Here is a 230,686-nt window from a genome sequence, read left to right as displayed (position 1 = left end):
TTTATTAATTATTCTTTTGAGCTAAGTATTTTCATACCTGCTCTTGTCGGCTTAGTTTTGCTTGGACTCTTATATTACCCTAAAACACAGAGTACAGGCGCGGCGCTAAATGCGATTTTAAGCATTGGGCTTTTAACTTTTGTTAGTTTGACGGAGGGGTACAGACTGGCAATAGTACTTGCAACATTTCTATATCCAGTTATGACATTTCTTTTAATCTCCAGTTGTTACTATTTTTGGAAAAAAGTTTAATTTACCAGAAGCTTCACCCCGACCTTCGCTTCGTTCACTTCCATTCATATTTTCCGTCTTCTTCCGTATGGACACACATACAAACACATCCCGCATACTGCTATCTCATTTTTTTCTTCCATTGAATCGAAATACCGGTCACACTTTCGTGCATCAAATCTATCTTCCCGTGGTTCGTTCGCCCTGAATAGTCTCCCTGTGATCGCATGTGTCGGGCAAATGTCAATGCACTCCCTGCAATCCCCGCATTGTTCCTGCCGTATCTTCCCAGTGGATTCTATTGGTGCATCAGTCAGTATAGTTGCCCAACGGACTCTTGGTCCGCATTCTGGCGTGATAAACAAACAACTCTTTCCGATCCATCCCAGCCCGGCCAGATTAGCACCCAGCTTATGTGAGAAAGATGCACAAATACGTTCATCATCTACACGCTTTGAGGAAGGAATCGGTAAAGCCCTGAACCCGGATTTTTGGAGATGAACACTAATAATTGAGGCTGCAATATCCAGTCGTAAATTCACTATATCATAAGCGTTATGACGGTAAATTACTCTCACCGCTTTTTCATTTCGCTGTGGCAAAAGATCGACAATTGGATTAAGCAGGGATATCCCAATAGAGATGGAGAAAGGAAAGCCGGCTATGAAGCTACCACCCTGTTCAAGTATAGCCGTATGGGCTTGTGAAAGATCGGCAACACCAAAATGATCAATTCCATTAATAGATGCTAAATTGTGTAGTTGCTGATTCAAATTCTTATTACTTTTAATTAACATGGTCCTTCCTGCTCTATTTTAAATAGTAAATGTCCGTATGCACTTAAATGTTGCTGACAACTACAGATATTATTATGAAAAAAGGACATGCGAAGAGCTCGCCGCCCAAATCATAAGGATTTGAGAAAAGAGCCTATCTTTTCTCAATCGCGTTGTCCAAATTCGCCATCATCGAACTTCTTCTAACCGAAACCGTTAGCCTTTCACTTCTGGACAGGAAAAAGAAAAAATATAATAAAGAACCGCCCTTTTAAATCCATAATGATTTCAAGAATGTATAAATATTTAGCATCGACAGCAATTATTAATTGGCATGACACATTAATTAAAGACTTGGCGGCACTCCTTTCTGACAAATGTGATTCACAACAAGATATTGCTAAGAACTGTTTTGAATGGGTTAGAGACAATATCAAACATAGCTATGATCATAAATTGGATCCTGTCACTTGTAAGGCATCTGATGTCCTGGTGCACAAAACAGGTTATTGCTACGCAAAAAGCCATCTTCTTGCTGCTTTACTTCGTGCCAATGGTATTCCAGCAGGCTTATGCTACCAGAGGCTAAGTCTCGAAGGAAACGGATCTCCTTATTGTCTCCATGGTCTAAACGCAGTTTATCTGGAGGAGTTTGGATGGTACCGGATTGATGCTCGTGGTAATAAACCTGGCGTTGACGCCCGGTTTTGCCCTCCTGTTGAGAAGCTGGCATTCTTGGCAAATTCCAAGCTTGAGGCAGACTTGCCGGAAATATGGGCTGAACCACTTGTCGAGGTTGTTAATATATTAATCAAATCAAAAACTTATTTAGAGGTTTACAATAATTTACCTGATGTAGAGATCATAAATCCGAAATTGTCAGATTGGAGCATTTAAAAAATATTGGTATTGAAACCGTTTCATTGATCGCAACTGATTCGGGATATCCTGTTTATCAAAAAAATGGATTTTTGGAAATAAAGAGAGCGAAAAGAATGATTTTGGGAAAAGAATTTTCATGGCAACCTGACAAAGTATATAATAGGTGAAAATCCTGGATAGCTTATATTCGCAGTGCCTGAATGGTATATATACGGCTGCATATTATATGGTTATTACGGGCATTTTTATTCTCGCATGGGTGATGTAATGATGGCAGGCAAGATCGAAATCAATGGTAAGACCATTAACGTAAATGGATTGGATATTTTTTATCTTGAATCCGGAAAAGGAAGCCCGGTAGTGCTTCTACACGGCTGGCCCACCTCCTCCTATCTCTGGCGCAATATCATACCTTCTCTTGCAAAGACGCGGCGGGTGATTGCGCCTGATCTCATCGGTTATGGCCGGTCGGATAAGCCACTGGATATCATATATTCCCTCGATAACCAATCGAAGATCCTTGGCGAATTCCTGGATGGGCTTGGACTTAACAAAACTGCATTGGTAGTTCACGATTTTGGAGGGCCTATTGGCATGCTCTGGGCTGTAAGAAATCCCGAAAAGCTTGAACGCCTGGCGATCCTGAACACCTTTCTTCATCCCAGACTCCCGTTTTTTATGGCTCTATTGTTTCTTGCAACAAGGATACCGGGTGTCGATAAATTGTTCGCCACACCATGGGGAGTAGCCACAACAATAAAATTAGGCATATCAAATAAAGAAGCATTAACAAAGGAACTTATAGAAGCATACCAGGCGCCGTTTAAACACATAGATGCACAAAAAGCACTTCAAAAGGCATTTAATGATACAAAACTTAATGAACTGAATGAAGTGATACAGAGACTTCCGGCCCTGGAAGTTCCTATTTTTATTCTTTATGGTGAAAATGACATCTGGCTTGCGCCTGAAATGATTCGGATAAAAAATGAACTCCCGAATGCCCATATCAGGGCAATCCCGGAGTGCAGCCATTTTCTGCAGGAAGACCAACCTGAGATAGTAAGCGAACTTTTAGTGGAATTTTTTTCTAAGTAAGATTCCCTGCACCTTCATCAAAAGCCTGACCCGGAAAATATTGCGAAGGAGCAGATTTCAAAGCAGGCGTAGTAGCCGCCAGTGAAGTGGATTTATCGACTGTTATCACCTCTCCGACAATCCAGTAAGATCCAGAACAACGATCGTTCGGCAACTCTGAAGAATATTGTGCTATACGTTCACCGGGCATTTCACCTCCGCCAAGTTTGATTTTATCTCCAACACGCATTACAGGATGGCCGTTATCATCAGTGATCTGGATTCTTCCATCTCCGGTGTTTACTGAAAAACCAGATGGCCATACCAGTAAATAACCACCTGCACGGAGACAGCCATCTTTAATTATTAACTCTTCTGGTTTATCAGATAATAACGCCTGCATATAACTCGTAGCAGGCTCCTTTTGCATTGGAAAGAAAGGAGCAGGTAATACACTAACATTGTCTGATCTTTGCTGTTCTGTTGCAGGAATAACACCCGTGCCATTAGCTTTCACTTCTACAAGGAAGCCGTAGCTTGCTGAACCTATATCCTTCCACCATGCATCTATATTCAGAACGTAAAGCCCGGGCTCAAGCGATAGCTTAATATCCTGCTCATGCTCAAGGGGTAGAGTAAAATTCTTTTCTCCCCTGGCTTTCCACCAGCGCCAGCCGCGCCCGCTAAAGTTAAGTTCATCTTCGCCCTTAGCCCGGGTGATATAAAGCCGCAGGTCATAAAGATCATAAGGTGACTCCTGGACAGGCAAGCTTATATGTGCTGTAAAAGGTGAACCTGCAACAAGCGGTTCCTGCGCTGTCGGGATGCCTATCATGTCTACACAGAGGGCTCTTAAGGTCTCTTTCCAGCAATAGCTGCCTATCCCCGAAACCTGCTCTTTCCCACCTATACTAAGAATCGCAGGTGGCGGCTCTATTTCTCTTTGGGAAATAAAATATACGCTTATTGCAATTAAAATTACAACTGCTAAAATTGTATATTTGGCTTTCTTGTTCATGTTTTTCTTCCTCGTATCATTACAACCAGTAAACTGATTGCGGATAGTATAACACCGAATCCGGGCGCCTTCGGGCTTGTCTGCGCTGCTGGCGTGGGAACAGGTGTCGCAGTTCCGGTTTGTTCGGATTCCACAGGCACTTCAAGTATCTGAACCCCACTTCCGGGTATGGACCAGTTGATTTCAAGCCGGACAGCATCAGTATTTGCTCCGACAAATATGCTACCATCTTTGATAATTAAAAGTGGTACTTCGGAACCATCTGGATTCCTGCCATTGTATGTGTAGGATTTACCTGTTTCAATCCTGGCATCTTCAAGCTGTTTACCCTGATAGGAAACTGAGACCAAAATGAACCCCGGTGATCCATTTCTATCTACAGCCTTAACAGATAGATTCCAGCCGTCTTTCTCCCAGGTATCGCCGACTATCAGCACCTTTTTTTCAAATCCTGATGTACCTATAATAATCCTGTCCGAGTGATTCACCTGGAATGATATTTCTTTGGCTTCCGGGTCCCATAGAGTAGAAACTGCTGAATTTGATAATAATACAAAAACAAATATTCCAAGCAGAATATATACGGCGATTTTATTCATAATTCCCTCCTGATGTTTTTTCTAGGACAACAAACATTTTCTAACGATCATATACATCCCGAACTGATAAAAGATTTTCTTAAACTACGAATGGAATCGTAGTTATTCCACTCATCTTTATGGCAGTGTATCCCGGTTCAGTGGCGGTAGCTTTGCACTACGCTTAAGAGTTATTCCACTCATCTTTATGGCAGTGTATCCCGACATTATATAATATCATCCTCTATGTGGATACACTGGCCAGGTAGTCGGAGGCGGTGAAGGTATCTTCATCTCCGAACCTACCACCTGGTCAACCCATGTTGCGGTTACAACCACCTTATATTTGTCTCCTGACCTTCCTTTCACAACAACAGGAGACATTACATATTTCTCCACCGATGGATCATCCTTAGCAAGTTCAATGACGACGATTGGTGAATATGTCAGGGTTTCGGTATCTATTTTTGCTCCTGTCACCGGGTTATAAGTAATATTATGGCGCCGCCAAATCATAAGGGGTTGAGATGAATATGGTATGTCTTCAGAGCTGGATAAAGAGTATCTCCTTGTGACCGTTTTAACAGTAGTATTTGTCAATTCATTTATTACGGATATATTGACTGCAACACCATCTGCATAGCCATTTCCTCTGAGTTCCAAATAACCATAAACAGAGTGTATTTCATTAGTTCCATTGGTGCTTTTATAGTTCTGAAGGAGAAGCTCAATTGTTGGTTTCAGGACATTGAGTTCGATTGTCCTTGAATCTGCGAGTCTTCCCTGCTGATACACCTCTACCTCGACTTTTTGTGCGCCAGGCACTTGGTATCCAAGCTGGGTATCTATCCTATTACTTCCAGGTTTTAATCGGATTTCATTCTGTGGGGTCTCTGTTGCATTTGATTGTACGTTAGTAAAATTCTTCTCTATCCAGAATATAGACCCTTTTAAGCTCACTCCTTTTTCATCTACAAACGCATTTTTCACATTTATGGTTACATTTACATCCTCTGAAGCATTATTTTGCAGGTAAATTGTCAGGGTACTTAATTGTCCTATTACGATTTCTTCAGGCTTTTCCATGCTTGCAATGCTTACGTTTGACGGGCTAAAATACCAGGATAGCACCACAGCAGATAGCAATACAACTGCTATTATCGCTCCTGTTATCATCTTATTTCCCATTCTTTTCACCTCGCAGCTTATCAGCCAGGGCAACCTTATTAGTCAGACCATATTGCTTTTTAACCACCAGTCCTCTTTTTTCAAGATCGGTTAGCATCCTTGAGACCTTTGCTTTTGAAAAATCCAGGGAAAGTACAAGTTCATTCTGGAGCATTTCACCGCTGTGGTCTGCTATCTCTTTAACCAGCTTCTTCTCATCGCCTTCAAGTGCTGTTAAAACAGCATCGATCAACAGCGATTCATCGCTGACATGCTCTGCAATAGCAGCTATATCCGTATTGGGAACCGGAATTTCCACTGGTTTTTCTATAATTATCATGTCCTTAACCTCGCTTTTCCCTGATGCAAACAGGGATGTGAAGATATACGAGAGCATCATGCCGCCAATTGTTGAGCCAATTACCAGAACATAAGCATCGTTCTTGGTATAGGTATAAGGCAGTTCAAGGATTTTGAAAGAACCATCATTTATCTGGATAATCGATGGTTTTGTAGCAAGCAGCAAACTTGTGACGACAATACCTGCTATCATCAGCACAGCGCCTGCCAGTACTATTGTCCCGGTTTTCCTTGAAATCATCGAACTTGCTCCTTAACCTGGGCTATCAATTGTACCTCCTTTTAAATAAATAGATTGTATATAGAATTCCTGCTGCAAGCGTTGCGTCAAAACCCGGCGCTTTGGGAGTTACAATTATGAATTCAATTATCTGTGGTGCTGCTGTGAGTGTTGGTTCAGGTGATGTCTGTCCATTCGATGAGTTCTGGATCAACAGGGTCTTATTTTCACCTTTAAAGCCATGTTTGAAACCCTCACTCTTATATCCTGATAGCTTTACTATGAGTAGTATATCACTTCTTGATGTTTTACCATTTTGAGATCCTATCAGGAGCCTGCTTCCATCAGGACTCCAGCTTCCACCCGTTTCACTCAGGATGTAATACTTATTCTCACCAGTTGTAATCTGCACGAGTTCGGTACCGTCCGGATTGGCAATGAAAATATGCTTACCATTAGATATGCCTGAAGAAAAAGCAATTTTATCACCAGATGGACTCCAGGCATAGGGATTTGACCAGCCCCATGATAGATTTGATGTTAGTAATGTTTTATCTGTACCATCGGGATTGATTGTGTATAGCTTGCTATCATTTCCCGGAACTACAAAGGCAATTTTACTTCCATCAGGACTCCAGCTGACTGCTTCAAATGGATTGTTATCCCCATAAATTAAATTTATATTCCTGCCCTGCGAATCGGAAACAAAAATACCAGAATTACGCTTCTCCGTAAAAGAGACAAATAATATGTTCCTGCTGTCCGGGCTCCATGCAGGATTCTCCACCCCGATGCTATTAATAATCTCTGTTTTATTACCGCTGTCCGCATTAATCAGATAGAGATGATGGATAAACTGGTCATCAGTAACTTCTTCTGATGATGTGCAAAGTAGAGTGCTATCATCAGGACTCCATGAGCCGCCCCAACACGATCCAAGTTGTCTCAGATTAGTCCCATTGCTGTTCATAACCCAGATATTCCTGCCACTGAACGTTATTCTTTTTTTATCATGGCTCCATGACACAGAACCGAAAAAAGACTCATTTGCATCACTGGCAAGTTGTTTTATATTAGACCCTTCAGCATCTGCCATATACATTTTTTCTGATTTGTTTACATAGTCTGTTACTACAAAGATTGCTTTTGTTCCATCCGGGCTCCATGCAAAATTTCCCTGCAATGAGAATTCAGACAGGTTTGTGGTAATTGAGATTATATCTGAAAAATTTGTACCAAGAGCATTCAACCTGTCTTCATCGGGGTCTGCGAGCAAATAGAAACTTCCCTTTCGTGGCATGTATACATCGATAACAATTTTATCTCCCGATGGACTCCACGGATTAACCTGCACAGCATTTAAAGTTATTGGCGTGCTTCGGTTGTTGATTTCATTCGATACTATTTTTGTAAGATTTGTCCCATCAGAATCCATGATGTATATGACATCTATTCCATTTCGGTTACTGGGGCGAAAGTTAACTTCACCTTTATACCATCTTATCGAGCTTTTTATAAGCAGCTTGCTTCCATCAGGACTCCAGAAAGCCTGCGGTTGAATAAAATTCTTCCAGTCGGGTGCTGCTTTGACCGATTTTGCTATATTGGAAGTAACAGGGTTAACAATAGCAGAAACCGATGTGATATTCTCAACTTGCAGGGTATTTTCCACCGAAGCATAAGCTGGCGCCGATATCATAACCAGTATAGCAGATACAAAACAAAATTTTAAACTACTCATATATTTCCATCAAAAAGCCATATCACGCTCATATCTGGAAAAAATGACAGGATTATCAGATAGACCTTGCCATCCTTACCATTTCCTCCATGCTGATCGAGGTACCGGTAAAAGCGCTCTCATTAACTGAATAGTTCTCTTTGTAGGCATGGCTGCTAATCGTCAGGTTAAGGTTCCCTTTTTCCCAACTCAACTGCTTTACACCATCATCTGCCTCCAGAAAACGCCCCTGGACCCCGTTGACATCAACGAATTTCCATGAAATTTTGGATGCAGGGATATTTGTATCTGTATCTTCTTTTGTTATAAGGAGTTGCTTTAAGTTCAAGTATTCGTTTTTCATGAAAAATTCGTCTCCCTTTATATAGAAAAGGCTCGCCTGTTCAAGTTCTATGTCGGAGCCTCTGAACTTTGTTCCTGAAGTCTGGAAAGTATTCATCCTGTATCCTGCGGGGATATAGGAAGGCTGTAGAATCTTAAACGAAACCTTTGCCTGCGCCTCTGCGATAGCCTCTTGCGGTGTCTTTTCCCTGACAGACTTTGCAATATTTATCATCTCTTCTCTATCGAGGGAACTACTGGTCTGGTTCTGACCTTCATTCTTCCAGCTCATAACGCTCAGGCTCAGGTTCCCGATCTTCCAGCCAATTATTTTTATGCCGTTCTCCTGGGAATAACGCCCTTCAATTCCATTTATATCTACGATTTCCCTGGTGTCCTGTTGAGTGGATTGTTCTGTTCTCTGTTCGGTTTTTACTATTATTGTCTCTTTAATGGTTAACTGCTCATCTTCATTCTTGTAGGAAAACGACGCCATATCGATGTCGGTCGAAGCTCCTTTGAACTTTTTTCCCTCCACACTATCGAGCTTGTAGCCTGAAGGGATGTACGATGGCTCGATAATCCTGAATGAAACATTCGACTGAGCATACTGGATTGCCCCTTTTATATCAATCTCAGAAATCCCTGTATCTTTATCTGTACCTGTATCTGCCAGTGCCATCTGGACTTCTTCCTTCGTGGCAGGTTCATTAACTTCAGTATTAGCAAATGAATTTGACTTTGTTCCTGGATTGCCAAAACCCAGTGCAACTGCTGCAATAAGTATCCCCAGTACAGTTATAATAGATATTCCGATCAATAATGGTTTCTTCATAATATCACCTCTATATTTACAGCGCATATTTTGCGCCCATGTTTTCTTACGGGTGAAACGACAGATACATTTTATGCAAAACGACCCGTGAAACGGTTGCAAAAAAATGAAACCAGCGTCTCTGAATATCGATATAACTGACCACTTTAAATAATCTCTGTGACAGGCATCGACATATGGTTTAAACTGCTATTTCACCATATTACCACTTTTATTTCACTTATCTATCGTCGAATGCCTCAACTCCACTGCCATGCCCTTGCCGCATCCTTTCATTTCCCACCCGCTCATATTCGCCCTTCCTGTTCCTAAAAACTTCTCGCCGATAACTATCACTTCGTCATTGGGGCGTATCTGCGGATCAGCATCCAGTATCCCGGGCGCAAGGATGCTGCTGTGCGGAATGAAATCGCCTATCGTTACCCTGTAATACGGATGATCGCGAAGACGCATCCCGCCCTCAACTGTAAGTGCAAGAGTTCCGTATTGGGGGATCAATGTTGCAAGCTGCTTTCCTGCAAATAACTGGAATTTTGGGAATGGCGCCCTGATAATTGCATCGTTGGGAACAAGCAGGTCGCTTGCTCCTTTTCCGAACTGGTAATCCACAGTTGCGCGCATCATGTCAAGTTTTCCCTGCTCTGCCGTTCTTTTTTTGGTGTTTTCAAGTCCTGAAACAACAAGCTCCAAGTTCCTGAGGGATTCATGTGATGTTACGCCGGTATCGGCAGTATAAATGAACTCAAGCCCAAGCTCGTCTGCTACGGATTCACATACCTCCCTGTAAGCGCCATGCACATGAGCGATGATATTCCTGTACTTATTTTTTTGAAGATATTGCCTCAGGCATCCTCCCACCCATGCTCTCTCTTCAAGGTCCCAGTGACCCGTTACAGGAGTATCGTAATGCGCTGCGGGATACATCAATTCCAGTTCGCGCGGGACAACTCCCATGGGGGAAGTGATAATTACCTCATGGACGAATTTGCGGTATTTACCAAGAGCATTGATGAATTTCTGGTGCGATAAGGAGATCGAATATGGCTTTTTGGCCGAGCATGGAAGAAGGACGAGCGTATCAAGATCAGGCGCAGTATAGCGTTCCAGTACACGCTGTGCAAATCTTCTTATCTCGACCCTGTTCAATGATTCCGGGGTATTTGCATACAGGGTATTTGACCTCAGGATCGGAGTTCTTTTTTCAAGAAAATCATGTTGCACATCCATCAAACGCAGCGCTGCTGTCAGCCATGGGCGCGCCCTGCACTGCCGTTCCACATATTCGCGAAGACTTCCTGACCTGATGTGCTCACGCACAGCACGAAGCTCCTCTTCAAGTTTCAGGGAATTATGCTGCGCCATCAGCCGGGCGCGCTCTTTTTTTGGCAATTTGAGCATTTCCTGCGGTGTTTTTGAAGAACATACAGGACATGAGCATGGGAATTCATGCAGCCTGTCCAGGTGGAATTCCCCGGAATTAGTAAGATAAATATCCTGGTATCCCTTGATAACAGGAGAGGTCTCATCGACCAGGTCCACGCCAAGATAAAGGAGCATTGCCAGGTTTTCAGGCGTAGCAAGAGCCGGGACATAAAGAAGAGAGTCAGCGCGGGTGTTTTCTTTTAGCCGGATGATTGAATCCACGAGTTCCCGTGCCCTGTTCTCAAGCTGCTTTGCTGCTGCAAGGACATAAAGTCCAGATTCCGGATATTCATTGATGAATGGATGTATCACAAGGCCGGTATGAGCCCAATTTGAACTTTCAGGTGGCACCTTTAGCTCTTTAATGATCTCTTCCCTTGTTTGCAGGGGGAGTGATCTATGGGGAAGAATGATTATTTTATTATCATTCTGTTCGATATATACAGCCCTTTTCCACAAGGAGCCCGAATCAACTATCAGGCAATCCTTTTCATGAAGATTTATTATAGCAGGGGTTGACAGTCCCTTTTCAAGAACAAGTTTACCTATCCTTGCTGCTGCGTCGCGATGGGTGACTTCAAATATTTTGCTCATAAGTTTCCTTGTGCTGTTTAGGTGAGGGGTTTATTTAAATATGAGCTAAAAGATTGACCATAACATTTATTATGTATGATAATGAACATACAACATGATTCCGTGGTGGGAATCGGAATGGAATGTTATGCGTGCCATGTACTGCATATGCCAGCGCAGTTTGCTAAAGTAAGAATGAAATAAAGAAAAAAGATTTGATAAAATAGGAGAAAAACGAGCATGAATAACGAGGAACCAAACCCGGGAAAGATATTTGAGACAACATTTGCCTTTACAACAACAAGGGTGCTAATTACGGCGATAGACCTTGAATTGTTCACACATATTGCAAGAGGGAACCATACTGTTGTTGAAATTGCAAACGCTGCATCGGCAAGCGAACGCGGTGTTGAGATCATACTGAACGGGCTCACATCATTGGATTTTCTTGTAAAATCCAATGGTACATACGACCTCACTCCTCTCTCGGAGAAGTTCCTCGTTAAAGGCAAACCATCGTACTTTGGGGATTTTGTGCAGCATGTGGATGATTTGTGGGAGCCGTGGAGCCACCTGACTGATGCGGCTAAGAAAGGCAAACCATTCAATAAAATTGAAAAAGACAATGGTCCTGAGTTCTTTGAGAAGATGGTTGGCCAAATTTTCCCGATGAGCTATCCCTGCGCAAAGGCCGCAGCAGAAGCGCTCGGTGCGGGTTCTTCATGGAAAAACCTTGATATACTTGATGTTGCTACCGGTTCAGGTGCATGGAGCATTGCATTTGCACAGGTCGATAAAGGTGCAAATGTAACAGCTCTTGATTGGCCGAATGTGCTTGAAGTAACAAAAAAGATGGTGAATAAATTTGATCTTGCCAGGAGATTCACCTATATGCCTGGAGACTTAAGAGAGGTGGATTTTGGTGAGAAACAATATGACCTCGCCATACTGGGGCATATTTGCCATACAGAAGGAGCAGAGAAAACCCGCGAATTGTTTTATCGTGTTCACAGGGCGCTAAAGCATGATGGGAAGGTTCTGATTGCTGAAATGATACCTGATGATGAACGTAAATGTGCAGTCTTTCCCCTTATGTTTGCTGCCAATATGCTAGTGAACAGCACGGACGGTAATACTTTTACGATGGCAGAATACACAGAATGGCTTGACGATGCAGGTTTCAGGGATATGACAATTATTGACGCGCCCGGTCCATCCCCACTTATCGTGGCAAGTAAATAACTGGTGATAGCAAGATCAAAACTACATTCAGGGATGGCCCAATAAGTTTAAATTGAAAAATCTAAGGTATGTAAAATCGCACTTCATAATTTATCCAGGAGGTTTGAACCACAATCTATTTTTAGTATGAAAAAACATGTATTATCATGGATCTACGCCAATGCAATAAGGGTTGTGAGGTGTGTACACCATGCGAGGAGTGCAATGCGCCACAGTTCAATGTGAATGTGATGTGCGGAAGCTGCCTGCAATGTGAGACCCCACATGTCGAAATGTATGAATGGAAATAATTGAAACCTGCTAATCGTTTTTTTCTAACGAGGCTGAAGAGTATCAGCCATAACATTAATTAACCCGGTAAAATATATAACTGTTGCACTATACAGGTGCATAATGGTAGAAAAGAAGGAGATACTCAGGATTTTAGATGGCTACGATAAGGAGAATATAGCTATTGCTACTGTTTGTTCACATAGCAGCCTTCAGATATTTGACGGGGCCAGGAAAGAGGGCTTCAGGACCATCGGAATAAGTGTAGGATCGCCTCCAAAATTCTATGATGCCTTCCCGAAAGGAAAGCCGGATGAATTTTTCATTGTAAAAGATTATAAGGAAATCCTTTCAAAAACAAAAGAGCTTGCAGCAAAGAATGCGATCATAATCCCGCACGGGTCTTTCGTGGAATATCTTGGGCATGAGAATTTCCAGAAGCTTCGCCTTCCCACATACGGAAACCGGAGCGTTCTTGAATGGGAATCGGACCGGGATATGAGCCGCAAATGGCTGGAATCAGCGGGTATAAAAATGCCGCGCCAGATAAAGAATCCGGAAGATATCGATTCTCCCATGATGGTCAAGTATTATGGAGCAAAAGGCGGTATGGGATTTTTTGTTGTGAAGAATTATTCTGATTTCCAGAAACGGATCAATCCTGCTGAAAAATACACCATTCAGGAGTTCGTTCTCGGGACGCGTTATTACATGCATTATTTTTACTCACCAATCAAGAATGACGGCTATAAGCTGAGTACCGGATCACTTGAACTCCTTGGAATCGACAGGCGCGTTGAATCAAATGCGGATGAGATATTCAGGATCGGATCGCCCACCGAGCTTGCAGAAGCCGGCATTTATCCGACTTTTGTAGTGACGGGAAACCTACCTCTTATGATACGGGAATCGCTTCTTCCCAAGATTTTCGAGATGGGAGAGAAGGTAGTGGAGAGATCACTTGAGTTATTCGGGGGCATGATCGGGCCGTTCTGTCTTGAAACTGTTGTAACAGACACACTTGAATTGAAGGTTTTCGAGATATCAGCCCGCATAGTTGCAGGGACCAATCTTTTCATTTCCGGTTCGCCATATTCGGATCTCATAGAAGAGAAACTATCTATGGGGCGGCGTATGGCTCGCGAGATAAAAATTGCGCAGGATACTGATTCGCTCAAGGAAGTAATATCATGATGCAAAAAAAGGAATATGATGTAATTATTGTAGGCGCAGGACCTGCAGGGATATTTGCAGCGCATGAGCTTGCGCAAAAGATGGATGTCCTTGTCATAGACATGGGCCGTGAAATTAAAGAGCGGGAATGCAAAATGAAGCGCCGCGGCATCTGCACCCATTGCGACCCATGCGACATCATGTGCGGCGTGGGCGGCGCAGGGACATATTCTGATGGGACTCTCAACCTTCGTCCGGACATCGGAGGGGATCTTGCCGAGCAAACGGGTGATGTTCAATACGCATGGCAGCTTGTTGATTATGTGGATAAGGTATTCCTGAAATACGGAGCTCCTGACCATCTTTATATTCCTAAAGGCGATGAGGTGGAGCAGTTAAAGCGAAGGGCAGCGTCTGTCGGGGCGCGATTCATTGAAATTATCCAGAGGCATATCGGGTCTGATAATGCGCCCATAGTTATCGAAAATTTTGAAAAGGACATGAAAGAGAAAGGCGTTGAGTTCCTGCTTGATACGAAAGTAGAGGACCTGGTCATAGAAGAAAATACCTGCACAGGTGTTGTTTTATCGGACGGCACAAAGATCAGTTCCCGCTTTACTATCATTGCGCCTGGAAGGGTAGGCGCGAAATGGATCGATGAGATTTTGCATAAACACAAAATTGAGGCAAAATATGCTCCCATTGATGTGGGAGTAAGGGTTGAAGTCCCTTCGATAATAATGGATCCGATAACATACATAAATCATGACCCCAAATTCCACATACAGACAAAGACATATGATGATTTTGTAAGGACTTTCTGTACCAATGAAAGGGGTTTTGTGGTAAAGGAAGAATATGAGGATTTTATCGCCACTAATGGCCATTCCATGACGAACGAGCAATCAGAGAATACGAATTTTGCTTTTATCGTCAGGGTCGAACTCACTGAACCCATCGAGAATACAGTACGCTATGGAAGGTCTATTGCAAAGCTTGCAACAACTATAGGCGGCGGGAAACCTGTGATCCAGAGGATGGGCGACCTGCGCCGCGGAAGGCGAACCACCCAGCACAGGCTTAAAAAGAACCAGGTCATAAATACACTTAAAGATGTCACGCCTGGAGATATTTCCATGGCCCTGCCGCACCGCATCGTTACCGATATCAGGGAAGGGCTTGATGTACTAAATGAGATTATACCGGGTGTAGCGGCGGATTCCACACTATTATACGCTCCGGAGATTAAGTTTTATTCGATGCAGGTAATTGTTAACCGTGACATGGAATCAAGCGTCAGGAATCTTTTCGCGGCCGGGGATGGCGCAGGGCTTTCAAGAGATATTGTGAATGCTGCGGCAACCGGTGTGATTGCAGGAAGGGGAATATTGAAAAATCTATAAATTAATGAGTGGGTTGATGAGCTGACCCCCGGATAATTTCCGCAGGGCCTGCAGCACCCTTGCAACACAAACATTTGTGATTGCCTGCTGCAAATTGCGCTCCATGCGCTTTCTCATTGCACCCCCATCGGGTGAAATCCCAGTCGAGCCACTTCCTTTTAGACCATGTATGGCCACAGGACCTTTACGCCCGGGAAACTTGGAAATTCTTTTTCTATTTCCAATATGGCTTTTCTGCCGATTTCATACTAGCTCATCATAGCGTGCACCATATTCAACCACATTCATGATGATATATGGTAATTGGTTATTCTGTTTTATCATGATTAATAGTTTTTGGTAACAAATATGGTATAAAATATGATATAAAATGTAATATAATTCAAATTTCAACAAAACCAAGGTCTGTTAAGAGGTTACGCGCAATTTCAATTGATTCTTCCCTGGTTTTTGCTTTTATAAGCATCCTGCCGCTTGGATACATTGAGACGTCTACTCCCTTATATGTCAGCAATAATATGTGTTTTGTTGAAATTTTCGGATCAAGAACACAACTTGCCTTGATCAGATCGATCTTAATATTGGTGCTCACTTCAAAAGCTGTCCTTCCTGAGCATACCCTGACTGAAATAACCATATTCTGTTTTGTGTGAGATGTAAAGCAAATATATAAGCATGTGTATAATGTCAATGAAAACAAATGGGTAAAATTGTATCGTCTTTAGTGGTATCTTTAATTATTCTTACACTTTCAGGGTCAGCTGCAAATGATATTATCCTGAATGGGACTGATTTTTATCTTTCCACGGGAGATTCATATGGCCTTTCCCAGGGATATGTAATAAAATTAAAAAGTGTGAGCAATGAGGATTCCGTCTGGCTTGAATTAGAATCAAACGACACGATCGTGAAGAGTGAAATTATACATCTTAAAGAGTATTTCACTTATAATAAGACTAACAGGACAATATTATCCCTGAAAGTGGATAATATATATTCGGGTTCAAAGGATACAAATCTTGTTTCTTTTTTTCCTGTGTACCAATACATTGATTCTGACATGCCCGTGCCAAAAATTATCGAAATAACACCTGTTAAGACCCCGGAACAAACAAACTACAGCGCCCCACCTAAGGAACAACCCATTCCTGAATTTATAATCTGGATAACCGGAGTTATTTTAGTAATTGCATTATTTTATATTGTCCGGAAATTATGGTGATTGGATGAAACTTTTAAAAAAAGACCTGCGGGGAAATGATGGTGAGATCTCGCTCAGGGTGGAATCGTTAGATGACATGTGGCACTTAAAATACATACTTGAGCCGCATGATAGTGTTTTTGCATTCACGAAAAGGCGTATTGAGGGGGCTACGGATAAACTGAGACCTGAAAAAGCTGATAAGAAAACGGTGCGACTCGGGATATGCGTCGAGAAAGTAGAGTTCCATAAGTTCGCAAACCGCCTGCGCGTTCACGGCACTATAGTTGATGGAATTGATACCGGCGCATACCATACGATAAATATCGAAGAGGGAACTGATATTTCCATAATCAAAAAGTGGAAGAGCGACCAGCTGGAAAGAATAAAAGAAGCCCAGATCGCATCCATGCGTCCCAGAGTGGTTATCGCGACAATAGAAGAAGGAGAAGCTTCCATTGGAATGGTAAGACAGTTCGGTGTTGAAGAATCGTCATCTCTCCGGCAATCACTTGGAAAAGGCGAGGGCAATACACGTAATGAATTCTTCGGGGAACTGGCTTCGCAGTTAAAATGGGCAGCGGATAAAGTGGATGCTGTCATACTTGCAGGACCGGGATTTACAAAAGAGGATTTTCTTGAATTTATAAGAAAGAGGGAACCTGAACTCGCAAAAAAAGCGACTCTTGAAGATACCACTTCAATCGGTATATCCGGATTCCAGGAGGTTCTCCGAAGAGGCGCAGTTGACAGGATAATGGAAGAATCAAGGATCGGAAGGGAAGCAAAACTTATTGAAGAATTGATGAAAGAGATATCCATAAACGGGAAAGTATCCTATGGAATGGCAGATGTCAGGAACGCACAGGATCTTGGAGCGATCAATACTCTTTTGATTACTGATGAATTGCTTCGCACCGAACGTGAAGGCAAATCAATCGATGATTTCTTAAAAGAAGTTGAGCATTCACAGGGAAGAATTGTAGTATTTAGCACGGAGTTTGAGCCGGGAAAGAAGCTTGAAGCCCTGGGAGGTATAGCCGCACTTTTGCGGTTCCGGGTGAACCCATGAATATTGTGATTGATGAGGCTGCTATTGATATCAGATATCTTCTTAACAGGGGGTTCCCCCAGAAAGGCGCGGTGGGATTTGTATGCGATCACTACAGGATAGATTCTGACTCAAGGCATCTTCTTTCAAGGGCAGTTATCGCAGGGTCAGTTTCCGAGAAAAGGCGCCTGAAATTCTTGCCATGTGATAAAATACAGGGAAATAAGGTCATAATTGACGGATATAATATCATTATCGGAATGGAAAGTATACTTGAGAAAAAAGCAATTCTTTGCGATGACGGGGTTATCAGGGATATAAAGGGCGTATCCAGGAATTTCAGTATTTCCGGGGATACATACCATGCCATTGAATTGATATTATCATTCTTGAAAGAGAAAGATCCTTCAGAAGTACATTTTCTTTTTGATTCGCAGATCAGTAAAAGCGGTGTACTTGCAGGACTGCTCAGGGAAAAGATCGATCAGGCAGGTTTAATTGGCGATGCCCGTACTTCAAGACATGTAGATCATGATCTGAAGTGCTCTCATGATATCGTAGCATCAAGTGATGGCGTGATAATAGATAACGCTGGAAAAACAATTAATTTTCTTTTTTGTATAATATGCGAAATCCCGCGTCTTGAAGCCGGGATTTTAAAAATAAACGAATTACAGGATTGCACATGAAAAGGATAGGTATTTCAGTAACAGACCCGACAGATTGGACTGGAGTTGCATTCCAGAATTCCGTTACGCGATGTGGGATGGATGCCCTGGCTTTTAGCTTCAGTGAAGCGACTTCAAACATTTTATCAGGTAAGTTATACTCAAAGGAGATCGATCTTACAACTCTTGATGCTGTCATTGTAAGAGACCTCGGGCCTTCAACAAGAAATGATGTTTCTTTCAGGTTCGATATCCTCTGCCAGCTTGAAGAGCTTGGTATAACGGTCATCAATTCACCAGGATCAATAGCAAGGTCTGCCAATAAATATGTTTCAAGTTATATGTTCCGTAAAAATGGGATCAATACACCCGAAACCCTGGTGACGAACTGCCAGGAGGAAGCGTTTGATGCATTATCATCTTTCGGGCGCGCTGTGGTGAAGCCTGTATTCGGATATAAAGGGATTGGCGTAGAATGCGTTAAAAATAATGAGAGGGGAAGGCAGAAACTCAAGGCGCTGCTTGAAAAAAACGGTCTTGTGTATATCCAGGAATTTATTCCCAATCCCGGAAGGGACATCAGGGTATTTGTTGTGGATAATAAAGTGATGGGCTCGATCTACAGGATAGCTCCAGAAGGGAGCTGGATCAATAACCTGAGCCAGGGAGGCAGCGCCAGACCCTGCATATTGACAGGAGAACAGGAAAAATTGAGCCTGGAAGCTTCAAAGATTATAGGAACGACTTACGCTGGCGTGGATATTATCGAAGGTGATAAACCTTATGTTATTGAGATCAATGGAACGCCCTCCGGCAAAGGTATATTCGAGGCGTGTGGGGTGGATGTCACGATCGATATTATTGAATATATAAAGAATTTAATTAAGTGATACCACAAAGTATATAATAATCATCATCATAATATGGGTTGAATTAAAGGGTAGGATAATATGGATAATTCAAATGAAATTATAATTTATAAAATTATTGATTCTTTGATATATATCTTGTATCTATCTTTTGTTTTCCTTTCAATCCAGATATTATTCCTGTGGAGGGATATTGATAAAGAATTAGCAAGGTCAATAATAACCAGACCTTTCTTAAGAAAAAATTGTTTATATTTTTCGTTTGGCATATTTTTCATTTTTTCTGATCTTTCAGATGGGATCAAACAATTCGATGCATATTCTGGTATATTGGAAGCGCTGGTGCCTTTTACTCTTGTTTTAGTTTCTTATGAATGGTACAGGAAATTAAGACCAATGGTATACAAATTATTACCAGAAGAACTTACGAATTTCAAAGAATGTTCTCCATTTTCTTAGGATTCTCTTAATCGAAAACTATTTTTATGTTGAGTATAATTATAGACTGCTATTATTTTAGGGTAGCTTTTATAATAATTATGCAATCATTAAAATCATGGATGTGAAAAACATTGTTCGAAGATAAAGAAATAGGGAACGTTCCTTTGAGACTAAATGACTACATCAGAGTACTCAAGCTTACAAGGAAACCATCAAGAGAAGAATTTTCAGTGATTGCAAAAGTAGCGGGTGCAGGTATACTTTTAGTAGGATTCATAGGTTTTATCATTTATATATTAATAACGGTAATGCCGGGATGGTTTAAATGAACGATGAAGCTGCCGCCATATATGTCATCAAGACAACAGCGAACCAGGAAAGGACGGTAGCGAATTTGATAGAGAAAGTTACCAGGAAAGAGCATCTGGGCATTTATGCAGTGCTTGCCCCTGATGAACTGAAAGGCTATGTTCTTGTCGAAGCCGCAAGTCCTGAAGCAGTGGATGAGGTCATCCAGGATGTCCCCCATGCCAGGGCGATGATCAAAGGCCAGTCAAGTTTCGATGAAATATCCCATTTCCTTACGCCCAAGCTTTCCGTTACCGGAATTACAGAAGGAAGCATAGTGGAACTGATATCAGGTCCATTCAAGGGAGAAAAAGCACGGGTAAAAAGGATTGATTCAACTCATGAAGAGATTACAGTCGAATTGTTCGAGGCGATGGTTCCCATCCCTGTAACAGTTCGCGGTGATAATGTTCGAATATTGAAACGAGAAGATGAAGAAGAGAAATAATATTAACAGGAGATATTAAAATGGTTAGCGTTGTAGAAGCATTGGTTTCCGGCGGTTCAGCGTCCGCAGGTCCGCCACTGGGTCCATCACTTGGCCCGCTTGGCGTAAATGTAAAGGCAATAATAGATAAAATAAATGAACAGACAGCAGCTTTTAAGGGAATGCAGGTTCCGGTCAAAGTAATCGTTGATGATAAGAAACAATTCACAATAACGGTGGGAACGCCCCCGACATCAGCACTCATAATAAAAGAGGCTGGCATCGAAAAGGGCTCAGGAACACCGAATACTGTGACCGCTGGCAATATAACGGCCAAACAGGCTGTCAAGATCGCCAAAATGAAAAAGAACGACACTCTTGCAAAATCATTGAAAAATACAGTGAAAGAGGTTGTTGGTTCATGCGTTCCCCTTGGTGTAACTTTTGAAGGATTAAAACCCAAGGAAGCAATCGCGGCAATTAACAGCGGTAAATTCGACTCGGAATTCTCCGAGCCGAAGTGAACTACGCAACCTAAAGGGCTTGCGTGTCTTGCGTCATCATGGCTCTATTGAGTCCACTCGGACAAGCGTTAATTCCCGCAGTTCCTGCGGTACTTTTTGATCTTGCTAATATATTTCTTGCAGCATTAGTATCCCTATCCAGAACAAGACCACAGAAAGGACATGAATGTATCCGAACTTTCAGGTCTTTAGGTACTGGATTACCACATCCACTGCAATTCTGTGATGTTCCTTTCGGATTGATCTGCTCAACGATTTTTCCGGCACATTCTGCCTTGAAAGTCGTCAATTGGATCAGTTGATACCATCCTGCATCGGCTATGGATTTGGCAATATGGTGGTTCTGCATCATGTTTTGTATCTGCAAATCCTCAAAAACAATTTTATCATACTTATTGACAAGCATCCTGCTTATCTTGTGAGCAAAATCATTTCTCTGATTCCTGATCGCCCGATGAGTTTTAGCTACGATCTTGGTCTGTTTTTTCCTGTTATGGCTTCCTTTCTTTTTCCGCGAAAGCCTTATCTGTCGTCTTGATAATTTCTTTTCTGATTCTCTCAGGAACTCAGGCGGTTCTATTCTATCATCGTTGCTCAGTCTGAGCAAAGAGTAAAGACCTACATCTACCCCAATTTCGTTTTTGATTTCAACAGGTATAGGATCATCCATTTCTACTGAAAAAGTGACATACCATTGGTCAATATCCTTTTTAATCGTACAGGTCTTTATCTTTCCTTCTATCTCTCGATGCTGAATTAGCTTGATAGCTCCGATTTTTGAAAGGATGATTTTCCCATTTTCAATTCCAAATCCGGACTGTGGGTATGTGAATGAATTGTACCTATTCCTTCCCTGAAATCTCGGATAACCAAAGCCATTGAAAAAATTCTTGAAACTTCTATCCACTCTTTTGAGAACATTTTGTAGTACCTGAGAAAAAACTTCTTTTTGATAGGATGTTTTGTTGGCTGCCGTTGCTTTTTGTTGTTCATAACAGCTTATCCATTCAGGTTTTCCCCAGGGACAAACGTCAAATTCTCGTCTTAACCTGTTAAGCTCCGCCTGTAGTTTTCGTTCAGCCAGAGAATCGTTGTACAGGCGTCGGCATGTGGAAAGTGTACTATTCAGCTTAACTTCCTGATTCTTATTCGGGTATAATCTGAATTGGTAAGTTTTTCTCATGCTGTTTCCTGTTTCAGTATAGCAGGATATATGCTTTAGGAGAGGGAAGTGAAAGTATTCAAGGGGGTATGGATTCATCCAGTTCTTCTAAAGGGCTGGCGTTCTCTATCCCTTGACCCTAATGAAGTAATTTTTTTAGATATACTTTTTTAAATCAACTTATCACAACATCAGCCCTGTTCTCCGTGACGTGCAGGTAGGTGAGAGCGCCGGGGCCGGGGTCGTAGTTAAGTGTTAACTGCGATTTTGAATAATCTACTTTTCGGCTTTCATCAGTGATGAAAGTGACATCAGATCCCATAAAAGTGAGATAATGCTGGAAAATATCATAAACACTGCGACTATTTCCCGAACCCGGCCAGGTATTCAAAGTATCACTTGTTGTAAGATTCATACTTTTATTAAGGAAATCAACATTTATAGAGTTTGGCCAACTACTGACTCCTCCGCACAACAGGCATCCTTTCCATTCTTCCTCTCCACTGGATGAATTAAATTCTATTTTGATCATAAAATTATTTCCATCTTTTTCTACATCCAATTCCAGTTTATTGGTACCATTTATTGCATAAATCTCCCAATCCATGTTATTAAGTTTATTCATTTGGCTATCGAAAAGATTAACTGAAAAATTATTTACTGGAGTCGGATTGCTTGTATTGATATTCCTCATTGTGATCTCACCAGCAGGTAAGGAAAAAGTTCCCATCGGGGATAAAACTTCAAGAACAATAATAGCGGTCTTATTTCTATCATCAACTGAAACATTTGTATAACTCAGGGTTCTGGCATAATCAGCCCATGATTTATAATAATCACTTTTTATATTGACATTAACTTTTCCATTTTTACTTCCGTTTACTGGATTCACCATTCCTGAACTCGCATTGGGATACTTTATTATGGGCGTTATTTTCTTGATGGAAACCACTGTAGTTCCTTCTCCCGCAAAAGACGCATTGCCGCTTACATTAATTACAGGAAGCGTTAATGTCCAGCCATTATAATGGAATTCAGGGGGAGAAAGCATAACTGTGCCGCCGTCTGGATATTGAGCCCATACACCGCCGCCCTCATAAGATACTATCCTGTCTTCAAGAGTATATTTTATTCTCCCCATAGGAATAGTGAAATTAAAATCACTGCTGTTTATAACAATATAACTCGGATTCCTGGAGCTGTTCGGCTCGACAGTCACTGTGCCTCCGCCAGGTTCAATATTTGTTACCTGAAGCGGTGAATCGCCCAATGTTACCCTGCTCGCACGTGAGTCAAGTACAGTGAAGGCCTGTTCCACATTCTTGGAATTTGCCATATCTTCTAAGTTGTAAATCGCAGGCACGCCGAACAGGGTTATCATGCCTATTCCAAGAATAGTAATAGCCAGGATAATTATATGGCCGATAACTTCTGCCTCTGCTCTTTCAGAATAAAAAAGTTTCATTCTACCTCCGTATCCAGCTGGATATTTATTATAAAGACATCAATATTTTTCATTTCAAGTATTGCAGTGCATTCATCCGAAGAACAGGAACTCCAGGCTATAACATTAGTGAAATAATTCTTCCACCCATTTGAATAAGTGCTATTTATCGTTATACTGATATTGCTCACATTTTTATAGGTATTTACATTCGGTATACCCCTGGCTGTAACCCTGCTCATACCGCTGCCGCCTATAGACGAAGTTCCGCCTATTGCCACAACAGGAATAATAAGCGTTTTACTCTGATTAGTAATGAGAGGTTTTGAAACAAGGACCGTATTGCCATTTGGGTACATGGCCCATACACCTGTGCTTTCATAAGCGACGATGGTTTCACCTACCACACTTTCAATGCTTCGCACCTGCCTGTCTATCAGGGTAACATTTTCATTTGTCGAATTTATTGCTGTAATATTGATGAAACTATCTCCCGTAACGCTTAGCGACCCACCGTACATTTTCAGCTCTACGCTCTGAGAAGGCGCCTGCCCCATCACAACTTTATTGATATTATTCGCAAGTACAATAAAACTCTGCTTTGTATTTTCTATATGGTTTGCTTCCTGGGCATTTTTCACGATGGGATATCCTGCCAGTCCTATGAGTCCGATGGATAACACCAGTAAACCAAGGATAGTGACAAAGTCAACTACTTCAGAGACTGCATCTTCAGAGGAAAGAAATTTTTTGTTATTCATTGTTTTATTTTCATTGATTTATTGTTGTTATCGTACCAGAGTGTATAGTCCTGGATGTTGCTGTATATCTGCTCATTTATAATATAAGAAGAATTAAATGGTATCCAGGCCATAGCATCATTTTCCGCGTTCATGAATATCTTTTCGCGGATTATATTGATAGTATAGCTCTCACCCGCAATGGATGCAGGAATTGAAAAATCATATTCGAGCTCATTTACAGTACCTCCGTATGATCCTGTTATATTTAACAGGATATCCATAGAAGTTACCCTTGCTGCAAATCCACTTCCCAGGATATCAAAACTTGCTTTCATCGCTGTTTCTTTTGAGTTCTGCGAGAGAGTATAAAAAGAAAGAACAATCCCGGAGAAAACCAGCACTGTAATTGAGAACATGAGAATAAAACCAATTGTGATAGATACTGCATCCTCATTTTCGGGTAGTTTTTTTATTTTCATATTATCACCACGGCACTGAAACAGGAATAGTGATATTGGCGCGCATATCGCTGGTAGAAAGAATTATTGTGGCGTTCAAGACGTAATCACGGGCGCGGATGAAGGGTATATTATTACTTGTACCTGTGATGTTAAATCTGCCAGACACATTCCCACCATTTATAAATGATATTTTATATGGCTGGGTGGTTACATTTGCTATGATTTGACTGTTAGTAATTGTGCGATTTTCAGGGGTGATGAAGTTTATTTTCCATGATGAGGTTGAACTGGTAATACTTATGTTAAAAGGGGATGAAATTGTAGTTACATTAATCGTTATGTTCGAATTTTTAACATTTTCAATGACTGTCCAGTTCGCTGCGCCGTTTGCAGTTCCATTATCTGTGAAATTTGCATAGCGTGTGTTGTTCCAGTTGCTTATATCCGGGCTCAAGTTCACGACTTCACCATGCAGCGCATAAATTTTCGATAAGTTCCCACTAAAATTTTGCATTTGGTTTGTAAAATTTGTAACCTTCAGTGCAGGATTTTGTCCTGTTGCAGTTACATTCCTGTATGCGCTTTTTATTTCATCCCCGCTTATACGCATAAGGTTCACCACATCATATTTTATGGAGTCGCCTCCTGCTTCCCCGGCCATATTGCTTTCAAATATTATATTATTGAGCATAACCGTGGCAATAACAAGACCGATCGCAACGATAAAGCCTGCAAGAAGCATAAACTGGGCGCGCTCATTTTCTATTATTCCCATCACATCCTCCATAAAACAAGTTTGACATCAACAATATTATAAAGGTCGGTTGAGGGATCGATATCTGTTAACAGAATATTATTCTTATTTGGGTTATCACTGTTATGTAATACGATTTTCCTTGAAATTATCACGGCATTGTCTGAAGGATTCCCATTGTAAATCATTTTCTGGGTTAATAAAGAAGTTCCGTTGTTCCTAAGAAAAGTCAGTTCCACACTATGCGCAATTCCCTGCGTTGTCAGAGTATAGTTGAGGCTGTTGGTTAGATTATTTGTAAGATTGTTTTGAGGGTAAGAAGCATTCCCCTTTTCCATATATTTTGTTCCGTCCCAGGTATATTCTTTGCCATTCCAGTCCAGTACATCATTCTTTAACTTTGAATTATATCCGGGTTCAGCGTAATCAAGTGCCCCTAAAATATCCTGGCCGAGTACCTGAAGCTCAGTTTCCACGTGAACGTTCGCTGTTGAAGAAGTAAGCGGTGTCATTGAAGTTGCATCTATTGCATATACAATAACAAGAAGCATTATTGTGGCAGCGGCTACTCCTTCCAGTGTATGCATCTGGCCTTTTTCATCTAACACAATTACCACACCCTTACTGAGAGGATAGCTGTTTCATTATATCCGGTAGAGGAATTTATGATCAATACTATACGTTTAATTTGCCCGATATCAGTTGTTCCGGGAAGAGCTGGACCGCTCAGTAATGGAAAACCGGTGCCATATTGATTCATAATAGTTCCGTTCAGGTACGCAACTGTTACATTCATATTAAACGCGGATTCAACGCTGGATAAACCAATTTCCAGAAGTGCGGCATTATAGTTGGCCGGGTTTGAATAATTTAATTTCGTATTATTGAAATAATATAATTTATCCTGGTCAATAACATTTAATTCACTTGATTTTTCTGAATGAAGCATTCGTTCAACAAGTACGGTTCCTGCCCTGTCCGCAGCAAGTGTAACCTGGTCAGAGCTTGACTGAAAGGGAGTAAATATGCTATTAATGAACTGAAAAACAAAAAAAACTGAAAGGAGAAATATTCCGATCCCTGCCATATAATCTATATTTACCTGGGCATTATCGTTTTTTAAAAAGTTAATTATTTTCATTGCCCCTCCTTATGAAAGTTGCTCCTCTGAGGACAAAATGCGAGGAGGCCTCTATATATACTGAATATTTAGAGGTGCTAAACTCGATTGTCCAATATTGCTCTAACTGTCCGCAACTAAGCATGTCCATATTTCATCATCAGCATACTTATCATACAATGCTTATACAAAAGACTTATGGCGGTAAATACATTGTCATTAATTCAATGATGATTACTATAAAAGAATCCTGTTGAATCCGTAACGCAATTTGGTATTTAGATGGTTATATGATTTGTGATTAAATAAAAATCTGCAAAGAAAAAATAAATAATATATTTAAAAGAGGACAGTTAAAAAAATTAACTCGTAAGAACGATCTCAATGCTGATATCTTTGGGAACCTGTATGCGCATTAACTGCCGCAGTGCCCTTTCGTCAGCATCAAGGTCGATAAGTCTCTTATGGACTCTCATTTCCCAGTGGTCCCATGTCGCACTTCCTTCGCCATCAGGGCTTTTCCTGCACGGCACTACTAATTTCTTGGTTGGGAGGGGAACCGGGCCGCAAATGCTTACTCCTGTCTTAACTGCTATATCTTTCACCTGTGAACATATTCCGTCAAGAGTAACAGGACTTGTCCCGGATAAACGTATTCTTGCTTTCTGTACCATAAATAACACCGTTTTGAGAAAAAGTGAGAATATTATATTCTCGCTTTAATGTCCTGTACCATTCCTGCGGCAATTGTCATTCCCATATCCCGGATCGCAAAGCGGCCGAGCTGCGGGATATCTTTTACCTTTTCGATACACAACGGTTTTGCAGGTTTGATTGTCACGATAGCTGCATCCCCGGCTTTTATGAAATCGGGATTTTCAGCTGCTGTCTGGCCGGTCTTTGGATCAAGTTTCTTTAATATTGCTGTGATCGTTCCTGCAACCTGTGCTGTATGGCAGTGCAGAACCGGGGTATAACCAATCGAAATTGCTGACGGATGCTGCAATACAACAATCTGCGCTGTGAATTCTTCAGCAACAGTCGGCGGTTTGGCAACAGGTCCGCAGACGTCTCCGCGCCTTATATCTTTCTTCTCAACACCCCTTACGTTCCATCCGATGTTATCTCCAGGAACCGCTTCTTTTATTTCCTGGTGATGCATTTCAATGGATTTGACTTCACCGACTGCTTTGGCCGGCATGAATATTATTTTATCTCCAGGTCTCATCACTCCGGTTTCAACCCTGCCCACCGGAACTGTTCCGATACCGGAAATTGTGTAAGCATCCTGGACCGGGATACGAAGTGGTAATGATGTGGGCTTCTCTGGCAGTTTCAACATATCAAGAGCTGCAAGTAGAGTCGGTCCTGTGTACCATTTAGTATTCTCACTCGGTTTTGCAAGGTTATCGCCCTTAAACGCTGATGTGGGGATAAAATTCAATTCATCCGGCTTATAACCCACCATTTTAAGAAGTGTGCTAACATCGGATTTTACCGCATCATATCGGGCTTTATCATAGTTGACTTCGTCCATTTTGTTGATGGCTATGATCAACTGGTTAATACCCAGGGTTCTTGAAAGGAATACGTGTTCTTTTGTCTGTGACTGGACGCCTTCTTTGCCTGCGACTACAAGAATTGCAGCATCAGCCTGTGAAGCGCCTGTGATCATGTTCTTTACGAAGTCCCTGTGACCGGGACAGTCCACGACTGTAAAATAATATTTTGCAGTATCAAATCGCTGGTGGGCAACGTCTATTGTGATACCCCTGTCCCTCTCTTCCTTAAGTGAGTCCATGACCCATGCAAAAACGAAGGATTCCTTACCTTTCGCTTTTGCTTCTTCTCTATATTTCTCTATAATATGCGGCGGTACAGCACCAGTTTCAAACATTAATCTTCCTACGAGAGTTGATTTTCCATGGTCGATATGCCCGATAACTGCTAAATTTAAATGTGGTTTCTCTGCCATAATATTTCTCCTTTATATTTATTGAAGATGTTTTGTCTTCGTATTGTTGTTTTTGTTTTTAAACCTTCCGTTCATCACGGACTTATGAAATCACTCGGTTTAGGCATTTCGAGTTTAAGTCCTTTCCTTTGCCTTATGCCCATCACTATCTCATTAAGCATGTTCCCGGGAATCGGTTCAAATCCGACAAATTCCGTACTCCACATGGCCCTGCCTTCAGTAGCCGAGCGGATATCCCCGGAGAATCCGAATAATTGTGCAACAGGTGCTTTGGATTCGATAATGGTCATGTCGCCTTCTGATTGCATATCCAGTATAGAGCCGCGTCGGCCCTGCATCTCACGCATAGCTCCTCCCATCTGGTCATGCGGGACATGGATGAACACTTTCTGGAAAGGTTCAAGAAGTGTGGCACCGGCCATCAGCATTGCCGCCTGGATTGCCTGTCTTGATGCAGGGATGACCTGCGCAGGTCCCCTGTGAACTGCATCTTCATGGAGTTTTGCATCCATTAATTTTACTTTAACGCCCATTACAGGTTCACGTGATAAAGGTCCGGCTTTCATGACCTCTTCAAATCCTTCAAGAATCAATTCCATTGTTTCATGCAGGTACTGGATGCCTTTGGTCATATCTATATACATATTTGTTTCATAAATATGGGCAATACTCTTGGCTTCGTCCTTACTCATTCCTGCTTTCATCAGTATGTCCCTGCGCTCCACTTCTCCCTGCCTCATTGAGATTTCATTGTTCTTGATAAGTTCAATTATGGCCGGGGACAGAGGTTCAACTTCAACATAGAACCTGTTATGCCGGTTCGGGGATTTCCCTTCAACGGGACCGGCATGGCCGGATATCGTTTCCCTGTATACGACAAGCGGTTTGGACGTAGTGATATCGACATGTTTGTCGCGCTTGATCCTGCCTGCAACTACCTCAAGATGAAGTTCACCCATCCCTGCAAGCAAATGCTCACCAGTTTCCTGGTTTATCATTACTTTGAGCGTCGGGTCTTCTTTTGCGACCTGTCTTAATACTTCAACAAGTTTTGGCAGGTCTTTCATATGTTTAGCTTCAACAGCCACAGTCATCACAGGTTCGCTGACATGCCTTATGCTCTCAAATGGGGTCATGCTTTTATCGCTTGATGCCGTAGACCCCACGATCGCATCAGTCAAACCTGTTACTGCTACGATATTTCCGGCAGGGATCTTCTCGCACTCAATTCGCTCAGGACCCATGAAAAGACCCACTGACTGAATCCTGTTCGCATTTGGCATTCCTGAAATGAAAACTTCCTTGCCCCTTTCAAGAGTACCTGAGAAAAGCCTTCCGCTTGCTACTTCACCTGCATGCGGGTCGGTGGTAATGTCTGTTATCATTAAAGCTATCTTACCGTTCCTGTCAACATTTATCATTGATTTCCCGATCTCGCTTTCCTTATCGCCATGCCATATTACTTTTATTCGTTCCTGCTGTGCTTTGATTGGGCTTGGAAGGAATTTTATGATCATATCATTCATTACTACATGGAGCGGACATTTTATAGCAAGTTCATTCTGCTTATCAGCCTGGCAAAATTCGATAATTTCCTTAAATCCGACACCGGTCTTTTTCATATAAGGAATGCTTATAGCCCAGTTATTTAAGGCTGATCCGAATGCAACTTTGCCGATTGCAGGGTCAAGCTTCAGTTTATCATATTCGTTGGGTTTCAGGCCTTTAACGATCTTGTTGACCTTATCAATAACAAGCCCCAGACGCATTTGCATATCAGCGGGTGTAAGCTTTATCTCATTGATCAACCGGTCAACCTTATTTATGAAAAGGATAGGTGTTACGTTTTCACGGAGCGCCTGGCGCAGCACTGTTTCAGTCTGCGGCATCGGACCTTCGACAGCATCAACAAGAACGACCGCCCCGTCCACTGCCCTCATGGCGCGGGTTACGTCGCCGCCAAAGTCAACGTGACCCGGTGTATCGATAAGGTTGATGAGATATTCCTGACCTTCAAACTGATGCACCATAGAAACAGTTGCAGAATCAATAGTAATTCCACGTCTTTGTTCTTCTTCATCAAAGTCCATGAATAATTGTTCGCCAGCCAGTTCTGATGAGATCATGCCTGCACCGGCAAGTAGATTATCTGAGAATGTTGTTTTTCCATGGTCTATATGTGCAACTGTACCGATGTTTCTGATAAACTCGGGTTTATCCATCAGTTCAGTGACATGTTCAACCATTTTCTTTCGTCTGCCCATTTGATTTACCTCTTATATTTAAAATTTTTAGTGCTCTATTATTCTATCCTATATAAACACTTTGAAAATCCAGAAACCACTTATGGAAACTACAAAATTATGGATACAATACTTCAGAATATCAGTACCAGCAGCCCAATACGAACCAGGTATTTCAGATCCGGGATAGTTAATACTTTCACATTGCTCCCACAGCAAAACTAAAGCTAAGAAGTACTGGTCAAGGCGAATTATAGGTTGATTTGTAATTCAAAACCGATTATAACTGAAAAAATACATATATAGTCATAAACAATTGAAAATAATTATCATAGGTATATTTAATTACCATAATAACCATTTTCCAAACGCACAGAGGGATATTTGCATCTGTGTTCCGCAATGATATTTCGTGGGTCATTAATGAATATTATAAAAAGCAAAAGTCAAATTCCCGGGTGGTCGATCCTTGTTCTTGCATTAGCAGTTGCATTGTTAGCTGCTGTTTCTATTGCTATGCTCCACCAGTATGCTAATGAAAGCCGCCAGGCCGAGTTGTTATTGTCTCGCCTTAAAGGGCAATCATACCATCTGGACTCTCTGGAATGGCAGTTCCGGCGGGAACCTGATTCGAAAGTTTTGGAAGAAGTACAGCAGGTCGAGAGTCAGATAGCGCAAACATTCAATGAATTAATGATGCTTGATCCGGGAGAAGAGAGGTTACAGCAGCTTCATAAAACACAGCTCGAATATGAAACCAGTATGGATGAAATGTTCAGGTTGATGGCAGCGGGGGATCTTGAAAAAGCAGACATTGTTGATAAAGAGCGGGTCGATCCGGGCTTCAATGTGCTCAGTGATATGATCACGAATACCAGCGCCGTCTATAGTGAAAGAGCTCGGCAAGCACAGAGGAAAGCTGATGCAGGTACTGCCCTGGTTGTAATTGCAACCGGGATGATGGTCGGATCCCTGATATTACGGTTCCAGAAGATGCAACTAAGGGCTAAACTGATAAATGTCAAGCAAAAAATGCTGCGCCAGAGCGAGGAACGCTACCGCACTATTATCGAAACTGCGCACGATCTCATCTGGACATTAAATAACGAGGGTAACTTCACTTTTGTTAACAGGAGGAGTGAGGAAACCAGTGGATACAAACTTTCTGAATTGATCGGTAAAAGTTTTGTCCCTCTGATTTTCCCGGAAGACTTACCAAAAATACAGGAAATATTCCTTAAAACTCTCCAGGGTAATCCACAAAGTTATGATGTAAGGGTCTATAACAAAGATGGCAGGATATTCATACTTTCGGTTAATACTGTCCCTTTATATGAAAATGATAAGATTATCGGAACTGTTAGCTTCGGAAGGGATATCACTGAGCATAAGCGGGTTGAGGAAGCATTACAACAATCTGAGGAAAAATATCGCACGTTAATTGATAATATCCAGGACGGCGTCTTTATTATCCAGGATGCAAAAATTCAATTTGCAAATGAGTCGTTTGCCAGGATAGCCGGGTACACTGTGGATGAAGTTATCGGAAAGGATTTCCTGGAACTTATTGCGCCGGAAGATTTAAAAATGGTCACAGATCGCTACTATCGAATGCAGGAAAGACAGTACCTACCCAAAGAATACGAATTCCGTGTGCTGCATAAAGATGGAGTAAACAGGATACTGGTCAATGCAAATGTTGGAATTATTACTTTCCACAGCAGGGTGGCACTTGTGGGGACTGTGAAAGATATAACCGAACGCAGGCGGGCTGAGGAGAAGTTACGGTTATTTCGCAATCTTATTGACCAGTCAAACGACGCTATATTTGTTGGTGACCCTGAAACCGGTCGTATCCTGGATGTCAATGGTAAAGCATGCAGCAGCCTGGGATATAAACGTGAGGAACTCCTTAACATGCATGTTTTTGACTTTGAAACCGTCCTGCCGGATCATTTTTCCTGGAAAGAACATGTGCAAGAAGTTAAGAAAAAAGGATATTTGATTTTTGAAGGCTGGCAGAGGCGTAAAGACGGCGCGATATTGCCTGTAGAGGTAAATATCAGTTATGTTTCTCTTGAAAAAAATAATTACATGTTGACTGCGGCCCGCGATATTACTGAGCGCAAGCGTATGGAAAATGCGCTAAAAGAGTCAGAGAACACATACAGGACTGTATTCGAGACTACCGGAACCGCAATGGGGATTATCGAAGAGGATACTAAAATATCCCTGGTAAATGAAGAGTTTGAAAAACTCACAGGTTATCCCCGAGAGGAAGTGGAAGGTAAAAAAAGCTGGACAGAATTTGTTGTAAAAGAAGACCTGGAAAGAATGATAAAGTACCACCGTGAAAGGAGAGTTGACCCGAAGCTGGCTCCGGATAAATACGAGTTCCGGGCAATTGACAGGAACGGCAATATCAGGGATATTTTCCTGAACATCGCTATGATACCGGGAACAAAAAAGAGTATATTGTCTCTTCTGGATATCACCGAGCGCAAGCGATCCGAAGAGCAAATACAGGAGCAGGCTGCTCTTCTTGATAAAGCACAGGATGCTATTTTAGTCCGGAATTTAGAAGACCGCATCACTTACTGGAATAAAAGCGCACAACGCCTGTACGGCTGGACCACAGAGGAAGCTATAGGCAAAAATGCCAGCGAGATTCTGCATAAAGATATAGAAGATTCACCCCGCCATATCGAAGCCCGAAAGAGCGTAGTTGAGAAAGGTGAGTGGAGCGGTGAGTTGTACAATATAACAAAAGATGGCAGGGAAATCATTGTCGAAAGCCGCTGGACCCTGATGCATGATAACAAGGGAAAACCAAAATCAATACTTATCATAAATACGGATATAACCGGGAAAAAGAAGCTTGAAGAACAGTTCCTGCGGGCCCAGCGCATGGAGAGCATAGGCACGCTTGCAGGTGGCATAGCTCACGACATCAACAATGTCCTGACGCCGATAATGCTGTCATTGGAACTGTTAAAGGAAAAATTCACGGATAATGAAAGCCAGCGATTGATTGATATTCTTGGCCGGGGCGCCAGGCGCGGAGCTAATTTGATAAAGCAGGTCCAGTCATTTGCTCGAGGCTCAGAGGGTGAACGCATACCTCTTCAAACAGCGCATCTTATATCAGAAATAAAGCAGATAGCAAAAGAGACATTCCCGAGATCCATTGTGATCACGACCGATATACGGAAAGATCTCTGGACAATCTCCGGGGATGCAACACAACTACACCAGGTTCTGATGAACCTGTGCGTGAACGCCCGCGATGCTATGCCTGACGGCGGTATGCTGAGTATATCTGCCGGGAATATTTTCATTGATGAGAACTTCACTCGTATTAATATTGAAGCCAGGGTCGGTCGTTATATCGTAATTGCTGTCACAGATACCGGAACCGGCATTCCTCCTAAAATAATGGACAGGATGTTCGAACCGTTTTTCACAACAAAAGAGCATGGGAAAGGCACAGGTCTTGGTCTTTCCACTGCTCTTGGAATTGTGAAAAGCCACGGCGGGTTTATAAATGTATATAGTGAAGCTGGAAAAGGAACGACATTCAAGGTTTATCTGCCTGCAATTATGACGATTGAAACACAAAAAACACAGGAGCCGACGGGTGAACGTGTAACAGGGCATGGAGAATTAATTCTTGTTGTTGATGATGAAGAACAGATTCGTGAGATCACCGGTTCAACACTAAAAACAAATGGATACAAAGTGCTCACAGCCAATAACGGGCTGGAGGCAATAGCTTTGTACAAGCAAAACAGGGAAGAAATCAAACTTGTCCTTATGGATATGATGATGCCTGTCATGGACGGGCTGACAGGCGTTCAAGAGTTGCGTAAAATCAATCCGCAGCTAAAGATTATTATAGCAAGCGGATTAACGGACAAAGACAAATTAACAAAAGCTGCAAGCACGATGAACGCTTTTTTAACCAAGCCTTACACGGTTGAGAAATTATTGATAACCATACATGAGATTCTAAGCGCAGAATAAACATAGCAATAAGTATTAATATCCCATATAACAATAATTTATTTGGAGTGTGTTGTATGGTAGTTGTTGAATCTTTCAGTGCTGCTATTGGCAGCATAATGGCATTTCTGCCAACTTTAGTTGCTGCAATAATTATACTGATTATTGCATGGATAATAGGAAGAGCAGTCGGTAAGCTAGCAAGCGCCGGATTGGATAAAGTCGGCGTTGATGATGCATTGAGAAAAACGGCTATTGGAAAATCCATTGAATCATCAGGAACTTCATTACCTCATGTATTTGACTTGATAATAAGATGGTTCATATATATTATCGGAATTATGGCTGCCGTAGATGTTCTGAGAATCCCGATGCTAACATCTTTCGCTCAAAGCGTGGTGCTCTACATCCCGAATCTCCTGGCAGCCCTGGTAGTAATGATAATTGGCTTCATATTCGCTGACCTGGTCGGCGATTTAATCAAAACAACAGGAACCTCTTCAGATATTCCTTATATAGGCATTTTCTCGACAGCAATAAAGATATTCCTGTACTTTATAGTAATAATCGTGGCACTTGATCAGTTGAGGATTAACACAAGCATTATTTACGTATTCGCAACTGCTCTGGCATGGGGAATTGCATTAGGCGCCGGCGTAGGTCTTGGAATTGCCCTTGGTTTCGGCTTGAAGGATAAAATGCCATCGTTGCTGCAAAGCGTAACAGGAGAAGAAACGAAAAAAAGGTTAAAGAAGATGGAAGAAGGTCATTCATCATCAGAACCTCTTCCCCAGGTTGTCAAGAAACCTGGAGAAACTTTCGGGAAACCCGGAGAAACCGCCTGATTAGTGGTGTAGGTATCAGTTACCTGTTATTATGTCAGGTAACTATGCCCATTTTTTGGTAACAACCGTAGTTATGCGATTATCTTGCCGCTTTTGCGACCCGTTCAATATTATCTTTCTTGCCCATGGCATATCCTTTTACGTCATGGTTGGCTGCAGCGATTATTTCGTCTGCAAGCGCATTTGCAAGTGATTTCTTTGTGCCGAATGATGCCTGCTGTGCGCCTTCGGCGATGAGGCGAAGTGCGGTATCCACGCGGCGCTGTGGGGCAGTATCAACAGATTTCGGAACAGCAATACCACCGTACTGTAACCTGACGGTTTCCTCTCTCGGACCTGCATTTGTAATAGCATTTGCAAGAACCTGTATCGGGTTCTGGCCGGTTTTCTTGTTGACTGTTTCAAATGCTTCCATCATTATCGTGGTAACAGTTATCTTGGCGCCCGTATTATGCTCTTCACGCATGACTTTATTTATGAGCCTCTCCACAATGTTCAGGTTCGTCTTTGCGAACTGCTTTTTTGAATTCTTGCCACCCGAATGCGGAACAACTGTAGGTGTAAGATTAATGTAACTCTTGACACTCGGGTCTTTGACCTCAACTTCCGTAAAATCCCATTTTCCGAATAATTTTTGCATATTATCTCACCGGTTTTGCCTTTTTGCCAAGAACCATCTGTCTTAGATCAACATTATTTACAGATATTACTTTCCAGCGAACTCCGGGAATATCTCCCATGGCGCCCCCCATTTTTCCGCCGATCCGTTCAACGACCACTTCATCATGTTCGTCTATGAAATTAATAGCCCCATCCTGGGGACAGAAAGCTGTTATCTGTTTGCCGTTCTTGATAAGCTGGAGCCTGATACATTTCCTGATCCCTGAGTTTGGCTGTTTTGCCTCGATACCGACTTTCTCAAGAGCAATACCCCTTGCCTGCGGGGAGCCTCCGAGCGGGTCAGCCTTTACATCCAAATTAAGGGCTCGTCTTGCGAAATCTCCATCGCTCCATCTATTACTTTTGTCGACGCTCTCTAATTTACGAGCCGCGTATAATCCTTTTCCCATGTAGTTTTTTTCCTCCAATATATAATTTTAATCACTGAATTATTACGTCGTTTATATTATGATGCCTTAAGGAGAGCTTTTTTACTTTTTCAATATTTTTGCCGTCTCTCCCGATGGCAAGCCCCTTCTCTTTAGTTGGAACTTCTACATAAGCTATACGCTTGCCATCATTAATTTTAATATTAATATTTTTTAGAATTATTGGATGAAATGCATTTTTAATGAACAATACAGGATCATCAGAATGTTCGATTATTTCTACCGATTTACCAATAGCCTTTTTCACGTTGTTGATGTGTTCCCCGCCTTTTCCTATAGCAAGCCCCATATCGCCGTTCCTGACCACAAAAAGAAGCCTGTTGTTCTCGGTATCCTCATAGCAATCTCTTGCCTGCGCCCCGGTGATTTTTTCAAATAACGCAATATACCTTATTCCATCCATGCTTAACTTAACTTCACTCATTCATTCTCCTTTAAAGAGAGTATTCCGGAATCACCTGGCTCCAGAACCGCAAAAGCTGTAATTGAGAACGGCTTTCCACATGCAATCCCAAGATCAATCCCGTTTCCGGGATAATTTATTGCGGGTACCCCTTTTAATTCATTTCTTGTTTTTTCAAGACAATTCGATGATAAAACAACACTCTGCGCCTTTCCATTTTTTACAGCATCAATGGTCTGCCGTGTGCCTATAACAACTTTTCCTGTTGATAAAACGCTTCTGAATACTTTATTTAAATCAGTTTCCATAACTTTTCTCCATTATTTAGATTTTCGTGCAATTAATTTAACATTTCCGGTACCCAATCTTATGGGTTGTCCGACTATTACGTTTTCGGTGACGCCTCTTAGCTCATCAACATCACCCCTCATTCCGGAATCCAGCAGGTGGTTGACAGTTACTTCAAACGCAGCCCTTGCGAGCACACTGGCCTTTTCACCGGAAATACCATGCCTGCCTATGGGTTTTACATCCCCGTCGACAGTCATAATATCTGACACAAGCATTATATGCCTGACATCTACATTAAGACCCTGTTCTTTAAGGGTGTCTGTGGCCTCATTGATCAATGCCTGCCTTGCAGCCTCGATCCCCATTACTTCAAAGATCTCATTTACATTATTTGTCCTTGTCCGGGTTGCATCAACACCCTCAATTGCCAGGACTTCTTTAAGCACGGAACCTTCGGTGTATAATACATATTCACCAGTATCTTCTTTCCTGATAACGACCCTTTTTATACCCTTAATACCTTTCAAAATTACCGAGTTCAAACTTTTTACAAGCTGCAAAAGTTCCCTGTATGAAGGCTTACCGGGCTCCAATACAAGCGTATCCCCTTTTATTTCGCACGATACTCCGAGTTCCTCTTCGATCCTGTCTGCAATTTCCTTCGAGGTCATGTTCCTCTGGACCAGGGCTTTTTTGTTCAGTTCGATCAGTACCTTCATTTCCGTAATATCGGTGGATATGCTGCCCAGGACATTTATATAAGTGGCCTCTATTTTCCAGGCAAGTTCACGTGCCTTATCCCTGTCATGAGAATAATTCTTTTCAAGAAAAATGGTCATCATCGGAGTGCTGGGATTCTTCCTTGCATCCACTATTTCAATCAGGCGGGGCAGACCGAGCGTAACGTTAATTTCGGCCACACCTGCGTAGTGGAATGTTCTCATTGTCATCTGCGTACCAGGTTCTCCGATTGATTGTGCAGAAACCACACCGGCTGCTTCACCAGCTTCAATTCTGGCATTATCATATCCGGCATGAAGGCGTTTTACGATCTCTTCCATCTGTTTCTTTGTAACCTTGCGTTCTTTCAGTTCCCTGTTAAGGTTATCAATTACATTCTGGGGCAACTTGAGATCGAAGATTAATTCATCAATGTTTTTTTGAGTTGCGCTCATTCCTTCACTCCTGTTACTGAATCAATTATCCGCTTTATTGCGTCGGTTTTACTGAAATCACTGTTCATTGGATTGATACCATCTTCTCCGAATTTGAACTGGATGATCATGTTCCTTGTATCCCTTACCGTGCCATCATACTGTACTTCAAGATCCTGGAGTGCATTCACAAGCCTGCGCTGCAAGTACCCGGACTGTGATGTTCTTACGGCTGTATCCACAAGACCCTCTCTTCCTCCTATGGCATGGAAGAAATATTCAGTGGGAGATAATCCACCCTTATAACTTGCTTTTACAAATCCGTGTGCTTGCGCTCCCAGATCACCTTTATCAAAGTGGGATAATGTCCGTCCTGCATATCCTCTCTGGATCCTCTCACCTCTGACAGCCTGCTGTCCCACGCATGCCGCCATCTGTGTAAGGTTAAGCATCGATCCCCTGGCGCCCGATTTTGCCATTATCACCGCAGAATTATCCATTCCAAGATGTCTTCCCGCAATTTCACCGGTAGCATCTCTTGCCTTGCTTAATTCTTTCATTATTTCCATTTCAAGCGTTTCCCGGATGGTTCGCCCTGGCAGTTGTTCAAGCTCGCCGGCTTCGTAAGCCTGGATTAATTTTTCCACCTTATCAGTAGCAGAGTTCAAGGTCTCATTTATCTGGTTTTGCGCTTCCGGAGGTACATATTCGTCGTTTATCCCGAAACTGAACCCGTTTCGCATAATGCCCCTGATAGAAAGACGGGTGGCATCATCAATAAACTTACAGGCCGTCGCAGTATTGAACTCTTTTATTAATTTGTCAATGATCACACTTTTAAAAGCGCCTACTGCTTTTTCATCAATTGTACCTTTTTCCAGCACACCATCTTTTATCACTACATAAGCGTCATTTTCACAGTCAACACCTTTGCAGTTATCGCATTGTTCACATATTTCAGCCTTGAATTGCAGGTCAAGACCTTTTGGAAGTATCTGGCTGAAAATCTGTTTTCCGCTCCAGTATGGTTCCCCATCTTCTTTTCCTGCAGGTTCCGGCAATTCCCATATCTCGGATTTTGCAAGGAGCTCCAGTGCATCATCTTTATTAATTTTATCTTTACTATTTGTAAGTAAGAAAAGACCTGAAATGTGGTCGTGGATACCGCCAATAATAGGACCGCCGAATCTCGGTGAGATGATATTCTCCTTGATGTTCATCAGTATTTTTGCTTCCGCACGCGCGTCTTCTGTTTGCGGTACGTGCATATTCATTTCATCACCGTCAAAGTCAGCGTTATATGGCGGGCATACGGCTGGATTTAACCTGAAAGTCTTATGCGGCAATACTTTTACTTCATGAGACATTATACTCATCCTGTGAAGTGAGGGCTGCCTGTTGAATAAAACCACGTCGCCGTCTTTCATCTGCCTGTCAACTTTCCACCCCAGTTCAATGAGATCTGCAAGTTCAGCGCCATTCTTATCAGTGATCCTTAACCTTCTTCCATCCGCCCTGACGATATAATTGGCGCCAGGATGGTTATCCGGGCCGCGCCTGACATATTCCTTTACTTCATTAATATTTCTTGGTGTTACATACAATGTTATAGTGAGTTCCTTTGCAATTGCAAGCGGAACTCCTACTTCATGCATTCCAAGATTAGGATCAGGCGATATCACTGTTCTTGCAGAGAAATTAACACGTTTACCAGATAAGCTTCCCCTGAACCTTCCTTCTTTACCTTTTAATCTCTGGGATAAGGTTTTAAGCGGCCTGCCTGACCTGTGGCGGGCAGGGGGCACTCCTGAAACTGCATTATCGATAAATGTGGTTATATGATACTGTAATAATTCCCATAGATCCTCAATAATCAATTGTGGTGCTCCAGCTTCCCGGTTTTCCTGGAATCTCTGGTTAATGCGGATTATATCTACAAGTTTGTGCGTAAGGTCATCTTCACTTCGCTGCCCTGATTCAAGAGTTATTGACGGCCTCATCGTAACAGGAGGAACTGCAAGTACTGTCAGGATTATCCATTCAGGACGTGCGTTCCTGGAATCCATGCCGATCACTTCAATATCCTCGTCAGTCATCTTTTCAAGACGTGAACGAATGTCCGTTGGCATCAGCTTATGGCCGTCTTCCACGAATGTTGTGGGTTTTTCGAATTTGATCTCTTTTTGCTCTTCATTGCAATACTGGCACTTTCCGGCTTTACGCGCTTCCTTGAAAACGTCATTTACAACATCTTCTATGGATTGTCCCATTTTCTTAAGGGTGCGTATCTTTTCTACGGTTTCCTTTTTCTGGTTGGGATCAAGAAGCAGCGCTCCGCAATTCCTGCATGTCGCTCTTAATATTTTGCGTATCAGCTTGGCAAAACCCACATGCATCACAGGCGCTACAAGTTCAATATGCCCGAAATGACCCGGACATTCTCCTGCCCTTCCGCCGCATGTCTTGCATCTAAGACCGGGGTCTATTACACCAAGCCTTGTATCCATTAATCCCATTTCAATGGGAAAACCGTCATCATCATATGTATCAGCAGTTATGATTCTTGTTACACTCATTTTCCTGAATTCTTTAGGTGAAATAAGTCCGAATTTGATCTGCTTTATTCTTTTGGGGGTTGCAACTACCATAATATTCACCTACACAGCATCTTCCAATTCAAGCCTCGGCGCTACGCCAAGAGAAATTATTTCATCAAGGAGCAATTTAAAGGCATAGCTCATCTCAACAGGGTGTATATCAGTTTCTGCGCCGCAATCATGGCAGATAGTAGTATTCCTTCGTTTATCAAGTGTGGCTATCATGCCGCAGTTAGAACATACATATTCCATGACCCTGTCTGATTCGTCAAGCAATCGTTCCTTGAGGGCCATTGCAGCACCATGCCCGATCAGAACATCCCGTTCCATTTCTCCAAACCTCAAGCCTCCCTCTCTTGCCCTGCCTTCTGTTGGCTGCCTGGTCAATACCTGTACAGGCCCGCGTGACCTTGCATGCATTTTTGAAGATACCATATGATATAGTTTCTGGTACAGGATTACCCCGACAAAAACATCAGCCTGTATCTTGTTACCTGTTATGCCGTCATAAAAAACTTCTTTACCTGTGTTTGAAAATCCGTTTTCCGAAAGTGAGGACGTTAAATTCTCTTCGGATTCACCGGAGAAAGCAGTACCGTCGATCCTGCGCCCGTCAAGTGCGCCCACTTTACCTCCGATCATCTCAAGAACGTGTCCTACGGTCATTCTTGAAGGGATAGCATGCGGGTTAATTATAAGGTCAGGAACCATACCGTTCTCGGTAAATGGCATATCCTCATAAGGTACTATAAGGCCAATTACCCCTTTCTGGCCATGCCGTGAGGCGAATTTATCCCCTATCTCAGGTATCCTGTAATCCCGTGTCCTTACTTTTGCAAGCCTTGAACCGTTTTCAGATTCCGTAAGTATTACGGTATCTACAATACCCTTTTCATTTGAACGCATAGTCACTGAACTCTCCCTGCGCTGTACAGGGCTCAAACCTAATTCTGTTGGCTCTTCCAGGAACCTTGGCGGGCTTGTTTTCCCGATCAGGACATCATTTGGCCCGACCGGGATTTCAGGATTAACAAGACCGTCGCTATCCAGTTGATTATAAACTTCCGCAGTCCTGGCACCCCTTACTTCCGTATCAGGTATCTCGAATTTATCTTCCTGGCCGCCGGGATATTTTCTTTCTTCTCCTTCGTTCGTCCTGAAGAAATGACTTCTTCCAAGACCGCGTTCGATCGCACCTTTATTTATAACAAGGGCATCTTCAATGTTATATCCTTCATAAGATAATACCGCTACAACGAAATTCTGACCCGCGGGGCGTGTGTCAAAACCGATCGCTTCTGCAGTCTGTGTCGAAGTAAGCGCTTTCTGGGGATAATGCAATACGTGGGCTCTTGTATCAGGCCTTAATTTCATGTTCGGGGTTGACATACCAAGACACTGTTTGACCATGCCTGCGCCCATTGTGTTCCTTGGCGATGCGTTGTGTTCCGGGAAAGGAACCATGCCGGTACATATCCCCAGGATCAAAGACGGGTCCATCTCAAGATGGGTGTGCTTGGGGTTCAAATTCTTTTCATCGATCGCTATGAACGCATTTTCTTCTTCTTCAGCATCCAGGTACTCGATCAGACCTGCGTCCACAAGACTGTCAAAGGTAATCTCCTTCTTTTTCAGGCGTTCAATGTGTTCCGGTGTTACAAGCGGTTTGCCAGCTTCAACAATTATTGCAGGGCGTCTTGCCCTGCCCTGGTCCGAGTTGATGATTATCTCATTCGTATCCTCATAGAATATGATATTCACCTGTTTTTTGATCTCACCTATTCTTCGTTTTTTTCTCAAATCACGGACGAGTTCTTTTGGATTTGCAATAGTACCAATAAGTTCACCGTTTAAAAAAACTCTTGACTTACTCAAATGATTCAGCCTCCTCTTCGGGCATGTTTGTTTTTATTTCTTCAGCTTCCTCAAGCGCTTCTAATTCCGTGGCATATGTTGTGGGAACTTCTTCCATTCCAAGAAGCTGTGGTATGATCGGCGCAGTACCCATGTCCAGGAGCATTTTCTTAAGCTGTACTTCATTACCCGCAGCTGTTGATATCTCCACAAGCTGCGCGAAATTTTTCACCAGTCCGCAGTTAGGGCCCTCAGGTGTTTCAGAAGGGCATATTCTTCCCCACTGGGTGGGATGCAGATCCCTTGCTTCAAAATGCGGCTGTGCCCTTGATAAAGGTGAAATGACCCTTCTTAAATGGGACAAGGTCGCAATATAATCAGTCCTGTCAAGCAATTGTGACACTCCTGTCCTGCCCCCTACCCAGTTACCTGTAGCCAGGGCATGAACAAGCCGTTCGGTTAAAACATCTGACCTGACAATTGTCGTGACATTCAAATCCCTGTTCCTCATGCTTGCTCTTTCAAGCTGGTACTTGATATCACGTGTGAGCCTGTTGAAAGATACCCTGAACAGGTCTTCGATCAATTCGCCGGACAGTTTCAGCCTCTTATTTGCATAATGGTCTTTGTCGTCGCTGCCTCTTTTGCCAAGCGCCAGTTCAAAACATGCCTGGGCCATCCTGCCGATAAACTGTGCTTTTACGATCCTGTGGATTTCATCATTCCCCAGGTGGGGTAATAAATACCGGTCAATAACGTAATTCGCCCTTTTGACCTGGTAATCCCTTGACTGGCCTGAAGCCACCCTTAACCCGATTTTTTCCATTGCTTCGACCTTGTTGGCAGCTTCAGCTTCTTCAAGGTTCTCAAGCATGAATTTGATGATCTCAGGGTCATCGGACACAGTATTGACAATGTCCTGGTCGGTCTCGATTCCAAGAGCCCTCATAAGAGTGACGAAATTGATCCTTCCTGATATGGATGGGAATGAAACTTCAAGGATAGATTTTTTGTTCCTCTCAACAACAACAAGGGCGCGATAACCCCTGCGCTGCGAGAATACTTTGGCAACTTCAATATTCTCGCCATAGCGTTCTTCCATTTCCACAAGGATCTTATTCGGGGCAAGATCTTCAAGTGTAGTTATAACGCGTTCCGTTCCGTTCACAATGAAATATCCCCCTGGATCCTGCGGGTCTTCTCCCAGTTCGATCATCTCTTTCTGGGACAATCCTATAAGATTGCACGCTTTTGACCAGATCATTATCGGAAGTAAGCCGATCTCTGCTTCTTTTTCTTCCTTTTCTCCCTCAGGCGTGACGATAGCCATACTCAGGAAAAGCGGTGCAGCGTAAGTAATATTCCGAAGCCGTGCTTCAGTGGGATGGAGTTTATCAACAGCACCATCCGCTTCCCTCACAACAGGGAAACCAACTCTTATCTTTTTGAGTTTGACGTATGTTCCCTCAATTTCAGTTTCAATTATTCTCTGCTCTTCAATGACTTTCTGAAGACCATGGTCCAGGAAATCATTAAAAGAATCTACATGATGTCTAACAATTTTGTCACTTGTAAAATACACTTTTGATAGTACCCTTCTGTCCAACATGTTACCTCTATTTACAGCTCACGCGATTACCATGCGATAATAATAAGCTATACCTGCCGTTTTGCTTTCCCGGGTGATCCGTACCACGTCTCCAATTTTTGCTTTTGATGCTACTACGGTAGGATCTATTATTCGGATTTTAGGCAATTGCTCTTTTTCTATTTTGAATTCGGTTAATACTTTTTCAACTTCATCTTCACTTAATATTTCGTGATTCGGTACCATTCTATGTTTTAGGGGATTGAATTCCCTGCCGGTATTCTCTTTCTCTTTCACACAATTACCTCCCGGGCAGACGGGCTCGGAGGGATTTGAACCCTCGACCATCGGGTTTCTTCTCATTTGAATAAAAGCCCGGTGCTCTGCCTGACTGAGCTACGAGCCCAACCGTATCATCCACGAATCTTAAATAAACTCTACCAATCACGGATGAAAAATATTCCTCAATAAATGGCAATTCTCTTAGAACCTCGCAGACGTGCGCCCCTTATACGGTACTATTAACCTTAAATGTTTCCCTTGAAGAATACTAAATATTTCATCTAAAACGCCTCAAAACAAAAGTGATGATTAATATTGCTAATGTATCTGTCAGCGTCAGCATACTTATGTTTTTCTTCTCCGGGACTTTCAAACTCCCTCCCTCTATTGTGAACTCAAGCGAAGATGGCGCTCCCCATTTGTTTTTTCGCTCCATGGCTTCAACATACACCATATGTTTGCCAGGCGATAATTTTGATAAATCAATCCGGGCATATACATCCTCTGCCTGTGAATCAAAAACCCCGTCTACCGGGGACATCGCGGATTTATTAAGCGGTGTATCAATGTAATATCTGGCATCTCTTACTTTCATTTTATATCCGGCAGATACCGATGCCCTCAATATGGTCGTCCTATTTTCTTTTGTAATTACTATTTTTTTAACCGAAGGCGCCATGGGCAGCCCTATAATCTGATGAATATTTGATACATGGCAAGACCCACATTTTTCCTTCCTGTGCTCCTCATCGCCTATATACACGGCGCTATAATTATTACTTGTAGCCGCATGGCAGCTCAGGCAGTTCCTGGGGTTCTTATAACCTGCCGGATGTGCCTGTATATCCGCAGTCCCCCCATGACATGCATAGCAGGCATTATTCCCTCCGCCGTTTAGCATATTATGCTTTCCGAGTGAGAGTACTTTTTTCTCTGAAAAACCCTCTCCACCGTGGCAGGAAAGACAATTTCCCCCACCGTTGCCGCCATCATATAGCTGGAGAGAATGGAAATCATCAGGGATTTTCCCGACATTAATGGTTGAATTTTCCCATAGCCAGCTTGCATTATAGCCGGCAAGCGTCTGATTTGCATTAATTTTCCTGATATCAGGCGACAGGGAAAACACATCCTCAATAACTACCATATTCTTCGGCCTTGCCTGGATTATTCCTGACACCTTTGCCCTGAAAACCGTGATATTTTTTGGCTGGTTCCCAAGATAATTAATTTTCGGGCTGAATTCAAATATGCCTCCCCTGTTTACGATATCCTCATAAAAATAATCACCTGTTTGCAACTGGAGGAGGACATTTTCATCCCTGGTATCCACGCCTCTTACCACAAGGCTTGTTTTTTCAGAGATATTCCAGACTTGCCCTTCATACAGCGACCTGCGTTTTTCAGGCTGTATGGTCACATGCAGGTCTTTTTCAGTAAGTATCCCTAATAATTGAAGAACAGCATTTTCATCGAATATTTTATTATCCGTAAAATTGGCCGTTTCCCTGGTGTAATATATTTCATCTTTCTCACTGTTCTCACCGCTGACCCTTTCAATGACCCTGTACTTTGCTTTTGGCATAGCTTTCACATGACATGAGTAGCATGATGTGGTTTTTTTCTCAGGATGAACTCTTTTTAGCCTGAAACCCTCATAATTGATTAAACCAGTATCACTTCCTTTAAAAATGCCTGTGACGTTAATTACAACCGCAGGCACTTTCACACTACCATTGTCGATAGTTAGATACTCCTCATATGTATAATTTCCAATTCCTATAAGCCTCTTATCAACAATTACATTTTCTTTTCTAAGTTCGATCAGTACGCTGCTCCTGACCGATGAAACTTCAACTACTTTGAGGATGAAACCGAAACCTAAGTCAATATATTCCCCCTCCCTGGCAGTGAATTTGTTATTTTCCCTGTTGAGTTCAACAAGCGCGGTCCTGTTCTCATATATCAGCGTAGCATTCCCCCACTTCTCGGAGTTATCCTCATTAAGATGGCAATATATGCAATTGATACTGTCAAAAAGATCGCCTGAGGCAAAATGGGATACGGTTGAATTTATGTTCCTGCCCTGTGAATTCACGCTGTTTGCATGGCACCCCTGACAGTCATTACTGGTCGTGACATTGGAATTAAAAGCGTTCGTAGGATTGTCAATCAGGCTTGCATTCCTGAAATGTGAATATACCATGGGGGCGCGGAATTTCTGGTTAAGGGAATGACACGAGTCATTGCTGCACTTCCTGGGTGATTTATATTCCGGAGGATGTCCCGAAGGCGCAGTTCCGTTGCCGTGGCATGCCCAGCATGCGCCGTTACTGCCGTTATTCAGGCCATAATGCACGCTCAGGTTAAATGAAACGATATCTATTCTCTTATCAGCAGGCGCGCCTCCTCCCCTGCTATCATGGCAGGACATGCAATCCGGCCCCCCTCCGCCCGCGCCTACATTATGAACGAATAAAGCACTTGTTGCAGGAGCATCCGGTGCATGACACGTCCTGCATGCAAGATCGGAATATTCAGCCAGCGAGTGGTTATAGAACGTGGTCCCATCGCTTGCTGTGGCAGGAACAAGCCCGGACTTGTTCTGCATTTCAGGCGGTACTGGAGAATAAGATGTGACATTATAGGAATAATTTCCGGATGGAACACTACCATTGTAATGGCAGTTGGCGCACCAGAAACTCGTATTTGTAATGCTCTGGTTCAGGGCGTTTCCCGCACTGATATTCGAGACATTTCCAGGCGCATTAGTATCATGAAGTGTTTTCCCATGGCAATAATAGCAGGCGTTTACCTGGCTGTCCCAGTAAGCGGCCTGTGTGCCGTTCCACAATCTTCCGGAAACAGGATTAGAACTGTGCATCAATGGCGAGGGAAAGCGCGGCGCTCCTGAAAATTTTATCAGGCCGTTCCCCAGGTGGCAGGTAGTGCAGTTCGCGACAAGGTCAGAGAATGTCAGTTTGAACGTAGGCCACGGATTTCCTCCATGGCAATCCAGACAATTTGTAGCATTTGAGCTTCTATATGTTCCGTCCTGAAGTAAATATTTAATATTATGGATATCGGAATCAACTTCCGTATGGCATGATTTGCATTCTACTTTTCCTGCATGCATGTCCTTTTGCAGTCTGTCCTCCTTATGGCAATTAATGCAGAAGCTTGAATTTGGCACAGGCTTTGTGAGGTTCGGGCCATGGATCGTGTCTGTCCAGTGGCAGGTCGTACAATTAGGGTACCCGGCTCGATGGCTTGCATTGAGCCTGCCGAATGTATGGTTCCCTAACATTGCATTAGTCTGGTTTTGCATTAAATCCCGGTAAACAGATGAGGAATTCTCATGACAATAAGCGCAATATGGTTCACCCGGAGATATGCCAAAGCTTGCATTCCTTCCATAGTGGGAAGCGCTTGCATTGGCGCTGTACCTGAAAAGATTTGAGGTCTTGTTGTGGCAATCAGCACATGACGCTGTCACGGACACATTGCCTGTCCTGTTATGGTTATACACCATGCGATCAGCCGGAACTATTCCGCTGATGTTGCTGATATGACATTGCTCACAGGTATATGTGGATACTATGGGAGTGTGGGGCAGGTTGAACTTATCGGCCGAATAATGACAGGCCATACAATCCCAGCTTGTGAGATTTCCGGCCCCATCCGTTCTATTCACATTTGTGTGGTTCCCGAAAGAAGATGTGTCAATTGCGGGGTATAAACTACCGTTCTGGGGGCCGCTGTGGCATACCATGCAATCAAGCACAAACGCACTGCCAGTATATATTAAACTAAGATAAGCCAATAATGCCAGAATGATTATTATGACGCTTTCTCTTTTCATAGGATACACTCAATACAATTTATAAGATAAATGGGTTTCTTATTATTATCATGATTATGATATGTATATGATATATATTAACTTTAGTATCACGATCGTTCTATTGTATTATGAACAGCGGTTTCTATAAATATATGAAGTATTTGATGATATATTAACTTTAGTATCACGATCGCTCTATTGTATTATGAACAGCGGTTTCTATAACTGTATTGAAAGTTTTTGGGTTTTTTTATCGTCTTAAATTAGAAAATAAAGTACAATAACTATTTTTTTAGTATTATATTGTTTTTATTTGGTTTATTTTTATTTAAAAGGATAGAAGCTGGCAAATATAAAAAAATGTACAAAAAGAGATAGCCATTAGCTTCTCTTTCTTAAAATTGCCGCAAGTATATTTAATAACCTATGGCGTCAAATCAACCGTTGGATTGTGAATCCAATACTTTTTATTATTCTCTGGTTTGAAAAAAACCACAGAGTGCGCGGAGGACACAGAGTTATTAATTGATCCTCCGAGTAATTCCATCCTTTAAAAGCGTCACATTGAAATTAATTAAAAGACCAAGGTGTTTTCCGCTTAACTTAAGGTAAGAGAGTAGTTGTGCCTCATGAAGAGGGGTTACCGTAGTTACGGCTTTAAGTTCTATGATTACGGCATCTTCTATGAGAAGATCCAGTCTATATCCCAAATCAATTTTTATCCCATCATATATGACAGGAAGTCCAACCTGAGACAGGACTTTTAAACCTCGTTTTTCCAATTCATATTTCAAGCAAGCTTCATATGTACTTTCCAGCAATCCAGGTCCCAAGGTTCTGTGTACTTGTATTGCCGCCCCAATGATCTTTTCTGATATTTCATTCAATTCCATTTTCTCTGTGCTCTCTGCGTTCTCTGTGGTTTTAAACTATTTCATGGGCTTTGTCTTATCAATGGAATAAGAACGTATGGCGTTAATTGATTATTAAGAAAAATCTGCCATTTTGATGGTTAGTTGTCGAATTAAGGATGAATAAAAGTAAAAAAAAAGAGAGAGAAATTTGAAATAAACCACAGAGTGCGCGGAGGACTCAGAGAATAAAATACAAAACTCTGTGTTCTCTGCGTTCTCTGTGGTTTTAAACTATTTCATGGCTTTTAGCTTCTCTTTCTTAAAACTGCAGCCATCAAGCCTGCTACGGCAAGAACGAACTCTAATCCCGGCGCTTTTTTAGTGGCTGCAGGTACAGGAGTTTGCGTCTGGTTGGCTGTTACTTCAACCCCGGCAGCAGACACCACTCCTTTAACTCCTGAAATGGCAAACGGTGAGAATGCGTTGGTTTTTGCCTCATAGTACGTGAAATTCCCGTCACTGTTCTTTTTCTCAGTAGCAAGTGAGGTCCATTGTGTCCCGTCCCATCTGAGCATTGCAATATCCGATTCTTTGAAACCTTTTGATGTTATCCAGGAATTCTCAAGTTTGAATTTGATTACAGCCTCTTTTATGTTCTGCGGCACTGCAAAGCCTGATGTGCCAACCCAGATATTGACATATTTATAAACATTTCCGGGTGCATCATCTTTCACGAGTGTGGACCTGTTTTTTAGAAGCTCGACCTGGACATGTATAAGGCCGGCATTTATATTGCTAGTTATCGCTACCTCGGATACAGGCAGCTCCGGGGTCGTGAAAATAAATGACCTGGGAACATTTACGGATAAGACTTCATCTCTCGTTTCTTTCTTCACTACGTTTTCAAAGGCTTCTGCAGAAACACTGGCTCCGCCTCCTCCTGAACCTCCATTGGTGTTTCTATCTCCTCCAGCAGTACATGTATTCGTTGAAGAACTTGATATTGCCAGGTCCAGCCTGTTGTTTGTTCCTTTGCCGCCAACTGCTATCGTTTTCGCAGTCTTGCCATCTACATTGAATGTCAGGGTCTCGCCTGAAGTTACTCCTTGATCCATGCGTACTTCTACCCTGTATGAAGAATTTTGTGTGCTCGTTGTACTTGCAACTGAATTGCATGATGAATCAAGCACTGTGATCACAGCATTTTGTTTTGTGATACCATCCACGGTTACATAACCCCAGTATGAAATCACAAGCGGTTCATCGATTGCCTGTCCTATAGGGACCAAAAACAATAGTATTATTAATAAAATATTTTTTTTCATTCTCTCACTCCAAAATATATAAAATGTGTGGACTTATACAGTCCACACAGTATTTCTTATTGCGTATATCCAGTAGCCTTCTCCTGAAACTATCTCAGTCAGATCGTTGAGATTTGAAGGCATGGCAGGATCATACAATTCCCATGGGTCTGCCGGGTTGCTGGTGTTGTAATGCCAGACCACGGTTATGTTGCTTGCCACCGAAGACATTACCGAGACCGGGGATGTAACCGCTGATGCATTCTGGAGAGCCTTATTGTTCCATCCTGCGGTCAGGTTGACTGTTGATACTAATGCCTGCCCGAGAGAGGCATTTGAAGCAGCCGCATAAGCTGCAGCTTCATCAAGCAGTGTAGTCGCCTTATCCGGGTTATGTACACCCCAGCTATCGTCTGAATATACCAATCTAAGATTCCAGTATGCCCTGGCGATCTTATCCGCGCTCAGGTTCTTCACGCCTGTATAGTTCTTATATACTGCCAGTGCGCCCATAACTGTCGAGTTAGTGGAATTCCACTTCGTATGGGTAGCGGCCTGTACAGCTTCAATCCTGTCTGGAATTGTATCGAATAATACTCCATTATGACAGCCTCCGCATCTTGAAGTATTCTGAAGACCGGTTTGATTCACTGTGAAGCTATGTCCTGTTATCTTATCGGTATCGGCCACTAATCCTGTGGCATTTGTCTTGTTGACATACATGTGGCAATCAATACATTCGAAGTCCTGGCCTGACTGCTTCGGGGAAGTAAGGAAAAGATCCTTTGCTGGCCAGCCGTGCGGTGAAACTGGATAAACTGTGGCGCTGGTGCTGGTAGCATCCGTTCCATTCCAGCCAGGCCCTGCCCGATATATTCTGGGATTATCATTCGAATGGCAGTTGCCGCACAGTTCCGTGGTATTTGCCATCAGCGTGTAGTTAGCTTTGTATCTTCCGCTTGAATAACTCGCATCCCTGTTATACCAGCTATATTTCAGACCTGATTCGTTGATCGAGTCACCCATATCATGGATATTATGACAAACTCCGCATGTTATACCCCTGAAATCTGATACGTTTCTGACTATATACGAAGGGTTCCATTCAAATGGTGAATGGCATTTCATGCATTCGCTGTTATTGCGATTGGGGGCGCCGGAGCTGCTGCTATAGCCGGTCTGGTTTGCAAAGTAGGAATCATTTTTGTAAAATTGGGTTTTGTTATGCCTGCTTGCAGCCCATTCAGTTTCTATGGGAACTATTGAAATATTGCTTAAATTCAGGTTCTCCGCGCTTGTCACATGGCAATTCGTACCCTTTGAACAGGTATACTGCGGGTAGTTCGTTGCATTTTCCGCATCGAAGGTATGCTCCGTCTTGCCGCCTGCATTGGCCATGTGGCAGTCAACGCATGTTGCAGTTTCGCTGCTGTTAGTTACATTATTCCTGCCATGGCTAAGGTTCACGCCTGCTATATGTTCCAATCCATGCCTGTAGTGGCACTTTGAGCACAGGACTTCAGATTCGGGACGGCCTGCCAGGTTAATGCCTGTAGTACCATAGCTGTCATCTATTACCTGGGTATTATAGATTTTTGACGTGCTTCCAAGGAATGGGTATAACACGGTGACAAGGCTCAGGTTATCAAATATATCATTCCCTGCCACCAGTGAAGCATTCGTACCTGTGAACACGCTGGTATTACTGAACTTGCTGACATTGCTCGCAGTCCCGTTAAAGAAGCTTAACTTCACATCTTCAACAGTAGCATAGCTGATATTGTTGAAACCATTTGGCGCGAGAAGACCTGCGTACTTATCATTCGTTGTACTGTGGGGATTGTGGCATACTGAACATGTTACATTTGCAGCAGTACCTTCTGACGCCGGAGATCCTATATACCTGTTATACGGCGAATGGCACTGGGTACAGCTGGGGTTAGTGGATTCTTCAGCAGGGCCCAGTGCATGTTTGTTCGTCATTGCAAGTCCCTGTCTGCTGGCGCCATAATGGCATCTCATACAATCCTCGCCCTTGGTGTATACGGTCACGTTATGACCGTTGCCGCCTGGCCCATGACAGTTCTCGCATGTAATCCCTTCTTCGGCCCATGTTCCGATTATTCCGGATAAATTGCTCTGGTTGCCGCCAGTTGCATTATAGCCTGTGTTATGGCAGCCTCCGCATGAGTATTGGGGTCTATTTTCCGGATCAGTTGTGTTATAAGGCGTAAAATTCCCCGTTACAACATCATATTTCCTGAATAAATATCCTGTCGCATTAAGGTATCTAAAAGAGGTTTTACCTACTATCATATATGATACGTTCGTGGTAGTCCAGTTCAACCCGTCAGGAAGACTGAGGTTCATCACTGCACCTGAAGTATTCTTGGTCAACATGACGCGGTGCAATGTGTTTGTCCAGTTATCGTACTTTGCCTTGTGGCAGTCTTTGCATACCGAAGAATTCAGGTATGTGGCAGTGCCATTTCTAAGAGAGAAATTCATAACCTCCCCACTGCTATGTGTTGAGACATCTACATGACATTTATCGCAATACAACGTATTATTCGCTGTTACATTGTAAGCGATCGAAGTTGCATTATAACGATGCGTTTCGTTGTAGAAAGTTGTCATCGCAGACGTTATAGATGGATGACACCCAGGACCACAGTTCAATCCAAAGGATCCACTCGGGTTTGCGCTTCCCGTTCCTGCCAGCGCCAGCAATATTATCAAAATTCCTATACCTATTAATATTCCTTTTCTCATAATTTTAGCCTCCTTCATTTCATTTAATCTCCTTTTTAGCTAGCATGATTTCATGACAATAAAATAAGGGGCATAAAGCCCCTGGATTCTTACTCATTCTTCTTCACCACCAGGAAGTAGTATGCTATAGCCCCGATGATCACAAGGATTATCAATCCGATGATGATCTCTGTCGATAAACCTCCTTCACCTCCCGTACCCGGTTTTCCTGTTGGTCCGGGTGTCGGTGTTCCGGCCGGTGTGGATGTTACTGTGGGGATTGCCTGGCCACTTGACTTTGCAACTATTGCAAATGGTGAGAAGGAATTTGTCCTGCCCTCAAAGATCGAGTAGGTGCCATCCTTTGACACGAACGTTGTCTCAAGCTGAACCCAGTTGCTTCCGTCCCATTTCTCAAGGACTATTGCGCTATTTTGAACGCGGTTCTCACTCATCCAGGAGTTCTCAATCCTGAATTTGATGAGAGCATCCTTGATGTTCTTCGGAGTTGCAAAGCCCGCAGTCCCGACCCAGATATTGGCGTTCTTATACACAAGTCCCTCAGGCGGGAAGCTCACAAGTGTCGAGGTATTCTTCAATACTTCTACTGATGTGGTGATGATCCCCAGGGTGGTGTTGCCTGTTATATTGACGTACATTATGGGGTTCTTTTTATCAGTGAACCTGTAGGCGGTAAGAGCATCCTTTGATATCTGCATATCATATTTCTCGACCACTTCGATATTTGATGTATTTTCATTGGACCTTCCTCCGCCGCCACCTCCGCCACCGCCTCCACCGCCGCCTCCATCGCAATTACTACACGGTGTGGTTGCTGGTGTTCCAAGCAATGCGAAGGTACTGAAGTGGTTGGGTGTTGCTTCAAGATACCATCTGCCGCTTTCATTACCGCTTGCAGTTGTTGTCAAAGCCTGCCATGCCGGCGTTGCTGCTGTCGTATTGTAATAATATATCTTGACACTTGAATAATTTGCCGGATTGACGTCCAGATATAATCTCAGGGTATGGTTCGTGACATTCGATGTATCATTGCTCCGGATGACCAGGTAGTTCCCGATTTTACCTGAACCCAGTCCGACACCATCAGGACTTATGAATGTTTCCGAGATGTTTATGGCCATACTCCTGTTGGCAGTGACATTCATACTGATGTTCCTGGAAACTCCCTGGGTGGCATTTATGCGAGTAGATATGTTTGCTTGAACAGGTATGTCTCCACTCTGCTCAATAACCAGCTGGGAAATACGGACAGCTTCGTAAACCTTCGTGAAGTTTATTGTCTGGTAGGTTACCCAGCCGGTTGTTGTTGCTGAGATCATACCTTCAAAGTCATAAGCTGCCTGTCCTGTGATTGTCACGCCTCCGATTGTTATATTGTCCAGGCTTGCAACATTTGTTATCGAACTTTCACCGCTCACAGTCACATCGGTCAATGTCGAGTTGGTAACTGTTGCATCTATCAATGTGGAATTCGTGATCGATGCATTACCACCTATAGTTGAACCGGTAAGATTCGAACTATCAACAGTTGCACTTCCAATTATGGAGTTGTCTATGTAGGAATCAACGTAAGTGCCTTTGATAATCGAGCCATCGGTGATTACTGTACCCTGGCCTGTTATGGTTGAATCCGTTATTAACGTCGAATTGCCTGAGATGGTTGCATTGTCCTGTACAGTTGCATTTATCAGTGTTGCGTTTGCAACTGTTGAATTGTCAACCCTCGTATTTTCCAGGTATGCGCCGCCTGTGACATTTGAATTGTTGACTGTACTGTTGATTGTGGTGTTAGCTACACTTGAATCCCTCATGATCGCATTCAGTGTGATGCTTGCGGTCTTTGACTGTGTACCATTGCTGATGGTTACTGTGACAGGCCAGCCTCCAAGGTTGCTGTTGTTCACTTCCACAATCACATTTCCTGTGGATGTGGTGGTATTAAGCAGCAGCGGAGATGGTGTTGTAATGTTTGTCGCTATCGTGATATTTGTAACCGATGTTGTTACATTGAACGTTGCATTGTCACCTTTATTAGCCACTGTCAGGTTGAAGGTTACATTCTGTCCTCTATCTGCCGATCCCACTGTCCTGTTTGCTGTTACTGTGACCGTATTGGGGGAAAGCAAAATGGCAGCCACTGATGTGCTGGTATTTGCATAAACAATCTTACCTGTTGTAGTAGTATTGCTTATGTATCCTGACTTTGTAACACTTATATTGTATGTTCCAGGGAAAACCGGAGCTGAATATGACCCCAATGAGTTGGTTGTCGTGGTTACCGACAGGCCAAGCGTGGCATTTGTGATGGTAACCGTAGCGACGTCTATTCCAAGGCCCGTAGTTGCTTTAAGAACGCTGCCGATTATGGTTCCGTTGTAGAGCGACAGGTCCTGCCTGTTGTTCGTCCCATTATTGTTGATGGTTCTACTGTACACGGATATATTGTTCACATTGAAAGTTATGGTTTCACCTGAAACTACACCCTCATCAGCGGTTGTATAGAGATCGTCCCATGGCACTGATACCTGGTATGTACCATTAGAGAAGCTGGTCGTATTTGCAACTTCTGTACCGTTTGATCCGTGTACACTAATATAAGCTGAGCTTAAAACCTGATTAATGACGACATATCCCCAGTAAGAGACAGCAATATCAGGGGCGCTTAGAGTCACAGACGTCGTGGTATTGACGGAAGCAAACTTACTACTGTTACCGTTCGAGGTCGCAGTCACATTTATGTGGAATACTCCCTGCGTTGTATTTGTCACATTGAGCAGGAATATTCTTGATGCTCCTGCTGCAAGGTCGTTGACTGAAGTAATATTTGTGGCATTCACCGAGGCCGTAGTATCCCCATCTAATACCAGCGTATATGTGTCTACCATATTTCCTGTATTTGTCAGGTTAAGAGTATAGGTCGCATTTACGTTGGGCCTGACTGAAGCTGAAGCCGACACCGGACTAACTGTGAGGCTGACATTTCTTTCAGGTGCCGCAGTAATGGTCGTTGTAGTATTGATATAACCTGCTTTAGTCGAATCGTTTAACGATCGTGCAGTAACATTGACATAAGCAGTTCCTGTTGAGGCATTTGTCACATTCAGAAGCAATGTCCGTGTCTCCATTGATCCTAAAGTAATATCTCCGCTAACATTCAGGACTGCTGTGGATGCATTGGTCGGATCTATGGTCAGGTTGTATGTATCGGTAGCAGTTCCGTTATTTTGCAGGAGAAGTGTATATGTATTATTTACTGTTGCATTGGTTGTCCCTGTTACACCACCTGAAACTGACAGGTTAACGCCGTAAGTTGCAACCGTATAATTCAACGTAACAGTTAATCCGTTACTTGTTGTAACGTTAATCGTCTTAATTCCTGCCGATCCCGGCAATGTGATGTTGCTGATATTGATATATTGGGTCACACCAGCACTGGCATTAACCGGGTCAGCGCTTGATGATACATTCACGAAGAGCGGACCGGTGGTATTTCCCCATCCTGACGGACCTGCTGAACCATTGATAGTTAAATTAACTGAAGCCGCACCTGCATTAAAGTCGCTGGGGAACGTGATGTTGTACCATGAAGTAGTATTCGCGGTATCATTCATGGTGAAATACATGGTTACGTTTCTCCCTGCGATGCCTGTGCTGTTTGTAAGATTCGCAGTGAAATTTCCCGCAGTTCCCGAAACAGCAGGTCCTACTCCTGAGAAGTGAGGTATGGTGAGCCAGACCATTCTCCTTGTTATATCCAGATAACATGGTGATGTTATACTGGTAGTGCAAGGCATGCCTGTGGTGCTATTAAACCAGGTTGTATTGAAAGCGCTATAATCTGACGGAATCTGAGATGTATCATTTACACTCATATTCCATGCTTCGTTCCAGTTATTATCATACAGTTTCCCGAGTTTAACCGAAACATTGTTCGGATTTACACTACCAAGAGGAATACCTATGAGAACCTCATCATATATCTCAGGTCCCATGCTTCCAAACCGCCATACCTGTTCTAATAGTGTCCCATTCTGGGATGTTCGATTTGCACTGGGATCAAACACTGCATCCGGCGGTCCTGATGCCAGCATATCAACATTCTTGTAATGCACTGTGATGTTATTGCTGACAAGCTTCATCCTCATGCTTATTTTGCCGCCGCCGATAACTACCTTGAACGGGTTAAAATCAGCCATGTTCCTTTCGCCGCCGGCGTCATTGAATAAATTGCAGCCTGGTGCAGGCTGTGGAACATCACACTGTGGATTGCTTTTCAGCATCTTTATCTTAATATCCGGTGGCGGTCCGCTGCGATTTATTGCCCCTGGTTCAAATGATGTAAGATTAATAACTACAGGCTCAGGCGTCAATTGGGCTGCTGTCTTTGAAGTCTTAAGAGGCGCAAAATCCTGTGTGAATATATTTATCTTGTTTATATCCGCGTTGATTACAGGAATGCTGAATGAACCATTAGAGCCCTGCGAAGCATCTGTCATCCAGTTAAAAGTTGAGCCGTTATAAGCAGAGTAATTAATCTTCACCTCAATGTGCGCAAAACCGGTTATATTTGCCTGTGAAGTTTCATTCTTCAACTGGAAGGATAACTTTTTGGTCGTCACATTGGTTATACCCGGCGGCCCTCCTGGTCCTCCACTTGCGTTATTCAAACTAATGGTTGTTGGAGTACCCAGAAGTGTCTCCAGTGTGAAGTTAAAGTTGGTTACTGTTGTATTCGAGTAGTTCAGGGATATATTTCTAAACGCCCCATAATAACCTGTAGCGTTATATGCCGTTGCAAACAACAATATGTTTGCTGTCATTTTCGCCCCGGGCAGTGTTATATTATAAGTACCATTTGTGGGGTCATAAATATCACTCGTGCAATTTGTCGGACCCGGACCCGCGCAATCCCATGCGCTCATGTTATAAGGCATCGGATGATCCTGAAATACCATGCTTCCAGGTTCCATCAGGTAAGCTATTATTTTTAGATCCGTGAAGTTAGATGAACCACTGGATAAATTTGCATAACCGGTGACTCTTCTTAATAAGTTGGAGGTGTTAAAGGAAATATTTGCATAATTATTCGTATATGTTGTGAGGTTATTCAGGTCATAGCTTACAGGAAAACTCTGGTTCGGATATATCATGATAGAATAATTCCTGTTTGCAGGAACATAGACCAGAGCATTTGGTACTTCGCTATTAAAGTTTGAAGCTATTGGATACCCAAGTTTTGTGTCCTTTATTTGATACCTGAAAGTTGTAGCGTCACCGGTCACATTTACTGCTGTAATATTTATTGTGCCGCCGGGTCTTAGATAAAAATCGATCGGAGAGCCCATAGTAAGTTGGTTTATTTGTTGATATGGAAACTCTGGCAATGACTGACCGATATAGTCAAGGGTATTACTTGTTTCATTAAAATGCCTCAGCACTATTTTATAAAAGTAAGGTGGGAAACCAACGCTATCTATAACACCACTGACATTAAAATATCCTGATGCATTACTCAAATTAGAGTAAGTTGTGTTTAATTGAGGACCCTGTTGACCAAATGTGTAAACCTCTATACTTACATTAGTACCGTTCAGAGCGCCTTTTGTTTCATTATAAGTATATCCTTGAAAATTAAAAGCGCTCGCTGTCCCTGCTATAAACCCTAAAAACAGCAGTGTGGTCACAACAATTCTTAAAAAATCTAACATTTTACCCTCAGTTCTTTTCATTAATACCATTTCCTCCGTATTATTAAATAACACCATAATTATAAATTTCGTGGGCTACCCACAAAATTTACATTTGGATTATCATGGTTATGATGATATATATACTTTCTTAAGCAAGATAAAAATTTTATAATGTGACCAAAATTTGAATTTCACTTGGTTTTCACACCGATTCGATGAACATAATTGGTTCTGAGTGAGTGTTCAGATGCATTTTTGGACAGGATTACAGGATTTACAGGATGGAAATTAATCCGGCCCATCCTGTAAATCCTGTCCAGAATAAATATTCAGACATGCTCTTAGTGAAACGAGAAACTTGACATTTGACAGTTGCAATGATTTACGGCAAAAAATTCTGTGAAATTGTTTGTTTCGAGAAGTGTTGTTTAAAATCTAAAATATTACCAGTTTCGAAAGACTAAATTATTTGATAAACGTACCATTGCGGTATTCCTCAAAAGCTATATACAGTTCTTTCTGTGTATTCATAACAATAGGTCCGGCCCATGCTACAGGCTCGCCAATAGGTTTTCCGGATACAAGGAGGAAACGCAGACTTTTATTACCTGCTGTAATTTTCACATTATCCCCATCCTTGAAAATTACCAGATGTTCGATGCCGACTGGTTTTTTCTTATCCTCATCAAAAAAACCGCTTCCTTCGATCACATAAGCAAATGCTCTGTACCCTTTCTTGATACCATGTTCAAATTCCGCACCCGGAGCAATCGTAATATCAAGATACTCAGGATCGACCACAATATCCCGTACTGGTCCTTTTGTATTCCCGAATTCCCCGCAAATTATTCTCACAATAACGTTCTTATCTGTCGTGACTTCCGGTATCTGTGATTTTTTTACTTCCCTGTACCTTGGTTTCATCATTTTATGAGTGGATGGAAGATTCACCCATAACTGGAAACCCCACATATGCCCATTATCTCCCTTTGGCATTTCCTGGTGGGTTATTCCGCTTCCCGCAGTCATCCATTGCACATCGCCTGGCAGGATCACACCTTCATTTCCCATGCTGTCACCATGTTCCACCCTGCCTTGCAGCATATAGGTCACTGTTTCAATACCGCGATGCGGATGCCAGGGAAATCCTGCAATATAATCAGCGGGGTTGTCCGAATGGAAATCATCAAGAAGCAGGAAAGGGTCCAATAAAGGCACTTCATTGAAACCAAATGCCCTTTTAAGATGAACTCCTGCGCCTTCCAGTGTTGGTTTGCCTTCCAATATGTTTTCAATCTTCCGGTTCATTTTATTGTCACTCCTTTTCTACAGGTTATACTTAGTGCCAAAGCTTATCTTTTTTGCCCCTGCCATGCTTTTGTTTCACATTTTCCAGGGCTTAACTGCTGATATTGAAGTTGCTTTTGCTGGAATTAGCATACGCCGGATTACTCTTGCTGGTAATCCTGATCTTATAGTCATTTCCTGCGGGCTGGGTTGCTGGTATTATCCAGCTATGGGAACCGTCATTCAGGGTGCTTGCCACAATCGTTCTGCTCAGAGTACCTGACTTCAGGAGTTCGATCTTTACATACGATCCAGGATTGCCTGCATTATTCCAGCTTATGGTCTGAGCAGTGCCTCTGGTCCAGTTCTCGCCGCCTTTAGGAGAGTTAACTGTAATCCCTGTAACAGCTTTAAATTTTAACGGCAGGTAGTCATTATTGTTACTACCTGGTGAATATTTTAAATTGCATAATCCATCATTATTACTATCCGGACAGACCTGGCTGAACCCTGTACCGCCTGGATTTCCCCAGAAGTTCCCACCTATATATGATCCGCCAATTATATTCTTACCTGATTTCTTAGTGATATTCCAGATGTTATTGTTCGTTCCCCTGAAAAGCAAATTATTAATATTATTGAAATAGTTGTTATAGATAGTGTTTTTATTGGAAGAAGAGAACTCTATCCCGTAATTATTTGAAATAAAAGTGTTATTTGTTAATATATTACTATCAGAAGAATATATTGACACTCCTTTTTCAGAATAATCATATATATTATTGTTTGAAAATTCGCTATCCTGTATAATATTATTCGCAGAATTTCTCAGGAAAACGCCCCATCCGCTTTCTTTAACTGTGATATTTTGAATCCGGGAGTTGATTGTTGACAGGAAATATACTCCTTTATCCATATTATGCATTTCCAGGTCCCTGACAGTCACATTATTACATAAAATACAGAAGAAAGTGCCTGCCTTCGTTGAACCATCATAGATAGTGTTTTTTCCATATTTGATGTAATAAATAGGTCTTCCATTAGCGAGATTCGAAGTATCTATATTATTACCATCAAAATAAGATTGCAGATCCCCGCCTACTCCAAAGTTAAAACTGTTATTCTCCATTATGTTATTGGAAGCCGTGGTGTTAAACGCATATAAGAAAAATATGCCGGACCTGCTGTTATTGACTTTATTGCTGCTGATAGTATTATTATTCGAATTTTCATAAACATTAATCCCGATGTTAGTACTATTCGAGATATTGTTGCCTGTTACGTTGTTAATGCTTGAAGATTTCAGGAGTATTCCGTTGCTATTCGAATTTGCAGAGTTGTTTATTATTATTCCATCTTTGGAATTTATATAATAAATACCATTAGACCAGTCTGTAACCCTGATATTTTTTACCGTAACATTTGTAATAATTTTTGAAGAGTTATAAACATAGATCCCGGAGGTCCCTTCTGCATCTATGCCATCTATAGTATGGCCTGCCCCGTCAAGGACTACATTACTTGCGGTTATGCTAATGCAATTTGAAGCACCGCTGCTAAGTATGCTATTATTGAGTGTAAATTCCCCGGACGACGAAATTATTGTGCAGGATGTAATATTTCTTGGCAGGGACTTATATGCAAGCGGCAGATAATCTGTATTGTTCGCATCAAGAACATAGGGCAAGTCACAAATCCCGTCTTTATCAATATCATTACATGTCCGGCCAAAACCCTTACCCGATGGATTTGCCCAGAAGTTCCCGCCGAGATTGTTGCCGCCGATGATATTGGTGCCTGGTCGCCCGGTAATGTTCCATATGTTTACGTTTGAACCATAGGATTGGACATCATTATTATTGATGAATATGTTGTCGTATATTGTATTGTTGCTGGATAAGTCAAGAGAAAGCCCATAGTTGCTGTCCGATAAAATATTGCGGCTAAGTGTATTGCTTGTAGAACCGGTAAGATAAATCCCGGAGGAGGAAACGCCTGAACCACCTGAGCCGCAATTTATGTACTCATCGTACCCCGCTGCTCCGCCAGTGCCTCCTGTGGTATAATTGACAGTGTTTCCTATGATAATGTTATTTGTTGAATATGAAATATATATACCTGCTGTGATACCCCCATTGCCGCCTGAACCACAATAAATTCCACCGTTTCCTCCCATCCCTCCTGTCAAATTGCCTATAATATTACTTTTGAGGTTGTTGTTTGAGGAACCGGAGAGGTAGATACCTGAAGATATCCCTCCATTGCTACCAGGGCCACCGCCGTGTTCAACATCAATTCCGCCGTTTCCTCCACCCCCTCCTTTTATGTTGTTGATGCTGTTGCCTTTGACAATATTGTTTTGAGAACCCATAAGAGAGGTACCTGAGGAAAAACCACCACTGCCGCCGGAACTACCATATCCTCCGGTTCCCCCGGCCCCTCCTGATATGTAGCTGACCATATTCCCGGTGAGGGAATTATCTGGAGAATCGGAGACATATATGCCTGAGGAAATACCTCCGGAACCCCCGTTCCCGCCGCCATAAGCCCGATAATCTATTAAATACCAGCCTCCTTCCCCTCCCTCTCCTCCGGATATACTGCTTATTATATTTCCTGCAAGAGCGTTGTTTGTGGAATTAGAAAGATAGACACCTGATGATAGACCGCCAGAGCCGCCATCACCAGAGTCCGTACCAGTTCCTCCCGTTCCCCCAACAATATTGCTAATCGTATTGCCTGTCAGGATGTTTTTTGTAGAACCGGACAGATAAATGCCGGAGGAGGGACCACCGGCTCCCCCTGAACCATAAGATCCACCTGCTCCTCCTATTCCCCCTGTAATATTGCTGAGAGTATTGCCTGAGATAGTGTTGTTAATATACCTTGATATATAGATTCCGGAAGAAAGACCTCCATTTCCACCCACTCCGGAATCGTCCTTATTATCTGTTCCATTTATGCCATGCATATTTGTTATAACATTATTTGAAATCACATTGTCGCTTGAATTTACATATATCCCATTTGAACCGTTCTGTATCCTGAACCCTTCGATAATCACTCCTTTACCTTCCACTTCTACGACATTCCCTTTGCCATTCCCCCGGATTATAGTAGTCAGATTACTCTCCCCGCGCAGGATTAGCTGCCTTGTAATAATTATATTCTCCCAATAAATACCCCGGTCTACAAGTATCTCATCTCCGGGACTGGCAGCATCAATAGCAGCCTGAATACTGGAATAATTTATTCCCTTGTTGATGTTATGTGTAAGACCGGTGCTGAATTGCCAGCTAAACGAGGATTGCAGATTATTACCTGCTATGTCCTTAGCGCCTGTTCCCACTGTAACTGTGTAGATTGTGCTATTGATAAGAATTGGATCAGGAGTAAATATCATGGTATTTCCGTTCCAGCTAAAGCTCCCTGTGGTTACTGGAGATATTGAGATAGCAGATTGAGCAGATACCCTGTTCATCGCTTCACTAAAAGTTACGTTTATTTTAGTATTTGCCAGGCCATTTTCTTCGGATGGCGTATTCCTTATAACCATCGGAGGGGTGTTATCAACACCGATCTTCTCCAATCGAACGTCATCGATGTAATATATATCCCCTGATTCTACAAATGGGGCAAGCCAGAAAATTAAACGTCCGTCATATACTGTGTTTGTTAAATCTGGCGCAGTAAACTCAGTTGTGAATCTTTCCCAGCCCGTACCAATATCGAAATTCTGGTTTAAACCATAGTCCGTGTATGGTGGGACATGCTGATATAATCGCATCACCAGGTCATGTCCCGTCGTTGAACTAGCTGCAAAGCTCAGTCGATAAATTCCTTTTGGTTCAAGTACCACATTTGTCTGATATAATTGTATGTTGGTGCCATTTTCGCCGGGTGCAAGCCTGGCAGCTTTTGTTCCCTCATAACCGGGGGATACAACTGAGAATTTCCCGGTTCCGGTCGGAAAGAATGACCACGATAGTGTTCCTGATTCAAACCCCGGATTTTTAATGAGATTAACCTGGGGAGGGGCAATAGTAATGGCTTTATGAATATTCAAACGTCCTCCGCTCACGGTCTTTCCATTCAGGGAGGGGAGAGTATCGACGCTATTCATTAAAATATTCTTGATTTGATAATGTGTTAGTGTCGGGTTGAATGCTTTTAATAGAGCAGCCGCTCCTGAGACATAGGGTGCGGCCATTGAAGTTCCACTATATGAATCATATCCATTGCCTGGTACCGGACTGAGAATACCAACACCTGGCGCCCCGATATCGACGGTCATATTTCCATAATTCGAAAAATCGGCGATACTATCATTGTGATCCGTTGCCGCTACTGAGATGATATTGGCAACATCAAATCCTGCAGGATAAACCGGAGAATCGTCTGTATTTGCTGCATAATTTCCCGCTGATGCCACAAAAAGGATCCCGGCATTATCTGCAGCTTTGATAGCAGCTTCTAATGCTGATGAGTAATCTGCTCCTCCCCAGCTGTTGCTCATTATATCAGCACCCATCAGGGTTGCATAATTTATTGCATCGATTGCATCTGATACATAGCCATCACCCTCATCATTCAGGAATTTCACAGCCATAATACTGACATTCCATGATACACCTGCCACACCTTTGCCATTGTTCCCGACTCCTCCTATGATCCCTGAGACATGTGTTCCATGATAATTTCCATCCATGGGGTTATTATCATCATATGCAAAGTCCCATCCATAATAATCATCCACGAAACCATTATGATCATCGTCAATTCCATTACCCGGTATCTCCCCCGGGTTTGTCCACATATTCCCTGCAAGATCCTCGTGGGTATAATCGACACCTGTGTCAATTACAGCTACAATAACTCCCCTGGATCCGGTGGAGATGTTCCATGCTTCAGGTGCATCTATATCTGCATCAGGTGTGCCTCCGGTCTGGCCTGTATTATCCAGGCCCCAGAGTTGATCAAATTCAGGAGCATCTGGTCTTTTTAACGCCTTTACTATATAATTTGGCTCCGCACTCTCGAATTTATCAGATATGAAGAGCGCTTTAATAGTAGTTTCAATTTTCGACTCATCGACTCGAATCAGATGATATCCAATTTCAGGATAACTCTTTATTAGCGTGATGTTCTGCGACTTGTAGTAGTCTTTAAAATCATTTGTTGATAATTTGTTGGTATACTTTACGAGCAGTTCCCCTGGTTTACGTTCATATTTCTTACTATATTTCATGCTCACAGGACTCGCCGTATTACTGAAATTCTGTGAAATTGCAATTGAAGGATCATGCGAGGAATTAAGGATTATAGGAGGCTCCAGGGCCACAGATGGATTAACGAGAACTACCACAACTGCTGCCAATGCAAGCATTGTTATTCCACCCGTGATCCCCGGGGCGTACCCTCTCAAAATGTGACTATTAAAGACCATATTACCACCTATCCGTTGAAATGGAGGCTCCCCGCATCTCTTAAATGAAGAAGCCAGCAGGTTTTGATGCTATGATTCTATATAAAATTATTGATTTAATTTTTTAATTAAAATAAAATGAGCATAATAATGATATATATGACTATAGCAGTTTGCATAAGCGATTAGAAAAAACAAGAATATACAGTCATTTAAAAAAGAGGTGCAAGTTGTATTGATATTATAATGGCAGATTAAGTTCATATTCCGAAGAATATGGCACAATGAGTACACATCATACAGATCATGACGCAACAGGTTCATAGCCGCTAAATCCGCAATCAAATATTCTTTTAACATTGTCATTATAAAAGGATATATGAGTGTGGTTTTGTATGGATAATCGAATAAAATACATCGCAGCCCTTTTCCTTGGGGGTGTCTCTATGGTATCGTCATATTATTATCCGGCTGAAACATTCCTTGCCTTTACCGCAGGATGGTTGTTCGTTATCCCGGCTGCATTCATTGCATATATGGTCTATGGTTATGCTGCCTATATGAGCGACAGGAAGCACAGGATACAGGTGACCGTAAAACCCTCGGAAGCAATGAAAGCCGTTGTGCGCCGTGAAATGGACTTAAAGAGAGAAAAGGAAAAAATCCTTTATGAAGAGTCCGGTAAAAATAATTGACATGATCATTTTATTGTCCTTTTATTACTTCATCGGCACATTTAAACCCTGCTATGATCGATCCATTCATGCTCCTCTCAGGATAATTCGCTTCCGAGAACATACCTGCAAGATAAAGCCCTTTGATATTCGTCCTATAAGGAAGTACTTTCTTCCCATACCCGACTTCATAAACAGGCGCAGTATCCATATCCCTTCTAAGTCGCCACCACTTTACTTTTTCCCTGGACCCGGAAAATAGCTTTTCAAGACCTTTCAGATATAGTTCAATGACCTCTTTATCTTTTAAACTCCACAGAGGACTATCCGGGTTCTGGAAGTATGAAGTAACATATACAAGATGTTCGCCATAATCAGATAACGGAATAAAATTAGTATGCTCGATCACTGCACCAAAAGGAACATTCTCCTTGATATTAAGCCAATATACTTCATCCATGAGCTTTTCCTTTAAACCGAAAAGTGCGCAGGCCGTCCCCTGATAACTTATGTCCAGGTCAAATCCGGGAAGCTGAGGATCAATTATTTTTTTAAGAACATGAGGGGCTACAGTTGAAATAATCCTATCGCATTCGATGATTTTTCCATCTGCAACGACGCTCCTTACACAACCATCTCTTATCTCAATATCCGATACGCTCCCATTGATTATTTTGCCACCTTTTTCCCGAATGGCATCAGCCATTGATTCGACAATAGCATAAAAACCCCCGCGCATGTATCCAAGCTTTTCGCCTTTTGCGCCTCTGTTCGAGCGGATCTGCACCCGTCCAAGCAGCCAGGCAGCAGATACTTTTTCCTTATTATCCCCGAATTTACTTGATAACAGCGGCTCGAAAAAATTATTATATACTGATTCGCCTGCTGTGTCCATGATCCATTTTTTTGCTGTGATATCATCAAAAGCAGTCCTGTCCTTTATGGTCCTGGCTTTAAGGACAAGCAATGTCAATCTTATGACATCCATGAAAGGCAGGGCCTTTAGAATCTCAAATGGCGTATTCATGGGATAAATTTTCCCGTTAAAAAAATATCCGGTAGTCCCGCGCAGCCATTCAAGCTTATTGCCGATTCCCAGCTCGTCAATAATGGCTATGAGTTCCTTATCGCTTGCAAATATATGGTGATAATATTTTTCAATATGATAATGGTAAAATTCCGTGCCTTTTACAGTATAGCTTGAAGCCATGCCTCCGAGTTCAGGTTCTTTCTCGATGATAACTACTTCATCTTTTCCTGCAAGCCTGTATGCAGCAGCAAGACCTGCAAGTCCTCCTCCGATAATTACGGTTTTCAGCTTTGGTGAGAATTGGGTAGTCATTGTAAAATAATTCCGGTGAAAAGGCGGTTGGTGAATCGGTGGGAATTATCCGCTTAGTCCTGCCCAAACCAATATAGCACCTATAATAATACCTACAACAATCTGTATGGAAAAATCACTCCATTTTCTTTTCCGCTCTTTGTTTGCATACTCTATCAACGATGGTTTGGCTATAACTATTTGTTTAAATATTTCTTGTAGTTTAATAACATTTTTAAAATACTCACTAAATAAGTCTGGAGATGGTTGTGCTATGTCTTTATTATTTCTTAATTTGATTATATCTGCTGTCATAGATTCAATCGAGGGTCGCATTTCAGAGTAATAATTTGGGATTGAAGCTTGTATTGCAGAAGGTGAAAAATCTGATACTTCTTTATTAATTTTATCTCTCAAAATAATTGTGGCAAAATCTAATGTATCATATCCTGCCCTAAATACATGCCCCAATACTTTATCTAAGCTTGTTTGTATATATCCATTCCCCCTCCCTTCCTTCAATTCAAGCTTTACGGCAAAAACACGCATTAAGTGGTCAAAAGCATCTCTTAATTCCTTCACTATATGGAGGTTAGTTTTAAACTCTTCTTGGTTCTCCTCACAAAAAATTATCAATTCTTTAACTTTGCCATACAATTCTGTAATATATTTGAGATTTCTTTCTTCAGTTTCTGAGAACATGTGTGCGCCGTTTTCCATGTAAGATGAAATTAAAAAAGGTGGACTATGGCAATTTTTTAGATAAAACTGCATTACGCCAACAATCATATTCATTGTTAGAGAAAAATAGCCCCATGGACATCCTCATAGAACCCCTATATCTATATGAAAACCTTTTTGTTTTTTCCCTATCAACAATAATATCTCCAAAGTCCTTATCCCATATATCATTTGTTTCCTTAGCCACGTTCCTTCCTCCTATTCACTCCCTAAACCAAGATTTCGCACATCTGTGGGTTGTAACCATTTAGCGAAATTGCTTGATACAGTAGGCACAATTTTAATTAGGTACTGCTTGGTTTTTGCCATATCATCAACACCAATATATCTACTTGTGCCGTTACCTTACATGCCTTGTATATATAGGTTACTATATTACTATATTATACATCCAGATATATAAAGATAACAGGGTATGTTTCCACTGCATCAAGTGGAAAATTAACCACCCTATATCAATTTATTATAAAATCCCTGAAACTATTAAAGTTTTCTCTGCTTACTATTTATAAACTATGTGATTTTTGGATAGGGGATCGGAATGATAAATTTCCCACCCTTTTCCCTGTAAGCTGTCTGCTGCTTTAATATCTCATCTGCAAAATTCCATGCAAGAAGCAGGACATAATCCGGCATGTCCTGTACAAGCTTTTCCGGCGGTACAATCAGGAGATGGTTTCCACCCATATAGCGACCCTGTTTGAATTTGTTCAAGTCAATTATATAATCCAGTTGATCCTTCCCCAATCCGCAATAACTGAGGAATGTTGCAGCCTTTGCGGCTGCCCCATAAGCTACTATCCTGTTTCCTTTCTGTTTCAGATCATGTAAAAGCTCTACAAGGGAATCCTTCATTTCATGTGCTTTATCTGCAAAATCCAGGAAATAATCGATCTGGTCGACCCCTTTATTTGACTCTTCTTCCATCAGTGACCTTACAGACTCACTCACGTTTTCATGGTGTTCTACAAACAAACGCAATGATCCGCCGTAGGTAGGAATACGTTCAACTTCATTCAGGAAAAGACCATGCTTCCTGAAAAGGTTATCCAGTGCGGTAACTGAAAAATAGCACAGGTGCTGGTGATACACAGTGTCGAATTCGTGGTGATCAACAAGATCAGCCACATAATGAACCTCCATTACAGCAACGCCGGTATCCTTTAATAGCATTTTAAAGCCTTCAACAAAACCATTGAGATCTGGAACATGGGCAAGGACATTGTTGGCCAGGAAAACGTCTGCCATGCGGCCTTCGTTCTTAAGTTTGCCTGCCAGATCCCTGTCAAAGAACGTGCAAAGTGTCGGGATGCCTGCCTTCGTGGCAGCTTCTGCCGGGTCCTGGGCAGGATCGATGCCCAGCACAGGAATACCCATTTTGACAAAATTTTTCAGCATATAGCCATCATTACTTGCGGCTTCAATCACCAGGCTTGCAGAGTTCAGCTTTCTTGATCCGATTATTGCCTCTGCACTCTTCCTGAAATGCTCAAGTAATGCAGGCGATACGGAAGAGAAATAGGGATAATCCTTAACAAACAGGATTTCCGGGGATACGGATTCGGTTATTTGCACTAACCTGCATTCAGGGCAAAAAACAAGTTCCAGGGGAGCCGTTATTTCAGGTTTCCCCAATTTTTCTTTAGTGAGAAGACGGTCAGCAATAGGTGTCTGGCCATAATCCAATATTGATCTCAGCCGGGTATTTGCGCAGGAAAAACATGCGGGCTCTGGGCGATCCATTATTTAATTCTCCTGGTTTTTAGCATCTTTAACCCAGCGAAGGGTATCATCCAAAAGGCCGCTACTTAACAATTGCTTGATATGGTCTACACGGCGGTAGCGGGATCCTTCAAATTCTTCCTGGCGAAGGCCGATTTTCTTATAAGCTTCATACAATTCTTTTGCGCCCTGCCTGGCAGTCCAGCATGGTTTATATCCCGGAAGCGTTTCTGCTATTTTATTACATAACACACGATAATTACGCTTATCAGGTTCAGCCCCTGAGGAGTACTCTATTTTACTGCCAGGTACGGTTTCTGCAACAATTTGCGCCAGATCCCGTACGCGGTAATTTTCCTCTGTGCGGCCCACATTGAAAGCCTCATTGTGGACAAGTTCGATGGGGGCCTCCAGGGCAGACAGGAAAGCAAGCGACATATCCCGGATATGCACGATCGGACGCCATGCCAGGCCATCGCTTTTCAGAAAGACCTTTCCTGTGGTATATGCCCAGGCCAGCAGATTATTCAATACCAGGTCAAAACGCAGGCGCGGTGAGACCCCATATGCAGTACCGCTTCGCAGGAAAGTCGGGCTGAAACTACCATCTGCAAGTCCGGATACCTCCTGTTCAACACGAACTTTGGATGTGCCATATGGTGTAACCGGATTGAAAGCTGATTTTTCATCCAGCCAGTCCTGGCCGCCTGCACCATAGTTACTGCATGATGATGAAAAAATGAAACGTTTTACTCCGGCGTTTTTACCAAGTTTTGCCAGTCTCACTGATGCTTTATGATTGATCTCAAACGTCAGGTCGGGATTTAGATCCCCCAGGGGATCATTTGAAAGGCCGGCTAAGTGAATTATGGCCTCAAATCCTTTCAGGTCAGAAGACCGGATATCCCGTATGTCTTTTTCTATTTCAGGATAGTCTTCGGTTCTAACCATTTCCCCGAATGTTGAGCCTTTATACAGGTTCGAATCAAGCCCTGTAACATCATACCCTGCTTTTATTAACATGGGCATCATGACCGTGCCTACATAACCGTTATGTCCTGTCACTAATACTTTCATTTTCTCACTCCCATATTTTCCAGGGTGCTTTTCCGCTTTGCCATAATTTCTCCAGTATATATTTCTCACGTAATGTATCCATACATTGCCAGAAAGACGTGTGCTGATAGGCCATCAATTGCCCATCCCTTGCAAGTCCTTCCAGAGGTTCTTTCTCCCATACTATTTCATCGCCTGCGATATAATCAAAAACACCCGGCTCAAGTACAAAAAAAGCCCCGTTTATCCAGCCTTCACCCGTCTGGGGTTTTTCAGTGAATTCCGTTATCCTGTTATTATCAAATTTCAGGTGACCGTAACGCGCAGGAGGTCTTACGGCTGTCAGGGTGGCTAATTTTCCATGCGAGCGATGAAATGCCAGAAGTTTATAAAGATCAACATCAGATACTCCATCCCCCCAGGTTAACATAAATGTCTCATTGCCAAGATGCTGCGCAAGTCTTTTGATCCTGCCCCCTGTCTGGGTATTCGTCCCCGTGTCAACAAGTTTTACCTTCCAGTCGGGTTTGTAGCCACCATCCATCTCTATTTTGCCTGATTTAAGATCGATGGTCAGATCACTATTCAAAGAACAATAGTCCACCATGTATTTTTTTATTGCTTCACCTTTATATCCCAGGGCTATAACAAAATCTTTGAAACCATAGTGAGCGTAGTGCATCATAATATGCCACAGGATCGGTTTTCCTCCTATCTCGACCAGTGGCTTTGGCCTTATTTCTGTCTCTTCTGCTAAACGTGTGCCGTATCCCCCGGCAAGAATCGCTACTTTCATTAAAATCACACCTTGGAATTTTTATTTAATATCTCTTGTTCAATATACTATCGGTTCAAGTTATAGTTAAAGTAGTATTTATATGTGAATATCAATTACCTCATCATGGACTTGCAGTAGATTCGGATGTATAGCGTTCATACTATTGATTTTTGTTTCCGAATTTCAGTAAGTCAGATATCGGAAATTCTGGCGATCCAAAACATTCATGAGAATTAAAATACCCACGATAATCATTATAACAATATATATCATTGCAATAGATAATTATATGACCAGTAAAGTTGTGTCATGACAAGAGAGAACAAAATAAATGAAATGCGAACATGTAGATTGTGGAAATATTGAGAAGGTGTGGCTGCCGTATATTATACGAGAGCGCCCTATAGTTTTAAAATCCCACCCTTACTGCATCCATTGCGGAATGGTAAAAAATATAGGCCCTGATAGAGCTGTCGGTTCAGGTTATTTTATTAATGCACTATCTCAATTGGAAAAACACCTCAATCTCCCGGGTTCAAGTGTCAGGATGCGGCTTGTCGCCAAAGACCTTGAAAATATCGAGGATTTCGAAGATAATTATTCCATGACTAAATTCGCCCAGGAAAAAATATTTATCAATATAATTAAAAAATATTATAAACTGCCGGACGGTATTATCCGGAAATTTCTTTAGGCTCATCTGAATTGAACAAATGATAAGAGGATCGGCTGGTATAGCGAAAGCTTTTTAATCCACAACGTGGTGAAATGATGAGGTTATTTTAATGTTAAAATAACATAAAGAATTAATCATGGTAGTTAATAAGGGAGTAATGACCAAATTATGACCGTTATTAAAAAAGGAATAATATTGTTAATATCATTGTTTATCTTAATCGGCATATTAGTTATAAATGAAAGATACGGAACTGAAAAAAATGGAGCTAATACAATTCTGGATAACAATGTTCTTGAAAAATCAAATACAGAAAACCTCCAATTATCTAACTTGAGCTCTGCAGTATTCCAGGAAAATCCACAGCCGGAATCCATAAAATCAAATTTTTCCGGAGAGATACTAACCTGTACTAATAAAAGCGATATTGAACGTGTTATTGACGTAAGGCTAAGTAATTTCATTTCTGATAATGAATCCATTACTATTTATCCTTTGAATTTTACAATCAATTTGTTGCCTAAACAAATAAAAAGGATAGATCTCCATATTCCTTATGGGATTTCTACTTTTAAATTAGTATCCGGTAACGGGGGAGAACTCGAAATACAGTCTCCCCCCTGTGTTAATGGATATGAAGGTAGTGGCAGTAACACAGGTTTTAACACACAAACAACAACTAAAAAAGTTGATGAAATTCCGGAATTTCCATCAATAATGCTGCCGGTTATAGCCATAATGGCATTGCTTTTCATAATGAAGAAAAGGAAATAATTAGAAACTATTAAGACAAAATATTTAAAGAACTGTAGAGTAGCCAACAGTTGTCACCATATATTTTTCTTCTTGTTTGAGGCGCAATTGCATTTCTAAAATACTGGTTAAACATATGAAATAAGAGATGAGAAAATTGAATATAGATTTTACATTGGAAAAATACAAGACATTGTGTGAAACAATTTCAAATTCTTCATACACCACATTTACTTTTGAGCAATATTTTAATCAGGAAAAATCACCAAATAATTGCATCCTCCTGAGGCATGATGTAGACAGAAATATTTCTAATGCACATAAAATGGCCAGGATTGAACATGAATTAAATCTGGTTTCTACTTATTATTGCAGAACGACAGAAAAAGTATTTAAACCGGAATATTTCCGGGAAATAGCCGCTATGGGGCATGAGATCGGATATCACTATGAAACACTTGATAAAGCAAAAGGCGATATGGGGGAGGCAATTAAGATATTTGGTCAGGAACTGAACACATTCCGGGAATTTACCGATATAAGGACCGTATGTATGCATGGGAATCCGTTTTCTCCATGGTTGAATTCGAATATCTGGAATAAATATGATTTCAGGGATTTTGGAATCATTGGTGAACCATATCTATCCCTTGATTATAAAGATGTTATTTACCTTACAGATACTGGTCGTACCTGGGCGGATAAGAATATCAGGGTAAAAGATGTTATCAAGGATCATCAAAAAAATAATTTATTGGTTGGAAATATATCAACAACAGATGATATCATTAATTTGATAAAAGAAGAACGATATCCCCGGATATGTCTTCTGGCGCACCCGGACAGATGGCATGGCCGAATTATTGACTGGATTGGGGAATTGGTATTACAAAACCTGAAAAATATCGGGAAAGCAGGAATTATCCGGTACAGGAAAAATAAACATTAGTATGACAAAATGCTATGAAAAGGGTACCAACGATATATAATCTTGATTTACATGTGCATTCCAAATACTCACATGATTCAACTTTGCAGCCGGAAACAATTATCAAAATATCCAGGAAAAGGGGTCTTTCAGGGATAGCGATAACCGATCATAATACAATGGCTGGTGCAGAAAAGATGAGATCTCTTGCAGGCGATGATTTCATGGTCATCCCGGGGTCGGAAATATCGACTGATAAGGGGGATGTGATCGGATTGTTTTTAAATGAAAACATAACTTCAAGAAGATTTATAGATGTAATTGATATTATAAAAGATCAGGGAGGGATATCAATTTTACCGCATCCGTATAAAAATAAATTCGCAAATCCAGAGGACCTGGTCACGGATGTTGACATGGTAGAAGTAATGAATTCACGAATTTCAAAAAAATTGAATGAAAAAGCCAGCATTTTATCCAAAAAATTTGGAAAAAAAATAGCTGCGGGAAGCGATGCTCATACATCTTTTGAAATAGGACGCGTGCGTTTGGTCCTGACTGGCGAAAGAATATCCAATAATAGCGAAGACATCAGGAAATATCTGCTTGACGGAAAAGTAAACACATGGGGGAATACGTCTCCCTTTCACATCCGTATGTTAAGTGCAGGGATTGGTAAATATAATAAAGCCGGAATAACAGGTCTATTTAACGCCGGTTTGCGTAAGATCTTATTGAGGTGATTTAACTATAATGAGCGTACTTATAACAAATGCATCAAATGTTAAAGGTCTTGTAGTTACACAGAGCCTGGGTAAAAAAGGTGTAGAAATTACAACTACGGATTGTGAATATTTATCTGCGGCATTTTTTTCCAGGTATTCTAAACATCATTTCCTGTGTGCTCCTCCAGAAAGAACACAAACTGATTTCGTAAACTCCATTCAAAATCATATAAAAAGAAATAAAATCGATGTTTTAATGCCGATTAATAGCACGGAAACAAATCTTATTTCAAAATATAAAGAAAAATTTACGCCATTTACAAAAGTACCTTTTGAGGATTTCCCAAAAATGATGCAACTTCATAATAAAAATGAAGTTATGAGGCTCGCATCGGAACTTGATATACGTATTCCAGGAACGTATGAGATCGTTAATGCCGCAGACATAGAAAAATTCTCAAAAGAAATGGAATATCCGGTGGTGATCAAATTAAGAAACGCAACAAGCAGTGTCGGTATATCTTATGTATATTCCGCCTCTGAATTTGTTTCAAAATATAGGCAAACAATCCAGAAATTTAATCTTAAACCTTCGGAATATCCTATCGTGCAGGAGTATATACCCGGATCCGGATATGGTGTGTCAATGCTTTATAACCAGGGAGACATCAGAGCCTCATTCACCCATAAGAGATTGAGGGAATATCCTATAACGGGCGGACCAAGCACATTGCGGGTAAGTGTCAGGAACCAGGAGATGGAGACAGCTGCCAGGAAGATACTGGATCACGTTAACTGGCATGGGGTTGCAATGGTGGAATTTAAACTCGATGAGCGCACCAACAGGCCAGTCCTTATCGAGGTTAATCCGCGTTTCTGGGGATCTGTATACCAGGCGATTGCTGCAGGTGTTAATTTTCCATACCTCCTCTATGAAATGGCTTTATTCGGTGATGTTAAGCCGGTTTTTAATTATAAGGTCGGTGTTAAGACCCGTTTTTTGTTAAATGACTTCCGTGCTCTTATCAGCCATCTTAAAAATTCAAACCATCGCTTTGCAACGTTTAAGGAATTTTTTAAATTCTATGAAAAAGACCTTTATTATGATGCTTTTTCGATTAATGACGCATTACCTGCTATGATGTTCGCTTATAAGGGATTGAAGGACGTCCTTGGCAGCAGACATAAATAATATAAGGAAAAATAAATAAATATATCTCACACTGGTAAGGATAAAACATGAAACAAACATTAAACTACAATATTCATAACATATTAAAATTTCAAATTTTAATAGATAAAAAATTTAATTTATTTAACTATTTTAATATTGAGCATCGATTTTTTGAGGTCGATCATGTAGATAAACCGGATATTATCCTTAATATCGGTAAGTTTAAGCCGTCGAATGAAGATAGTTATATTGTTGATGGTAAATATTATATAAAAAACAATTATTTTTACTGTAAGGATTCGGAAGGTACAACGAAATGGGAAGTGGAGCTATCCGGATTCGAATCAGGAGACACGATAATAAACTTCGATATTAAGGTTCCCGGAATAAGGGGTTTTCTGCCCATCTTAAGTGCCCATAATCTTTTCCTGAGTTCTGTTATTGATTATAAATTATCAAGTAAAGGATATTTCTTAATCCATTCCGCAGGCCTTGGAAAAGATAATAAGGCATTTCTGCTGGCTGGGATGGGAGGAGCATTCAAAACAACCCTGGCAATGGATTTTATCCGGAAAGCAGGTTTTGATTTTTTCGGAGATGAAAGAGTAATATTTAATGACGGACAAATCCGGAGTTATCCGGTTGGCCTGATTTCATTTGATTACAGATGCAGCTATTTACCAACAGAAAATAAACGTAATTTTCTGGATAAAATAGGTTTGATAAAACATAATATCAATAATTACGACAATCTGGGGCGGCTTAAAGTAAATGTCCCTGAGAGGTCTGAATTAAAGGCACTGTTTTTTATCGTTAAAAAATCCGCAAGAAAATCAATGACTCTAAATGAATATGACCTGGAAAAAGCCGTTGATAAATTAATCGCAAATAATATGATGGAAATGAACCATGCTTATATGCCCAATCTCATGGGCATATCTTCAAATCCGTTTTTTGAATACATGCTGGCATATTCTTTTATTTTTCCGGAAAGTCAGATCGCTGCACACTGGATAAATATGAAAAACAGACTTATTGGTTTTTTAAAAGGCATACCCATATATGAGATGGAAATTCCAGGCGAGTATGATGATGTTGTATTTAAAGAAGTGAGTAGTAACATAAATTTGATTTTGAAAGAATAATGAATTATTGCTATGATATGAGTGCAAAGATTAAAGAAGGTATGAAATGGAAAAAAAAATCACAATTGCATTTCTTGGAGTAGACGGCACTGGAAAATCTACTCATGCGGAAAAAATAGGTTCATGGTTTAAGGAAAAGGAATTAAATTGCATAATTATCCCATTTCATAAATGGATGTTTGCAGATGTACTGAAAAGACGGGTCGGGAAGTATGTGGATAGCGGGAGAAATCGTGATTCTTTGAAGCCTTATACTCCCGCAAAATATTCGTTTTCAGCTTTACTTAAACCTCCCGTGGCTTTGCTTGATAACATCTTGATGTTCTACTACAGCAAATGGAAATATAGAGACTATGATATTATTATTTTTGATCGGTTTGTATGCGCGACTCTCATAAAATCAAAAGCCCTGAATTACCATGTAGAATGGTTGCGTCCTATCTGGAAAAATATTAGAACCGATATTGGCTTATTGCTTGATGCGCCTCTGGAAAAATCAATGGAAACAATAGATTACAGGGGTAATCATATATTATATAATTCAGACCAGCTTTCTTGTGAAAGAAAAGAATATCTGGAAATTGCCAAAGAAAACAGTTATCCCATATTCAACACATCCAAACCCTTTGAAATTGTTAATGAAGAAATTAAAAAATACTTAGAGGAAAAACTGTTCAATTCATCAAAGAGGTAACTCCATGCGAATTTTAATCGGGATCTCACATCCGAAGCAAGTATATATGTTTAAATACTTCATAAAGGCGATGAGTGCGAGGGATCACGAAGTCAGGGTAGTCCTGGTTGAAAAAGAAATCACAGGATACCTTCTTGAGAAATTTAATATTAAATATGATGTCATTGGAAAAAATCAACCGACATTATTTAAGAAAATATTAAATTTGATAATGTGGGAATATTATACACTTAGAATAGCCCTGGAATTTCGGCCGGATATTTTTATAGGACAGGCTTTGCCCCACTTTGCCCATGTCAGTGCTTTATTGAAGAAACCTTTTATCGTTTTTGAAGATACCGAACACGTTGAAAATTTACATAAAATAGTATTACCATTTACTTCAGCAATAGTCACATCGGATTGCTTTAAAAAAGACTTTGGCAGGAAACAAGTTCGATTCAATGGTTATTTTGAGCTGGCGTACCTTCATCCAGATCATTTCCGGCCGGATCCGTCAATATTATCTAAAATGAACCTGAGCAAGGGCGATGTTTTTTTCATATTTCGTTTTGTTTCGTGGAATGCTATCCATGATGTTGGCCAAAAAAGATTAAGTTTTGAAATGAAATTAAAATTAATAAAAGAACTGGAAAAATATGGTAAAGTATTTATTTCATCGGAAACAGCACTTCCGGAAGATTTTGAAGCCTATCGTATCAAAGTAGGACCGGAAATGCTGCATGACCTGCTTAGCTATGCGACACTGTATATCGGAGAAGGCGGTACAATGGCCAGCGAGGCTGCCGTACTTGGCACGCCGGCGATCTACATCAATAACCTGCGTACTGGATATATTGATGAACAAGAAAAAAAATATGGTCTGATCTTCAGTTTTTCAGAAGTTGAAAGATCATATGACAATATTCTTGGAACTGCAATTAAATTATTAGAGCAGGAAGACATAAAAGGTACCTGGGCGAAAAAAAGGGATAACATGTTAAAAGATAAAATTGATGTGTCAAAATTTATGATCGAGTTTGTCGAAAATTTCCCGGATAGTTTCTCAAATATCCTGTAAGAGTTATGAATTACATAATTATTACACCGGTTAAGAATGAAGAAAAAAGTTTAAAGGATTTAATCCGATCAATATTATCCCAATCAATCAAACCGGCATTATGGGTCATTGTAGACGATGGAAGCACTGATAAAACATCCGAGATAATACAAGATACCAGGAAAAATCATAGCTGGGTTGAAAGCATTTATTTAAATGAAGGATACAGGGATCTGACGATTCATATCTCTGAAGTTATAAAAAGAGGCTTTGACTTTGCACAAAGTTTTTGTAAAGAACATACCATGACATATGATTGTATTATGTTTCTTGATTCTGATATGTATACGCAAGACAACGATTTTTTTAAAAAACTCCTCGCCGTATTTGAAAAAGATGAGGATCTAGGAATTGCAAGTGGAAATATCCAATATATCGATGCCTCTGGTAATTTGCAGGATGCCCAAAGTCGATATGATACAATTTCAGGGGGTGAAATGATGTGCAGGAGAGCATGTATTGAGGAAATTGGCGGAGTTCCGGTATCTTATGCATGGGAAAGCGTTATGAGGGTGAAAGCAATGCTAAAAGAATGGAAAATTAAAAGATTTAATGATATAAAAATGATCCATTCAAGAGAAACAGGTAGCGCAGAAGGATTGAAAAAAGGTTATTATTTAAAAGGCACCTCTGAATATTACCTGGATATGAATCCATGTATTGTTGCTGCAAAAGGATTTAAGTATTGTTTCAAGAGACCGCATTATTTAGGATTTGCATATTTATTCGGATATATTAGCAGTTACATACATCGAAAAGAAAAAACAAATGACCCTGTAATCAGGGAATATTATTATTATCGAAAACCCAGGGAGATCTGGCAATATTATTTTAATAATAAGTCCAGAAGGACATGATATTATGGATTATAATTTTTCAAAACGCAGCTGGATTTTTCTATGGATTTGCCTGATTCTTATCAATGTTATTTTGAGATTCCCCGTAACGCCCCATGAAATCGGAAATGACTCGTTCCTGATCCACTTTATTTCAGATTCCATATCTGTATCCGGTCATGCAAAATGGTGGATCCATCCACTCTCAATAGTTGGTTTGTATCCTTTTTCTCAGGCAAGTGCCCTGCCTTTTTTTTTATCCGGAGTGTCACAATTAATATCTCTGGAAATGGAACAGGCAATTTGGGTTGCTCTGGTATCGTTAGGGATTTTTAGTTTATTTACATCATATTTAATGGCAGGAGTGATAAATAATGATAAAATATTCAAGTTTATTACAGCACTTATATATTCAACATCACCGGGAATATTGTATCTGACAACATGGAGCGCCTCAGGAAGGGGTTTTTTCCTGGTGATGTTACCATTATTTATTTATTTCCTGATCAAATATCGCTTTTCTAAATTAAAATATGTTTTATTTACTATTCTATTATTTATATTGCTTTTTGCGACACATAATCTCTTTTTACTCGTTATTCCTATTGTACTAAGTTTTTTCTTTGCTGTATTAATTCGCAATATTCAATTCAAATCATCGGTTTTTTTCGGATCTATAGTACTATTAGCATTATTCATATTTTTATTTATGGAGCTTTCCATCCAGGAAACTACTCTGGATAAATTAATTCTCAATTATTCCAGATATGTCGGGATAATGGGTTTTTTCGCAATAGGAGGTTTCATTTCTCTTCTGTTTAAAAAAAATAGAACCTTTGAAGAAAGTTTTATCATATTGGTTTTATTATTTTTCACGCCTCTTTTTGGAATCGTGATGTATGCCAAATATTTCATGTTACCTCTGGAAGCATTGCTGGCAAGCTATGGAGTTGTGAACCTGATCAGGATATCCCAAAACAGGAAAACTGCATATTATATTATGTTAATCTTTATTATAATTTCTATGGGAGTTTCAGAGTATTATCAATTTGGCAGGTCTAATATTGAAGGTCAAAGTAAATCAAATGCATATTGGGCAGAAGAAAGTACCATTAATGCTGCTCAATGGACCAAATCATTTACGAACAAATTGGTATATACTGACGATGGGGTACTTAACCGCAGAGTGCTTGCTTATTCGGGAATAACTATGTTCAGTGAAGGCCCTGTAGTATATCCTGTTCAAGGTTATCTGGGAGATTTCAATGTGTCAATGAGGTCTCCATTCTCGAGTCTTTTTTATTTAGATGGCCCTTACAATTTGGAAAACCAAACCGGAATGACCACATGGATGTGGTATAAATTAAATTCAGAGGGTTTAGATGGCAGGTGGGGCAATCTTGCTCAAAATTTCAATATTAATTATTACATAAAGAATGAGAGAGCTATTTCTGTATTTTTGGGATCAAGAATCGATGAGGTTGACAAGGTATTTGATAATGGGAATATCAGTATATGGAATCTTAGAAATTTATTTTGATCCATAATGATTCAAATGCTATTATCATAAGCCCCACTTTTGTAATATGCTACTTGATTATAGAATTTGTGGGTTCTTTTTTTCTTAAAATATGTTTAAAGCGTTAGAATCCATAGAATTGAATAAATATCCAATATCCACTCTTTAATTCTTGAAATAAATCACGGTAATTCTTTAAAACTTAAAAAACTTAGAAAAACTGTCAACATGTTTAAATAAAATTGAAATATCTGATTATAAGTTCTTACAATGTAAAAAGGTGATTAGAATACATGAGTTATACAATTATGCGGCAAAATTCTGAAGAAGTTATTAAAAATGTTTTAAGAAATTGTCCAATAAACAATAAATCCATTCTCAGCATTATGTTATTATTAATATTAGCGTTTGGGGGAATGGATGTAGCAGGTGCTTCAGAAGGACAGCCTTTCAATCGTTTGCTTTATGTAAATGAATGGGGAGGCGCACTTGATACCACAGCAAAAATAGACAAGATTATCTCGGATGCTGTTGCCATAAAGGCTGATGCTATTGCAGTACAGGTAGGTAGTGAATATTTTGAAGCAACCCGCGACCCGGTAAATAAAGCAAGCTGGGATGATCGAGCGAAGCCGACATATAATGGATTACCCATGCTTGAATATTTTATTAAGAAAGCTCATGCAAATAATATACAGGTTCATGCGTGGTCTGCCGTTAGCATCGTTAGTGGTTCATTCAGGGCAGAATATAGACTTTTTGGCCCTTCTGCTAATTATCCATTTAATATAGTTACCCAATCCGGGAGTAAAATTAAATCAAATTCATATTACCGCCTGGATATATCATTCAAAGAACTTCAAGATTACGAAATAGGTTTGTATACATGGGTAGCGAAACATTATCCAACTCTGGATGGGCTTCATATTGAAGAACCCGTTCTTTTGCATTATTCATATTCAACAGCAGTGCGTGAAAAGGTAAAAAATAAATATGGTTATGACCCGCTGTATCCTGGAGGAAGAACCCAGTTACAGGTACAAAAAGATATTACAGATATACAAAGAGATTCATGGAATACATTTTTCACAAGATTAAGAAACTCTATAAATGCCAACAAGGCTAACCCTGATTTTCAATTATCTGCAAACAGCTGGATTATTTGGTATAGCTCAGCAACTATCGCCGGACTTGACCCGCAATATCTGGCTAAAAATAACCTGATTGATTGGTATTCGCTTCAAATTGGCGGTAATACTATGGACAGTTTCGGGAAAAAAGTTCAGGATGCTTCAAAAGCCATTCCTGAGATCCCCATAGTCGCAACAATATATCCGTATTATCATTCTTCTACAGGAAATTTGCCAAATCCTGTATTTTTCGATAGGGCTGCAACTGCGTGTAAATACGGTGCAGACGCTGTGGGTATCTTCTCCTGGGTCTATTTAGCGGGAACTATAAACGGACAGAATATCATGAATACTTTGCGGGGCATTCCTACGTCTTCCTGTGGAACATCAACAGTCCCGACAAACTCTCCGACAGCTACCCCCACACCAGTTATAGTTCCAACGGTCGCAACCCCAACACTCTCTTATAATTCAGGCACTTATTCAAGCCCACTGAGTATCTCGATCTCAACAAGTACTGTCGGTGCAACAATACACTATACTACGGATGGCACTACACCAACCGAATACTCTCCAGCATACTCAGGCCCGATCACTATTTCCTCAACTAAAACTTTGAAAGCAAGAGCATGGAAATCGGGATTAACACCAAGCGATATAGTCACAGCAACATATACTATTAGCCCACCGGATACAAATTTGACACCTACAATTATCAACAATGCGGGATTTGAATCAGGAGACAACTCATGGACATTCTACACGAATGGCCTGGGAACATTCAGTATTGTATCTCCGGGCTATAAGGGAAACAATGCTGCGAAGCTCTATTTAAAGAGTAGCGGATCGAACATCCAGTTATATCAAACGGATATAATATTGGAACCTAACACACAATATCGTTTGAGTTTTTCGGCTTATTCCACAACCGGACATGGAATGAAAGTTCGTTTGATTCAGCATGATTCCCCATATGATCCATACGGTCTGGATTTTATACCTGATATGGGAACAAGCTGGCAGACCTTTACGACTGAATTTACTTCAAGCGATTTTGCAGGTACAGTGAATGATGCACGCTTGATGTTCTTCATTGGAGATTTTGCAGAAGCAGGAGACATTTATTATATAGATGATATCCGACTGGAGAAAGTCATACCTCCGGAAGTGATCGAAAATTCGCCAACAGGAAAGAACGTTTCTGTAGAAGAGAAGATAACGGTGGAATTCAGTAAGGCGATGGACAAGTCATCGGTGCAATCATCATTCTCCACTATTCCGGAAACAACAGGTGATTTCAGCTGGTCGGGAAACAATATGACTTATACCCCTGTGAACCTTTCATACAATACAGTTTACAATGTAATTATTGGAAATGATGCAAAGGATTTATCCGGCACTAATATGGCTTCACCGTATAACTGGCAGTTCACCACGGATTTACGCCCAGCCAATAATTTACTCAGCAATCCAGGGTTTGAATCGGGAAGCACATCCTGGTTATTCTACACAGGTGGCTCCGGGACATTCAGTATGTCCTCTCCAGGATATGAGGGGAACAATGCTGCAAAGCTTGCTTTGAGCAGCAGCAGTACAAACATACAGTTGTATCATACAGAAATAACATTGGAAGCGAATACCCTCTATCGGTTGAGTTTTAAAGCATATTCTACAACAGGGCATGATCTGACCATGAAGTTGATCAAGCATGATTCACCATATACTAATTATGGTCTGGATTTTACACCAGATCTTGGAACGAACTGGCAAACCATTACAACTGAATTTAAGACCAGCAGTTTCTCAGGAACAGTGAATGATGCACGTTTGACGTTCCAGCTTGGACCATTTGCCTCTGCCAGGGATATATACTACATTGATGATATACGATTGGAAATGATCAATGACAGCAATACGGTATGATTGGGTTTGTAGATACTTTCGATAAATCGAAAGTATCTTTTCTTTTTTAATTGTTTAATAATATAATATTTGTTAAATAATATTGCTACTCACCAAAATTAAATCCGAAAGATCTACTTTTCCATCTTCATTTACATCATAAATCGGGTAAGGTATTGCTGTATTCTCACCAAAATGAAGAGAGACTTCAAACAGATCATACTTATTCACGATGCTATCATTGTTTATATCATAGATACTATTGGTATTTTCGACCTTCTCCAGTCTTATATCATCAATATAATATCTATCTCCTGGAGCAACAAACTGCCCAAGCTGGAACATCAAACGTGCATCATTCACTGTTCCTGAGAAACCATTTGTGGTAAATTCAGTTGTAAAGGTTTGCCAGTTCGTCCCAAGGTCTGGTGTAAAGCTCAAACCATAATTTGTATATGGCGAACTATGTTTGATCAAATTCACTGTCAGGTCATGCCCTGTTGTTGAATATGCTGTAAAACTCAACCAGTAGGGGGTATTTGGTTCCAGTGTTATCCCTGTCTGATACAACTGGATATTCGAACCACCACTGATCAATGAAAGATTGGCAGCTTTTGTCCCGTTGTATCCAGGGGATATTGTACTGAAAGTCCCATTTCCGCTTGTATAGAACAGCCATGAAGTTGTACCTGATTCAAAACCCGGGTTCCTGACAAGATTAATTGAAGAGGTTGATACAACTGTCAAAGTTGCAGCATTGCTCACCACGCTACCAAAAGAGTTCGTCAAGTTTACACGGAACGTTGATCTGTCCTCAGATAAGTCTGTTACAGTAATATTGTAAGATGAACCCGTCGCCCCAGGAATATTCACGCCATTCTTCTGCCATTGATATCCCGGCGACGCTCCTGTAGCCACCACGCTGAATGTGGCAGCCTGCCCTACAGCACTTGTTTTATTTGCAGGATGAGAGGTAATATTTGGGAGTCCCGAGGACAAGCTGTCAGCATTCAATCCAATTGGATTGAATGTGCGTTTAGTTTTTGGTAAGTTGTTTCTTAACCATTCATAGGGAGAAACAGATGATACAGATGGAACTCGATTCCATAGAGGTGGATATGTATTATAATTTAAAAATCCAGCGGCATAAATTATTTCTGATGTCCCACCAAGTGATGATATGGCTGATATTTCATCAAAGAATAATGGATTCAGGTACGTACCGTTTAGGGCGCTATCCGTAATATACGTTATCGCAGAATGATAAATATCAGGAGTGCTTCTAACATTTTCTTCCAAATAGTTTTTTTGTGTGGTGAGAGTATAAGTTCCAATTTTATCTGGTGATGTACGCTCAGTTAGCCATAAATCAATATATTTATTTTTATTTAAATCTGTAAGATTTATTGAGTATGAAGCACATCCATTTCCAAGAACACAACCTGAATTGTACGAGGTCTGATATGTCTGTGCCGCGATCAAAAAATAAGGATATTTATAATCATTTCCTAATGATGAGATGCTTTCCCGGAGTTCTTTGAAGAACAATGTCATTCCCTTTTCTCTCTCATGAAGCATATCAAGTAAAACCGGATTTGCATTAGGAGGCGAGTTTTCAAATGGATATGAATACATGTTTATATCATAACCATGTTCTTTTAAAATACCCTCTCTTCCTGACCATTCAACTCCATATCCGGTATTAGTGGTTCCTGCTAACCACAGGCCAGGTTCTTCGATAAGAACTCCATCGAAATCAAAATTGCTTACTGCATATTTTATTAATCCGATTCTTTTTGCTCTGGCTTCAGGATAGTTGAAATCCAGATAATTCGTCCCGGTACTTTCTAAATTAGTTCCATTTTTATCTTTAGGGAAATACTGTGTGCCAAAATACCCTTTACATGAACTATCTCCCGTAAGTGTCATTTTATTAGCCGGGGAAAGTAAAATAACCGTAATGTTTCTACTATGTGCATTTGCTAAGAAATCCACAAGAGTTTTCTTTGTTCTACCCAGTGAGTCATAGTATCCCTGTCCTGGCGCAATCTCTTTAACAAAGAAGCATGTCCCCCACGGCATAACGATTGAGTCCGCATTGATATATTGAGCCCTATCAAGTAGCCCATTATAATATTCAGGAGTGTTCTGGATATTCCAATAATGTTCCCATAATGCCCTGCCGATTACATTTTTTGACATATCAGGTGATGCATTTGCTGGTGGTAATGTAGTTGCCACTATTATAATGGCAATTAATGTAGCTTTAAGGATGTGATTAGTTGAGTTATATTGTATATTTTTCATGTTATCTCCTTCTGTTAATAGTATTTTTTTCAACCTTTTGCCTTTATTCAGGAGAACACATGAACATGCATTTCAAAGATATGGCCATAAATATTATTATAATAGAATACGATATTGAGTTTTTTAAGGCTTCTCAATATAAATAAACCTAATAAGTTAATAGAGATAAGTACTAAATAGACTTAATTAAAAGAATTTATGAATGAAGTAATAGTTATTATTTGTTGTGACACAGAACCGGATCAACCACAATATGGCGGTCTGGATTACGATGTGCATTTTGGAAAACACACGTGGAAAGGCATAGAGGAAGGTATCCCTGAAGCTAAAGAAATTTCTAATTCTGTTGAGGATACGAAAGGGCATAATGCTAAAATAACATGGTTTCTCAGATCCGATGACCAGATGAAAGAGTTATATGGAGATCCAGCATGGATGGTAAGAAATTTCATGGATAAATGGAAAAGCCTTGAATCCGAAGGGGATGAAATTGGCTGGCATCCTCACCTGTGGAGATGGAATGAATCCATAAAAAGCTGGTATCCTGAACTGGAAGATCGAATATGGATTGAAAATTGTATGGAAGAAGGATACAAAGGATTTCCAGAAGAGTTTAAATTGACCAGCAGCAGGATGTGCTGGAATTTTCATAGCAATATCACAATGAATAAGATGGATGAACTCGGATTGAAAGTGGATATTACAGGAATGCCGGGGCAAAAATCTATCAAACCAGTAAATGACTCACCGGATTCTCTTTACTATGATTGGGAAATTACTAAAGATCCACCATATTTTCCATCACAGTCAGATTATCGTAGAGAAGCGGATATGAATGAGCGATCTTTGAACATTCTGGAAATTCCACTGACAAATTTTGAGATATCATTATCCTGGCAAATTAAAAGGATACTAAAAAGATTTCTCAGGCCAGGCAGGGGATATCCTTTAGGAAAAAGAAATCCGGCTAAAATAGATGATCATCCGGATTTTTTTAAGTCCTGTGTTATAAGAAAGTTCTTTGAAAGTAAGGAAAATAATTGCATGACCTTTTTGGTTTCATATTTCCATGCAGATGAATTGACTGGAAAAGATTCATTAACATCGACTTACTTTAAGAGAAATCTGAAATATATACATGAAGCTTCGAGAAATTATGGCGTTCCCTTTAGATTTCTAACTGCAAAGGAAGCAGCCGGAGAGGTTATGAAATGAAAATTCTAAGAACAATAAAGAGAATTTTCTTGTATATAGCAGAATATATTCCGGTCCCATTTGGAGCTTTCCGGATGTTGCTCTATAAATTAGCAGGCCTGAAGATGGAAAAAGGAGTAACAATTGAGTACGGTGTGCATATAGGTGGTAATTTTGAAAATGTTTACCTTAAAGAGAATGTAGAGATCGCACAGGGCGTTTATTTGCATGCATATGACAGGATAGAAATTGGCAAAAACACTGCAGTTGGACCTTTTGCAAAGATAATTACAAACCAGAACTCCAGGTTAGAGGTCAATAAACTTAACAGGTTCTATAAGCCGTTTAAGAAACCTATAGTTATTGGAGATAACGTGTATATCGGTACTGGCGCAATTATTCTGCCAGGTGTGACTGTTCATGAGATGGCAGTTGTGGGAGCTGGTGCAGTGGTTACAAAAGATGTTACTTCTTTTACTGTAGTGGCCGGTGTTCCTGCCAGAGTTGTGAAGAACCTTGCTAAAAAGGAGAATATGCAATATGGAGGATAAAAGTATCGCAGAATGGAAAAGCGGAGAAATTTTCCAGAATAATGAATATGCCGGTTTATATGCAAAGCATAGAAATTACATATTTATAAAGGTATTAGAAAATACCGGTTTTTTAATAAAAAGACCTGTAATAGGAACCGTAAAAGCTAACGTATTTTACTATAATGGTAATGTGGATGAATTCATTGATGGATGTTATTTGCTTTCGAAAGAAAAAAACATCCCCCTAATAGAGATACAAACTTCAATTACGGATAAAGCATTCTTACAATTCCCCCATAAAAATAGTGGAACTTATATAATAAATCTTCATGATGATATCGAAACGTTATGGAATAATTTGAACAAAAAAGCAAGGAATCAAATAAGGCAGGCTAAGAAAAAGAATGTTGAGGTGGTAATAACAGGCAGCGAAAAAGATTTTTTAGAGTGGTGGGATATATATTCAAAGACCGCTGGCCGTAAAGAGTTTATTTTAGAATCATATAATTTTACTAAAGAGTTATTTGAAAACAAAACGATTTCGCGGCTTTTTGTTGCAAAAATAGGGAATAAAATTGTTTCTGGCAATCTGATTTTATTATCCAGTACAGGAGTGATATGGAAATTGGGGGGCTCAAACCATGAATTTTCGGAATTCAGACCAAACCATTTACTTCAATGGGAAATTATTGAATGGTCAAAAGAACAGGGGTATTCATATTATGATATGGGGGGGGCATTACCTCCACGATATGATGCTAATGGTGTACCGATAGATGAAGGAAGTGGAGAAGGCCCAAGTTCATTCAAGAGGAAATTCGGTGGAGAGTATAAAGAAATTTATAAGTTTCAGATAATAACGAACAAATTAAGATATAAAATTAATACGGCATTAATAAATGCGCGATTTAAATTAATGAGACATTTGTAAATTGGTGACAGGAAATCTGTAATTAAATGACAGGGATATGGAAAAATTTGTAATAAAACAGGGGATAAATAAGTCCGATGAAATTAAATAACAAAATTATATATTTTATGATCCTATCATATATATTACTCAGTCTATTTGACATTGTATGGAAATATACTATATTAATAATTTTATTTGTTTATATATTAATAAATATTCTGCATCTCAAGCCTCTTAAAAATATTGATACAATCGAAGAACCTTCGACATTCCCGCTTGTTTCTATAATTATCCCGGCATGGAACGAAGAGGGCACCATAAAGAGAAGCATATTAAATATATTAAAATCAACATATACTAATTTCGAATTAATTGTTATCGCTGGCGGAGAAGATAAAACATTTGAACTTGCAGATGATCTTTCTAAGAAAGATAAGAGGATAAAGGCAATCAAACAGGAGCCTCTCGGAAAGAGTGCGGCTTTAAATAAAGGTTTGAAACATAAACAGGGCGAAATAGTCATATTCCTGGATGCTGACAGCCTTGTTGATGAAAACTGGCTAAATTACCTGGTTAAACCGATTATTAACAAAGAGGCAAACATAACAGTTGCTGATTTCAAACCTTATATAGAAAACTGGGTAACAACATGGTATTCTTTATATCATAGTTATCTGAGATATGTAACAGATAAAAAAGGCTTTTTTGGAGGTTCAACTGCATTCGAAAGTGCCGTTTTTGATAATGGAATCGTGCTTGATGACAAAGTTATTGCAGATGATTATTATTTGAATATTCAATGTGCAGACAAATATAAAATAAAATTCGTTAAAGACAGCGTAGTAAGAACAGATATTCCCGGCACTTTTGCTGGATTTTTAACCAATGGAGTAAGATGGGTCAGGATATTATTGCATACCACATTACTCTACAACAATAAAAGAAAAAATGTCTTATTTACGCTCCTGAATGCAACTTATTTCACATCAGGGTTACCTGTATCCCTTCTTCTTTACTATATAATAGGTAATAAAGCCTCATTTATCTTTTTGGAAGTATGGTTCATTTATTTCTCACTTGTAATCCTGTTAAATGTAATTAAACCCCTGGCTTTATACAGGATCGATGGAAACGGAAAATGGTTAAAATATGGGTGGGTTGCCCTGGTTTTTCCAATCTTCGTATATCTTGTATATTTTTATGCAATGCTCACATATAAAAAAGTAACACCATTTTTCAAAGGATCAAGGAAGTTTTAACAGCATTTTCAAAAATGATAGGAGATAGTTATTGGAAATAATGTCTGGATCGGAGCAAGGGCGATAATTTTAAAGGGAGTTAATATCGGAGACAATTCGATCATTCATCAGGAATACCGTGGGTAAATCAATCCGGTTTAGAGAGTTCTAATTTTTCTAATGAGTGAGATTGATATATAAAAATCTTTTCAAGTCCAAAATGTATATTTTTGATAGAATAAGCATAAATATATTAGTATATGATATAGTCATTCAGCGTTAATTGAAAGGTATTTATGATAAACCAGGTCAAAAATCTTGTTCGGAAAAATAAAATATTCATTCATACACGTCTATTCTCCAGGCGAATGTCTGATTCCTGGAAATATGTTCCGGTTAAAGAATATGCAAATATCAGGAAGCTCCTTCTATTCTGGGAACTTTTTCCATATTCCCAGCAAAATTATGCAAGCCTTTCAAATGTTTATGATCTCGCTAAAGTAATAGAAAAGAATAACACCAGGGGAAGTTTCGTTGAATGCGGCGTATGGAAAGGCGGGTGCGCTGCGGTTATGGCTATTATTGCTGATAAAGCCGGGAACAACAGGAAAATCTGGCTCTTTGATTCATTTGAGGGGATGCCGGAAGCTACGGGAATGGATTCGGGAGAGAATGCCATGGAACTGGCTGAAGGCAAAATGAGTGGCAAATTAACTCCTGTGGGTACGAATATCGCTCTAATAGAGGATGTTAAGGAATTATTTTTTGAAAAATTAAATTTAAATAAGAGTAATATAATCTTTGCAAAAGGCTGGTTCCAGGAGACAATCCCGAAATACAAAGATCAAATAGGTCAGATCGCTATTCTTAGAGTTGATGGGGACTGGTATGAGTCAACAAAAACATGTTTAGAGAATCTCTATGACCAGGTTATTGAAGGAGGATATATAATAATAGACGATTATGGCTTTTTCCCGGGATGTAAAAAAGCGGTCGATGAATTTATCAGTATGAGAAACCTGAAAGTAGAACTAATAAAGATCGATTATTCGCGCGTATATTTTAAAAAATTGAATTAAAAAAATTATACTGTATATTCGGATAGTCATTTAGTGGAGGAATTATAATAAATCTGACTCAATTTTTCTCCATACTGATCCCAGGAGTATTTTTCTTCCACCAGTTTTCTTCCATTTTTAGCAATATATCTTGCATATTCCGGGTCATTTAATAATTCATTGATTCTATCAGGGAATTTACTGATATCATCCTCTATTATCAGGTGCTTTCCATTTATCACATCAATGCCCTCCGCGCCGATCGAGGTTGAAATTACAGGCTTTTCCATGGCGAAATACTCAAGAATTTTAAGGCGTGTCCCGCCACCGATACGCAATGGGACTATACAGACATCCGAATTAGAAATAAACGGCCTTACGTCAGGCACCTCACCCGTTAAGAAGATATCAGTGTGTTTTTCGATGTCCTTCAGGGTACTGATGGGATTTCTTCCTACAACATAGAGTTTGACTTCAGGGATTTTTTCTTTTAAAACTGGATATGCATCCCTGCAGAAAGATTTAACTGCATCTACATTCGGATACCAGTTCATAAGACCGGTGAACACTATGTTCGGGCTAAAGTCTTTCCGTTCAACAGGATAAAAATAATCCAGATCCGCACAATTGGGCAGCATCATTATATTTTGCGCCCCCATTGCTCCGAGCCTTTTACTATCGTGTTCAGAGACACAGATGCAGGAATCAAAACTCCTGACAGCATCCTGTTCGAATTTCTTATTTTTAAGATAGTCAAGGAAAGTCAAAACCGACTTAGTACTGAATTTATTTATAAATGTTCTATATAATATATCGGATTCGATATTATGTGCATCATATACTTTTGGAATGGTTGAAATATTTTTCACGTACGCCGACATTAAAAGCGATTCAACATGGAGAATCTGGAAATTATTATGATTGATTATATGAGAGATCTGCTCTTGAATTTTTGTTGAATAACAACTTAACATTGTCTCATAAGGGTTCCGGGATAAGAGTGATCTTAGCCGCCCATATTTTTTCGCCAGGAATGGTAATGGATAAACGGTACAATATTTTTCCAGTCCCATTACATCTTTAATTTCACCGGGACGAACTAAAAATAATACGGAGATATCGTGGTATTTTGATATTGTTTTAATTAAATTAAAATTTCTGATTTTTGCTCCACTATTCGGCGGGTAGGGCGGATTCGGTGCTAAGAGAAGTATATTCATAATTTATTTTTTTTCCTGACAGGATTCAAATAATATATGGCAGCAAATTTCAGTTCCATGGCCATCTGCCTGGAATGGGATCGCAGCCAGTTCATTAAATGTCCATAGCAGCATACTCTTTCATAAAAGGCCAGGGAAAAGCGATTTGTTGAATTGAAATATTCAAAAAAAAACCTCCAGTGCGGAAATGATATCTGTCCTCCCTTTGACGAATCGAACCAGACACTGCGATGGTGCATATCCGGGTGCGCCCTGACAGAGCGCTCTGCATGGTCCCTGTTGAAAAAAAGATATTCGGGAATCTCAAAGAACCGACCGAGCAGGCTAAGTTCGGCAAGTAAACCCAGGTCAGAACCCGGATAAGATTTGATAAGTGAAGTTTTCCTGAGCACATCGGACCGGATCAATCCGAATACCTCAAAACACATCGGATGAAAGAATATGGCGTCACCGAACCGATCCTGGGGCTTCACGGAATTAACACTCAGTTTTCTTGCTAAGTAGCGTCTGCTGAATGGAAGATTGAATCGGATTTTTTTATTGGTTTGGTTGGTATTCAGCTTAAGAATGTAGTCTGCAATGACAGTCCCATATTCATCGATGATCTCAGTTCTGGAACTGCAAAGCACAATTGAATTATCTTCCTCAAGAACTTTTATGCACTTTGATAGATAATCCGGAGCTATGAGGTCGTCATGTGCAGCCCATTTGAAATAGGCACCTGAAGATAAACTAAATACGTTATTAAAGTTCCAGGCAGCACCGCGATTTTTCTCAATCCTGTGATAACGAATACGGGAATCTTTCTTTGCGTATGCCTGACAGATTTCCTGCGTTCTGTCCGTGGAGGCGTTGTCAGAAATTACCAGCTCGAAATCCGTAAACGTCTGGGCCAAGATTGAGTCCAGCGCCGCCTCAAGATATTTTTCACCATTGTACACTGGTAAACCGAAACTTACTGGAACTCTGGATTTTTTATTATTATATTTTTCTCCTTCTGATCCCGGATTCATTTTTTTATCAACCTCAAACAAATATCAATTGTGCTGATACTCCTAAACCATTCATTATCTGCTGGATTTCATTTTTATATATTGCATTCATTATTATTATTTTATCAGGCTGGTATCCTCTCAGGAACTCAGGTGAACATATTTTCTGGCCTGTCCCCGGAATATATTTTCCCTGTTTACGGGGATTGATATCAATGACATATCCTATCTGCTTTTTGGCCCCGATCATATTCAAGAACGTGACACCTTTAGAGCCGGCTCCCCACAATACAATCTTCTGTCCGGACTGTTCAACAGTTTTGATTTCTTTCTTCCAGGTTCTTATTTTAGTATGGAATTTCCTTACAAACAGGTCCAATAAAAGTTTCATATTGGATTCATATCCTGTTTTTCGGCTGGATTGCGAAGTACCAGCTATAGCCTCTATGAAAAGAAATTGACCATTATATGAATCGTTTAATGCACAAATCGAGAATCCGCATGAAGCGAATAAATAAGCAAGTGATCGTTTGCTGAAAAATGACCTATGCTCATAAATCAGGTCCCATATTCCAAGATCCTTCAAAGTATAATCTGCATTCGGGACCTCAAAAAAAACAACTGTACGATTATCACCTATCATTTTGCGAATTTCAGTCAGAAAATCAACCGGAGATTCGATATGTTCCAGGACCTGCCGGCAACATATGAAATCAGCCCTGTAATCCAGGTATCTTTGCGAATAAAAATCTTTAATGAAAGTAATTTCCGGATCAGGGCAGGGTGTCTCCCCGACATTTTCATAACTGGAATCAAATCCAACTCCCCGGTTTTTGCCGGTTTTACATAGCAATTTTAAGAAATCCCCTTTTCCGCATCCTATCTCAATTATACTTTTTCCGTGTAAATTGTAGGTTTCTGTCAATCTATCTGCCAATTCTTTAGCATAACCCTGGAAAATTTGAGAAAAATGTAATGAATTTTCATATTGTTGCGTATATTCCATTAGCCTGGGGTCAAAAGCACAATTAAAAATATGTTCACAATCTTCACAGAACATTAAAATAATATCGGACCTTGGAGCGTTCAAAGCATCGTCGCTTGTTTCCCAGAGAAGGTTGCAATGGACGGGGACATCCGGAATCTTAAGAAAAACATCAGTATTTGATGATCTGCAGACAGGACATATACTTTCTTTGCAAGCATTCTTATTATTCACTATATCCTTATTCACTATATTCTTATTATTCACTAACATCGGCTCATTCGAATTATGTTCAATTTTCTTTTTTCCATGCTCTAAATTTGTTAAACGGATTTTAGTTCTGCAGTAACATCCATTTTATCAAGAGTCTCCTGGATTTCATTACGATAAATTGGATTCATAACTATAATTGTATCAGGCTTGTACTGAATTAAAAACTCCGGGGCAATGACCTTTTGCCCTGTACCTGCCATATATGTTCCATGTTTTTTTGGATTGATATCAACTACATATTCTATCTCTTTAAGAATGTTGAGAGTGGTTAGAAATGCAACTCCTTTGGAACCTCCTCCCCAGAGGACTACTTTGCGGCCTTTTTTCCTTGAATTTTCAAAGTAGCTTTTCCACGTATTTAATTGTTTCTTACAGTTCTTAGAGAAGATATCAACCTGGCTTTTTAGTTGCACTATATCCTCTTCCGCTGGTAACAAATTAGGTTTCCCTCCCTGGCTTAACCGTGCTCCCAACATTATATACTGATCGTCATAATCAATATACAGATCCGTAATTTCAAAACCGTTATTTCTAAACAATCTAGCCAGGGATCCCGGACTGAAATACGAGCAGTGTTCATAATATATGTCCCAGAATGCCTGCTCTTTCAGGATTCGCCTGACATCGGGAACCTGGAAAAATACTGTGGTATCAGGTTTGTTATGAATTGATTTTTTAACAGTTCTTATAAAATCAGCTGTTTCATATATATGTTCAAGTGTCATTCTGCAGCAAAGGAAGTCACATTGAATATCAGCATATTTTTCTGAATAAAAGTCTTTTATGATGGAAACGTGGTTTTTTTCAAGATTATCATTGCGTCCTGGTATATAAGCCGGATCAAAGCCCCTGCCGCGATTATTCCCAAGCTCGCAAAGCATTGATAAAAACTCCCCCTGACCACATCCGATTTCAATTATGTCCCTGCCATGAAGATCATAGCGATCAATTAAACTCCGGGCTAATTTCCGGGCAAATAGATTAAAAGTTGTTGAATAAATTTGTGTTGATTCATATTCATTTGAATATTCATGGACACTTGAGTCAAATGAAACGTTTGAGATAAAACCACATTTTTCACAAAATCCCAGTTCAATATCTCTTTTCGGATATGTTATGGCTTTCTCCTTGGTTTTTAATAATTGTACACTATGAATAGGTATGTCTGCAATTTCATAAATTATGGATGGCATTTCCAATGAGCCACAATTCGGACATGATCTTTTTTCTAACATTGTAATTCCTTTCATTAGTAAAATTTTTGCTTTTATAATAAATTTAACGCATATTAAATGTTGTTAAAGTTAATATCATCATGAGATCAGGTTTGAATATAACATTCGAATGTCTTCTTTTAATCTGCCATTTGTCAGAATAAAAAGGATTAATACATACATAATAATTCCTGACAGGACTAGAAATATTAGATACAACAAAGGATATTTTGAAATAATATCATACATTTTTGTATATTCTTTAATTCCTATAATAAAAATTGCCATTAGAATTGCTGAGAAAAATGGTGGTATTAATATTTTGACAAAACTCTTTCCCTCTATTCCCAGAAATTTTACTGCAAGACTAAAACTAATAGGTGCGAAAATTAATCCGGAGAGAGAAACAAGAGATGCTACTCCAGTTAAACCAAAAATTTTTGCTGCAGGGATAATAAATAAAATTATTAAAAATAATTGCATTCCAACCAGTATTGTTGGTATATTGGGCTTTCCCATAGAAAGGTATAGACTGCTCGTTGCTGAAGAAAGTGAATAAACCAAGCCTGCAATACATAATATCTGTAAAGGTAAAATTGAGGGAGCCCATTTTTCTCCGAGTACTATCTTTACAAATTCCGGGGCGATTGCAAAGATACCAAGTGTAATAGGTATGGTGATGATAGAGGTATATTTCAGGGTTTTTAAAAATGCATTTCCCAGTCTGGGAATATCATTACTGATATTTGAAAATGTTGAAAACAGGACTTTATCAAATATTACAACTATCTGCCTGGATGAAAAGGTTGCCCAGGTATAAGCTATTATGTAATATCCCACAACTGTTGGTCCTATTAGCTTTCCTAAAACGGTATAAATTAAATTATCAAAAGCTAAAATTATAAATCCGGTTGCCATTACGTACTTTCCATAGTTGAAAAGTTCTTTTGCTATTTTTTTATCTAATTGTAAATGGAATTTCCATGGGTTTATTATCCAGAAAATGATAGAAGAGACTACCCCTTGTATAATTCTGCCATATACAAGACTCCAAAAAGAATAGCCGCTATACGCCATGAAAATTGCCACTCCGGAATATGAAATAGTGCCTAAAAAACCGGATATAACGATCTTTTCGAACCTGAGTTCCTTTGTCAATTTCGTATTAGGTATAAAATTGAAATTTTCAATTATAATAACAATCGCAGAAATTTTCAAGATTGAGGAAATTACCTGGTCTTTAAAAAAATTTGCCCATAGAGGAGCGACAATATAAACTACACCAAAAAGAAGAACACTCATTATTAACCTAATAGAAAATCCGGTCCTTAAGGAGTCTTCAACGTTTTCCTTTCTTTGAATTACTGCACTGGACATTCCAAAATCTTTTAATCCATCAACTAATGTAATCAATATACCGGCTATTGCGACAATGCCAAAATCCGATGGCGAGAGTAGTCGAGCCAGGATAATCAGGGTTACTAAATTGAGAATTTTTCCAAAAACCTGAAATGAACCAACAGCACTTATATTTTTCAACGTTTTTTTTGTTAAGGACATAATTATACTCCTCTCTAACTCAGGATATTGTTGGCAATTTCTCAGCGACCCGTTTATTGGATAATCCCGGTTTCATAAGATACCTTACGAGAAAGCAATTCAAAGGCAGAATTTAGTTCTTTGGAAATTTCTTATAAAGGCAAATTTATAGTCTATTATGTTGAGACTCTATATATATTATATAGCAACAAATCTCTTAATAAGGAGAAAACATTAGCTATTGGAATGAAAAGAAATCCTGCCCTTTTTCGGACCCATATATCCTGAATCCATATTTATATCTATATCTGATGACCATCCAAAATTTTTTCATAATTATGTAATAAATTCTCAACCACCCTGTCCCATGAAAAAATTTCAATCACCCGCTGTCGGCCTGCCTTCCCCATCTTCTCCCTCAATTCATCATCTGAAATAAGCTTTAATATTGCACTGGCTAAACCACCCGCATCATCCCGTTCAACCAGTAATCCGGTCTTACCATCTTCCACAATTTCGGTTATTCCTCCTCCGCGCGTCGTAATTACCGGAATCTCACAGGCCATAGCTTCAATAATGGGCATTCCAAAAGGCTCATCCCAGACCGAAGGAAATACAAATATATCAGCGTTTAAATAATAAGCTCTTAACTGTGATTGCGCAATATTGCCCGGGAAATTTATGTGATTTGCCAGATCCTTAGGCATTTTATCCCGAAGTTGGGTGAAATAACTGCTGCCTGAGCTTTTATCGTAGAATAACGCCAGCCTGGATACTTTTTCATCGTCCTCTACACGAATGATAAACTCAAATGGTGTTTCGGCATCAGGACCAACGGCATCAAGCTGTATTTCAGGAAATTTTTCTACAACCGTCTTAAGAGCCTCTAATAATACATGCACGCCTTTTTCCGGCGAAATCCTGCCCACAAACAGCAATTTTTTAATATCATTGTTTTTCGTGGGGTTTTTATCATATTTTGCCGGGAAATTGTTAATATCAGCGCCATTATAGACGGTCTGGCACCGGCTTGCAAATTGAGGGAAACGGCATCGGATATTTTCAGTAATGAAATCACTGCAGCCAAGTACTAAATTGGCCTTACTGAGCCTTTTTCCAATAACGCTTTTATCAAGCTGCGCCATCCAATCACATTCCATATGCAGGACGATCTTGAGTCCGGGATTTAAAGCACGGATAACTGGAATAAACTGGGAAAAATTGTAGATATGAACGATATCGCATCTCTGCTTCCTCAGGTCGTTTGCTACCTGCAAAATATATCCAAGATAATACAACCTGGATAGGAACATAGGTTGTTTAACCGGACGAAGCTTTGAAAATGGAGAAATAAATTTCAGCAGGAACTTCCTATCAAAATAAGTAGGTATTTGTAAATATTCTATTTTATCTTCCCATTTTTCTTTCTTCCGGATGCCTGGTCCGGGTGAATAAACAATGACATTATGGGAACCAGCCAATCGGCGTGCAAACTCGTATGTTATTATCTCAATCGAACCCCGTGAGGATGGTGGAAACATCTGGCCGATAGGTTGATTGATAATTGCTATTTTCATTCTACCAACTGTTTTCCCTGTTTTTAGTGAACTATGTTCTTATATATAGACTATCTTATATAGATATCTGTGAATGCAGTACTTTCCGAATACCCTGAAGCACCTTCAGGGTAGCTCAGCGATATACATTCCAGTACAATAATTCCATGATATAATTCAACCTCAGGGCCATACTGGTTGCCCGCCATTAGGCGGCACTATTATAGCAGTATACCGTACCTTCATCGGATAATACAGGCTGAAGTCTTCGCCATCAAATGGCCCAAAAGGAGGTCTATATCGATTATCTACCGGCATACCATATCTATCTTTAACAACGAGCATCCGTTCAAGAAGCTGCCTGCTCCAGTCGATTTTGTAATACTGGTACAATGATGTCATTGGCTGGCTGGCATAATAGGTACCTGTGCTGTTGAACTTCTGGTAATTTGTACAGGCATGTTTTGATGCTATAAGTGCATCCTGGAATAAACACATCTGATAATTTACAATTTTCGTGCTTGGTTTGGTGATTACCTGTAGCCTCGAATAGATTGTTCCACCTGCGTAATTTACAGGAGAAACAAGATTACTCGGGATATTGCCAACGCCGAAGAACGAGAATGCCCTCGTATTCGTATTGTGGATATAGTTCACATCAATTATAACAAGCTGTCTGGTATTGGATGATGCTTTAACAGTCAGGATCGCCTGGTTGCTGGTAACGCTTCCCTTTGCATTTGTCACTTTGACCCTGTATGCTGCCCCATTATATGATAGAGTCGCGGAAGGGGTTGTGTACGATGCGCCTGTCGCACCCGGGATATTTGTCCCATTCTTCTGCCACTGATACGCCAATGGCGCTGTGCCCGTGGCCGCAACGCTGAATGTAGCGGTCTGTCCCACTGTAATTGTCCTGCTAACTGGCTGGGTAACAATTGTCGGTGGTGCTTGTGTATCAAGGGAAACTTTCGTAAGAACAACATCATCAAGGTAATACTGATCAGAAGCAGCATCGTAAGGTGCCAGCCAGAACATCAGGCGGCCATCGCTCACTGTTGTGGAAAAACCAGTTGTAGTAAACTGAATTGAGTATTGTTTCCATGAAGTTCCAAGGTTAACTTCATAGCCCGACAAACCATAATTGGTATAGGGAGAGCCGTGCTTCAGAAGAGAAATAGAAAGATCATGGCCTGTGTTAGAATATGCCTTAAAGCTCAGGTTGTATTTAGAGTTGGGATCAAGCACCAGGCCTTTCTGAAATAACTGGACATTTGTCCCTGGTGAGGATATCGTTATATGGCCTGCATAAGTACCCACGATGCCAGGAGCGTTATTTAAGAATTTTCCTGCCCCATTCGTATAGAAGGACCAGGGAGAGATGCCTGACTCAAATCCCGGATTTATAAGAATGTTGACCGACGTGGCAGAAGATATACCCGGTATTGCCAGTATTAAAATACATAGAAATCCGAGATACCTTTTTATCCATTCCAGTTTTATTCGTAAAATTCCTGTTTCCGCTATATAAGACCCATCATTTTTCTTTAGCATTTTCTATCTCTTCCTGTTTATCTAATCAAAGATAGTTGACAGTTCAATATTATTATCTATTAAATATTTCGACAATTTTTTTGGTTTATATGGCGTTTTTAAAGTTTATTAAGTCATATTCAGTAATTTAATTGGCTAATATCATTTTATTTTAATATCAGGACTTAAAATTGATCATATGCCGGATATTTTGAGCTTATAGGTTATATTTCCATGAGATAAGTTTTTAAATTTCGATGTTTTATACGGTTTTCTGAATATTCTCCTTTGCGGGACTGCCAACAATTAAATCTAATTGTCCCAAACCGGCTGTCCGCCGCCCGGCGGTACTACTATGGCAGTATATCTTACCTGCATCGGATAATATAGACCTAAGTTTCCGCCATCAAATGGCCCAAAAGGAGGTCGATATCGAGTATCTACCGGCATACCGTTTTTATCTTTTACGACAAGCATCCGGTCAAGGAGTTTCCTGTCCCATGAGATATTGTAATATTGATACAATGATGTCATTGACTGACTGGCATAATAGGTGCCTGTGCTGTCGAACTTCATGTAATTTGTACAGGCATGCTTCTCTGCTACAATTTTATCCTGGAATAGACATAACTGGTAATTTACAGTTTTCGTGCTTGGTTTGGTGATTACCTGAAGCCTCTGATAGATTGTTCCACCTGCGTAATTTATAGGTGAAACCAGGTTACCCGGGATATTGCCAACGCCGAAGAATGAGAACGCCATCGTAACATTATTGTGGGTATAATATTCATCAATTATAACAAGCTGGTTGGGATTGGACGGTGCTTTAACAGTCAGAGTTGCCTGGTTGCTGGTAACGCTTCCCTTTACGTTTGTCACTATGACAGAATACAGCGTCCCATTATCAGATTGGGTCACGGGAGGGGTCGCATACCACGCATTGGTAGCACCGGGTATGGATACATCATTCTTCTGCCACTGGTAGGATAGGGGTAATTGGCCTGTAGCACCGACAGTGAATGTTGCTGTTTTTCCCGATGTAACTGAAATGCTTGAAGGCTGCGTTACAATGATCGGTGGGCTTACACTGTCAAATTGTTCCACCATGCCTGTAGTAATACCCAGATCCTTATATGCTGAGTAAACGGTCTTCGAGCCTGGTGCAAACTCTGTCCCGTCCATAAGACCCATTGTGAAATGCTGCGGACCGGATTGTGGCGAAATTGTAGGAGTCATTGAATAAGTCCTGCCAAAACCAAAGACTACCATTGAGCCTCCGGTATCAGTCATCGGATGGTATTCATCAATTAATGAGTCATCCTCATGGTGCGATAGGAACAGGGAGCGATTCACATTCGGATCACTGAAATAAACCCATTCGTCCGTGGGGATGTCAAGATTAACTCTCACAGAGAGCAGGGTCTTTTGATTGTTTGACCTGACCATGAAATCCGTATTTTGATCTAAGGACCCACCTGGAGTACCCTCGTAGAGCCACCAGTAGGTGCCACCTGCTTTCACTATGGTATTTGTAGCATATCCTGGATAGAAGTCCCAGAGACTTTCCCATAGTCCGTTATTTGTGACTGACCTTACCCTGATCTTTAGCGGTCCCTGTGAGACTATACTGCTTGTTCCTGTTGTCCAGCCAGGGTGAAAAATACCATTAGCATAAACATTGGGAATGCCGCGGTATCCCCCTCCTGCACTGGTCCAGGGAGTCGGATGGAAATTGATCCAGTCATTATTTGATGCATCCACAAGACTTGACAAACCGCCTGCCTGTTTCTGGAAATAATAAGTGCTTCCGGCTGCCCCTATCTGATAGCTTAACTGCCCTTCATCAGAGACATTATCGGTAAGTGTAACCTGTGGAGTCACAGACAGGGGGGAATAAGGTATGCCTGCCAGGCCAAAGTAAACCTGGTAATACCTGTTAGCGTTTGCCTGTGTCTTTCCAGTCATGATGAAAACGACAGTCCCGGTCGCTTTTGTAGCTGGATCAAAGTCAGGGTCTTTATCGAACTGGAACGGGACCGTAGAGCTCAACACCACGCCCAGGCTATCTGTCTCAACAACCCGTAATGAGTTCTCATCAAAGGTGCCAGCCTGTCCAAGTATGTTAAGCATGTTGGTAAAGTTTAAACTCACTTCAACTGGTTTTTCAGATCGTTCGTACTGTGTGGCATTAACTATCACAGGTATGCGGAAATTGCGCTGTGCATCCCACCACTGTAAATCAGCTTCAACTACTGACAGTGTTACCTCATTGCTTGTCGCGCTTCCATAACCGTTTGACACTACAACACTGAACTTGGTGCCGTTATCCGGTAAGTAAACGGCAGAAGTTGTGTACGAAGAACCGGTTGCATTCGCTATGTCCACACCATTCTTCTTCCATTGGTAACTCAATGGCGGGGTTCCGCCTGCCGCAACACTGAACATCGCTGTTGACCCATTCAATACAGTTGTATTTACAGGCTGCATTGTTATGATTGCTGGCAGCGGTGTATCTTCAGGAACAACAGGAGAAGAGGTATCAAAGAAATAGTCGACAAGACTGGTAAAGGCAGGACTGTTGCTGCTGCTGCTTCCTGCATTCCCGGCGAACGGTCCTGCAGAATTCACTGTTAATACATAACTGAAATCAGCAGCAAGAATCCAGTTCACACCGTCGTTTGAGTAAAACTGTTTCCAGTTGTTCCCTGTCCTGTTAATTTTCATATACATGGGATTACTTTGAGGAATCCTGAGGTTGTATCGCACTGAGGGAGATCCTGCATTAACACTTAATGCGAATATATTGGTTGTTGCTGATGTTGCCGAATTACTGTTAAAATCAAACCTGATGTAATTGCTGCTATCCTGCTCGATAATTACTCCCTGGCTCTGATATGGGGATGCCGTCACGGATTGGAATTTTAACTCTGTCTCAAAATTTTTATTGTCGATAGACTGCATTACACGCGGAGCATTGTTCGTTATCCAGGCATCATGTGATAGACCTCCGGGAACAGCGATAGATAACAGTGCATCCTGTGTGCCATTACCAATAACAGTAATTGTAGCATCGCCTCTTGGATTTATCGGCTTCCAGACCGAAGCATTCAGGGTGAAAGCATTGAAATCATCAGAAACGATGTTCCTGGTCGAAACTTCAGTTACCGACAGTGTTGCTTCATCGCTTGTCACGTTTCCATAAGCGTTTGACACTATTACCTGATATACTGTCCCATTATCTGATATGGTCGCGGGAAGCGTTGTATACAATGCGCCTGTGGCACCGGTGATGTTTGTCCCATTCTTCTGCCACTGGTACGTCAACGGCGCTGTGCCCGTGGCCGCAACGCTGAATGCAGCGGTCTGTCCCGCTGTAATTGTCTGGCTAACTGGCTGGGTAATAATTGTCGGCGGTACTTGCGTGTCCTGGGAAACTTTGGTGAGAACAACATCATCAAAGTAATACTGATCAGAAGCAGCATCGTATGGTGCCAGCCAGAACATCAGGCGGCCATCGCTCACTGCTGTGGAAAAACCAGTTGTATTTATCTGGACTGAATATTCAGCCCATGAAGTGCCAAGGTTCACCACATAGTTCGATAATCCATAATTGGTATAGGGGGAGCCCTGCTTCCGAAGCGAAATAGAAAGATCGTGGCCTGTGTTAGAATATGCCTTAAAGCTCAGGATGTATTTAGTTTTAGGATCAAGCACAAGGCCTGCCTGATATAACTGGACATTGGTTCCCTGCAGGGAAATTGTAATATGACCTGCATGCGGGCTTCCTGCACCTTGCGCATCGTTCAAAAATTTGGCTGCCCCATTGGTATAGAAGAGCCAGGGAGAGGTACCCGACTCAAATCCCGGATTAGAAACTGCATTCAGTGGCTCTGCTGATAATGGACTTACCTGGATTGCAAGGAACAGGACGCTGATTAACAAGCATCCTGTGTATCTTTTCATTAAGCTCATCTTTGTTCCTCAATTTATTTTTCTATTTACAGTTCACATCAGGTTACTTTTTCCAACCTGATGTCGTCGAAGTAATAAGTCTCTCCTTTTGCTGCAAAACTGACAAACCAGAACCGTATTCTTCCATCTTTCACTGTCCCGGAGAAACCGCTTGTGTTAAATTCAGTGATGAAGGACTGCCAGCTGCTATTAAGATTAAACGTTTTGGATAAACCATAGTTGGTGTATGGTGAAACGTCCTTAAGCAAATTCACAGTCACATCATGTCCCGCGGTTGAATATCCTGCAAAACTCAGCCGATAGCGAGTATTCGGTTCCAGAGTCCTTCCTGTCTGGTATGTCTGCATATTCGTACCAACAGTGGTGAAAGCAATTTTTAATGCGTTGCCAGTTCCGTCATAACCAGGAGGTGCTGCACTATAAGTCCATGCTCCGTTCGTGTAGAAACTCCATGATGTGGTTCCCGATTCAAACCCGCCATTGCTGACCAGATTTGGCTGCATGGATACGGTTGTGAACTGCCAGGTAACCGATGCCGCCATACTATTACCAGCTATATCTTTCGCACCTGTCCCGACTGTTACATTGTAGACAGTATTGTAGGAAAGGTTCGTGGGCGGCGTATATTTCATGGTGTTGCCGCTCCAGTTGAAAGTCCCTCCTGAAATATCAGGAATCACGGAGAACGCTGACTCAGCAGATGATTTATTCATCGCTTCGCTAAAGGTCACATCTATCGAGGAAAGGACTGGAACATTTGTTCCACCGGGTGTTTTACTGATCACCGAGGGCGCAAATGTATCAGGAATCGTTGTGAACTGCCATGAATATGCAGGCAGCATATTATTTGCCATGTCCTTTGCGCCGGTTCCAATTCCAACAGAATAGGGTGTATTATATGAAAGATTCAAATCCGGGGTATAGGTCATATTATTTCCTATCCAGCTGAAACTTCCATTTGTAGCCGGATTCGTTGAGAAGGATGATATTACCGATGACTGGTTCATCTCTTCGCTGAAATTCACTGTTATCCGCGCGGTCACAGGAACACCCGTTCCGATGGGCGAATTCCCGGTGACCGATGGCGGCGTCAGATCCTGTTCTTTTGTAGTAAACGCCCATTTATACTGGGATGACATATTATTGCCATACAGGTCCTTTGCACCGGTTCCGATCGTGATATTGTAGGTTGTGTTAAACCCAAGGCTCGAACCCGGAGTATAGGTCATATTGTTCCCTATCCAGCTGAAAGTCCCTCCTGAAATATCAGGAATCACGGAGAACGCTGACTCAGCAGCCGATTTATTCATCGCTTCGCTGAAGGTGACACCTATCTTCGTTGTATAAGGAACACCTGTTCCTGAGGGCGAATTCCCGATAACCGCCGGGGGTATTAAATCCGCCGGGATTGTAAGCACCGCTTCATTGCTTGGAACGCTGCCGAATTCATTGGTCACTATGACACGGTATCTGGAACCATTGTCTGCCGGTGTCGTCGATGGAGTAGTATAGGTCTGGTTGTGCTCACCATTGATATTCACGCCGTTCTTCTGCCACTGGTAGTATAACGGTGCCTGTCCTGATGCCACAACACTAAATGTGGCATTCGACCCTATAGTAACTGTCTGATTCACGGGCTGGGTCGTAATAACCGGAGGATTATCCCACACAGGCTGTCCGCCGCCCGGCGGTACTATTATGGCAGTATATCTCACCTGCATCGGATAATAGAGATACAGGTTAGGCCAGCCGCTCCAATTTCCGTCAAATCCGTATCGGGTATCAACAGGCCAGCCAGTTAAATCTTTAACAACAAGCATCTGGTCAAGAAGTTTCCTGTCCCATGAGATATTATAATATTGATACAATGATGTCATTGACTGACTGGCATAATAGGTACCTGTGCGGTTGAACTTCTGGTAATTTGTACAGGCATGCTTTGATTCTACAATCTGGTCCTGGAATACACACATCTGATAATTTATAACTTTCGTGCTTGGTTTTGTGATTACCTGTAGCCTCGAGTAGATTGTTCCGCCTGCATAATTTATAGGCGAGACCAGGTTATCCGGGACATTAGGTTTACCAAAGTATGAGAACGCCATCGTATAATTATTGTGGGTATAGTTTACATCCATTATGATCAACTGGTTGTTATTGGACGATGCCCCGATCCTCAGGGTTGCCTGGTTGCTGGCAACGCTTCCTTTATCGTTTGTCACTATGACCGAATATAGCGCCCCATTATCTGATTGGGCCGTGGGAGGCGTAGTATATGATGCGCCTATCGCATCCGGGATGTCTGCTCCATTCTTCTTCCACTGGTAAGATAGAGGTAATTGACCTATGGCACCGACACTGAATGTTGCTGTTTTTCCCAGTGTAACCAAACTATCTGCAGGCTGTGTTACAATGATTGGTGGGCTTACACTGTCAAATTGTTCTACCATGCCTGTCGTAATACTCAGATCCTTATATGCTGAGTAAATGGTCTTTGAGCCTGGTGTAAACTCTGTCCCGTCCATAAGACCCATTGTGAAATGCTGCGGACCGGATTGTGGCGAAATAGTAGCAGTCTGGGAGTAAGTCCTGCCAAAACCAAAGACTACCATTGAGCCTCCGGTATCCGTCATCGGATGGTATTCATCAATTAATGTATCATCCTCATGGTGTGAGACGAACAGGGAACGATTCACATTCGGATCACTGAAATAAACCCATTCATTTGTGGGAATATCATCATTTGTTCTCACAGAGAGCATGGTCTTCCTATTATCAGATCTGACCATGAAATCCGTATTTTGATCTAAGGACCCACCGGGAGTACCTTCGTAGAGCCACCAGTAGGTGCCACCTGCTTTCACTATAGTGTTTGTAGCATATCCGGGATAGAAGTCCCAGAGACTTTCCCATAGTCCGTTATTTGTGACTGACCTTATTCTGATCTTTAGCGGTCCCTGTGAGACTATACTGCTTGTACCTGTTGTCCAGCCAGGGTGGAAAATCCCGTTAGCATAAACATTGGGAATGCCGCGATATCCCCCTCCTGCACTGGTCCAGGGAGTCGGATGGAAATTGATCCAGTCGTTATTTGATGCATCCACAAGACTTGACAAACCGCCTGCCTGTTTCTGGAAATAATAAGTGCTTCCGGCTGCCCCTATCTGATAGCTTAACTGCCCTTCATCAGAGACATTATCGGTAAGTGTAACCTGTGGAGTCACAGATAGAGGGGAATAAGGTGTGCCTGCCAGGCCAAAGTAAACCTGGTAATACCTGTTAGCGTTTGCCTGTGTCTTCCCGGTCATGATGAAAACGATAGTCCCGGTCGCTTTTGTAGCTGAATCAAAGTCAGGGTCTTTATCGAACTGGAACGGGACCGTAGAGCTCAGCACCATACCCAGGCTATCTGTCTCAACAACTCTTAACGAATTCTCATCAAAGATGCCCGTCTGTCCCAGTATGTTAAGCATGTGGGTAAAGTCCAGGCGCGCTTCAACGGGTTTTTCAGATCGTTCGTACTGTGTGGCATTAACTATCACAGGTATGCGGAAATTGCGCTGTGTATCCCACCACTGCGAATTAGCTTCAATTACTGACAGCATCGCCTCATCGCTTGTTGCGCTTCCATAACCGTTTGACACCACGACACTGAACTTGGTGCCGTTATCCGGTAAGTAAACGGTAGGAGTTGTGTACGAAGAACCGGTTGCATTCGCTATGTTCACGCCATTCTTCTTCCATTGGTAACTCAACGGCGGGGTTCCGCCTGCCGCAACACTGAACATCGCTGTTGATCCATTCAATACAGTTGTATTTACAGGCTGCATTGTTATGATTGCTGGCAGCGGTGTATCTTCAGGAACAACAGGAGAAGAGGTATCAAAGAAATAGTCGATAAGACCGGTAACTGCGTTCCCCGTATTCGCAAGATAAGGTCCTACTGAGGTCACAGTCAATACCTGGCTGAAGCTGGGTGCAAAGATCCAGTTCACACCATCATATGAATATGATTGCAGCCACTGGTTGCCTATCCTTTTTACCCGTAAGAATATTGGATTATTTGGATTTATCTGGATATCGGTTTTTATACTTGCAGACCCGCTGATAATGCTTGCCGCGAATAGTCTCGTTCTTGTTGCCTCCCTGACAAAATCAAACCGCAGGTAGTTGTTGCTATCCTGCTGTACAATCAATCCCTGGGTCTGTAAATCTGATGTCGGGGTCTGGAACTTCACCTCTATCTCAAAATCCTTATTTGGGGCTGGCTGCATGATTCTCGGTGCCGTATTTTGTAACCATGCACTATGTGATAGGCCAGCCGGCAGGGTAATAGATAATAATGAATCAGAAGTCCCATTCCCTGTTATGGCAAATGTCGCATCACCCAGTGGATTAACTTTGGTCCACAGCGATGTGTTCAGGGAGGGAGCATTGAAATCATCCGATTTAATGCCAGGCGCAGTCACCAGAGTCGTAAAGCTCAGGTCTGCTGTACTGGCGGAATTACCTGCTGTATCTGTGGAATTGATACGATAGTGGTATTGCGTCCCGGCTATCAGACCTGTCAGGGTAATCGCATGAGACGTCGTTAATGTTCCGTCAACAACACTGCCATTCTCATAAGCTGCGCTTTGTCCATAGGAAACGTTGCTTGTTGCCGATTCATCCGTATTCCACCTGATAATTGCCGAGGACACATCCGGCATAGATACAACATTACTTATGGCCGGTGGTGTGGTATCAATATCAAACGGCCCGGGTTTGATACTAACATTTCCTATGCTTACGTCTGCATTATGAACCATAAGCACAACAGAACCATTTTTCAATTCACCCGGAATTCCGGAACCGCTGATAGTCCACTCAGAAGGCTCAAATGTGCCCTGTTCCCATACCTTAAGGGAATAGATTGAATTTAAACCAACTGTCTGCACCCTCATCTTGAAGATATAGGGGATACCAACTGTAAGTTTCTTTCCACTTGTATCATCTGCAATTATACTGCCACCATTTCCCTGGATTTGCAGCCTGTAATTATTTGATCCGACATATGAATAGCCTGCTAAGGCTCCCAGTGGCCACCAGCCGTTTCTGGGCTGCTTGCCATTCCAATCATAATGACCCTTCCATCTAACGGTGAAACCGATAAAATTTCCCATAGGGTTGGTAGCCAAGGGAGAGTTAAGAGTCATCGGAGCTGTGATCTCATAATCGTCCCATGTCATATTACCAATAGCGACCAAACGGTCATAGCCAATGGGGGAACGGATACTGTTAGCTTCTAAAGTCCATTTTCCATCAACAACCTGGGCTACATCCTGGATATTGGTAACATCGCTCCAGTTGATAGAGTAAGTTCTCGGCCAGGAGTTGTTACAGGAATACTGGACTGTCATCAATTCGTTTTTCACGTTTCCTGCGCCATCAGCAGCCCTGATTTCTATCTGATTGTTCCCACACAAGAGGTCTATATAGTTGATCTCAATATTGAAATCACCTCTGGACTGGAGACGCATGCCATCAGGCCCTACTGTAAGAGGCCGGGCACTTCCCCCGTTCAGGGAATAATTCATTGAGACAACCCCGGACTCATCATTGACATTGCCAAGAATGTTCACCCACTGCTGGGGGACGCCAATTTGTCCGAAGCTCTGCGGGTTTCCATACCAGAGGGAAATGCCGGGAGGATTATGATCAGTATTGTCTTCAGGTACCACAGGGGATGATGAATTGAAGAAATAATCGATCTTAGCGTTAAATGCAGGTGCCGGGCTTCCCGCGTTACCTGCGTATGGACCTACAGTGTTCACCGTTAATACTTGAGCGAAATTCGCGGCAAGAGTCCAGTTGTTCCCATCGTATGAGTAATACTGTTTCCACTGATCTCCTGTCCTGTTAATCCTGAGGTACAGGGTATTGCTTGAAGTTATCAGGCTGTTGATTCTCTGGGTAGCGGATCCCGATGCAAAACTTGCAGCATAGATTTTTGTTGCAGTTGCAGAAGATCTAATGAAATCAAATCTCAGATAGTTGCTGCTATCCTGTTCTACTATTATTCCCTGTATCTGTGTCGCCGACGTCATTACAGACTCGAATTTCGCCTCGATCTGGAAATCCGTGTTGTCTGCGGTCTGCATTACACGCGGGGCATTGTTCGTTGTCCATGCATCGTGTGTAGTACCACCAGGTACGTTGATACTCAACGATGCATTTCCTGAACCTGCGCCTGTTATGGTAATTGTCGCATCACCCAGTGGATTGATGGACGTCCAGTTCGAGGTATCCAGGGGGAAGACATTGAAATCATCAGAAATGATGTTCCTGACTGTAAGCTTTGATGAATTACTGGTAGCCGTTCCCAGGGAATTTGTTACTGTAACGCTGTAAACAGCTCCGTTATCTGCCATTGTTGTTGCCGGGGTTGTGTAGGACGGACTGTTCGTACCAATGTTCACACCATTCTTCTTCCACTGGTATGAGAGGGGATTTGTTCCTGTAGCTACTACATTGAAGGTTGCTGTCTTCTTCAATTTTACACTCATATCGACCGGTTGTGTGGTGATGCCGGGTGCATTTTGCGGCAGGTAATTTGTAAAGTTCAGGTTGTTTACGTCTTTGTTTGAAATAGAGATCACAACGGATGTGTTGTTGCTGGCAATGTACCCAGGCTTTGTTTCTTCTGTTACTGTATATGTGCCCCTTAAAAGATCACGGAATACATATCGACCTGAAGAATCTGTCTTGGTGCTGTTTATCATTGACCCTGTTGTATTATTTAAAAGGTAGATATTCCAGTTTGATATACCCGGTTCACCGACATCCCAGATACCATTGTTGTTCTTATCCTCTATTACGAACCCGGAAATATTCAATTGCTTCGCAGCGGAATTTGTGAAGTTGATATTATCTATATCTTTGCCTGCTACGGTGAACACAACCGATGTGCTGTTCGTTGCAAAGTACCCGTCCTTTGTTTCTTCCTTTACTTTATATGTTCCATTTACGAGGTTATGGAATGCATATTTACCTGAAGGATCGGTCTTTATACTGGCGATCTCTACACCGGTGTTATTATTGAATAGGGATATATTCCAATCAGGTATCCCTGTTTCACCTGCATCCCATATGCCATTTTCGTTATTATCCTCGATATTGAATCCGGATACATTGGATCTTAATGCGTCTTCAGGGACAACAGGCGAATCGACATTGAAGAAATAATCAATAAGACCGGTGAAAGCCGGATTAGTTCCCGTATTCGCAATAAACGGACCTATGGCAGTCACAGTTAACGGAACATTGAAACTTGCTGGAACCGTACTATTCCAGTTTGTGCCGTCAAAGGAATATTTTTGTGTCCAGTTGTCTCCTACCCGTTTTACACGCATGTATAGAGGAGCGCCATTCTGAACCGCACCAATGGGCCTGCTCACTCTATTAAATGCAGATCCATTATTGAAATTAGCTGCAAATATAGTTATATTATTATTACCAGAGTTGAAGAAATCAAATCGAATGTAGTTGCGTTCATCCTGCTCGACGATGATCCCCTGCGTCTGGGAAGCCTTGTTTATCACGGATTTGAACATAACCTCGACTTCAAAATCATTGATATTGACATACTGCATTATCCTTGTAGCATTATTCGTTGTCCAGGGATTATGCTCTTTACCCGCAGGTATGGTAATGTTAAATAATACATCAGATGTACCGATGCCATCAATCCTGAATGACGAATCATTTTGCGGATCGATCTTTGTCCATAGCGAAGGATCCTGGTTTGGATTGCTGAAATCATCCGATACGATACCCAGTGGTTTATTTACGAAGTTCTGGTTTAAGATATCTCCGCCTGAAATCGTTATCTTGCGGGTTGAATCTGTGAGATTCTTCCAGCCTTTACGATTTTCTTCAGTTACATTGTAGGTGCCATTTATAAGATTTATAAACTTGTAGAAGCCCTCGTTATCAGTTGATGTGTTTATTGTCATCGATCCATTGGATATTGAGATATTCCAGCCAGAAATTCCAGTTCCAGCGTCTCCATTGATCTTATAACCCGATACATTATATGTATAAATTATTGGCTGGTTCCTGAAGTTCACGCTCAGATTATCCCTGCCATCGATAGTGATCTCCTGGGTCAGGGAAGTGATATTCCTCCATCCGGGTCTTACTTCTTCGGTTACATTGTATGTACCATTTACAAGGTCTTTGAATTCATAATAACCTGTACTATTAGTTGATGTTCTTATTGGCGTTGAGCCATTGGTTATCGTGATGTTCCAGCCGGCAATACCAGTATTGTCACTGGCATTGATCTTGTATCCTGAAAGGTTGTAGGTACGAACTATTGGTTTGTTAGTGAAATTTACATTGTAAATGTCATCATAATTAACTATGATCTCCAGTGAGAGCGGAGTGACATTTACCCATTCGGGTTTAATTTCTTCACTAACCGTATATGTGCCTTTTGTGATGTTCGTAAACTTGTAGGAACCGTCAATACCAGTTAATGTGCTAATCAGCATAGTGGAATTCGATATAGTGATATTCCAGCCAGACAGGCCAGCGTTATTGCTGGCATTGATCTTGAAACCTGATATATTGAATTTTGTACCTGGCAACGGGGGGTCTTCAGGGATGAGCGGAGATTTCGTATTGAAGAAATAATCTATATAACCGATATGTGCAGGTGCCGGGGTTCCAGCATTGCCTATAAAGGCTCCTACTGATGTCACCTTCAATATATATGCGAAATTGTAACCCGCTGTCCAGTTGGATCCGTCTTTTGAATAGTTCATCATCCACTGGTTTCCTGCCCTTTTCACACGCATGGTCAGATTAATCGGGTTTGGAGAACTCTTGTTAATAATATACATGGTCTTGGGTGTTCCTGCACCATTAGCAAAAGTAGCTGCAAATATTTTTAAATTAGTCACATCACTTTCAAAGTCAAACCTGATGAAATTTTTGCTGTCCTGCTGTATGATAACGCCCTCACTCTGGTACGTCTTGTTCAAGACTGACTGGAATTTGATCTCAATCTCAAAGTCCTTATCAGGAGCGTTCTGCATGATCCTCGGAGCATTATTTCCATACCAGATATCATGATCTAAACCCGAAGGGAACGAGATCTTTAACAATGCATCTTTGGTACCCGGACCTGTCATAGCAAGGGTTGCGTCATTTCTTGGATTGATAAATGTCCAGAGCGATGTGTTAAACGTTCCATCACTGAAATCATCAGAGACAATTTCAAGAGGTTTATTCATGAAGTTAACGTTCTGTACATTGCTGCCCAGTATCGTGCGACCCAGGGATAACGAAGTGACATTCAACCATTCCGGCTTGAGTTCTTCGGATATGGTGTAAGTACCATTCAAAAGGTCTGTGAATTCATAATAACCCGCATTATTGGTTATTGTTTTTATTGTTGCCGAGCCATTGGTTATCGTGATGTTCCAGCCCTGGAGTCCGGTATTGTCAATAGCATTGATCGTGTAACCTGAGAGCTTGTAGGTATAAACTCTTGGCTGGTTCCTGAAGTTCACGCTCAGATTATCCTTGCCATCGATAGTGATTTTCTGGGTCAGGGGGGTGACATTTACCCAGTCTGGTAGTTCTTCTTCAGTAACATTGTATGTACCATTTAAAAGGTCGGTGAATTCGTAGTAACCCATTACGTCAGTTGATGTTTTTATTGTTGCTGAGCCATTAGTTAGTGTGATGTTCCAGCCTTTAATTCCGGTATTGTCACTGGCATTGATCTTGTAACCTGAGAGTTTGTAAGTATTAATGGTTGGCCGGTTCGTGAAATTCTTAAATATGTCCTGGTCTATACCTTTGATTTCCCAGGACCTGGGTGAAACATTCGTCCATCCTGACCGCTGCTCTTCAAATACTGTGTATGTACCTTCAACAAGATCCTTGAATTCATAGGAACCATCCGGTCCCGTGAACTTATTTGCCTGGATTGAGCCATTAGTTATTGTGATGTTCCAGCCAGGGATCCCGCTGCCATCGCTGGCATTGATCTTATAGCCTGTCAAGTTGAATTTCGTTGGATCTTCAGGAACTATTATTGATTCCGTATTGAAGAAATAATCGATTTTACCTGTATATGCAGGCGGGAAGTATGGTAAGCCTGATTGTCCCACAAAGGGTCCAACAGATGTCACTTTTAATACATACGAGAATGAAGCGCCTGTAGTCCAGTTCATACCATCCGTAGAATAGTTCATTGTCCACTGGTCGCCTGTTCTTTTGATCCGCATGTAAAGAGGAGCAGGAGAGCCACTGATCGAAGTCGTCGATTTTACTTCAAATGATTCGTTGTCATTGGTGAGCGCTATTACATTTGTATTCAATAAATCCTGTTCAAAATTAAACCTGATTGATTTATTATTATCCTGCTGGATAATTACTCCTTCCATCTGATTCATTGTTGTCATCTGAGACTGGAATTTGACCTCTATCTCAAAATCCTTGTTACTTGCATTCTGCATGACCCGTGGTGCATTGAGGTTGCCATCCTTGAACTCATGCTGTGATGTATCGGGAACCGAAATGGATAATGATGCATTTTTAGTGCCTGTACCTGTTATGGAAATTGTTGAATCACCTAACGGATTGATAACTGTCCATAGCGCAGATTTAAGTGATGGAGAGCTAAAATCATCCGAAATAATAACAAGAGGTTTATTTGTAAAGTTAAAGTTTGTTACACTCTGGCCGTCAATTATGATTTCCCGGGATAATGGAGTAAGATTGACCCATTCCGGTTGCAGTTCTTCAGATATAGTGTACGAACCATTTAAAAGGTACGGGAAATTATAGAATCCTGTATCATTAGTCAAGACCGTTGTTTGTATCGCGTCACTCTTCAATGTAACATTCCATCCCGGGATTCCCCTGCCATCGCTTGCATTAATAATATAACCTGAAACGCTGTATTTTGATGGATCTTCAGGTGCTATTGGAGAGTTGGTATTGAAGAAATAATCTATAAGACCGGTATGTGCAGGCGCCGGGAATCCGGCATTGCCTACAAAGAGCCCTACTGATGTCACTTTCAGTGCATGAACAAAATTAAGACCCGGGTTCCAGTTTATACCATCTCTTGAATAGTTCATTGACCACTGGTTGCCCACCCTTTTCACACGCATGGCCAGATTAACCGGACTTGATGAACTGCTATTAATTATAATCATTGACTTTGGTGTCCCTGCACCATTAGCAAAAGTGGCTGCGAATATTTTTGTATAAGTCCCGTCACTTTCAAAATCAAACCTGATATAATTAAGGCTGTCCTGCTCTACTATAATACCCTCGCTCTGGTATTTCCTGTTCAAGATTGACTGCAACTTGATCTCGATCTCAAAATCCTTATCAGGAGCATCCTGCATGATTCTCGGAGCATTATTTCCATTCCAGACATCATGATCTAAACCCGAAGGGATCGAGATGTTTAACAATGCATCTTTGGTACCTGAACCCACCATGGTAAGGGTTGCATCATTTCTTGGATTGATAAATGTCCAGAGCGATGTGTTGAGCGTTTCATCACTGAAATCATCTGAGATAATTTCAAGGGGTTTATTCATGAAGTTAACGTTCTGTACATTGCTGCCCAGGATGGTGCGATCCAGGGATAATGGAGTGACATTTAACCATTCCGGCTTGAGTTCTTCGGATATGGTGTAAGTACCATTCAAAAGGTCTGTGAATTCATAATAACCTGTATTATTAGTTGTTGTTTTTATTGTTGCTGAACCGTTAGTTACTGTGATGTTCCAGCCCTGGAGTCCGGTGTTGTCATTGGCACTGATGATGTAACCTGAGAGCCTGTAGGTATAAACTCTTGGCCTGTTCGTGAAATTCACACTCAGGTTATCCTTGCCATCGATAGTGACTTCCTGGGTCAGGGACGTGACATTTATCCAATCCGGTAGTTCTTCTTCGGTTACATTGTATGTACCATTTACAAGGTCTTTGAATTCATAATAACCTGTATTATCAGTTGCTGTTTTTATTGTTGCCGAGCCATTGGTTATCGTGATGTTCCAGCCCTGGAGTCCGGTATTGTCACTGGCATTGATCTTGTAACCTGAGAGCTTGTAGGTATAAACTCTTGGCAGGTTTGTGAAATTCTGACGTATGTCCCGGTCTATACCTTTGATCTCCACGGACACGGGTGAAACATTCGTCCATCCTGGTCGCTGTTCTTCAAATACCGTGTATGTACCTTCAACAAGATCCTTGAATTCATAGGAACCATCCGGTCCTGTTAACTTATTTGTCTGGATCGAGCTATTGGTCAATGTAATGTTCCAGCCAGGTAACCCGCTGCCATCGCTGGCGTTGATCTTATAGCCTGTCAGGTTGAATTTCGTCGGATCTTCAGGAACTATTATTGATTCCGTATTGAAGAAATAATCGATTTTACCTGTATATGCAGGTGGGAAGTAGCCTGAACCGCTTTGCCCAACAAAGGGTCCAATAGATGCCACTTTCAATACATACGAGAATGAAGCGCCTGTAGTCCAGTTCATGCCATCTGTGGAATAGTTCATTGTCCACTGGTCGCCTGTCCTTTTAATCCGCATGAAAAGAGGAACAGGAGAGCCACTGATCGAAGTCGTCGACTTCAATTCAAATGACTGGTTATCAAAAGTAAATGACATTATATTTGTATTGAAATAATCTCGTTCAAAATTAAACCTGATTGATTTATTATTGTCCTGCTGGACAATTACCCCTTCCATCTGGTTCACTGATGTCATTTCTGACTGGAATTTGACCTCGATCTCAAAATCCTTGTTATTTGCTCTTTGCATAACTCGTGGGGCATCATAGTTCCCGATCTTAAATTCATGCTGTGACGTATCGGGAACCAGAATGGATAATGACGCATTCTTAGTACCTGTCCCTGTTACCGAAATAGTTGAATCATTTCGCGGATCAACAATGGTCCACAGCCCGGTGTCCAGTTCCCCGGCACTGAAATCATCCGAGATAACAGACGTTGTATAGATAACGATTGCCTTATTCGCACCCAGTGATCCTGCTGTGCCGGGGGAGGCAAGAGTCAGGACGGCAGTGTTGTTGGCACTGTCATTGATTGTTCCTCCGTTCAGGGTGAGCGCGGCGGTAGAAACATAATCCAGATCGCTTGAAACATCTTCTGGCTGGACATCATAATTGAAGGTTAGAGTATTGGTTCCTGAACCGCTGGAATAGATGGCCTGCCTGTCTGTTGTGCCTGTTTCAAGCTGGATATGTGGTGTACCGGTTACTGTTACCGATTCAGTGAATTTCACTGTGACAGCGATAGCCTGGCCCATGCTGAATGTTCCATTGGCTGCGGTAGAGGAGACTGTTGTTACTGCAGGTGCCACAGTATCTGAAGTAAATGTCAGTGTATTGGATGCGGTATTGCCATTCCCTGCTGTATCCTGGGCTGAGCCGGTTGGAACCTTGATCGTTACTATTACATCTGCACCGTCGGTTGGATTTGCGTTAAAGGTATAGGTTGTTCCTGATCCACTAAAGTTCTCTACTGTACCATTTGTAACTGTGACATCTCCTGATGCGAATCCTGTAACTGATTCACTGAAGGTTGCAATTACTGAGATCAAACCGCTGGTTGGATTAAGGGTTGAGGAGGTAAGTGTTACTGAGGGTGCAACTGTATTCGATGTATATGTCAGTGTATTGGATGCGGTATTGCTGTTGGTTGCTGCATCCTGGGCCACACCGGCTGGAACGTTGATTGCTACTGAAATGTTTGCCCCGCCAGTTGGAGTCACGTTAAAAGTGTAAATTGCTCCTGAGCCTGTAAAGTCACCTACAGTACCGTTTGATACTGTGACGTCTGTTGATATGAATCCTGTAACTGATTCACTGAACGTTGCGGTTACTGAGATAAGGCCGTTGGTTGGATTCGGGGTTGAAGAAGAAAGAACTAATGTCGGAGATACTGTATCTGAGGTATATGATAGCGTATTTGAGGCTGTATTGGTGTTGCCTGCTGTATCCCCGGCTGATCCTGCTGGCACGTTAACAGTTACTATTACACCTGCACCGTCGGTTGGATTTACATCAAAGGTATATGTTGTTCCTGATCCGCCAAAGTTCCCTACAGTACCGTTGGTCACTAAAAGATCTGTTGAATTAAAGCCCGTGACAGATTCGCTAAACGTTGCAGTTACTGAAATCAGGCCGTTAGTTGGATTCAGGGATGGGGAGGAAAGAATTACTGCCGGGGAAACTGTATCTGAGGTATATGACAGAGTATTTGAGGCCGTATTGTTGTTGGTTGCTGCGTCCCGGGCAACACCGGCCGGAATACCGATCGTTACCGTGATGCCTGCACCGTCGGTTGGATTTACATCAAAGGTATAGGTTGTTCCTGACCCGCCAAAGTTCTCTACACTACCGTTGGTCACTGAAATATCTGCCGGATCAAAGCCTGTAACTGGTTCATTGAAGGTTGCAGTTACCAGGATCAGGCTGTTGGTCGGGCTGGTTGTTCCTGATATAAGTTCAACTGTGGGTGCTATCGCATCTATCACAAAATCAGTGTTTGCACCCAGCGAACCTGGTGTACCCGGGGCGGGCAAAATGAGAATCGCATCGATGCCCGAACTATTCCGGATCGTTCCGCCATTTGTTGTGAGTGAGCCTATTGCGACATAATCAAGTTCGTTTGAGGCATCTCCTGCCTGGACGGTATAGTTGAAGATAAGTGTATCAGTGCCATTGCCACTGGAATATATGGCCTGTTGATCGGTTGTGCCTGTCTCAAGCTGGATTTCCGGATAACCGGTCACGTTTACTGGTTCACTGAAGGTTACGGTTATCGCTATTGTCTGGCCTGTTGTATAGGTCCCGTTGGCTGTGGTCGATGATACTCCGGTCACTGTGGCCGAATCTCCGCTTGCTGATACAGAAATAAATATAACTGCAGCTAAAATTAAAAATCCTAACAATAATATTGATTTCCTTCCTATTTTTTCGAACATAACTTCACCAGTTTTTTTATAATATGGTTCTTATCTAAACCAACCGAACCATACAAACCCCTCAAAAGATATAAATATATCGCTGTTAAAAAATAAAATATTGAGTATTATAATCATCATTGTGATGTGGTATTGTGATGATCATTTAGATTTAGATAGATTTGATGTTCTTTTTAAACGAATCTGGCTTTGAATATCCTGAACATCTGAAGAAAGCCCAGTATCAACAAAGTCATGCCGGATGCAAAGTACATAAATATTACTTTATAGTTAAAATCTTTTAATGTAAAAGTTAATATGATAATAAATATGGACAATATGATCAGATAAAAAAGAAAACTGAACGCCAGTGCTTTCTTCCAGGTCTTCATTCTAAATTTTAGATCAAAGTGTAGCTCGATCATATTATTTTCTCCTCAATTTCTGTGCCCGTATTTCCTGGGAAGAATGAACATTGAATAGATATTCGAAAAATGTTTCCTTTTGCGGATCAACAAGACAAAGGAAGCCCAGAGATGAATAACCTGTGACATTATCAGACTCAAGACGCTTGATCGCACAAATAAATGCCTCAGAATTCTTTGAAAGGGTTATGGCCTTTGTGTCATAATCTTCTTCTGATAATGATTGAATAAGGGCTGCGGCAGGAGGCGCAGTTAGCCCCATTATAAATAATCCGAATAGCTTCGGCGCAGGGTCATCATAATCACCAAATCCTGTAAATGCCGCCCCCCAGCGAATTGCCATGGAAGGCATGGTCATGATTGCAGTTATCAGGGCAACAATGGTCCTTTTTTGAATATTATTATCTATCTGCACTATATTATGTGCAAGCACTGCTTCAATTTCATCACTATTTAATAGGGTCGATAACCTTGTTGGAACAACAATAATGGTCCTGTGCATATCATTGCCAATAATAAAACTGCCCGGAAGTCCTGCCCCGGTCATATAGATGGACGGCGCAGTCACACCATATTTTGCTGAAAGTATCCGGACCTTTTCCTGGATCCCGGGCAGGTCTGCCAAAAGAGCTGGTCGTGCCTTATAAAGAAGCAATATGAATTTGTTTGCATTGATTATTATAAACCATACAATAATAACCAGTAAAATAAAAACCCCGATCAGTACCCTGGCCCTATCAATAAGTATTCCCACTATCAATGGAAAAATTATGAGAAATATAAACAATGAAATTCTTTTCAAAGTGCTCATGAAAATTCCGATAGCTTCCTGTTCTGATTTTTCAAAAACATGATTGATGCTTCCAACACTTATTTTTCTTACAGTTAAATTAATCCCGAGATTATATATAGCTTATCCTTATATAATATGATCACTGGTGAAGATTATTAATACGCAAAAACATAATGTCCTGGTAGTTCTACTTGTACTGGCTTTTTTCACAGGCGCAACAATTCAATTCAGTGAAGGCTCCATCCCGATAGGAATCCTAATGTTTCTCATTAGTCTGGGACTTACAACACAGTTTAAGCTTCAGGGCGCATACATAACAAAAAGCTCAAAATCTTGCATTGTGCTTGGAATATTTATATTATTTGCCGATATCTTATATAATCTAAAGGCCATGAATCAGCTCGGTACTCTTGATTCCATGGCTCTTTTTATGGGCATATCTTTTATCGTTTATGGTGCAGGCAAGTACAGGCAGACGGGCGAATTCGGAATATACATGTCCGGAACATTTATTCTATTATTCCTTTTGTTCTATGTAATATTACCATCTCTAAAAAATGATTTCATTCATGATTTTGACCATTATTTTGTACTGCTCCCCTCTCTTTTCATTGCAACCTCTTTAACGAATATTGACCTGCATATTGTCGGGATTGAGACCGTTCATTTCAATGGTTTTGAAGATGCTACCGTTGTAATAGGCGGACCCTGCTCTGGCCTCTATTCAATGATGCTGCTTTTAGGCATTATTGTGGGATATGTTAAGATAGAACATATCACTGAAAATAAAAAGATCTATTTATTGATATTTTTAGCTGTAATCATTTCTTACTTTTCTAATTTGATAAGGGTTTCAATATTATATATTATTGGTTATTATTATGGCATTGAAAAAATGATGTTTGTCCATGTATACATCGGATGGTTTATTTTCATAATAATCAGTTTTGGAATAATGATGGCATTGAACCGGATTAAATGAAAGTATTCTTCTGTTCAAAACCAAATATATATTTATCTGAAGAAATGGGCAAAACAAATATAATATATTTTGCTTCTGCCTTTATCGGCTCAAAAAGTATTGCACCTTCTATCCGGGCAAGTGGGGCTATAGTAGTTTGTTCTATCTTATTGTTCCTTTTGATATTAACCATTTCATATTGATTGCCAAGATCATCGATGAGTACCGGAGACAAATTATATTTGAATTGTTTGTCTTCATTTTCAATATTCCTGGCTTCAATAAAAACCTGGGAATTCCAGCCAGGAGTATTTTGAAAGCTTTTTAGTTTTATTTCTAATCCACCCCGGGTGAGTGCTTCTCCCATAGTAGCATTAATCGGAAAATAGGCCGATATATCGCCTTGAAGATCACTATCGCCCAATACTTTTGATTCGGCCTTTAAGCCAAATTTGTACATCTTCCCGTTCAAATACATAATCACCCTGAGGTCTTTTGCATCAGGATCTATTTCTTCAAAAAACATAGAACCTCTCCTTACAACCCCGGGATATATGGGGGATAATTTTATCTGGGTGCTTCTCTGGATATTAATGCCCTCGTATTGGTTGCCCAGATCATCAATAATTATCGGAGATAGGTAAAATTGCTTTCTTTCATTTTCCATATTTTTGACAGCAATATCAACCTGGGAATACCAACCAGGAGTGTTTTGAAATCCTTTTAACATCAAAGCAAATCCATCCTGAGTGATCGTATCTCCCGGACCAGCATTTATTTCTTTTGAAATATTATTGGAAAAACCCTTTTCTTCCAATGTTATTGCTTGTGCTTTGAAATTGAATTCATATTTATTTTCATTTAAATATAGAATCAACTTGAGATCTTTTGCATCAGGATTTATTGGCTTGAAAAATATAATACCTCTTCTTATTGCCCCGGAATAAACAGTGGTCTGTTTTATCTGGCCGCTTCTCTGGATTATAACCATCCCATACTGGTTGCCAAGATCATCGATCAGCATCGCAGATGGATTTAATTTAAATGGTTTCTCTTCACTTTCTATGTTCTTGACAGAAATACTGACCTGGGAAGTCACTCCAGGTGCGTTTTGAAAGCCATTTAACATGACCTCAAATCCATTTTTAGTAATTATATCTCCCATAGTTGCATTTATGTTATCAGATGTATCCCCATCCTCGCCTAGTATTTTCGGTTCGACATGATAGTTGAATTCGTACTTCTCCCCATTCAGATATAGGATTATCCTGAGATCTTTTGCACTATTATTTACCGGCCTGAAACTTATCGTTCCTTTCTTTAAGACTCCGGGATAAACTGGCGATATTTTTACCCGGTCATTCAATCCGATTCCTAACATCTCATATTGATTGTCAAGATCATCGATTATGACAGGAGCTGGTTTTAAACTCACATTTTTCTCTATTTTTCCTGTATTTTCAATTATAAAATTTAATGAAGAGAAATTTTCAGTGTTCGAAAAATTATATAACTTAACTGCCAGACCCTTCCTTTCCAGAGTATCTCCTAATCGAGGCAATCCGCCTTTAAAAAGTTTTAATTTTATATTATCCCACAGGACAGTTCTTTCCAGATCATCGGTTGAATTACTGTAAACCCGAAATGCAAGAGTATTCTTCCCCGACAACAGTACCGGCACTTCAATATGTGCCCAGGTGTTATTATTATCCCCGATCCTTGTTTCCCATATGACCTGTCCGTCAAGTAATGCCTGTTTGAATGCAATTGATGATGTATTTGAATACTCCGAATCCATGACATCAAATGAAAGCATTGCCAGTACATCCCCCCGGGTCGTTAGATCCTGATATATGATTCCAGAGGAACCAGGATTTTTTGAGCTATAGCTTATTTCATAAACTCTGGAGGAGATTGTTTCATTTATATAGCTACCTTTGATATCAGGACTGCTTCCGGAAAACAACCAGCCCTTATCTGATTCCATATCGCCGTTAATGAGGTCGGGAAGTTCTGAGAATTTGACTGAATCCGGGTTGACGTTAACCATAAGATGGACTTCCCTGTAAGATTTATTGTCTCTAAATAGTTCGAACCCCAATTTTGTTTTATCCCCACGCGCTATAAAAGATACCAGTTCAGGTACAAATGTGACATTGTTTAGCCATTTACTATTGTGATCCAGAATAACAGGATATTCTTTCAGATATTTTCCTCCGAAACTCACCCTGAGCGTAAAATTTACAGGTGCATATTCATAATTTTCTACTCCTACCAATATTGAATAAGGTTCGCCAATGCTGACTTCAGTCAGATAGTTCTCAGCTTTTCCATCTGAGCCAAGGATATAAAGAGATGTAAATTTCTCAGGTTCGGTAGTCACTTTTGCATAGATCATCATTGCACTGACAATAAGTATGGATATTATCATTGTTTTGATCAGCATCTTTTCAAGAGTATGATCAGGCCCGGTTTCGGGATCTTTATTTTTGAGGATATGATAAAAAGATCTTATATCCGAAATGGTAAAACTATAACTTTCTTTTCCATATCTCCATCTCTGGATAAATGTTAATAAGAAAAGAATCCCGATAATCAAAGATAAACTTAATGTTATCGAATCGGACTTAAAACCCCACCGGGTATAGTTAAGGCCAAATCCGTCAAAAACAATTATTGTTATGCTAAAGACGATGCTAAATGTAAATCTTTCAATTGAACTTAATTCCCCGCGCTTTGGGAACATTGCTGCAATAAGCAGGTACCCGGGAAGGAAGAATATCAAAGGTAACGCAAAGATAATTCTCAGTAATCCCTGGTTAAAAAAAGGTATCAGGACGAAGATTATAGCTAAAATGACAAGTATCGGGATAAAAACTAAATCCAGATTATTAATTAATCGGTTGTTAAGGTTTTCAATTGTCCTGTTTTCTTTCATTTAGCTATGCCTTATTTAGTTGATATAGAAAAAATCCTGTTTCTTATACATAATTTATCTTTTATAAAGATTACTGTTTGCGCCATGATCACTCCTGTGATATCTGCAGCCAAATCCCAAAAACTTGCTGTTCTACCAGGGACAAATGATTGGTGGATTTCGTCACTTGCACCATATATTGTTCCAATAATTATCGCAAACAGTAGGGCATGGTTATGTAATGTTGGGTCATGAGAGTTCTTTAATGTGTTATATAACAAAATTCCAAATCCCGCATACAGAATTAAATGCGCCAGCTTATCCGGCTGCTTATAGAATATATAAAATGGGAACAAAAAGAAGTTTAAATCAGAGTTTGAAAAATAATAAAATATGTTTCTTATAAATTCAATATTTAACAAACCTGAAATAGATCCTATGTTATCAAAACTTGATCTGGAAGAAAGGTAAAAAATTAACATGGCATACAGGACAGACAGTATCAGTAAAGCTTTAAATTCGATATTCGTATTTTTATAACAATTTTTTTTCATTATACAATTCCATTTAGCTTATTATTAATTAACCTTGGTATTGGATAGAAAACATGATATGCTATTGAACAAGTAAAATATCCACATTAAATTATGATTATGAGTATAACGATGATTTTTTATCTATTAAGAGAGATACATATATATTGATTAGAATGGTATAATTAACTAATTTACTCAACGGCTATGGTGGCTTATGAGTTAGAATGTACATAAATATGTATATAAGAGTGATTAAAATAACATGATGAATAAATTTATAACGATTACGACGTTAATCGGGGCGATGATAACGATGACAGGGATTGCATTGGCTGCTGGTATAGATGCAAATCCCAATCCGATTTCATTAAATGTAAATGAAGGTAAAAGCCAGACCGTAAATATAACATCTGATGGGCCTGCTATTTCCAAATTTATAATTGATGGGGTCGGGTTTAATCCTGCAGATAAATTTATAATCTCAATCAAGGATCCCGATGGGGTTACACATAACGGATCAGAGATAGAAAATTCAAATCCGCTGGGCTGGAAAAGCCCGGCAACTTTTATTGTAACTTATAATAATAAATTGGAATCAAATAACAATTATCTATTGAAATATAAGGTTTTCTGGGTTGGTAATCCGGATCCTTTTGATGCGGATTCAGTAATAAGAGTCCAGATAACACCCACCCCTGAATTTCCTACTGTAGCCCTGCCGGTAGCAGCAATTATCGGCCTTGTATTCTTACTCCAGCACAGGAAAGACAAAGAAGAATAATTTATTACCCTCATTTACAAGCCAATGTATGAATTTCTATCAAATTCTTGAAATAAGTCTGGTATTCCTGTTTCCTTTCTTTATCATATTAGCTACCACACCTTATCTCATACGAAAACTAACTAAAAGGGGACTGGTCGTAAAAGACTACTATAAGAAGGGTAGCCAGATGGTTCCGACAGGTGGCGGAATTGCAATTATGCTTGCTGTCCTTTTCTCAATGTCAATCAATTCAATTTTCTATAATTTTGATGCTGTAAATTATGTACTATTAAATGTAATACTTCTATTTGGCCTGTTTGGTATCCTTGATGATATGATAGATATTGGGAGACCCGCCAAACTTGTTCTTATGTATTATTGTTCATATCCTTTGATGCATTATGCGACCCGTTCCCTGATCGCGGTCCCGTTTGTTGGAAATGTGGAGCTCGGGATCTTCTATAGCCAGTTGATTGTCCCGACTTTTGTGCTTGTGACAGCAAACCTTGTGAATATGCATTCAGGATTTAATGGCATGTCTTCAGGACTTTCAGTCATTATCCTTGTTTCCCTGATAACAAAATCCATCATAAACGGGTCATTTGATAATATCATTTCGATTTTTTCAATAATAGCCATAGCAGGTGCAACATTCGGGTTCTTCCTGTTTGAACGGTATCCATCACGGATATTCTGGGGAAATGTGGGCTCACTTACAGTCGGGTCTGCAATTGGCGTTCTGATAGTGATGCAGGGCTTTATTGTCAGCGGTTTTATCATGCTCTTGCCCCATACAATTAATTTCCTGATGTATGTTTACTGGCGCGCCAGGAAGTATCCGCAGGTCAAGTTCGGGAAAGTCAGAGAGGATGGCACACTTGAAGTACCTAATAACCTGACATTAAAATGGGTACTACCATACTATAAAAGAGTGAACGAAAAGCAGGCTACTTACGCCATGTATGCAGTCACTGCGGTTTTTAGCATTATCGGGATTATAATCCCGGGATAACAATCTATGATAAGATCGGGAAGTGTTAAAATATACGGGGAAAGCTCTATCGGAAAGAACGCGATAATTGGCGATGGGGTCATTATTGGACATCCCACAGCCAATCTCCTGAAAATTGCCGCATCTTCAGGGCCTGATTTAGATACCAATATTAAAAACATGCCCTTCAAAGGCGCCCATATCGGGGATAATGCTGTAATAAGGTCAAATTCGACTATATATTCTGATGTTGAGATCGGGAATAACTTCCGGACAGGACACAATGTCATGGTACGCGAAGAGACGAGAATCGGTAACGATGTGCTTATTGGTACAAATACAATTCTTGACGGGCGGACTATTATTGGAAATAATGTCAGTATCCAGGGAAATGTGTACATCCCCCTGAATGTTGTTATTGAAGACCATGTTTTCATTGGACCCTGCGCTGTGCTTTCAAATGATAAATACCCGATAAGGACTGAATCCGGCCTGAAAGGGCCGATACTTCGAGAAGGCGCTTCCCTTGGAGCAAATTCCACCATTTTACCGGGAATTGAAGTAGGCACAGGTGCAATGGTCGCAGCAGGCGCACTTGTCACAAAGGATGTGCCTCCATGGAAACTGGCGATAGGTTTTCCAGCCAGGTTTAAAGAACTACCAGAAGAATTAAAAATCTTAAATAATATTTAGATATTTATGATCCCCATAGCAAAACCCATAATCGGTGAAGAAGAAATAAGCGCAGTTGTTGAGGTAATGAGATCAGGTGTAATTGCAGAAGGCCAGAAAGTTAAGGATTTTGAATCAAATTTTGCTGATTATGTCGGAACTTCCCATGCCGTTGCAGTGAATTCCGGGACTGCTGCACTGCACACTGCACTGCTGGCTCATGGAATCGGGAATGGGGACGAAGTCATAACTCCCCCTTTTACCTTCGCAGCTACATCAAATTCAGTTTTATTTACAGGCGCAAAACCCGTTTTTGCAGATATAAAAGAAGACACTTTTAACATTGACCCTGAGAGGATCACAGAGAAAATAACCCCCAGAACAAAAGCCATTATTCCCGTTCATCTGTATGGGCAGTCAGCAGATATGAAAAGCATAATGGAAATTGCACAGGATAATGATCTCGTAATTATAGAGGATGCCTGCCAGGCACATGGCGCAACCTTTGAAGGGAAAAAAGCAGGTTCATTCGGAACAGGCACTTTTAGCTTTTACCCCACAAAGAATATGACCACAGGTGAAGGCGGGATAATTACAACGAACGATAAAACCATAGCAGAAAAAGCGAAAATGATACGGTCACACGGTTCAAGACAGCGATATTACCACGAAATGTTAGGATATAATCTTCGCATGACAGATATTGCAGCAGCTATTGGTTTAGTCCAGTTAAAGAAAGTTGACGGGTTCAATGATTCAAGGATAAGGAACGCACAATATTTATCAAAATCATTGGATAATACTAAAGGAATAAGCCTTCCCTGTGTTGATAGGCGCTGCAAACATATATTCCACCAGTTTACCGTAAGAATAAATAATGCTTTTAACAGGGATGAAATCGTATCGTTGTTGAATGAAAGAGGGATCGGAACAGGAATATATTACCCATTGCCCATTCATAAACAACCGCTTTATAAAGACCTGGGATACAGCGATTCTCTTCCTGTCTCGGAAAAAGCTTCCGAAGAAGTCATTTCTTTGCCTGTTCATCCATCCGTCACCAGGGCTGACATGGATGCGATTTCAGAAACGTTACGAGAAATATTAAGTTATTGAGAAGAATATTATTCTAAACAGAACCTGCCACACCTTCCTCAAGTTGAGGTGCGTGAATATATCTTTTGATGCTATTAAAATGCAGGTTTGAAAAACGACAACCATAATCATCTTCATATTGGTCGGCCCAGCTTTCATCAAGTGCGTTCCAGTCGATATCTGGATGTATATGTTTCGTCTTTTGCAAGATGAATCTCACCATAAGATAATATTACCTCAAAGTTATTTAAACTTTACTCATCAAGATGATCATTATCATATTTTTTCGAAACCCATACTGATATGGACTCTATATCACAGATACTATCAAATATTTAAAAATCTATCAATGGCTTATGACGGTCCAGATTGATGACCAGGGATGGGGAACACCCATCGGAGGTGTGGGTATCATCGTTATCAGGAAAGAGACATCTGAGACCTATTACGATATTATCCCGATAGAATGCTTCAACCTTGAAATGTTCAAGAAGAAAGCATATCTTACAGAAGCAAAAAATATTGTTGAAGAAGGTATCAAAAAATTGAATGTCAGCAAGGATGAAGATATCGAGATATGCTCAGGCTGTATTCATGATAAGACAGCACAATGGCTAAAGAATGAGAGCTATAAATTCAAGGTCTGTAAAATCGATGGTATTGCCCAGCAAAAAGGAGAAGAGATGTTTATTGAATATCTTCGAAGACTTGGTGTCCCTGATCCGCCCCCCATTGTTGAGGAAACAGTGGATGAATATAAAGCGCAGTTCTTCTATCTTATGGACTGGGTAAGAGAAGACCCGATCGGAAGAGTTCATCTTTGTAAGACCGGATGGCCATATTTCAAGAAAAAAGGAAAGTTATGCCTGGAAAAGGAACAAAAGTAATTATTGTCGCTTCTTTGAACAAGAATAAAATAAAAGCAGTCAGTGAGGTCTTCAATTCGTACCAGGTAATTGGCGCAGCATGCAATTCCGGGGTCAGCGAGCAGCCCACAAGCCTTGATGAAATTATCAAAGGTGCAGTTACGAGGGCAAGATCTGTTTTCAGGGATTGCGAATATTCGGTAGGGATCGAGGACGGTATATCCCGCGTGCCTGAAACCATAAGCGGTTATATGAACTTCTGCTGCTGTGCCATCTTTGACGGCACACGGATATATCTTGGTCTTGGGCCTTCTTTTGAATATCCTGCAGAATGCACAAAGCGCGTCGTGGATGAAGGAATAACCATCTCAGAGGCATTTATTCCTTTAACGGACAAACCGGATATCGGTTACGAAGAAGGTATTATCGGATGGCTCACACATGGGAAAATAAGCAGGACAGAGTATACGAAACATGCTGTAGAAATGGCAAAGGTACAGATCGATAATAAGAGGCTGTATTATTAAAAAAAATGGTGTTAACATTTTTTGTATGTCGCATCACTGAAACCGAGTATTGGATAGAAAATGAAAGGAAGTAAAATAAGACCTATAGTAAAACCAGTTCCTTTTCCAAAGTTCTTAGATATATTGCTTGTAACGATTATCGCAATAATAATATTCACTAATGGAATTATATATAAAATTAACCACCATCCGGGCTTGCATGCAATTTTTAGAAGAATGTAAATATTATATATGGGAATTATAGCTGCCCACCCAGGTTGTCCAGCTTTAACGAACACCTTCCATATACCTGCAACAATTAAAATTATCAATCCTAAATACAATAATAACATTGTCGTAAACAATGCAAACATTGATGGAATATCTCCTGCCATAATTAAAATCCTCCATATACTTTTATTAAATCTAATTGAAGTTTTACTATTTAAACGTATTTATATATCATGGGATAAGCCCAATATTTCCCTTTAAATCTATGCGCACTGACATAAGATGTCCTGTTATCCTGTTGAAAAATCACGGTAATACATCACACCGGACACACAGGCGCTGCGCAACCTCCTGAATATTCAGAGTCCACAGACACATATTTATCCACTGAATCCCCCAGGTACAAAACCTGCCTGGATTTACTTCCATACCTGTATACTGTGATCCCCTTGCATTTTAATTCATAAGCGAGCATGAACGCTTTTTCGACTTCCTTGATATCCACGTCATTCGGGAAATTTATGGTCTTTGAAACCGCATTATCGCTATATTTCTGGAATGCAGCCTGCATTTTCACATGCCACCGGGGAGCTATATCGAAAGCGGTCACAAAAACCCGTTTAACTTCATCAGGTATCTCTTTTATTCCTGCAAGCGTTCCAGTCTTTGCGATTTTCATCATCAGTTCTTCACTATAAAATCCCCTATCTTTCGCTACGGCTTCAAAATAAGGATTTACTTCAATGAGTTTTGTGCCCTCAAGTACGTTCCTGACAAAAGAAACAGCAAAGAGAGGCTCGATACCGCTTGAACATCCACCTATAATACTTATTGTACCTGTGGGCGCGACTGTTGTTACCGTAGCGTTACGTATGGGTTTTTCATATATACTTCCAGGAAAATTTGGAAACGCGCCCCGGACCTGCGCCAATTTTTCAGATGATGCATGTGATTTTTCCTGGATGAAACTCATCACTTCTTCTGCAGTTTCCAATGCTTCATCGGAATCATAAGGAATTCCCAGTTGAACCAGCATATCGGCAAAACCCATTACTCCGAGGCCGATTTTCCTGTTCGCCTTTGTAATTTCCTCGATCCGGGGAAGGGGATATTTATTGATATCAATTATATTATCAAGGAACCTGATCCCGATATTTACGGTTTTTTCCAGCTTTTCCCAATCAATAGAACCATTTTTCACAATTTTAGCAAGGTTTACCGAGCCCAGGTTGCAGGATTCATAAGGCAATAAAGGAAGTTCACCGCATGGATTCGTGCTTTCGATCTCCCCTATGCGGGGCGTGGGATTGTGCCTGTTGATCTCATCTATGAATATAATTCCAGGATCCCCTGTTCTCCATGCCATCGTTATTATAAGGTTCCAGATATCACGCGCTTTAACTTTCTTCACGACGTTCCGGTTCCGGGGGTTGATCAATTCATAATCGCTATCCTCCCTGACCGCATTCATGAACTTATCATCAACAGCTACTGATATATTGAAATTTGTAAGGAATCCTTCCTTTGTTTTTGCAGTGATAAATTCAATAATATCCGGATGATCAGCCCTCAGTATTCCCATATTTGCGCCGCGTCTTTTCCCCCCCTGTTTGATTATGTCAGTCGTAGTATCAAATACCCTCATGAATGAAACAGGACCTGAAGCAACCCCTTGTGTGGATTTTACAATATCTCCTTTTGGCCTTAAGCGTGAGAAGGAAAATCCTGTCCCTCCGCCTGATTGCTGGATCAACGCCATGCTTTTCACGGCATCAAAAATGCTTATCAGTGAGTCATCTACCGGGATCACAAAACACGCAGAGAGCTGTCCGATGTCAGTGCCTGCGTTCATAAGAGTGGGTGTGTTCGGAAGAAATTCAAGGTTCACAAGTACTTTTAAGAATTCCTCCTCAGATTCAGGGTCAAGAGCCACAGCCTTTGCAATTCTTTCAAAGAGCTGCAAAGGGGTCTCCAGAACTTCCCCATTATCATCTTTTAACAGGTAGCGCCGCTCAAGGACATGCACAGCATTTACACTCATTTTCAGCTCATCCCGCACACCAAAGAATTCTTTGGCTTTCCTGATCTGGGCCCGCTTTTCCCTGTATAATATGTATGCTTTTGCGATGCCGGTATACCCGTTTTTAATTAAAACTTCCTCTACAGCGTCCTGCACATCTTCTACGCCGGGTATTCCGGTGATTCTCTTATCAAGAAGTTCCACAACCTGGCCTGCAAGGTCTTCTGTTCTTTCACCGTTGTGGCTTTTTGTTGCTATAAATGCCTTAAAAATGGCTTTAGCTATCTTTGCCCTGTCAAAATCTACTATTCTTCCATCTCTTTTCCGTATTTCCTGCGGCAGAAAAATCACCCCATTTAATAAGACTTAATAAACTTTCAGATCAGTACCTGAGTATATGAGTTAATAATGAATTAAGCTTTTCATAGAAATCTATTTACTTAATGAAATTAGCATCTGGTGCGTGCAATCAATAACACTTTTGATCCTTGGATGCCTGGTCGGTTCTTTGATAAAACTTGCTGACGACATATCGGATAAGAACCTGCGAATAAATCGACTTTTTGCCATACCTTTTGGAGTTATATATGGATCTTTGATGGGATATATGATGATCTCTGATATTGATGCATCCCTCATTTTTGGAGGCATAATCCTTGGATGTCTTATATCAGGAAAAATAAACAGCACAGGCCATTATTTCGGTCTTGCTGCAATACTTGCAATAGTCTTTTTAAACAGCGTAAGAATCTCGCCGCTTGTATTTACGATCGCGACTTTTGCATCTTTAGATGAAATGGGTGAGAAAATTCATATTCCAGGCCTGGACATTTTGTTCAAATACAGGTTGTTCCTGAAAATATGGGTGTTCCTGCTTTTCATTTTGGATTTGACCGGATTTAATGGATTACTTCTTCTTTTTGCATTTGACTTTGCATATATTTTTACTGGACGACTTGATTCGAGGTTTGTTCATGAAATATGATGTGGTTATAATAGGCGCAGGTCCGGCAGGCTCAATTGCAGCCGAAAAACTATCCGCATCGGGCCATAAAACACTGATAATTGATCCATGTAATAAGAAAAAGATATGTGCCGGCGTACTAACTGCCCAATATGCAAGAAAGTATGAAGTAAATGGGAATTATGTTGAGCGGGAAATAAAGGGAGTCAGGTTATCTTTCAAAGGGATAAAGGGGGAAATCTCTTACAGGAACACTGTTGAATATTCCATAAATCGCGATTCTTTTGATGCATTCAATCTTGCCCGTGCGGTAAATAATGGAAGTGAATTGAAAAAAAATCTCGTATTATCGATCAATGAAAAGGACTCATGTGCAAAAATACATACAGAAAAAGATATTGTCCTTACAGATTATGTTATCGTTGCTGCAGGAGTATCAGAGCTGAGCCAGCTTTACGGGGGAACAAAGCAATATGCATATTGTACACAGCAGATAAAATACCAGGAACCAGGTGATTTTTTCGAAATGGATCTTTTTCCGGGTGGATATTCATGGATCGTACCAAAAAAGAAAAATGTCGTTTCAGGAACATCCTCCAATAAAGACTATCCTGATATTCCCGGAGAAAGAGGGCTTATTCCGATAAACGGGCCTGTTAAGAGGACGTTTTCCAACCGTACAATTCTTGCGGGTGATGCTGCCGGCTTCGTATCATCTTTTGATGGGGAAGGAATATATTATGCACGGCGCTCAGGTGAAATAGCGGCAGAAGTCTTGCCGGATGTGATTTCTGGAAATAATCCATTATCAGAATATGAAAAAGTCTGGAAAAGAGAATTTGATTTCCTGTCAATGGTAAAAATTTCAAGATTATTGTCCAACAATATAATCCTGGAAGCTTTTGTAAGGGAAATCAGGGATAATGAGAGATTTAATAAGGTTGTAGAGGATATTCTGACAAAGGAAACTGATAAAAATAAAACCGGATATATATTTTCATTGATCCGGAAATTGATATGATCACAATGAAATATATAATAACTGGCGGTATGAACAGGTTGGGAACATGATAGAAAGTATAATCTGGCTGGCGCTTGGATTGCTTATTATAGCTTCGCTTATACCGCTTCATAATAAGATCAAACTTCCTCTTGCAGGAGTAAGCTGGCTGTTTTTTTCAATACACTGGATTTTCCAGTGGCAGCATTATTATGAACTGGAAGATTACGTCAATGTATCCCTGACGATCTTTGCAGCGTTTTTCAGCATTTTCATAGGTTATCTTATGATAAAAAAGGACAGGAGATTGTTTGGTAAAATAAATGGGATAGACACACTGGCCTCTATTTCTATGATGACCACAGCTGTCGCAATTAGTGGTATTTCTTATTTTCTCTTCTCCGGGATCCCTTCAATGAATTCATGGATAATCTCGACAGTCACTGACCAGACCGTATGGACCGGATCGATCCTTGGAATAACGATAACAAGGCTTGACTGGAACCTGATAGCAGTGAATGGCTATAAAGTGGAAATAATCCTTGCATGTACGGCTATTGAAAGTATAGCATTATTTATCGGGATAATAGCAAGTGCCAACGCCCCGATAAAGAGGCTGGCTCCGGCTTTCATTATCTCAGTTCCCGTAATATATGGTTTAAATCTTATAAGAAACGTTTTTGTAGTTGATGCTTACGGGATGATGTGGTTTGGCGATCCGGAAATGAGTTTTTATATCGCACACACCGTAATAGCAAAAATAGGTTCATTGATCGCATTATTCCTGGTAGCTTATGCTGTCCTTAAAATCCTTCCGGAGATAATCGATATGATCGATGGCGTCCTGAACCTTGTGGGAGGAATTTTTAAGAATGATGGCTAAAGGTTCGTTCCCATGGATTCTGGGAATTTTTCTTTTTACTATCGCGTCCTTGGTTGCTTTTAATAAATTTAAAATATCCGGCTCGTTTGGGATATCAGCGATCTTATTTTTGTTATTTGTTATAGGGTTTATCCTCTCAATTTTTTTCATTATATTCTTTCGCGACCCGGAGAGAACACCGCCCGGAGATGAAGATGATATAGTGTCGCCTGCTGATGGAAAGGTGATATCTATCCAGAACAGGACCGTCTGTATTTTTATGAATATCCATAATGTCCATGTGAACCGTGCACCGCTTTCCGGTACAGTCACCCATATCGATTATAAGCCCGGAGGTTATATCCCGGCATTTAACAAGGATTCCGATGTAAATGAAAGGAACCATGTTGTATTTAGTACGGCAGCAGGGACTCTTGAACTAACACAAATCGCAGGTGTCCTGACGCGGAGGATAGTTTCATACATAAGCGAAGGGACTTATGTGTTGAGGGGGGAGCGTATCGGAATGATACGTTTTGGTTCCAGGGTGGATGTCACGATACCGGAAGGGTATGTTTTTACAGTCGGGCTGAATGATAAGGTAAAAGCTGCCGAGACTATAATTGCTAGGAAAAAAGATAAAGAACATAAGATATAGAGAAGGAAACAGATATAAGGCAAAATATTCTAAAAAGGAAACAGGCATGGGACAAAATATCCTGAAACTCATTAAACCGGCAGATATCATTACTCTTGTAAATGCGTTACTGGGATTGTTCTCAATAATAATGACCCTGCGCGGAGAGATGGAAATCGCGCTCATAATGATACTTCTTGCAGTAATAGCAGATGGCGCTGATGGTGCGGTGGCAAGGTATTTCGGGACCGGTGTTCTTGGCGCGAATCTTGATTCATTATCCGATGTTATCTCGTTCGGGGTTGCGCCAGCGGTTGTTTCATACACTGTTCTTTCAAATCTTGGAAATTTCGCGCTGGTTTTTCCTGCTTTTTTCATGGTTTGCGGCACATTGCGTCTTGCCAGGTTCAACGTTTCAGGTAAAAAGGATGGATTTGAAGGAATTCCCATAACAGCAGGTGGATTCATAGTAGCATTATTTATCATGGTAAAGGATATTGTTCCTTATTTTGAATATGCTTTTTTGGCACTTCTTGTTATTTTATCACTGTTGATGGTAAGCACCGTAAGTTATCCCAAAATAAAAAATCCCCTTACCCTTGCACCCCTGGTAATAGTCCTTGTGTTCAATATTGCCGCATTTTATCTCGGATTAACAGACCTGGTAAAAAAAGGTTCATTGCTCCTGTTTATCCTTATTATGGTTTACGTTTTAAGTCCAATAGGTATGAAATTATATGACAGAAATAAATAATCGTGACAGGGCTGTTTTTGAAGCCGGGATAAAGCTTGGTGCATTGTATCACCAGTTCGTCGGCACGCCAATAAATACGGAAACGCTTGATGGTCTTTCAAGGATAATCGAAGAAAGCATAGAAGTCCAGCCTTTCGTGAGAAGCATCAGTGTTACTATAGATAGCGAAATGGTCAAGAAAAAACAAAATCCTGGATTCGGATATTGTGAACTGGAAGGACGCATGCTGCATGTAAGTTTACAGGTGCTTTATAAAAATGTAATTGCCCATGCAGAAATGCGTTATGATGAAGAAAAGGATTATCCGCTTATGAGTATCAAGAAGATCGAGGAAATGTGAATAAGGCATAGAGCTTCATCAAGGGTGAGGAAGAACATTCTGATTTAAGACTTCAAAGGAACAATTTTCAAATCCAGTATTTTTGCGAAGTCTTTCACATTATCCGTGAATATACTTTCAACATTTAGATCCATTGCATGTTGGGCGATTATTGCATCATTGATCTTGACATTGGATTTGTAACTTAGTTCAGAAGCATTCAAAACAGTGTCATAACCTATTGGTTCATATTCAACATAACTGGATGTCAGTATCTTTTTTGTTCTATGATAAGACTCTTCCTTATCCAGAAGACGAAAGAGCTTATACTGAACTTCAGAAATAACAATAGCATTGACGATCAATTTGTGATCCTCTATTAATTGTTTCAGCTTTGCTTTGGCCAGGGGATGTTCAGGATATTCTTTGATATTTGCAAAAATGAAAATATTAGAATCAACTAATATTTTTTTCATGTTGTCCAGAGCTCTTCCTCGACAGCATTTAAATTGATTTGTTTGATTTTTTTAATATTAATGTGAGCGGGAGAATCCAGAATCTCGATCAAAGAATCTGTCTCTTTTTTGACTTTTTCAACCTTTTCAAGGACTATTTTGTCCTTATTTTCTATCTTTATATGAAAACGATCATTTGGCTTGATTTTGAATAGATTAATTAATTCTTTTGAAAAATGAATTTTGTATTTATTATCGACAATCAGTTCTTCCATTTTGTTCACATCTTCTTTTTTGTATTCCATCTGATATTCTAATATAAAGCCGTTTTGCCTATCCCCAGAATTGCCACCATTTCTTCTTCTTTTCAGTTTGCGATGGTGAAAGCATTCTTTGTGTCTGTATATGAAGGACCTGTTCCTGATGTAGCAGCTTGAGAAGGTCATCTACCTTTGCCCTGAGGAATTCTACCTCTTTTTTAATTCTATTCATTTCATCGCTTTCAACCGGTTCCAATGTGTTGATACTATCAGCGCTTTCAACCGGGATCTCTTCTGCGCTTACATCCTTCGGTTTCTTGCTGTCAAAATATAATTCAAGAGCCTCAATTACAATATCCACTTTAGGCCTGCCGCTTTCCTCTATTTTTTCTTGCAGTTCTAAAGGTATCCTCACATTAAGCTGCTTCTTTTCACCCATGCTTATATAAATGAATATCTATATTATAACTTTTTCTATGCTAAACTTTCGGATAGTACTTGTCGAACCCATCTACAGTGGGAATGTAGGCTCTGTTGCGCGCGTCATGAAAAATTTTGGATTTAGTGAACTCGTACTTCTCAATCCATGCGACCTTGATATGCAAGCTCGCATTATGTCGGTTCATGCCTATGATATTATCGAGAATGCCAGGATAGAATTTTCCATAGAAGATGCCCTGAAAGGTTCAAATACCATTATCGGAATGACAGGACTTCCAGGAAAAACAGATAATAAACATTTCAGGATACCTGCATATAGTCCCAGGCAATTGAAGGAAAAACTCTCCGGGAATAACGGAACAATATCGCTTGTTTTTGGCAGGGAAGATGCAGGGCTTCGAAATGAGGAACTCGAAATTTGTGATATCATAGTCAGTATTCCCACAAGCCGCGCTTATCCAAGCATGAATCTTTCTCATGCCGTTGCAGTAGTTCTCTATGAACTCAGCGATATAGAAGGGGGAGATAGATTTTTAGCTGATCATTTTGATATTGAACTCCTGTACGAGCATATTGATGAAGTCCTGGATGATATAGAATATAAAGAATATAAAGAAGATAAGACAAAGCTTATGCTAAGCAGGATATTAGGACGGGCTCAATTAACAGCACGCGAGGTGCAGACCCTTCGCGGGATACTGCGCCGCATCCAGTGGAAATTAAAGACAGGTGAATATGGAAATGGAAAATCCGGTTAAATTTGTAATTAGCTGCTTTTTTGGCAAAAAGCCAAGAATCGCCCAGAGCCAGATTATCAAACCGTCCGAACTTAAAGGGGACATAAAATTAGGCGAGTTCATTCCCTTTTTCATAGTTGCATCTATAGAAGTCGGGAATACTACAACTAAATGTATCCTGACAGCTACAAATATGAAAGACGGGCGTACACGGGTTTTGAACAAGACCGTTAAAATGACCCGCGACGTGAGAAAACCCAAACCCAACGAAAGGATTTTTGGCTCGACCCTCAGCGGGGTATCATTGACCAGGGAATCAATTGCAGAACTCGTGAGGGATACTCTTATTGAGGCTCATGAAGCTGTGAATCTTGATATCACGACAGATCTTGATTTCGCTGTGAGATCAACAGGTGTTGTCGCGGGTTTTTCATCACCCCATGAAGTAGGGGAATTTATTAAAGCGCTTGCAGACGGTTGTCTTCTTGCAGGAATACCGCCAAAAAAAATGGTGCCTGCCATGTCTATTGATAATGTCCCGCAAAAATTCAAAAACAATACGCTGATCGATAAGATCATATTTACAGGAGCTGTCGGAGGTGTTCTTCCTCCGGTTGGATCAACCGGGGTTGAGATCGTTGCAAATGAAATGGAAGGAGAACTTGCAACAGCGGGTATCAAAGAAGGCGCCAAATGGTCGGGTGTGGATTTCAGGAACCCTGTTTTTTCAATGGACTTCGGGACAACCCTTAAAGGACGGATTACAAATGATGAGATCCCCTATGCGAGAACTGTTGCCAACCTCTGTGGTTATGCAGGTGCGATCCCCGATGCTGTCATTAAGGGAACAGGTCTTGTGGATAAGAGATACGGCGCTGCCCTTGATCTGTTCAAAGATACTAAAGAACGTATGATATGGCTTTCAAAAGGCAGTGTTATCAGGAAATATGCTGATGAGATACATTCCAGGATCAAAATTGAGATCGTACCTGAAAATGTGAACAGATACGGTAGTGTCCCGGTCGACCCAAAAGCCGCAAAAGAAATCGGCGTGATCCTTATAGGGTGCGATGTCGGGGAAAATGGGAGTCTTTTGCCTGAATTGACAGGTATTGGCTCTGAATTATACACAAAACACGGTTTGAAAACAATGTTTGCAACTCTTGATCTCGTATCTGCAAAGATGGTTGGGCGCATCGTTAAACTGGCAATCGAACATCAGCTTATATCAGAGAAGACCTCTATTGGCCTGACAGGAAGGGCCTCTATAACAGGATGTAAACCTTACCTGATATTGAAAAGCATTGAAAAGCTCGGTATTTATAAGGAACCAGGGGAACATGTGGTGTTCGTGGATGATGGCCTTGCCCGCGGCGCTGCTGTCATGGCACGCTGCATGAACTCCATGGGAGTCCCGAAAAACCCGATCGGGGGTGTAAGAGGCGGGGCATGTGTCCTGAAACAGCGTATTGACTATTATGAAAAATCAAAAGGAAGGAACATATGAAAGCACTTTTTATGATGGGATGCCCTGAACTGCCGGTTCAGACAGCAGCGGCATTGTATATAGCAAATAAATTGAATAAGGAAGGATTTGAAGTCACATCAGCCGGGAATAAAGCTGCTATAAGCCTACTCCTTAATTCAGATCCTGAAAAACATTATATTAAAAAAGTAATGGACCTTGACAGGTGCATCGGCGCTCTTGCTGAAAAGACATTTGATTTTGACCTTTGCTTTGTTTTTATACACAGCGACAGCGGGATTTCATATCTTGCGACAATTAAATCAATTTCGAAAGCAAAGACAATAGCCGTGATTTTTGGTAAAGAGATTGAACCTCTCATTGAGGCAGGCGGGGATTCTATCATCATTGCTGCAAAGGCTGTTCATAATCCTACGCCGCTTCGGGCACAGATAGACGGGGTGAAGTCATGGGCTGCGTTGAAGAGATGAATTATGAGATATTGCTCCCAAACAGCTCTTTCAAGGAATGTGCTGGATACATAAAGAAAAATTTCAAAGAGATTTATTATGTAGATGCAGGCTATAAGATATTTGATAATTATCTTGTAGGAGTCCCACCTATACCGATCGCTGTTGATAATGAGGATATTATCATGCCTTATGTGAAACCCTGTCATGGGTGTTTTGTGCTGAGGATACCCGGAAAAGAGGAAATTGAGATATTAAGGAAGAGAAAGTAAAAAAAATGAAAAAAAGTTTATTTGTTCAGAGGAGTTCAGAACCGGTGTATACCACCCTCGATGAATGGATTCTACGCGAATCGATTCCATTCTCCGTCGATTCGTCCGAAACATTCAACGCCTCCGTTGACAGGGTTATTGCTTCGCTTGATGATTCGGTGGAATTGCTTGGCTTTGGGGAGGCACTCCACGGCGGCAAGGACATTCTAATACTGCGCAACCGGCTCTTCCAGCGCCTTGTGGAGGCGCATGGTTACACCGCCATCGCCATCGAGAGCAGTTTCCCACGGGCGCGCCTGGTGAATGAGTACGTGTCCGGCCGTGGCCCGGCATCGTATGAGGCTGTGCAGGAAACCGGATTTAGCCACGGCTTCGGAAGGCTCGACGCAAACCGGGAACTTGTGGAGTGGATGAGGGCGTTCAATGCCGATCCAACACATCCTGTCAAACTCCGGTTCTACGGCTTCGACAGTCCGACCGAAATGACTGGTACTGATAGTCCACACCAGGTCCTGCATTTTGTTCTCGATTATCTCGCCTCAATTGATAGTATCAGCGGCCAGGAGTATCGTGAACGTATCTACCCGCTTCTTGGCCTGGATTCTGATTGGGAGAACCCGGCTGCAATGATGGACCCTACACAGTCGGTAGGCCTGTCACCAGCGGCGACTGCGCTGCGGATTGAGACAGAGGAACTTATTTCAGAACTGCGCGTACGCGGCCCGGAATTGGTGGCAAAGAGCGACAAAGACCGCTATTTGGAAGCCTTGCAGTTTGCCTCGGAAGCACGGCAGTTATTAAATTATCATGCTGAGCTGGCACGAAAGTCCAACAAACGGGTTATCAGACTTCTTGGCATTCGTGATGCGTTGATGGCGGATAATATGGAGTACATCGTGTCCAGTGAGAATGGCCGGGGAAAAGTGTTCGCCTTTGCCCACAACAGCCATCTACAGTGTGGGAAGACACAATGGCAATTAGGCGCTAACCTGCTGACATGGTGGCCGGTCGGATCGCACCTTAACGAGGTGTTCGGCTCGCACTATGCTGTCATCGGTTCGGCGGTAGGGGTTTCTGATGCCAATGGTATAGGCCGACCCGAAGCAAGCACTCTTGAGATGCGACTGACTGCTGCGCCAGGGCCGGTGCGGTTCATTCCGACTCACAGAGGCCACGGATTACCGACCCCGGAAATTGCAGCTCTTCCGAAGCGCTCTGGCAGTACGAAGAACTCAACCTACTTTGCACTAACTCCTCAAAGCCTCACTGATTTCGACTGGCTGGCAGTCCTTGATTCAACTGCATACAATTGCGGTGGACCGCCGCTGCAGCAATGGGATTCTAACTACACTCTTACAAAAACGGCATCAGCCAATCAAGGAAAAATAACTCCTGATATATGAAATAAGCCTTGTGCTACTTTTTGTATACATTTTTTCTGTGCTCTACAACTCTAATAATGACTTTACCAGGGTTATAGTATATATCGCATAATGCACGATAGTCACCAATACGTATTTTGAAACCATATTCATGTTCTTTCAAAATTTCCAAACCAACCCCCGTTTCACCCACCAATTTTATCTTTTTCACTATTCTGGAAGAAATCTGTCTAGGTAGTTTTTGAAGTTGTGAAACTGCTTTGGGATCCCAAAAGATCTCAAAACTCATAGAAATTCCATTTCAACTTCATTTTGAGATATCATTTTAGAAATTGGTGTTTTTCGTGAAATTTCTATTTGTTTTTTAATTTCATCTGAAAGTTCAAGATCGTCTTCTTCAAAATATATCTTTATTTTATGTACATCTTTTTTGATTGAGATGAGATTTTTATGAATTTCTTTCAGGGTAACTTCAGCCATATTAATCAATTGAATTATAAGCTTTGTTATATAAAAAGATTTGTACTCCTTTTTATTACCCGCCCTTTGGCAAAAACGGCATCAGCCAGTCAAGAAATGAGTTCATGCTCCTTGTTTGCAGATAAAGAGTTCCTGTTCCCCGAAACTCAGCCACAAGCCCTTCGCCGCTGAATATTGTTGATTTGAGACCGCCAATTCTTTTTACTGTATAATCCAGCCCTTCAGTGAAAGCTACCATATGGCCGGTATCTATAGTGAAAGGTTCCCCGGTCAGTTTGACTTCGTGTATTGCGCCGAAACTGGAAATGAAGGCGTCGCCAGTTCCAGCCATCTTCAGGAGAAATAAACCCTCACGCGAGAAAAATGATTTTGCTCCACCCCATTTGGTATCGAGGCTCAGTTCAGGAGATGAGGCAATGTAACTGCCATTCTGGACAAAAAGCGTCTCGCCATTCAACCTGTGATGGGCGATGTCGCCCTGGTATGGTGGCGCAAGTCCCACGATGCCTTTTGACTTTGCAGTGAAACTGTTTGTAAAGAAAGACTCACCTCCAAGTAAACCCCTGGTAAGCGCGCCAAACACGCCGCCTTTTGCTTTAGTTGCGATCTCGATCCCCGGCGACATATATACCATAGCGCCGGATTCAGCTTCGATACGTTCCCCGGCTTCCAGCTTTACCTCAAGCAAAGTATAAGCCGGCTTATACATTATTTCATGCTGCATAATTTACACGAACATTCCCGCAACTTCTTCTTTCGATTCCTTGATGATCAGCTTATTGTAGGCATCCTTGAAGTCCTGCATGTTGACTGCTCTTCCTTTCCGTCTTATTACGAACATTCCAGCTTCAGTGACGATAGCCTTTAATTCGGCGCCGCTCAAACCGTCCGTCATTTCTACAAGCTCATCAATATCCACATTTTCAAGTTTCATGTTCCTGATGTGGATCTTTAATATTTCTTCCCTTCCTTCTGCGTCAGGCGAGGGTATTTCGATAATCCTGTCAAACCTTCCAGGTCTTAAAAGAGCGGGATCAAGAAGATCGATACGGTTCGTAGCAGCTACTATTTTAACGTCCCCGCGCGCATCAAATCCATCAAGCTCGGAAAGTAACTGCACCATCGTCCTGTTCACTTCCGATGAACCCGTAGTGCCATCGTATGTCCTTCTGCTTCCCACCGAGTCGATCTCATCGATAAAAACAATACTTGGCGCTTTTTCCCTGGCCATATCAAAAACATCCCTTACAAGCCTTGCACCTTCACCTATATATTTCTGGACAAGCTCGCTTCCGCTCATCCTGATAAAAGTCGCCTTTGCCCTGTGAGCCACGGCTTTTGCAACAAGTGTCTTGCCATTCCCCGGCGGGCCGTAAAGCATAATTCCGTGAGGAGGTTCGACCCCGACGTCAATAAATAGCTCAGGATTTGTTAAAGGAAGCTCAAGAGTTTCTATGACTTCATTTATTTGTCTTTTCAATCCACCGATCATATCATAATCGATATTCGGGCTTTCAATCAGTTCCATGACCCGCGCTCTTACATCTACTGATTTTGATAATACCTGGACGATTGCAAGATTGCCGGTGACAGCAACACGGGCGCCAGCTTCAATATCAGAGATCATATCATCAGGGATTTTTGTAACAATTTCCTGGTTGCTGCCGTGCTGTCTTAATAGCGCCATATCCCCAAGGATCTCAACGACGCTGCAAATAAAGAGAGGCGGCTTTTTCAATTGTTCTATCTGTGTCTGATATTCCTGGATAGTCTGGATGTATTTATTGTTCAGGACCGCTGCTTCAAGAAGCCTTGAATGCATGTCTTTTATCTGGTCCTTCATTATTTGAACTGTTTCTTGCAATTTAGCTATATCGTCTTCAGGATCTTTATTAATTGTCCCCCCTGCAACCGGGGACTTTGCAATTGCATCATTCATGTCCTATACTTTTGGCTAATAGCATATAAATTTTAGGTGGATAGATTTATTAACTTCCAGCTAAATTAATCGGTTCCATGAAGCTCATTGCATTTGTCGGAATGCCCGCATCGGGAAAATCAGAAGCTGCGGCTATAGCAAAAAATTTTGGAATTCCTGTTGTCAATATGGGGGATGTTGTAAGGGAAGAAACTGCTCAAAGAGGTCTGCCTCCAACTGATGAAAATATCGGGGGCACCGGAACTTCACTTCGGCGGGAAAAGGGAATGGATATAATCGCAAAGCGATGTGTCCCGAAAATACGCCTGATCAAGAATCCTGTTGTCGTAGTTGATGGCACACGAAATATTAATGAAATAGAATATTTTAAAAAAGAATTCGGTAATGATTTTATGCTCATAGCTATCCATACGCCTTTTGAGATGCGGTTTGAAAGGGTAAGAAAGCGCGCCCGGTCTGATGACATGAATAGTGCCGGAGAACTAAAGAGACGGGATGAACGGGAAAAAGGATGGGGACTGGATAAGGCCATAGAAAAAGCCGATATAACTATCGATAACATTGAAACTATTGAGAAATTCCGGAAACAAATCGAACTATTGCTGGGAAAAATATGAATGTACCGGTAACGAACGCATCAGAAATGAATGTATCAGTAAAAATTTCAGCTCCTGTCAATCCCACAGAAATGCAGGAGAAAGTTGAAAAGGCCATTTCGAACTTTTTCCCTGTTGAACTCAATCTTCAAGGACCAGAAATCCCGGAACTGTCTGGCAAGGGCGGTCTTGAAAGCTTACGAACTTTGCATTTGCGCTTAAGGGAAGAACGGATCCTTGATACGGCGCGCAAGATCTTTTTGAACGGGATTGAAGGTAATACTACAAAATTCCGTTTGAATAAACAGGTTGCTTATATCGGTAAATTGAATTTTCCCGCAGGAAAGGAAAGCCTGGGTTCTATCAATGTAGAAATATCGGCGCAGAATTTGAGTGAGCTCTTTTCAGTCATCGACTGGCTTGCTCCCCAGACAGTTGGTGGCAAACCCGTTATGGAGATCGATCTATAATGGGTTTTGAGGAATACATTGCAGCAAGGGAATTCCTGGGAACGATCGGGCAGCCTGTGATCACATATATTCTTATAATATCATTATTCCAGGGGATATTTTCAATTCTTTATTCAATTAAAAAAAATAGCAAATATTATGATTATCTTATGAAATGCCTGTATATTTCAACAGGGCTTTATTTAACCGGATTCTTAATGCTTGCATGGTTCCACACCCAGATTTACAATAATGTTTTGATCGAGTACCCCTCTGAAATGGGCCGGATGATCCCTGTTGAAAGCAGCAGGTTCGCTATCCCTCTCTGGATAGAATCGGAAAAACTGTACTTCTGGGCAATGTGTGCATCAATATTTGCCCTGACCGTTACGAAAAGGAAAGATATAATGTCTTTCCTCGGTGTGATATTATCAATTTTTTCCGTTGTTGTATATTTTTTCTCAAATCCTTTCAAAGACCCTCTTCCGATAGTGAATGGTGAAATAACGCGCTGGTATGCATTGCTCTTATCAAGTGATATGAGGATTTTCGAGATAGCAGGAACACTCTATGGCCGCGTAAACTATTATTATAATTCAACATATATGTGGACACATCCGCCAATGCTGTTTATTGCATACGCATCCCTCATTATCACTTTTGCAGCGTGCGTTTACATGCTCTTTAGAAAAGACAGGTTCTATGATGAAATTGCTTATCGTTATGCAAAGATCGGTTACATTCTTCTGACTACAGGCATGCTTATCGGATACCCCTGGGCTATTGAAGCATGGAAGGACAGCGCATGGTGGTGGGACCCAAAGATCAGCGGTTCGATAATGATGTGGGTGCTTTATAGCGCATACCTGCACTCCCGTATTTATGTCAGCAAAGGCAAAATGTGGAAAACTACTGCATATCTTGGGATTATTTGTTTTGCATCTTTGATATTTACATATCTTCTTACGTATATTGTCCCGGGAATACATTCGGTGGTGCAGCCTTGAAGCTTAAAAATTACGATTTTTATTTGATAATCCTGACCACGCTCATCCTTTTTGGAATAGGGGCAGTAAGCCTTTACGGGATTACGTATTACAATTACCTTGCTGTCGATTCCCGGTGGACACAGACCGCACAATACAGCCAGTATATTGATGAAATGAATTCATACCTTTATCCGTTCCTGATATTGCTTCTTATTTCACTTGGGCTATGCATTCCTAAAAGGCTCTTTGAACAGGATATCCTGGTAAAATTCAGCGCTGCAATCCTGGGGATAACAGTGATCATTACGGTTTTTTCGGGATTGGAGAAGGGATTGGGATTTATCCTTGCGGTAATGACTGTGGTTCAGGCTGTTGTTCTTATAATGACGATCAGTAAGAGCAAATCCATCAGGTTCGAAAAGGAAGGATATATTGCAAGGATGGGGTCATCGCTCCTGCATTTTGGGTTTGTTATTATTATATTGAATTTTGTGAGTTTTAGGGATAGTCCTTTACATTTGTTGATATTCTGGATCGGGGTTGTATTGATTACGGTGGGGAATTTATTTTCATTTTATCCTGAGAAAATGGGTTTGATTTTATTGAATAATTGATTATAATAAAATACCACAAACTAATATTCAGATTTTTGGTGGGAAAAAATGGGAAAAAATGGGAAAAAACGGGAAAAAACGGGAAAAAACGGGAAAAAACGGGAAAAAACGGGAAAAAACGGGAATAATATAAATAGGGAAATAGCTATAGTAAGATTATTGTAAACCAGTGAAGTATTGTGATATTTCATAGATAAAATGAAAATAATAAATGAGGAAAAATGGCCAAGCCGATTGAGTTAGGATTAATTCTCACAGGGAAGGATGCAAAAGACTTCTGGGAGAATGAGAATAATCCAAAAGTAACAGAAGAACAGAAAAAGATGTTCAAAGAAGCTATGTATATCTACAAAACTCATAAATTTTAAGGTTAATGGCTCAAATCCCTCATGATGAGCTACAAATATTCCCATTGACACAGAGGTATAGACTATCTTCTTTTAATTCAACAAGTTCTGAACTAAACGAATTCTTGACAAATGATGCCCTGGAAGATCAAGAAAATATGATAAGCAGAACCTACTTGTGTTTTTGGAGAGAGACTCTTGTTGGATATATAACGCTACTTGCAGACACGATTGGAGTTCAATCAATAGACGAAGATGAAAGAGTTGTTGACTACCAATATACAAAATATCCGGCCATTAAAATTGGAAGGGTTGCTGTGGGTAGGAGTTTTGAAAGAATAGGTATCGGTAGATTCTTATTGTTAGCCGCGATAGGAAAATCCATATCTATTTCTAAAGAAATTGGCTGCAGATATATAACAGTGGATTCTAAAGTCAATTCCATAGATTTTTATAAAAAACATAATTTTAAAGAAGTGGAAGGATATAGTAGTAGCGAGTTTCCAAAAATGTATCTGAATATGTATCCAATATATGCAAGTATAAAACCTAAAGAATCTCTGGAAGAATTTGAAAACTAATTTGAGATATCCTTGATCGCTTTTTATATCATCCGTTTTATTTCCTACGATAGTCTTATGGAGAGCTTCCCTGTCCATAAATGCTACCACGATAACTTCCCCAGTTTTATGATCTTGAGCTACAGCCGTGATAATAATAGTTTTTTTCGCCCGCATGATAGCCCATATTCAAATCCTATTTTTCGGTTTCTTTTCTGTATCCAGAATACCTTCTATGATATCAGGTGTTAAAAAAAATCCTGTGGCTATCAGATCATTTATTATTTTCTTAAGTTCCGGTTTATCTTTTATCGGGCAAAGTTCATACCCGATTTTAAGCAATCCCAGTGTGCCTGTGACCTTCACATGTTCCTTTTTTGCGACCTTCCTGGCATCAAGATCATCAAGCGCTGCGATCCAGTCATGTTTTTTTGCCAGTGTGATAACACCTGATTCACCATCATGCAGTGAGATAAGATATTTTTCAAAAAGATAATTTCCTTTTCTACGGTATGCGGAATTATGGAGTTTACCCCTAACCGATCTAAAATCTCTTTTAACAGAGGAAACCTTCTGATTTCAGAAAAGGCACTTACGACGCTTGTATCCAGCACTATCAATCTGATGTCCCCTTCAGGGTTTCATAGTCCTCGCATAATTCTTTGACACCTTCAACTCCGAGTCTGGGATTAATTTCTTTTTCAACAAGGATGCTTTTCATTCTGGTTATTTGAGACCCCCGCAATTGCGGCTGCCTTGGCAAGTGATACTTTTCCCTGCCTGTATAGTCCCACTGCAATCTCTTTCTCATCGTACTCCCGGAGCATATGGCGCAGAGCATCACGAACAGCTTCGGCCATGTTCCCATATAATCCTGCATCTATCAACCGCTTTATTTTTATCTCGAACTCGCCCTTTATTTCTACCGTAGTTGGCATTTGATCACTTGAATATTCATATGATTTTTCAAGTTAAATAATTATTGTGATATTTCAAGAATGTTGGAGCTATTTTGCCAGAACAATCTCTATCGTAGAAACGTTGGAATCTCCCCGGTCGGTTGTAATTTTTTCTGTCCCGATCTTTATCTCTTTTACTCTTGTTTCAGGCAAAAACCTGTTCCTTGAAACTTCTACAGCATCAACTGCCCTTGATATTGCTTTTCCTCTTGCTTTTACATAAATTTCCGCAGCTCCATTATTGAACTGTGTAACTATTGCAAGAACATAATTCATCACCGGTTTGTTCCCGATAAATACTACATTATCCTCTGTCATTGTGTTGTCTCCCTGATTTTTTTAAGACATAAATACAATCCACCTACATATATTTACCGAAATTTTTTTTATGAGCAAAATAATACATAAAAGCTAAATTATCGCAATACTGCGGTTCAATTTCCGGTCGTTGTGTATTAATTTAACCGTCTGCTTTATATCCAAAAAGATACCAGTAGGGAAATAATGATCAAGCTCTCGGAACTTTATTCTGGCAAGGCAAAGACCGTTTTTAAAACCGATGATCCTGAAAAGCTGATAATGGAATTCAGGAACAGCCTTACGGCGTTTGATGGTAAGAAGAAAAGCGAAGCGCCAAAGAAAGGATATTACAATGCGCAGATCGCAGCGAAACTCTTAACGCTCCTTGAAGACAGAGGTATCAAAACCCATTTTAACAGCATGATTTCAGATACCGAAATGGTCGTGGATGCTGTGGACATTATAAAAATCGAAGTCATTGTAAGGAATATCGCGGCAGGCTCACTTGTCAGGAAATACCCATTTGAGACTGGCCAGAAACTTAATCCTCCGATTTTGGTTTTCGATTATAAGAGCGATGAACACGGCGATCCTATGATCAATGATGATATCGCACTTGCTCTTGGGCTTGCAACAGGGTCGGAACTTTCGGAAATTCGAAAAATTGCAATTTCGATCAACTCTATCCTTGTTGATTACCTGGATAAGAGGAACCTTCTGCTCCCGGATTTTAAGCTTGAATTCGGAAGACATAAGGGTAAAATCATACTTGCGGATGAGATATCCTGCGATACATGCAGGTTCTGGGACAAGACAACCGGAGAATCGCTTGACAAGGATGTGTTCAGGTTCGATAAAGGCGACCTTGTGGCTGCATATCGGGAAGTGGCAAGAAGAATAGTACCTGAAATATTCAAGAACGTAAAATGAAACTTGCATGGTGTATCACTGGCGCAGGACATTTTTTACGTGACAGCTTTGATGTTTTTAAAGAATTAAAAGAAAAGAACAGGGAACTTAAGGTTACATCGTTTGTATCGCGTGCCGCAGAAGAAGTAATTAAAATGTATGGATTGCGAAATGATCTAATTAATATTTCAGGCGGCAACTATCTTGAAGAGTGCTTTTATGAGCAGGAGCAGGGTGCAAGCTTTCCGAAAGCCGGAAGATTGCTATTGAAAAAGTATGATGCTCTTATCTTAACCCCTGCAACTTCAAACACTATAGCCAAACTTGCGTATGGAATAGCAGATACTCTCGTTACAAATGCTGTTGCTCAGGCTGTAAAAGGAAATGTCCCGGTTTATATTGTTCCCGTTGATATCGAAGGACATATAGAATCAAAAATGCCCTTCTTCATAGACAGGGAGATCTGTAAGAAGTGTGAGATTTGCCTGCCGATGAAAGAATGCCCGAATAAGGCAATTACCGATCAGATCGATCTATTAAAATGCAATGGATGCGGATTTTGCGTACAATTATGTAGTTATGGTGCGATAATAGGTGGATTAACAAAAATTAAAGTCCGTGATATTGATTCAAATAACGTGAAAATCCTAGGCGAACTTGAAGGAATAACAATACTCGATCATCCCCGAAAAGTCCATGGTCTCATGGACAATGCAAAAATTGAAGTACTAAACGATAAATGAAGGATTATAAAAGAAAATAGAGGCAAATATCTTGTTCCCCACTAAAAAAGTCCAGACATTGATTGGTACGATTATACAGGTTGAGATGAAAGGAGACAAACATACCCTTGAGGGAAAGCTTGAAAGTGCAGATGAATATTTAAATCTGCACCTGAATGATACATATGAAATCATAGAGGGCGTAAAATCGCGCTCCCTTGGTTCTGTCATCCTGAGAGGAAATAATATTATCATGTTAAGTCCTGTAGAGTAGGGGAATAGAATGGAGATTGAAGAAAAGATCCTGAAGCTGATACAATCAAAGAAAAACGGCATTTTCCAGAACGAACTATGGAAAAACGCCAAAATAGATAGCAGTAAATGTTCGAGGATTGTCACAAAGCTCGAAAAAGACGGATTGATCACAAGAGAACAGGATTCCTCAAAAGGGAACAAGACCTACCTGCTCAAAGCCATCGTAAAAAAGGAAAAAAAAGCAAAGAATTTCAATTTATTAATGACCAAGGACTTGTTTTCACCATGCACTGGCTGCTCTCTGGAATGTATTCCTGAAAATTGTATACCCCTTTCCGAATGGATTTATTGTTTAGAAGTTGAATAGGTTAATAATTTTATACGTTAATAATTTTATACGTTACTTATATGTTTAAATTTCTTTAATTCCCCATCTATTGATTTTTTCTCAATAGCCGAGATTTTGCTTGTTGACATCTGTTCCGGATGTGTCGATTCAATATATGTCTGATATTCCTTGTTTTCTAAAATCTGATCTGCAACACTGATCTTTTGTGCAATGTCATTAATGCCAATTTTCCAGATATGAGCAGATTCTGACCGCGTGCCGGTATTTTTTCTAAGAACTTCTTCATCATATATTTCAAACAATAATTCATCTATATTACCAAGATATTGTGCCCTTTCATTAAATATTTCATCCGGGATTTTTTTACTAACTGCCATTTAACTCACCTAAAAATGATTGTTGTCGGGTATTCATATAGTTTTCGCTCTTTAGAGAGTTTATCACGTAAATATTATTTTAAGACGAATGTTAAATTAATAATTAAATTTTTTATAAAATTTTTAAGGGATACAGATAAAATTTAATGATATTTTTTAACTACGTTGACACCAATGGATTTTGTACCCGCAATTCTACATTATTAATATAAGAAAAAAACTTTATATATCATAATAATGAATATTAAACAACATCGAAATGGGGGCTTATATAATTTAATTGTATATTGCCTATTTTTATTGCCATCGATATAAAATAAATTAAATGGAGTGAAACAGATATGGTTAAAGAAAGTGAGGAGAAATTAGCAAACGAAATGCGTGAAGTAAAGAATGCTATCAACCTGTGGGTAGATAATTCGAACGAATTTTTAAAGTTGTGGAGTGACTCAAACATTAAACTTTATAAACCGTTTATAGAGTTCGTTGGAGATAATTCTTTGAAAATGGCAGATATGTCCATGAACGCTTCACCAATAAAATATAAAGAATTTTATGAAGAGTGGATAAAAACATATAATGATACATATGGTAAGATCTTTCAGGCCGAGATTTCCTCACCAAGGGAAGCACTCGAAGATTTTATTAAAATTGCAGATGAGTCGAATAAAGTTTATATGTCCTGGATCCAGGAGTTCGGGGAAAATTCAAAGAAGACAACGCATGTCCTGAATAACGGAAGTGATCCTGCACAATACAAGGAGATTTATGATAGCTGGATGCAGACTTATGAAAAAGTTATCGATGATATCAATGAACATCCTGCAATCAAATATCAGAGAAATGCTTTCGGACGTTATACAGGGATACCTGACTTCTATTCGGAGTCAATAGCGAAGATGGCAAAACAAATCAAAGAAGTGTATTCTAAATTATATACTCCATCAGATGATTCCATCAAAAAATTTTCAGATCAAATGGCAAAATTATCTAAAGGTGAGGCGAATCCTGAAACATATAAAGAATTTTATGATTTGTGGATTGATACCTACAAAGAAGCCTCTTCAAAGGTGTTTGACCCCAAGACAATGACACCTTCAAAAGAAATACTGGATAATCTTAAAGAGAGCACTGATGTCAGTATAAACCTCTTCAAATCCTGGACGGAAGCACTTGAAAAGATGTCTGAAAAAATGAAAGACCAGTCGAAACTGACCACTGATCCTGAAACTTTTAAGGAGTTCTATAATCTCTGGGTAAATATGTATGAAAAGACTTCTAAAGATATCTTTGAAAGCGTTCCTCTTGTGGGTCCATTAAAAGATATGATGGAACCTGTAAAAAGCGCATATCAGACTTATTCGGACACATCGATCAAGATGTCAAAAATGTGGATGAATTCGTTCAGCCGTATGGCAAGCGCTACAAAGGTATGAATATGGAAGAGACAAAATTTGAATCCACACATGAATTTCTTGACATGTGGGTACAAACTTATGAAGCAACCTTAGGCAAGATATCCGAAGTTCCAGCGGTAGGGCCATTACGGGAGAAAACCGAAAAAATATATAAAGGTTTTCCTCTTTTCTTTAGCCTATATTCATCATGGATGGATACAGTCATCGATTTCCAGGATATTTCCATGGAAGCAATGAAGCGAATGAATGCAAAAAGGGTAACTTTAGAAGGCAAGACAGGTACGGAAAGTTATAAGGAATTTTATAATTCCTGGATGGAATCATATAGTGAAACATTCAAAGAATTCATGAAATCAGGCCATTTCTCTTCGGATATGGGAAAATTCACATCAAATTTCCTGGATGTTCAAAAATATAACCGGGAAATGCTTGAAGAAAATTATCTAAAACCATCCAACCTTCCGACAAAATCCGATATAGATGAATTAAATAAGGAATTATATTCCCTGAAAAAGCAGGTAAAGGAACTATCCGGCAGGATCGATGGATTAGTCGGGAATAAATAATCATTCAATTTCCAAGGGGTCGAGATTATGTATGAACTTAGTTCAATAGAAAAGGAATACAGTAAATTAATGAGCGGATTTCAAATACTTTTGAAACTGCCAGAAATATCAGTTGGCACAACACCTCATGAAATAATCTATACTGAAGATAAAATGAAACTTCTCCATTTTTTACCAACTGTGGAGAAAACCCATCCAGTACCGATATTGATGGTATATGCTCTTGTGAACCGTTATTATATCCTTGACCTTCAGCCGGATAAAAGTGTAGTCAGGAAGCTATTAGATGATGGTTTTGATGTATATATCATTGATTGGGGATACCCTTCCGGAATGGATAGGTATCTCACATTAGATGACTATGTCAACGGATACTTAAATAATGCTGTGGATTTAGTAAGAAAGCGTTCAGGATTGGATAAGATCACACTTATGGGGATCTGCCAGGGTGGGACTTTTTCTGTTATGTATTCAGCGTTACATCCTGAAAAAGTCAAGAATCTCATAACACTTGTAGCGCCTGTTAATTTTGATACACAAAAAGGACTTCTTCATATCTGGGCAAAAAATCTCGACGTTGATAAGATCGTTGATTACTACGGGATAGTACCAGGAGATTTCCTGAATTCAGGATTCTTATTGACAGACCCATTCAGGCTCATGATCGACAAATATGTGGGAATGTTCGACCGGATAGAATGTAAACCCGGCGATGAGGCTTGCACTATCCGAAACGAAGAAACAGTGAAGAACTTTTTGAGAATGGAAAAATGGATCTTCGACAGCCCTGACCAGGCTGGCGAAGCATTCCGGCAGTTCTTTAAAGACGGTTACCAGAAAAACCTGCTAATACAGAACAAGTTTGAACTCGATGGAAAAAAGATCAATCTGAAAAACATAACCATGCCTCTTCTCAATGTAATGGCAGAAACTGACCATCTTGTACCAAACGAAGCAAGTATACCGCTCAATGATGCTGTATCAAGCAAAGAAAAAGAGATGGTGGTTTTTCCCACAGGTCATATAGGCATATTCGTGGGATCAAAATCCCAGAAAGAAGTCTGCCCCCGGATCTCAAAATGGTTAACCCCAAGGTCAGGTCTTGATGAAGAAATAACTCCCGGACCCAATATTAAAAATAAGACATCTAAAAGAAAATCAAAGAAGGAATTACATGAGGGTAAAAGATAAAGTAGTGATTATCACCGGAGGTGGAAGCGGAATCGGTAAAGAGACCGGGATTTTGTTTGCAAAAGAAGGCGCTAAAGTCGTAATTGCAGATGTAAATGAAAACGGAGGGACAGAAACGGTCGAATTAATAAAAAATGCAGGAGGGGAGGCTTTTTTTGCAAGACTCGATGTTTCCAACAGGGAACAAGCAAAGCAGGTCGTGATAGAAACAGTAGCAAAATATGGCAGAATAGATGTATTAATAAATAATGCCGGGATTATCCAGGATGCTCTTGTAGTGAAAATGACAGAAGAACAGTGGGATAAAGTTATAAATATCAACCTGAAAGGACCTTTTAATTGTATCCAGGCAGTTGTCGGACAAATGATTTCCCAGGGAAGCGGAGTGATCTTAAATATTTCATCAATAGTTGCCCTGTATGGTAATGTAGGGCAGACGAATTATGCTGCAACCAAAGCCGGTTTAGTGGGTATGACAAAGACACTTGCCAAGGAACTGGGGAAAAAAGGCATACGGGTAAATGCGGTTGCGCCGGGATTCATATATACCCCGATGACAGCAACCGTGCCTGAAAAAATACTTGAAATGATGAGGGAAAAGACGCCTCTTAAGAGGCTTGGCACTCCAGCGGACGTTGCGAACACACTGTTATTCCTGGCTTCGGATGAAGCAAGTTTCATTAACGGTGCTGTGATAAGCGTAGACGGCGGACTGTTATTATAATTCAATAAGTAGAGGCAAAATAATGAATAATGTCGTTATAGTATCTGCTGTACGTACAGCGATAGGAAAGTTCGGGGGAAGCCTGAAAGAGATAAGCCCGGTGCAGCTTGGTTCGGTGGTACTGAAGGAAGCTATGAAGAGATCGGAAACATCAGGGAGTGAAGTGAATGAAGTCATAATGGGAAATGTGCTCTCTGCAGGCCATGGACAAAATGTGGCAAGGCAGGCAGCAATAACAGCAGGCATCCCTGATGAGGTTCCATCATTCAGCGTAAATAAGGTATGCGGTTCAGGTTTAAAATCGGTTATCCTGGGAACCCAGGCGATCATGCTCGGTGACGCCGATGTTATCCTGGCAGGAGGGACAGAATCAATGTCCACAACCCCATATGCATCAAGGAAAACGCGCTGGGGAGCCAAGATGGGAAATGAAGAGCTTGTGGACTTAATGATACACGATGGTCTCTGGGATATTTTCAATAATTATCACATGGGTGTCACAGCCGAGAACATAGCAACAAAATTTAGTATCTCCCGGGCTGAGCAGGATGAGCTCTCGGCAGAAAGCCAGAAGAGAGCTGAAGCTGCCATTAAAGGCGGGAAGTTCAAGGATGAGATAGTTCCTGTTCCTGCCCCGCAGCCAAAAGGTGAGCCTGTTCTATTTGATACAGATGAATTCCCCAGGTTCGGGACAACAAAAGAGGCTCTTGCAAAGCTCAAACCCGCCTTTAAAAAGGACGGGACTGTGACAGCTGGAAATGCATCAGGCATCAATGACGGGGCAGCGGCAGTGCTTCTTATGTCAGAAGAAAAAGCAAAGGAAAAAGGCCTGGAAATACTGGCTACTATCAAAGGTTATGGTACCGCAGGTGTGTCCCCGGATATTATGGGAACAGGCCCGATCAGTGCAAGCAAAAAAGCTTTGCAGCGGGCGGATATTTCTGTCAGCCAGCTTGATCTCATAGAAGCAAACGAAGCGTTTGCAGCGCAAAGCATTGCAGTGAACAGGGAGATGGGCTGGAGTACTGATAAAGTCAATGTGAATGGCGGCGCTATTGCGCTCGGACATCCAATAGGTGCAAGCGGGACAAGAATACTTGTCACACTTGTGCATGAATTAAGACGAAAAAATGGTACGAATGGTCTTGCAACGCTATGTATCGGTGGGGGGATGGGCGCTGCAATTGTAGTCAAAAGGTGAATTTATGAAGGGAAATAGAAAAGGAAAATTGGAAAATAAAGTGGCTCTTGTAACAGGGAGTTCAAGGGGGATCGGTCGTGCAATTGCAATAAAGCTCGCGGAGGAAGGGGCTGATGTTGTTATTAACTACCAGAATACAAAAGATCATGCCCAGATGGTTTCAAAGTTGATAGACCGCATGGGAATGGCAGATTCCCTGGGAGAAATTACTGAAAAGATCGGGAAAATGGATTGTAAGGAACATGCAAAGGAGATATCTGACCTGATAGAATCAAAAGGATGCCATTCCTGCATGTGCCAGGCGAATGTGAGCGATCCCGGGCAGGTAAACAAAATGCGTGAAGAGGTTATTGAGAAATTCGGGAAGGTGGATATCCTTGTCAATAATGCAGGGATCGTGAGGGATAAATCCTTCGTTAAAATGACGCCTGATATGTGGAGTGATGTCTTATCAGTGAATCTCGATGGTACTTTTTACTGCACCAAGGCATTCATAGACGGAATGCTTGAAAGGAAGTATGGCAGGATATTGAATATTTCATCTGTCATAGGCAGGATGGGTAACTTCGGGCAGACAAATTACGCTGCATCCAAAGCCGGGATGATAGGTTTGACAAAAGCGCTTGCCAGGGAATTCGCGGGAAAAGGTGTCACTGTGAACGCAATAGCGCCAGGGTTCATTGAAACGGATATGGTAAAAGGCATGTCTGCCGAGGCAATGGAAAAGGTCGTTGCCAGGATCCCGCTTGGAAGACTCGGGAAAGCATCCGAAGTCGCAGGAACTGTTGCATTCCTGGCATCGCATGAAGGAGATTACATAACAGGGCAGGTTATTGATATTAATGGAGGGCTTTATATCTGAAAATCTGAAAAACAGCTTACCTATCCTTAAAGTTTAATCCGAATAATATCAACAAGCTTTGCCCTTTCTCTGAAATTTTCCAAGCCGTTAAGGATAATTTAGCCCGTTTACGAAGATTAAATATACGCTAAAGCATAGCCCAGAGTATGGGGTTCAGCAGTTCCACAAGAGCAACTGAACCCCAAGACTTGCCCGAAGGCATGGTTTGGTACGCTTTGGGGTCACTTAAAGCTTGCGCAGTTGTGCCTGATGAGGCGAGGAATAAAAATAAGGAGGAAAAACATGAATAAAATGAAACATAAAGGGAGGGCACTGGGCACACTTTTCACAGCAATGTTGCTGTTGAGCATGGTGTTTGTGCCAGCAGCGAGCGCACAGGCGAACCCACTAAACTCAACGGAGTTAGCGTATAACTACCAGAATACTGCCTGGGATGCCATAAAATTACTAGCTACAGGTAATTCTAACGGTATAACCGATGAGATATTTTTCCTTAAAAAAGGAAACGTAGTGAAATATCTGGAGATCATAAACGATGGAAGCACTTTACAAACAAAAGAGCTTAGCCCATCTCTTCTAAATTCTGTAAAGAAGGAAGAGATACTATCTACTAAATCTGTACAAAATAATACAGAAGAGGCGGTGGCACAGACACTCAGAATTACTAATGAAGACTTCTATAAAATCAGCGGAGAAATCACATCGGTCGTTGTCAAGCATACCTGGACTACAATTGAAGCAAAAAATATCTTTGGAATAGTACTGTATAGCTTAACGGCATCAGGTTATTTCCACTACGACCCTGGTGTGCAAGTTACCTATGTCTCCAGTGATTCAAGTGCATACTCTAACACAGCTCTAGGCTGGAGTGTAGGAGCATTCAGCAGCAGCGCATCGTGGAATACACAAATTGGAACTGTCAATGCAAATGCCAGATTTGATAGTAGATTCTATCCAAGCGTTAACGGATGGTCACAGGTTCAAGTTGATAAGAACGGAATCGATTATCATTCAGGGCAGTTTTATTGAAAAGGGAAATTAAACGGGAGACCTCTCCCGTATTTTATTTTTTGCAATAGGCTTTAACTTATATTTTCTGTGCCAAATCATTGAGGTAAAAGAACACATTGAAGATTTCTTACGCTGGATAGGCGATCCAGTCCCACTATCCGATTCTGTGATACTAACAAAAACCCAGATTTGAGGTAATACTTAGGTTTTATGGGTTGCTGACAGTGCAGAGTATGCGATGCGATTATGAATGACTCTTTACAAAACATTATTGGCAACCAGTTGGAAACTGGTTTCATATACATGATATTTATGGTGTTTCAACCTACAGACAAAACAGAGCCACTAAAAGTGGCTGCGAAATATATAGAGGTGAAAAGAAAATGGAGAAAAGAATTAAAGACCGATTGAAACTGATTGGCAGCCTGACAGTGATGGGATTATTACTGGCAGGCATAGGAAGTGCCTTAGGAGCAGGAACAGTGCTGCAGGAGAAGCCTGTTGTATTCAGAGCGGTTGTTGATCAGAACGGCAGCGTAGTAATAGATAGAGATGGTAAAGTAGTGCAGACCTTCATTATGCCCGAAGTACCAGAAGGAGAGGTACGGACATGGAGTATTTCAGACCGCAGAACGAACTACATAATCGGAGTGCATAACTTGACAAAAGAAGAAATAGAGGAAGTACAAGCAAAGGATGAGTTAGAGCGAAATAAATTGCTTGATATTGCCAAGAGAGATAGTAGATTTCAGGAACTCATTGCGGGGAAGGATTACAAGATGTCAGGGATAGGTCAGGCAGGAACAGGGAACAAAATTGATACAAAAATTATTACCTTTGAAATTGAAGGTAAATACTATAAAGTTACAATAGACATGAACAGTGAAACAGTAAAATCAGTTGAACAAAGTTCAGAACCCAAAGTATCTGATATAGGAGTTTGGGATCGGAGCATTGAATCGTTAGACCAGGATACAGCAAAATAAGGCACCCTTTCTTTTTATTTAAGGATGTAAAATGATGGAAAGCAAAAGAATACACGGAAGAACTGTATTTATGGCAGTGTTGTTTGTCTCATCAATATTCATTTTTGGAATAAAACTTCTCAACCCCACACCAATTCAAATCTTTATACAAGGTAGTAATGCGGCAGTTAGTCAGATTCAAGGATTTTTCACACTTACAGATGTGTTTGTTCTTATTGTATCATCCTTTGTTCTCTGTATCAGTGGAATGTATTTACTATTTTTTGATTCAGTTGGAAATAATTCGGTTGAAAAACCTGCCGGTGAAATAGTATTGGAAGAGAGAAAGAATGAATGGGAAGAGACTGCAAAAACATTGAAAGATGATGAACAAAAATTATACAAAGCGATAATAGAATCAGAGGGAATCATAAATCAAAGCGAATTGATAGAAAGGACTGAACTCTCAAAATCGAACGTTAGCAGGGCTTTAGATTTATTGGAAAGCAAGAATTTGGTAGAAAGGAGAAGAAGAGGAATGGGAAATATAGTTTTGTTAAAATAAATTGAGACACTTACAAAAAGTTTTTGAAATGGATGGAGGAATATAATAATGGCTTAGTTTCCTGAAATTCCCAGTATCGTCGTACAATTGTTTTGGATAATTTTCAGATTGAGGGATCGTATGATGAATCATCGCTCAAAAAGAGCGACACCAGATTACATGTTTATATTTTGAATTAAACTGAATTTATATAGCATAAGTAATCCTTGCCTTCATTCACATTTTCCAAGACATTAAGGTCAAATCAGCCTATAAACGAAGTCTAATTTATCATATTATACTGCTCGAGTTCAAGAGTGAAAAGCAGTTCTTTTTTAAAGGTTTCACCAACAAACTGACGCTCCATGAGATGCTTAGCCTTTTCAGATCAATGCAGTAATTCTCACTTGTTACAAAGTCATCTCACCGCGGTTGTGAAGCTGATGCCCTCCATATCCATTACAAGCTGAATCACATTTCCGCTGCGGCTGCATGCGAAACACCGCCACATGTTCTTCTTGTGATTCACTGATAAACTTGGTATCTGTTCGTCATGAAACGGGCAGGTCCTCATCCTTCTGTTCCCGATGATGATGGCAATCGGATAGGACATAGCCTTCTGGATTTCTTCCTCGGTACAAACTTGCCTCCCCTTACCGCTGTCGAGGCTGCTTTAAGCTGCTTCTCTGGCTTCTTTTTCCTCTTCTTTCCGCATGTCTATTACCCTGAGTTCAAGCTTCCTGAGCAGGTCAGGAACAACTCTGTCATTGATCCTGATATTGTCTTTAATAATGACATCGAGGTCGATATCATATCCGGGCGAGTGAGCAAGGTTCTTGATATAGCTCCTTTGCATGTCCCTTATTGTGAAATGTATGCAGAACAGCCCGTTGTGGTGAGAGGTGTTCAGCAGCCTGAATTGAGACCATGACAAATAACTGCTGCCCGGTTTAAAGGGTGACCAAATACTTGAGCCTTATGCGGTGAAAGCCGCACTTACGGTTCTTGGAAGAGACAGAGTGGGAAACCGCTCTCTCTTGTTCGACTTAAATTACACTCCCAAATTTTTATAATTTCATAGCTATTTCAATATCCTTTATATCAAACAGCATTAGATCAGACTCTTTTATTTTTTCTCTAAATGATTTCGCAAAAATAGCGTAGCGCTCTTTTCTCTTGTCTTTGTGCCATTCTACATACTGTACTTTTCCCTTAAGCTGTGCCAAAATCTTTTTCGCATCAACCCTATCCTGCCATTTGCACTCTGCAAATAATATTTCTTCTGTTACTTGTGCTTTCCTTGTCTTTGTTTACAAAAAAATACAGGTCATCCTTAGATAATAATTTCAGGATGAGCCTTGTTTTTCCCACTCTTCGAAGGCCAGTAATGGAAACAGTAAAAAGCTTGCTCTGGGACAACTCGGCGGCTTCCTTCAGATATCCGACTTCTTCTCTTCGGTCGATAAACTTCATTCTATTCACCTACTGAATTATTCAGTAACTGAATATGTAACGTTTTCTATATCGGACGGGCAGCAGGACTTGTTGGCTTGACATTAATTGAATTTAAAAGAATTCGGATACGTAGTAGGTCGCAAATACCGCAAAATGCTCTTTTCTTTTCCCAGGGTTCCATTATACTGATGATATTACTTTAACCATAACTGGATTATTTAACTGTGCCTGTTGTGTCACAGTTATTAATTAAAAATAATTTCATTCCTCTCCCACTTCAGAGCTTTCCCCTTTTTCCTTCCTCCCCCGCTTCTCAGCCTTCGCTCCCGCCTGTGAAGCGAACACATTCAAAAGGTCAGTCAATTTTTCATACTGCGCAGTCTCAATATGTGAATACCTGAACGGTTTTTTATACTTTCGAGTATCTTTCTTGAGCTTCTTGTACAGGTCATCAGAGCGCGATGTGAGTTTCTCATCCGTCGTCCCTTCGATGAGCATCACACCAGTTGCGCCATATTCAAAAGCCGCATTGACCACATCGGAATCAAGGATATGTATGGAAGGAACGCTCATGAACCTGATAAGAGAGGAGTATTGTTTCCTGTTAACTCCTGCAATATCAGCCGCTGCATAAGCATACGGGTCGATGAACACGATAACACCGGAAGCTTCACTCAGTATTCCCTGAAGCTGCGCCTTTAACTGGCCGCGTGTGAAATTTCTTATCTCGATGCCTTTTATCGGGCAGGCGGGCACGCATATTCCGCAGCCTGTACAGGCAAGAGGCGACAACGTCGCTTTTCCACCAACAAGAGCAAGCGCATTATACGGACAGGCTTTCACACAATCACCGCACCCGTTGCACTCAAATATCTGCGGTTTCTCAGGAGGGATAAGTATCATGCCTTTACCGAGGAACTGAGAAACCTTGTGGGCTGCACTTATTCCTTCAGTAACAGAATCATGGATATCCTTGGGGCCAAGCACGCATCCTGCCGCAAATACAGACTGGTTAAGTGTGTTTACAGGGTCAAGCTTGACATGCTTTTCCTCGATAAAACCATCATCGCCAAGAGATACTCCAAGCTTATCAGCGATTTCTTTTGTGCCTGTTGGGGGGATTAGAGCAGGACAAAGTACGACCATATCAAATATTTCGCGGCCTTTCCTGCCAAGATTGGTATCCTCGTACTGTACCATGAGAGTGCCATCTGTTTTGGGAATTATTTCCGCGACCTTTCCACGTACGTAATTAACACCTTTTTCCTGAGTGTGGTTATAGAATTCCTCAAACCTCCTTCCGGCAGAACGCATGTCGATGTAGAAAATCCAGGCCTCTGCGTCCTCTTTCATTTTTTTCACAAGCTGCGCCTGCTTCTGGGAGTAGATGCAGCAGACTCTGGAACAATGTTTTCTCCCTTTGCCTGTGAAATCCCTGCTCCCTGCGCACAGTACGAAAGCGACCCTGTTCGGGAATGTCCCGTCAGCTTTCTGTAATCTCATCCCGGTCCTGCTCTTTGCTGATAACATTTCCTCAAATTCAATAGCAGTGAGAATGTTTGGAGACGGATAATTATATTCTTCTATAAACGACGGGTCAATAGGTTCAAATCCGGTCGCGATCGTAACTGCGCCCACGGAAATCGTACTTGTTTCTTCTTTTGCTTCAAGATTTATCGCATCGCGCGGGCATACTTTTACGCATACGCCGCAATTCTTGCATTTTGACATATCGATCATGTACGCCTGCGGGACAGCCTGGGCAAATGGAAGAAATATTGCGCCAGCCGGACATTTCCTTGCACATGCGCCGCAGTTTATGCATTTCTTGATATCCACATAGCGCGGGCTATGTTTCAGGGTAATGGAATAATCCCCCGGGCTTCCCTGGACATCTGCAACTTCAGTCTGTGTGAACATTGTGATCCGGGGATTATTGTGAACCGCAACCATCTTCGGTGTAAGGATGCACTGCGAGCAATCAAGCGTAGGGAATGTTTTTGAAAGGCCTATCATGTGGCCGCCAAGATATGGCAGTTTCTCTATCAATATCACTTCATGCGAATCAGCAAGCTCAAGTGCTGTTGTTATTCCGGCAATCCCTCCGCCCACAACAAGCGTCCTGTCCACAAGATCCTTTGTAAGAGGTGTCAGCGGCTCTATTGAACCCATCCTGGCCGCAGCGCCTTTTATCAGGCCCTTTACTTTTGAGTTCACGCTTTCCTTACTGTCCCTGTCATGAACCCAGCTTGCCTGTTCCCGGATATTCGTTATTTCAAGAAGATTGGGATTAAGTCCCGCATTTTTCGCCATCCCCCTGAACGTTTCAAGGTGCAGCTTTGGCGAACATGAACCTATTACAACACGGTCGATTTTTCCCTTCTCTATATCGTTTTTTATCTTATCCTGCCCAACGCTGCTGCAAAGGTAATCCTGGATATTCACAGTAACATTCTTATCTTCTTTGAGCTTATCCGCAACTGCCTGGAGGTCAACCACATCACCGATATTGCCTCCGCACCTGCAAAGGTACACGCCGATCTTTGGATGTTCATTTTCTGTCATTATTTCCCTCCGATTTTTGTGATCAATTTATCGGTTGGAACAAGATGCTGGGAGAGCCCCAGATTCTTCGGGTCAAGACCCATGGCAAGCCCGATAAGCTGCGTGAAATAAATAACTGGCAGGTCGATTTTAATATCGTATTTAGATTCCACTTCTTTTTGTTTTGCATCAAGCTGAAGATGGCACATAGGGCATGTGACAACTATACAATCAGCGCCAGATTCTTTTGCCATTACAAGTAGCTCCTTTGCAAGATTGAGGGCAAGGTCTTCATTCGTTATCAGGATCGGGCCTCCACAGCATTTGGTTTTATAATAATATTTTACAGGCACTGCTCCAAGGCTTAAAATAAGATCATCGAGTGATCTTGGGTTCTCAGTGCTGTCAAAATTATTTTCCGGTCGTGTCAGGAGACAGCCATAATAAGGAACAGCCCTGATCTTAAGGGGTTTTTTAACCTGTTCCTGAAGTTTAGGCAATCCAAGATCTTTAACGATCACTTCAAGAAGATGTTTTGGTTTTGTGTTACCATCATATTTTTCGGTGAGAGCTTCATTGACCCTGGTTCTAAGGGTGCTGTCCTGGAGTTCAGTCCGGGCACGCATCAGATTTGAATAGCACAGGTTGCATGGTGTTGCCATATCAAGCCCTTTTGCTGATGCAAGTGTCCTTGCAGAAAGAGCCGTCTTTACAGTTCTATCCGGAACATGCAAAGCGCCGCAGCAGTTCCAGTTCTTTACTTCTTCAAGTCCGATGCCAAGGCGGCTGAATACAGCTTCCACAGAACTGCGGTAGTCAACCGCGGTTCCATGCGAAGCGCAGCCGGGATAATAGGAATATTTCATTTTTTGGTCTCCGCTTCTGCAGTTTTATTTTCTTCGGTTTTAGCTGGTTCTGGCTCTTTTTCTTTTCCAGTCTCTTTTTCTTTGATCCCATTGATTTCTTTCTTCGGTTCCCCAAGTTTAAAAATAGCCTCCAGTTCCCCGGTATTTTCCATCCTGTCGATAGATAACGGCAATTTTCCTTTTGTCATCATTGACAGTCCAAACGGGAGCTGTTTTATCATTCCAGGCTCAGCCAGGCTGTATCTGGAAATAAGAAGGAATTCAGAAGCCCTGCCGCTATTCTTAATTATATTTGAAAAAATGTTATCGAACTTTGCATTTTTATTTGTTATTCCTTCAGCTACAGCTATTGGTTTTAACGCTTCCATAAGTTCTGTCGGATGAATTCCCCTCGGACACCTGACAGAGCATGAGAAGCATGTCGTGCATATCCATATCGTGTTGCTTGAAAGCACTTCTTTTTTAAGGCCAAGCTGCACCATGCGCACAAGCTGGCGCGGTGTATAGTCCATTTCGTGACTGACAGGACAGGAACCCGCGCATGTTCCACATTGCATGCAGGTCAGGATTTTCTCTCCGACATGGGTTTTTAAGACCTGATCCCTGAAAGCAGTGTCTCTTGATTCCGGAAGTATTGATTCCTTTTTCATATGTTGCTCCCTTAGAGGAAGTTAGATGAAGAGTTGATGATATATAAATATTATCAAACTTGACAGAACCCGCATGATGAGCCCATCCAATAATTAGACGGGATAACAGGATTGACAGGATGAAATGCAAGAAATCTATCCTGTTAATCTTGTTAATCCTGTCAATTGATGGAATCTTAGCCTTCAAAAAACAATGCACAATTCGTAAAGTTGGATTTATTGGATGGGCTCCCGCATGATACAATATTTAAATAGTATAATAAATAATTACTTTAATGGGCGTTTACTATAATATAAAATTTTATACGGTAAACATCTGGTGAACAAGCCAGGAATTAATAGGGGGAATATAAATGGCTAATAAAAATCGGGGGTATAGATGCCTGAATTGAAAAAGAGTCTGGGGTTGCTGGGGGCCACGAACGTAAGTATCGGCGCAATAATCGGCGCGGGAATCTTTGTCCTGAGCGGTGTTGCCTCAGGGATAGCCGGGCCTGCTGTCATAATTTCATTTATGATTGCAGGGGCTACTGCGTTTCTTACAGCATTGAGTTCTGCCGAACTATCTTCATTTATTACCGAAGCCGGAGGCTCCTACATTTATGCAGATAAGGCGTTCGGGAAATTCTGGGGATTCCTGGTCGGCTGGACCAAATCATTTGACTATATAGTCGGAGCAAGCGCAGTTAGCATAGGATTCGCAACATACTTTACATATTTTGTGGGAATCCCGGCCATGCAAAATGTAATAATAATCATCGGGGCAGCGTTGCCTTTGCTGTTCATGCTGCTAAACCTCAAAGGAACAAAAGAAGCTTCAAGCACAAACAATTTACTGGTGATACTGAAGGTTACGGCACTTGTGCTTTTCATAATTGTAGGAGGATCTTTCATATTTTCACGCGGGGATTTTTCCAATTATCATCCATTTTTCCCCGGAGGTTTTGCCGGGATGCTTTCAGGCGCTGCAATAATTTTCTTTGCGTTCATAGGCTTCAATACGGTTACAGTGCTTTCTGAAGAAATAAGGAACCCTGAGAAGACAGTGCCAAGGGCAATAATGCTTGCATTTGGAATAAGTACGTTGCTGTATATCGGTGTTTCGGCGGTTGAGGTAGGATTGTTGAACTGGAAGACCCTGGGCGCTTCGAGCGCACCGCTGGAGGAATCAATGAGGGTCGCGACAAATAATTTTTTCCTGCTTAAATTCATCTCTATTTCTGCGCTGTTTGCAACAGCATCCGTTGTTATGGCTTCCATATTTGGCGGTTCAAGGGCTCTGTTCGCAATGGCAAGACAGCATGTGATCCCGCGTTCACTTGCAAGAGTATCAAAAAATGGTGTTCCTTTCCTCACAATACTGATAACTGGGGTTATAATTGCATTAATTGTTATTATTACCCGGGGCGATCTGGAATGGCTTGCTTCGGTCTTTAACTTCGGAACATTGCTGACTTTCTTTTTTATTAATCTAAGCGCGGTGCGGTTAAGGCGAAAAATGCCTCATGCAGACCGTACATTCAAGATACCACTATACCCTGTCCCGCCGGTACTCGGATTATTATGCTGCTTTATACTTGCCCTTTATTTGAATCTTAATGCTATTATGTTTGCAGGAGCATGGATTGCGGTTGGCATGGTGGCATATTATTATAACAAAAAAAGAACGAAGACAGGCTAATATTTGAATATACTTATAATATTATAAATATTCACTATATGAGAGTTATACGAATATTTATATGTACTATCACCATTATTCTTTAGCTTTTCAAAACAATATAAAACTACTTTCTTTATGTCAACAGATAAAATCATAATAAAAGGCGCACGCGTCCATAATCTCAAGAATATAGACCTGGAACTTCCCAGGAACAAACTAATAGTCATAACCGGACTTTCAGGTTCGGGAAAATCCTCTCTTGCTTTTGATACGCTGTATGCGGAAGGCCAGCGCAGGTACGTTGAATCGCTGTCAGCATATGCCCGCCAGTTCCTGGGACAGATGGATAAACCAGATGTGGAATATATTGAAGGCCTGTCTCCAGCCATCTCTATCGAACAAAAATCCACAAGCAAGAATCCACGTTCAACTGTAGGTACAGTTACGGAAATTTACGATTACCTGCGTCTTCTGTATGCCCGGATAGGTAAACAGCACTGCCCGAATTGTGAAAGCGAGATAACGCCGCAGACCGTAGAACAGATCGTAGGCAGGCTGATGTTGCTTCCTGAAAATACGAAACTCCATATACTTGCCCCTATTGCCAGGCAAAGGAAAGGAGAATATAAGCAGATATTTGATGGTCTCTCTAAATCCGGATACAGCAGGGTTCGTGTTGATGGCAAAATGCTCGAACTGGCTGAAGAGATCACGCTGAACAAACAGCAAAAGCACGATATCGATGTCATAGTAGACCGCCTGGCAGTAAAAAAAGGCATAGAAGAAAGGCTTGCGGATTCCGTTGCCACGGCCCTTCGCGAGGGAAATGGTATTGCAGTGGCGCAGATCCTTGATGGTAAAGAGTTTCTTTTCAGTGAGCATGCAGCATGCGTAAAATGCGGAATTAGTTTTGAGCCTCTTGAACCCAATATGTTCTCATTCAATAGCCCGCGCGGGGCCTGTCCGACTTGCCAGGGACTTGGGAACACAATGGAATTTGATCCCGACCTTATAATCCCCGATAAAACCAGGTCGATCGGTGAGGGTGCCATAGAACCATGGGGATATGAACATGGGTATTACCGCCAGATGCTGCAATCTGTTGCAAGACACTATGATTTTTCACTGGATACGCCGTTTTCGCAGCTTAAGCCTGAACACCAGCAAATAATCTTGCATGGGAGTCTTGAAGCGATACTTTTTAAGTATGTGCCCAGGGACAGGGACGGTATCTGGGAACACAGGAGCGTTTTTGAGGGGATAATTCCACACCTTAATAGAAAATACAGGGAATCCCAATCAGAGGAAGCGCGGGAGAAAATCCAGCAATACATGAGCATCAAGCCATGTACGGTATGTAATGGCGAAAGATTAAAACCATCAAGCCTTGCAGTTACGATCGCAGGCAGATCGATCATTACGACCACACGCCTGTCCGTGAAAAAAGCACTTGAGTTCCTTGAGGGAATTAGTTTTTCAGAAAAAGAGATGATCATATCAAAGCCTATCATGAAAGAGCTGAGGGCTCGCCTGGGATTCCTGATGGATGTTGGTCTTGATTACCTGACCCTTGACAGGGCGGCAGGCACGCTTTCCGGAGGAGAAAGCCAGAGGATCAGGCTTGCGACACAAATCGGTTCAAGCCTTGTAGGCGTTCTTTACATTCTTGACGAACCAAGTATTGGCCTTCACCAGAGGGATAACGGGAGGCTTATAAACATGCTCACCAGGCTTCGCGACCTTGGGAATACTGTGATAGTGGTAGAACATGATGAAGAGATGATACGAAGCGCTGATTTTATCGTGGACATGGGACCCGGAGCTGGAGTGCATGGCGGTGAAATCGTTGTGACTGGAAGCCTTGAGGATATCGTCAATTGTGAAAATAGTCTCACGGGTGATTATATCGGTGACCGGAAATCGATAGCAGTTCCTTATAGCCGGAGAAAACCAGGAGACAAAATAACCATAGTCGGGGCAGGAGAGAATAACTTAAAACAGATAGATGTAAACATTCCTCTTGGGGTCATGACATGCGTAACAGGCGTTTCAGGATCGGGAAAGAGCACTCTTGTGAATGACATTCTTTATAAGGCGCTTGCGCAAAAGTTTTATCATGCAAAAGAAAAGCCCGGGAAGCACAGGGGGATAATCGGGCTTGATAATATCGATAAGATCATAATAATCGACCAGTCGCCAATCGGAAGGACGCCGCGCTCAAATCCTGCAACATATACAGGACTTTTTACACCCATCAGGGATATTTTCGCAAAACTCCCGTCAGCGAAAGCCCGGGGTTACCAGCCCGGGCGCTTTAGCTTCAACCTGAAAGGAGGACGATGTGAAGCATGCAGCGGGGACGGGATTATCACAATAGAGATGCATTTCCTCCCCGATGTCTATGTGCCCTGTGAAGTCTGCCACGGAAAGCGTTTCAATAGCGAGACACTTGAAATTGCATACAAAGGAAAGAATATCGCGCAGGTGCTGGATATGACCGTGGAGGAAGCGCTTACCTTCTTTGAGAATATCCCTAGGATAAAAAGGCAGCTTCAGACACTTTTTGATGTCGGGCTCGGATATATAAGACTGGGGCAGCCTGCTACTACACTTTCAGGAGGAGAAGCCCAGCGCATTAAGCTTTCCACGGAACTCAGTAAACGAAGTACGGGAAGGACGCTGTATATACTTGATGAACCCACGACAGGGCTTCATTTTGCGGATATCCAGAAGCTTATTGATATGCTTTCAAGGCTGGTAGATGCTGGTAATAGTGTTGTGGTTATTGAGCACAATCTTGATGTGATAAAAGTCGCTGATCATATAATTGACCTTGGGCCTGAGGGCGGGGATAATGGAGGACGGATCATAGCAGAGGGAACGCCTGAGAAGGTGGCAAGGATCGAGGGGTCGTATACAGGATATTATTTGAAGAAGGTGTTGGAGTTGTCAAATAGTTAGTGATGATCTGAAAAGAAAGCATGCTGTTTTTATATCTGGGAGGCATTTGTAACAAAGGTGTAAAAAAGGTGTGTAAAATGCCGCAGATTACTTTAAGGGTTGAGCAGGAATTATACGATAGCATAGAGGAAAAGAAGGGTGACAAGGATAGAAGCACATTTTTACGGGATGTCATAATTGCTTATTTTACATCCAACAAAAATGCAGTTGCATCCCCGGAGAATGCAGTTGACTCCCGGCAGAGTGCAAATGCGCCTCATGAGAATGCAAACGTATCTCAATTGCATTACGAAAACGAATATTTAAAGAAAAAACTGGAAGACCTGACTGCATTACATGAGAGTGCTGTTGCATTGCACAGCCAGGAAAAGCAGGATATGAGCAATAAGTTGGATCGTGCCATGCAGCTTGTGAGCCAGGAACAAAGTATTAACATGACGATGCAGAAGCAACTCATGCCAGCACCTCAGGAGATCATAAAAAAAACATGGTGGCAGTTCTGGCGATAGGATTGTTAAATATCATTGGTTTTTCCGTTCACATAAAAATCAATATATTAAGCGCGCCCGTGTTGGGAATGGTGTGTTATTACAGAGATGGCGCGCTTGGTTCATAAATACGTGAGCATATAAAATAACTTTCGATGTTTTTTACAGTTTTCTTGATTTTAAATAAGAAAACCATTTTGTATGCATACTTCCTAAATATACGCATTGCAAAAACAACTTGTGCCGGCGCCTCAGGAGATCATAAAAAACATGGTGGCAGTTCTGGCGATATAATTGTTAAATATCATTGGTTTTTCGTTTCATATAATATGCGTTTTTACAATATCGCTACCAGAAAGCAATATTCCGAGGTATTATATTAATTAAAAATCAATATATTAAGCGCGCCCGTGTTGGGAATGGTGTGTTGTTAGAGAGATGGCGCGCTTGGTTGATAAATACATGAGCATGTAAAATAACTTTCGATGTTTTTTACAGTTTTTTTGATTTTGAATAAGAAAACCATTTTGGAAGGATAGGGGTAACTTTATTAAGTGAAGTCATAATTGCTTTTTTTGCATCCCAAAATAATGGAGTTGTATCCCAGGGGAAGGCAGTTGGCTCCCATGAGAATGCACACGTGTCTCAGTTGCATTACGAAAATGAATATTTAAAGAAAAAGCTGGAGAATCTGACTACATTACATGAGAACGAGGTTGTATTACACACATGGGAAAAGCAGGATATGAGCAATAAAGTTGGATCGTGCGATGCAGCTTGTAAGCCAGGAAATACCAATTGAAAGAATAAAATTAACAATGCAGTCATTGGGTCATTATATATGTAACCCCAAAATTGTTATGCGGGGGATGGGATTTGAACCCACGAACTCCTGCGAGATTAGCCCCTGAAGCTAACGCCTTTGACCGGACTGGGCGACCCCCGCAATAGGGTCTATGAAAGCATTTTCAGTAGCAATGCCTTCTGGACATGCAGCCTGTTCTCGGCCTGGTCAAATACAGCCGAGTTTGGCCCGTCAACAACTTCTGCTGTGATCTCCTCGCCCCTGTGGGCAGGAAGACAGTGAAGCACCATCACATCATGCTTGGCTTGTTCTAAAAGCTTGCTATTGATCTGGTAGGGTTTGAAGTCGTGTAACCTCTGATCCTGCTCTTCCTCATCACCCATTGAAACCCAGACATCAGTTGATAGGATGTCAGCATTCTTTGCTGCTTTCATCGGGTCATTGATAACATTTATTATTCCTCCCAGTTCCCTGGCTTTGGCGAGGATTTCGGTATTGGGCTCATACCCTTCCGGGCATGCTACGGTCATTTTCATCCCGGTCAGCGCGCATGCAAGCATAGCAGAATTACATACATTATTCCCATCTCCGATCCATGCAAAATTCAAACCCTTGATTTTTCCCTTGTATTCCCGGATGGTAAGAAGATCTGCAAGGAGCTGGCAGGGATGTTCAAGATCAGAAAGACCGTTAATTACAGGTATTGTACCATTTTCCGAAAGTTCGATAAGCGTTTCATGCTTATACACCCGTGCCATGATCGCATGGACGTAACGCGACATCACACGGGCCGTATCAGCTATGGATTCCCCGCGTCCGAGCTGGATATCTTTATAATTAAGATATATCGCATGCCCTCCAAGGTCAGTCATCGCCACTTCAAAGGATAACCTTGTGCGGGTTGAGGATTTCTCAAAAAGCATGGCAAGAGTTTTATTCTTGAGTATATCAAATATTTTTCCGCGCGCCCTTTTCTCTTTCAGGTCAGAGGCGGTATCAAGTAAACTGATGATATCTGCATACGATAGATCGGAAATAGATAATAGATGAGATGGCAAAACCAGGACACTCCTTTTGTAGTTGATTGTTCCAGACTTGTAGGTATAGATGTAGATACTTATTTAAATTTCTTTTCCATAGTGACATTACAATGACCCCGAAAGTTCTTGTCCTTACCGGCTACGGCATAAACTGCGATACGGAAACCTGGCATGCATTTAAACTTGCAGGCGCCGAAGCCGAACGTGTGCATATTAACGATTTAATCAATGAAAAAGAAAGACTCGAAGATTACCATGTCCTTGCTTTCCCGGGAGGCTTCTCATTCGGGGATGATATCGCATCCGGTAAAGTACTTGCGAATATGGTCAAATATAATCTTGGGGAGCAAATACAGGAATTCATTGATACGGGAAAATTGATAATTGGTATCTGTAATGGTTTCCAGGCCATGGTGAAAATGGGTTTGCTGCCAGGATTCAATGGCGATTATGTCACACAGGAAGTTACGCTTACCTTTAATGATTCGGGAAGATTCGAGGACAGGTGGGTACATCTTAAAGCAAATGAAAAATCAAAATGTGTATTTACGAAAGGAATAGACAGGATATATCTTCCCGTTCGCCACGGTGAGGGGAAGTTCATAACAAAAAGCCCGCTGGAGCTTGCAAAATTAAAAAAAGGGAACCAAATTGTTTTCCAATACACGGATATACAGGGAAATCCTGCCGGATATCCCCATAATCCAAATGGCTCAATAGATAATATTGCAGCGATATGCGATGAAACAGGCCGTATTTTCGGGATGATGCCGCATCCTGAGGCATTCCAGCACAGGACTAACCATCCCGGATGGACTCGTCAGGAATTGCCGGAAGAGGGGGCAGGAATAGCGATATTTCGAAATGCAGTTGAGTATGTGAAAGATAAACTGTAAAACAGGTTGTCATAAATTCAACTTAATTAAAGGGAATACAGGACAATACGCTCTGGAAAGACCGCGCATCAAATTGCACGGGTAGTCATTGCATTTCAAACAGCATTCAATATTTTTTTTCTCGGCGCAATTGAAAATGATGCATGGATGTTTTGACATATTCTCTATTTCACAGCCAGCACATCCGTTATTGAAGTTCTTGCATAATCCACAGGCAATACCGCATTTTCCTACTGTAACTACCATTTCTTTCACAAACCATTTTCAATTATTTTAATATACTGTCTTATATTTTAATGAATTGCAATCTCTTAATTACGGTCTTTTACCATAAATATGCCTTAAGTTCATGGTTTTTATTAAAAGGTGAAAAAAGTGCTGATTAGTTTTCTATTGTTTATTGATGGCAATTTTGAGAAAATTGTTTCTATAATTTCGTGTTTTGATAATCGCTAACAGATTCAATCCTCAAAGTTACAGTTGAATCACTCTATTAAAAAAATTTTACATGAACAAAAAAATTAAAAAACCAAAAAATCAAAGAATAAGTATGATACCCAAATAGCAATAGCAATTTGCTAACTGGAATTTATAACAAGTAGGCACATCCAATTTACAGGTTCTAATCCCCTTTCTGTATTAAGAAATGGAACTGTTCGCCTTCCTTGAATAGTTTTATCAGCTTATGTCCCGCCCTTTTTGCCCATCTCGGGATATCCTGGACAGCCGCAGGGTCTCCGGTAACCATCTCCAGGACTTCACCCGGCATTAACTTTTCCATTTCAGTGGTTGTATTAAAAATCGGTATCGGACAATAGAGTCCAACACAATCTACAAGTAATTTTGGTTTGATGTTCTCATTTTCAGTCATTGTGATCAAATATTATCTTTGTGATCATCTATTATTATAATTATTTGATCCCCAGAACATCCGACATTTCATATATGCCAGGTTGTGCTTTTGATATCCAGAGTGCAGCTGTCACGGCCCCTTTTGCGAATGCCTGCCTGCTATGCGCCTGGTGCTTTATCTCGATTCGCTCGCCATCACCCGCAAAAAGCACTGTATGGTCGCCCACGATATCCCCGCCTCGTACTGCATGGATGCCGATTTCCTTATGCCTGGGAGCAATTCCGTGTCTCCCATATACCAGTTCTTTTTTGCCAAGCGTCTTTGAAATAACTTCAGCAGCCTTTATTGCAGTACCGCTGGGAGCATCCTTTTTCTGGTTGTGGTGGGCTTCTATTATTTCAATATCATAATCCTCGAGCCGCTTTGCGGCTTCTGCAAGCAAACCCCAGAAAACATTAACACCTATAGAAAAATTTGGTGTGATGACTGCGCTGATATTATTTTCGGATATTGCTTTATCCATTTCGGCTCTTTGCTCTTTTGTGAAACCTGTCGTACCTACAATAAGATTGACCTTATTCCTGGCGCAGGTAACTACATTTTTCACAGCAGCCTGAGCTATCGTGAAATCAATAAGAACATCGGGTTTTGACTTTTTCAGGACATTTTCAATATCTTTTGCATCGGTCACAGGAACGTCCATCTTTCCTGTCCTCATGACCTCTCCTATATCCTTTCCAATATTTGTGACATCAATGGCGGACACAAGCTTCATCTCTTTTGATTTCAGGACATTTTCAATAATAAGGCCGCCCATTTTTCCGCATGCACCTGTTACGGCTATTTTTATCATAGGATCACTTCAATAGATGAAGGTCATTTAAAGCAGCTTTTAGCTTTCGCTCATTATCGTGGCTCATAGGAGCAAGAGGAAGCCTCAAATCCCCGGCAGGAAGTCCGATAAGTTCAACAGCTTTCTTGATCGGGATAGGATTTGTCTCCAAAAAGACTGCGCGTATAAGAGGAGCAAGCATAATATGCAATTTTTTTGCTTCTTCAAAATTCCCATTGCGAAACGCCTCAACCATGGAAACCGTAAGCTTCGGGGCTATATTAGCTACAACGGAAATTACGCCTGCTCCTCCGATTGCCATTATAGGGAGTGTCAGGCCGTCATCTCCGGAAAAAACAACAAAATCCTCATCCCTGGTAAGTTCCAGGATTTTTGTAACCTGGTCAAGATTGCCGCTTGCTTCTTTTACACCGATTATATTACTCTCTTTTGCAAGCTCGGCCACAACCTCAGGCTTAAGATTGATACCTGTTCTCGAAGGTACATTGTAGAGGATTATTGGAATATCAACTTTACTGGCGATTTTCTTAAAATGAGCAAGCATTCCACGATCATTGGGCTTATTGTAATAAGGCGTGATCAAAAGTGCCGCATCCGCCCCCGCATCTCTGGCAGAACCGGTCAATTCCAGTGCCTCAGTAGTATTATTAGAGCCTGTTCCAGCAACAACCGGAACAGTGGAGCATTCTATTGCGATCTCAATGACCTTTTCGTGCTCTTCTATGGAAAGTGTCGCAGATTCGCCTGTGGTTCCACAGGGAACAATACCGGAAACCCCGTTCTCAATAAGAAAACCGATATTCTGCTGCAAACCTTCTTTGTCGACCTTATTATCCCTCGTGAAGGGAGTAATAAGAGCAGGCAGAACACCGTTTAACATAAATCTTATCTCTTTCTTGTAGCTTTAACTCTCAACTGCCTCACTACATACCCGGCTACCCGGTTCCTGATAATCTTACTTTCGATGTCCGTATATTTCGTAACGTTTTCCTTGTTCTGGTTAAAATCAAGACTAAAAGCATCACCATGTTTTTCAAGTAATTGGGCTGTTAATGATTTTACATATCCTTGTCTAATATTTCCCATAATTAATTATCTCCATTTTCCTTCGCATACAACTCCATTATTCATATAGATTTCTGGAGATTCGGCTGGGAGATTCTTAAAGTCTGCGTTTGTTAATTATATTTCCGATTATATGTTCGTCACAACGCCGCTAATATTGCCTGTCTGCTTTTTTTCGAGTTCAATATCCTGTATAACAGTCATACCTGATATCACTGTAACAATGATCGAGGTATTTGTATAGTACATGGGCTCGCTGGTGGCTGTAAGGTTATAGGTTCCAGCCGGGAACAGGAATGAATAGAAACCTGATGCATTGGCAGTCGCTGTTACGTTGGAATTTAAAGTGAGAATAGCGCCCGCGATCGCTACACTGTTGTTCATCACAGTACCATTGATATATCCAGGCGGGGGTATTGCCAGCGGAAGAAAGTCCACATTCATGGAATCAAGCGTATAGTTTGAATCGCATATCCCATCCTTTTCCAGGTCCATACAATTCTGGCTGAAACCTGTACCGCCAGGGTCTGCCCAGAAGTTTCCACCTGTGTATGGGCCGCCAGCGATGTTTTTGCTTTGTATTTTTGATAAATTCCAGGAGTTATCATAATTCGTAACTTCGAATTTGAAATTATTAGTATTGTTGAAAAAGTTGTTATAAATCGTGTTGTTATTAGAAGAATATAGGAATATCCCATTTGTATCATTCCAGATATTGTTATTTGAAATGTTTGTGAAATTAGCTGCATTAAGATATATGCCGGCTTTTTCAGGCCCGGTTGCGCCTGTTAATGTAAAACCATGGATAGTAACATTGTTTACTGTAACGTTAAACACATGTTCGTTATCATTAGATGCATTAACAATAGTAACATCAGCCCCTGCCCCAGCAAGGGTTACAGATTTGTTGGCTAACACATTTTCATTGTAAATCCCGGCCGCAACATTTATCGTGTCACCATTATTTGAAGCATTCATAGCGTCCTGGATTCTCGTAAAATCCGCACCACCGCTATCGTCCACGGTAATTACCGCTGGTGCATAAGCCGGGGTTCTCGCAGTACCATTGACCCAAGTCGAATTGATATTACCCGAACTATCGACTGTGTGCGTGCTAATATTATATTCAGTATTCCCAGTAAGGTTACTGGCAAAATAATACTGTGAACCATTTGTGACATTTGTCTGGAATATTCCGTCAAGGTATATCATTACTCTGGAGAAATCAGGGTCTGAGGGGTCAGTCCATGTCCAGTTGATAGACCTCGCATAACTAATGTTTTGTAGGTCAGTAATGCTTGAAGGAGCAATGGAATCAACCCAGAATACAACTGTGCTGGAATTCCAGTTACCCGCTATATCCCTGGCGTATATGATTATGTTATTTTCTCCCTGGGATGCTATTATTGTAGTATCAGGTGCGAATGAAACGTTAGGTTCGCCATTTAAGCTATAATTCCAGACCGGGATCACCTCATTGGCTGAAACGCTCAAGCTGATATTGGTAGTAGTATAAGTAATATTCCGGGGAGAGATTATGGTTATTATTGGGGGTATTAAATCCGGTTCTGTTGTAGCTGTATGGTTTGTCCATGTCTGATTGATGTTACCCGAAGTATCTACAGTTCTTGTTGATATGGTATGTTCTGTATCTGGAACCAGGCCTGTAGCGTTGAAGAACTGTTCTCCTTTAAAAACATTTTTCCGGAATATTCCATCAATGTATATCATTACTTTGTAGTAATCCGGATCTGCTGGTTCATCCCATGTCCAGTTGGTATAGGTCTGGGCATAGGTAATGTTTCTTAAATTGCTGATACTTCCTGGTATTATTGAATCCGGGACAAAGTATGTAATCGGCAGGTAGTCAATATTTGTACCTGCAATTGTAAATGATGAATTGCATATCCCATCCCTGTCCGCATCCGAGCAGTTCTGGCTGAAGCCTGTTCCCCCGGGATTTGCCCAGAAGTTCCCTCCAAGATAGGGACCTCCTGTTATAGTTGTATCTGGCGTCTTTGTTATATTCCAGTGGTTGCTATTTGCGCCATTTAAACTCAAGTAATTTGTACTATTGAACAGGTTATTATAGAAAATGTTGCTATAAGTATCATAAAGATAAATTGCCAGATTATTGTTATAAATATTGTTATTATAGTAAGTGTTATTGTAAGCGAAGTAAAGAGAAATGGCGTAATTATTTTCAGAAATATTGTTATTAAGGAATGTGTTATTTGTGGCATCCATCGTTAATAATCCCATACCGTTATTAGTAGCATTGTTGGATTTAATGATGTTATCATTTGATTCATAAACAAAGATGCCGTAGTCTTTTTCCGAAACATCATTACCAGTAACGGTGTTATGATCTGAGACTATAAATATCCCGGAATTCCATGGACTCGTATTGGTAACGTTAAATCCCTCAAGGATAATTCCGCCACCTGTTAAATTGATTGTATTCATCATTATGCCTTCTGAATCCACAATGGGCTTTCCCATACCTGTGTCCACGCCTCGCAAGATCAGAGGTTTTGTAACATCAAAATACCCATAATATTTGCCGCTATCTACCTGTATTTCATCACCTGCATTTGCCTCGTCGATCGCAGCCTGGATGGTGCCATCATAATTGATGCTGCGGTTAATATTGTGTACGGAATCATACATAGAATCCGTATTTATATATGTCCGAAAATTGACATCCCCTACCTGCACACAGGGAGTCCAAGAATTTCCATTGAAGGCAAAACATTCTCCACCTGCATAGGAATTATTGATATCTCCTGTCCAATAGCCTTGAACTACTCCAGCTGGTGGATCTATATAGCTGACAACTATCGCATATTGAACTCCTGAAGTTACGGGAATGCCCTGGGAGAATTTGATAATTTCCGAAATTGATGAACTTCCGGAACTGAGGTTTTTAGAAACAAGAACATTCATTGTGGGTACACCATTCTCAACGGAATTGATGGAAACCCGTAATTTAGTTAAATAAGGATAATCCTGAATTACATTTATACTGGCTCCTTTTAGTGTCCCGTTCATTCCTGTCGTAAATGTCTGGGAGACATATTCACAGCATCCGTTTATATTCGAATTAGCACTAGAAGGCGAAGTAAAAGATTGATCAATCAGGGATTGTCGTGTTTCGCCCCGGACTCCGTCTACATTTACCAAGCTCAAAACTAAAACTGCAACAATTAAACTCCAAATTGTTTTCATTTTCATAATCTCCTATCCTATCCATTATCCTATCCATTATTCAGGAAGAATTCAGCCTTTGATAAAATTTATCACCATATTATATTCGTATTCTATCATAGAAATACTTATTTATAACCTCAATATAAAAGGTTCCACTTTGTATGATTGTGTTAGATGTTCTTTAAATTTAATAATTCATAAAAATGAGATGCACCGATCGGGATTTGAACCCGAGTTATTAGCTTGGAAGGCTAAAGTCATAGCCACTAGACCATCGGTGCAGGTAGGTTGTAGATAGTCTAAAAGGTATAAAAAGCTTTATCTTGCGCCCTGCGAATAGGGAAAATCGGCCTGGAGTACAGCGTTATTTTTTCTATTTAATCACCAAAGTATTATATAGTTCTTATTCATTTAAGGCGTAAAGTACGATGCGTATAGATTACGCAAGTTGAAGTCGATCAAAGTCGGATTTGATGAATTGCAAAGGGCCAATGCGGCTGTCGTATGCCCGTAAAATGCGTGTAAATCAAAATCTATTTGTGAAGACATATTTGCAATAACCCGTATTGGGTTTGCACTTGCCGTAAAAATACTCCCGCGTATTAATTTATATTATCGAAAAGGAGGAAAAAATGTCACATCCGCACAGACCAAGACGCGGTTCTATTGGATTCAGTCCGCGCGTTAGAGCAAGAAGCGAAGTACCTCGCGTGAGAGCATGGCCTGTACAAAAAGAGCCAAAGCTTTTAGGATTTGCAGGGTACAAAGCCGGTATGACACATCTCATAATGAGAGATGAAATCCCGAACAGTTTAACGAACGGGATGGAGATTTCAGTACCGGTGACAATTATGGAAGTTCCTGCAATGAAGGTAGCAGCTATCAGGCTATATAAAAATACTACTTATGGAGCAACTGCCATCGCAGAAGCATGGACAACAGAGCTGGATAAAGAAATCAACAGGGCAATAACCGTACCTAAGAAACATGACCTGCCAGCAGCTATTGCCAAAATCGAGCAGCTTATCAAAGACGGTATTGCAAAAGATTTGAAGGTGGTAATGTACACGATGCCTGATAAAGTAACAGGAATTCCCAAGAAAAAACCGGAGATTATGGAAAACAGTATCGGCGGAACTGACCTGATGGGACGTTTCCAGTATGCAAAAGGCCTTCTCGGGAAAAACGTCAGCATAAACGATGTATTCAACAATGGTGATGTTATAGATCTTGTTGGGATAACAATAGGAAAAGGGTTACAGGGACCTATAAAACGCTGGGGTATACAGCTCCAGAAATCCAAACATTCAAGAGCAGGAAGTGTCAGGGAGATCGGTACTCTCGGTCCGTGGCATCCATCACATGTAAGCTGGAGAGTTCCACAGCTGGGGCAAACAGGATATCATCAGAGAACCGAGTTTAACAAGAGGATAATGCAGATGGGTAAAGATGGAAAGAACGTCACCCCTGAAGGCGGATTCATAAATTACGGTATTGTCAGAAATGATTATGTTATTATTAAGGGAAGCGTACCCGGGCCTGTCAAGAGATTAGTTCGCATGCGACCCGCTATCAGACCAAAGAAACAAACAAAGGGCCAGGCACCTGAAATAACGTATATAAGCCTTGAGTCAAAACAGGGGTGATCCCATGGATTTGAATATAATCGATTTATCCGGAAAATCTACGAAAAAAATTACTTCAACATTGTTCGATGAGCCATACAGACCCGACCTCATTAAGAAAGCAGTGCTGGCAGCTCAGGCAAATCGCATGCAGCCTTATGGGCCGCATATTTATGCGGGATTGAGGACCTCAGCTGAGGGGTGGGGACCGGGCAGAGGCGTATCACGTGTCGCCAGGCTTATGAATGGCAGCAAGGCAGCAAGGATCCCACAGGCCGTTAAAGGCAGAGAGGCACATCCTCCCAAGCCTGAAACTGACAGGACTGAAAAGATCAATGACAAGGAGCGAAAGAAAGCCATCAAGTCGGCGCTTGCCGCAACAGGAAATGTTGAACTTGTCAAAAAGAGAGGACACCAGTTCTCTGCATCATTGCCTTTTATCGTTGCTGATGAGCTTAGCTCCCTGACAAGAACAAAGGATGTTAAATCATTCCTTGAAGCAGCCGAATTGTACGATGATGTCATAAGAGCAAAACATACAAGAGTCCGGGCAGGCAAAGGCAAGCTCAGGGGCAGGCGGTATAAACAGCCAAAAAGCATTCTGATCGTCACGGCTGAAGACAAAGGTGTAGTCAAGGCTGCACGCAATCTTGCAGGTGTTGATGTAGTAAATTATGATCAGCTCAATGCAGAATTACTGGCCCCTGGAACGCATGCAGGACGCCTGACAATATATACCGAGTCAGCAATATCGAAACTCGAGGAGAAAATGCAATGATACAGCACCCTTATGTCACAGAAAAAGCAACGCTGATGGCTGAAAATAACAATGTTCTCCAGTTCATCGTTGATATCAATGACAGCAGAACCAATGTGAAAAGAGAGATTGAGACGCTTTTTAAAGTAAAAGTGGCAGGCGTCAATATGATGATGACCTCAAAAGGAAAAAAGAAAGCTATTGTGAGTTTCGCAGACCCAAACACTGCGACAGAACTTGCTTCAAGGCTGGGAATATTCTAAGGTGAGAAAATGGGACACAGAGTAATGGGTCAAAGCAGGGGAAAAGGTTCTCCTACATATAAAGCACCTTCTCATAAATTCAAAGCGAATCTTATGCATTTGAAAGTGGAAGAAGGAATTATTACTGGAAAAGTGCTTGAAATAATACATGATACTGCACGCTCGGCTCCTATTGCCCGCATATCATTCGATAACGGGCAGGAACGCCTGATGCTTATCCCTGAAGGCATAGAAATCAACCAGACAATACAGTGCGGCATTTCAGCCCCGGTGGAACCGGGAAATACCCTGGTACTGGCAGAAATCCCTGAAGGGGTGCCAATCTGCAATGTAGAGTCACAGCCTGGCGACGGTGGGAAATTTGCCCGTGCCTCAGGCATGTACGGTATCCTTGTTGCGCATGATGTGGGCAAGACCGTAGTGCAATTGCCAAGCGGAGAGATGAAATGGCTTAATCCCAAATGCAGGGCAACCATCGGGGTCGTCGCAGGAAGCGGACGTACCGAAAAGCCGTTCGTCAAGGCAGGAAAGAAATTCTACAGGATGAAAGTAAGGGCACGCAAATGGCCAAGAAGCAGAGGCGTAGCAATGAATGTTGTTGACCATCCGTTCGGAGGCGGAGGACGCCAGCACCCCGGAAGACCAAAGACCGTATCAAGGGGCACGCCGCCCGGAAGAAAAGTCGGCTCTATTGCCGCAAGAAGGACAGGAAAGAGGTGAGTTAAATGGCAAGAAAAGAATCATCGAAAATACCAAAGAGAAAGGGTGAATTCACATTCAGAGGAAAATCCGTAGAGGATCTCAAAAAGTTAAGTTATGATGAGTTCGCACTGCTTGTTCCCTCAAGACAGCGCCGCACTATACAGCGCGGATTTTCAGAAGATCACAAAAAATTACTGCATAAAGTCAAAATAAAAGACCAGAATATAAGGACGCATTTGAGGGACATGATAGTCCTTCCTGAAATGGTAGGTATGAAAATAGCTATCCATAGCGGCAAAGAATTCGTGCCGATCGATATTATTCCTGAGATGCTGGGTCATTATTTCGGTGAATTTGTGCTTACACGAAAGAAAGTTTCTCACGGCGCAGCAGGTATCGGTGCAACAAAATCAAGCAAATTCGTTCCATTGAAGTGATTTACATGAAATTAAATTTCTCTATTGAACCCGCGCCTGAAAAAACATCTAAGGCCATGGGAAAGGAACTTCATATTTCAAGAAAACAGGCACATGAGATCGCAACAGCGATCAAAGGCATGAAACTCGATATTGCGCAGAAATTTCTTGAAAATGTAGCTGCATTGAAACAGGCTGTGCCCTATAAAAGATTCACTCGGAATATCCCGCACAGGAAAGGAATGTGCACTGGCAGGTATCCACAGAAAGCCGCAAAGGAATTCTTATGCATTATAAAAAATGCACAGAGTAATGCCACATACAAAGGTCTTGATCCGGAATCTATGCGGATTATTCACGTAGAAACAAAGAAAGGCCATTCTTATATGGGGCAGTTTCCCAGGGCACAGGGAAGAGCAACGCCCAAGAAACAGGAAACAGTTACAGTAGAAATGATAGCAGAGGTGCAATAATGGGCGTTGAAAAAAAATTCGTCAAGAACGGGTTTGATAAAACCCAGATGGCAGAATATTTCTCAAAACAACTGGAAAGAGCAGGTTACGGAGGCATGAATATCAACAGGACCCCAATGGGTACCCAGGTGACAATTTTTGCTGAAAAGCCCGGGATGATAATCGGAAAGGGCGGAAGGACAATTCACAAGTTGACACACGATCTTGAAACAGTTTTCCGTGTTGATAATCCGCAGATAGATGTCCAGGAAGTAAAAATCCCTGAACTGAACGCCCAGATGATGGCATCAAGATTAGCCGGGGCAATCGAACGCGGCCTGTACTTTCGAAAGGCTGGCCATAATATGCTAAGAAGAATAATGGAATCAGGGGCGCTCGGATGTGAAATTGATATTGCAGGCAAATTGACAGGCCCCAGGAAGAGGACTGAAAAATTCGTAGCTGGCAATATGCTCCATGCAGGTAACCCTGCAATGGAACTGGTTGATAAAGGCTTTGCCATTGCTATAAAGAAACTTGGAGTTATAGGATGCCGCGTACGGTTAATCCGGCCAAGCGTTAAACTTCCAGGCAGGTTTAAAACAGAACAGATCACAGTTCCACAGGAAGCTGCAGTTGCGGGAAAGAAACCGGAAGGTATCAAAGAACTCGTGAAGGCTGCGCCTGTTCCTGTTGAAATAAAACCGGAGATCATCAAACCGGAGGTCACTAAACCAGCTCCTGAAGCAACAAAGGAAACAGTTCCTGAAGAAGCCCATACCGGTAATATCGAAGAAAGGATGCATGGCGATGTCCTGGAACATAAACATGCACAATACGATTACTGGCATCCGGCATCACGCACTCATAAGACGGAGGAATAGTAATGGCAATATTGAGAAGTGATGAAATACGGAAAATGAACGACAATGAAAGGCAGGATGAACTGGATAAAATACTAATGGAACTGATCAGGGAACGCGCCATTGCCTCAGCAGGCGGCGCTCCTGAAAGTCCGGGAAAGATGAAAGAAATAAAAAGGACGATAGCAAGGATCAAAACGATTCAGACGGAGATAAATAAGTAATGAAGCTGACACCACACAATATCATACACCATGAAATCATTGGTCTTGATACGCAGGTAGTGGACAGTACGAACATGTCCCTCATAGGAATTGAGGGAAGAATAGTTAATGAAACAAAAAATTTATTGACCATAGAAACTGATGTCCGGGAAAAAAACATTCCAAAATCCTGTTCATCTTTTAAATTCACAATTCCGTCGGTTGACGGCAAACGTTACTTGCCTTTAACAATAAAAGTTGACGGAAGATTATTGCTCTCGCAACCCGAAAACAGAATCCAGACAAAATTCAAGAAAAAATTCAGGAAATAAAAGAGGTATAATAATGACACGTGATATTGGGTTGGATGTTCAACCGCCAACAAAAGAATGCACAGACCCGAATTGTCCGTTCCATGGAAGCCTGCCGGTCAGAGGACAGGTATTAAGTGGAGTAGTCGTAAGCGACAAAATGGATAAAACGGTGGTCGTGCAGAGAACATATGTGAAAAAGAACACAAAATATGAGCGATACGAGAAAAGGAAAACCAAAGTACATGCTCATAACCCTCCCTGCATGAATGCAGAAGAAGGTGCAAAAGTAACGATTGCTGAATGCCGCCCCCTGAGTAAGACAAAATCCTATGTAATAATTGAGGTGCTAAAATGAGAGGGATGAAGGCAAAAATACCCCGCGCAATAAACACAGCGGCCCGAATGGAAGTTGCAGATAATACAGGTGCGCGAATTGTAGAAGTCATATCGGTATTGAAATATCGCGGTGTAAGGAACAGAATGCCTCGCGGCGGTGTTGGAGATACTCTTATCGTAAGCGTTAAAAAAGGAACCCCGGAAACAAGGAAACAGATGTTCAAAGCTGTTATAATACGCCAGAAAAAGGAATTCAGGCGCCCCGATGGAATGAGAGTCTCTTTTGAAGATAACGCAGTAGTGATCGTAGATGATGAAGGCGTGCCCAAGGGTACGGAAATAAAAGGACCTGTAGCCAGGGAAGCAGCGGAACGCTATTCTAAAATTTCATCCGCAGCTTCGATAATAGTGTAGGTGAAAAAAATGGTATCAACACAACCAAGAAAACAAAGAAAATCCAGATATCAGGCTCCTCTCCATATCAGACATAAATTCATGGGTGCGATGTTAAGTCCTGAACTCCGGGAAGAACATAAAATAAAGAGCATTCCCATTCATTCAGGAGATACTGTCAAAGTAATGCGCGGAGACCATAAAGGCACAGAAGGAAAGGTAGCAGTAGTTAATCTTACAAGCATGACAATTACAGTTGATGGTGTAAGCGTTACAAAATCCGATGGCACAGAAGTGCCAAGACCGGTACAACCTTCGAATGTAATGATAACGAAATTAGAAACAAAAGATGAAAGACGCCTGGGTGATTAAATGGCAACACATCAGAAAAGAGTAGCAGCGCCCATATCATGGCCTATTACCAGAAAAACACACCACTGGGTAGTTGGGGCAAATCCCGGAGCCCATTCAACGGAAACAGGTATTCCACTACTTGTGGTCGTACGTGATATCCTTAAGATCGCAAACAATGCCAGGGAAGCTAAAAGGATAATTAATGAAAAGAATATTTGCATAGATGGTGTGATAAGAACCGATTATAAATACATGGTCGGTCTTTTTGATATAATATCATTACCAGCTACTAATGAATACTATCGTGTTCTTTTTGATTCAAAGAACAGGTTCAAACTGTTCAAAGAAGATGCAAATGCCGGGAAGCTATGCAGGGTAAACAATAAAACAATTGTCAGGAAAGGGGCTGTACAGCTTAACCTGCACGATGGTACTAATGTCCTTGCATCCAATGATTACAAGACTTTTGATACTGTAATTCTCGATCCCGCAGACCGCAAGATAATAAAACATATTGGCTACAAAACCGGAAATCTTGCGATGATCGTCGGAGGCGAACATTCGGGTGAGATCGGGAAGATCAAGCAGATCCGAAAAGTCAGGGGCTCAGGAACGAACATGGTAGCAATATCCAATGAGGGGGAGTTTGAGACAATTGAAGATTATGTATATATGATCGGTGAAACCACACCAGAAATCAAGGTGGTATAAATGAATCCGATGAGAACGCCTTCAATTGATAAAGTAACTGTACATATGTGTACCGGAGAATCAGGCGAGCGACTGACCAATGCAGAAAAATTGCTCGGGACTATCGTAAAGCAAAAGCCCGTCAGATCCATGGCAAAAAAAACCTTGCCGAATTTTTCAATAAAGAAACATGAACCGATCGGTTGCAAGGTGACCTTAAGAGGGAACCATGCACAGGAATTCCTTAAAACTGCATTGAAGATCATTGAAAATAAGATTAGTGCAACACAATTCGATGAAAATGGGAATTTTTCTTTCGGAATTGAAGAACATACCGATTTTCCGGGAATGAAATACGATCCCTCAATTGGTATCTACGGAATGGATATCAATGTGGCTTTAAAAAGAGCGGGATACAGGATAAAATCAAGAAAAATCGAGAAACATAAAGTATCCCATGATCACAGATTGAAAAAAGACGACGTAATTTCTTTTGTTAAAGAGAAATACGGTGTGGAGGTAATTTAAATGGAACGAAGTAATAAAAAATTTGGAGCCGGTGCCAATGCCTGCAAACGCTGCGGCAGGAAACAGGGGCTAGTCCGGAAATATGGATTATACCTCTGCAGGCAGTGCTTCAGGGACACAGCATACCAGATGGGCTTTGAGAAATATACATAGGTGATTACAATGTTATTAGATCCACTTGCAGATGCATTATCAACAATAAAAAATGCAGAAATCATAGGCAAACCCGATTGTACTATCAAGCCCGCTTCAAAATTAATAGGAAACGTGCTTAAAGTCATGAAGGATAAAGCTTATATTGGCGATTTCGAATTCATCGATGATGGGAAATCGGGCAATTTCAAGGTACAGCTTAAAGGAAAAATCAACAAATGCGGCGTAATCAGACCGCGTCATGCAGTGAGAAATACCGATTTTGAAAAATGGGAAAAGCGGTATTTGCCAGCAAAGGGCTTCGGCTCTATTATCCTGACAACTCCTGAGGGTGTTATGACCCACAGTGAAGCCAGGGATAATGGCATTGGCGGAGAATTACTTGCTTTCGTTTATTAGGTGATAGTATGGAAACAAAAAGAACTATAGAGATCCCTGAAGGCGTCAATATTAACATCGATACCACAAACGTATCGGTATCAGGCCCGCAGGGTCAGCTCCAGAAAAAACTCTGGTATCCGGGAGTTGCCATAAAGAAAGCTGGTTTGGAAATTACTGTGGAGACTAACATTCCAAGAAGGGAACAGCTCGCTATCCTTGGTACGTATGAGTCCCACTTAAAAAATATGATCGCAGGCGTGACTAAGGGATACGAATATAAGATGAAAGTCGTTTATTCGCATTTCCCTATCCAGATAAAAACCGAAGGGAACAAGGTAATAATTGCTAATTTCCTGGGTGAAAAGAAGGCAAGAAAAGCCAATATCATGGGTAACACAAAAGTCACGATAAAAGGCGACCAGGTCATCCTTAACGGTATCAATAAGGAAGATGTAGGGCAGACAGCAGCCAACATCCGCACAGCTACAAAGATCAAACGATTTGATCCCAGGGTGTTCCAGGACGGGGTTTACCTCGTGGAACAGTAAGGAAGGTGAAAATATGGAAAATGAAGCGATCAAACAACTTACAACTATCGATGGTGTTGGCAAGGCCAAAGCGAAAATTCTTTATGATGCGGGATTCGAGACGATAGAATCTGTAAAAAATGCAAGCGAAGAAGAGATTGCAGGCATAAAAGGAATAGGCGAAAAACTTGGCCGGAAGATCAAAGCCTCTGCCGACCAGATGGTGATCGAAGAAGAAAAGACAGAGACAGGAGAGGAGACTGCTGGGAAAATCGAAGCATCACCTGTTACTATCACACTCGACACAGAAACAAAAAGACTTCTTAATATAAGAAAAAAACAGAAAAGTAAGAAACCCACATTCAAGCAGACAGATTCCCATAAAAAGAAGAAGCTTGCAGATTACTGGAGGAAACCGGACGGCATACATAATAAGACAAGGTATGCGAAGCATGGAAAATGCCCTCTTGTAGAAGCAGGATACGGAAGTCCGGCGGCTGTTCGCGGGCTTCATCCATCAGGATTTGAAGAGATCATTGTAAATAATATTAAAGAAGTTGAATCTCTTAAGACCGACAGGCAGGCTGGAAGAATAGGCGCAACTGTGGGAGCAAGAAAGCGCAGCATTATCGAGAAAAAAGCTGCAGAACTGGGATTGAAGATTTTAAATCCCACACAGAAGGTAGATTAAAATGGCAGATCTTGCAAATCAGAGAAGACTTGCGGCAGAAGTTATGGATATCGGGGTCAACCGCGTATGGATGGATCCCGAAGCGTTCAAGGATATAGCAACAGCTCTTACGCGGGAAGATATCCGTAAATTGATCAGCGAAGAGAAGATTGGAAAAAGGAATATCAAGGGAGTAAGCCGCGGAAGAGCCCGGAAAGTTGCCCAGACGCGTGCATACGGACACAGGAAAGGCCATGGTTCAAGATCGGGAGCAAAAGGAGCAAGGAACCCGAAGAAAGAACAATGGATGAAAAAGATCCGTGCATTACGCAGCCAGCTTAAGGAAATGAAAGAGAATAAGACCATTGAAGTCTCAACATACCGGAAATTATACCGCAAAGCCAAAGGCGGGGAATACAGAAGCAGGGCACATCTTATTGCCCATGTGGAACAGCTTAAAGCCAGGGAGGCTTGAATATGGCAACAGGATCACGATACAAAGTAAAATTCAGAAGAGTCAGGATGGGCAAAACGGATTATCGCACAAGAAAGCAATTGCTGATATCAAAAAAGCCCAGGCTTGTGATCAGGAAAAGCCTGAAAAACACGCAGATACAGATAATAGTACCTCAATCAGCAGGAGATGCGACACTCGTCTCGGCCAACACACAGGATTTAAAAAAATATGGCTATGCTGCCCCGACCGGGAATATCACATCAGCGTATCTGGCGGGATTATTGCTTGGATACAGGGCAAAGAAAAAAGGACAGACTGAGGCAATAACCGACCTGGGATTATACCATACTACCAGGGGTGGACTGCTGTTTGCAGCATTAAAAGGTGCAGTAGATGCAGGTCTTGATATACCCCATGACCCGGCAATATTCCCATCGGAAGACAGGATCATGGGAAAGCATATTGATAAATACAGAAAAACCAATATTGCAGAACAATTCCAGACCGTTAAACAAAAAATCGAGGGCGAATTCAGGTGAATAAAATGAGAGACAAAGGATTTGAACAAGAGAAAGAGGAATGGTTCCCTCAGACAAGACTGGGTAAACTGGTCAAGGAGGGGCAGGTTACAACAATGAGTGAAGCCCTTGCATCGGGATTACCGATAAGAGAGTCTCAGATTGTGGATGCGTTGCTCCCCGAGATCAGAGATGAAGTTCTTGATATCAATATGGTCCAGAGAATGACAGACTCAGGAAGAAGAGTAAAATTCAGGGCAACAGTCATTGTTGGCAATGGTGATGGTTTTATTGGTATCGGAGAGGGAAAAGATGTCCAGGTTGGAATAGCCATCCGAAAAGCGATAGACACTGCCAAGATGAATGTGATCGGTATTAAACGCGGCTGCGGTTCATGGGAATGCGGCTGCGGGCAGGGTCATACAGTACCTTTTGAAGTAAAGGGTAAAACCGGAAGCGTGGAAGTCAGACTTTTGCCTGCTCCCCGTGGACTTGGGATTGCTTCAGGCGGGACTGCTAAAAAAGTGCTTGAGATTGCAGGAATAAAAGATGTATGGACAAAAGTCAGCGGTGAAACGCGAACAACCCTTAATTTCGCAAAAGCAACTTTTGATGCACTTATAAAGACAACAACTATGAAGGTGTGAAAAATGTACGCTATAGTAAAACTTCGCGGAGAAGTAAAAACCAGGCAGGATATCAGGGATACATTAAGAATGTTGCGCCTTGACAGGGTAAATCACTGTGTGGTCGTCCCTGAAACACCCACCTATCATGGAATGATCCATAAAGCAAAGGATTACGTTGCATGGGGAGTCATAACCCCTGAAACACTTGCAGAAATGCTTGAGAACAGGGGCAAGCTCGAAGGCGGGGATGATCTTACTGAGGAATACCTGAGCCAGAACACAAAATTCAAATCCTTCAAGGAACTGGCTAAATCCATATGCGAAGGAAGCACATCAATCTCTGACATTCCTAAAATGAAACCTGTTTTCAGGATGCATCCGGCAAGAAAAGGCCTGAAAGGTACCAAGAGAACTTTCCAGGAAGGAGGAGATCTCGGATTCCACGGAACCCAGATCAATGCCCTGTTAACGAAAATGAGGTAACTATCATGAGCAAACAAAAAACCAAGAAATTCAGGGGTTCAAGGACATGTGGCGGAGGCACGCATAAGAACCGGAGAGGTGGAGGCAGCAGAGGTGGACGCGGGAATGCCGGAACATGCAAGCATCACTTTGTCCGCTCAATGCATCGCAGCTTGCTTTTTGGTAAACACGGGTTCAAACGCCCGCAGTCCGTGACATCAGACTTGATCATCGTAAATATCGGAGAGATCGATGAGGCCATTGAGCAACTGGTAACAGATGGATTTGCAGAAAAGAAAGGAAATGCATTCCACATTGACCTTGGCAGTATCGGTATAGAAAAAGTACTTGGCAGTGGAAAAGTAACCAAACCATTATTTGTAACCGCTTCCGAGTTCTCGTCTGTCGCAAAGCAGAAGATTGAAGAAGCTAAAGGGCAGATAATTTCCCCTTTAGAAAAACCAGAATAGATAAAACAAGAGTAAAAAAATATGGCATTTGAAAGTCTTGCACCCCTATTGAACCGTCTTCCTGCGGTTACACGCCCGGAAGGCCATGTGCATTTTAAGAAAAAACTTGGATGGACACTGGGAATTCTTGTCCTGTATTTCGTTTTGGCCAATATCCCGCTATTCGGGCTGGATAAAAGCTCGATCGATCTGTTCGAACTTTACAGGGCATTCTTCGCCGGAGCTTCCGGTTCACTGATGGTCCTGGGAATAGGTCCGATAGTGACAGCTTCAATAGTGTTGCAATTGCTTGTGGGAGCAAATGTCATAAAAATGGATCTGACTGATCCACATCAACAGGCTATCTTCCAGGGTTTGCAGAAACTTCTTGTTTTTGTAATGATCGCTCTTGAAGCCCTGCCGCAGATCCTTGGTGGATTTATGAAAGCAGATGCCGGACTGGCAGCTACTCTGGGTGTTCCTGTAAGCTACATAACATTGTTGTTATTCATCCAGGTTTGTATGGGCGGTGTATTAATTCTCTATATGGATGAAATAGTTTCCAAGTGGGGAATAGGCTCAGGTGTTGGAATGTTTATTATCGCCGGCGTATCGCAGCAGATTGTACAGGGCCTGTTCAACTGGAATGCAGATAACACAGGAACTCCGATAGGTATCTTTCCAAAATGGATATTCATGGCTGGTCCTACATCCGGTGTCGACTTGAATTATATATTGACAAACAAAGTCCTGTTCCTCTACAATGCAGGAATACTTGCGCTGTTAAGTACAATAATTATTTATCTGATGGTAGTTTACGTGGAAAGCACGCGTATCGAGATACCCCTTGCCCATGCAGCTGTAAGAGGAGCACGCGGCCGATTCCCTGTAAAACTCATATATGCAAGCGTTTTGCCAATGATCCTTGTCAGGGCTCTTCAGGCAAATATCCAGATGATAGGCCTGATTCTTTCAAGCAAAAATATAACGACGCTGGGAACTTACAAACAAGGAACCGCTGTCGATGGACTCATGTATTACCTTTCGCCCATAAACGGGCCGAGTGACTGGATACCCAGTCTTGTTGGACCCAGATTTACGAACCTTGGTGTAGCAGAACCTGCGTTATGGAAGATAATCCTGCATGTTTTCACTGATGCGTCCATGCTTATCATTGGAGGTATAATCTTTGCTCTTTTCTGGGTCGAAACCACAGGAATGGGCGCAAAGCAGGTCGCCGAAAAGATCCAGAAGTCGGGAATGCAGATTCCGGGCTATCGCAGAAGCAGCGGGACACTTGAACGCGTAATGCAGCGGTATGTTCCCAAAGTAACAGTTATAGGCGGGGCATTTATCGGGATTCTTACACTCATTGCAAGTTTACTTGGTACTCTTGGCGGGGCAGGCGGAACAGGACTATTGCTGACAGTCAGTATCATGTACAGGTTGTATGAGGATATTGCAAGCCAGCAGATGATGGAAATGCACCCGATGATGAGAAGCTTCTTCGGGAAGGAATGATATAGACAGGATCGACGGGATTAACTATATAAATCGAATCCTGTCGATCCGGTAAATCCTGTCACAAATGATTATGTGCTTTTTTAAATGAATTTATATAAATAGCGTCCTTAATTCCCACAATATCTTCGGATTTTTCTTAAATAAAATTGGCAGCACTTTTGGCAGAGCCATCTTGCTGGTATCTATCCCGGATAGTGAATGAGCTAGCTGGTTTAACTGCTCGTCTGACACCTTTATAAGAAGATTTTTTATCATCAGGGATTTACTCAATTCTTTTCCTATCGTGGCGCGCCACCTATCTTCGTATTCTTTCAGTATCTTAACCGAATAATCTCCCTTTTCTTTTGCCTTGATACATACCTCCCCTGCAATTTTTCCTGCATCCATTGCATTGATGATACCTCCTCCTGTCAGGGGATCTGACTGCCTTGCTGCATCACCTACAAGAATAAGACCATCCGCCACTGTTTGTTTTATCGGCCCGCTTACGGGAACGCCTCCCACTACCATTTCAATGATCTTACCCTCAGGCATATAAGTTTTCATGAAATTATGGAGCAATGAAATCGGCTTCACAGTGCCGCATTTGCTGCCGAGTATTCCCAGGCCTACATTTGCCGTATGTTCTCCTTTGGGAAATAACCACAGGTAACCTCCAGGCGCATATTTTTCTCCAACGTAAAATTTGTTGTACTCACCCGCATCAATATTTGAAACAAGGAACTGGGTGCATGTGTTGATATCTACAGGTCTCAATGAAGTATCTATTCCTCCCCACCTGCCGACCTTGGATTCCACACCATCAGCCCCAATGACTATGCTGGCCTTGATGTCAGTGACTTCTCCCATATACATGGCTTTTATACCTGAAATGCTTCCGTTGTTACTTAATAATCCCATGGCTCTGGTTTTTACCATGACGTCTGCGCCTGCCATGGCTGCCTGCTGCGCAAGCACACGGTCAAAAACTTTTCTTTCAAGATTAAAACCCGCTTTTTGGCTTGATGCTTCTTCGGACATTTTGATCTCAGTTCCATCAGGAGCAAATATCTTCGAGCCTTTTAATTCGGCAGCTATCCATCTGCTATCAGGCTGAATATGTTTTACTAAACCTTCTTTTCCAACTCCCTCAGCACATCTTACCGGATCTCCTATTTCCTGTCTTTTCTCAATCAATAGCACTTCCAGCCCTGCTTGTGCACAGGTTTTTGCAGTTATCGAACCACCGGGACCTGCCCCAACTATAATAACATCATAACTGGATTTCATCTTATTACCACCAGCTCAAGCGCCCCAACAGGACATATTTTTGCACATGCTCCGCAGCTCGTGCAGGTATTATCCACTTCAATCCATGTTTCCGCCAGTTCGAGTGCGCCAACAGGACACACTCCCACGCAGGCTCCACAGTAACCGCACTTATAACGATTAACAATAACACTCATAGGCTGCCTTGTTAACGCGTTCAGCACATATAAATTTTGTTAAGCGTTCACGTATTCAGGAGTTAATTCACAAAAAAATCCATTACCTTCGATTTCCTGATGTATTTCAACTGTCTCAAAGAGCACAGGAACACTTAATATTTTGATATCATTTTTTGTAATGTAAAGCTGTTCTATTTTTTTGGCTGAAATTCCAGATTTTAATAATTTCACCCTTTCTTCGGATGTTTCTAACATATACTATCTCCATTTTTGTTCTTTGTTTTTTGAGCACGTCTGTTTTTGCATTGAAGCATGCGTCTTCATAATCATCATTATGAGCATTAATGATATTAAATATAATGAAAGTTTTTGGGTTTATTCAGTTGTTATAAGTTTTATTATTGTTTATTTTAGTTCTCTATAGTTTAATAGCTATTTTTTTTTGAATTTGAGGTTGATGGTCGCTTTAAAAAAAATATATGAATGCTCATGACGCTAATTACTTCTATTGAAAATCTTAATTAATACTGTTGCATATATAGTCAAACAGGATGTGACAATATTGAATAAAATTATTTTTAAAGATGCCAGAATTACAAAACCAGAGGATAATCAGCCGGAGCAGATAAAAGAAATATTTCCGGATATATCACCTGTAAAAAAAGGAGATATTGTAGCTATCAAAATTCATCCTGGTGAATATGGCAATACAACACACATCAGACCCGTGATTGTAAGAACAGTAGTTGACATGGTAATAAAAGAAGGCGGGATACCGTTTGTTACAGAAACCACGACCTTATACAGAGGTATGAAGCTTAATGCCGCAGAACTCATTCAGGGGGCGGCCATGAACGGATTTACACATGCGAGTATGAATGCTCCCTTTATTGTGGCAGATGGATTAAGGGGCGGGGATGGAAGAGAGATAAAGATCAATGGAGATGTGCTTGACAGTATTACGATTGCATCAGGTATCGCAGAAGCTGATTCCATGATAGTCATTTCCCACGGGAAAGGACATCCTGCCTCAGGATTCGGCGGCGCCGTGAAACACCTGGGCATGGGATGTCTTGACAGGGCAGGAAAAATCAAAGTCCATGAGGTAGGAAGACCTTCCATCGATCCTGAAAAATGTATCCAGTGCGGGGATTGTGTGGAGATTTGCCCCTGGGGGGCAATTAATCCTCCACAGATAGACCATTCAAAATGCTGCGGAGAATTATCCTGCGCTGATGCATGCAGCAACGAAGCGATAATTCCTCCTGCGGATGCATCTCTTAAAATGCAAAAAAGGTTAGGTGAAGCAGCACTTGGACCTATCAGGGCGCTCAAAGGGCGCATCGGTTATATCAACTGGGTTTATGACCTTACACCCGGATGCGATTGCTTCAATTTTTCAGGCGAGCGTTTTGTGGAAGATATCGGAATACTTGCAGGAACAGACCCGGTAGCTATTGATGCCGCCACGATTGACCTGATAAATGAACGAATGAAAATAAACGGCAAGTCGATATACCACTTGTGGGGCACAGATCCATCCATACATCTGGAAGCTGCTGAAAAAATAGGTTGTGGCAGTAGAAAATATTCATTCAGGAATTTATAAAAATATTTTGTACTTCACAAGCGCTGTACTTGAACCTATTATCTTTTCAAATACAAGCTCTCCGGACTGCTATAGATAAAATGAAATTGATAGCGTAAGTTGGAGACTTTATCGCCGCAAGATTTCAATGATTTTGTCTATAACATCATCAATAATTTTCTTTTTGAGATGTCCCACAGAATATAAAATTATGCCGCTATCTGCTGTAAAAATCCGGTTTGGTCTAATATGGCTTCTTTGTTTAATATTGCCTTTCGCGAAGTCTTTATCATCGATCTGGATAGCATAATCATCATTTATCCATTGGCTCGTTATTTGACATAGAATTATATCTTTTCCTGTTAACTCTGCAATGACCAGCGCTGGGCGTCTTTTAGATTGCGTTAGATCTGAAAACTGGAAAGGAACGACAACAACATCCCCTTTTACAAATCTTGCCATGCCTTATCTTCTTCTTCCCTCAGCCAATCCTTTTTAAGGGAAGATTCACTTGCAATCGCTGTTTCCAGCTTTTCTTTAACGGTCTTTGTTTTGAGAAAATGGATAAAATCCAGTACTTCATCTAAAAGGGGTTCTGGAATATGTTCCATTTCATGCAAGATTAATTCTTTTTTTGCCACATTTACCATGGTATTATATTTCTATATCTTTATTCTGTTATAATTGTTATGTTGTATTTCCTGTCTATTTAAGTTCTGATCTCTATGAACGCCGCCGTTATCATCATTTTCTTTACACTAACTTAAGAGGAGCAAAAGAGGCTTGAAGTTCATCAAATATCTCCCCACAGCTATTTTGAACATCTTCGGGTAGACGTGCAAGACTTTTTTCAGCTTTTTTCGTCAAAACAACATTAAACATTCAAGACCTTTTTTGCTTTTAATGCTCGCCAATCCGTATATTTACCAGACTTGAATTCCTTCTCCCCTTCAACAATAGCTTCAAGTTCATCATTTTCAGGTTCAACTTCGGGAACAAGCAAGCTCTTTAGGTCTTTTATTTCCGTTCTTAGGAGTTTCAGTTCTCTATATATACTCTCAATAGTTGCAGCCATAGATCGATACTGTGAATATTATGCCTTTTGAATATTTAAATGTGATGAAATCCCAGGAAATAGTAAAGCGTTTTTGATGAAATAAGGATGAAATTAGAATGAATCATCCCGAATCGCGCATAGGGAGAGGGCAGATATGTGTGCCTGCTGGCATAAATGGATTCCGAGAGCTTATCAAGAACAAGCTTGCCGAGCTTGGTATAGCGCAGGATGAGGATACGTGGAGTGCAGGGCGACCAGTTGCCTCTGTAATTTCCAATTTGCGTTACCAGTTGCCACTGTCGGGAAGGATTAGAGGATGGTGATTTTGGAGTGAAGGTGGAGAGGACGAAATTATGGATTTTCTAGTCGTGGTCGAGCTTTATCTTTGTTCCTTCCATTCTAACTTCGGCGTGGGATTGGAGGAATGGTTAGTATTCAGTCTCTGTAATTTCACGCAAGAATCATATTGATCTGATTTTTAATATATAAATTATTATCCAATTTTTTTAAATATAATTAAGTTGTAGGCAAGTTATAACTAAATACAAAAATTTACCGAAAAGTTTAGATTGAAGTAAAATAATTTTCATCAAGAAAAAAATGAGTAGAGAACTTAATCCTGAACTAATGAATGTACCTCAAACAGGGCATATGAAAGTTCATAGTAAAATTCTTAAAGATTTAAGCTCTGGAATCTATAGCAATCCCGCAAATGCAATAAAAGAATTAATAATAAATTCCTATGATGCAAGTGCTTCAAAAGTAACAATAAGGGCCAAGCCAGACCTTGATTCATTTACAATTATAGATGATGGAATAGGAATGAATTGTGATGACTTTGAAAATAAATTCGCATGGATTAGCCACTCTGAAAAACGAAGAGAGAATGAGTTTTCAGACAAATTTGAGAGGCCCTTGGTGGGTAAATTTGGTATCGGTTTCATCTCAGCTTCTCAGTTATGCAATAAAATGACTGTTATCTCTTCGAAGGCAGGTGAGAAAAAGAAATTTAGAGTTGATATAGATTTTAGCAGATATAAAGGGGAAGGATACAAGCCAGATGGAGGACCTGAAAATATCTACGATGTAAGTCAATACAATTTTATCAATTTAGAGGAAGAAATTGGAGCTCATTATACTATAATCATATTATCAGAGCTAAGCCGGGAATTTATAGATATTCTTACTGACAAGGAAATATTAGAAAAACTGGAGGAAATGGATGAGAAGGAACGTAAAAAAAATGAAAGAATAGATTTAGAGGATATATCATTCGAAAAAATATCTGAAATTATCTCATTAAAGACTATTAGAGAAATTGAAAAAAATGTCGGTACATATTGGCAATTTGTTTTTGACATTGCGAATACAGTTCCAGTCCCCTATTTACCTAATGGACCACTTAATATCAAGAATATGCATCCTGTCCTCAAAAAAATAGTTGATGATATCAAAAAATATGATTTTTCAGTTGAGATCGATGGAATAGATTTACGGAAACCAATAATCCTACCAAATTCAGATGATATAAAAATAGAAGGGGAAGATTTCGATGTATATTTCTTTGAGGAAAAACAAATAGTAGATAATAAGCATCTCAAATTCAGGGGTTATTTCTATAATCAAAAAAATCGAATAATTCCCGTTGATTTTCAAGGGGTATTAGTTCGAGTACGCAACGTTTCAATTGGAAAAGCGGATCGAAATTTTCTTAATTATCCTTGGATGGAAAAACTATGGATGGCATGGACATTTGGTGAAATATATGTTGATGAAGGATTAGAGGATTCTTTAAATATTAACAGAAACTCTTTTGTGATTAATCATCCACATTATATGTATATTCAGAGATATATACATAATATTTTACATGATATTATTTTCAAAAGGGCAAGAGCGAGATACGAAGAAAGAAAGGAAAAAACGAAAATAATTCAAGCTGAAAAGAGAACTGAAATAATTAATAATGTTTTACAGCAACCCAGAAAGAAAGAAGAAATTTCAAAAGTAACAACACCACCAAGAATAGAAATTCCAGTTAAAACGGAAGTTCCAATAAGAGTGGAAATACCAGAAAAAGAAAAGACAATACCCAGCGTAAAAATATTTCACATTTCACAGAAGTCTAAAGAAAAAGAATTATCGGATTATTTGAAATTACAGGATTTTAACCAATCTGAGCCAGTAGTTGTAGATAATAAGAAGAGAATAATTATTTTAAACGATCGCCATAATGTGTTTAAAAGACTTAAAAAGAAGGACAAAGAATCATTAGAAGAAATTTTGACTTTATTTGAAATATCTCTGGAGAACTCTGGAGGAAATATTAACAAATTAAAACAATTATTTTTTAAAAACCTTGAAGAATGGAGGAGATAAATGCCCGAAGATGGTTTTTTCAATAGAAAGGCAGATGAAGAAGTCTTCAATACACCCCAAAAAAAGTATATAAGACATGAAGTATGGTCTAAATATGCAAGAATAAGGAAGGAGAAATGTCATTCAGATTTCGTAAGATATCTTACGTTTCCAGCGGAAGGGTGTTACGATATAAAAATACTTGAAGGGATGGGACTTTTAAAAACGCTGCAAATCAATGGAAGAACTAAATACAAGAGCGTAGGTTTTTGTGAAACTGATTCAGAGAAATTTGCAAGAATCCAAGAAAAACTTCCTGATGCTAGACATCATAATGGTGAATACGAAGACCTTGTTGGAGCGTATAATACTTCAATACCTGACAAAGCTCAGAGATGGTTTCCATTCGATGTTATAAATTTAGATTTTACTTCACCCTTATTTTATTGGAAATATTCTGTAAATAAAGAGAAGGTTACTAATTCAATACTTAGAACTTTTCAAATTCAGAAAATTAGACATACCTCATTCACATTGTTCCTAACATTACCTGCTCGTAAAGATGATGATATTCTTAGCGGTAAAGAAAAACTTGATAATATTGTTAAAGATAATCTTGTTAATCCTAGACAAATTCAATTTAAAAAGAAATTTTTTGAAAAATATAATATTAATATGAACTCTTATATTTTCGATCAAATTGATTATCGCGAATATCTTTTAATATCAATTCCTAAAATGGTCATAAATATGGGAACTAGGGAGAGTTTTGACGTAGTTTGTTGTGAAAGATTTTCTTATAGGGGCGACCATTATGATGGTAGAAGTAATCTAACAAATATGCTAACATTCGTTTTTGAGTGCGAACTTATAGGAAATTCAGATGGTTATACTGGAAAAAATCCAGTGGAACTATTAAATGAAAGGTATCCTATGAGAGTTCTTGATTATTTTACATCTAAATTTATCGTAATTAATGACCTCTTTGAATCTGATAATGGCATTAAAACAAGATATATGGGGATTACATTTTGACAATTGAAAATTATATAATGCAATCAATAAATTAGTTTGTTCATGTTATGGAAAATATTTTACTAATAGAACCTGATTATAAGAATAAATACCCACCTCTGGGATTAATGAAAATATCTACCTATCATAAACAAAGAGGAGATAATGTAGTTTTTTACAAGGGATGTTCACCAACATTAAAAGAACAGATTTGGGATAGAATCTATATCTCAACCTTGTTTACCTTTTATTGGAATAAAACCATTAAGACAATAAAATATTACAGCCAAAGTGTTAGGCACCCTTCCCATATTTTTGTTGGTGGCGTAATGGCCACCTTAATGAAAGATGAAATAAAAAAAGAGATTGATGTAACTATAGTTGAGGGTTTATTAAATGAGCAATGGAAGTTGCGCTATACAGATGATGACAAAATAGATTCTATTCTTCCAGATTATTCAATTATAGATCAGAAATCAAATAGTTTATTAGGATATTCTTATCCAACAAATGATTCTTATATTGCTTATGCTACAAGGGGCTGTATTAGAAAATGCAAATTTTGTGCTGTGCCAATAATAGAACCACATTTTACAAATAGTATATCAATTGCTAAGCAAGTAGAAGCCATAAAAAAGGAATTCGGAGAAAAAAAACATTTACTTTTACTCGACAATAATATTTTAGCCTCTAAGGAATTTCCAAAAATAATTGATGAGATCAAATCTGCTGGTTTTGAAAAAGGGGCTAAATATTCTCTAAACATAAACGGCAGAAAGTTTTTTTCAAATCGTTATGTAGATTTTAATCAAGGTATAGATTCAAGATTACTAACAAAAGAAAAAATGAAACTGTTAAGTGAAATTGCTATTTACCCGTTGCGAATCGCTTTTGATGATATAAAATTTAAAGATACTTACGTAGAAAAAGTAAGGTTAGCAGCGGAACACGGAATTAAAATTTTATCAAATTATATTTTATTTAACTTTGAGGATACACCAGAAGATTTTTATGAAAGGTTAAAAATTAATGTGGAATTGAATGAGGAATTTGAGAGAAATGGATATGAAAGTCGGATTTGGTCGTTTCCAATGAAGTATTCCCCGATACATGGCAATTTTAGTAAAAATAGGAAATATATTGGTCGAAATTGGAATAAAAAATATTTAAGGGGTGTTCAATGTGTATTACTTGCTACCCATGGGGTAGTTAGTCCAAAAAAGAAATTCTTTGAGAGAGCATTTGGGAAAGATGTAGAAGAATTTCTGAAGATAGTTACATTGCCAGAAGATTATATAATTCATAGAAATATCCACTTAAATAATGATGATAGAAATAAATTAGAAGCCAAAATCAATTCATTGAATAAAGGACAGAAGGATACTCTCATGAGAACAATATTTGCTAATAATTTTAATGATATTGAGACTCTAACTACCGATAGAGATATCTTAGACATTTTGGAGTTATATAAGTTAAATAAATCCGCTATTTAAGATAACAACAGCTAACATTACACCTTTATCCATCAGCGCAAGCGATAATTTTCGAGTATCATCTATAGAATAAATGGAGTGTAATCATTTTCGCTTAAACCCCGGAGTCCATCGACTCGATTGATTTCCGGCGCGTAATAAAATGAAAATGCTTGTAAAATGGATTTATTTAAATAGTAAGGCAAACAAGAAATATCGTGGTAAAATGATGAACAAAATGGTTACCCTTGATAAAGTTCTCGAAGAAGCAGAACATTTAGAATTTGATGATAGGGAGTATCTATTGAATATTCTTTCTAAAAGGCAGATTGAGTTAAGAAGGATTGAAATATCTAAAAGGGTAAAAGAAGCATTGAAGGCTTACAAAGAGGATAATGTAAAGAGCGGGAAGCTTGAAGAACTCTGGAAAGACCTGAATGATTGAACTTATATGGGATGAGAAGTTTAAAAGACTATTTAAAAAGTGGTGCCAGAAACATCCTGATTTAAAGGAGCAATTCAGGAATAAAATGGAATTATTTGTGATCGATCCCTTTCATCCATCTTTGAAAACACATAGCTTAAGTGGTATCTTAAAAGGGTCATGGGGAATGCGGATAAATTATGAGCAAAGATTGATATTTAGATTCGTGGATAAAGAAAAAAAGAAAATCTTGCTAATAGATTTAGGAACGCATGATGAAGTATACTAATATAAGTTCTACACCGTTTCATATAAATCTGCTGTTTCAAATTGCTAAGACTCTTTTTTTCTAAAATCCCGGCGCCCATCGACTCGATGATTCTCGGCACGTCACAATCGGACGTAACCCGGGACGGCTATCGGGACATGGGAGCGCGCCGCCTGGGGATTTCATGAAAGCTGCGGTTCGAATCCTGTCAATCCAGTCCATCCTGTCGAAATATGTTCTTACTCTGGTTATGATATATATCGGATGTTTCAGAAATGTCGGCGCTATATTTTTAATAGTTATATTATAATAAATATATTCACCTTTCGCTGTAGGTCATGGATTTATTATTAAACTCGAGTTTCTGCCATCAAATGTAATTGAATACTCATCCATGACATTTCGCCCTATCAGAACATCTCTCTCATCCTGATAGAAAGCGATGATTTCTTTGTGTTTATCATCAAGGAATTCCATGTTTATTCTGGTATACCATGCAGTGACTATTCCTCCCACCACGCAAATATTGGACGATAAAGCATTTCCAGCCCCAGCTTCAGCCAAAGTTCCCTTAGTATAACAACTGTGTCCGAACCCATATTGAGATAGGCAAAAGCCTTTGCCTTCTTTTTAGAGACTGGGTTTATAAGGGTAACTGTGATACAAGCGGGTCGTTGTCTATATAATCAAAAGATGCTTTTTCAGGCATGTTTCCTTAGCCTGACGGTAGCTGGATTTTTACCTACCCTACGCATGAAAAGCCTGTGACTTGGTCGCTTTTTCCTGGCTTCGAGATCGACATCACTAATGTGTTCTCCAACAGAAACGAGGTTATTCTCCTCGATATCTACGGCAATGATCTTTCCAATACAATTTCTCCCATTCTTCCCTATGCGTTTCGTAGATGTGCCTTGCTTTTTCATCAATGATATTGGCGTCTGTCATCTGATCAATCTCTTTGATTTATACGTCCTTAAGATTAATAATCTTTCCTTGTTATATTAGTATTGAGAGTTATTATTTCAACATTAAATATGTGTGTTTAAGTCGAAAATCACAAAGTGGGATGCTGCATGAAGCAAAATTCCCTGATTCTGACAGGTTCTTCTTAACATTTTTGGACTTATAGGCGCTTACATCAAGCACAGTTATGGATAGGATATTCATAAATTTCTTCTTGGCGTCATTGATCGCTGCCGAGGTCTCATAGCCATATATCCTCCCGAGTACAAGCAGTATCCCCTGGACATTTTCATGCGGCGAGTCCGGGTTCTTCTTCGGGTCAAATTCGTCAATAGGTTTTTCTTCTTTGAGGTACCATACGCCGCTCCCTTTTTCTTTCTGATAAAAAATGCTATACTGCTGCAGCGTCCTCCTTACTGTATCTTTCCAGGTGGGATTTGTTTCGGTTTTCCAATGCCCCTCGATTTTTGAATTTATTTCTTCCAGATGCCCGTAATTACCTGTTTTTTCAAGAGCTTCTTTTACAACATCTTTCCATGTCAATTTAATTTCGCTCTTCATTTGATGACTTAAATAAAATCCTTTGATCTTAATGGTTTCGTATGTAACGTTCCTACGAGTTTAGTACCTGTGTTGTGCGGTTTATAATGTAAATGATTGCATCTATGACGTATCGGCGCCAAACTTTAATATGTTAATAATTATAAATATATCACCCTGAAAAGTTCGCAAGAACAAAAGGTAGAGATAATGTAAATCATCCTCCGGCGCCACCACATAAAGATGAACCAGCGGCTCATACGTTTTCACATTACAGATTTCGCTAAATAGGCCGCGCTCAATTTCGGTAATTCGTCGTAGATAAGATGCGAAGCAACAAATCTGCGTTTATCCGCGTTCATCTGCGGTTTTCTTTTTCATAAAGCGAAGCCATCAAAGTGTTTGTAATTTCTTGCAAGCATAAAATTTCTTAAATTCCGATTCCCCTCTAATGCGGTTAGCCCGACATCCCTATCATCGGCTGCTCCAGTGACCCCTTTCACAAAAGACCAGCGCTGGCTGAATGTAGCGCAAGTGGGTACTTCGGGAACATCTCAACTTCAAGGGATTTAATATTAAGATAGTGACTTATCCAACGACAAGACATTTATATAAGCGCATGGCTAATTATATGTTGGATCATCATGCAAACGGAAATTTTCAAGCGCATTATATGCGATCCCAATATTCTTTGTGGAAAGCCAGTTATAAAAGGAACTCGAATATCTGTTGAGATGCTGCTGGAACTGCTGGCAAACAACTGGACTCACGAAGAAATAATGGAGAACTATCCCCATATCAAAAAAGAGGATATTCTTGCAGCATTAGAATATTCGCTGTCGCTCCTGAAAGAAGAACATATCTATTTAATTCCCGAAAAGGCCACCGTTTGAACAATTTACTCACCTTTTTGGCCGACGAAAACGTTCCTTTCTATGTAATTAAATAATTAAGGAAGGAAGGACTTAAGATAATATCAGTTATGGAAGAGAGTTCGCAGGATCAAGTGATGCGAAGATACTGGAAATATCTTCAAGAAATAAGTGGGTGATAATCACATTCGATAAAGACTTTGGAGAACTAATTTATAAGGAGAAGTATGATAAACCAGCAGGGATTATTCTCTTGCGAGTGGCACCAAAATCACCTGCGTATATATTGCAGGTACTAAAATGGCTTTTATTAGAGGAAAAACTCTCATTTGAAGGAAATTTCGTAGTTGTAAATAAAGATAAAGTTAGAACTATAAAGATTAGTGATTTTTAATTGATTGGTAATATAGATTTAAACGACAAAGCACATGAAGAGCCAAAAAACAGTTACTTATTCCAGCAGCCATAAGATTTTCTGGATTTTGCCTAATTCAAAAGCTTATTTCTTCTTTTCACTTTCTGTCATGTCACGCGCCGACATGATAAGCATAAGCCCTATATCTTTTCCAGTTTATTAGTTCCCTATGCTAGTAAACGCAGACCTTCATATTCATTCAAAGTACAGCAAGGCAACGTCCCCGAAAATGGATATTCCCACCTTAGCTTCGGAATCGATGAAGAAAGGTATCCAGCTTGTGGCTACTGGGGATTGCCTCCATCCAGGGTGGCTTTCAGATATCAAAACGCTAAAGGAAGAAAACGGTATTTTCAGGCTAAATTCTAAAAAAACAAATACAAAAAAAGATGCCATTTTTGTTCTCACAACCGAGATCGAAGACGTAAACCAGGTTCATCATCTCCTGATCGTCCCTTCAATTTCCAAAGCAGAGGAGCTGTATGAATTTATGAAACCTCATTCAAAAGACATAGATTCCAACGGCAGGCCTAATGTCAGGCTGGATGGTAAAGAGATCGCCGACGCTGCAATATCGGCAGGCGCCCTTATCGGGCCTTCGCATGCTTTCACTCCATGGACTGCGATGTATGCATATCATAATTCACTCAAAGAATGCTATGGGGATATGCATAAGCATATTTATTTCCTGGAACTGGGATTGAGCGCAGATACTTCTTATGCAGACAGGATCGCAGAACTTAAATGCCTCACATACCTCTCAAACTCCGATGCACATTCACCTTATGTCAATAAGCTCGCCCGCGAGTTCAACCGTTTTGAAATGGAAGACATAAGTTTTGATGAACTGAAGATGGCAATAATCCGGGAAAAAGGAAGAAAACCTGTTCTTAACGTGGGAATGCCGCCAGAGGAAGGAAAATACAATGAGAGCGCATGTATCCGGTGTTTCACCCATTATACAATAAAGGAGAGTGTCATGAGAAACTGGAAATGTCCATGCGGGGGAATTATAAAAAAAGGGGTAAAGGACAGGGTAAATGAACTTTCTTCTTTTGATGAACCGCAATATCCCGGTCACAGGCCTCCATATATTCACATCATCCCATTATCAGAAATAATCGCAAAAGCGCTGGGGGTCGGCCCCAATACTAAAGGCGTCCGGAACGCCTGGAATGCTCTGATTGACCAATATGGGTCCGAAGTAGCAGTGCTCATTGATGCGGATATAAAGACGTCAGGAGCAGATGCGCGGGTTATCAATGCTGTAATTGCTTTCAGGGAAGGGAAGGTAAAGGTAAATCCAGGCGGGGGAGGACAATATGGAAGTGTTGAATTGCCAGAATCAATTGCATCTAACCAGGGGATGAATAAAAAAAAATCTGACCAACAAACATCATTGTATAATTTTGATAAATAAGTAATTATAAATTGGAACTGTAATAGCAGCGTAACATTTATTATGGTAAATAGATATATAATCGGCCGGGTTTTATGAAAATATCAAATATATTCATTTATTTATTCTTAATAACGTTATTTTCGGCTCCGGTTTCTGCTGACCTTATTATAGAAAGTAATGCTACAGTCAATATTCCGGATAAAGATTTCTGGAGTACTGCAATAAGCCCGGATGGCGCCACAGTGGCATATGTTTCTTATGATACATCAAATAATCAGCAGATCTTCACTATAAGGACCGATGGTTCAGGAAGAAAACAGTTAACCAATGACCCAAATCGAAAATGGGGAATTGAATGGTTAACGGATGCAATCTCCTATATGTCCTATGACAATGATGGCATAGAAAAAATATACATTGTTTCACCGGATGGGCCGGAAAATCGAAAATTACTCAATGAAACCATCCGCCAGGGAAAAGAACCTATAAAGAGAGATCGTTTCTGGGGCGCAGCCTCATGGAATCCAGCAGAGGAAAAGATATTATTCACATCATTTGGTAAAAACGGAGATGAAAAGATATTTGAAGTAAATATCGATGGAACCGGACTGAGAATGGTAATTAATGATACCTCGCGCCAGTGGAACCCCAGGTGGAGCCCGGACGGCACTTCCTTTGTTTTTATATCACAGGACAAAAAGAATCTTGATCAATTATACATTGCCAGTGCCGATGGTACTGGCATAACACAGGTAACAGATGATGCATTTAAGAAATATAATTTGAATTGGGGAAGGGATGGTATTCTTTTTGTTTCGACTGAAGCCCAATTAGCAAGCAGTGAAAAGATATTTATCATTAACCCTGATGGCACCGGGAAAAGACGTCTTATGGAAGATGGTTTCAATCAGGGAAATCCCACGTGGAGCAGGGATGGGAATACAATTCTTTATGAGGCTACAGACATCAGGGGAAATAAACTAATTGAGTTATTGAATCTTCAAAAACCTGGAGTTATATCTACGGTATCCTCCACTCCCGTTGTTACAGGACCGATGATCACACCAACCGCCATAGAAACACCGGTAATTGAAAAAACACCAGAGAAAAGTTCTCTTGAGGGAATCGTATTACCCCTTGTAGTTATACTTGGTCTGGTAGTGATAATAATATTGGCTATTAATGCATCCAAAGATTCGAAATCAAAGAAGAAATAATCATTCCACTACTTTTGGCATTAATCCTTTTTTACTAATCCACCAGTATGCTGCCCAAGTTGCGATTATTGTAGAGAAAATAATAAGTATCACATACCAGCCCCGGTCCCCGGGCCCCATATCGAAAGCCGCATTTCCCAGTACGGTGGCAATAGTATTTGGAACCAGAACTGCCGTACCTAATATGGTCAACCATGTCATGACAAGAGCCAGCCTGTTATTTAATATCTGAAGCTGGTTGTTGTATATACTCTGAAGCACTTCCAGTCCTGAAGCAAGCACATCGGACATGTGTTCGCTCAGGGCAATATGCCTGTTCACGTCATCTGAAAGAATACCAACTCTTGCAAGCAATTTCGGGCTGTCGCTTATCAATTCGGCATCACCGTGCCTGAGTGAGTTCACTACATCAAGGGTGGCCCAGAGAGTATCCATATAACTTATAAGGGCATGTTTCATGTTATGGATCTCAGGAGCGATCATTCCTCGCGGGCTCATAGGATCCATCAGGATCTTGCTCAATTCATCCCCCTGGGATTCAATCTGTCTTAAATGGTCAAAATTCCTGTTAATGTTTTCATCTATGAGCCTTGTCAGGATTATTGTCAATTTGTCTTCAAGTACCAGATTTGGCTTTATTTTTCTCATAAATGCGTCAGCATAGCGGGAAAGACGCACAAGACGTGTCACGTTATCTTCATGAATTGTTACGATCAGGTCTTTTCTTATGAGGAAAAGTATCGGGCTTATAAGAACATCAAATTTCTTTACTGCAACGGCAGGAAGCATCAATCCCATTTCCGTATCCCTGTCTTCATAGGCAGAAAGATAATTGGACAGGATTGTAGGCGCAAGTGATGAACTGAATCCCAGGGACATTGCAATAATTTCTGCATCCTTTTTGATGTCTTTTACTGGAAAATTTAACCATGCTACTGAAGAATCTTTCAGGAATGAAATGAAATCATGCGGATTATTCCCCATTACTTTTATGGGTCTTCCGCCCGATATTGGCAATGCGACGCAGAAAGCTTGCTTGCTGTCAGAAAGAGGCAGCGGAGACAGTGGGATGCTGCCATGCTCTCTTTTTTCATCCGGTATTGAATTAATAGTAATCTGTGCAGATTTTTCCTCGTTCATAATATTGCCTCTTTAGTCCCGGACCTTATATGCAAGGTATTATATTTATATCTGCCATATCTGCCTTGCTTCGGTTCATGTGCATTTTTTGCAGGCTTTTGTGAGTTTATCCGATGCTTCGTTTATTTTTTTATGAAGTAATCCAATATCTTTTTCGATTGTCACTATCTTTTTCTTAATAACAGCAATCTGTCTTTTTGTTTCAAGAGGCGAAGGACCCCCCATTACTTTACGTTTCCTGACATTATCCACAGGGTCAAGAGCCTCCCTGATAGCTTTTCCTGTTAGGCCCCTATCGCTTAATTTCTCATGTATTATTTCTGATGAGAGTTCATCAAGTATTGAAAGAGCTGGAACCGAACCTGTTTTTGCAATTGAGCCGACAATATGGTGTGCGGTCCGAAAAGGAATACCCGTAGTCCTGACAATGACATCAGCAAGCTCTGTAGCTGTCATAAAACCTGTATTTGTTGCTGTTATCATGGCATTTTTCTTGACACTCATTGTCCCGATCATACCCCGGGCCATTCGTACCGAAGCCCGCACCGTATCAAGGGCGCGCCACAGGTGCGGTGTTGCTTCCTGAAGGTCGCGATTGTAGCTGTAAGGAAGGGCTTTGCATATCGTCAGTACAGACACAAGTGCGCCGTTAACAGTCCCGGTTTTTGCGCGCATGAGTTCGGCAATATCGGGGTTTTTCTTTTGCGGCATGATCGAGGACGTTGATGAATAACTGTCGTCAAGTTCAATAAATCCGAATTCCGATGAACTCCAGAGTATCAGTTCTTCTGCCATTCTGCCCAGATTTGTCATCATGTTTGAAAAACAGCTTATGCTTTCGATGATGAAATCGCGCGTGCTGACTGCATCCATGGAATTTTCGATTGCCGAATCAAAACCGAGAAGTTCAGTTGTCCTTTTCCTGTTTATCGGAAAACCTGTGGAAGCAAACGCGGCAGCTCCCAGGGGATTCTGGTTGGTGTGCCTGAAAGCTCCTTTTATCCGTTCAATATCACGAAGTATTGCATTTGCATGAGCAAGAAGATTGTGAGCAAGGGTAGTGGGTTGTGCATGCTGGGTATGAGTGTATCCGGGCATTAAGGTCTCATGATGTTTTCCTGCTGTCTTGATGAGCGTTCCAACAAGATCCTGTGCTTCCTCCATAAGAAATAAAAGCTCCGCCCGCAGCGTAAGGCGTATGCATGTCGCAACTTCGTCATTACGCGACCGTCCCGAATGCATCCTTCCGCCTGTATCTTCACCCACCATTTCAATGAGGCGCGCTTCAAGAGCGATATGTACGTCCTCATAGGAGGTATCAAGGGCTGATATGCCATCCTTTTTTATTTTGTCAAGACCCGAAAGAATTGCACGGCATTCGCTCTCTTTTATTATATCCTGTTCTTTCAGCATGACCACATGAGCCTTATCAACCTGGATATCAGCATCGAATATGCGCTTGTCAGCTTCCATTGATGAAGTGAATCGCATAATATCTTCGTCCGGTGTAACCTCAAGCCGCCCTCGTCTTAATATATTCATAAATTGTCTTTAATTCATGTCAATGGTTATAAATATAGGGGCTTTTGATGCGCACAAACAAAAACGATTTTATATGGATATTACATAAAACACGCTCCAGGTATGGATTAATTATGACAAATATTGCCGCATTCATCAGTTATATTTGATCCTGCAAGTTAAACACCCAGAATTATTTAAATATCAACTGTATATCAAGGTGAACCATGACCCTAGAAAAACTTGACATATCGATCCTTAAAAAATCCGGTTATATGAAACAGAAGCAGAAAGACCTTTTCGTGGTCAGGCTTCGGATGCCCTGCGGCAATGTCACTTCAGACCAGCTATCAGGGATAAGCCGTCTTGCCCGGAAATACGGCACCGGATACATACATATCACAACCCGCCAGGGGATGCAGATCCCGAATGTGAATATACACGACCTGGATGCTATAACAAAAGAGCTCGAAGACAACGGGACGCCGCCAGGCTCCTGCGGCCCGCGGGTGCGTAATATAATTTCATGCCCCGGGAATCTCGAATGCAATTACGGCATTATAGATACCTACGGCCTGGCAGGAATACTCGACAAGGAATTCTTTGGCGAGGATATGCCTGTTAAGATAAAATTTGCTGTAACAGGATGCCCGAACGCCTGTGCCAAGCCGCAGGAGAACGACCTCGGAGTGATGGGCATACTCAAACCCATTATCGACAGCGATGCCTGTTCAGGATGCGGGACATGCACTTTCATGTGCCCTGAAAAGGCTATAATTCTGGAAGATGATAAGGCCACAATCATCTGGGACAAGTGCAACCTGTGCGGAGCATGTGTCGGAGCCTGCCCTTCAGATCTTATAACTGAAGAGTGGAAAGGCTATAAGCTCTTTGTGGGCGGGAAAATAGGAAAACATCCCAAACTCGGAAGAGAATTGACCGACGCAAAATCCGCCGAAGAGGCAGTCGCCATATTCAGGAGAATTATTGATTGGTCAAAGAAGAATACCAATATCGGCGAGAGGTTTGGAGATTGCATAGAACGTGTGGGATTTGAGAAGTTCAAAGAACAGATCGTGGGGTAGAAATAAGGATAAGGATAAAAATGTCAGAACAACTTAACATTGAAAAATTGGCAAAAGATTATGAAAATAAGTCGCCTCAGGAAATCCTTGAGTTAGCACTTAATAATTTCAAGAATATCGCAATATCGTTCAGCGGGGCTGAAGATGTCGTACTGGTCGACATGGCAAAAAAGATCAGTAATGGTTTCAGGGTCTTTTCTCTTGATACAGGGCGCCTTCATCCTGAAACATACCAGTTCATCGAAGAGGTCAGGAATACATATAATATCCCTATTGAAATATTTTTCGCAAACCGCGATGCAACTGAAAAGCTGGTGAAAGAAAAAGGATTGTTTTCATTTTATAAGGATGGTCATAAGGAATGCTGCGATGCACGTAAGGTTGACCCGTTAAAGCGCGCCCTGAATACTGTGGATGCCTGGATAACAGGACAGCGAAAAGACCAGAGCCCTGGAACAAGGGCAAATGTTCCTGTCATACAGAAAGATCCTACATTCGGGACGGGAAACCTGATTAAGTTTAATCCTCTTGCCAACTGGACTTCAAAGCAGGTCTGGGATTATATACGGGAAAACAATGTTCCTTATAATAAGTTGCATGAAAAAGGGTTTGTCAGCATCGGATGCGAACCCTGCACGAAACCTGTGCTTCCGGGCCAGCATGAGCGCGAAGGGCGCTGGTGGTGGGAAGATGCAACGAAGAAGGAATGCGGGCTGCATGCGGGGAATGTGAAGAAATAAGATGGTGGATCCGGGTATAGTTAAAACCAAAGCTGAAGCCCTTCGCCTGATAAAAACTGGCATGAAGGAAAATCCACCACCTTTGATATTTCAAGATCAGCCAAAAAAACGTGGAATAAAGAAGCAAAGAAGCAGACTACTGCAATAATTCTAAACAGAGTAAAATCATCAATTAAGCTTCCTGATACATGTCCATAACAAGTGGTTATGTGTTTCATACATATGATGATTATGTATGACATACTTTGTGGCATGATACCAACATTTTTAAAATCCACGCACCATTAAGATGAAATATATAATTCAAATTGAATTCCAATGATAAACACCCTGAAATCCATCCCCCGCATTGGTGAAAAAACAGCACGCCGCCTTGTTGAGCATTTCGGCTCTGAAAAACAGGCAATTGATGCCATAATAAGCCAGGATATCGCTGCCATCAGCGAACTTGAGGGAATGACCGAGAAATCCGCGATATCACTTGTTCTGGAGGCTGTTGCAATAAATGAGGGCACAGGTGCAAGGGATTTCCTTAAAACAAATGAAGCTTTTGATTTTTATGAAAAGCTCTTAGAACTCATCAAGGGTTTTGCACATACGGACCATGCAAGAAGCAAACTGAGCTTATATTTCCCTTATCCTTCGCAAAAGCTGGAAAAGATACTGCATATCCAGGAAGAAATTCGCGAAATTTCGGGGATTGCGGATAAACTCGATGAAAAAGAACTCTCTTCCCTGTTATCAAAAATAAAACCCCTGAAGACGAATTTAAATATACCTGTAATAAGGGACAGGGTCATCATCGCTACGAACACTGAAGAATTTGAAGCTGCCAAAAAATTCCCTGTTTCAGTCCAGCTTGTTCCCGATAAAAAGGAAATTGCTGATATAGCCCGCGGTTATTCGTATGTTATACTGGGTACAAGTCTCGCCGGCATTGATTTTCCTGAGGATATAGAGGTTGATTTCCTTGATATTAAAAAATTAGAGACCTGGCAGGTCGCTCCTGAAAAAGAACTGGCATTCTTTACAAAAAACCTTGAGTCTATCACCTGCTCAATTGGTATCTTTAATAAAATCAGGCAGCATGCACCTGATTTTTGTGAAAAAATAAAACCCGGGGATATCCAGCAGCTATCTTCGGGTTTAATGAAACTCTGCGGCGAATCGGATATAAAAAGCGGGCTTGATAATGAAATAGATCGGTGTAAATCAATTATCGACAGGCTCAACAATGCAGTTGTTAATTCGGAGAGGCAGGCAAATGCTGAATTCGGGGCTCTTATCGAAAAAAGCTCAATTACTGTCAAAGGCTTTGACATGCTCACTGCAATGGATGGGAGCATTAACAGGCTGCTTGAAAAAGAGATCAGGGAAAAATACAACACAGTGACTGCCAATGCGTTGCGGGGAATCGTGGCAGAACTTGACCTGAACCCAACAGAATCACAGTATGTCAACACTTTTTTCAATGAGGAAATATCGCACCCGATCAAAATAAACGTTCGCGGTGTTGAAGGATTGAAAAACCATCTGCTAAGAAGCATAGCGTCACGAAAGATCGTAATCCTGAGAAATAATGCCCGTTTTCTTTCAAATTTAAAAGAAACCGCATCCCTTCTTGTCCGCGAAGTTCTTGATTTTGATGTCGTATATACGATCGCCTGTTTTTCAAAAAAATTCGCCCTTAACATGCCGCATCTTCAGAATGATAACGGGATAGGCATAAAAGGAGGATCAAACCTTTTCCTGGCAAATGCAGTCCCGATAGATTACGCAATCGGAAGATGCAGCATGAATTCCGGCATCGGTAAACTCAAAGATGCGCGTGTGGTATTGTTAAGCGGGGTAAACTCCGGCGGTAAAACATCAACACTTGATCTTCTTGCCCAGATTACCATACTTGCCCATATGGGATATCCTGTTCCTGCGAAAGAATGCGAACTGGGTCTTGTCGAAGAATTCTATTATTTCGGCAAATCCAAAGGCACTATGGATGCCGGGGCTTTTGAGAGCACTATCAAGGATTTCTCTGCAGTTTCGAATAATAAAACCAAGATCGTCCTTACTGATGAAATGGAATCTATTACTGAGCCCGGCGCCTCTGCCAGGATCATTTCGGGGATACTTGAGGAACTTGACGATAACAAAGGCATTGGAGTATTTGTTAGCCACCTGGCAGAATCGATATTGAAAAATACAATCCATAAAATCCGGGTTGATGGTATTGAAGCAAAAGGTCTTGATGAAAACCTGAATCTTATAGTTGACAGGAATCCGAGATATAATTATCTTGCCCGCAGCACTCCTGAGCTTATTGTAGAAAGGCTTGCGCGAAAGTATGCAGATACCGAATTCTACAGTAAATTGCTAAAAAAGTTCAAATAAATGCTCATTTTATTTTAAGACTGGCTTTATTTGTCTTTAAAACAATCTATTAATTATTATAACTATGATCATCATTCTAGCCTACGCGGCAGTTGATATCACTTTTATGGTGAAAAAATGATTGAAAACAGAGAAGAATCTGAATTTGGTTTTATGAAACTTCTTTTCGGGTATATATACCGCAGATTAAATTTCCAGCATTTTCTTTACTTTTGCGTTTTCATCACATTCGATATAGGAGATACAGTTACAGCTGCTATTATGATGGATTCAAAAGGATTGGATGTTGAATATAACCCTATAATCCGGTATATCTATTTTAACTTTGGACTCTCCGGGCTTATTGCAGCCAAGCTATGGTTTATAATCGTTCCTCTTATGATCGCATCGATGAGGGTCAAAGACAGCTTCTGGTTCATAAACGGTGTGCTGGTGTCATTGATATTATTTGGACTTTTAGCCATCCAGGCAAATATCCAGGAAATATCCGGTCTTGAGCACATGAGCCCTACGGAAATCAATACAATTTACCTGGTGGCTTTATTATTGTTCACATTTGCGGGTACGATAATAGATAATTATGTAAAGGTCAAGGCGCAAAATTCTTTTTCCAACCGGATTAAGGGATTAAATAAAAAATATTCATCTACTTTCAAGTGAATTATCCGTTGTGATTCTTGAACTATCTTATCCGGTTGAGTGCTTATGCGATTTTACATATGATTTTTTCTGGCAGCACAGGGGCAGCAGGCTTTCACCGTCAGCAGTTATCCCGCACCAGACCGGTACATCATATACCTATCAGGACCTTGTTTTTGCTTTAAAGAATGGGGAAGATGTGAACATAAAAGGCAATGCAGGCAAAAGGCTTGGAAGCAGCCTTGGAGTTGATCTTAAGTTTTTCGGGGGCACAGGAAATAAAATAAAAGCAGGTTCGATAATCGTTGATGGGGATGTTGATACGCGGATGGGTATCAGCATGGTCTCAGGGGCGATCTATATAAAAGGTAATGTCAAACAACCAGTGGGAAACGTTGTGGAGGTTGTATCTGACCGCCCGGAGTATCGAAAGTTCGTATCTATTACAGATATCCTTTCAGAAGTGTCAAATGAAAAAATACTTCCCCCGAATATTTTGGAAAATAGCTTCTTATGCATAAGAGATGGGATTATCCGTGATACAATCGCGGCCCGCCTTGATGCTGACAGGAAGGTAATTGTGGAAGGCGATGCGGGGATGAGCACAGGAATCCTGATGAAGCGCGGATTTATCAGGATAGATGGGGATGCAGGCTTGAACACTGCCGTACTCCTGCGCGGCGGGATAATCATTACAGGGGATACCGGAGAGTTCGCTGGCGCATATCTGAAAGATGGCATGCTTATTATAAGTGGGAAAGCTCAGGGTTATGTTGGTGCTAATATGAAAGGAGGGACGATTTTTTATAAAGGGGATGCCATAGTCCCGGGTGTTCAGGTCGATGAAAAGGATATAAAAATGCTTATCAGGATGCTTGATATCAGCAAGGTGGAAGCAATGATGTTTAAGAGATACGGGATTAATAGGGTTATATGAAATTCATAAATCGGTGTTAAAGGTTGATTAACGGGATCTGACGGTATTATGCTTTTTTTCCAACTTCCTTAGTTTTCTTATTTTCTCAAGTCCACCCTCTGTTTTGGCAAGGCGCTCATAGAAGGCATTTGCCATAATTATCTGTGAGTCTATTAGTGGGCCAACCTCCCTGATCCAGACCGAGCGGGGATGTGTCTTTACGAATTCAGCCCACCGTATCACTTGCTCATCGTGAGTCCTATCTCTCATGATAGCCTCAACCTGCAGATATCCGCTTTTATCTTTGTGATTTCTTTTTCATCAATGACGTCAGAATAGATGATCCTCAAATGCCTTGCATCTTCCATATCCTTTTCTGATTTTAGCAGTTCTTCCTTAAAAGCAATATTCATTTCAATATTTGAAAAATATAGATCCAGCCCTGTAAGAGGCAGTTTTTTTCTTGTCCGGATTTGATAATTATCAAGTTCATCTTTAGCCAGTTTCAATTCCATTTCAGGAATAAAATGTCCTTTTCTGACATAGCGCACACTGGTTTTATCTTTTAAATAGTCATCATAAATAAGTTCCGGATATTCTGACTGAATGCATTCAAAACCTGCCTCTACAAGATCATTATGCATTTTTATGAATGTATCTTTTTTGATCTTTTCGATTATCAGATCCACATCTTCCGTTCCCCTGCTTCTCCCATGAGCTATCGCTACAAATCCTGAAACAATGATATACTTTGCATGCTTTTCTACTACATTAACAAAATCTTCTGCAAACTTATCAAGAATTGTCCGCTCTTTTACTTCCCGGCTCATTCAGGTTATTCAATATATTTGCGTGATAATATGTCTTTCCACCAAAGTTTAATAAATTATTCAAGATATATTTATTTTCTTGATACAGCATTCCCGTCCGTCCACAATGTCCACATCCATTCCATCACATCGTGGGCATTTTATTACTGGCAGGAAAAAATGCATTTTTTCAAAGAATTCTATCGGACCGTTATAGGAACATTTCGTACAGTTTATCACGGGTTTAATGACCCTGATATTATATATCGCGCCCTGTGCAATAGTTCCTTTAGTAATTGTTTCAAAGATGAACTTCAACTGGTCCGGATTTAGCGCTGTAAGCTCCCCGATCTCAAGAAAAACCTCTTTAACGATTGTGGCATTATTTTTTCTTGCAGCATCAAGCACCGAATCAATTATTGCTCCTGCTATAGATATTTCATGCATTTACTATTCCCTTACGACCTCTATTTCAGACCTTAGCTGGATGCATCTGGCTTTAGCATACATCAGTGATGAAAATGCACAGACAGTCCCGATACCTTCACCCAAAGGCTCACCATCTTTTTTTACTGTGGCAGTAATATAGGTTTCTATACTGACATCTGTTTTCAGATTCCTCTTTTCAAGTGAAACAAGAAGATTATTTGCTTCCTCTCCCGTATTTTTTCCTTTCCGGCACAGTTTCACGGGACATATCTTGCAATACTCCTTGAATAATGCCCCCCATTTCGGTCCTGCAATACCTGCATGTACTTCTGCAACAACACCTGCGTATGCTATGCAGCATCGTGAGGCCCTTCCCAGTAATTGCCCATTCTCACGGATCTCACAGCACATCTTATCGTTCTTAAAGAAGAAGTGATTCTCCATCCCGCGTTCGTATTTGTCTTTTCCGGTGTTGCGCTTATCCTTTAGCTCTTCTTTGATCTTTGCCGCAAGAGCAGGAGCGCGCGGTATTGTCGCCGCTGTGCCGCATGTTGGACAATAAGATATCGGCCCGACAGCTATTTCTTTGTCTTCTTTATCGATAAATACTACTTCTATACCCCATGAATTGCGCCTTATGGCAACGCGCCCCCCGTTCTTCCAGACCTCATTATATGCTGAAGCTACAGGTGTGACCACCCTTCCGTAACCATAGATATCCGCTACCTTTTCCATGTCGATGATGCATTGCAGGGACTTTGTCAGCTCTGATCCGATATCCTTCGGGAAAAATCCTCCCTCAACCATTGCAAAAAGAATTGCAGGAGGCCAGGTTATGCCTTCTCCTTCTCCTACGATATTCCCTTTGTCATCAAGTATTCTTGAATACACCCCATCCGGGCGCTCCCAGACAATCGCTTTCCCACCCAGTTTCGATATTTCTCTTAAAACTTTATGTGTCGTACCGCAGTTGCCATCTTCGATATGCAGCTTACCTTCCAGGTTCTTCCTGACTTGCTCAACGAAATCCATATTTTTTCATTAATTCATTATTATTGATCATTATATTAAATCTTTATCATTACGGCTTATGAAGAATTTTTTTGATATTTTGAAGGTTCCAGTTCTGTCCATGTTAGTAGTTAGATATAATCTATCGATTTATATAGAATTAAGCGACTGATCATAAATTTTAAGGCTTCATAAGTTAGAACTATAATATTCAATAAGATTCTATATAGTCAAAAACGCTATCTACAGGCCTCGTAACATTTGTACGGGGTTTGGGGTGACTGAAGACGATAGGTTTTCATGCTCGGATATGGCTATGGATATATCCACATTCCTCTGAATTACTGAAAAATAGGCGCGCATGCCTTTTCATGACCATTTTGAATATTGGAGGCTCTCGCATCTAACGAATGTTGTTACCTTATACAAACATATATAAGGCAGATAATTAAATTTGGAAAGGGGTAAAATTAATGGTAAAAATCGAAGAGCCAATAAAATTAGCAATAGTTGCAGCCATTCTTACGATGGCAGTGACAATATTTTTTAAGAATATAGTGCACAAACCACAAGATGTGGCATCTCTGTCTTCAATTCCAACACTTCTATTTATGGGATATTTATTAGGGAAATATGGTGCTGCTAAGGTATGGATAGGTTTGACGCTATTTATCATGATTGCAATGGCTGCATTTTACGCTTTCTTTTAAGATTTTTGATTAACCATGCATACTACTGAAGATATATCGATCAACTACGATGTTCTTGAAGCAAATAAAAAACTTGCTCGAAACAACCAGAATAAACTTGAAAAACTCGGGATTACAGCATTTAATATCATGGGCGCAATAGGCTCAGGGAAAACATTACTGATCGAAAAGACAATTCAAAGGCTGGGTGATAGCTACAGGATCGGCGCCATTGCAGGGGATGTGGTAGCACGTCTTGATGCGTCCCGGTTTGAAAAGCTTGGCATACCCGTTGTAGGATTGAACACCGGAAAGGAATGTCACCTGGATGCCCACCTTGTTGAACACGGACTTACGCAGCTTCCTCTTGATAAACTGGATATATTATTCATAGAAAATGTGGGAAACCTCATCTGTCCCGCGGATTTTGAACTTGGGGAACATAAACGGATCGTGATCGTAAGCGTCAGTGAAGGCGATGATATTGTTGAGAAACATCCCCTGATATTTAGCACGGCTGACCTTATTATCATAAATAAGATCGACATTGCAGAAGCTGTAAATGCAGATGCGGATAAAATGGTAAAAGATGCCCGTCTCATCAATCCGCGCATTGATGTCCAGAAGATGAGTCTTAAAACCGGGGAAGGATTCGATAAATGGATAGGATTCATAGAGGAATGTATCGCAAAATAGACTCCTGCATATGAACAAAACCAATCAAATTAATTTCAGGTTCTTCAAGAAGAACATGCAAAGCATAGCCGTCCTGACGCCTCTTGTCCCGGGATCGGGTATAATAGAAAAACCCTGTGACGGCATAATGATCTACAGCTTTGCAACGCAGCAGGCACCATCGATATTCAGGGAAGTGTCACAGGCACGAACAGAATCAATATTCATAGCCGGGGGACCACACCCTACTGCCCGGCCGGAAGAAACGCTTCGGTTTTTTGACTATGTGGTAATAGGCGAAGGTGAAGAAACATTGCCTGAATTGGTCGATGTAATCCAGAATAAAGGAGATATTTCATCGGTTAAAGGAATAGCTTATAAAAATGAGACTGATAATATCGTTTTCAGCGAAAAGAGAAGCAAGGTTGATTTAGATAAATATCCGCCTTTTGATCCCGGGATCATGCACAATACAATTGAGATCACCCGCGGGTGCCCATACAATTGCGCTTACTGCTCTACCCCGCAATTATTCGGCCACAATATAAGACACAGGAACATTGATATTATCTCAAAATATTCAAAGTTCCTCAGGGATATCAGGTTCACATCCCCGAATGCCTTTGCTTACGGTTCAGATGGCATCCATCCGCGCATTGATAAAATTGAATCGCTTCTTCGTTCAATGCAACCAGGAAGGATTTTTTTCGGGACATTTCCTTCAGAGGTAAGGCCGGAATTCATAAATGACAGTATCCTTGAAATTGTGTCGAAATATTGCCAGAATACCACTATCAGCATGGGAGGGCAATCAGGTAGCCAGAGGATACTTGAAAGCATAAAGCGAAAACATAATGTGGAAGATATTATTATTGGTGCTGAGAAATGCCTGGAACATGGTTTTACTCCTATCGTTGATTTCATATTCGGGCTTCCTGGTGAAACTGAATCTGACCAGCTTGAAACTCTCAAATTGATAAAATGGCTGACAGGAAAAGGAGGAAATGTGCATTCCCATTATTTCATGCCGCTTCCAGGCACAGAGTTTGAAAATTCAACGCCTGCTCCGTTATCAAGAGAAGTGAAAAAGGTAATGGGGGAGATGGCGCTAAAAAGAAAAACTACGGGCGTGTGGTCTTAAGCTTGATATCCTCATTCTCAACAAGCAGCCTGAACTCATCAAGGCTCAAACGTCCGTCTTTCTTGAACTTCTCCCTGGCTTGCTCACGTTTCCCAACATTTTTCTGCTGGTCGCGATCAAGCTGGTATTCTTTCATCTGCTCAAGATAAACCCCAAGTTCATCACGAAGCTTTGGGATTTCCGCTTTCAGTGCGCTTATTTTCTTTCGAAGAGGCGCGATGCCTTTGAATTTTTCATTCAATTGGGCATGATATGAGTCAGCTTCCTTACGCAGCGTGTCTATCTCATTGTAAATCTTTATCATTTCCTCATGGGACTTCTGGGATTCCTGGGCAAGCGTCTGGACCTTAGCATGCAAAGCATCCATATCCGTGTAGATCTCTTTTCCCTTAGTATATTCGAGTGTGATTACGGAATGTATCTCATTGGCTTTCCGGGTGGCTTTCAATCTTTCGTTTAACTCATTTAAACGGCTGAAAATATTGATCTCATGTTCAAGCGGAATGTCTGCCGTCAAAAAGAGATTAAGCTCTTCCTGATAAGCCTTTTCAAGGGTTTCAAATCTTCCCCTGGCTGTAAGGTTCAATTCATCCCGCGATTTCTTAAGTTCCTCTATTCTCTCACTGAATTCTTTCCCCTTACCCCTCATCTGGTCTCGCTGTGCTTTTAATTCCGCGATCTTTGCGTTTGTTTCATCCCTCTTTTTTCTAAGCTCAGCAGCTTTTGGTGACAGTTCCTTGACTCTTGCATTTAGGCCGTCGCGTTTGGCTTTGAGTTCATTTCCGCCCTGGCTGTGAAGGGAAATATCCCTGAATATCGTTTTTAATTCCCTTTCCTCCTGCTCAATCCGCTGCCGCAGGAGATTGATCTTCTCTTTCAGGTCACGTTCCGATAGTTTCGGGTAAACTTTCGGAATTTCAACATGTGTCTTGGATTCGGGCTTTTGTTCAACAGGTAAATTTGATGTATCTTCAGGATGGACTTCAGGATGGACTTCACTACCTATGTGGGTCTCAACCTGCGATTCCGCCGGATTTTCGATCTCACTCAACTTTTACTCCCCCTTTTTGTTTCTCCCAGTAACCCAAAGCATTGGTGTGGCTTTCGATCCTTCTTTTTAGCCAGTTACGCCTTCCCTCTAATTCTTCTGCCTGTTTATTATAATCCTTTGCAGTTCCCATGTCCTGTTTTGGTTTATCCTGGATCGATATGAACTCTTTATGCGATTCATTCGCTTCATTTAATTTATCAATAATTGCTTTTGAGGTTACGGATATTCCGGCTTTTCTTGCCTCGGTTTCAAAATCATAAAGAAGTTTCTTAACCTCAGCTATGGCTTTTTCTTCATCATCAATATTTCTTGAATTCTGGAGTTTCTTCTCGTATTCTTCGATCCTGGCTGAAAGACGCGTTACTTCATGTATATTTGGTGATCTGGCCTGCTGCAATTTCTCAATCACTTCTTTAAAAAGGTCTTCCCTTTGTTTTTTCGCCTGGTGGAAATAGAGAAAATACTTTTCATTAAGAACAATTATTTTTGTTTCTTTGGTCTCTATTTCCTTTCTAAGATCATCGGTTTGCTTCTTAACAGCTTCAAGTTTATTTTCAATCCCGGAAGATTCATCTTTAAAAGCTGCAAGGAACTTATTATGTTTCTCAATAACAAGATCCATTAATGTATTATTGTCAATTATTCCAGTCATATTTCTACCATCTGTGCGTGGGGTATCCCATCGATAAAGATAACGACATCAGGGTCGATACATCCGCACTCTACAGCACATGCAATGGCTCTTTCACCTGTGATATTTGCGATATTTGCGCATGAAAGTGCTTCCTTTACTTCATTTTCGCAAACTTCCTCACCTTTATAGAAGTTTTCTTCAATTTTAAGGACAAGTTTTCCTTCTTTGAATTTTTTCCCAAGAATTTCCGTATCACAGACTGCCACGATCAATTTGCCGTCAGTGTCATATTTTTTCATATACATGTTCAAACAACCCTGAACCTTTCATTACTAGACTCAATTATCTCTCCAGCACTCTTTAACTTTTGTATCATATCTTCAACGGTCTCTTTTTTTATACCTGATTCTTCAGTCCTTGATATAATCTCTTCCATTGGTGCGGCACCCATTTCTTTCTGGAGATCCCTGATTATTTCCCTGAGTACCTTGATCCTGTCCCTCTGGCTTTTACCCATCCCTACATTAACGATATCTGCATCAAGCCTTCCCGTTTCCGGATCTGTCATGACCTGTTTTAAGCTTGCCATCACAATCCGGATGATCCGGCTTGTGTCATCTGTGGTTATGACATTACTCAGGCGTACGCGCGCACTTGCTTCAGCCAGGCGTATCAGGGCTTCAAGCTGGCGGGCTGTAACAGGTACCGGAGAATCCGGGGCCTCACCCTGTTTCCTCAGGCCAAGATAAAAGTCGATCAAATGTTTCCTTGCATCATCCTGGATAATGGGGAAGATATTCCTCTTCGTATATGCAATATATTTCCTGAGTTTCTCTGCTTCCAGCACCGGCCTGATGATCTCCATGGCTTTCGTAATATCATCCGGGCTTATCCCTGAATTTATTATGTTTTTTCTCCTGGTTGAAAGTTCACCTGCATAATGGGCTTTCAGGATATGTTCCGCTATCGCAGTATCCCTGTTGACCGACGGCTCATCCGTAAGTATAAAGATCAGGTCAAAACGGGAAAGCAGAGCCGGGGGCATGTTTATTTGTTTTGCGATAGGTTCGTACCTGTCAAACCTCCCGAATTTCGGGTTAGCGGCACCAAGAAGAGCGCAGCGCGATTTCAATGTAGCCATGATCCCTGCTTTTGCTATACTTATGGTCTGCTGTTCCATTGCTTCATGCATGGAACTCCTGTCATCCGCTTCCATCTTGTCAAGCTCATCAACACAGGCCAGACCCATATCAGCAAGCACAAGTGCTCCAGCTTCAAGCGTCCAGCGGCCATCCCCGAACTCGTCCTTTACGGCTGTGGCAGTAAGACCAGCCGATGTTGAGCTTTTACCGCTGGTGTAGATGCCGCGAGGCGCAAGTTTTACAGCATACCGCAATAGCTGGGATTTGGCCACGCCGGGATCTCCCACAAGAAGAATATGCATATCCCCGCGAATACGTGCGCCATCAGGTAAGTGCTTTGCCATGCCGGAAAAAAGCTGAAGCGCCATGGCTTCCTTTACTTCATCATAACCATAGATCGAAGGTGCAATGGAACCGATTATCTTTTTATAAATCTCCGGATCTTGCCCGAGAGTTATGATTTCTTCGATATCCTCTTTTGATATCTCGATATCCTCAAATTCCTTGTCTTCAATATCAATAGAATTCCCGTCAAGCAACAGGTCAAAAAATGTGCTTTTCCCCTCCCGGTTGCTCCTCTGGTATGATCGCAATACCCCGGATATGACAACACGGTCACCGGGTGAGACAAGGCCTGCAAGGTCATCATCAACATCCACATCAAGAGTCTGGGGCTGCTCGCCGCCTCTTAAGTCATCAGGGGATTCCTGTATCCTGAGTTTTTGCGCATCAATGAATTCGGATTGGTCATGGACAAGCTTAAAAGCGCCTTTTCGTCCGCATACATCATTCTCGCACTCAAACGGCTCAACGAACTTTCCTTCACCCTGGGGCATATATGTTATTTCACCGCATTTCTGGCATTTGAAAGCTGCATTGACTATTTTTGGTCTTACTTCCGTTGCTTTTCTTATAAGACCTGAAACTGCTATGAATTTATTGATATTTTCGCTTCGAAGTTCCCTTATCTGGATACGCTCAGGAATTTTAATGATCCTTACATGCGTGTCTGTAAAAACAACGTCAGCAGGAAGATCAATACTGCTGAGAGCCTCGTTTGCATGCTTTATTACTTTGTCCGGGTGTTCAAGCAATTCCCGGGCAAGCTCCATATCGAATCGTTCAATATCCGGAAATTGAACAGTTAGACTTCGTTTTTCCGGAAAATTCTTTGCTAATTCAAGGATGTTCTCCCAGTAATATCGTTTGAAGAAGTCTTCCCATACCTGGATGGATGATTGTACCATTTTTTACTACTTAAGCCCGTGGGTATTTCAATGTTTCGAACCGGATTAAATAAACAATCTAATATAACCGGGGAGATAGATTAACATGCATGATAGAGATAGAAGTAAAGGCACCTGTTGAAGATCCAAAACAAATGGAAAGATCAATAATCGAGCTGGGAGCTACGCCAATCGGGATAGAATTGCAGACAGATACATATTATAATGCGCCATACCGTGATTTCGGAAAAACGGATGAAGCTTTGAGGATAAGGGTACAGGACGGGAAGGCCACTTTAACATATAAGGGGCCTAAAATGGATACGGTCTCTAAAACAAGAAAAGAGGTGCAAACTGAAATACAGGACCTGGATGGCATGGGTAATATACTTTCATCGCTTGGTTTTTCCCCTGTTGCTACCGTATCGAAGAAACGAAAAAATTTCAGGATAGGGGATTTTTATATTTCCCTGGATGAAGTTCGAAACCTTGGAAATTATATAGAAGTTGAGATTGTGGTAAAAGATCCAAGGAATTACCAGGAAAAAGTTGAAAGCATTTTTAAATTCATCGCCAAATTAGGAATAAAGAAAGAGTCAACTATCCGCAAATCATATCTGGAAATGACCGTTGATCTGGATAAGAATATTTGTTCGCATTCAGTAGAATAGATTTATATATTGAATCCTCTTTTTTAAGCAATATGAACGTGTTCGGTTTACTTGATCCCCGTATCCAGGGAGCTCTGGCCAAGCAGGGATTTATTTCTCCCACCGAACCGCAGGTACAAACCATACCATCCGTAATGGCAGGTGAACATGTTCTTCTGATAGCGCCCACAGGTTCAGGGAAAACCGAATCAGTCGTGCTTCCGGTTTTTCACAGGATAATGCAAAAAAAAGCTGAGGAAAAAACGGAAAAAAAACGCGGGATCTCTGTCATTTATATCACGCCTCTTCGCGCTCTTAACAGGGACATGTTGACCCGTCTTGAATGGTGGGGAAAGGAACTGGGATTAAAGGTTGCTGTGAGGCACGGGGATACTACCACATACGAAAGACAGAAACAGTCTTTAGAACCTCCGGATTTTCTTGTCACAACACCTGAAACCCTCCAGATATTGCTTACGGGAAAAAGGCTCAGGAATAACCTCAAAACAGTCACACATGTGATAGTCGATGAAGTGCATGAGCTTGCATCCTCAAAAAGAGGTGCGCAACTTTCGATTGCTCTTGAGCGGCTTGTGGAAGTCGCAGGTGAATTCCAGAGGCTTGGCCTTTCTGCAACAGTGGGAAAACCTGACCAGATCGCTCATTTTCTTGCAGGAACAAATCGGATCGCCAGGATTGTTGAAGTTTCGCTCCTGAAGCGGCTTGAGTTCAATGTGGTGTGTCCAAAACCCATAAAGGAAGACCATGTGTCTTCCAGAAAACTGATGTGTACGCCTGAAATGGCATCGCATCTTCGGATCATTTCCGGAATTGTGGAAAAACACAAATCCACTCTCATATTTGTCAATACCAGGGAATCAGCTGAAATGCTTGGTTCAAGATTCAAGATGCTTGGGCAATTGATCGGTGTGCATCACGGCTCTTTATCAAAAGAGACGCGCATCGAGGCTGAGACTAATTTTAAGAATGGCAGCCTCCGGGGGCTTATCTGCACATCCTCTATGGAACTTGGTATTGATATCGGCGATGTTGACAATGTTATCCAATATATGTCGCCGCGCGAGGTTACACGCCTGATTCAGAGAGTGGGAAGAGCGGGGCACTGGGTTGGCGAGAAGTCAAGCGGGACAATAATAACAACAGGCGCAGATGATGCCGCAGAATCTTCTGCAATCACGCGCAGGGCAAAATCCGGCGAGATAGAAATAATCAACATACATGAGAACAGTACTGACACACTTGCAAACCAGATATGCGGCCTTGTGCTTGATTTCGGGAAGATATCGGTTGATAGTATTTTTTCAATTGTTACAAGGGCATATCCTTTTAGAACACTTAAGATCGAACTTTTAAGGGCAGTTGTAAAACAGATAGATGATACCCGCCTTGTTCGATTTGAGAACAATATGGTCGGCAAGAGAATGAAAAGCTGGCAGTATTATTACGAAAATCTCTCCATGATCCCGGATGAAAGGCGCTTTGAGATCTTTGACATCGTAAGCGGAAGGATCGTGGGTGCGCTTGATGAGGCGTTCGTTGTTGATTTTGCTGAAGCCGGGGCCGTATTTATCACCAAAGGTGAAATGTGGCGCATTATTGAGATTATCAGTGAAAAAAGCATGATCAAGGTTGAACCGATAAGCGACCCTGGCGCTGATGTACCTAACTGGGTCGGGGAGGAGATACCCGTTCCTTACGCTGTTTCCCGGGAAGTGGGAGCAATAAGAAAGCGGATAATGGAAAAAATCAAGAGAAAAGTTGCCGACCGGGAAATAATCGAGGATTACAGGAAAGATTACCCGGCCGATCACGAGGCAGCAAATGAGATCCTGGAACTGGTAAAGAAGCAAATCAGGAATGGTTTTACAGTGCCTTCTGATGATATCGTTGTTATCGAACAGGAAGGAACGTCGATTATCATAAATATGTGCGGCGGGCACAAGGTAAATGAAACCCTGGGCCGCGTCATTACATCGCTTCTTACTGCGAGGTTCGGGGCAAGTGTTGCGATGGAGATAGACCCATACAGGGTAAAACTTGAACTTCCTAAATTGTTCAATGCCGAAAAGATCAGGGAGTTACTCTTTACAATAAATCCTGACCACATTGAGCCCATCATAGAGATAACGCTTAAGAATTCGATGCTACTTAAATGGAAAATGGTGCATGTTGCCCGCAAATTCGGGGCTATCAGCAGGGATGTGGATTACGAGCGTATCAGCATGAAAAAGCTGCTCGATGTATTTGAGCGCACACCGATGTATGATGAAGCAGTCCGTGAAATATTCCATGATAAGCTTGATATCGCCCGTTCCATAGATGTCCTGAAAAGGTTACAGGGCGGTAGCCTGAGGCTTGTTATCCAGCCTGTAAGCCCGATCGGAGAGGCGGGTTTCATGGGAGGGCGGGAATTGATGGCGCCTGAGAGGGCTGACAGTTCCATAATCATGGCCTTAAAAAGCAGGATAATGGAAGACAGGGTCATACTTTTTTGCATCAATTGCAAGAAATGGCGCTCGACAAGGGTTGTGAAAAACGTACCGGAGCGCCCGGAATGTCCGCTTTGCGGAAGCAGGATGATAGCTGCGCTTAAGCCTTGGGAAGAAGAGGAAATAAAGATCGCGAAAAAGAAGGAGACGGACAAATCAAAAGAGGAGAAAAAAAGAACTGCGCGAGTTTTTAAGAACGCCAACCTTGTTCTCTCGCATGGGAAAACTGCGGCGATTGCGCTGGCCTCAAGGGGTGTCGGGCCTGAGACTGCTTCGAGGGTTATCAGGAAGCTGAGGGAGGATGAGGAGGAGTTCTACAGGGACATTCTAATCGCAGAGAGGAATTATGCGAAGACGAAGAGGTTCTGGGAGGGATAAGTATCGGTAGTTACTTACTGAAGGGAATGAGGGAAACGTTTTTGCTACCTCAACAATATATATTGAAGCAATGGTTGAAAAAACAAATCATATTAGGATATATTGTAAAACAAAAATAGTTGAAACTAAAAAAAATGAAGATGGTTCATCGGTCTATACAATAGAATCTATACCAGACCCAAAAAGATACCAACTGATTACAAGAAATGGCGATGAGGGCTATTGGAGTGAAACTAATCATGAACCTGCTGGTTCATAGATAAACATGAAAAATAAATACTGCTGTATCGTCTTATTATTCTTGCGGTATAAGCAGAGAAAACCAAC

215 protein-coding genes, 3 tRNA genes and 4 pseudogenes (1 of these 222 cut by a window edge) are annotated in these 230,686 nt (G+C 41.0%); 119 read left to right on the top strand and 103 right to left on the bottom strand.

Annotated features, from left to right (window positions below):
* Window positions 1-252, top strand: the 3' portion of a protein-coding gene (locus tag FIB07_01110) for a hypothetical protein (GenBank protein ID NJD51448.1). The gene continues 102 nt to the left of window position 1, outside the view; 252 of the gene's 354 nt are visible here — the last part of the coding sequence; its start codon lies off the left edge, out of view; it ends in the stop codon at window positions 250-252.
* Window positions 253-296: 44 nt separating this feature from the next.
* Here the strand turns inward: FIB07_01110 and FIB07_01105 are convergent, their stop codons facing one another.
* Window positions 297-1,028 (bottom strand): epoxyqueuosine reductase, encoded by a 732-nt coding sequence (locus FIB07_01105; protein ID NJD51447.1) that lies wholly within the window; start codon window positions 1,026-1,028, stop codon window positions 297-299.
* A gap of 273 nt (window positions 1,029-1,301) precedes the next feature.
* Here FIB07_01105 and FIB07_01100 point away from each other — a divergent pair, with 273 nt between their 5' ends.
* A complete protein-coding gene (locus FIB07_01100) occupies window positions 1,302-1,904 on the top strand; it encodes a Cro/Cl family transcriptional regulator (protein ID NJD51446.1) in 603 nt (200 codons plus the stop codon).
* 240 nt (window positions 1,905-2,144) lie between these two features.
* Window positions 2,145-2,987: an alpha/beta fold hydrolase gene (locus tag FIB07_01095; protein ID NJD51445.1), complete on the top strand. Its 843-nt coding sequence runs from the start codon at window positions 2,145-2,147 to the stop codon at window positions 2,985-2,987.
* Here the strand turns inward: FIB07_01095 and FIB07_01090 are convergent.
* The 7 genes from FIB07_01090 to FIB07_01060 form a co-directional block, all read right to left on the bottom strand.
* Window positions 2,980-3,984, bottom strand: coding sequence for a hypothetical protein (locus FIB07_01090; GenBank protein ID NJD51444.1), 1,005 nt, complete (start codon window positions 3,982-3,984; stop codon window positions 2,980-2,982). The two genes, FIB07_01095 and FIB07_01090, sit on opposite strands and share 8 nt — an antisense overlap.
* Window positions 3,981-4,583 carry a hypothetical protein gene (locus FIB07_01085; protein NJD51443.1) on the bottom strand — a complete coding sequence of 201 codons (603 nt, stop codon included), beginning with the start codon at window positions 4,581-4,583 and terminating at the stop codon, window positions 3,981-3,983. The genes FIB07_01090 and FIB07_01085 overlap by 4 nt, the downstream gene beginning before the upstream one ends.
* 216 nt (window positions 4,584-4,799) lie before the next feature.
* Window positions 4,800-5,750, bottom strand: coding sequence for a hypothetical protein (locus tag FIB07_01080; GenBank protein NJD51442.1), 951 nt, complete (start codon window positions 5,748-5,750; stop codon window positions 4,800-4,802).
* Window positions 5,740-6,330, bottom strand: coding sequence for a hypothetical protein (locus FIB07_01075; GenBank protein ID NJD51441.1), 591 nt, complete (start codon window positions 6,328-6,330; stop codon window positions 5,740-5,742). Before FIB07_01075 ends, FIB07_01080 begins: the two co-directional genes overlap by 11 nt.
* A 25-nt stretch (window positions 6,331-6,355) precedes the next feature.
* Window positions 6,356-8,050, bottom strand: a complete 1,695-nt coding sequence (locus tag FIB07_01070; GenBank protein ID NJD51440.1) for a hypothetical protein — start codon at window positions 8,048-8,050, stop codon at window positions 6,356-6,358.
* 55 nt (window positions 8,051-8,105) lie between these two features.
* Window positions 8,106-9,233, bottom strand: coding sequence for a DUF4367 domain-containing protein (locus FIB07_01065; protein NJD51439.1), 1,128 nt, complete (start codon window positions 9,231-9,233; stop codon window positions 8,106-8,108).
* Window positions 9,234-9,422: 189 nt separating this feature from the next.
* Window positions 9,423-11,222 carry a tRNA-guanine transglycosylase gene (locus FIB07_01060; protein ID NJD51438.1) on the bottom strand — a complete coding sequence of 600 codons (1,800 nt, stop codon included), beginning with the start codon at window positions 11,220-11,222 and terminating at the stop codon, window positions 9,423-9,425.
* A 219-nt stretch (window positions 11,223-11,441) separates the two neighbouring features.
* Between FIB07_01060 and FIB07_01055 the strand changes: the two genes are divergently transcribed.
* The 3 genes from FIB07_01055 to FIB07_01045 all read left to right on the top strand — a co-directional run bounded on the left by FIB07_01055 (window position 11,442) and on the right by FIB07_01045 (window position 15,289).
* Window positions 11,442-12,443 (top strand): methyltransferase domain-containing protein, encoded by a 1,002-nt coding sequence (locus tag FIB07_01055; GenBank protein NJD51437.1) that lies wholly within the window; start codon window positions 11,442-11,444, stop codon window positions 12,441-12,443.
* A gap of 393 nt (window positions 12,444-12,836) precedes the next feature.
* Window positions 12,837-13,907 (top strand): formate--phosphoribosylaminoimidazolecarboxamide ligase, encoded by a 1,071-nt coding sequence (locus FIB07_01050; protein NJD51436.1) that lies wholly within the window; start codon window positions 12,837-12,839, stop codon window positions 13,905-13,907.
* A complete protein-coding gene (locus FIB07_01045) occupies window positions 13,904-15,289 on the top strand; it encodes an NAD(P)/FAD-dependent oxidoreductase (protein ID NJD51435.1) in 1,386 nt (461 codons plus the stop codon). The genes FIB07_01050 and FIB07_01045 overlap by 4 nt, the downstream gene beginning before the upstream one ends.
* 382 nt (window positions 15,290-15,671) lie before the next feature.
* Here the strand turns inward: FIB07_01045 and FIB07_01040 are convergent, their stop codons facing one another.
* Window positions 15,672-15,926: a hypothetical protein gene (locus tag FIB07_01040; GenBank protein NJD51434.1), complete on the bottom strand. Its 255-nt coding sequence runs from the start codon at window positions 15,924-15,926 to the stop codon at window positions 15,672-15,674.
* Between the two features lie 63 nt (window positions 15,927-15,989).
* Between FIB07_01040 and FIB07_01035 the strand changes: the two genes are divergently transcribed.
* From FIB07_01035 to FIB07_01000, 8 genes are all read left to right on the top strand, one after another.
* Window positions 15,990-16,511 (top strand): hypothetical protein, encoded by a 522-nt coding sequence (locus tag FIB07_01035; protein ID NJD51433.1) that lies wholly within the window; start codon window positions 15,990-15,992, stop codon window positions 16,509-16,511.
* Window positions 16,512-16,515: 4 nt separating this feature from the next.
* The gene (locus tag FIB07_01030) at window positions 16,516-17,562 is read left to right on the top strand and encodes an mRNA surveillance protein pelota (GenBank protein ID NJD51432.1); all 1,047 of its coding nucleotides are present in this window, start codon (window positions 16,516-16,518) and stop codon (window positions 17,560-17,562) included.
* Window positions 17,559-18,230: a DUF434 domain-containing protein gene (locus FIB07_01025; protein NJD51431.1), complete on the top strand. Its 672-nt coding sequence runs from the start codon at window positions 17,559-17,561 to the stop codon at window positions 18,228-18,230. Before FIB07_01030 ends, FIB07_01025 begins: the two co-directional genes overlap by 4 nt.
* Window positions 18,227-19,099, top strand: coding sequence for a RimK family alpha-L-glutamate ligase (locus FIB07_01020; GenBank protein NJD51430.1), 873 nt, complete (start codon window positions 18,227-18,229; stop codon window positions 19,097-19,099). Before FIB07_01025 ends, FIB07_01020 begins: the two co-directional genes overlap by 4 nt.
* 60 nt (window positions 19,100-19,159) lie before the next feature.
* On the top strand, window positions 19,160-19,537 hold the full coding sequence (locus FIB07_01015; GenBank protein NJD51429.1) for a hypothetical protein: 378 nt from the start codon (window positions 19,160-19,162) through the stop codon (window positions 19,535-19,537).
* 113 nt (window positions 19,538-19,650) lie between these two features.
* Entirely contained in the window at window positions 19,651-19,848 is a 198-nt protein-coding gene (locus FIB07_01010; GenBank protein ID NJD51428.1) for a protein translocase SEC61 complex subunit gamma, read from the top strand.
* Window positions 19,845-20,315: a transcription elongation factor Spt5 gene (locus tag FIB07_01005; protein ID NJD51427.1), complete on the top strand. Its 471-nt coding sequence runs from the start codon at window positions 19,845-19,847 to the stop codon at window positions 20,313-20,315. The genes FIB07_01010 and FIB07_01005 overlap by 4 nt, the downstream gene beginning before the upstream one ends.
* Before the next feature lie 20 nt (window positions 20,316-20,335).
* Window positions 20,336-20,818, top strand: a complete 483-nt coding sequence (locus tag FIB07_01000) for a 50S ribosomal protein L11 (GenBank protein ID NJD51426.1) — start codon at window positions 20,336-20,338, stop codon at window positions 20,816-20,818.
* 88 nt (window positions 20,819-20,906) lie between these two features.
* On the opposite strand, the pseudogene FIB07_00995 reads toward FIB07_01000, so the two are convergent.
* The 10 genes and pseudogenes from FIB07_00995 to FIB07_00950 all read right to left on the bottom strand — a co-directional run bounded on the left by FIB07_00995 (window position 20,907) and on the right by FIB07_00950 (window position 30,741).
* Window positions 20,907-22,001 (bottom strand): annotated as a pseudogene (locus tag FIB07_00995) (IS200/IS605 family element transposase accessory protein TnpB).
* Between the two features lie 154 nt (window positions 22,002-22,155).
* On the bottom strand, window positions 22,156-23,445 hold the full coding sequence (locus FIB07_00990) for a hypothetical protein (GenBank protein ID NJD51425.1): 1,290 nt from the start codon (window positions 23,443-23,445) through the stop codon (window positions 22,156-22,158).
* Window positions 23,442-24,185, bottom strand: coding sequence for a hypothetical protein (locus FIB07_00985; protein ID NJD51424.1), 744 nt, complete (start codon window positions 24,183-24,185; stop codon window positions 23,442-23,444). The genes FIB07_00990 and FIB07_00985 overlap by 4 nt, the downstream gene beginning before the upstream one ends.
* Window positions 24,182-24,646, bottom strand: a complete 465-nt coding sequence (locus tag FIB07_00980; protein NJD51423.1) for a hypothetical protein — start codon at window positions 24,644-24,646, stop codon at window positions 24,182-24,184. Before FIB07_00980 ends, FIB07_00985 begins: the two co-directional genes overlap by 4 nt.
* 4 nt (window positions 24,647-24,650) lie before the next feature.
* Window positions 24,651-25,403, bottom strand: a complete 753-nt coding sequence (locus FIB07_00975) for a hypothetical protein (protein NJD51422.1) — start codon at window positions 25,401-25,403, stop codon at window positions 24,651-24,653.
* Window positions 25,403-25,990, bottom strand: coding sequence for a hypothetical protein (locus FIB07_00970; GenBank protein ID NJD51421.1), 588 nt, complete (start codon window positions 25,988-25,990; stop codon window positions 25,403-25,405). Before FIB07_00970 ends, FIB07_00975 begins: the two co-directional genes overlap by 1 nt.
* A 2-nt stretch (window positions 25,991-25,992) precedes the next feature.
* Entirely contained in the window at window positions 25,993-26,523 is a 531-nt protein-coding gene (locus FIB07_00965) for a hypothetical protein (protein NJD51420.1), read from the bottom strand.
* Between the two features lie 341 nt (window positions 26,524-26,864).
* On the bottom strand, window positions 26,865-27,176 hold the full coding sequence (locus tag FIB07_00960) for a 30S ribosomal protein S10 (protein NJD51419.1): 312 nt from the start codon (window positions 27,174-27,176) through the stop codon (window positions 26,865-26,867).
* A gap of 32 nt (window positions 27,177-27,208) precedes the next feature.
* Window positions 27,209-28,480, bottom strand: coding sequence for a translation elongation factor EF-1 subunit alpha (gene tuf, locus FIB07_00955; GenBank protein ID NJD51418.1), 1,272 nt, complete (start codon window positions 28,478-28,480; stop codon window positions 27,209-27,211).
* A 71-nt stretch (window positions 28,481-28,551) separates the two neighbouring features.
* Window positions 28,552-30,741, bottom strand: coding sequence for an elongation factor EF-2 (locus FIB07_00950; protein NJD51417.1), 2,190 nt, complete (start codon window positions 30,739-30,741; stop codon window positions 28,552-28,554).
* Between the two features lie 381 nt (window positions 30,742-31,122).
* Between FIB07_00950 and FIB07_00945 the strand changes: the two genes are divergently transcribed.
* Both FIB07_00945 and FIB07_00940 read left to right on the top strand, forming a co-directional pair.
* Window positions 31,123-34,743: a PAS domain S-box protein gene (locus FIB07_00945; protein ID NJD51416.1), complete on the top strand. Its 3,621-nt coding sequence runs from the start codon at window positions 31,123-31,125 to the stop codon at window positions 34,741-34,743.
* A 56-nt stretch (window positions 34,744-34,799) separates the two neighbouring features.
* Window positions 34,800-35,567, top strand: coding sequence for a hypothetical protein (locus FIB07_00940; protein NJD51415.1), 768 nt, complete (start codon window positions 34,800-34,802; stop codon window positions 35,565-35,567).
* A 79-nt stretch (window positions 35,568-35,646) separates the two neighbouring features.
* Here the strand turns inward: FIB07_00940 and FIB07_00935 are convergent, their stop codons facing one another.
* The 17 genes from FIB07_00935 to FIB07_00855 all read right to left on the bottom strand — a co-directional run bounded on the left by FIB07_00935 (window position 35,647) and on the right by FIB07_00855 (window position 66,042).
* Window positions 35,647-36,207: a 30S ribosomal protein S7 gene (locus FIB07_00935; protein NJD51414.1), complete on the bottom strand. Its 561-nt coding sequence runs from the start codon at window positions 36,205-36,207 to the stop codon at window positions 35,647-35,649.
* A 1-nt stretch (window position 36,208) separates the two neighbouring features.
* Entirely contained in the window at window positions 36,209-36,637 is a 429-nt protein-coding gene (locus FIB07_00930; protein NJD51413.1) for a 30S ribosomal protein S12, read from the bottom strand.
* Window positions 36,638-36,668: 31 nt separating this feature from the next.
* Window positions 36,669-37,100 (bottom strand): NusA-like transcription termination signal-binding factor, encoded by a 432-nt coding sequence (locus tag FIB07_00925; protein ID NJD51412.1) that lies wholly within the window; start codon window positions 37,098-37,100, stop codon window positions 36,669-36,671.
* Window positions 37,097-37,387, bottom strand: coding sequence for a 50S ribosomal protein L30e (locus tag FIB07_00920; GenBank protein ID NJD51411.1), 291 nt, complete (start codon window positions 37,385-37,387; stop codon window positions 37,097-37,099). The genes FIB07_00925 and FIB07_00920 overlap by 4 nt, the downstream gene beginning before the upstream one ends.
* A gap of 12 nt (window positions 37,388-37,399) precedes the next feature.
* Window positions 37,400-38,545, bottom strand: a complete 1,146-nt coding sequence (gene rpoA2 / locus FIB07_00915; protein ID NJD51410.1) for a DNA-directed RNA polymerase subunit A'' — start codon at window positions 38,543-38,545, stop codon at window positions 37,400-37,402.
* A complete protein-coding gene (locus FIB07_00910; GenBank protein NJD51409.1) occupies window positions 38,542-41,172 on the bottom strand; it encodes a DNA-directed RNA polymerase subunit A' in 2,631 nt (876 codons plus the stop codon). Before FIB07_00910 ends, rpoA2 begins: the two co-directional genes overlap by 4 nt.
* Before the next feature lie 9 nt (window positions 41,173-41,181).
* Entirely contained in the window at window positions 41,182-42,996 is a 1,815-nt protein-coding gene (gene rpoB / locus FIB07_00905; GenBank protein NJD51408.1) for a DNA-directed RNA polymerase subunit B, read from the bottom strand.
* Entirely contained in the window at window positions 42,989-44,584 is a 1,596-nt protein-coding gene (locus FIB07_00900; protein ID NJD51407.1) for a DNA-directed RNA polymerase subunit B'', read from the bottom strand. The genes rpoB and FIB07_00900 overlap by 8 nt, the downstream gene beginning before the upstream one ends.
* Window positions 44,585-44,602: 18 nt before the next feature.
* Window positions 44,603-44,809, bottom strand: a complete 207-nt coding sequence (locus FIB07_00895) for a DNA-directed RNA polymerase subunit H (protein NJD51406.1) — start codon at window positions 44,807-44,809, stop codon at window positions 44,603-44,605.
* Window positions 44,810-44,880: 71 nt separating this feature from the next.
* Window positions 44,881-44,969, bottom strand: a tRNA-Lys gene (locus FIB07_00890).
* A 153-nt stretch (window positions 44,970-45,122) separates the two neighbouring features.
* Complete coding sequence (locus tag FIB07_00885) at window positions 45,123-48,707, bottom strand: hypothetical protein (protein NJD51405.1); 3,585 nt, start codon at window positions 48,705-48,707, stop codon at window positions 45,123-45,125.
* Window positions 48,708-49,210: 503 nt separating this feature from the next.
* The gene (locus tag FIB07_00880) at window positions 49,211-49,582 is read right to left on the bottom strand and encodes a GxxExxY protein (protein ID NJD51404.1); all 372 of its coding nucleotides are present in this window, start codon (window positions 49,580-49,582) and stop codon (window positions 49,211-49,213) included.
* A gap of 266 nt (window positions 49,583-49,848) precedes the next feature.
* Window positions 49,849-50,868, bottom strand: coding sequence for a PGF-pre-PGF domain-containing protein (locus tag FIB07_00875; GenBank protein ID NJD51403.1), 1,020 nt, complete (start codon window positions 50,866-50,868; stop codon window positions 49,849-49,851).
* A 33-nt stretch (window positions 50,869-50,901) separates the two neighbouring features.
* Window positions 50,902-53,637 carry an ammonia-forming cytochrome c nitrite reductase subunit c552 gene (locus tag FIB07_00870; protein ID NJD51402.1) on the bottom strand — a complete coding sequence of 912 codons (2,736 nt, stop codon included), beginning with the start codon at window positions 53,635-53,637 and terminating at the stop codon, window positions 50,902-50,904.
* Window positions 53,638-53,708: 71 nt separating this feature from the next.
* Window positions 53,709-59,384, bottom strand: coding sequence for a PGF-pre-PGF domain-containing protein (locus FIB07_00865; GenBank protein ID NJD51401.1), 5,676 nt, complete (start codon window positions 59,382-59,384; stop codon window positions 53,709-53,711).
* Window positions 59,385-59,774: 390 nt separating this feature from the next.
* A complete protein-coding gene (locus FIB07_00860; protein NJD51400.1) occupies window positions 59,775-60,617 on the bottom strand; it encodes a pirin family protein in 843 nt (280 codons plus the stop codon).
* Between the two features lie 91 nt (window positions 60,618-60,708).
* Window positions 60,709-66,042, bottom strand: a complete 5,334-nt coding sequence (locus FIB07_00855; protein ID NJD51399.1) for a hypothetical protein — start codon at window positions 66,040-66,042, stop codon at window positions 60,709-60,711.
* A gap of 374 nt (window positions 66,043-66,416) precedes the next feature.
* On the opposite strand from FIB07_00855, the gene FIB07_00850 reads away from it, so the two are divergent.
* Complete coding sequence (locus tag FIB07_00850) at window positions 66,417-66,716, top strand: hypothetical protein (GenBank protein ID NJD51398.1); 300 nt, start codon at window positions 66,417-66,419, stop codon at window positions 66,714-66,716.
* 10 nt (window positions 66,717-66,726) lie between these two features.
* Here FIB07_00850 and FIB07_00845 read toward each other — a convergent pair whose 3' ends face one another.
* The 6 genes from FIB07_00845 to rfbF form a co-directional block, all read right to left on the bottom strand.
* The gene (locus tag FIB07_00845) at window positions 66,727-68,013 is read right to left on the bottom strand and encodes an NAD(P)/FAD-dependent oxidoreductase (protein NJD51397.1); all 1,287 of its coding nucleotides are present in this window, start codon (window positions 68,011-68,013) and stop codon (window positions 66,727-66,729) included.
* 69 nt (window positions 68,014-68,082) lie between these two features.
* Entirely contained in the window at window positions 68,083-68,736 is a 654-nt protein-coding gene (locus FIB07_00840; protein NJD51396.1) for a hypothetical protein, read from the bottom strand.
* Between the two features lie 25 nt (window positions 68,737-68,761).
* Complete coding sequence (locus FIB07_00835; GenBank protein ID NJD51395.1) at window positions 68,762-68,944, bottom strand: hypothetical protein; 183 nt, start codon at window positions 68,942-68,944, stop codon at window positions 68,762-68,764.
* A gap of 326 nt (window positions 68,945-69,270) precedes the next feature.
* A complete protein-coding gene (locus tag FIB07_00830; GenBank protein ID NJD51394.1) occupies window positions 69,271-70,500 on the bottom strand; it encodes a class I SAM-dependent methyltransferase in 1,230 nt (409 codons plus the stop codon).
* Between the two features lie 3 nt (window positions 70,501-70,503).
* Window positions 70,504-71,556, bottom strand: coding sequence for an SDR family oxidoreductase (locus tag FIB07_00825; GenBank protein NJD51393.1), 1,053 nt, complete (start codon window positions 71,554-71,556; stop codon window positions 70,504-70,506).
* Window positions 71,557-71,560: 4 nt separating this feature from the next.
* Window positions 71,561-72,331, bottom strand: a complete 771-nt coding sequence (rfbF, locus tag FIB07_00820) for a glucose-1-phosphate cytidylyltransferase (GenBank protein ID NJD51392.1) — start codon at window positions 72,329-72,331, stop codon at window positions 71,561-71,563.
* A 313-nt stretch (window positions 72,332-72,644) separates the two neighbouring features.
* Between rfbF and FIB07_00815 the strand changes: the two genes are divergently transcribed.
* From FIB07_00815 to FIB07_00765, 11 genes are all read left to right on the top strand, one after another.
* On the top strand, window positions 72,645-73,007 hold the full coding sequence (locus FIB07_00815) for a hypothetical protein (GenBank protein NJD51391.1): 363 nt from the start codon (window positions 72,645-72,647) through the stop codon (window positions 73,005-73,007).
* 150 nt (window positions 73,008-73,157) lie between these two features.
* Window positions 73,158-73,763, top strand: a complete 606-nt coding sequence (locus tag FIB07_00810) for a PEF-CTERM sorting domain-containing protein (GenBank protein ID NJD51390.1) — start codon at window positions 73,158-73,160, stop codon at window positions 73,761-73,763.
* A gap of 127 nt (window positions 73,764-73,890) precedes the next feature.
* Window positions 73,891-74,691: a hypothetical protein gene (locus tag FIB07_00805; GenBank protein ID NJD51389.1), complete on the top strand. Its 801-nt coding sequence runs from the start codon at window positions 73,891-73,893 to the stop codon at window positions 74,689-74,691.
* A 14-nt stretch (window positions 74,692-74,705) separates the two neighbouring features.
* Window positions 74,706-75,413, top strand: a complete 708-nt coding sequence (locus tag FIB07_00800) for a PHP domain-containing protein (GenBank protein ID NJD51388.1) — start codon at window positions 74,706-74,708, stop codon at window positions 75,411-75,413.
* 10 nt (window positions 75,414-75,423) lie between these two features.
* Complete coding sequence (locus FIB07_00795; protein ID NJD51387.1) at window positions 75,424-76,587, top strand: ATP-grasp domain-containing protein; 1,164 nt, start codon at window positions 75,424-75,426, stop codon at window positions 76,585-76,587.
* Window positions 76,588-76,634: 47 nt separating this feature from the next.
* Window positions 76,635-77,714: a hypothetical protein gene (locus tag FIB07_00790; GenBank protein ID NJD51386.1), complete on the top strand. Its 1,080-nt coding sequence runs from the start codon at window positions 76,635-76,637 to the stop codon at window positions 77,712-77,714.
* A gap of 46 nt (window positions 77,715-77,760) precedes the next feature.
* Window positions 77,761-78,408, top strand: coding sequence for a hypothetical protein (locus FIB07_00785; protein NJD51385.1), 648 nt, complete (start codon window positions 77,761-77,763; stop codon window positions 78,406-78,408).
* A 4-nt stretch (window positions 78,409-78,412) separates the two neighbouring features.
* The gene (locus FIB07_00780) at window positions 78,413-79,468 is read left to right on the top strand and encodes a DUF354 domain-containing protein (GenBank protein ID NJD51384.1); all 1,056 of its coding nucleotides are present in this window, start codon (window positions 78,413-78,415) and stop codon (window positions 79,466-79,468) included.
* A 5-nt stretch (window positions 79,469-79,473) separates the two neighbouring features.
* Complete coding sequence (locus tag FIB07_00775) at window positions 79,474-80,364, top strand: glycosyltransferase family 2 protein (protein NJD51383.1); 891 nt, start codon at window positions 79,474-79,476, stop codon at window positions 80,362-80,364.
* 757 nt (window positions 80,365-81,121) lie between these two features.
* Entirely contained in the window at window positions 81,122-81,883 is a 762-nt protein-coding gene (locus FIB07_00770) for a hypothetical protein (protein ID NJD51382.1), read from the top strand.
* 272 nt (window positions 81,884-82,155) lie between these two features.
* Window positions 82,156-84,915 carry a hypothetical protein gene (locus tag FIB07_00765; protein ID NJD51381.1) on the top strand — a complete coding sequence of 920 codons (2,760 nt, stop codon included), beginning with the start codon at window positions 82,156-82,158 and terminating at the stop codon, window positions 84,913-84,915.
* Window positions 84,916-84,987: 72 nt separating this feature from the next.
* Here the strand turns inward: FIB07_00765 and FIB07_00760 are convergent, their stop codons facing one another.
* Complete coding sequence (locus FIB07_00760; protein NJD51380.1) at window positions 84,988-87,201, bottom strand: hypothetical protein; 2,214 nt, start codon at window positions 87,199-87,201, stop codon at window positions 84,988-84,990.
* A gap of 198 nt (window positions 87,202-87,399) precedes the next feature.
* Here FIB07_00760 and FIB07_00755 point away from each other — a divergent pair, with 198 nt between their 5' ends.
* The 6 genes and pseudogenes from FIB07_00755 (at window position 87,400) to FIB07_00730 (ending at window position 92,158) form a co-directional block, all read left to right on the top strand.
* A complete protein-coding gene (locus FIB07_00755; protein ID NJD51379.1) occupies window positions 87,400-88,416 on the top strand; it encodes a hypothetical protein in 1,017 nt (338 codons plus the stop codon).
* On the top strand, window positions 88,413-88,946 hold the full coding sequence (locus tag FIB07_00750; protein NJD51378.1) for an acyltransferase: 534 nt from the start codon (window positions 88,413-88,415) through the stop codon (window positions 88,944-88,946). The genes FIB07_00755 and FIB07_00750 overlap by 4 nt, the downstream gene beginning before the upstream one ends.
* Window positions 88,936-89,859: a GNAT family N-acetyltransferase gene (locus FIB07_00745; GenBank protein NJD51377.1), complete on the top strand. Its 924-nt coding sequence runs from the start codon at window positions 88,936-88,938 to the stop codon at window positions 89,857-89,859. The genes FIB07_00750 and FIB07_00745 overlap by 11 nt, the downstream gene beginning before the upstream one ends.
* A gap of 77 nt (window positions 89,860-89,936) precedes the next feature.
* Window positions 89,937-91,100 (top strand): glycosyltransferase family 2 protein, encoded by a 1,164-nt coding sequence (locus FIB07_00740; protein NJD51376.1) that lies wholly within the window; start codon window positions 89,937-89,939, stop codon window positions 91,098-91,100.
* A 24-nt stretch (window positions 91,101-91,124) separates the two neighbouring features.
* Window positions 91,125-91,226: pseudogene (locus FIB07_00735) on the top strand (hypothetical protein).
* A 149-nt stretch (window positions 91,227-91,375) separates the two neighbouring features.
* Window positions 91,376-92,158: a hypothetical protein gene (locus tag FIB07_00730; protein NJD51375.1), complete on the top strand. Its 783-nt coding sequence runs from the start codon at window positions 91,376-91,378 to the stop codon at window positions 92,156-92,158.
* Between the two features lie 26 nt (window positions 92,159-92,184).
* Here the strand turns inward: FIB07_00730 and FIB07_00725 are convergent, their stop codons facing one another.
* The 11 genes from FIB07_00725 to FIB07_00675 form a co-directional block, all read right to left on the bottom strand.
* Window positions 92,185-93,357 (bottom strand): glycosyltransferase, encoded by a 1,173-nt coding sequence (locus FIB07_00725; protein NJD51374.1) that lies wholly within the window; start codon window positions 93,355-93,357, stop codon window positions 92,185-92,187.
* Entirely contained in the window at window positions 93,354-94,370 is a 1,017-nt protein-coding gene (locus FIB07_00720; GenBank protein ID NJD51373.1) for a glycosyltransferase, read from the bottom strand. Before FIB07_00720 ends, FIB07_00725 begins: the two co-directional genes overlap by 4 nt.
* Window positions 94,371-94,383: 13 nt before the next feature.
* A complete protein-coding gene (locus tag FIB07_00715) occupies window positions 94,384-95,568 on the bottom strand; it encodes a methyltransferase domain-containing protein (protein ID NJD51372.1) in 1,185 nt (394 codons plus the stop codon).
* Window positions 95,569-95,657: 89 nt separating this feature from the next.
* The gene (locus tag FIB07_00710) at window positions 95,658-96,842 is read right to left on the bottom strand and encodes a methyltransferase domain-containing protein (GenBank protein ID NJD51371.1); all 1,185 of its coding nucleotides are present in this window, start codon (window positions 96,840-96,842) and stop codon (window positions 95,658-95,660) included.
* Window positions 96,843-96,920: 78 nt separating this feature from the next.
* Complete coding sequence (locus tag FIB07_00705) at window positions 96,921-98,381, bottom strand: lipopolysaccharide biosynthesis protein (protein NJD51370.1); 1,461 nt, start codon at window positions 98,379-98,381, stop codon at window positions 96,921-96,923.
* A gap of 281 nt (window positions 98,382-98,662) precedes the next feature.
* Window positions 98,663-99,937: a glycosyltransferase family 4 protein gene (locus tag FIB07_00700; GenBank protein NJD51369.1), complete on the bottom strand. Its 1,275-nt coding sequence runs from the start codon at window positions 99,935-99,937 to the stop codon at window positions 98,663-98,665.
* Window positions 99,938-100,099: 162 nt separating this feature from the next.
* Window positions 100,100-101,470, bottom strand: coding sequence for a hypothetical protein (locus FIB07_00695; GenBank protein NJD51368.1), 1,371 nt, complete (start codon window positions 101,468-101,470; stop codon window positions 100,100-100,102).
* A gap of 291 nt (window positions 101,471-101,761) precedes the next feature.
* Window positions 101,762-105,421, bottom strand: a complete 3,660-nt coding sequence (locus tag FIB07_00690; protein ID NJD51367.1) for a hypothetical protein — start codon at window positions 105,419-105,421, stop codon at window positions 101,762-101,764.
* 38 nt (window positions 105,422-105,459) lie between these two features.
* Complete coding sequence (locus FIB07_00685; GenBank protein ID NJD51366.1) at window positions 105,460-120,450, bottom strand: DUF1349 domain-containing protein; 14,991 nt, start codon at window positions 120,448-120,450, stop codon at window positions 105,460-105,462.
* Window positions 120,451-120,623: 173 nt separating this feature from the next.
* Window positions 120,624-120,854, bottom strand: coding sequence for a hypothetical protein (locus tag FIB07_00680; protein NJD51365.1), 231 nt, complete (start codon window positions 120,852-120,854; stop codon window positions 120,624-120,626).
* A gap of 1 nt (window position 120,855) precedes the next feature.
* Window positions 120,856-121,665 (bottom strand): hypothetical protein, encoded by an 810-nt coding sequence (locus tag FIB07_00675; GenBank protein ID NJD51364.1) that lies wholly within the window; start codon window positions 121,663-121,665, stop codon window positions 120,856-120,858.
* Window positions 121,666-121,789: 124 nt separating this feature from the next.
* Between FIB07_00675 and artC the strand changes: the two genes are divergently transcribed.
* Window positions 121,790-122,629, top strand: a complete 840-nt coding sequence (artC, locus tag FIB07_00670; protein ID NJD51363.1) for an archaeosortase C — start codon at window positions 121,790-121,792, stop codon at window positions 122,627-122,629.
* Here the strand turns inward: artC and FIB07_00665 are convergent.
* Both FIB07_00665 and FIB07_00660 read right to left on the bottom strand, forming a co-directional pair.
* Complete coding sequence (locus FIB07_00665) at window positions 122,622-125,546, bottom strand: DUF1616 domain-containing protein (GenBank protein NJD51362.1); 2,925 nt, start codon at window positions 125,544-125,546, stop codon at window positions 122,622-122,624. The two genes, artC and FIB07_00665, sit on opposite strands and share 8 nt — an antisense overlap.
* An 11-nt stretch (window positions 125,547-125,557) precedes the next feature.
* Window positions 125,558-126,079 (bottom strand): hypothetical protein, encoded by a 522-nt coding sequence (locus tag FIB07_00660; GenBank protein NJD51361.1) that lies wholly within the window; start codon window positions 126,077-126,079, stop codon window positions 125,558-125,560.
* Window positions 126,080-126,365: 286 nt separating this feature from the next.
* On the opposite strand from FIB07_00660, the gene FIB07_00655 reads away from it, so the two are divergent.
* From FIB07_00655 to yjjX, 6 genes are all read left to right on the top strand, one after another.
* Window positions 126,366-126,842 carry a PEF-CTERM sorting domain-containing protein gene (locus tag FIB07_00655; protein NJD51360.1) on the top strand — a complete coding sequence of 159 codons (477 nt, stop codon included), beginning with the start codon at window positions 126,366-126,368 and terminating at the stop codon, window positions 126,840-126,842.
* A gap of 28 nt (window positions 126,843-126,870) precedes the next feature.
* On the top strand, window positions 126,871-127,836 hold the full coding sequence (locus tag FIB07_00650; protein NJD51359.1) for a UDP-N-acetylglucosamine-1-phosphate transferase: 966 nt from the start codon (window positions 126,871-126,873) through the stop codon (window positions 127,834-127,836).
* A gap of 6 nt (window positions 127,837-127,842) precedes the next feature.
* Entirely contained in the window at window positions 127,843-128,508 is a 666-nt protein-coding gene (locus tag FIB07_00645) for an N-acetyltransferase (protein ID NJD51358.1), read from the top strand.
* 6 nt (window positions 128,509-128,514) lie between these two features.
* A complete protein-coding gene (locus FIB07_00640) occupies window positions 128,515-129,603 on the top strand; it encodes a DegT/DnrJ/EryC1/StrS family aminotransferase (protein NJD51357.1) in 1,089 nt (362 codons plus the stop codon).
* A gap of 335 nt (window positions 129,604-129,938) precedes the next feature.
* A complete protein-coding gene (locus tag FIB07_00635; protein NJD51356.1) occupies window positions 129,939-130,469 on the top strand; it encodes a hypothetical protein in 531 nt (176 codons plus the stop codon).
* Window positions 130,415-130,975 (top strand): inosine/xanthosine triphosphatase, encoded by a 561-nt coding sequence (yjjX, locus tag FIB07_00630; protein NJD51355.1) that lies wholly within the window; start codon window positions 130,415-130,417, stop codon window positions 130,973-130,975. The genes FIB07_00635 and yjjX overlap by 55 nt, the downstream gene beginning before the upstream one ends.
* An 11-nt stretch (window positions 130,976-130,986) precedes the next feature.
* On the opposite strand, the gene FIB07_00625 is transcribed toward yjjX, so the two are convergent.
* Together FIB07_00625 and FIB07_00620 are read right to left on the bottom strand one after the other, a co-directional pair.
* Window positions 130,987-131,307, bottom strand: coding sequence for a signal peptidase I (locus tag FIB07_00625; GenBank protein NJD51354.1), 321 nt, complete (start codon window positions 131,305-131,307; stop codon window positions 130,987-130,989).
* 197 nt (window positions 131,308-131,504) lie between these two features.
* Complete coding sequence (locus FIB07_00620; protein NJD51353.1) at window positions 131,505-133,547, bottom strand: adenosylcobalamin-dependent ribonucleoside-diphosphate reductase; 2,043 nt, start codon at window positions 133,545-133,547, stop codon at window positions 131,505-131,507.
* A gap of 121 nt (window positions 133,548-133,668) precedes the next feature.
* Between FIB07_00620 and FIB07_00615 the strand changes: the two genes are divergently transcribed.
* From FIB07_00615 to FIB07_00590, 6 genes are read left to right on the top strand one after another with little or no spacing between them, the layout of a single operon-like run.
* On the top strand, window positions 133,669-134,190 hold the full coding sequence (locus FIB07_00615; protein NJD51352.1) for a hypothetical protein: 522 nt from the start codon (window positions 133,669-133,671) through the stop codon (window positions 134,188-134,190).
* Window positions 134,108-135,190, top strand: a complete 1,083-nt coding sequence (locus tag FIB07_00610) for an NAD(P)/FAD-dependent oxidoreductase (GenBank protein ID NJD51351.1) — start codon at window positions 134,108-134,110, stop codon at window positions 135,188-135,190. Before FIB07_00615 ends, FIB07_00610 begins: the two co-directional genes overlap by 83 nt.
* Before the next feature lie 46 nt (window positions 135,191-135,236).
* On the top strand, window positions 135,237-136,052 hold the full coding sequence (gene artA / locus FIB07_00605) for an archaeosortase A (GenBank protein NJD51350.1): 816 nt from the start codon (window positions 135,237-135,239) through the stop codon (window positions 136,050-136,052).
* The gene (locus FIB07_00600; GenBank protein NJD51349.1) at window positions 136,042-136,689 is read left to right on the top strand and encodes a phosphatidylserine decarboxylase; all 648 of its coding nucleotides are present in this window, start codon (window positions 136,042-136,044) and stop codon (window positions 136,687-136,689) included. The genes artA and FIB07_00600 overlap by 11 nt, the downstream gene beginning before the upstream one ends.
* Before the next feature lie 46 nt (window positions 136,690-136,735).
* The gene (gene pssA / locus FIB07_00595) at window positions 136,736-137,422 is read left to right on the top strand and encodes a CDP-diacylglycerol--serine O-phosphatidyltransferase (protein NJD51348.1); all 687 of its coding nucleotides are present in this window, start codon (window positions 136,736-136,738) and stop codon (window positions 137,420-137,422) included.
* Window positions 137,406-137,762 carry a hypothetical protein gene (locus FIB07_00590; protein NJD51347.1) on the top strand — a complete coding sequence of 119 codons (357 nt, stop codon included), beginning with the start codon at window positions 137,406-137,408 and terminating at the stop codon, window positions 137,760-137,762. Before pssA ends, FIB07_00590 begins: the two co-directional genes overlap by 17 nt.
* A 44-nt stretch (window positions 137,763-137,806) precedes the next feature.
* Here FIB07_00590 and FIB07_00585 read toward each other — a convergent pair whose 3' ends face one another.
* From FIB07_00585 to FIB07_00575, 3 genes are read right to left on the bottom strand one after another with little or no spacing between them, the layout of a single operon-like run.
* Window positions 137,807-138,217, bottom strand: coding sequence for a PIN domain-containing protein (locus FIB07_00585; GenBank protein ID NJD51346.1), 411 nt, complete (start codon window positions 138,215-138,217; stop codon window positions 137,807-137,809).
* The gene (locus FIB07_00580; protein NJD51345.1) at window positions 138,214-138,501 is read right to left on the bottom strand and encodes a hypothetical protein; all 288 of its coding nucleotides are present in this window, start codon (window positions 138,499-138,501) and stop codon (window positions 138,214-138,216) included. The genes FIB07_00585 and FIB07_00580 overlap by 4 nt, the downstream gene beginning before the upstream one ends.
* A 28-nt stretch (window positions 138,502-138,529) precedes the next feature.
* A complete protein-coding gene (locus FIB07_00575) occupies window positions 138,530-138,895 on the bottom strand; it encodes a hypothetical protein (protein NJD51344.1) in 366 nt (121 codons plus the stop codon).
* Window positions 138,896-138,932: 37 nt separating this feature from the next.
* Between FIB07_00575 and FIB07_00570 the strand changes: the two genes are divergently transcribed.
* From FIB07_00570 to FIB07_00550, 5 genes are read left to right on the top strand one after another with little or no spacing between them, the layout of a single operon-like run.
* Window positions 138,933-139,655, top strand: a complete 723-nt coding sequence (locus tag FIB07_00570) for an RNA methyltransferase (GenBank protein ID NJD51343.1) — start codon at window positions 138,933-138,935, stop codon at window positions 139,653-139,655.
* Window positions 139,639-141,141 (top strand): methanogenesis marker 14 protein, encoded by a 1,503-nt coding sequence (locus FIB07_00565; protein NJD51342.1) that lies wholly within the window; start codon window positions 139,639-139,641, stop codon window positions 141,139-141,141. Before FIB07_00570 ends, FIB07_00565 begins: the two co-directional genes overlap by 17 nt.
* Window positions 141,138-141,590 (top strand): DUF1890 domain-containing protein, encoded by a 453-nt coding sequence (locus tag FIB07_00560; GenBank protein NJD51341.1) that lies wholly within the window; start codon window positions 141,138-141,140, stop codon window positions 141,588-141,590. Before FIB07_00565 ends, FIB07_00560 begins: the two co-directional genes overlap by 4 nt.
* Entirely contained in the window at window positions 141,569-141,841 is a 273-nt protein-coding gene (locus FIB07_00555; protein NJD51340.1) for a DUF1894 domain-containing protein, read from the top strand. Before FIB07_00560 ends, FIB07_00555 begins: the two co-directional genes overlap by 22 nt.
* Before the next feature lie 5 nt (window positions 141,842-141,846).
* The gene (locus FIB07_00550; GenBank protein ID NJD51339.1) at window positions 141,847-143,244 is read left to right on the top strand and encodes an erythromycin esterase family protein; all 1,398 of its coding nucleotides are present in this window, start codon (window positions 141,847-141,849) and stop codon (window positions 143,242-143,244) included.
* A 13-nt stretch (window positions 143,245-143,257) separates the two neighbouring features.
* On the opposite strand, the gene FIB07_00545 is transcribed toward FIB07_00550, so the two are convergent.
* The 4 genes from FIB07_00545 to FIB07_00530 are packed head-to-tail and all read right to left on the bottom strand — an operon-like array spanning window position 143,258 to window position 145,642.
* Window positions 143,258-143,512, bottom strand: coding sequence for a type II toxin-antitoxin system RelE/ParE family toxin (locus tag FIB07_00545; protein ID NJD51338.1), 255 nt, complete (start codon window positions 143,510-143,512; stop codon window positions 143,258-143,260).
* The gene (locus FIB07_00540) at window positions 143,509-143,703 is read right to left on the bottom strand and encodes a hypothetical protein (GenBank protein ID NJD51337.1); all 195 of its coding nucleotides are present in this window, start codon (window positions 143,701-143,703) and stop codon (window positions 143,509-143,511) included. The genes FIB07_00545 and FIB07_00540 overlap by 4 nt, the downstream gene beginning before the upstream one ends.
* A gap of 55 nt (window positions 143,704-143,758) precedes the next feature.
* Window positions 143,759-144,427, bottom strand: a complete 669-nt coding sequence (locus tag FIB07_00535) for a TIGR00266 family protein (GenBank protein ID NJD51336.1) — start codon at window positions 144,425-144,427, stop codon at window positions 143,759-143,761.
* Window positions 144,428-144,430: 3 nt separating this feature from the next.
* Complete coding sequence (locus tag FIB07_00530) at window positions 144,431-145,642, bottom strand: proteasome-activating nucleotidase (protein ID NJD51335.1); 1,212 nt, start codon at window positions 145,640-145,642, stop codon at window positions 144,431-144,433.
* 77 nt (window positions 145,643-145,719) lie between these two features.
* Here FIB07_00530 and fliE point away from each other — a divergent pair, with 77 nt between their 5' ends.
* From fliE to FIB07_00505, 5 genes are all read left to right on the top strand, one after another.
* Window positions 145,720-146,259 (top strand): flagellar hook-basal body complex protein FliE, encoded by a 540-nt coding sequence (fliE, locus tag FIB07_00525; protein NJD51334.1) that lies wholly within the window; start codon window positions 145,720-145,722, stop codon window positions 146,257-146,259.
* Between the two features lie 26 nt (window positions 146,260-146,285).
* The gene (locus FIB07_00520) at window positions 146,286-146,708 is read left to right on the top strand and encodes a hypothetical protein (GenBank protein ID NJD51333.1); all 423 of its coding nucleotides are present in this window, start codon (window positions 146,286-146,288) and stop codon (window positions 146,706-146,708) included.
* Complete coding sequence (locus FIB07_00515; GenBank protein ID NJD51332.1) at window positions 146,708-147,694, top strand: cytochrome C biogenesis protein; 987 nt, start codon at window positions 146,708-146,710, stop codon at window positions 147,692-147,694. The genes FIB07_00520 and FIB07_00515 overlap by 1 nt, the downstream gene beginning before the upstream one ends.
* A complete protein-coding gene (locus FIB07_00510) occupies window positions 147,691-148,290 on the top strand; it encodes a hypothetical protein (GenBank protein ID NJD51331.1) in 600 nt (199 codons plus the stop codon). The genes FIB07_00515 and FIB07_00510 overlap by 4 nt, the downstream gene beginning before the upstream one ends.
* A gap of 373 nt (window positions 148,291-148,663) precedes the next feature.
* Window positions 148,664-149,218 carry a GNAT family N-acetyltransferase gene (locus FIB07_00505; protein ID NJD51330.1) on the top strand — a complete coding sequence of 185 codons (555 nt, stop codon included), beginning with the start codon at window positions 148,664-148,666 and terminating at the stop codon, window positions 149,216-149,218.
* A gap of 168 nt (window positions 149,219-149,386) precedes the next feature.
* On the opposite strand, the gene FIB07_00500 is transcribed toward FIB07_00505, so the two are convergent.
* From FIB07_00500 to albA, 3 genes are all read right to left on the bottom strand, one after another.
* Entirely contained in the window at window positions 149,387-149,563 is a 177-nt protein-coding gene (locus FIB07_00500; GenBank protein NJD51329.1) for a DUF3368 domain-containing protein, read from the bottom strand.
* A gap of 335 nt (window positions 149,564-149,898) precedes the next feature.
* Entirely contained in the window at window positions 149,899-150,135 is a 237-nt protein-coding gene (locus tag FIB07_00495) for a hypothetical protein (GenBank protein NJD51328.1), read from the bottom strand.
* A gap of 69 nt (window positions 150,136-150,204) precedes the next feature.
* Entirely contained in the window at window positions 150,205-150,474 is a 270-nt protein-coding gene (albA, locus tag FIB07_00490; protein ID NJD51327.1) for a DNA-binding protein Alba, read from the bottom strand.
* Between the two features lie 189 nt (window positions 150,475-150,663).
* On the opposite strand from albA, the gene FIB07_00485 reads away from it, so the two are divergent.
* The 4 genes from FIB07_00485 to FIB07_00470 are packed head-to-tail and all read left to right on the top strand — an operon-like array spanning window position 150,664 to window position 152,709.
* On the top strand, window positions 150,664-151,386 hold the full coding sequence (locus tag FIB07_00485) for a phosphoribosylaminoimidazolesuccinocarboxamide synthase (GenBank protein ID NJD51326.1): 723 nt from the start codon (window positions 150,664-150,666) through the stop codon (window positions 151,384-151,386).
* Window positions 151,383-152,108 (top strand): dihydromethanopterin reductase (acceptor), encoded by a 726-nt coding sequence (locus tag FIB07_00480; protein NJD51325.1) that lies wholly within the window; start codon window positions 151,383-151,385, stop codon window positions 152,106-152,108. Before FIB07_00485 ends, FIB07_00480 begins: the two co-directional genes overlap by 4 nt.
* A 31-nt stretch (window positions 152,109-152,139) precedes the next feature.
* Window positions 152,140-152,361, top strand: coding sequence for an LSM domain-containing protein (locus FIB07_00475; GenBank protein ID NJD51324.1), 222 nt, complete (start codon window positions 152,140-152,142; stop codon window positions 152,359-152,361).
* Between the two features lie 9 nt (window positions 152,362-152,370).
* On the top strand, window positions 152,371-152,709 hold the full coding sequence (locus tag FIB07_00470; GenBank protein NJD51323.1) for a MarR family transcriptional regulator: 339 nt from the start codon (window positions 152,371-152,373) through the stop codon (window positions 152,707-152,709).
* A 26-nt stretch (window positions 152,710-152,735) separates the two neighbouring features.
* Here FIB07_00470 and FIB07_00465 read toward each other — a convergent pair whose 3' ends face one another.
* Window positions 152,736-153,068: a hypothetical protein gene (locus FIB07_00465; GenBank protein ID NJD51322.1), complete on the bottom strand. Its 333-nt coding sequence runs from the start codon at window positions 153,066-153,068 to the stop codon at window positions 152,736-152,738.
* Window positions 153,069-153,409: 341 nt separating this feature from the next.
* Between FIB07_00465 and FIB07_00460 the strand changes: the two genes are divergently transcribed.
* The 9 genes from FIB07_00460 to FIB07_00420 all read left to right on the top strand — a co-directional run bounded on the left by FIB07_00460 (window position 153,410) and on the right by FIB07_00420 (window position 161,571).
* Window positions 153,410-154,504, top strand: coding sequence for a hypothetical protein (locus tag FIB07_00460; protein NJD51321.1), 1,095 nt, complete (start codon window positions 153,410-153,412; stop codon window positions 154,502-154,504).
* Window positions 154,459-155,052, top strand: coding sequence for a hypothetical protein (locus FIB07_00455; protein ID NJD51320.1), 594 nt, complete (start codon window positions 154,459-154,461; stop codon window positions 155,050-155,052). The genes FIB07_00460 and FIB07_00455 overlap by 46 nt, the downstream gene beginning before the upstream one ends.
* Window positions 155,053-155,079: 27 nt before the next feature.
* A complete protein-coding gene (phaC, locus tag FIB07_00450) occupies window positions 155,080-156,243 on the top strand; it encodes a class III poly(R)-hydroxyalkanoic acid synthase subunit PhaC (GenBank protein NJD51319.1) in 1,164 nt (387 codons plus the stop codon).
* Window positions 156,227-156,967, top strand: coding sequence for a 3-oxoacyl-ACP reductase FabG (fabG, locus tag FIB07_00445; GenBank protein NJD51318.1), 741 nt, complete (start codon window positions 156,227-156,229; stop codon window positions 156,965-156,967). The genes phaC and fabG overlap by 17 nt, the downstream gene beginning before the upstream one ends.
* Before the next feature lie 22 nt (window positions 156,968-156,989).
* Entirely contained in the window at window positions 156,990-158,168 is a 1,179-nt protein-coding gene (locus FIB07_00440; protein ID NJD51317.1) for an acetyl-CoA C-acetyltransferase, read from the top strand.
* 4 nt (window positions 158,169-158,172) lie between these two features.
* Window positions 158,173-159,030 carry a 3-oxoacyl-ACP reductase FabG gene (locus FIB07_00435; GenBank protein ID NJD51316.1) on the top strand — a complete coding sequence of 286 codons (858 nt, stop codon included), beginning with the start codon at window positions 158,173-158,175 and terminating at the stop codon, window positions 159,028-159,030.
* Between the two features lie 282 nt (window positions 159,031-159,312).
* Entirely contained in the window at window positions 159,313-160,059 is a 747-nt protein-coding gene (locus FIB07_00430) for a hypothetical protein (GenBank protein ID NJD51315.1), read from the top strand.
* Between the two features lie 365 nt (window positions 160,060-160,424).
* Window positions 160,425-161,027, top strand: a complete 603-nt coding sequence (locus FIB07_00425; GenBank protein ID NJD51314.1) for a hypothetical protein — start codon at window positions 160,425-160,427, stop codon at window positions 161,025-161,027.
* Between the two features lie 31 nt (window positions 161,028-161,058).
* The gene (locus FIB07_00420; protein ID NJD51313.1) at window positions 161,059-161,571 is read left to right on the top strand and encodes a MarR family transcriptional regulator; all 513 of its coding nucleotides are present in this window, start codon (window positions 161,059-161,061) and stop codon (window positions 161,569-161,571) included.
* A gap of 397 nt (window positions 161,572-161,968) precedes the next feature.
* On the opposite strand, the gene FIB07_00415 is transcribed toward FIB07_00420, so the two are convergent.
* The 6 genes from FIB07_00415 to FIB07_00390 form a co-directional block, all read right to left on the bottom strand.
* Window positions 161,969-162,163 carry a hypothetical protein gene (locus FIB07_00415; GenBank protein ID NJD51312.1) on the bottom strand — a complete coding sequence of 65 codons (195 nt, stop codon included), beginning with the start codon at window positions 162,161-162,163 and terminating at the stop codon, window positions 161,969-161,971.
* A 60-nt stretch (window positions 162,164-162,223) separates the two neighbouring features.
* Window positions 162,224-162,484, bottom strand: coding sequence for a hypothetical protein (locus tag FIB07_00410; protein NJD51311.1), 261 nt, complete (start codon window positions 162,482-162,484; stop codon window positions 162,224-162,226).
* Between the two features lie 311 nt (window positions 162,485-162,795).
* Window positions 162,796-163,023 carry a hypothetical protein gene (locus FIB07_00405; GenBank protein ID NJD51310.1) on the bottom strand — a complete coding sequence of 76 codons (228 nt, stop codon included), beginning with the start codon at window positions 163,021-163,023 and terminating at the stop codon, window positions 162,796-162,798.
* A gap of 243 nt (window positions 163,024-163,266) precedes the next feature.
* Window positions 163,267-165,570, bottom strand: coding sequence for a 4Fe-4S dicluster domain-containing protein (locus FIB07_00400; GenBank protein NJD51309.1), 2,304 nt, complete (start codon window positions 165,568-165,570; stop codon window positions 163,267-163,269).
* Entirely contained in the window at window positions 165,570-166,415 is an 846-nt protein-coding gene (locus FIB07_00395; GenBank protein ID NJD51308.1) for a disulfide reductase, read from the bottom strand. The genes FIB07_00400 and FIB07_00395 overlap by 1 nt, the downstream gene beginning before the upstream one ends.
* Complete coding sequence (locus FIB07_00390) at window positions 166,412-167,065, bottom strand: 4Fe-4S dicluster domain-containing protein (protein NJD51307.1); 654 nt, start codon at window positions 167,063-167,065, stop codon at window positions 166,412-166,414. The genes FIB07_00395 and FIB07_00390 overlap by 4 nt, the downstream gene beginning before the upstream one ends.
* A 379-nt stretch (window positions 167,066-167,444) precedes the next feature.
* Between FIB07_00390 and FIB07_00385 the strand changes: the two genes are divergently transcribed.
* The 3 genes from FIB07_00385 to FIB07_00375 all read left to right on the top strand — a co-directional run bounded on the left by FIB07_00385 (window position 167,445) and on the right by FIB07_00375 (window position 172,198).
* On the top strand, window positions 167,445-168,746 hold the full coding sequence (locus FIB07_00385) for an amino acid permease (protein ID NJD51306.1): 1,302 nt from the start codon (window positions 167,445-167,447) through the stop codon (window positions 168,744-168,746).
* A 117-nt stretch (window positions 168,747-168,863) separates the two neighbouring features.
* Complete coding sequence (uvrA, locus tag FIB07_00380; GenBank protein ID NJD51305.1) at window positions 168,864-171,689, top strand: excinuclease ABC subunit UvrA; 2,826 nt, start codon at window positions 168,864-168,866, stop codon at window positions 171,687-171,689.
* Window positions 171,690-171,766: 77 nt separating this feature from the next.
* A complete protein-coding gene (locus FIB07_00375) occupies window positions 171,767-172,198 on the top strand; it encodes a hypothetical protein (protein NJD51304.1) in 432 nt (143 codons plus the stop codon).
* Window positions 172,199-173,038: 840 nt separating this feature from the next.
* On the opposite strand, the gene FIB07_00370 is transcribed toward FIB07_00375, so the two are convergent.
* Together FIB07_00370 and argF are read right to left on the bottom strand one after the other, a co-directional pair.
* Window positions 173,039-173,123: transfer RNA gene (locus FIB07_00370), tRNA-Leu, on the bottom strand.
* 8 nt (window positions 173,124-173,131) lie between these two features.
* On the bottom strand, window positions 173,132-174,040 hold the full coding sequence (gene argF / locus FIB07_00365; GenBank protein ID NJD51303.1) for an ornithine carbamoyltransferase: 909 nt from the start codon (window positions 174,038-174,040) through the stop codon (window positions 173,132-173,134).
* A 92-nt stretch (window positions 174,041-174,132) separates the two neighbouring features.
* Here argF and purQ point away from each other — a divergent pair, with 92 nt between their 5' ends.
* Complete coding sequence (purQ, locus tag FIB07_00360) at window positions 174,133-174,918, top strand: phosphoribosylformylglycinamidine synthase I (protein ID NJD51302.1); 786 nt, start codon at window positions 174,133-174,135, stop codon at window positions 174,916-174,918.
* Between the two features lie 9 nt (window positions 174,919-174,927).
* Here the strand turns inward: purQ and FIB07_00355 are convergent, their stop codons facing one another.
* From FIB07_00355 to FIB07_00325, 7 genes are all read right to left on the bottom strand, one after another.
* Window positions 174,928-175,164 carry a hypothetical protein gene (locus FIB07_00355; protein NJD51301.1) on the bottom strand — a complete coding sequence of 79 codons (237 nt, stop codon included), beginning with the start codon at window positions 175,162-175,164 and terminating at the stop codon, window positions 174,928-174,930.
* Between the two features lie 376 nt (window positions 175,165-175,540).
* Window positions 175,541-175,789 carry a sulfurtransferase TusA family protein gene (locus tag FIB07_00350; protein NJD51300.1) on the bottom strand — a complete coding sequence of 83 codons (249 nt, stop codon included), beginning with the start codon at window positions 175,787-175,789 and terminating at the stop codon, window positions 175,541-175,543.
* 40 nt (window positions 175,790-175,829) lie between these two features.
* Complete coding sequence (locus FIB07_00345; protein NJD51299.1) at window positions 175,830-176,624, bottom strand: 4-hydroxy-tetrahydrodipicolinate reductase; 795 nt, start codon at window positions 176,622-176,624, stop codon at window positions 175,830-175,832.
* A 4-nt stretch (window positions 176,625-176,628) separates the two neighbouring features.
* Window positions 176,629-177,504 (bottom strand): 4-hydroxy-tetrahydrodipicolinate synthase, encoded by an 876-nt coding sequence (locus FIB07_00340; protein ID NJD51298.1) that lies wholly within the window; start codon window positions 177,502-177,504, stop codon window positions 176,629-176,631.
* A gap of 5 nt (window positions 177,505-177,509) precedes the next feature.
* Entirely contained in the window at window positions 177,510-177,710 is a 201-nt protein-coding gene (locus FIB07_00335; GenBank protein ID NJD51297.1) for a 30S ribosomal protein S17e, read from the bottom strand.
* Between the two features lie 108 nt (window positions 177,711-177,818).
* A complete protein-coding gene (locus tag FIB07_00330; protein NJD51296.1) occupies window positions 177,819-180,923 on the bottom strand; it encodes a hypothetical protein in 3,105 nt (1,034 codons plus the stop codon).
* Window positions 180,924-181,108: 185 nt separating this feature from the next.
* Window positions 181,109-181,180, bottom strand: a tRNA-Gly gene (locus FIB07_00325).
* A gap of 351 nt (window positions 181,181-181,531) precedes the next feature.
* Here FIB07_00325 and FIB07_00320 point away from each other — a divergent pair.
* From FIB07_00320 to secY, 23 genes and pseudogenes are all read left to right on the top strand, one after another.
* Window positions 181,532-182,545 carry a 50S ribosomal protein L3 gene (locus FIB07_00320; protein NJD51295.1) on the top strand — a complete coding sequence of 338 codons (1,014 nt, stop codon included), beginning with the start codon at window positions 181,532-181,534 and terminating at the stop codon, window positions 182,543-182,545.
* Between the two features lie 4 nt (window positions 182,546-182,549).
* Window positions 182,550-183,302 carry a 50S ribosomal protein L4 gene (gene rpl4p, locus FIB07_00315; protein NJD51294.1) on the top strand — a complete coding sequence of 251 codons (753 nt, stop codon included), beginning with the start codon at window positions 182,550-182,552 and terminating at the stop codon, window positions 183,300-183,302.
* On the top strand, window positions 183,299-183,544 hold the full coding sequence (locus FIB07_00310) for a 50S ribosomal protein L23 (GenBank protein ID NJD51293.1): 246 nt from the start codon (window positions 183,299-183,301) through the stop codon (window positions 183,542-183,544). The genes rpl4p and FIB07_00310 overlap by 4 nt, the downstream gene beginning before the upstream one ends.
* A gap of 9 nt (window positions 183,545-183,553) precedes the next feature.
* A complete protein-coding gene (locus FIB07_00305) occupies window positions 183,554-184,264 on the top strand; it encodes a 50S ribosomal protein L2 (GenBank protein ID NJD51292.1) in 711 nt (236 codons plus the stop codon).
* A 5-nt stretch (window positions 184,265-184,269) separates the two neighbouring features.
* Window positions 184,270-184,683: a 30S ribosomal protein S19 gene (locus tag FIB07_00300; protein NJD51291.1), complete on the top strand. Its 414-nt coding sequence runs from the start codon at window positions 184,270-184,272 to the stop codon at window positions 184,681-184,683.
* A 5-nt stretch (window positions 184,684-184,688) separates the two neighbouring features.
* Window positions 184,689-185,135 carry a 50S ribosomal protein L22 gene (locus FIB07_00295; protein ID NJD51290.1) on the top strand — a complete coding sequence of 149 codons (447 nt, stop codon included), beginning with the start codon at window positions 184,689-184,691 and terminating at the stop codon, window positions 185,133-185,135.
* Entirely contained in the window at window positions 185,135-185,998 is an 864-nt protein-coding gene (locus tag FIB07_00290; GenBank protein NJD51289.1) for a 30S ribosomal protein S3, read from the top strand. Before FIB07_00295 ends, FIB07_00290 begins: the two co-directional genes overlap by 1 nt.
* A 2-nt stretch (window positions 185,999-186,000) precedes the next feature.
* The gene (gene rpmC, locus FIB07_00285; GenBank protein NJD51288.1) at window positions 186,001-186,201 is read left to right on the top strand and encodes a 50S ribosomal protein L29; all 201 of its coding nucleotides are present in this window, start codon (window positions 186,001-186,003) and stop codon (window positions 186,199-186,201) included.
* Window positions 186,201-186,512, top strand: a complete 312-nt coding sequence (locus FIB07_00280) for a ribonuclease P protein component 1 (protein NJD51287.1) — start codon at window positions 186,201-186,203, stop codon at window positions 186,510-186,512. The genes rpmC and FIB07_00280 overlap by 1 nt, the downstream gene beginning before the upstream one ends.
* 13 nt (window positions 186,513-186,525) lie before the next feature.
* Entirely contained in the window at window positions 186,526-186,849 is a 324-nt protein-coding gene (locus FIB07_00275; protein ID NJD51286.1) for a 30S ribosomal protein S17, read from the top strand.
* Window positions 186,846-187,244, top strand: a complete 399-nt coding sequence (locus FIB07_00270; GenBank protein NJD51285.1) for a 50S ribosomal protein L14 — start codon at window positions 186,846-186,848, stop codon at window positions 187,242-187,244. Before FIB07_00275 ends, FIB07_00270 begins: the two co-directional genes overlap by 4 nt.
* A gap of 9 nt (window positions 187,245-187,253) precedes the next feature.
* Entirely contained in the window at window positions 187,254-187,595 is a 342-nt protein-coding gene (locus tag FIB07_00265) for a 50S ribosomal protein L24 (GenBank protein NJD51284.1), read from the top strand.
* Window positions 187,596-188,795 (top strand): annotated as a pseudogene (locus FIB07_00260) (30S ribosomal protein S4e). It begins immediately after the preceding gene.
* Complete coding sequence (locus tag FIB07_00255) at window positions 188,796-188,948, top strand: 30S ribosomal protein S14 (GenBank protein ID NJD51283.1); 153 nt, start codon at window positions 188,796-188,798, stop codon at window positions 188,946-188,948.
* 9 nt (window positions 188,949-188,957) lie between these two features.
* Window positions 188,958-189,347 carry a 30S ribosomal protein S8 gene (locus FIB07_00250; GenBank protein NJD51282.1) on the top strand — a complete coding sequence of 130 codons (390 nt, stop codon included), beginning with the start codon at window positions 188,958-188,960 and terminating at the stop codon, window positions 189,345-189,347.
* An 8-nt stretch (window positions 189,348-189,355) separates the two neighbouring features.
* On the top strand, window positions 189,356-189,877 hold the full coding sequence (locus FIB07_00245) for a 50S ribosomal protein L6 (GenBank protein NJD51281.1): 522 nt from the start codon (window positions 189,356-189,358) through the stop codon (window positions 189,875-189,877).
* A gap of 13 nt (window positions 189,878-189,890) precedes the next feature.
* Window positions 189,891-190,547: a 50S ribosomal protein L32e gene (locus FIB07_00240; protein NJD51280.1), complete on the top strand. Its 657-nt coding sequence runs from the start codon at window positions 189,891-189,893 to the stop codon at window positions 190,545-190,547.
* 1 nt (window position 190,548) lies between these two features.
* Window positions 190,549-191,001: a 50S ribosomal protein L19e gene (locus tag FIB07_00235; protein NJD51279.1), complete on the top strand. Its 453-nt coding sequence runs from the start codon at window positions 190,549-190,551 to the stop codon at window positions 190,999-191,001.
* A gap of 2 nt (window positions 191,002-191,003) precedes the next feature.
* Complete coding sequence (locus FIB07_00230) at window positions 191,004-191,522, top strand: 50S ribosomal protein L18 (GenBank protein NJD51278.1); 519 nt, start codon at window positions 191,004-191,006, stop codon at window positions 191,520-191,522.
* 5 nt (window positions 191,523-191,527) lie between these two features.
* Window positions 191,528-192,148 carry a 30S ribosomal protein S5 gene (locus tag FIB07_00225; GenBank protein ID NJD51277.1) on the top strand — a complete coding sequence of 207 codons (621 nt, stop codon included), beginning with the start codon at window positions 191,528-191,530 and terminating at the stop codon, window positions 192,146-192,148.
* 3 nt (window positions 192,149-192,151) lie between these two features.
* Entirely contained in the window at window positions 192,152-192,613 is a 462-nt protein-coding gene (locus FIB07_00220; protein ID NJD51276.1) for a 50S ribosomal protein L30, read from the top strand.
* 5 nt (window positions 192,614-192,618) lie between these two features.
* Complete coding sequence (locus tag FIB07_00215; GenBank protein ID NJD51275.1) at window positions 192,619-193,062, top strand: 50S ribosomal protein L15; 444 nt, start codon at window positions 192,619-192,621, stop codon at window positions 193,060-193,062.
* Window positions 193,063-193,083: 21 nt separating this feature from the next.
* Entirely contained in the window at window positions 193,084-194,562 is a 1,479-nt protein-coding gene (gene secY / locus FIB07_00210; protein NJD51274.1) for a preprotein translocase subunit SecY, read from the top strand.
* 93 nt (window positions 194,563-194,655) lie between these two features.
* Here secY and FIB07_00205 read toward each other — a convergent pair whose 3' ends face one another.
* The 3 genes from FIB07_00205 to FIB07_00195 are packed head-to-tail and all read right to left on the bottom strand — an operon-like array spanning window position 194,656 to window position 196,247.
* Complete coding sequence (locus FIB07_00205) at window positions 194,656-195,834, bottom strand: NAD(P)/FAD-dependent oxidoreductase (GenBank protein ID NJD51273.1); 1,179 nt, start codon at window positions 195,832-195,834, stop codon at window positions 194,656-194,658.
* Entirely contained in the window at window positions 195,831-196,010 is a 180-nt protein-coding gene (locus FIB07_00200) for a 4Fe-4S dicluster domain-containing protein (GenBank protein NJD51272.1), read from the bottom strand. The genes FIB07_00205 and FIB07_00200 overlap by 4 nt, the downstream gene beginning before the upstream one ends.
* Window positions 196,011-196,049: 39 nt before the next feature.
* Window positions 196,050-196,247, bottom strand: coding sequence for a hypothetical protein (locus FIB07_00195; protein ID NJD51271.1), 198 nt, complete (start codon window positions 196,245-196,247; stop codon window positions 196,050-196,052).
* A gap of 307 nt (window positions 196,248-196,554) precedes the next feature.
* On the opposite strand from FIB07_00195, the gene FIB07_00190 reads away from it, so the two are divergent.
* Window positions 196,555-197,601: a DUF362 domain-containing protein gene (locus tag FIB07_00190; GenBank protein ID NJD51270.1), complete on the top strand. Its 1,047-nt coding sequence runs from the start codon at window positions 196,555-196,557 to the stop codon at window positions 197,599-197,601.
* 108 nt (window positions 197,602-197,709) lie between these two features.
* Here the strand turns inward: FIB07_00190 and FIB07_00185 are convergent, their stop codons facing one another.
* From FIB07_00185 to FIB07_00175, 3 genes are all read right to left on the bottom strand, one after another.
* Window positions 197,710-198,042, bottom strand: coding sequence for a type II toxin-antitoxin system PemK/MazF family toxin (locus FIB07_00185; protein NJD51269.1), 333 nt, complete (start codon window positions 198,040-198,042; stop codon window positions 197,710-197,712).
* Window positions 198,027-198,221 carry a DUF2281 domain-containing protein gene (locus FIB07_00180; protein NJD51268.1) on the bottom strand — a complete coding sequence of 65 codons (195 nt, stop codon included), beginning with the start codon at window positions 198,219-198,221 and terminating at the stop codon, window positions 198,027-198,029. The genes FIB07_00185 and FIB07_00180 overlap by 16 nt, the downstream gene beginning before the upstream one ends.
* 233 nt (window positions 198,222-198,454) lie before the next feature.
* Complete coding sequence (locus FIB07_00175; GenBank protein NJD51267.1) at window positions 198,455-198,655, bottom strand: hypothetical protein; 201 nt, start codon at window positions 198,653-198,655, stop codon at window positions 198,455-198,457.
* A 98-nt stretch (window positions 198,656-198,753) separates the two neighbouring features.
* On the opposite strand from FIB07_00175, the gene FIB07_00170 reads away from it, so the two are divergent.
* The 6 genes and pseudogenes from FIB07_00170 to FIB07_00145 all read left to right on the top strand — a co-directional run bounded on the left by FIB07_00170 (window position 198,754) and on the right by FIB07_00145 (window position 204,197).
* Window positions 198,754-198,960 (top strand): hypothetical protein, encoded by a 207-nt coding sequence (locus FIB07_00170; protein NJD51266.1) that lies wholly within the window; start codon window positions 198,754-198,756, stop codon window positions 198,958-198,960.
* Window positions 198,961-199,237: 277 nt separating this feature from the next.
* Window positions 199,238-201,016: a hypothetical protein gene (locus tag FIB07_00165; protein ID NJD51265.1), complete on the top strand. Its 1,779-nt coding sequence runs from the start codon at window positions 199,238-199,240 to the stop codon at window positions 201,014-201,016.
* Window positions 201,017-202,030 (top strand): hypothetical protein, encoded by a 1,014-nt coding sequence (locus tag FIB07_00160; GenBank protein ID NJD51264.1) that lies wholly within the window; start codon window positions 201,017-201,019, stop codon window positions 202,028-202,030. It abuts the gene before it with no gap.
* A gap of 47 nt (window positions 202,031-202,077) precedes the next feature.
* Window positions 202,078-203,340 (top strand): annotated as a pseudogene (locus FIB07_00155) (cobalamin-binding domain-containing protein).
* Between the two features lie 307 nt (window positions 203,341-203,647).
* The gene (locus FIB07_00150) at window positions 203,648-203,929 is read left to right on the top strand and encodes a hypothetical protein (protein NJD51263.1); all 282 of its coding nucleotides are present in this window, start codon (window positions 203,648-203,650) and stop codon (window positions 203,927-203,929) included.
* The gene (locus FIB07_00145) at window positions 203,922-204,197 is read left to right on the top strand and encodes a type II toxin-antitoxin system mRNA interferase toxin, RelE/StbE family (protein NJD51262.1); all 276 of its coding nucleotides are present in this window, start codon (window positions 203,922-203,924) and stop codon (window positions 204,195-204,197) included. Before FIB07_00150 ends, FIB07_00145 begins: the two co-directional genes overlap by 8 nt.
* A gap of 315 nt (window positions 204,198-204,512) precedes the next feature.
* Here FIB07_00145 and FIB07_00140 read toward each other — a convergent pair whose 3' ends face one another.
* The 3 genes from FIB07_00140 to FIB07_00130 all read right to left on the bottom strand — a co-directional run bounded on the left by FIB07_00140 (window position 204,513) and on the right by FIB07_00130 (window position 205,700).
* Window positions 204,513-204,740, bottom strand: a complete 228-nt coding sequence (locus FIB07_00140) for a hypothetical protein (protein NJD51261.1) — start codon at window positions 204,738-204,740, stop codon at window positions 204,513-204,515.
* Window positions 204,741-204,877: 137 nt separating this feature from the next.
* Window positions 204,878-205,099, bottom strand: coding sequence for a hypothetical protein (locus FIB07_00135; protein NJD51260.1), 222 nt, complete (start codon window positions 205,097-205,099; stop codon window positions 204,878-204,880).
* A gap of 94 nt (window positions 205,100-205,193) precedes the next feature.
* Window positions 205,194-205,700: a hypothetical protein gene (locus FIB07_00130; protein ID NJD51259.1), complete on the bottom strand. Its 507-nt coding sequence runs from the start codon at window positions 205,698-205,700 to the stop codon at window positions 205,194-205,196.
* A gap of 623 nt (window positions 205,701-206,323) precedes the next feature.
* Here FIB07_00130 and FIB07_00125 point away from each other — a divergent pair.
* The 4 genes from FIB07_00125 (at window position 206,324) to FIB07_00110 (ending at window position 209,585) form a co-directional block, all read left to right on the top strand.
* Window positions 206,324-206,572, top strand: a complete 249-nt coding sequence (locus FIB07_00125) for a DUF433 domain-containing protein (GenBank protein NJD51258.1) — start codon at window positions 206,324-206,326, stop codon at window positions 206,570-206,572.
* Window positions 206,573-206,726: 154 nt separating this feature from the next.
* Window positions 206,727-206,945 (top strand): hypothetical protein, encoded by a 219-nt coding sequence (locus FIB07_00120; GenBank protein ID NJD51257.1) that lies wholly within the window; start codon window positions 206,727-206,729, stop codon window positions 206,943-206,945.
* A gap of 190 nt (window positions 206,946-207,135) precedes the next feature.
* Window positions 207,136-208,386, top strand: coding sequence for a TIGR00375 family protein (locus FIB07_00115; GenBank protein ID NJD51256.1), 1,251 nt, complete (start codon window positions 207,136-207,138; stop codon window positions 208,384-208,386).
* Window positions 208,387-208,460: 74 nt separating this feature from the next.
* A complete protein-coding gene (locus FIB07_00110) occupies window positions 208,461-209,585 on the top strand; it encodes a DUF5050 domain-containing protein (protein NJD51255.1) in 1,125 nt (374 codons plus the stop codon).
* Here the strand turns inward: FIB07_00110 and FIB07_00105 are convergent, their stop codons facing one another.
* Both FIB07_00105 and argH read right to left on the bottom strand, forming a co-directional pair.
* The gene (locus FIB07_00105) at window positions 209,586-210,725 is read right to left on the bottom strand and encodes a magnesium transporter CorA (GenBank protein NJD51254.1); all 1,140 of its coding nucleotides are present in this window, start codon (window positions 210,723-210,725) and stop codon (window positions 209,586-209,588) included. It lies immediately after the preceding gene.
* A 75-nt stretch (window positions 210,726-210,800) separates the two neighbouring features.
* The gene (gene argH / locus FIB07_00100; GenBank protein NJD51253.1) at window positions 210,801-212,267 is read right to left on the bottom strand and encodes an argininosuccinate lyase; all 1,467 of its coding nucleotides are present in this window, start codon (window positions 212,265-212,267) and stop codon (window positions 210,801-210,803) included.
* Window positions 212,268-212,473: 206 nt separating this feature from the next.
* Between argH and FIB07_00095 the strand changes: the two genes are divergently transcribed.
* The 5 genes from FIB07_00095 to FIB07_00075 all read left to right on the top strand — a co-directional run bounded on the left by FIB07_00095 (window position 212,474) and on the right by FIB07_00075 (window position 218,035).
* Window positions 212,474-213,331 carry a 4Fe-4S dicluster domain-containing protein gene (locus tag FIB07_00095; GenBank protein ID NJD51252.1) on the top strand — a complete coding sequence of 286 codons (858 nt, stop codon included), beginning with the start codon at window positions 212,474-212,476 and terminating at the stop codon, window positions 213,329-213,331.
* Window positions 213,332-213,351: 20 nt separating this feature from the next.
* Window positions 213,352-214,071: a phosphoadenylyl-sulfate reductase gene (locus FIB07_00090; GenBank protein NJD51251.1), complete on the top strand. Its 720-nt coding sequence runs from the start codon at window positions 213,352-213,354 to the stop codon at window positions 214,069-214,071.
* 318 nt (window positions 214,072-214,389) lie between these two features.
* Window positions 214,390-216,459, top strand: a complete 2,070-nt coding sequence (locus FIB07_00085) for a hypothetical protein (protein NJD51250.1) — start codon at window positions 214,390-214,392, stop codon at window positions 216,457-216,459.
* A gap of 117 nt (window positions 216,460-216,576) precedes the next feature.
* Window positions 216,577-217,119, top strand: a complete 543-nt coding sequence (locus FIB07_00080; GenBank protein ID NJD51249.1) for a hypothetical protein — start codon at window positions 216,577-216,579, stop codon at window positions 217,117-217,119.
* Between the two features lie 10 nt (window positions 217,120-217,129).
* Entirely contained in the window at window positions 217,130-218,035 is a 906-nt protein-coding gene (locus tag FIB07_00075) for a hypothetical protein (GenBank protein NJD51248.1), read from the top strand.
* 27 nt (window positions 218,036-218,062) lie between these two features.
* Here the strand turns inward: FIB07_00075 and FIB07_00070 are convergent, their stop codons facing one another.
* From FIB07_00070 to FIB07_00055, 4 genes are read right to left on the bottom strand one after another with little or no spacing between them, the layout of a single operon-like run.
* Entirely contained in the window at window positions 218,063-218,284 is a 222-nt protein-coding gene (locus FIB07_00070; protein NJD51247.1) for a hypothetical protein, read from the bottom strand.
* The gene (locus FIB07_00065) at window positions 218,281-218,844 is read right to left on the bottom strand and encodes a hypothetical protein (GenBank protein ID NJD51246.1); all 564 of its coding nucleotides are present in this window, start codon (window positions 218,842-218,844) and stop codon (window positions 218,281-218,283) included. Before FIB07_00065 ends, FIB07_00070 begins: the two co-directional genes overlap by 4 nt.
* 60 nt (window positions 218,845-218,904) lie before the next feature.
* The gene (gene hypA / locus FIB07_00060; protein ID NJD51245.1) at window positions 218,905-219,270 is read right to left on the bottom strand and encodes a hydrogenase maturation nickel metallochaperone HypA; all 366 of its coding nucleotides are present in this window, start codon (window positions 219,268-219,270) and stop codon (window positions 218,905-218,907) included.
* Between the two features lie 3 nt (window positions 219,271-219,273).
* The gene (locus FIB07_00055) at window positions 219,274-220,284 is read right to left on the bottom strand and encodes a hypothetical protein (protein NJD51244.1); all 1,011 of its coding nucleotides are present in this window, start codon (window positions 220,282-220,284) and stop codon (window positions 219,274-219,276) included.
* A gap of 452 nt (window positions 220,285-220,736) precedes the next feature.
* On the opposite strand from FIB07_00055, the gene FIB07_00050 reads away from it, so the two are divergent.
* From FIB07_00050 to FIB07_00040, 3 genes are read left to right on the top strand one after another with little or no spacing between them, the layout of a single operon-like run.
* Window positions 220,737-220,973 (top strand): hypothetical protein, encoded by a 237-nt coding sequence (locus tag FIB07_00050; protein NJD51243.1) that lies wholly within the window; start codon window positions 220,737-220,739, stop codon window positions 220,971-220,973.
* Between the two features lie 15 nt (window positions 220,974-220,988).
* Entirely contained in the window at window positions 220,989-221,648 is a 660-nt protein-coding gene (gene hypB / locus FIB07_00045; protein NJD51242.1) for a hydrogenase nickel incorporation protein HypB, read from the top strand.
* A 10-nt stretch (window positions 221,649-221,658) separates the two neighbouring features.
* On the top strand, window positions 221,659-222,768 hold the full coding sequence (locus FIB07_00040; GenBank protein ID NJD51241.1) for a TIGR04013 family B12-binding domain/radical SAM domain-containing protein: 1,110 nt from the start codon (window positions 221,659-221,661) through the stop codon (window positions 222,766-222,768).
* On the opposite strand, the gene FIB07_00035 is transcribed toward FIB07_00040, so the two are convergent.
* The 4 genes from FIB07_00035 to FIB07_00020 are packed head-to-tail and all read right to left on the bottom strand — an operon-like array spanning window position 222,749 to window position 226,842.
* Entirely contained in the window at window positions 222,749-223,819 is a 1,071-nt protein-coding gene (locus FIB07_00035) for a phosphoserine phosphatase (GenBank protein NJD51240.1), read from the bottom strand. The two genes, FIB07_00040 and FIB07_00035, sit on opposite strands and share 20 nt — an antisense overlap.
* Window positions 223,812-224,471 carry a hypothetical protein gene (locus FIB07_00030; protein NJD51239.1) on the bottom strand — a complete coding sequence of 220 codons (660 nt, stop codon included), beginning with the start codon at window positions 224,469-224,471 and terminating at the stop codon, window positions 223,812-223,814. The genes FIB07_00035 and FIB07_00030 overlap by 8 nt, the downstream gene beginning before the upstream one ends.
* The gene (locus FIB07_00025; protein ID NJD51238.1) at window positions 224,468-224,752 is read right to left on the bottom strand and encodes a DUF424 family protein; all 285 of its coding nucleotides are present in this window, start codon (window positions 224,750-224,752) and stop codon (window positions 224,468-224,470) included. Before FIB07_00025 ends, FIB07_00030 begins: the two co-directional genes overlap by 4 nt.
* A gap of 8 nt (window positions 224,753-224,760) precedes the next feature.
* Window positions 224,761-226,842, bottom strand: a complete 2,082-nt coding sequence (locus tag FIB07_00020) for a minichromosome maintenance protein MCM (protein NJD51237.1) — start codon at window positions 226,840-226,842, stop codon at window positions 224,761-224,763.
* Window positions 226,843-226,931: 89 nt separating this feature from the next.
* Between FIB07_00020 and cyaB the strand changes: the two genes are divergently transcribed.
* From cyaB to FIB07_00005, 3 genes are all read left to right on the top strand, one after another.
* On the top strand, window positions 226,932-227,492 hold the full coding sequence (gene cyaB, locus FIB07_00015) for a class IV adenylate cyclase (protein ID NJD51236.1): 561 nt from the start codon (window positions 226,932-226,934) through the stop codon (window positions 227,490-227,492).
* A gap of 32 nt (window positions 227,493-227,524) precedes the next feature.
* Window positions 227,525-230,359 (top strand): DEAD/DEAH box helicase, encoded by a 2,835-nt coding sequence (locus FIB07_00010; protein ID NJD51235.1) that lies wholly within the window; start codon window positions 227,525-227,527, stop codon window positions 230,357-230,359.
* 70 nt (window positions 230,360-230,429) lie between these two features.
* A complete protein-coding gene (locus tag FIB07_00005; protein ID NJD51234.1) occupies window positions 230,430-230,618 on the top strand; it encodes a hypothetical protein in 189 nt (62 codons plus the stop codon).
* Window positions 230,619-230,686 lie beyond the last annotated feature (68 nt).

The sequence above is a fragment of the Candidatus Methanoperedens sp. genome (assembly GCA_012026795.1).
Lineage (GTDB): Archaea > Halobacteriota > Methanosarcinia > Methanosarcinales > Methanoperedenaceae > Methanoperedens.
The sequence above is the reverse complement of the archived record's forward strand: the minus strand, read 5'-3'. Positions and strand labels throughout refer to the sequence as shown.

Excerpts from the sequence above, each read along its gene's own strand:
- FIB07_00650 (NJD51359.1), top strand. The coding sequence starts at position 126,871 with ATGAATTTCTATCAAATTCTTGAAATAAGTCTGGTATTCCTGTTTCCT.
- FIB07_00675 (NJD51364.1), bottom strand. The coding sequence starts at position 121,665 with ATGAGCACTTTGAAAAGAATTTCATTGTTTATATTTCTCATAATTTTT.
- FIB07_00985 (NJD51424.1), bottom strand. The coding sequence starts at position 24,185 with ATGAATAACAAAAAATTTCTTTCCTCTGAAGATGCAGTCTCTGAAGTA.
- FIB07_00010 (NJD51235.1), top strand. The coding sequence starts at position 227,525 with ATGAACGTGTTCGGTTTACTTGATCCCCGTATCCAGGGAGCTCTGGCC.
- FIB07_00430 (NJD51315.1), top strand. The coding sequence starts at position 159,313 with ATGAATAAAATGAAACATAAAGGGAGGGCACTGGGCACACTTTTCACA.
- FIB07_00435 (NJD51316.1), top strand. The coding sequence starts at position 158,173 with ATGAAGGGAAATAGAAAAGGAAAATTGGAAAATAAAGTGGCTCTTGTA.
- FIB07_00945 (NJD51416.1), top strand. The coding sequence starts at position 31,123 with ATGATATTTCGTGGGTCATTAATGAATATTATAAAAAGCAAAAGTCAA.
- FIB07_00465 (NJD51322.1), bottom strand. The coding sequence starts at position 153,068 with ATGGCAGTTAGTAAAAAAATCCCGGATGAAATATTTAATGAAAGGGCA.
- FIB07_00960 (NJD51419.1), bottom strand. The coding sequence starts at position 27,176 with ATGGTACAGAAAGCAAGAATACGTTTATCCGGGACAAGTCCTGTTACT.
- FIB07_00570 (NJD51343.1), top strand. The coding sequence starts at position 138,933 with ATGCTAAACTTTCGGATAGTACTTGTCGAACCCATCTACAGTGGGAAT.
- albA (NJD51327.1), bottom strand. The coding sequence starts at position 150,474 with ATGACAGAGGATAATGTAGTATTTATCGGGAACAAACCGGTGATGAAT.
- FIB07_00705 (NJD51370.1), bottom strand. The coding sequence starts at position 98,381 with ATGTCCTTAACAAAAAAAACGTTGAAAAATATAAGTGCTGTTGGTTCA.
- FIB07_00745 (NJD51377.1), top strand. The coding sequence starts at position 88,936 with ATGGAGGATAAAAGTATCGCAGAATGGAAAAGCGGAGAAATTTTCCAG.
- FIB07_00280 (NJD51287.1), top strand. The coding sequence starts at position 186,201 with ATGAAGCTGACACCACACAATATCATACACCATGAAATCATTGGTCTT.
- FIB07_00225 (NJD51277.1), top strand. The coding sequence starts at position 191,528 with ATGAGAGACAAAGGATTTGAACAAGAGAAAGAGGAATGGTTCCCTCAG.
- FIB07_00420 (NJD51313.1), top strand. The coding sequence starts at position 161,059 with ATGATGGAAAGCAAAAGAATACACGGAAGAACTGTATTTATGGCAGTG.
- FIB07_01060 (NJD51438.1), bottom strand. The coding sequence starts at position 11,222 with ATGAGCAAAATATTTGAAGTCACCCATCGCGACGCAGCAGCAAGGATA.
- FIB07_00355 (NJD51301.1), bottom strand. The coding sequence starts at position 175,164 with ATGGTAGTTACAGTAGGAAAATGCGGTATTGCCTGTGGATTATGCAAG.
- FIB07_00065 (NJD51246.1), bottom strand. The coding sequence starts at position 218,844 with ATGAGCCGGGAAGTAAAAGAGCGGACAATTCTTGATAAGTTTGCAGAA.
- FIB07_00860 (NJD51400.1), bottom strand. The coding sequence starts at position 60,617 with ATGAACCGGAAGATTGAAAACATATTGGAAGGCAAACCAACACTGGAA.
- FIB07_00600 (NJD51349.1), top strand. The coding sequence starts at position 136,042 with ATGATGGCTAAAGGTTCGTTCCCATGGATTCTGGGAATTTTTCTTTTT.
- FIB07_00680 (NJD51365.1), bottom strand. The coding sequence starts at position 120,854 with ATGATCGAGCTACACTTTGATCTAAAATTTAGAATGAAGACCTGGAAG.
- FIB07_00105 (NJD51254.1), bottom strand. The coding sequence starts at position 210,725 with ATGAACGAGGAAAAATCTGCACAGATTACTATTAATTCAATACCGGAT.
- FIB07_00895 (NJD51406.1), bottom strand. The coding sequence starts at position 44,809 with ATGGTACCGAATCACGAAATATTAAGTGAAGATGAAGTTGAAAAAGTA.
- FIB07_00135 (NJD51260.1), bottom strand. The coding sequence starts at position 205,099 with ATGAAAAAGCAAGGCACATCTACGAAACGCATAGGGAAGAATGGGAGA.
- FIB07_00875 (NJD51403.1), bottom strand. The coding sequence starts at position 50,868 with ATGAAAAAAAATATTTTATTAATAATACTATTGTTTTTGGTCCCTATA.
- FIB07_00290 (NJD51289.1), top strand. The coding sequence starts at position 185,135 with ATGGGCGTTGAAAAAAAATTCGTCAAGAACGGGTTTGATAAAACCCAG.
- FIB07_00165 (NJD51265.1), top strand. The coding sequence starts at position 199,238 with ATGAGTAGAGAACTTAATCCTGAACTAATGAATGTACCTCAAACAGGG.
- FIB07_00655 (NJD51360.1), top strand. The coding sequence starts at position 126,366 with ATGATAACGATGACAGGGATTGCATTGGCTGCTGGTATAGATGCAAAT.
- FIB07_01075 (NJD51441.1), bottom strand. The coding sequence starts at position 6,330 with ATGATTTCAAGGAAAACCGGGACAATAGTACTGGCAGGCGCTGTGCTG.
- FIB07_00950 (NJD51417.1), bottom strand. The coding sequence starts at position 30,741 with ATGGGCAGACGAAAGAAAATGGTTGAACATGTCACTGAACTGATGGAT.
- FIB07_00815 (NJD51391.1), top strand. The coding sequence starts at position 72,645 with ATGAAATGCGAACATGTAGATTGTGGAAATATTGAGAAGGTGTGGCTG.
- FIB07_00340 (NJD51298.1), bottom strand. The coding sequence starts at position 177,504 with ATGTTAAACGGTGTTCTGCCTGCTCTTATTACTCCCTTCACGAGGGAT.
- FIB07_00055 (NJD51244.1), bottom strand. The coding sequence starts at position 220,284 with ATGGATTTCGTTGAGCAAGTCAGGAAGAACCTGGAAGGTAAGCTGCAT.
- FIB07_00095 (NJD51252.1), top strand. The coding sequence starts at position 212,474 with ATGACCCTAGAAAAACTTGACATATCGATCCTTAAAAAATCCGGTTAT.
- cyaB (NJD51236.1), top strand. The coding sequence starts at position 226,932 with ATGATAGAGATAGAAGTAAAGGCACCTGTTGAAGATCCAAAACAAATG.
- rpmC (NJD51288.1), top strand. The coding sequence starts at position 186,001 with ATGGCAATATTGAGAAGTGATGAAATACGGAAAATGAACGACAATGAA.
- FIB07_00770 (NJD51382.1), top strand. The coding sequence starts at position 81,122 with ATGGGTTTTTTCGCAATAGGAGGTTTCATTTCTCTTCTGTTTAAAAAA.
- FIB07_00440 (NJD51317.1), top strand. The coding sequence starts at position 156,990 with ATGAATAATGTCGTTATAGTATCTGCTGTACGTACAGCGATAGGAAAG.
- FIB07_01000 (NJD51426.1), top strand. The coding sequence starts at position 20,336 with ATGGTTAGCGTTGTAGAAGCATTGGTTTCCGGCGGTTCAGCGTCCGCA.
- FIB07_00185 (NJD51269.1), bottom strand. The coding sequence starts at position 198,042 with ATGGCAAGATTTGTAAAAGGGGATGTTGTTGTCGTTCCTTTCCAGTTT.
- FIB07_00345 (NJD51299.1), bottom strand. The coding sequence starts at position 176,624 with ATGATAAAAATAGCCGTAACAGGTGCATGCGGAAAAATGGGCGGCCTT.
- FIB07_01005 (NJD51427.1), top strand. The coding sequence starts at position 19,845 with ATGAACGATGAAGCTGCCGCCATATATGTCATCAAGACAACAGCGAAC.
- FIB07_00585 (NJD51346.1), bottom strand. The coding sequence starts at position 138,217 with ATGAAAAAAATATTAGTTGATTCTAATATTTTCATTTTTGCAAATATC.
- FIB07_00350 (NJD51300.1), bottom strand. The coding sequence starts at position 175,789 with ATGACTGAAAATGAGAACATCAAACCAAAATTACTTGTAGATTGTGTT.
- FIB07_00610 (NJD51351.1), top strand. The coding sequence starts at position 134,108 with ATGGATTACTTCTTCTTTTTGCATTTGACTTTGCATATATTTTTACTG.
- FIB07_01020 (NJD51430.1), top strand. The coding sequence starts at position 18,227 with ATGAAAAGGATAGGTATTTCAGTAACAGACCCGACAGATTGGACTGGA.
- FIB07_00540 (NJD51337.1), bottom strand. The coding sequence starts at position 143,703 with ATGGCTGAAGTTACCCTGAAAGAAATTCATAAAAATCTCATCTCAATC.
- rpl4p (NJD51294.1), top strand. The coding sequence starts at position 182,550 with ATGGATTTGAATATAATCGATTTATCCGGAAAATCTACGAAAAAAATT.
- FIB07_00250 (NJD51282.1), top strand. The coding sequence starts at position 188,958 with ATGTTATTAGATCCACTTGCAGATGCATTATCAACAATAAAAAATGCA.
- FIB07_00665 (NJD51362.1), bottom strand. The coding sequence starts at position 125,546 with ATGAAAGAAAACAGGACAATTGAAAACCTTAACAACCGATTAATTAAT.
- FIB07_00575 (NJD51344.1), bottom strand. The coding sequence starts at position 138,895 with ATGGGTGAAAAGAAGCAGCTTAATGTGAGGATACCTTTAGAACTGCAA.
- FIB07_00930 (NJD51413.1), bottom strand. The coding sequence starts at position 36,637 with ATGGGAAAAGGATTATACGCGGCTCGTAAATTAGAGAGCGTCGACAAA.
- FIB07_00700 (NJD51369.1), bottom strand. The coding sequence starts at position 99,937 with ATGAAAATAGCAATTATCAATCAACCTATCGGCCAGATGTTTCCACCA.
- FIB07_00740 (NJD51376.1), top strand. The coding sequence starts at position 89,937 with ATGAAATTAAATAACAAAATTATATATTTTATGATCCTATCATATATA.
- FIB07_00590 (NJD51347.1), top strand. The coding sequence starts at position 137,406 with ATGACAGAAATAAATAATCGTGACAGGGCTGTTTTTGAAGCCGGGATA.
- FIB07_01030 (NJD51432.1), top strand. The coding sequence starts at position 16,516 with ATGAAACTTTTAAAAAAAGACCTGCGGGGAAATGATGGTGAGATCTCG.
- FIB07_00855 (NJD51399.1), bottom strand. The coding sequence starts at position 66,042 with ATGGTCTTTAATAGTCACATTTTGAGAGGGTACGCCCCGGGGATCACG.
- FIB07_00825 (NJD51393.1), bottom strand. The coding sequence starts at position 71,556 with ATGAAAGTATTAGTGACAGGACATAACGGTTATGTAGGCACGGTCATG.
- FIB07_00750 (NJD51378.1), top strand. The coding sequence starts at position 88,413 with ATGAAAATTCTAAGAACAATAAAGAGAATTTTCTTGTATATAGCAGAA.
- FIB07_01100 (NJD51446.1), top strand. The coding sequence starts at position 1,302 with ATGTATAAATATTTAGCATCGACAGCAATTATTAATTGGCATGACACA.
- FIB07_00170 (NJD51266.1), top strand. The coding sequence starts at position 198,754 with ATGAATCATCCCGAATCGCGCATAGGGAGAGGGCAGATATGTGTGCCT.
- hypB (NJD51242.1), top strand. The coding sequence starts at position 220,989 with ATGCATACTACTGAAGATATATCGATCAACTACGATGTTCTTGAAGCA.
- FIB07_01065 (NJD51439.1), bottom strand. The coding sequence starts at position 9,233 with ATGCGCTGTAAATATAGAGGTGATATTATGAAGAAACCATTATTGATC.
- FIB07_00920 (NJD51411.1), bottom strand. The coding sequence starts at position 37,387 with ATGGAAACTGATTTAAATAAAGTATTCAGAAGCGTTTTATCAACAGGA.
- FIB07_01025 (NJD51431.1), top strand. The coding sequence starts at position 17,559 with ATGAATATTGTGATTGATGAGGCTGCTATTGATATCAGATATCTTCTT.
- FIB07_00520 (NJD51333.1), top strand. The coding sequence starts at position 146,286 with ATGAATGTATCAGTAAAAATTTCAGCTCCTGTCAATCCCACAGAAATG.
- FIB07_00645 (NJD51358.1), top strand. The coding sequence starts at position 127,843 with ATGATAAGATCGGGAAGTGTTAAAATATACGGGGAAAGCTCTATCGGA.
- hypA (NJD51245.1), bottom strand. The coding sequence starts at position 219,270 with ATGCATGAAATATCTATAGCAGGAGCAATAATTGATTCGGTGCTTGAT.
- argH (NJD51253.1), bottom strand. The coding sequence starts at position 212,267 with ATGAATATATTAAGACGAGGGCGGCTTGAGGTTACACCGGACGAAGAT.
- FIB07_00085 (NJD51250.1), top strand. The coding sequence starts at position 214,390 with ATGATAAACACCCTGAAATCCATCCCCCGCATTGGTGAAAAAACAGCA.
- FIB07_00515 (NJD51332.1), top strand. The coding sequence starts at position 146,708 with ATGGGTTTTGAGGAATACATTGCAGCAAGGGAATTCCTGGGAACGATC.
- FIB07_00880 (NJD51404.1), bottom strand. The coding sequence starts at position 49,582 with ATGGAATTGAATGAAATATCAGAAAAGATCATTGGGGCGGCAATACAA.
- FIB07_00505 (NJD51330.1), top strand. The coding sequence starts at position 148,664 with ATGGCTCAAATCCCTCATGATGAGCTACAAATATTCCCATTGACACAG.
- FIB07_00775 (NJD51383.1), top strand. The coding sequence starts at position 79,474 with ATGAATTACATAATTATTACACCGGTTAAGAATGAAGAAAAAAGTTTA.
- FIB07_01045 (NJD51435.1), top strand. The coding sequence starts at position 13,904 with ATGATGCAAAAAAAGGAATATGATGTAATTATTGTAGGCGCAGGACCT.
- FIB07_00935 (NJD51414.1), bottom strand. The coding sequence starts at position 36,207 with ATGCAAAAATTATTCGGAAAATGGGATTTTACGGAAGTTGAGGTCAAA.
- FIB07_00805 (NJD51389.1), top strand. The coding sequence starts at position 73,891 with ATGAGAAAATTGAATATAGATTTTACATTGGAAAAATACAAGACATTG.
- FIB07_01035 (NJD51433.1), top strand. The coding sequence starts at position 15,990 with ATGGGTAAAATTGTATCGTCTTTAGTGGTATCTTTAATTATTCTTACA.
- pssA (NJD51348.1), top strand. The coding sequence starts at position 136,736 with ATGGGACAAAATATCCTGAAACTCATTAAACCGGCAGATATCATTACT.
- FIB07_00460 (NJD51321.1), top strand. The coding sequence starts at position 153,410 with ATGGTTAAAGAAAGTGAGGAGAAATTAGCAAACGAAATGCGTGAAGTA.
- FIB07_00245 (NJD51281.1), top strand. The coding sequence starts at position 189,356 with ATGGAAACAAAAAGAACTATAGAGATCCCTGAAGGCGTCAATATTAAC.
- FIB07_00765 (NJD51381.1), top strand. The coding sequence starts at position 82,156 with ATGAGTTATACAATTATGCGGCAAAATTCTGAAGAAGTTATTAAAAAT.
- FIB07_00320 (NJD51295.1), top strand. The coding sequence starts at position 181,532 with ATGTCACATCCGCACAGACCAAGACGCGGTTCTATTGGATTCAGTCCG.
- FIB07_00330 (NJD51296.1), bottom strand. The coding sequence starts at position 180,923 with ATGAAAATGAAAACAATTTGGAGTTTAATTGTTGCAGTTTTAGTTTTG.
- FIB07_00840 (NJD51396.1), bottom strand. The coding sequence starts at position 68,736 with ATGGAAAACGGCGCACACATGTTCTCAGAAACTGAAGAAAGAAATCTC.
- FIB07_00050 (NJD51243.1), top strand. The coding sequence starts at position 220,737 with ATGGTAAAAATCGAAGAGCCAATAAAATTAGCAATAGTTGCAGCCATT.
- FIB07_00965 (NJD51420.1), bottom strand. The coding sequence starts at position 26,523 with ATGAAAATAATTAACTTTTTAAAAAACGATAATGCCCAGGTAAATATA.
- FIB07_00385 (NJD51306.1), top strand. The coding sequence starts at position 167,445 with ATGCCTGAATTGAAAAAGAGTCTGGGGTTGCTGGGGGCCACGAACGTA.
- FIB07_00580 (NJD51345.1), bottom strand. The coding sequence starts at position 138,501 with ATGGAATACAAAAAAGAAGATGTGAACAAAATGGAAGAACTGATTGTC.
- FIB07_00270 (NJD51285.1), top strand. The coding sequence starts at position 186,846 with ATGAGAGGGATGAAGGCAAAAATACCCCGCGCAATAAACACAGCGGCC.
- FIB07_00230 (NJD51278.1), top strand. The coding sequence starts at position 191,004 with ATGGCAACAGGATCACGATACAAAGTAAAATTCAGAAGAGTCAGGATG.
- FIB07_00160 (NJD51264.1), top strand. The coding sequence starts at position 201,017 with ATGCCCGAAGATGGTTTTTTCAATAGAAAGGCAGATGAAGAAGTCTTC.
- FIB07_00690 (NJD51367.1), bottom strand. The coding sequence starts at position 105,421 with ATGAGCTTAATGAAAAGATACACAGGATGCTTGTTAATCAGCGTCCTG.
- FIB07_00850 (NJD51398.1), top strand. The coding sequence starts at position 66,417 with ATGGATAATCGAATAAAATACATCGCAGCCCTTTTCCTTGGGGGTGTC.
- FIB07_00725 (NJD51374.1), bottom strand. The coding sequence starts at position 93,357 with ATGAATATACTTCTCTTAGCACCGAATCCGCCCTACCCGCCGAATAGT.
- FIB07_00235 (NJD51279.1), top strand. The coding sequence starts at position 190,549 with ATGGCAGATCTTGCAAATCAGAGAAGACTTGCGGCAGAAGTTATGGAT.
- FIB07_00310 (NJD51293.1), top strand. The coding sequence starts at position 183,299 with ATGATACAGCACCCTTATGTCACAGAAAAAGCAACGCTGATGGCTGAA.
- fabG (NJD51318.1), top strand. The coding sequence starts at position 156,227 with ATGAGGGTAAAAGATAAAGTAGTGATTATCACCGGAGGTGGAAGCGGA.
- FIB07_00980 (NJD51423.1), bottom strand. The coding sequence starts at position 24,646 with ATGAAAATAAAAAAACTACCCGAAAATGAGGATGCAGTATCTATCACA.
- FIB07_00730 (NJD51375.1), top strand. The coding sequence starts at position 91,376 with ATGATAAACCAGGTCAAAAATCTTGTTCGGAAAAATAAAATATTCATT.
- FIB07_00375 (NJD51304.1), top strand. The coding sequence starts at position 171,767 with ATGCCGCAGATTACTTTAAGGGTTGAGCAGGAATTATACGATAGCATA.
- FIB07_00205 (NJD51273.1), bottom strand. The coding sequence starts at position 195,834 with ATGAAATCCAGTTATGATGTTATTATAGTTGGGGCAGGTCCCGGTGGT.
- FIB07_00780 (NJD51384.1), top strand. The coding sequence starts at position 78,413 with ATGCGAATTTTAATCGGGATCTCACATCCGAAGCAAGTATATATGTTT.
- fliE (NJD51334.1), top strand. The coding sequence starts at position 145,720 with ATGAAGCTCATTGCATTTGTCGGAATGCCCGCATCGGGAAAATCAGAA.
- FIB07_01015 (NJD51429.1), top strand. The coding sequence starts at position 19,160 with ATGGATAATTCAAATGAAATTATAATTTATAAAATTATTGATTCTTTG.
- FIB07_01040 (NJD51434.1), bottom strand. The coding sequence starts at position 15,926 with ATGGTTATTTCAGTCAGGGTATGCTCAGGAAGGACAGCTTTTGAAGTG.
- FIB07_00070 (NJD51247.1), bottom strand. The coding sequence starts at position 218,284 with ATGAGAGATAGGACTCACGATGAGCAAGTGATACGGTGGGCTGAATTC.
- FIB07_00640 (NJD51357.1), top strand. The coding sequence starts at position 128,515 with ATGATCCCCATAGCAAAACCCATAATCGGTGAAGAAGAAATAAGCGCA.
- FIB07_00800 (NJD51388.1), top strand. The coding sequence starts at position 74,706 with ATGAAAAGGGTACCAACGATATATAATCTTGATTTACATGTGCATTCC.
- FIB07_00530 (NJD51335.1), bottom strand. The coding sequence starts at position 145,642 with ATGAATGATGCAATTGCAAAGTCCCCGGTTGCAGGGGGGACAATTAAT.
- FIB07_00030 (NJD51239.1), bottom strand. The coding sequence starts at position 224,471 with ATGACTGGAATAATTGACAATAATACATTAATGGATCTTGTTATTGAG.
- FIB07_00710 (NJD51371.1), bottom strand. The coding sequence starts at position 96,842 with ATGTTAGAAAAAAGATCATGTCCGAATTGTGGCTCATTGGAAATGCCA.
- FIB07_01070 (NJD51440.1), bottom strand. The coding sequence starts at position 8,050 with ATGAGTAGTTTAAAATTTTGTTTTGTATCTGCTATACTGGTTATGATA.
- FIB07_00720 (NJD51373.1), bottom strand. The coding sequence starts at position 94,370 with ATGAATCCGGGATCAGAAGGAGAAAAATATAATAATAAAAAATCCAGA.
- FIB07_00150 (NJD51263.1), top strand. The coding sequence starts at position 203,648 with ATGAAAATGCTTGTAAAATGGATTTATTTAAATAGTAAGGCAAACAAG.
- FIB07_00020 (NJD51237.1), bottom strand. The coding sequence starts at position 226,842 with ATGGTACAATCATCCATCCAGGTATGGGAAGACTTCTTCAAACGATAT.
- FIB07_00265 (NJD51284.1), top strand. The coding sequence starts at position 187,254 with ATGGTATCAACACAACCAAGAAAACAAAGAAAATCCAGATATCAGGCT.
- FIB07_00195 (NJD51271.1), bottom strand. The coding sequence starts at position 196,247 with ATGTTAGAAACATCCGAAGAAAGGGTGAAATTATTAAAATCTGGAATT.
- FIB07_00535 (NJD51336.1), bottom strand. The coding sequence starts at position 144,427 with ATGCAGCATGAAATAATGTATAAGCCGGCTTATACTTTGCTTGAGGTA.
- FIB07_00790 (NJD51386.1), top strand. The coding sequence starts at position 76,635 with ATGAAACAAACATTAAACTACAATATTCATAACATATTAAAATTTCAA.
- FIB07_00335 (NJD51297.1), bottom strand. The coding sequence starts at position 177,710 with ATGGGAAATATTAGACAAGGATATGTAAAATCATTAACAGCCCAATTA.
- FIB07_00240 (NJD51280.1), top strand. The coding sequence starts at position 189,891 with ATGGAAAATGAAGCGATCAAACAACTTACAACTATCGATGGTGTTGGC.
- FIB07_00175 (NJD51267.1), bottom strand. The coding sequence starts at position 198,655 with ATGGCTGCAACTATTGAGAGTATATATAGAGAACTGAAACTCCTAAGA.
- FIB07_01095 (NJD51445.1), top strand. The coding sequence starts at position 2,145 with ATGGGTGATGTAATGATGGCAGGCAAGATCGAAATCAATGGTAAGACC.
- FIB07_00215 (NJD51275.1), top strand. The coding sequence starts at position 192,619 with ATGAGCAAACAAAAAACCAAGAAATTCAGGGGTTCAAGGACATGTGGC.
- FIB07_00305 (NJD51292.1), top strand. The coding sequence starts at position 183,554 with ATGGGACACAGAGTAATGGGTCAAAGCAGGGGAAAAGGTTCTCCTACA.
- FIB07_00660 (NJD51361.1), bottom strand. The coding sequence starts at position 126,079 with ATGAAAAAAAATTGTTATAAAAATACGAATATCGAATTTAAAGCTTTA.
- FIB07_00295 (NJD51290.1), top strand. The coding sequence starts at position 184,689 with ATGAAATTAAATTTCTCTATTGAACCCGCGCCTGAAAAAACATCTAAG.
- FIB07_00495 (NJD51328.1), bottom strand. The coding sequence starts at position 150,135 with ATGCCAACTACGGTAGAAATAAAGGGCGAGTTCGAGATAAAAATAAAG.
- uvrA (NJD51305.1), top strand. The coding sequence starts at position 168,864 with ATGTCAACAGATAAAATCATAATAAAAGGCGCACGCGTCCATAATCTC.
- FIB07_00405 (NJD51310.1), bottom strand. The coding sequence starts at position 163,023 with ATGAAGTTTATCGACCGAAGAGAAGAAGTCGGATATCTGAAGGAAGCC.
- FIB07_00785 (NJD51385.1), top strand. The coding sequence starts at position 77,761 with ATGGAAAAAAAAATCACAATTGCATTTCTTGGAGTAGACGGCACTGGA.
- FIB07_00795 (NJD51387.1), top strand. The coding sequence starts at position 75,424 with ATGAGCGTACTTATAACAAATGCATCAAATGTTAAAGGTCTTGTAGTT.
- FIB07_00415 (NJD51312.1), bottom strand. The coding sequence starts at position 162,163 with ATGTCCTATCCGATTGCCATCATCATCGGGAACAGAAGGATGAGGACC.
- FIB07_00115 (NJD51256.1), top strand. The coding sequence starts at position 207,136 with ATGCTAGTAAACGCAGACCTTCATATTCATTCAAAGTACAGCAAGGCA.
- FIB07_00400 (NJD51309.1), bottom strand. The coding sequence starts at position 165,570 with ATGACAGAAAATGAACATCCAAAGATCGGCGTGTACCTTTGCAGGTGC.
- FIB07_00990 (NJD51425.1), bottom strand. The coding sequence starts at position 23,445 with ATGAAACTTTTTTATTCTGAAAGAGCAGAGGCAGAAGTTATCGGCCAT.
- rpoA2 (NJD51410.1), bottom strand. The coding sequence starts at position 38,545 with ATGAGCGCAACTCAAAAAAACATTGATGAATTAATCTTCGATCTCAAG.
- FIB07_01055 (NJD51437.1), top strand. The coding sequence starts at position 11,442 with ATGAATAACGAGGAACCAAACCCGGGAAAGATATTTGAGACAACATTT.
- FIB07_01105 (NJD51447.1), bottom strand. The coding sequence starts at position 1,028 with ATGTTAATTAAAAGTAATAAGAATTTGAATCAGCAACTACACAATTTA.
- FIB07_00830 (NJD51394.1), bottom strand. The coding sequence starts at position 70,500 with ATGGATCGCCCAGAGCCCGCATGTTTTTCCTGCGCAAATACCCGGCTG.
- FIB07_00865 (NJD51401.1), bottom strand. The coding sequence starts at position 59,384 with ATGGTGTTATTTAATAATACGGAGGAAATGGTATTAATGAAAAGAACT.
- FIB07_01080 (NJD51442.1), bottom strand. The coding sequence starts at position 5,750 with ATGGGAAATAAGATGATAACAGGAGCGATAATAGCAGTTGTATTGCTA.
- FIB07_00005 (NJD51234.1), top strand. The coding sequence starts at position 230,430 with ATGGTTGAAAAAACAAATCATATTAGGATATATTGTAAAACAAAAATA.
- FIB07_00130 (NJD51259.1), bottom strand. The coding sequence starts at position 205,700 with ATGAAGAGCGAAATTAAATTGACATGGAAAGATGTTGTAAAAGAAGCT.
- FIB07_00685 (NJD51366.1), bottom strand. The coding sequence starts at position 120,450 with ATGTTCGAAAAAATAGGAAGGAAATCAATATTATTGTTAGGATTTTTA.
- FIB07_00470 (NJD51323.1), top strand. The coding sequence starts at position 152,371 with ATGGAGATTGAAGAAAAGATCCTGAAGCTGATACAATCAAAGAAAAAC.
- FIB07_00480 (NJD51325.1), top strand. The coding sequence starts at position 151,383 with ATGAAACTTGCATGGTGTATCACTGGCGCAGGACATTTTTTACGTGAC.
- FIB07_00275 (NJD51286.1), top strand. The coding sequence starts at position 186,526 with ATGACACGTGATATTGGGTTGGATGTTCAACCGCCAACAAAAGAATGC.
- FIB07_00975 (NJD51422.1), bottom strand. The coding sequence starts at position 25,403 with ATGGGAATAATAGAAAATGAGCGCGCCCAGTTTATGCTTCTTGCAGGC.
- secY (NJD51274.1), top strand. The coding sequence starts at position 193,084 with ATGGCATTTGAAAGTCTTGCACCCCTATTGAACCGTCTTCCTGCGGTT.
- FIB07_00900 (NJD51407.1), bottom strand. The coding sequence starts at position 44,584 with ATGTTGGACAGAAGGGTACTATCAAAAGTGTATTTTACAAGTGACAAA.
- FIB07_00810 (NJD51390.1), top strand. The coding sequence starts at position 73,158 with ATGACCGTTATTAAAAAAGGAATAATATTGTTAATATCATTGTTTATC.
- purQ (NJD51302.1), top strand. The coding sequence starts at position 174,133 with ATGACCCCGAAAGTTCTTGTCCTTACCGGCTACGGCATAAACTGCGAT.
- FIB07_00550 (NJD51339.1), top strand. The coding sequence starts at position 141,847 with ATGAAAAAAAGTTTATTTGTTCAGAGGAGTTCAGAACCGGTGTATACC.
- FIB07_00870 (NJD51402.1), bottom strand. The coding sequence starts at position 53,637 with ATGAAGGAGGCTAAAATTATGAGAAAAGGAATATTAATAGGTATAGGA.
- FIB07_00565 (NJD51342.1), top strand. The coding sequence starts at position 139,639 with ATGGAAAATCCGGTTAAATTTGTAATTAGCTGCTTTTTTGGCAAAAAG.
- FIB07_00395 (NJD51308.1), bottom strand. The coding sequence starts at position 166,415 with ATGAAATATTCCTATTATCCCGGCTGCGCTTCGCATGGAACCGCGGTT.
- FIB07_00090 (NJD51251.1), top strand. The coding sequence starts at position 213,352 with ATGTCAGAACAACTTAACATTGAAAAATTGGCAAAAGATTATGAAAAT.
- FIB07_00425 (NJD51314.1), top strand. The coding sequence starts at position 160,425 with ATGGAGAAAAGAATTAAAGACCGATTGAAACTGATTGGCAGCCTGACA.
- FIB07_00695 (NJD51368.1), bottom strand. The coding sequence starts at position 101,470 with ATGCTAAAGAAAAATGATGGGTCTTATATAGCGGAAACAGGAATTTTA.
- FIB07_00885 (NJD51405.1), bottom strand. The coding sequence starts at position 48,707 with ATGAAAAGAGAAAGCGTCATAATAATCATTCTGGCATTATTGGCTTAT.
- rfbF (NJD51392.1), bottom strand. The coding sequence starts at position 72,331 with ATGAAAGTAGCGATTCTTGCCGGGGGATACGGCACACGTTTAGCAGAA.
- FIB07_01050 (NJD51436.1), top strand. The coding sequence starts at position 12,837 with ATGGTAGAAAAGAAGGAGATACTCAGGATTTTAGATGGCTACGATAAG.
- FIB07_00125 (NJD51258.1), top strand. The coding sequence starts at position 206,324 with ATGCAAACGGAAATTTTCAAGCGCATTATATGCGATCCCAATATTCTT.
- FIB07_00145 (NJD51262.1), top strand. The coding sequence starts at position 203,922 with ATGATTGAACTTATATGGGATGAGAAGTTTAAAAGACTATTTAAAAAG.
- yjjX (NJD51355.1), top strand. The coding sequence starts at position 130,415 with ATGGCCATATTTCAAGAAAAAAGGAAAGTTATGCCTGGAAAAGGAACA.
- FIB07_00110 (NJD51255.1), top strand. The coding sequence starts at position 208,461 with ATGAAAATATCAAATATATTCATTTATTTATTCTTAATAACGTTATTT.
- FIB07_00910 (NJD51409.1), bottom strand. The coding sequence starts at position 41,172 with ATGGTAGTTGCAACCCCCAAAAGAATAAAGCAGATCAAATTCGGACTT.
- artA (NJD51350.1), top strand. The coding sequence starts at position 135,237 with ATGATAGAAAGTATAATCTGGCTGGCGCTTGGATTGCTTATTATAGCT.
- FIB07_00040 (NJD51241.1), top strand. The coding sequence starts at position 221,659 with ATGAACAAAACCAATCAAATTAATTTCAGGTTCTTCAAGAAGAACATG.
- FIB07_00555 (NJD51340.1), top strand. The coding sequence starts at position 141,569 with ATGGGCTGCGTTGAAGAGATGAATTATGAGATATTGCTCCCAAACAGC.
- FIB07_00390 (NJD51307.1), bottom strand. The coding sequence starts at position 167,065 with ATGAAAAAGGAATCAATACTTCCGGAATCAAGAGACACTGCTTTCAGG.
- FIB07_00940 (NJD51415.1), top strand. The coding sequence starts at position 34,800 with ATGGTAGTTGTTGAATCTTTCAGTGCTGCTATTGGCAGCATAATGGCA.
- FIB07_00255 (NJD51283.1), top strand. The coding sequence starts at position 188,796 with ATGGAACGAAGTAATAAAAAATTTGGAGCCGGTGCCAATGCCTGCAAA.
- FIB07_00635 (NJD51356.1), top strand. The coding sequence starts at position 129,939 with ATGACGGTCCAGATTGATGACCAGGGATGGGGAACACCCATCGGAGGT.
- FIB07_00545 (NJD51338.1), bottom strand. The coding sequence starts at position 143,512 with ATGAGTTTTGAGATCTTTTGGGATCCCAAAGCAGTTTCACAACTTCAA.
- FIB07_00925 (NJD51412.1), bottom strand. The coding sequence starts at position 37,100 with ATGAGTGAAGTTAAGTTAAGCATGGATGGAATAAGGTATATTGCGTTA.
- FIB07_00755 (NJD51379.1), top strand. The coding sequence starts at position 87,400 with ATGAATGAAGTAATAGTTATTATTTGTTGTGACACAGAACCGGATCAA.
- phaC (NJD51319.1), top strand. The coding sequence starts at position 155,080 with ATGTATGAACTTAGTTCAATAGAAAAGGAATACAGTAAATTAATGAGC.
- FIB07_00200 (NJD51272.1), bottom strand. The coding sequence starts at position 196,010 with ATGAGTGTTATTGTTAATCGTTATAAGTGCGGTTACTGTGGAGCCTGC.
- FIB07_00625 (NJD51354.1), bottom strand. The coding sequence starts at position 131,307 with ATGTTATTATTGTATTTAGGATTGATAATTTTAATTGTTGCAGGTATA.
- FIB07_00080 (NJD51249.1), top strand. The coding sequence starts at position 216,577 with ATGATTGAAAACAGAGAAGAATCTGAATTTGGTTTTATGAAACTTCTT.
- FIB07_00560 (NJD51341.1), top strand. The coding sequence starts at position 141,138 with ATGAAAGCACTTTTTATGATGGGATGCCCTGAACTGCCGGTTCAGACA.
- FIB07_00220 (NJD51276.1), top strand. The coding sequence starts at position 192,152 with ATGTACGCTATAGTAAAACTTCGCGGAGAAGTAAAAACCAGGCAGGAT.
- FIB07_00300 (NJD51291.1), top strand. The coding sequence starts at position 184,270 with ATGGCAAGAAAAGAATCATCGAAAATACCAAAGAGAAAGGGTGAATTC.
- FIB07_00025 (NJD51238.1), bottom strand. The coding sequence starts at position 224,752 with ATGAAAAAATATGACACTGACGGCAAATTGATCGTGGCAGTCTGTGAT.
- FIB07_00760 (NJD51380.1), bottom strand. The coding sequence starts at position 87,201 with ATGAAAAATATACAATATAACTCAACTAATCACATCCTTAAAGCTACA.
- FIB07_01090 (NJD51444.1), bottom strand. The coding sequence starts at position 3,984 with ATGAACAAGAAAGCCAAATATACAATTTTAGCAGTTGTAATTTTAATT.
- FIB07_01085 (NJD51443.1), bottom strand. The coding sequence starts at position 4,583 with ATGAATAAAATCGCCGTATATATTCTGCTTGGAATATTTGTTTTTGTA.